General features: G+C 68.1%; 153 protein-coding genes, 2 pseudogenes and 2 riboswitches (1 of these 157 only partly in view). Of the genes and pseudogenes, 76 read left to right on the top strand and 79 right to left on the bottom strand.

The annotated features are described in order from the left end of the window. The 9 genes from ACIBCN_RS31760 to mnhG form a co-directional block, all read left to right on the top strand. Positions 1-207: the 3' portion of a hypothetical protein gene (locus ACIBCN_RS31760; protein WP_396995378.1), read on the top strand. The gene continues 234 nt to the left of window position 1, outside the view; only the last 207 of its 441 coding nucleotides appear in the window; the start codon falls outside the window, past its left edge; its stop codon occupies positions 205-207. Positions 208-245: 38 nt separating this feature from the next. Next, positions 246-2,546 carry an AAA family ATPase gene (locus ACIBCN_RS31765; protein WP_396995379.1) on the top strand — a complete coding sequence of 767 codons (2,301 nt, stop codon included), beginning with the start codon at positions 246-248 and terminating at the stop codon, positions 2,544-2,546. Between the two features lie 78 nt (positions 2,547-2,624). Further along, complete coding sequence (locus tag ACIBCN_RS31770; protein ID WP_396995380.1) at positions 2,625-3,968, top strand: hypothetical protein; 1,344 nt, start codon at positions 2,625-2,627, stop codon at positions 3,966-3,968. 112 nt (positions 3,969-4,080) lie between these two features. Then, positions 4,081-7,011 (top strand): Na+/H+ antiporter subunit A, encoded by a 2,931-nt coding sequence (locus ACIBCN_RS31775; RefSeq protein WP_396995381.1) that lies wholly within the window; start codon positions 4,081-4,083, stop codon positions 7,009-7,011. After that, positions 7,008-7,391, top strand: a complete 384-nt coding sequence (locus tag ACIBCN_RS31780; protein WP_357385137.1) for a Na(+)/H(+) antiporter subunit C — start codon at positions 7,008-7,010, stop codon at positions 7,389-7,391. The genes ACIBCN_RS31775 and ACIBCN_RS31780 overlap by 4 nt, the downstream gene beginning before the upstream one ends. Positions 7,392-7,420: 29 nt before the next feature. Further along, positions 7,421-9,001 carry a Na+/H+ antiporter subunit D gene (locus tag ACIBCN_RS31785; protein ID WP_396995533.1) on the top strand — a complete coding sequence of 527 codons (1,581 nt, stop codon included), beginning with the start codon at positions 7,421-7,423 and terminating at the stop codon, positions 8,999-9,001. A gap of 73 nt (positions 9,002-9,074) precedes the next feature. Then, positions 9,075-9,620 (top strand): Na+/H+ antiporter subunit E, encoded by a 546-nt coding sequence (locus ACIBCN_RS31790; protein WP_396995534.1) that lies wholly within the window; start codon positions 9,075-9,077, stop codon positions 9,618-9,620. Continuing rightward, a complete protein-coding gene (locus ACIBCN_RS31795; protein WP_379284312.1) occupies positions 9,617-9,877 on the top strand; it encodes a monovalent cation/H+ antiporter complex subunit F in 261 nt (86 codons plus the stop codon). Before ACIBCN_RS31790 ends, ACIBCN_RS31795 begins: the two co-directional genes overlap by 4 nt. 46 nt (positions 9,878-9,923) lie before the next feature. Continuing rightward, the gene (mnhG, locus tag ACIBCN_RS31800; RefSeq protein WP_396995382.1) at positions 9,924-10,259 is read left to right on the top strand and encodes a monovalent cation/H(+) antiporter subunit G; all 336 of its coding nucleotides are present in this window, start codon (positions 9,924-9,926) and stop codon (positions 10,257-10,259) included. 60 nt (positions 10,260-10,319) lie between these two features. Here the strand turns inward: mnhG and ACIBCN_RS31805 are convergent, their stop codons facing one another. The 5 genes from ACIBCN_RS31805 to ACIBCN_RS31825 all read right to left on the bottom strand — a co-directional run bounded on the left by ACIBCN_RS31805 (position 10,320) and on the right by ACIBCN_RS31825 (position 14,746). Next, positions 10,320-11,624: a DUF5933 domain-containing protein gene (locus ACIBCN_RS31805; protein ID WP_396995535.1), complete on the bottom strand. Its 1,305-nt coding sequence runs from the start codon at positions 11,622-11,624 to the stop codon at positions 10,320-10,322. A gap of 162 nt (positions 11,625-11,786) precedes the next feature. Then, entirely contained in the window at positions 11,787-12,932 is a 1,146-nt protein-coding gene (locus tag ACIBCN_RS31810) for a glutamate--cysteine ligase (protein ID WP_396995383.1), read from the bottom strand. Positions 12,933-12,945: 13 nt separating this feature from the next. Further along, positions 12,946-13,632 (bottom strand): superoxide dismutase[Cu-Zn], encoded by a 687-nt coding sequence (sodC, locus tag ACIBCN_RS31815; protein ID WP_396995384.1) that lies wholly within the window; start codon positions 13,630-13,632, stop codon positions 12,946-12,948. 159 nt (positions 13,633-13,791) lie between these two features. After that, positions 13,792-14,382, bottom strand: a complete 591-nt coding sequence (locus ACIBCN_RS31820) for a LytR C-terminal domain-containing protein (protein WP_396995385.1) — start codon at positions 14,380-14,382, stop codon at positions 13,792-13,794. Positions 14,383-14,401: 19 nt separating this feature from the next. Then, positions 14,402-14,746 (bottom strand): DUF3263 domain-containing protein, encoded by a 345-nt coding sequence (locus ACIBCN_RS31825; protein ID WP_396995386.1) that lies wholly within the window; start codon positions 14,744-14,746, stop codon positions 14,402-14,404. Positions 14,747-14,934: 188 nt separating this feature from the next. Here ACIBCN_RS31825 and ACIBCN_RS31830 point away from each other — a divergent pair, with 188 nt between their 5' ends. The 5 genes from ACIBCN_RS31830 to ACIBCN_RS31850 all read left to right on the top strand — a co-directional run bounded on the left by ACIBCN_RS31830 (position 14,935) and on the right by ACIBCN_RS31850 (position 19,456). Beyond that, positions 14,935-15,525 (top strand): peptide deformylase, encoded by a 591-nt coding sequence (locus tag ACIBCN_RS31830; protein ID WP_396995387.1) that lies wholly within the window; start codon positions 14,935-14,937, stop codon positions 15,523-15,525. After that, positions 15,515-16,525 (top strand): GNAT family N-acetyltransferase, encoded by a 1,011-nt coding sequence (locus ACIBCN_RS31835; protein ID WP_396995388.1) that lies wholly within the window; start codon positions 15,515-15,517, stop codon positions 16,523-16,525. Before ACIBCN_RS31830 ends, ACIBCN_RS31835 begins: the two co-directional genes overlap by 11 nt. A gap of 33 nt (positions 16,526-16,558) precedes the next feature. After that, positions 16,559-17,374: an exodeoxyribonuclease III gene (locus tag ACIBCN_RS31840; RefSeq protein ID WP_396995389.1), complete on the top strand. Its 816-nt coding sequence runs from the start codon at positions 16,559-16,561 to the stop codon at positions 17,372-17,374. An 88-nt stretch (positions 17,375-17,462) separates the two neighbouring features. Beyond that, entirely contained in the window at positions 17,463-17,876 is a 414-nt protein-coding gene (locus tag ACIBCN_RS31845) for a hypothetical protein (RefSeq protein ID WP_396995390.1), read from the top strand. A 158-nt stretch (positions 17,877-18,034) separates the two neighbouring features. Continuing rightward, entirely contained in the window at positions 18,035-19,456 is a 1,422-nt protein-coding gene (locus tag ACIBCN_RS31850; protein WP_396995391.1) for an Abi family protein, read from the top strand. A 33-nt stretch (positions 19,457-19,489) separates the two neighbouring features. On the opposite strand, the gene ACIBCN_RS31855 is transcribed toward ACIBCN_RS31850, so the two are convergent. From ACIBCN_RS31855 to ACIBCN_RS31865, 3 genes are all read right to left on the bottom strand, one after another. Next, positions 19,490-20,146 (bottom strand): Uma2 family endonuclease, encoded by a 657-nt coding sequence (locus ACIBCN_RS31855; RefSeq protein ID WP_396995392.1) that lies wholly within the window; start codon positions 20,144-20,146, stop codon positions 19,490-19,492. Beyond that, positions 20,147-21,109, bottom strand: a complete 963-nt coding sequence (locus ACIBCN_RS31860; protein ID WP_396995393.1) for an oxygenase MpaB family protein — start codon at positions 21,107-21,109, stop codon at positions 20,147-20,149. 93 nt (positions 21,110-21,202) lie between these two features. Beyond that, complete coding sequence (locus ACIBCN_RS31865) at positions 21,203-23,125, bottom strand: acyl-CoA dehydrogenase family protein (RefSeq protein ID WP_396995394.1); 1,923 nt, start codon at positions 23,123-23,125, stop codon at positions 21,203-21,205. Between the two features lie 183 nt (positions 23,126-23,308). Between ACIBCN_RS31865 and ACIBCN_RS31870 the strand changes: the two genes are divergently transcribed. From ACIBCN_RS31870 to fahA, 3 genes are all read left to right on the top strand, one after another. Beyond that, positions 23,309-23,935 (top strand): TetR/AcrR family transcriptional regulator, encoded by a 627-nt coding sequence (locus ACIBCN_RS31870; protein ID WP_396995395.1) that lies wholly within the window; start codon positions 23,309-23,311, stop codon positions 23,933-23,935. A gap of 327 nt (positions 23,936-24,262) precedes the next feature. Beyond that, entirely contained in the window at positions 24,263-25,459 is a 1,197-nt protein-coding gene (locus tag ACIBCN_RS31875) for a homogentisate 1,2-dioxygenase (protein WP_396995396.1), read from the top strand. Next, positions 25,456-26,634, top strand: a complete 1,179-nt coding sequence (fahA, locus tag ACIBCN_RS31880; RefSeq protein WP_396995397.1) for a fumarylacetoacetase — start codon at positions 25,456-25,458, stop codon at positions 26,632-26,634. Before ACIBCN_RS31875 ends, fahA begins: the two co-directional genes overlap by 4 nt. A gap of 81 nt (positions 26,635-26,715) precedes the next feature. Here the strand turns inward: fahA and ACIBCN_RS31885 are convergent, their stop codons facing one another. Continuing rightward, entirely contained in the window at positions 26,716-27,405 is a 690-nt protein-coding gene (locus ACIBCN_RS31885) for a TetR/AcrR family transcriptional regulator (protein ID WP_396995398.1), read from the bottom strand. Between the two features lie 97 nt (positions 27,406-27,502). On the opposite strand from ACIBCN_RS31885, the gene ACIBCN_RS31890 reads away from it, so the two are divergent. Together ACIBCN_RS31890 and thiC are read left to right on the top strand one after the other, a co-directional pair. Then, positions 27,503-28,906, top strand: a complete 1,404-nt coding sequence (locus ACIBCN_RS31890; protein WP_396995399.1) for a lipase family protein — start codon at positions 27,503-27,505, stop codon at positions 28,904-28,906. A gap of 130 nt (positions 28,907-29,036) precedes the next feature. Then, a riboswitch (TPP riboswitch) is annotated at positions 29,037-29,145 on the top strand. Further along, positions 29,137-30,807: a phosphomethylpyrimidine synthase ThiC gene (thiC, locus tag ACIBCN_RS31895; protein ID WP_396995400.1), complete on the top strand. Its 1,671-nt coding sequence runs from the start codon at positions 29,137-29,139 to the stop codon at positions 30,805-30,807. Its footprint overlaps the riboswitch before it by 9 nt. 66 nt (positions 30,808-30,873) lie before the next feature. Here thiC and ACIBCN_RS31900 read toward each other — a convergent pair whose 3' ends face one another. From ACIBCN_RS31900 to ACIBCN_RS31915, 4 genes are all read right to left on the bottom strand, one after another. Further along, positions 30,874-31,740, bottom strand: a complete 867-nt coding sequence (locus ACIBCN_RS31900; protein ID WP_396995401.1) for a hypothetical protein — start codon at positions 31,738-31,740, stop codon at positions 30,874-30,876. Positions 31,741-31,848: 108 nt separating this feature from the next. Further along, entirely contained in the window at positions 31,849-32,103 is a 255-nt protein-coding gene (locus tag ACIBCN_RS31905; protein WP_396995402.1) for an aldo/keto reductase, read from the bottom strand. A 37-nt stretch (positions 32,104-32,140) separates the two neighbouring features. After that, the gene (locus ACIBCN_RS31910; RefSeq protein ID WP_396995403.1) at positions 32,141-32,737 is read right to left on the bottom strand and encodes an aldo/keto reductase; all 597 of its coding nucleotides are present in this window, start codon (positions 32,735-32,737) and stop codon (positions 32,141-32,143) included. A 41-nt stretch (positions 32,738-32,778) separates the two neighbouring features. After that, positions 32,779-34,032: an MFS transporter gene (locus tag ACIBCN_RS31915; protein WP_396995404.1), complete on the bottom strand. Its 1,254-nt coding sequence runs from the start codon at positions 34,030-34,032 to the stop codon at positions 32,779-32,781. Between the two features lie 130 nt (positions 34,033-34,162). Here ACIBCN_RS31915 and ACIBCN_RS31920 point away from each other — a divergent pair, with 130 nt between their 5' ends. Together ACIBCN_RS31920 and ACIBCN_RS31925 are read left to right on the top strand one after the other, a co-directional pair. Continuing rightward, positions 34,163-35,095, top strand: a complete 933-nt coding sequence (locus ACIBCN_RS31920; RefSeq protein WP_396995405.1) for a LysR family transcriptional regulator — start codon at positions 34,163-34,165, stop codon at positions 35,093-35,095. A gap of 253 nt (positions 35,096-35,348) precedes the next feature. Next, positions 35,349-35,750 carry a hypothetical protein gene (locus ACIBCN_RS31925; RefSeq protein ID WP_396995406.1) on the top strand — a complete coding sequence of 134 codons (402 nt, stop codon included), beginning with the start codon at positions 35,349-35,351 and terminating at the stop codon, positions 35,748-35,750. Between the two features lie 55 nt (positions 35,751-35,805). Here the strand turns inward: ACIBCN_RS31925 and ACIBCN_RS31930 are convergent, their stop codons facing one another. Beyond that, positions 35,806-36,513: an SDR family NAD(P)-dependent oxidoreductase gene (locus ACIBCN_RS31930; protein ID WP_396995407.1), complete on the bottom strand. Its 708-nt coding sequence runs from the start codon at positions 36,511-36,513 to the stop codon at positions 35,806-35,808. 92 nt (positions 36,514-36,605) lie between these two features. Here ACIBCN_RS31930 and ACIBCN_RS31935 point away from each other — a divergent pair, with 92 nt between their 5' ends. Further along, positions 36,606-37,406, top strand: coding sequence for a helix-turn-helix transcriptional regulator (locus ACIBCN_RS31935; RefSeq protein ID WP_396995408.1), 801 nt, complete (start codon positions 36,606-36,608; stop codon positions 37,404-37,406). Between the two features lie 68 nt (positions 37,407-37,474). Then, positions 37,475-38,002: a hypothetical protein gene (locus ACIBCN_RS31940; RefSeq protein WP_396995409.1), complete on the top strand. Its 528-nt coding sequence runs from the start codon at positions 37,475-37,477 to the stop codon at positions 38,000-38,002. Between the two features lie 34 nt (positions 38,003-38,036). Here ACIBCN_RS31940 and ACIBCN_RS31945 read toward each other — a convergent pair whose 3' ends face one another. Then, a complete protein-coding gene (locus tag ACIBCN_RS31945) occupies positions 38,037-39,461 on the bottom strand; it encodes a DHA2 family efflux MFS transporter permease subunit (protein WP_396995410.1) in 1,425 nt (474 codons plus the stop codon). An 81-nt stretch (positions 39,462-39,542) separates the two neighbouring features. Between ACIBCN_RS31945 and ACIBCN_RS31950 the strand changes: the two genes are divergently transcribed. Beyond that, a complete protein-coding gene (locus tag ACIBCN_RS31950) occupies positions 39,543-39,977 on the top strand; it encodes a MarR family winged helix-turn-helix transcriptional regulator (protein WP_396995411.1) in 435 nt (144 codons plus the stop codon). Between the two features lie 10 nt (positions 39,978-39,987). On the opposite strand, the gene ACIBCN_RS31955 is transcribed toward ACIBCN_RS31950, so the two are convergent. Further along, a complete protein-coding gene (locus tag ACIBCN_RS31955; protein ID WP_396995412.1) occupies positions 39,988-40,485 on the bottom strand; it encodes a tetratricopeptide repeat protein in 498 nt (165 codons plus the stop codon). Between the two features lie 43 nt (positions 40,486-40,528). Then, a complete protein-coding gene (locus ACIBCN_RS31960) occupies positions 40,529-40,936 on the bottom strand; it encodes a VOC family protein (protein WP_396995413.1) in 408 nt (135 codons plus the stop codon). A 57-nt stretch (positions 40,937-40,993) separates the two neighbouring features. On the opposite strand from ACIBCN_RS31960, the gene ACIBCN_RS31965 reads away from it, so the two are divergent. Beyond that, a complete protein-coding gene (locus ACIBCN_RS31965; RefSeq protein ID WP_396995414.1) occupies positions 40,994-41,446 on the top strand; it encodes a MarR family winged helix-turn-helix transcriptional regulator in 453 nt (150 codons plus the stop codon). Positions 41,447-41,453: 7 nt separating this feature from the next. Here ACIBCN_RS31965 and ACIBCN_RS31970 read toward each other — a convergent pair whose 3' ends face one another. Together ACIBCN_RS31970 and ACIBCN_RS31975 are read right to left on the bottom strand one after the other, a co-directional pair. Next, complete coding sequence (locus ACIBCN_RS31970) at positions 41,454-42,992, bottom strand: MFS transporter (protein ID WP_396995415.1); 1,539 nt, start codon at positions 42,990-42,992, stop codon at positions 41,454-41,456. 88 nt (positions 42,993-43,080) lie between these two features. Further along, the gene (locus ACIBCN_RS31975; protein WP_396995416.1) at positions 43,081-43,638 is read right to left on the bottom strand and encodes a TetR/AcrR family transcriptional regulator; all 558 of its coding nucleotides are present in this window, start codon (positions 43,636-43,638) and stop codon (positions 43,081-43,083) included. Positions 43,639-43,677: 39 nt separating this feature from the next. Here ACIBCN_RS31975 and ACIBCN_RS31980 point away from each other — a divergent pair, with 39 nt between their 5' ends. After that, on the top strand, positions 43,678-44,922 hold the full coding sequence (locus tag ACIBCN_RS31980) for a KasA/KasB family beta-ketoacyl-ACP synthase (protein WP_396995417.1): 1,245 nt from the start codon (positions 43,678-43,680) through the stop codon (positions 44,920-44,922). Positions 44,923-45,028: 106 nt separating this feature from the next. On the opposite strand, the gene ACIBCN_RS31985 is transcribed toward ACIBCN_RS31980, so the two are convergent. Further along, entirely contained in the window at positions 45,029-45,436 is a 408-nt protein-coding gene (locus ACIBCN_RS31985; RefSeq protein ID WP_396995418.1) for a VOC family protein, read from the bottom strand. Between the two features lie 79 nt (positions 45,437-45,515). Further along, positions 45,516-46,163 carry a TetR/AcrR family transcriptional regulator gene (locus ACIBCN_RS31990; RefSeq protein ID WP_396995419.1) on the bottom strand — a complete coding sequence of 216 codons (648 nt, stop codon included), beginning with the start codon at positions 46,161-46,163 and terminating at the stop codon, positions 45,516-45,518. A gap of 86 nt (positions 46,164-46,249) precedes the next feature. Between ACIBCN_RS31990 and ACIBCN_RS31995 the strand changes: the two genes are divergently transcribed. Continuing rightward, a complete protein-coding gene (locus ACIBCN_RS31995) occupies positions 46,250-47,386 on the top strand; it encodes an epoxide hydrolase family protein (RefSeq protein ID WP_396995420.1) in 1,137 nt (378 codons plus the stop codon). A gap of 173 nt (positions 47,387-47,559) precedes the next feature. Here the strand turns inward: ACIBCN_RS31995 and ACIBCN_RS32000 are convergent, their stop codons facing one another. Further along, positions 47,560-48,708: a GTP-binding protein gene (locus ACIBCN_RS32000; protein ID WP_396995421.1), complete on the bottom strand. Its 1,149-nt coding sequence runs from the start codon at positions 48,706-48,708 to the stop codon at positions 47,560-47,562. A gap of 90 nt (positions 48,709-48,798) precedes the next feature. Between ACIBCN_RS32000 and thiD the strand changes: the two genes are divergently transcribed. Beyond that, complete coding sequence (gene thiD, locus ACIBCN_RS32005; protein WP_396995422.1) at positions 48,799-49,644, top strand: bifunctional hydroxymethylpyrimidine kinase/phosphomethylpyrimidine kinase; 846 nt, start codon at positions 48,799-48,801, stop codon at positions 49,642-49,644. Positions 49,645-49,829: 185 nt separating this feature from the next. On the opposite strand, the gene ACIBCN_RS32010 is transcribed toward thiD, so the two are convergent. Next, a complete protein-coding gene (locus tag ACIBCN_RS32010) occupies positions 49,830-50,552 on the bottom strand; it encodes a TetR/AcrR family transcriptional regulator (protein WP_396995423.1) in 723 nt (240 codons plus the stop codon). A 140-nt stretch (positions 50,553-50,692) separates the two neighbouring features. Here ACIBCN_RS32010 and ACIBCN_RS32015 point away from each other — a divergent pair, with 140 nt between their 5' ends. Further along, entirely contained in the window at positions 50,693-52,282 is a 1,590-nt protein-coding gene (locus tag ACIBCN_RS32015; RefSeq protein ID WP_396995424.1) for a flavin-containing monooxygenase, read from the top strand. Continuing rightward, positions 52,279-53,127 (top strand): SDR family NAD(P)-dependent oxidoreductase, encoded by an 849-nt coding sequence (locus tag ACIBCN_RS32020; RefSeq protein WP_396995425.1) that lies wholly within the window; start codon positions 52,279-52,281, stop codon positions 53,125-53,127. The genes ACIBCN_RS32015 and ACIBCN_RS32020 overlap by 4 nt, the downstream gene beginning before the upstream one ends. 2 nt (positions 53,128-53,129) lie before the next feature. On the opposite strand, the gene ACIBCN_RS32025 is transcribed toward ACIBCN_RS32020, so the two are convergent. After that, positions 53,130-54,164, bottom strand: a complete 1,035-nt coding sequence (locus ACIBCN_RS32025) for an Lrp/AsnC family transcriptional regulator (protein ID WP_396995426.1) — start codon at positions 54,162-54,164, stop codon at positions 53,130-53,132. A 106-nt stretch (positions 54,165-54,270) separates the two neighbouring features. Here ACIBCN_RS32025 and ACIBCN_RS32030 point away from each other — a divergent pair, with 106 nt between their 5' ends. Further along, a complete protein-coding gene (locus ACIBCN_RS32030; protein ID WP_396995427.1) occupies positions 54,271-55,785 on the top strand; it encodes an MFS transporter in 1,515 nt (504 codons plus the stop codon). Positions 55,786-55,887: 102 nt separating this feature from the next. On the opposite strand, the gene ACIBCN_RS32035 is transcribed toward ACIBCN_RS32030, so the two are convergent. Further along, on the bottom strand, positions 55,888-56,013 hold the full coding sequence (locus tag ACIBCN_RS32035; RefSeq protein WP_396995428.1) for a hypothetical protein: 126 nt from the start codon (positions 56,011-56,013) through the stop codon (positions 55,888-55,890). Positions 56,014-56,171: 158 nt separating this feature from the next. On the opposite strand from ACIBCN_RS32035, the gene ACIBCN_RS32040 reads away from it, so the two are divergent. Together ACIBCN_RS32040 and ACIBCN_RS32045 are read left to right on the top strand one after the other, a co-directional pair. Continuing rightward, complete coding sequence (locus tag ACIBCN_RS32040; protein ID WP_396995429.1) at positions 56,172-57,476, top strand: glycosyltransferase; 1,305 nt, start codon at positions 56,172-56,174, stop codon at positions 57,474-57,476. After that, positions 57,473-59,512, top strand: a complete 2,040-nt coding sequence (locus ACIBCN_RS32045; protein WP_396995430.1) for a glycosyltransferase family 39 protein — start codon at positions 57,473-57,475, stop codon at positions 59,510-59,512. Before ACIBCN_RS32040 ends, ACIBCN_RS32045 begins: the two co-directional genes overlap by 4 nt. 61 nt (positions 59,513-59,573) lie before the next feature. Here ACIBCN_RS32045 and ACIBCN_RS32050 read toward each other — a convergent pair whose 3' ends face one another. From ACIBCN_RS32050 to ACIBCN_RS32090, 9 genes are all read right to left on the bottom strand, one after another. Further along, a complete protein-coding gene (locus tag ACIBCN_RS32050; RefSeq protein ID WP_396995431.1) occupies positions 59,574-59,975 on the bottom strand; it encodes a hypothetical protein in 402 nt (133 codons plus the stop codon). A 289-nt stretch (positions 59,976-60,264) separates the two neighbouring features. After that, positions 60,265-61,143 carry a phosphotransferase family protein gene (locus tag ACIBCN_RS32055; protein WP_396995432.1) on the bottom strand — a complete coding sequence of 293 codons (879 nt, stop codon included), beginning with the start codon at positions 61,141-61,143 and terminating at the stop codon, positions 60,265-60,267. Between the two features lie 70 nt (positions 61,144-61,213). Further along, positions 61,214-61,828 (bottom strand): TetR/AcrR family transcriptional regulator, encoded by a 615-nt coding sequence (locus tag ACIBCN_RS32060; protein ID WP_396995433.1) that lies wholly within the window; start codon positions 61,826-61,828, stop codon positions 61,214-61,216. Between the two features lie 4 nt (positions 61,829-61,832). Continuing rightward, positions 61,833-62,615 carry an enoyl-CoA hydratase family protein gene (locus ACIBCN_RS32065; RefSeq protein WP_396995434.1) on the bottom strand — a complete coding sequence of 261 codons (783 nt, stop codon included), beginning with the start codon at positions 62,613-62,615 and terminating at the stop codon, positions 61,833-61,835. Positions 62,616-62,625: 10 nt separating this feature from the next. Beyond that, positions 62,626-63,786 (bottom strand): acyl-CoA dehydrogenase family protein, encoded by a 1,161-nt coding sequence (locus ACIBCN_RS32070; protein ID WP_396995435.1) that lies wholly within the window; start codon positions 63,784-63,786, stop codon positions 62,626-62,628. Then, on the bottom strand, positions 63,783-65,915 hold the full coding sequence (locus ACIBCN_RS32075; RefSeq protein WP_396995436.1) for an acetyl/propionyl/methylcrotonyl-CoA carboxylase subunit alpha: 2,133 nt from the start codon (positions 65,913-65,915) through the stop codon (positions 63,783-63,785). The genes ACIBCN_RS32070 and ACIBCN_RS32075 overlap by 4 nt, the downstream gene beginning before the upstream one ends. A gap of 8 nt (positions 65,916-65,923) precedes the next feature. Beyond that, positions 65,924-67,522, bottom strand: a complete 1,599-nt coding sequence (locus tag ACIBCN_RS32080) for an acyl-CoA carboxylase subunit beta (RefSeq protein WP_396995437.1) — start codon at positions 67,520-67,522, stop codon at positions 65,924-65,926. After that, complete coding sequence (locus ACIBCN_RS32085) at positions 67,519-68,715, bottom strand: acyl-CoA dehydrogenase family protein (protein ID WP_396995438.1); 1,197 nt, start codon at positions 68,713-68,715, stop codon at positions 67,519-67,521. Before ACIBCN_RS32085 ends, ACIBCN_RS32080 begins: the two co-directional genes overlap by 4 nt. Next, positions 68,712-70,424 carry an acyclic terpene utilization AtuA family protein gene (locus ACIBCN_RS32090; protein WP_396995439.1) on the bottom strand — a complete coding sequence of 571 codons (1,713 nt, stop codon included), beginning with the start codon at positions 70,422-70,424 and terminating at the stop codon, positions 68,712-68,714. Before ACIBCN_RS32090 ends, ACIBCN_RS32085 begins: the two co-directional genes overlap by 4 nt. A gap of 198 nt (positions 70,425-70,622) precedes the next feature. Here ACIBCN_RS32090 and ACIBCN_RS32095 point away from each other — a divergent pair, with 198 nt between their 5' ends. Then, positions 70,623-70,784, top strand: a complete 162-nt coding sequence (locus ACIBCN_RS32095) for a hypothetical protein (RefSeq protein ID WP_396995440.1) — start codon at positions 70,623-70,625, stop codon at positions 70,782-70,784. Between the two features lies 1 nt (position 70,785). Here ACIBCN_RS32095 and ACIBCN_RS32100 read toward each other — a convergent pair whose 3' ends face one another. The 6 genes from ACIBCN_RS32100 to thiO all read right to left on the bottom strand — a co-directional run bounded on the left by ACIBCN_RS32100 (position 70,786) and on the right by thiO (position 76,048). Then, positions 70,786-71,550, bottom strand: a complete 765-nt coding sequence (locus ACIBCN_RS32100; RefSeq protein WP_396995536.1) for an adenylate/guanylate cyclase domain-containing protein — start codon at positions 71,548-71,550, stop codon at positions 70,786-70,788. Between the two features lie 576 nt (positions 71,551-72,126). Further along, a complete protein-coding gene (locus ACIBCN_RS32105; protein ID WP_396995441.1) occupies positions 72,127-72,888 on the bottom strand; it encodes an ABC transporter permease in 762 nt (253 codons plus the stop codon). Beyond that, positions 72,888-73,832 (bottom strand): ABC transporter ATP-binding protein, encoded by a 945-nt coding sequence (locus ACIBCN_RS32110; RefSeq protein ID WP_396995442.1) that lies wholly within the window; start codon positions 73,830-73,832, stop codon positions 72,888-72,890. Before ACIBCN_RS32110 ends, ACIBCN_RS32105 begins: the two co-directional genes overlap by 1 nt. A gap of 146 nt (positions 73,833-73,978) precedes the next feature. After that, positions 73,979-74,743, bottom strand: a complete 765-nt coding sequence (locus ACIBCN_RS32115; RefSeq protein ID WP_396995443.1) for a thiazole synthase — start codon at positions 74,741-74,743, stop codon at positions 73,979-73,981. After that, positions 74,736-74,954, bottom strand: a complete 219-nt coding sequence (thiS, locus tag ACIBCN_RS32120) for a sulfur carrier protein ThiS (RefSeq protein ID WP_396995444.1) — start codon at positions 74,952-74,954, stop codon at positions 74,736-74,738. Before thiS ends, ACIBCN_RS32115 begins: the two co-directional genes overlap by 8 nt. Continuing rightward, positions 74,951-76,048 (bottom strand): glycine oxidase ThiO, encoded by a 1,098-nt coding sequence (gene thiO, locus ACIBCN_RS32125; protein ID WP_396995445.1) that lies wholly within the window; start codon positions 76,046-76,048, stop codon positions 74,951-74,953. Before thiO ends, thiS begins: the two co-directional genes overlap by 4 nt. An 89-nt stretch (positions 76,049-76,137) precedes the next feature. Here thiO and thiE point away from each other — a divergent pair, with 89 nt between their 5' ends. After that, positions 76,138-76,836: a thiamine phosphate synthase gene (gene thiE / locus ACIBCN_RS32130; RefSeq protein WP_396995446.1), complete on the top strand. Its 699-nt coding sequence runs from the start codon at positions 76,138-76,140 to the stop codon at positions 76,834-76,836. A 48-nt stretch (positions 76,837-76,884) separates the two neighbouring features. Here thiE and ACIBCN_RS32135 read toward each other — a convergent pair whose 3' ends face one another. Then, entirely contained in the window at positions 76,885-77,601 is a 717-nt protein-coding gene (locus tag ACIBCN_RS32135) for an NUDIX hydrolase (RefSeq protein WP_396995447.1), read from the bottom strand. A 180-nt stretch (positions 77,602-77,781) separates the two neighbouring features. Between ACIBCN_RS32135 and ACIBCN_RS32140 the strand changes: the two genes are divergently transcribed. The 3 genes from ACIBCN_RS32140 to ACIBCN_RS32150 are packed head-to-tail and all read left to right on the top strand — an operon-like array spanning position 77,782 to position 82,477. Next, complete coding sequence (locus ACIBCN_RS32140) at positions 77,782-79,170, top strand: hypothetical protein (RefSeq protein ID WP_396995448.1); 1,389 nt, start codon at positions 77,782-77,784, stop codon at positions 79,168-79,170. Next, positions 79,167-80,138 (top strand): glutamate ABC transporter substrate-binding protein, encoded by a 972-nt coding sequence (locus ACIBCN_RS32145; protein ID WP_396995449.1) that lies wholly within the window; start codon positions 79,167-79,169, stop codon positions 80,136-80,138. Before ACIBCN_RS32140 ends, ACIBCN_RS32145 begins: the two co-directional genes overlap by 4 nt. After that, positions 80,138-82,477: a serine/threonine-protein kinase PknG gene (locus ACIBCN_RS32150; protein ID WP_396995450.1), complete on the top strand. Its 2,340-nt coding sequence runs from the start codon at positions 80,138-80,140 to the stop codon at positions 82,475-82,477. The genes ACIBCN_RS32145 and ACIBCN_RS32150 overlap by 1 nt, the downstream gene beginning before the upstream one ends. 291 nt (positions 82,478-82,768) lie before the next feature. Here the strand turns inward: ACIBCN_RS32150 and ACIBCN_RS32155 are convergent, their stop codons facing one another. Both ACIBCN_RS32155 and pta read right to left on the bottom strand, forming a co-directional pair. Next, complete coding sequence (locus ACIBCN_RS32155) at positions 82,769-83,980, bottom strand: acetate kinase (protein ID WP_396995451.1); 1,212 nt, start codon at positions 83,978-83,980, stop codon at positions 82,769-82,771. A 102-nt stretch (positions 83,981-84,082) separates the two neighbouring features. After that, complete coding sequence (pta, locus tag ACIBCN_RS32160; protein ID WP_396995452.1) at positions 84,083-86,155, bottom strand: phosphate acetyltransferase; 2,073 nt, start codon at positions 86,153-86,155, stop codon at positions 84,083-84,085. Positions 86,156-86,330: 175 nt separating this feature from the next. Here pta and ACIBCN_RS32165 point away from each other — a divergent pair, with 175 nt between their 5' ends. Beyond that, positions 86,331-86,837, top strand: a complete 507-nt coding sequence (locus ACIBCN_RS32165; RefSeq protein WP_396995453.1) for a nitroreductase family deazaflavin-dependent oxidoreductase — start codon at positions 86,331-86,333, stop codon at positions 86,835-86,837. Between the two features lie 10 nt (positions 86,838-86,847). Here ACIBCN_RS32165 and ACIBCN_RS32170 read toward each other — a convergent pair whose 3' ends face one another. Both ACIBCN_RS32170 and ACIBCN_RS32175 read right to left on the bottom strand, forming a co-directional pair. Beyond that, a complete protein-coding gene (locus tag ACIBCN_RS32170) occupies positions 86,848-87,417 on the bottom strand; it encodes a DUF3761 domain-containing protein (protein ID WP_396995454.1) in 570 nt (189 codons plus the stop codon). 98 nt (positions 87,418-87,515) lie between these two features. Continuing rightward, on the bottom strand, positions 87,516-87,968 hold the full coding sequence (locus tag ACIBCN_RS32175; protein ID WP_396995455.1) for an RpiB/LacA/LacB family sugar-phosphate isomerase: 453 nt from the start codon (positions 87,966-87,968) through the stop codon (positions 87,516-87,518). Between the two features lie 73 nt (positions 87,969-88,041). Here ACIBCN_RS32175 and ACIBCN_RS32180 point away from each other — a divergent pair, with 73 nt between their 5' ends. Both ACIBCN_RS32180 and ACIBCN_RS32185 read left to right on the top strand, forming a co-directional pair. Next, positions 88,042-88,677 carry a type 1 glutamine amidotransferase family protein gene (locus ACIBCN_RS32180; protein ID WP_396995537.1) on the top strand — a complete coding sequence of 212 codons (636 nt, stop codon included), beginning with the start codon at positions 88,042-88,044 and terminating at the stop codon, positions 88,675-88,677. After that, positions 88,677-89,117: a MarR family winged helix-turn-helix transcriptional regulator gene (locus tag ACIBCN_RS32185; protein ID WP_396995456.1), complete on the top strand. Its 441-nt coding sequence runs from the start codon at positions 88,677-88,679 to the stop codon at positions 89,115-89,117. Before ACIBCN_RS32180 ends, ACIBCN_RS32185 begins: the two co-directional genes overlap by 1 nt. A gap of 27 nt (positions 89,118-89,144) precedes the next feature. On the opposite strand, the gene ACIBCN_RS32190 is transcribed toward ACIBCN_RS32185, so the two are convergent. After that, positions 89,145-89,903 (bottom strand): HAD-IIA family hydrolase, encoded by a 759-nt coding sequence (locus ACIBCN_RS32190; RefSeq protein WP_364726855.1) that lies wholly within the window; start codon positions 89,901-89,903, stop codon positions 89,145-89,147. A 301-nt stretch (positions 89,904-90,204) separates the two neighbouring features. Here ACIBCN_RS32190 and fgd point away from each other — a divergent pair, with 301 nt between their 5' ends. Beyond that, positions 90,205-91,215, top strand: coding sequence for a glucose-6-phosphate dehydrogenase (coenzyme-F420) (gene fgd / locus ACIBCN_RS32195; RefSeq protein WP_396995457.1), 1,011 nt, complete (start codon positions 90,205-90,207; stop codon positions 91,213-91,215). Positions 91,216-91,293: 78 nt separating this feature from the next. On the opposite strand, the gene ACIBCN_RS32200 is transcribed toward fgd, so the two are convergent. The 3 genes from ACIBCN_RS32200 to ACIBCN_RS32210 form a co-directional block, all read right to left on the bottom strand. Beyond that, positions 91,294-92,508 (bottom strand): O-succinylhomoserine sulfhydrylase, encoded by a 1,215-nt coding sequence (locus ACIBCN_RS32200; RefSeq protein WP_396995458.1) that lies wholly within the window; start codon positions 92,506-92,508, stop codon positions 91,294-91,296. Between the two features lie 70 nt (positions 92,509-92,578). Next, complete coding sequence (locus tag ACIBCN_RS32205) at positions 92,579-92,995, bottom strand: rhodanese-like domain-containing protein (RefSeq protein ID WP_396995459.1); 417 nt, start codon at positions 92,993-92,995, stop codon at positions 92,579-92,581. 14 nt (positions 92,996-93,009) lie between these two features. Beyond that, positions 93,010-93,126, bottom strand: a riboswitch (SAM riboswitch). 63 nt (positions 93,127-93,189) lie between these two features. Then, on the bottom strand, positions 93,190-93,636 hold the full coding sequence (locus ACIBCN_RS32210) for a hypothetical protein (RefSeq protein WP_396995460.1): 447 nt from the start codon (positions 93,634-93,636) through the stop codon (positions 93,190-93,192). A 459-nt stretch (positions 93,637-94,095) separates the two neighbouring features. Between ACIBCN_RS32210 and ACIBCN_RS32215 the strand changes: the two genes are divergently transcribed. Further along, entirely contained in the window at positions 94,096-95,448 is a 1,353-nt protein-coding gene (locus tag ACIBCN_RS32215) for an FAD-dependent oxidoreductase (RefSeq protein ID WP_396995538.1), read from the top strand. Between the two features lie 59 nt (positions 95,449-95,507). Continuing rightward, positions 95,508-96,380 carry an amidohydrolase family protein gene (locus ACIBCN_RS32220; RefSeq protein WP_396995461.1) on the top strand — a complete coding sequence of 291 codons (873 nt, stop codon included), beginning with the start codon at positions 95,508-95,510 and terminating at the stop codon, positions 96,378-96,380. Between the two features lie 6 nt (positions 96,381-96,386). On the opposite strand, the gene ACIBCN_RS32225 is transcribed toward ACIBCN_RS32220, so the two are convergent. Then, positions 96,387-96,869, bottom strand: a complete 483-nt coding sequence (locus tag ACIBCN_RS32225; RefSeq protein WP_396995462.1) for a DUF456 domain-containing protein — start codon at positions 96,867-96,869, stop codon at positions 96,387-96,389. A 254-nt stretch (positions 96,870-97,123) separates the two neighbouring features. On the opposite strand from ACIBCN_RS32225, the gene ACIBCN_RS32230 reads away from it, so the two are divergent. Beyond that, positions 97,124-98,221 carry a CaiB/BaiF CoA transferase family protein gene (locus tag ACIBCN_RS32230; protein ID WP_396995463.1) on the top strand — a complete coding sequence of 366 codons (1,098 nt, stop codon included), beginning with the start codon at positions 97,124-97,126 and terminating at the stop codon, positions 98,219-98,221. Positions 98,222-98,286: 65 nt separating this feature from the next. Here the strand turns inward: ACIBCN_RS32230 and ACIBCN_RS32235 are convergent, their stop codons facing one another. Then, positions 98,287-99,105, bottom strand: a complete 819-nt coding sequence (locus tag ACIBCN_RS32235) for an SDR family NAD(P)-dependent oxidoreductase (RefSeq protein ID WP_396995464.1) — start codon at positions 99,103-99,105, stop codon at positions 98,287-98,289. A gap of 133 nt (positions 99,106-99,238) precedes the next feature. Between ACIBCN_RS32235 and ACIBCN_RS32240 the strand changes: the two genes are divergently transcribed. After that, positions 99,239-99,829: a TetR/AcrR family transcriptional regulator gene (locus tag ACIBCN_RS32240; RefSeq protein WP_396995465.1), complete on the top strand. Its 591-nt coding sequence runs from the start codon at positions 99,239-99,241 to the stop codon at positions 99,827-99,829. A 35-nt stretch (positions 99,830-99,864) separates the two neighbouring features. Here ACIBCN_RS32240 and ACIBCN_RS32245 read toward each other — a convergent pair whose 3' ends face one another. Then, a complete protein-coding gene (locus ACIBCN_RS32245) occupies positions 99,865-101,370 on the bottom strand; it encodes a PLP-dependent aminotransferase family protein (protein WP_396995466.1) in 1,506 nt (501 codons plus the stop codon). A gap of 62 nt (positions 101,371-101,432) precedes the next feature. On the opposite strand from ACIBCN_RS32245, the gene ACIBCN_RS32250 reads away from it, so the two are divergent. The 3 genes from ACIBCN_RS32250 (at position 101,433) to ACIBCN_RS32260 (ending at position 103,594) form a co-directional block, all read left to right on the top strand. Next, on the top strand, positions 101,433-101,864 hold the full coding sequence (locus ACIBCN_RS32250) for a hypothetical protein (protein WP_396995467.1): 432 nt from the start codon (positions 101,433-101,435) through the stop codon (positions 101,862-101,864). A gap of 55 nt (positions 101,865-101,919) precedes the next feature. Continuing rightward, positions 101,920-102,489 carry a methylated-DNA--[protein]-cysteine S-methyltransferase gene (locus ACIBCN_RS32255; RefSeq protein ID WP_396995468.1) on the top strand — a complete coding sequence of 190 codons (570 nt, stop codon included), beginning with the start codon at positions 101,920-101,922 and terminating at the stop codon, positions 102,487-102,489. Between the two features lie 274 nt (positions 102,490-102,763). Next, complete coding sequence (locus tag ACIBCN_RS32260) at positions 102,764-103,594, top strand: alpha/beta fold hydrolase (protein WP_396995469.1); 831 nt, start codon at positions 102,764-102,766, stop codon at positions 103,592-103,594. 73 nt (positions 103,595-103,667) lie between these two features. On the opposite strand, the gene ACIBCN_RS32265 is transcribed toward ACIBCN_RS32260, so the two are convergent. Then, entirely contained in the window at positions 103,668-104,615 is a 948-nt protein-coding gene (locus ACIBCN_RS32265) for a hypothetical protein (RefSeq protein WP_396995470.1), read from the bottom strand. 430 nt (positions 104,616-105,045) lie between these two features. Here ACIBCN_RS32265 and ACIBCN_RS32270 point away from each other — a divergent pair, with 430 nt between their 5' ends. Next, positions 105,046-106,557, top strand: a complete 1,512-nt coding sequence (locus tag ACIBCN_RS32270) for an ArnT family glycosyltransferase (RefSeq protein ID WP_396995471.1) — start codon at positions 105,046-105,048, stop codon at positions 106,555-106,557. A gap of 20 nt (positions 106,558-106,577) precedes the next feature. Here ACIBCN_RS32270 and ACIBCN_RS32275 read toward each other — a convergent pair whose 3' ends face one another. Further along, the gene (locus tag ACIBCN_RS32275) at positions 106,578-109,178 is read right to left on the bottom strand and encodes a LuxR C-terminal-related transcriptional regulator (RefSeq protein WP_396995472.1); all 2,601 of its coding nucleotides are present in this window, start codon (positions 109,176-109,178) and stop codon (positions 106,578-106,580) included. 90 nt (positions 109,179-109,268) lie between these two features. Continuing rightward, positions 109,269-110,558, bottom strand: coding sequence for an adenylosuccinate synthase (locus tag ACIBCN_RS32280; protein ID WP_396995473.1), 1,290 nt, complete (start codon positions 110,556-110,558; stop codon positions 109,269-109,271). Between the two features lie 339 nt (positions 110,559-110,897). Here ACIBCN_RS32280 and ACIBCN_RS32285 point away from each other — a divergent pair, with 339 nt between their 5' ends. From ACIBCN_RS32285 to ACIBCN_RS32300, 4 genes are all read left to right on the top strand, one after another. Continuing rightward, positions 110,898-111,557, top strand: coding sequence for a hypothetical protein (locus ACIBCN_RS32285; protein ID WP_396995474.1), 660 nt, complete (start codon positions 110,898-110,900; stop codon positions 111,555-111,557). Continuing rightward, complete coding sequence (locus tag ACIBCN_RS32290) at positions 111,554-112,336, top strand: site-2 protease family protein (RefSeq protein WP_396995475.1); 783 nt, start codon at positions 111,554-111,556, stop codon at positions 112,334-112,336. Before ACIBCN_RS32285 ends, ACIBCN_RS32290 begins: the two co-directional genes overlap by 4 nt. A 188-nt stretch (positions 112,337-112,524) precedes the next feature. Further along, on the top strand, positions 112,525-113,391 hold the full coding sequence (locus ACIBCN_RS32295; protein WP_396995476.1) for a glycosyltransferase: 867 nt from the start codon (positions 112,525-112,527) through the stop codon (positions 113,389-113,391). A 258-nt stretch (positions 113,392-113,649) separates the two neighbouring features. Next, positions 113,650-114,516, top strand: a complete 867-nt coding sequence (locus ACIBCN_RS32300) for a glycosyltransferase (RefSeq protein WP_396995477.1) — start codon at positions 113,650-113,652, stop codon at positions 114,514-114,516. A gap of 290 nt (positions 114,517-114,806) precedes the next feature. On the opposite strand, the gene ACIBCN_RS32305 is transcribed toward ACIBCN_RS32300, so the two are convergent. After that, positions 114,807-115,910, bottom strand: a complete 1,104-nt coding sequence (locus ACIBCN_RS32305) for an aromatic acid exporter family protein (RefSeq protein ID WP_396995539.1) — start codon at positions 115,908-115,910, stop codon at positions 114,807-114,809. Between the two features lie 110 nt (positions 115,911-116,020). Beyond that, positions 116,021-116,473, bottom strand: coding sequence for a DUF3151 domain-containing protein (locus ACIBCN_RS32310; RefSeq protein ID WP_396995478.1), 453 nt, complete (start codon positions 116,471-116,473; stop codon positions 116,021-116,023). 152 nt (positions 116,474-116,625) lie between these two features. Here ACIBCN_RS32310 and ACIBCN_RS32315 point away from each other — a divergent pair, with 152 nt between their 5' ends. From ACIBCN_RS32315 to ACIBCN_RS32325, 3 genes are all read left to right on the top strand, one after another. Continuing rightward, positions 116,626-119,049 (top strand): hypothetical protein, encoded by a 2,424-nt coding sequence (locus ACIBCN_RS32315; RefSeq protein ID WP_396995479.1) that lies wholly within the window; start codon positions 116,626-116,628, stop codon positions 119,047-119,049. A gap of 214 nt (positions 119,050-119,263) precedes the next feature. Then, entirely contained in the window at positions 119,264-120,340 is a 1,077-nt protein-coding gene (locus tag ACIBCN_RS32320) for a fused (3R)-hydroxyacyl-ACP dehydratase subunits HadA/HadB (protein ID WP_396995480.1), read from the top strand. A 96-nt stretch (positions 120,341-120,436) separates the two neighbouring features. Further along, entirely contained in the window at positions 120,437-120,757 is a 321-nt protein-coding gene (locus ACIBCN_RS32325; protein ID WP_396995481.1) for an excalibur calcium-binding domain-containing protein, read from the top strand. 3 nt (positions 120,758-120,760) lie between these two features. Here the strand turns inward: ACIBCN_RS32325 and ACIBCN_RS32330 are convergent, their stop codons facing one another. Together ACIBCN_RS32330 and fbaA are read right to left on the bottom strand one after the other, a co-directional pair. Then, complete coding sequence (locus ACIBCN_RS32330) at positions 120,761-121,879, bottom strand: BTAD domain-containing putative transcriptional regulator (protein WP_396995482.1); 1,119 nt, start codon at positions 121,877-121,879, stop codon at positions 120,761-120,763. 34 nt (positions 121,880-121,913) lie between these two features. After that, positions 121,914-122,948 carry a class II fructose-bisphosphate aldolase gene (gene fbaA, locus ACIBCN_RS32335; RefSeq protein WP_396995483.1) on the bottom strand — a complete coding sequence of 345 codons (1,035 nt, stop codon included), beginning with the start codon at positions 122,946-122,948 and terminating at the stop codon, positions 121,914-121,916. Between the two features lie 343 nt (positions 122,949-123,291). Between fbaA and ACIBCN_RS32340 the strand changes: the two genes are divergently transcribed. Further along, positions 123,292-123,948, top strand: coding sequence for a DedA family protein (locus tag ACIBCN_RS32340; protein WP_396995540.1), 657 nt, complete (start codon positions 123,292-123,294; stop codon positions 123,946-123,948). A 52-nt stretch (positions 123,949-124,000) separates the two neighbouring features. Beyond that, positions 124,001-124,651, top strand: coding sequence for a DedA family protein (locus ACIBCN_RS32345; protein ID WP_396995484.1), 651 nt, complete (start codon positions 124,001-124,003; stop codon positions 124,649-124,651). 25 nt (positions 124,652-124,676) lie between these two features. Here the strand turns inward: ACIBCN_RS32345 and ACIBCN_RS32350 are convergent, their stop codons facing one another. The 3 genes from ACIBCN_RS32350 to ACIBCN_RS32360 all read right to left on the bottom strand — a co-directional run bounded on the left by ACIBCN_RS32350 (position 124,677) and on the right by ACIBCN_RS32360 (position 128,009). Beyond that, positions 124,677-125,762, bottom strand: a complete 1,086-nt coding sequence (locus tag ACIBCN_RS32350) for a glycoside hydrolase family 76 protein (protein ID WP_396995541.1) — start codon at positions 125,760-125,762, stop codon at positions 124,677-124,679. Between the two features lie 223 nt (positions 125,763-125,985). Then, complete coding sequence (locus ACIBCN_RS32355) at positions 125,986-126,627, bottom strand: LuxR C-terminal-related transcriptional regulator (RefSeq protein WP_396995542.1); 642 nt, start codon at positions 126,625-126,627, stop codon at positions 125,986-125,988. A gap of 8 nt (positions 126,628-126,635) precedes the next feature. Then, a complete protein-coding gene (locus tag ACIBCN_RS32360) occupies positions 126,636-128,009 on the bottom strand; it encodes a sensor histidine kinase (protein ID WP_396995485.1) in 1,374 nt (457 codons plus the stop codon). 92 nt (positions 128,010-128,101) lie between these two features. Here ACIBCN_RS32360 and ACIBCN_RS32365 point away from each other — a divergent pair, with 92 nt between their 5' ends. The 3 genes from ACIBCN_RS32365 to ACIBCN_RS32375 all read left to right on the top strand — a co-directional run bounded on the left by ACIBCN_RS32365 (position 128,102) and on the right by ACIBCN_RS32375 (position 129,741). Beyond that, positions 128,102-128,437: a DUF4190 domain-containing protein gene (locus tag ACIBCN_RS32365; protein ID WP_396995486.1), complete on the top strand. Its 336-nt coding sequence runs from the start codon at positions 128,102-128,104 to the stop codon at positions 128,435-128,437. A gap of 45 nt (positions 128,438-128,482) precedes the next feature. Beyond that, positions 128,483-129,169, top strand: coding sequence for a TrmH family RNA methyltransferase (locus tag ACIBCN_RS32370; RefSeq protein WP_396995487.1), 687 nt, complete (start codon positions 128,483-128,485; stop codon positions 129,167-129,169). Between the two features lie 125 nt (positions 129,170-129,294). Further along, a complete protein-coding gene (locus ACIBCN_RS32375) occupies positions 129,295-129,741 on the top strand; it encodes a hypothetical protein (protein WP_396995488.1) in 447 nt (148 codons plus the stop codon). Positions 129,742-129,763: 22 nt separating this feature from the next. On the opposite strand, the gene ACIBCN_RS32380 is transcribed toward ACIBCN_RS32375, so the two are convergent. The 7 genes and pseudogenes from ACIBCN_RS32380 to clpB form a co-directional block, all read right to left on the bottom strand. Continuing rightward, positions 129,764-130,471, bottom strand: coding sequence for a lysoplasmalogenase (locus ACIBCN_RS32380; protein WP_396995489.1), 708 nt, complete (start codon positions 130,469-130,471; stop codon positions 129,764-129,766). Between the two features lie 73 nt (positions 130,472-130,544). Then, entirely contained in the window at positions 130,545-131,609 is a 1,065-nt protein-coding gene (locus ACIBCN_RS32385; RefSeq protein ID WP_396995490.1) for a beta-ketoacyl-ACP synthase 3, read from the bottom strand. 44 nt (positions 131,610-131,653) lie between these two features. Further along, the gene (gene pyrE / locus ACIBCN_RS32390; protein WP_396995491.1) at positions 131,654-132,229 is read right to left on the bottom strand and encodes an orotate phosphoribosyltransferase; all 576 of its coding nucleotides are present in this window, start codon (positions 132,227-132,229) and stop codon (positions 131,654-131,656) included. A 2-nt stretch (positions 132,230-132,231) separates the two neighbouring features. After that, positions 132,232-132,569, bottom strand: a pseudogene (locus ACIBCN_RS32395) (short-chain dehydrogenase); the annotation flags it as partial. A 75-nt stretch (positions 132,570-132,644) separates the two neighbouring features. Next, on the bottom strand, positions 132,645-133,853 hold the full coding sequence (locus ACIBCN_RS32400) for a hypothetical protein (protein ID WP_396995492.1): 1,209 nt from the start codon (positions 133,851-133,853) through the stop codon (positions 132,645-132,647). 76 nt (positions 133,854-133,929) lie between these two features. After that, a complete protein-coding gene (locus ACIBCN_RS32405; protein WP_396995493.1) occupies positions 133,930-134,721 on the bottom strand; it encodes a DUF5666 domain-containing protein in 792 nt (263 codons plus the stop codon). Positions 134,722-134,902: 181 nt separating this feature from the next. Beyond that, complete coding sequence (gene clpB, locus ACIBCN_RS32410; RefSeq protein ID WP_396995494.1) at positions 134,903-137,458, bottom strand: ATP-dependent chaperone ClpB; 2,556 nt, start codon at positions 137,456-137,458, stop codon at positions 134,903-134,905. A 267-nt stretch (positions 137,459-137,725) separates the two neighbouring features. Here clpB and ACIBCN_RS32415 point away from each other — a divergent pair, with 267 nt between their 5' ends. The 3 genes from ACIBCN_RS32415 (at position 137,726) to ACIBCN_RS32425 (ending at position 140,931) form a co-directional block, all read left to right on the top strand. Beyond that, complete coding sequence (locus ACIBCN_RS32415; RefSeq protein WP_396995495.1) at positions 137,726-138,661, top strand: NADP-dependent oxidoreductase; 936 nt, start codon at positions 137,726-137,728, stop codon at positions 138,659-138,661. 312 nt (positions 138,662-138,973) lie between these two features. After that, entirely contained in the window at positions 138,974-140,134 is a 1,161-nt protein-coding gene (locus tag ACIBCN_RS32420; RefSeq protein WP_396995496.1) for an FAD-binding oxidoreductase, read from the top strand. Between the two features lie 17 nt (positions 140,135-140,151). Beyond that, on the top strand, positions 140,152-140,931 hold the full coding sequence (locus ACIBCN_RS32425) for an FAD-binding oxidoreductase (protein ID WP_396995497.1): 780 nt from the start codon (positions 140,152-140,154) through the stop codon (positions 140,929-140,931). Between the two features lie 97 nt (positions 140,932-141,028). Here ACIBCN_RS32425 and ACIBCN_RS32430 read toward each other — a convergent pair whose 3' ends face one another. The 5 genes from ACIBCN_RS32430 to dnaK all read right to left on the bottom strand — a co-directional run bounded on the left by ACIBCN_RS32430 (position 141,029) and on the right by dnaK (position 146,935). Continuing rightward, a complete protein-coding gene (locus ACIBCN_RS32430; RefSeq protein ID WP_396995498.1) occupies positions 141,029-142,198 on the bottom strand; it encodes an FAD-binding oxidoreductase in 1,170 nt (389 codons plus the stop codon). A 569-nt stretch (positions 142,199-142,767) separates the two neighbouring features. After that, positions 142,768-143,175: a heat shock protein transcriptional repressor HspR gene (locus ACIBCN_RS32435; RefSeq protein ID WP_396995499.1), complete on the bottom strand. Its 408-nt coding sequence runs from the start codon at positions 143,173-143,175 to the stop codon at positions 142,768-142,770. Beyond that, the gene (dnaJ, locus tag ACIBCN_RS32440; RefSeq protein ID WP_396995500.1) at positions 143,175-144,335 is read right to left on the bottom strand and encodes a molecular chaperone DnaJ; all 1,161 of its coding nucleotides are present in this window, start codon (positions 144,333-144,335) and stop codon (positions 143,175-143,177) included. Before dnaJ ends, ACIBCN_RS32435 begins: the two co-directional genes overlap by 1 nt. A 78-nt stretch (positions 144,336-144,413) precedes the next feature. Further along, positions 144,414-145,091, bottom strand: a complete 678-nt coding sequence (gene grpE / locus ACIBCN_RS32445) for a nucleotide exchange factor GrpE (RefSeq protein ID WP_396995501.1) — start codon at positions 145,089-145,091, stop codon at positions 144,414-144,416. Then, positions 145,088-146,935 (bottom strand): molecular chaperone DnaK, encoded by a 1,848-nt coding sequence (gene dnaK, locus ACIBCN_RS32450; protein ID WP_396995502.1) that lies wholly within the window; start codon positions 146,933-146,935, stop codon positions 145,088-145,090. Before dnaK ends, grpE begins: the two co-directional genes overlap by 4 nt. Positions 146,936-147,288: 353 nt before the next feature. On the opposite strand from dnaK, the gene ACIBCN_RS32455 reads away from it, so the two are divergent. Continuing rightward, positions 147,289-148,890 carry an FAD-binding oxidoreductase gene (locus tag ACIBCN_RS32455; RefSeq protein ID WP_396995503.1) on the top strand — a complete coding sequence of 534 codons (1,602 nt, stop codon included), beginning with the start codon at positions 147,289-147,291 and terminating at the stop codon, positions 148,888-148,890. A gap of 15 nt (positions 148,891-148,905) precedes the next feature. On the opposite strand, the gene ACIBCN_RS32460 is transcribed toward ACIBCN_RS32455, so the two are convergent. Beyond that, a complete protein-coding gene (locus ACIBCN_RS32460; protein ID WP_396995504.1) occupies positions 148,906-149,394 on the bottom strand; it encodes a MarR family winged helix-turn-helix transcriptional regulator in 489 nt (162 codons plus the stop codon). A gap of 105 nt (positions 149,395-149,499) precedes the next feature. Between ACIBCN_RS32460 and ACIBCN_RS32465 the strand changes: the two genes are divergently transcribed. From ACIBCN_RS32465 to ACIBCN_RS32475, 3 genes are all read left to right on the top strand, one after another. After that, complete coding sequence (locus ACIBCN_RS32465) at positions 149,500-151,212, top strand: MFS transporter (protein ID WP_396995505.1); 1,713 nt, start codon at positions 149,500-149,502, stop codon at positions 151,210-151,212. Positions 151,213-151,217: 5 nt separating this feature from the next. Continuing rightward, on the top strand, positions 151,218-151,517 hold the full coding sequence (locus ACIBCN_RS32470) for a hypothetical protein (protein WP_396995506.1): 300 nt from the start codon (positions 151,218-151,220) through the stop codon (positions 151,515-151,517). Positions 151,518-151,630: 113 nt separating this feature from the next. Then, entirely contained in the window at positions 151,631-152,791 is a 1,161-nt protein-coding gene (locus ACIBCN_RS32475; RefSeq protein WP_396995507.1) for a zinc-binding dehydrogenase, read from the top strand. A 247-nt stretch (positions 152,792-153,038) separates the two neighbouring features. Here the strand turns inward: ACIBCN_RS32475 and ACIBCN_RS32480 are convergent, their stop codons facing one another. The 3 genes from ACIBCN_RS32480 to ACIBCN_RS32490 all read right to left on the bottom strand — a co-directional run bounded on the left by ACIBCN_RS32480 (position 153,039) and on the right by ACIBCN_RS32490 (position 158,730). Next, the gene (locus ACIBCN_RS32480; RefSeq protein WP_396995508.1) at positions 153,039-154,583 is read right to left on the bottom strand and encodes a dynamin family protein; all 1,545 of its coding nucleotides are present in this window, start codon (positions 154,581-154,583) and stop codon (positions 153,039-153,041) included. Positions 154,584-154,739: 156 nt separating this feature from the next. Next, a complete protein-coding gene (locus tag ACIBCN_RS32485) occupies positions 154,740-156,605 on the bottom strand; it encodes a dynamin family protein (RefSeq protein ID WP_396995543.1) in 1,866 nt (621 codons plus the stop codon). Between the two features lie 55 nt (positions 156,606-156,660). Next, positions 156,661-158,730, bottom strand: coding sequence for an IniB N-terminal domain-containing protein (locus tag ACIBCN_RS32490; protein ID WP_396995509.1), 2,070 nt, complete (start codon positions 158,728-158,730; stop codon positions 156,661-156,663). Positions 158,731-159,023: 293 nt separating this feature from the next. On the opposite strand from ACIBCN_RS32490, the gene ACIBCN_RS32495 reads away from it, so the two are divergent. The 6 genes from ACIBCN_RS32495 (at position 159,024) to ACIBCN_RS32520 (ending at position 168,424) form a co-directional block, all read left to right on the top strand. Then, positions 159,024-160,730 carry an Hsp70 family protein gene (locus ACIBCN_RS32495; protein WP_396995510.1) on the top strand — a complete coding sequence of 569 codons (1,707 nt, stop codon included), beginning with the start codon at positions 159,024-159,026 and terminating at the stop codon, positions 160,728-160,730. Continuing rightward, entirely contained in the window at positions 160,723-163,332 is a 2,610-nt protein-coding gene (locus ACIBCN_RS32500) for a LuxR C-terminal-related transcriptional regulator (protein ID WP_396995511.1), read from the top strand. The genes ACIBCN_RS32495 and ACIBCN_RS32500 overlap by 8 nt, the downstream gene beginning before the upstream one ends. A gap of 46 nt (positions 163,333-163,378) precedes the next feature. Then, entirely contained in the window at positions 163,379-164,470 is a 1,092-nt protein-coding gene (locus tag ACIBCN_RS32505; RefSeq protein ID WP_396995512.1) for a hypothetical protein, read from the top strand. A 166-nt stretch (positions 164,471-164,636) separates the two neighbouring features. After that, the gene (locus ACIBCN_RS32510) at positions 164,637-165,995 is read left to right on the top strand and encodes a S1 family peptidase (protein WP_396995513.1); all 1,359 of its coding nucleotides are present in this window, start codon (positions 164,637-164,639) and stop codon (positions 165,993-165,995) included. A gap of 78 nt (positions 165,996-166,073) precedes the next feature. Beyond that, the gene (locus tag ACIBCN_RS32515) at positions 166,074-167,399 is read left to right on the top strand and encodes a S1 family peptidase (RefSeq protein WP_396995514.1); all 1,326 of its coding nucleotides are present in this window, start codon (positions 166,074-166,076) and stop codon (positions 167,397-167,399) included. Positions 167,400-167,536: 137 nt separating this feature from the next. Next, on the top strand, positions 167,537-168,424 hold the full coding sequence (locus ACIBCN_RS32520; protein WP_396995515.1) for an NRDE family protein: 888 nt from the start codon (positions 167,537-167,539) through the stop codon (positions 168,422-168,424). A gap of 60 nt (positions 168,425-168,484) precedes the next feature. On the opposite strand, the gene ACIBCN_RS32525 is transcribed toward ACIBCN_RS32520, so the two are convergent. Further along, entirely contained in the window at positions 168,485-169,195 is a 711-nt protein-coding gene (locus ACIBCN_RS32525; protein WP_396995516.1) for a hypothetical protein, read from the bottom strand. Positions 169,196-169,648: 453 nt separating this feature from the next. On the opposite strand from ACIBCN_RS32525, the pseudogene ACIBCN_RS32530 reads away from it, so the two are divergent. Further along, a pseudogene (locus tag ACIBCN_RS32530) lies at positions 169,649-170,433 on the top strand (Fe-S oxidoreductase); the annotation flags it as partial.

Below are 170,433 nucleotides of genomic sequence, written 5' to 3' on the forward strand. Positions count from 1 at the left end.
GCGAAGACCACCTGCGGCGAGTTCAAGAAACTGGACACCGAGGCGGAGAAGGCCGTGATCGAGCAGATCCTCGCGGCCAACCCGGACAGCACGTTCACCGGCAGTCCGAATGTCGCGCTCGGCACCGCCAAGCTGGTCTGCCTCTCCGGCAGTGTGGCCGAGACCCCGGTCGCCCAAGCCGCCGGGATCGTCCCCAAGAACAAGTAGCACCCGCCATCCCCGCGTCGGCGCGGCAGAATGGCACGGTGGCAGAACTAGCGCTCACCGCTCGACTCAACCCCTCCGCTGCCGACGCCCGCCGTGGCGTGGTGCGGCTGCACCCGGAGGCGCTGACCGCGCTCGGGTTGCGCGAGTGGGACGGCATCGCGCTGGTCGGTGCGCGCCGCACCGCGGCGGTGGTCGGGGTGGCTCCGGCGGACACCCCGGCCGGGGTCGCGCTGCTCGACGACGTGACGCTGTCCAATGCGGGGCTGCGTGAGGACGCGACGGTGGTCGTCGCGCCGGTGACGGTGTACGGCGCCAAGCAGATCTCGGTGAGCGGCTCGGTGCACGCCACCCGCACCATCCCGGCCGCGACGCTGCGCCAGGCGCTGCTCGGCAAGGTGGTGACGGTCGGCGACACGGTCTCGCTGCTGCCCCGCGATCTCGGCCCGGAAATCAGCTCCGCCGCTGCCTCCCAAGCACTTTCGCGCACCTTCGGCATCGCCTGGACCACCGAGCTGCTCACCGTCACCGCCACCGATCTGCGTGGCCCGGTCAGCGTGCAACCGAACACCGCCGTCATCTGGGGTGCCGGGGTGGTCGCGGCGCGAGACGCCGCCGACCGGGCGCTGGCCGGCGCACCGATTCCCGCGGGCGAGGCCTCGCACGGCGCCATCGAGGCGGCCGCGTTCGACGGCGCGGCGGCCACGCACGGCGCGCCGGACGGCAGGCGCGCGGCCGTCCGGGATACCGATCCGCTGATCACCGTCAAGGATCTGGCGGGGGCGCACGGCCAGGCGACGAAGCTCGCGGAGTGGCTCAGCCTCGCCCTGGACGAGCCCGAACTGCTCAAAACCCTCGGCGCCACACCGCGTCTCGGGGTCCTGATCACCGGCCCGGCCGGCGTCGGCAAGGCCACCCTGGCCCGCGCGGTCACCGCACCGCGCCGGATGGTCGAGCTGGACGGCCCGACGATCGGGGCCGCGGAGGGCGGCACCCGGCTGCGCGAGGTGGCCGAGGCGGTGGCCGATGTGTGTTCGGGGCAGGGCGGCATCCTGCTGATCACCGACATCGACGCGCTGCTGCCCGCGCAGGCCGAGCCGGTCGCCACGCTCATCCTCGATCAGCTGCGGGCCGCGGTCGCCGAGCCGTGCGTCGCCTTCCTGGCCACAACGGCGCACCCCGCCGGGATCGACCCCCGGCTGCGCGCGCCCGACCTGTGCGACCGTGAGCTCGCCCTCGCGCTGCCCACCGCCGCGGTGCGCAAGTCATTGCTGGAGCAGTTGCTGCGCCGAGTGCCGACGGCTGAGCTCGAGCTGGACGACATCGCCGCGCGCACACCGGGTTTCGTGGTCTCCGACCTGGCCGCACTGTGCCGGGAGGCGGCTCTGCGGGCCGCGTCGCGGGCCAGCAAGGAGCACACCGATCCGCAACTGACCCAACCGGACCTGCTCGGCGCGCTGCAAGTGATTCGGCCACTGTCGCGTTCGGGCATGGACGAGCCTGCCATCGGCAGCCTCACGCTGGACGAGGTCGGCGACATGGTGGAGACCAAGCAGGCGTTGACCGAAACGGTGTTATGGCCACTGCGCCACCCGGATTCGTTCGCCCGCCTCGGCATCGACCCGCCGCGCGGCGTGCTGCTCTACGGACCGCCCGGCTGCGGCAAGACCTTCCTGGTGCGGGCGCTGGCGAGCACCGGCCAGCTCAGCGTGCACACCGTCAAGGGCGCCGAGCTGATGGACAAGTGGGTCGGCTCCTCCGAACGCGCGGTGCGCGAATTGTTCCAGCGCGCACGCGATTCCGCGCCGTCGCTGATCTTCCTCGACGAGGTGGACGCGCTGGCGCCGCGGCGCGGCCAGAGCGGCGATGCCGGCGTCGGCGACCGGGTGGTCGCCGCGCTGCTCACCGAGCTGGACGGGGTGGAACCGCTGCGCGACGTGGTGGTGCTCGGCGCGACCAACCGGCCGGAGCTGATCGACCCGGCGCTGCTGCGCCCCGGACGGTTGGAGCGGCTGGTCTTCGTGCCGCCGCCGGACGGCGCGGCCCGGCTGGAGATCCTGCGCACGGCGGGCCGCTCGGTGCCGCTGGCCCGCGACGTCGACCTCGCCGCGCTGGCCCGCAAGCTGGACGGCTACTCCGCGGCGGACTGCGCCGCGCTGCTGCGCGAGGCCGCGCTGACCGCGATGCGCCGCGACCTCGACGCCGCCGACGTCACCGCGGCCGACGTGGCGGCCGCGCGCGCGACGGTCCGGCCCTCGTTGGACGCGCTGCAGGTCGAGTCGCTGCGCCGGTACGCGGAGACGAGGGGTCAGCCGACGGGCAGTGAGGGCCGGTACCTCTAGCGCCCGTCGACCGGGTGGCGAACTCACCGTAAACTGCGGCTTTCTGGCATTTCGCCCATTTCGACATGCGCTCGCTAAGTGATGGCAATCACAGATTCGCCGCTCGCGCGCAGGTATGTTCGGCACGTGCGGCGGATGGGTGATGCGTTCGACGCGGTCACGGCCTTCTTCGGCGCCGCGGTCGCGGGTGTGACGCTGTTCCTGCCGGTCACCTTCTCCTCGATCCGGGAAAGCACGCCGTATCAGATCACCAACCTGTGGGACAGCGTGCCGCGCGGCGCGGCCATCGGCGTGATCGTCGCGGTCGCGGTCGCGGTGCTGGTCGGCACCGCCTTTCGCCCGGCAACGGCATGGGCGATCGCCCTGCTCGGCACCGTCGCGCAGCTGGTCAATCACATTGCCGGACGCCATGTCTCGTCTGCCGACATGCTCACCACACAGAACTACGTCGACGCGGCGTGCGCCGGGATCCTGCTCGGCGGGCTCGGTGTCGCCGCGCTGCGCAAGCCGGTGCTCGCCGGCGGCTTCGCGCTCGGCTGTGCCGGCTTCTTCGTGTTCAGTGACCTCGCCGATTTCCTCGACATCGATGACGACCCGTTCGACGTGCTGGAGACGCCGCCGAGCTGGCTGATCGGGCTGGCGATGGTGCTGCTGCTCCTCAGCACCCTGCGGAATCGGTCCAAATCGGGCGAGCCCGAGCCCGCGCGACTGTCCATCGAGCTGCCGGTGGCGCCGATCCTCGCGGCGATGGTGCTCGCCCTGGTGATTCTCGCGGTCACCGAATGGCTGCAACGGCAGTACACCAACGCGCCCGCCCTCGATCACGCGGTCGATATCGGGCTCACCGCCGCCGCCACCGTGTTCGCCGCGACCGCGGCGGCCATGCTGCTGCCCGGCCGCGACGGGTACGGCGTCTATCTCGCGGTCAGTTTGACCGCGGCCGCCGACGCCTTCGGCTATGCCGGCCGGCCCGGCTGGAGCGTCTGGTTATTGCTCGCGCTGACCGCCGGCGGCCTGTTCATCGGCGCCCGGCGGCCCTCGGTACCGCTAGCCGTCGCCCTGCTTGCCTGCATCGCGGTCTTCGCGATCCTCACCCCCTCGGACGCGAACTGGATCCTGTTCGCCGCAGGCAGCACGGTGCTCGCGCTCACCGCGGGCTACTGCTGCGCCACCGCCCGGCCGCGGTTCGCCCCGAGCGGCGTGCTCGCGCTGGCCGCCCTCTACCTGCCGACGGCCATTTCCGTGCTGCCGGACGACAACAAGAGCTGGCATCTGCCCGACAGCGCGGCGCACGACACGACGCCGGGCCGGGCCGCGCTCGCCATCGTGCTCGGCAGCGCGGTCGGTCTAGCCGTGCTGCACCACTTCCGACCGGCCGGGCGGGCGCAACCGGCCGCCGACGAGGCGTTAGCGGACATATAGCCCCATCGGCGTCATGTACCCGACGCCATACCCGACGAGCACGCGGAAATCCCCAGGCTCCACGTAAGATTGTCCCGCACCACCCCGCCGCCCCTACCCGACGGAGTGCAGTTTGCTCGCAATCCTGCTCGCCCTCGCCGCAGCCGCGCTCGTCGCACCGCTGTGGGTAAGGGCACTGGGACGCAACGCTTTTTACGTGCTTGCCCTGGTCCCGCTCGGCGGCCTGGTCTGGGTCGTCGCGAATTGGGGTAGCACACAGCGGGTTCGGCTGGCATGGGCGCCGAGCATCGAGATGAACATCGATCTGCGGTTCGACTCGCTCGCCGCGATCATGTCGACCCTTGTCCTCGGCATCGGTGCGCTGATCCTCTGCTACTGCGCCAGATATTTCGAGGACGACGAGCCGCGCCTCGGAGTGTTCGCGGCCGAGATGGTCGGCTTCGCCGGAGCCATGTTCGGTTTGGTGACCAGCGACAACATGCTGCTGCTCTTCGTTTTCTGGGAAGTGACAACGGTACTGTCGTTCCTGCTCGTCGGCCACAACGCCGAGCAGGCGAACAGTCGGCGCGCGGCCATCCAGGCGCTGCTGGTCACTGCGGCGGGCGGGCTGGCGATGCTGGTCGGGCTGATCATCCTCGGCGAGACCAACCACAGCTACCTGCTCTCCGATCTGCTGGCGCGCGCGCAACCGCCGCACGGGCTCGCGGTGAATGTCGCGGTGGTGTTGATCCTGATCGGCGCGCTCAGCAAGTCCGCGGTGGTGCCGCTGCACTTCTGGCTGCCCGGCGCGATGGCGGCGCCGACGCCGGTGAGCGCGTATCTGCACGCCGCGGCCATGGTGAAGGCCGGCGTGTATCTGGTGGCACGGCTGGCGCCGGTGTTCGCGGAGAACCCGGTCTGGCATCCGCTGGTGCTCACCCTCGGGGTGGCGTCGATGCTGCTGGCCGGGTTGCGGTCGCTCGAGGTGGCCGATCTGAAGCTGGTGCTCGCCTTCGGCACGGTGAGCCAGCTCGGCTTCCTGATCGTGCTGGTCGGCATCGGCACGCCGGACGCGGCGCTGGCCGGAGTGGCGATGATCGTGGCGCACGCGATGTTCAAGGCGTGCCTGTTCATGGTCGTCGGGATCATCGATCACGGGGCGGGCACCCGCGATCTGCGCCGGCTGTCCGGGCTCGGCCGCCGGGCCCCGGTGCTGTGCGGTATCGCGATACTCGCCGCGTTGAGCATGGCCGGGATTCCGCCGCTGGTCGGGTTCGTCGGCAAGGAGAGCGCGCTCGGCGCGATCCTGGACGCGGACACCCTCGCCGGGCCCGCGCGGGTGGCGCTCGCGGTCGGCGTGGTGCTCGGGTCGATGCTGACCGTCGGCTACAGCATTCGCTTCGTCTGGGGCGCTTTCGCGGACAAGCAGGGTGTCGCGCGGCCGACCGCACACGGCGCGCATCGGGTCCGCAGAGTCTCCGACTATGCCACCGAAAGCGCCGGGCCGACAACGGATTCCGGCGATGGAACGCACAGCCTCAACGACGGCGGCTGGCACCCGCCGAGTGCGTTGTTCCTGGCCGCGCCCGCGGTGCTCGCGGTGACGAGCGTGGCCGCGGGACTGGCGGCACCGGGCACGGATCGTCTCCTGAGCCCCTACGCGGAAACGTTTTCCGAGGATCTTCTTTCCTCGCTGTCGCTATGGCACGGCTTCACGGTCCCATTGGCACTGACGGTCGCGATCATCGCGGGCGGCGTCGCTCTGTTCCAGCTGCGCGATCGCCTCCGGGATCCCACCCGGCCGCGGCTCGGCAACGCGGACCGCGCCTACGACGCGGCCCTGCGCGGCATGGACCAGCTGTCATTGCGGATGACCGGTGCGGTGCAGCGCGGGTCGCTGCCGCTGAGTCAGGCGACGATCCTCGGCACGCTGATCATCCTGCCGACCGTGCTGCTCGCCCTCGGCACCCGCACCGGAGTGCAACTGCGCCTGTGGGATTCGCCGTTGCAGGCGGTGATCGGCGGCATCCTGATCGCGATGGCGCTCGGCGCGACGGTATTGCGCAACCGGTTGGCCAGCGTGCTCGTCGTCGGGGTCACCGGTTACGGCTGCGGCGTGATCTTCGCGCTGCACGGCGCACCCGATCTGGCGCTGACCCAATTCCTGGTCGAGACACTGACCCTGGTGATTTTCGTGCTGGTGCTGCGCGCGTTCCCCGCGGAGATCGAGGCGGGCCGGGCCACCCCGTTCAAGGCGCGCAGGGCGGTGCTGGCCGCGCTGGTCGGCGCGGCCGTGACGGTGCTCGGCGCCTTCGCCGTCGCCGCCCGCACCGCCGAACCGATCTGGCACCGAATCCCCGACGCCGCTTACCAATTCGGCGGCGGCAAGAACGCGGTCAACGTGCTCCTGGTCGACGTCCGCGCCTGGGACACCCTCGGCGAGATCTCGGTGCTCGTGGTCGCCGCGACCGGCGTCGCCTCGCTGGTGTTCCGCAGCCGCCGGTTCGGCAGCGCCCCGCGCGCCGCCGATTCCCCGCACTACGACCCGGATCTGGTGAGCTGGCTGCCCGCCGGGCGACTGGTCGATCGCGCCGACCGCTCGATGGTCATGCAGATCACCACCCGGCTGGTGTTCCCGACCATCATGGTGCTGTCGGTGTACTTCTTCTTCTCCGGCCACAACGCGCCGGGCGGCGGTTTCGCGGGCGGGCTCACCGCCGGGCTCGCGCTGACGCTGCGCTATCTCGCAGGCGGCCGCTACGAACTCGGCGAGGCGTTGCCGGTCGACGCGGGCCATCTGCTCGGGGCCGGGCTGACGCTGGCCGCCGGAACCGCCGTCAGCTCACTGTTTTTCGGCGCGCCCCCGCTGTCCTCGGCGGTCTTCGAGGTGACGCTGCCGCTGCTCGGGCACATCAAGCTGGTGACCGCGCTGATCTTCGATCTCGGTGTCTATCTGATCGTCGTCGGCTTGGTGCTCGACGTGCTGCGCAGCCTCGGCGCGCGACTCGACAGCGAGCTCGCGGTGACCGAAACCGCTAGCACGGCAGGAGGTTCCGGTAAATGACCGCCAACCTGACGCTGCTCATCGTCATCGGCGTGCTGGTCGCCTGCGGGGTGTACCTGATCCTGGAGCGCGCGGTGTCGAAGATGCTGCTCGGCATGATCCTGTTCGGCAACGCGGTGAACCTGCTGATCATCACCCTCGCGGGCCCGGACGGCCGCGCGCCGATCCAGGGCCAGACCGACACCACGCACCGGGACACGGCCGACCCGCTCGCGCAGGCGATGGTGCTCACCGCGATCGTGATCACCATGGGCCTCGCGGCGTTCGTGCTCGCGCTCGCCTACCGCTCCTACACCATCACCACCACCGACGATGTCGAGAACGACCAGGAAGACGTCGATATCGCCCGCAGGCGCGAGCGAGAGGACCCGGAAGATTGAACCTCTCCCCCGGCCTGCTACCGATCCTCATGCCGCTGCCCGTGCTGGTGCCGCTGCTCGCGGCCGCGGGCACGCTGGTCTTCGGGCGCAGGCCACGGACCCAGCGCACGCTCATGCTCGGCGCGCTCACCGCCGTCGTCGTCATCTGCGGGCTGCTGCTGTATCTGGCCGACCGCGACGGCACCACCGCGCTGCAGGTCGGTAATTGGGAGACCCCGATCGGCGTCACGCTCGTGGTCGACCGGCTGTCCGCGGCGATGCTGCTAGTCTCCTCGATCGTGCTGCTCGCCGTCGCGATCTACGGTTCGGGACAGAACATTCGCGACGGCGACGAGCGGCAGCCGACCTCGATCTACCGGCCCACCTATCTGGTGCTGACCGGCGGTGTTTCGGCCGCGTTCCTGGCCGGTGACCTGTTCAACCTGTTCGTCGGCTTCGAGATCCTGCTCGCCGCGTCGTTCGTGCTGCTGACCGTCGGCGGCACCGAGGAACGGATCCGCGCGGGCGTGTCGTATGTGATGGTCTCGATGCTGGCGTCGCTGATCTTCCTGACCGGCATCGGCATGACCTACGCGGCCACCGGCACGTTGAACCTGGCGCAGCTGGCCGAGCGGATCGGTGCGGTGCCGGAGGGCACCCGCACGGCCATCTACGCGGTGCTGCTGGTGGCGTTCGGCATCAAGGCGGCGGTGTTCCCGCTGTCGAACTGGCTACCCGACTCCTACCCCACCGCGCCCGCGCCGGTGACCGCGGTGTTCGCCGGGCTGCTCACCAAAGTCGGTGTGTACGCGATCATCCGGACGCATTCGCTGCTGTTCCCCGGTGGTGAATTCGACTCGATCCTGCTGGTCTGCGGGTTGCTCACCATGCTGGTCGGCATCTTCGGCGCGATCGCGCAGAGTGACATCCGGCGACTGCTGTCGTTCACCCTGGTCAGCCACATCGGGTACATGATTTTCGGGGTCGGGCTGGCCAGTGCGGCCGGGCTGTCCGGCGCGGTTTTCTATGTGGCGCACCACATTCTGGTGCAGACCGCGCTGTTCCTGGTGGTCGGGCTGATCGAGCGGCAGGCGGGCTCGACCTCGTTGCGCAGGCTCGGCGGACTGGCCACGGCGAGTCCCTTACTCGCCGTGCTATTCCTGATTCCGGCGCTGAATCTCGGTGGTATTCCGCCGTTCTCGGGGTTCATCGGCAAGGTCGCGCTGCTGCAGGCGGGCGCGGAGGACGGCAGCGTACTGGCCTGGACGCTGGTGGCCGGATCGGTGCTCACCAGCCTGCTCACGCTGTACGCCATCGCGCGGGTGTGGAGCAAGGCCTTCTGGCGTCCCCGGGTGGAGGCACCCGAAGGGCACCTCACCGCCGCGAAAACGCCGTCACTGATCGAGGATTCGACGGATGTGCTCTACGACGAGCGCACGCATCCCGGCCGGATGCCGCTGTTGATGGTCGGCTCGACAGCGGCGTTGGTCGCGGTCGGGCTGAGCCTGACGGTGCTCGCGGGCCCGATCCTGCGTATCGCCGATCGGGCGGCCGCGGATCTGCGGGATCCTGGCGTGTATATCACTGCGGTACTTGGTGATTCGACCCCTGAGCCGGGAGCGGGTCGATGAGCGCGCGAAGCGTGTGCCCGTGCGCATCGCGCATGCCGGAGCCGAGCGCCAGCGAGGTGCGGGTATGAGCGGGGTGAGTCGCGAGACCGTGGTGCGGGTCGGCGTGCTGAGCTGGCTGACGGTGGTCTGGATCGCGCTGTGGGGCGACCTCAGCATCGCCAATCTGCTGGCCGGGCTCGCGGTCGGGGCGCTGATCATGGTCGCGCTGCCGCTGCCGAGGGTGCCGGTGAACGGGCGGCTGCATCCGCTGTCGATGGTCGAATTGATCGTGGTGGCCTCGTATTACGCGATCGAATCCAGCCTGCAGGTGGCCTGGTTCGCGATCCGGCCCGCGCCGCCGCCGGTCTCCGGGGTGCTGCGCGTCTATTTGAGCACCAAGTCCGATCTGGTGCTTGTGCTGTGCACCGACCTGCTGAACCTGATACCGGGCACCATGGTGCTGGAGATCGATCGGCGCCGCTGCGTCGTCTACGTGCACGTGCTCGATGTGAGCAGCGACGCGGCGGTGGACAAGTTCTACCGGACGACCCGGCGCCTGGAGAAGCTGCTCATCTCGTCGTTCGAGCGCCACTCCGAATGGCGGTCCACCCCGGCCGGGCCCCCGGAGGTGACCCCATGACCGTCGTCGCCATCATCGCGGGCGTACTGCTGACGGCCGCCGCCGTGATCACCAGCTATCGCATTCTGGCCGGGCCGAGCACCCTGGACCGGATCGTCGGCATCGACTCGCTGATGGCGATCGCCGCGTCCGGGCTGGCCGTCTGGGCGGCCTACAGCGAGGACACCACGATCATTCCGGCGATCATCGCGCTGGCCTTGGTCGGCTTCCTCGGCTCGGCCGCCGTCACCCGCTTCCGCGTGAAGGACGAACAGTGAACCCAATGATGCTGGCACGAAAGACATTTCAGAGCGGAGGCGACCGATGACCGTGTGGCAGTGGATCTCCGGCGCCCTCATCCTGTTCGGCGCGACCCTGGCACTGACCGCGTCCATCGCGATCGTGCGCTTCCCCGACACTCTCACCCGCATGCATGCCGCCACCAAACCCCAAGTGATCGGCCTGGTCCTGGTGCTGGCCGGTGCCGGCATCGAACTATTCGGCCACGGCAACGTCTGGGCCCTCGTCCTGGTCGGCCTCTTCACCCTGCTCACCGCCCCGGTAGTGGCCCACCTGATCAGCCGCACCGCCTACCGCGAACAAAGCCACCGCGACGGCCTACTCACCGTCAACGAACTCGGCTATCACGACATCGACTGAGCCCGCCACGATTCAACAACCTTTATCGTGGCTTGCCGTCACCCCTACGAATAGTTCAGTTCAGTGCGCGGCGGTCTCGACCTCGCGCTGGGATGCCGCTGTCTGGCGCTGGCCGGCGAACCAGGTGGCGTGGAAGGCGGCGGCCAGGGCCGCGAGTAGTGCGAGTATGACGGTGCCTGCGAGGACTGGGTATTCGGCCATCGCGACCGCCAGGTAGCGGTAGGACAGCAGCAGGGTGGCCAGCACCGCGGTGCCGCCGGCGACGAGGCGGATGCGGAACCAGCCCCAGCCGCGTTCGGGATCGCGCAGTGCCGACTCGACGGTCAGGCACAGCACCGCGCCCGCGACGAGGTCGACGCCGTAGTGGTAGCCGAAGCCGAGGGTCGCGGTCACCGTCGCGAGCAGCCAGAACGCGCCGCCCCAGCGGACCAGGCTCGGCGCGGGACCGCCGTCGGTGTCGCGGCGGGTGTGCAGGAACACCGACAGCGCCCAGGCGGTGTGCATGGACGGCATGCAGTTGCGCGGGGTCGCCGAGTCGAATGCCATCGGCATCGGATTGCGGTCCAGCGGCGGCACCACGCTCGGCCAATAGTTGCCGAGCTGCAGGCCGTGCCCGTCCGCGCCGAACGCGAACATCGGCCCGACCACCGGGAAGACCACATAGACGATCGGGCCGACCAGCCCGAGCACCAGAAACGTGCGCACGAGATAGTGGGTCGGCCAACGGCCACTCGACACCACCCGGCGCAGCTGCCACACCGCCACCACGATCGCCGCGACCGGCAACTCGATGTAGACCCAGTGCAGCACCCCGTAGACGACCGGTCCGAGCACGTCGAGCACCCGGCCCAGCACCCAGGACGGATCGCCCAGCGCGTGATCGGCGAGCAGCACGTATTCGTCGAGCACCGTCGGCCTGCTCAGCACCGTGACGTGCAACCACACGTCGCCGACCTTGGTGGCGAGGATGAGCAACGCTCCGAGCGCGGCGGCATGCAGCGCGTTGCGCCGTTCGATCCCGTCCCAGCGCAGCCAGGCGAACACCGCGAGCCCGGTGAGCACGATCACCGGGCCGTTTCCGATCGCGAACGACGCACCGGCCAGCAGCCGAACGCCGAGCCACACCACGTCGATGGCCACGGCCGCACTCAGCGCGACGATCCGGCGCCGGGTCGAAATACCAACCAGCGCAAGGACCAAGCCCGCCCACGGCACCGACATCGACTTGGGGGTGCCGACGTAGTCCTGCCACAGGCTGCCCAGCGGGCCCTGGAACCCTTCGCGCATCGCCACGATTTGCAGCGCGATCAGCAGTACCGGCACCGCGGCGACGCCCGCCGCGACCCACACCCGGGTCGGCGGCACACGCAACCGAGGAGCGGCACTTCCTACTCTGGGTCCCGGGTCTTCGACAAGCACTCGACCATAGTAAACGGGGGGTGAACGCCATCCCACTGAGCGGCTGAACACTAGAGGACGACAGCCGACGGGTGGGTGGACACTCGGCAACCGAGCCCACCGGGCGAATTACTGCTCGAGCTCCTTGACCAGCGCGTCTACCACCGCGACCAGATCACCCTGCGCCGCCGCGGCGACTTTTCGCTGCCGCTGGTATGACGCACCTCGCTCCGGAATCTCCGCGACGAACGCCAATTCGTCCGCGCAGCCGAGCCGTTTCGCGGTCGGCTCCAATCGGTTCAGCAGGTCGGTCACGTCGTCGGTGATCAGCCGCTCGTTGCTCTTGTCGTCGACGATGATGATCGAGTCGAGCCCGTAGCGGGCGGCCCGCCACTTGTTCTCCTGAACGTGCCACGGCGGCAGCGAGGGCAACGTCTCGCCCTCCTCCAGCCTGCGGTCCAGGTCGACGATCAGGCAGTGGATCAGCGCGGCCATGGCGGCCAGCTCGGCGCGGGTCGACACCCCGTCGCACACCCGCACCTCGATCGTCCCCCACTTCGGCGCGGGCCTGATGTCCCAGTGCATGCCGCCGAGCTGTTCGAACACCCCCGTCTTGAACTGGTCGTGCACGAAATGCTCGAAGCCCTGCCAGTTTTCGAACTGGAACGGCAGCCCGGCGGTGGGTAGCTGCTGGAACATCAACGTCCGGTTGCTGGCGTAACCGGTGTCCGCGCCCGCCCACATCGGCGAGGACGCGGACAGCGATAGTAGATGCGGGTACTGCATCAGCAGCGCGTTCAGGATCGGAAAGACCTTGTCCCGGTGCGAAACTCCGACGTGCACGTGCACGCCCCAGATCATCATCTGGCGGCCCCACCACTGGGTGCGCTCGATCAGCTCGTCGTAATGCTCCGAGCGGGTGAGCTGCTGGGCCGACCACTGGGCGAACGGATGGGTGCCCGCGCAGAACAGGTCGACGCCGAGCGGGTCGGCGGCGCGCCGGACCGCGTCCATGGTGCCGCGCAGATCGTCGACCGCCTCGCTGACGGTCTCGTGCACACCGGTGACGAGCTCGACCGTATTGCGCAACAGCTCCTTGGTCACCTGCGGGGTGCCGTCGTGCGCGTGCAGGTCGCCCAGCGAATCGAACACCGCCGCAGCGGTATTCGAGAGATCGCGGCTCACCTTGTCGACGAGTGCGATCTCCCACTCGATGCCTATGGTGGGCCGGGGCGATCCATGGAAGGGAACGTGTTCTCTGCCTGCCCCGGCCATATCGGCTCCTGCGCTACTGGATCACACCGCAGGCAACGCGGCCGCCCGCGTCGCCTGTCGCTAGCGTCGTATCGTCCGGGCCGGCAACGCCGTCGGCTCGGAGGTACCGGTTCGGGATATTGCCGAAATTGTCGGCGTCGGCGTGGATCATCAACGCCTTGTTCTTCAGGTCGTCGAGCGTCAGCGCATCGGTGGTGGTGACCAGCTTGGCCGTGCCGTCCGAGCGGACCTCGAGCGAGGTGAGGTCGCCGCTGGCCGGGTGCGTGTTCGCGCTGCCGACCTGCAGATGGCCACCGGCCGAAAGGAAGTCGCCGGCCGGACCGCCGGTCGGCGCGACCGAGTTGGCCTCGCACTTGCCGATCGAGTGCACGTGCAGGCCGTGGAAGCCGGGGCGCAGGCCGTGCGCCTCGACGGTGAACTGCAGGTGGTTACCGTCCTTGACGATGTTCGCCGTGGCGACCGAGGCGCCTGCGGCGTCCTTCAGGTCGACCTTCACGCCGGTGTTCGCCTCGGCGGTGCCGGTTTCCTTGCCGGATTCGCTCGCGGGCGGGGCGGCGGAACCGCTCCACACCGGCGGGGTCGTCCCCTTGACGTCACTCGACTCCTGGCTATTCGAGCAGCCCGCGAGGCCGAGGACCGCGACCGCGAGCACCGGGGTCACAGTCCGCCAGGACGGGCGACGAGTTGTGGACGGGGCCATCGGGGAACTCCTTTATGAGTACCGAGTTTACGAAGTTTAGGGGTAAAGCTGGGTGGACACGTTCGTTACCGGACAAGATGATGCCACGTCCGCAGTGTCGCGCCGTGACAGGCCCGTTCAGCGGCACGTCGCCAGTTGGCGTGGCCAGGTCGCCAGTTGTCAGTTACCCGTCACGATCACGGTTACACCCGGTGCGGACTCACCCAATCCGCTCGACTTCGATTCCGCGGTGATGCCGAGCTGCTGCGCGATGGCCTGCCCGGCTTCCTTGTCACCCGGCGAATTGCCGTAGTACACGGTGGTTTTCGGGATATTCGCGCCGGGGTAGTTCCCCGTCTCTACGACGTTCCAGCCTTCCGCGGTGAGCTGGCTCGCGGTCTTTCCGGCCAGCCCGACGATCATGCTGTTGTTCAACACGGTCACCGGAACCGCCTTCGCGGCGGCCGCGCCGGAGGTGGTCGCCAGGGCGGTGGTCGACGGCGTGGTGGTCGCCGCGGACGAGGTGGCGGCGGGCGTCGAGGGCGGCACGGCGTCGGAGGCCTTCGGGGCGGTGGTGCCCGCGGGCACCTGCGGTACCGGCTTCGCGGCGGTCGAGGTGGCCGATTCCGACGGACCGGATCCTGAGCTGTCGGCATCGGAGGTAGACAGCGACATCGCACCCAGGCCGCCGAACACGATGGCCAGCGCGATCAGCACCATCGCCAACGCTCGCAATGGCGGCCCACCGGAGGTGGGATTCGGGTAGCTCACCTAGTCGAGCCTAGCCCGGTCATACCTGGAAACCGAGCCGTCGCGCGGCCCTGGCTTTTTGCCTGCTCGCCCGCAGCCTGCGCAGCCGCTTGACGAGCATGGGATCGGCGGCGAGCGACTCCTGCCGGTCGACCACCGCATTGAGCACCTGGTAGTACCGGGTGGGCGACATGCCGAACAGCTCTCGGATGGCTTCTTCCTTGGCCCCCGCGTACTTCCACCACTGGCGCTCGAAGGCCAGGATGTCGTGTTCGCGACGGCTCAGGCCGTCGCCGTCGCCGGTTGTTTCCGCTGCCGTGACATCGTCGCTCGCGGAAGGGTCGCCCTGGATCGCGGAAAGATTCCGTGCCGCTGCGCCGTCCATCTTGCTCCCTCGCCGAGTTACCACCAGACGAAAAATGGTGCTTGTACGTCGCGGATCATTCAACCACGAGACCGTGGGATCGCCCGGGCTACGGCGCGGCGTGTTCCCTACCTGCCGGTAGGCGTGTCGCGGGAAGGTTGCCGCCCCCGCACGGTCGGCGGCCTGGCGGCGCGGCAATAATTAGTGCCATGGCTATCCTCCCGATCGTGATCGTCGGCGACCCGGTTCTGCACAACCCGACCGAACGGGTCACCCACTCACCGGAGGAATTGGCCGAGCTCATCGCGGATATGTACGACACGCTCGACGCCGCGCACGGTGTCGGCCTCGCCGCCAATCAGGTGGGCGTGCCGCTGCGGCTGTTCGTCTACGACTGTCCCGACGTCGCGCCGGACGGCACCGCGACCCGCCGCCGCGGCGCGGTGATCAACCCGGTGCTGGAGACCTCGGCGATCCCGGAGACCATGCCGGACCCGGACGACGACGAAGAGGGCTGCCTGTCGGTGCCCGGCGAGCAGTACCCGACCGGCCGGGCCGAATGGGCCAAGGTGACCGGCACCGACGAGCACGGTGTGCCGGTGGAGATCGAGGGCAAGGACTTCTTCGCCCGCATGCTGCAGCACGAGGTCGGGCACCTGGACGGCTTCCTCTACGTCGACGTGCTGATCGGGCGCAATGCCCGCGCGGCGAAGAAGGCGATCAAGCGCAACGGTTGGGGCACACCGGGACTCAGCTGGATTCCCGGGACTGTCGCGGATCCGTTCGGCCATGACGACTGATCGAGACGCCGCCTTTCCGGATATCCCGCTCGGCCGTCGCGTGGTCCTACGCTATCGGCTGCCCGCCGGTTATCCACAACCACTCACCGATGTGATCGGAGAACTGGTCTCGCTGGATCCGCCAACCGTGCGCGGCGCCGACGGGCAGGTCGTTTCGGTGACGCCGGATCAGGTTGTCGCGTTGAAAGCGGTGGGGCCCAGGCCGATTCGCACTCGCGAGATCAGGTCGCTGGAGGCCGCCGCCGCGGACGCCTGGCCCGGTATCGCGCACACCTGGATCGATGGCTGGTTGGTGCGTGCCGGACACGGCTACACCGGCCGCGCGAATTCCGCTGTGCCGCTCGGTGATTCCGACGGGCCCGCAGTGGTGACACCGGCGGCGATCCAGCGCGTCGGCGAGTGGTACACCGAGCACGGGTTGCCGCTGCTGCTCGCGTTGCCCGATCGACTGGCCCCCATCCCACCGGGCTGGGACAGCTGGCGCGAGACCATCATGCTGGCCATCGACATCGAGAATTTCGTGCTGCCGCAAGGGCCTTCGATGGTGCGTGTCGCCAGCGCACCGGACGACGCCTGGCTGGAGTTGCACCGGTACGAAGGCGAAGCGCCTACGCCGCAGCGGCTTTCGGCGCGGGAACCGGACGTCGAGGTGCTGACCGCCGTGCGCGACGGCGAACTCGGGTTCGCCTCGCTCGGCGTACCGACGCCGATCGCGATCGGTCGCGGCGCGGTAACCACGGCGCCGGACGGGCGCCGCTGGGTCGGCCTCACCTGCGTGGCGGTGGGCGCGGAGCATCGCAGGAAAGGGCTCGGTTCGCTGGTGTGCGCCGAGCTGATCCGGTGGGGTCACGCGCGCGGTGCGACGCACGCGTACCTTCAGGTCGAGGCCGGAAACAGTGGCGCCCTCGCGCTGTATCGCGAGCTGGGTTTCGTCGAACACCACATGTATCGATACGCGTCCCCGACGAACCATCCCCACCGGTCCGCCGACCTCCGGTAAAACGGAGTTATATCCCTACGAAGGAAGGCCGCTGTGCGCCTCGCCACCTGGAACGTCAATTCGATCCGCTCCCGGCTCGACCGGGTTGCGGAGTTTCTGGACCGCCAGGACATCGACGTACTAGCCATCCAAGAGACGAAGTGCCGCGACGACCAGTTCCCGTTCGAGCGTTTCGACGAACTCGGTTACGAGGTCGCCCATCTCGGCATCAACCAGTGGAACGGCGTCGCCATCGCCTCCCGGGTCGGCCTGACGGATGTAGAGCTGGCCTTCCCGAACCAGCCGGGCTTCGACAAGGAGGCCGGTGCGTCGCTGATCAGCGCGCCGGTCGTCGAGTCACGCGCCCTCGGCGCCACCTGCGGCGGCGTCCGGGTCTGGAGCCTGTACGTGCCCAACGGCCGCGCCTTGGACGACCCGCACTACACCTACAAGCTGGAATGGCTTGCCGCCCTTCGTGACAACGGCGCCCGCTGGCTCGCCGAAGACCCCGAAGCCAAGATCGCTTTGGTCGGCGACTGGAACATCGCGCCCACCGACGACGACGTCTGGTCCCCCAAGCTCTTCGAAAACAAAACCCACACGTCCCCACCCGAACGCGACGCCTTCCAGTCCTTCCTCGACACCGGCTTCGCCGACGTCATGCGCCCCTACGCCCCCGGCCCCGGCGTCTACACCTACTGGGACTACACCCAACTCCGCTTCCCCCGCAAAGAGGGCATGCGCATCGACTTCATCCTCGCCTCCCCCGCCCTGGCCCGCACCGCCACCGACGCCGTAGTCGACCGCGAAGAACGAAAAGGCAAGGGCGCCAGCGACCACGCCCCCGTAATCGCCGATTTCACCGTGTGACCTCCCCATTGACTTTGTCTTTAATACTTTGCTACTGTGCAGATGCGTGGGCCGTTGCAAAGCATAAAGTGAAGTCAAGAAGGTGGTCATGGAGCATGAGCTTGTTGTCGACAACGAAGTATTCGAAGCCCTCGTAGCAGCAAGACGCGGCTTCGAAAGCGCCAACGACGTGCTCCGACGCTTGCTTCTGGACAGTAGCCGCAGCACAGGTCCCACTAAGAATGTGACGAACTCGGAGCAGCCGCGCGCCGGACAACTGGCAGCGCTACTGGAACGGGGTTTGATCGAAAGTGGTGACGACCTTCGCCATGAACGTGTCCGCAGCGGCCAAGTCTTTGTGGCCGAAGTCCTCGACGGCGGACTGCTCCGGACAGATAAGGGAGTCTACGGCGCGCCGTCCCCAGCGCTCAAAGCGCTGGTTGGATCGGATATTAACGGTTGGCAGAACTGGATCCATACCCGGTCCGGTAAGACGCTGAGCCAGCTACGAGACTCGCTCTAATCTTGTAGACTTTGCCGAAATAATAGTTAAAGATAAAGAGAACCGACCGCCCCTCCCTGGTGCGGGAGCGGACGATCGGCCATGTCCAACAATCTTATCAAAGGTGCTTCGATGAGTAACCCGCAACGCGCGTGTCCTCGATCTCACCGAGGACACCGATGACCTCCTACGACAAGCCGTTCAAGACGCACTCACAGCAGTTGGAACTGCTGCGTGAGCGCGGCATGCACATCGCCGATAAGGCAGCCGCAATGCGGGCGCTGCGCAATATCGGCTACTACCGACTGAGTGGCTACTGGTACATCTACCGTGTCCGGACGAAGTTCGTGTGCGCCCCCGGTGCGGCACCGCATATCGAGATAGGCGACCAGTTCAAGCCGGGAACCACGTTCGATCGGGTCCTGGATCTCTATGAATTCGACCGACGCCTCCGATTGCACGTCCTGGATGCAATCGACCGCGTCGAGATAGCCCTGCGAGTACGACTCGGCTACACACTCGGCGCAGGCCACGCATTCGCCCATCTCGACCGTGCGGCACTGGACGAGACGTTCACCCGTCATGACAGTCGGAATCCCATTGCAAGCCAATCATCTTGGCTTGACAGCCAGCACGCTAAATGGCTGGCCAATGTCCGCCGGGACGAGGACAGATCGAAACACGAGTTCGTCAAGCACTTCAAATCCAAATACGGTATGCCGCTACCCGTCTGGGTTGTCACAGAGCTTCTGACCTTCGGCAGCGCGGCAACGTTGCTGGCCGGCTTGAAACAACCACAGAAAAACATGATCGCGGCCGACTTCGGGATTTTCGATGAGCATTGCGATGGTGACGGCGCGGCACTGACCAAGTGGATCACCAATCTCGTCTACTTGCGCAATACCTGCGCCCACCATAGTCGCCTGTGGAATCACAACGTCGTCGACCAACTCGGCAGACTCGAGGGAACCCCTGATCTCGCCCACGCGAGTGGAGTACATCAGCGCTCGCGGATCTATGCGTCGCTGGCTGTCCTCGCCTATCTCACCAGCCAACTCGATCCCGAGTCGACGTGGCGCACCGACACCGCCGCGATGATCGACTCAGGCCTCGTCGGTGTCGGTGAGTCACCCGATCGGATCGGGTGCCCGCCGCTATGGGACCGAGAACCGATATGGTCCGTGGATTATCAGCCACCCGCAGATCCGCTCCCCGCTGAGCATCGCGAAATTCTGCGACGGTTCGAATGCGTTGGCACAGCAGAAGTCGGTGTAATCATTGATGCGAGGTCGAACCCCAGACGCCGCGCAAGTGCGGTGCGGTATCACCGCGCGCACAGTGAGTTGCTTGGCTTCCCAGTCGGAAACACCCACTGGTTTCCGGTGTTTCAGCTCGACACAGCAGGCCAGCGTCTGAACCCTCTTGTGGCACACGTCAACAAAGCGCTCGAAGCCAAGCAAGATCCTTGGGTGGCTGGAGCGTGGTGGTGCGCACCAAATATGAACTTCGGCAACGCCGTGCCTACGGATTTGTTACTGGCCGGCCTCCTCACCATGGAGATGGTCGATGCCGCCCTGGCTGCCAAACGTTCCGAACGATAAGCGAGTATCAGCCGTGCCTCGGTAGTCGCGTGTTCACCGACCGGCGGCAGAGATCGGTGGCAACGCCCACTGTGCGAGCGGCGCGGTATTGAGGGTGAAACCGACCGGCTCGGGGAGCGGCACCTCGACACCAAAAGCCGTCATCATCGTGTTCTGGTACCGACCTGCGCTAGGACTGCTGTAGACGGCGGTTTTGTGGGCATCCCGGTCGACCAGCAAGTAGATAGGAATACCCGATGCGGCGTAGGCCCGCGGCAGGTCGATTCGGTGCCGCTGGATGGTGTCCTCGCCGTGCGAAGCGACCTCGACGACCATGAGCACCGACTGCGCGCTCGCCCATTCGCCTTGGCCTACAAAAGCTTCAGTGTCGGCGAGCGTGCCGTCCGGGCGCACCCGTCCGGTTCGATCGGCACCGACGAGGAGCCCCTGCGTGGTCGATAACCACAGCTCCGGCCGCTGCGACAGGCAGCGGCGGATCAACCACTCGATGATGCAGCCGTGGTTTCCATCCGGCGGCTGCTTGGCAGATAATTTCCCCGCTAGGGACTCCAGTCGCAACCCCTCGGCGATGCGATTTGCCGCCCGCGCGAGTTCCTCGAACTCGCCAATGCTCATCTGTGGCGCACGAGTTGCCATGCCGCAACGGTACTGACGTAGTCGGACAACTGGGCAGGCTTCGTCGGCGAGCACTCAGCTGGCTGAGGCGTTCGCACGACCGACGCGGCCGTAGCGTTGGCGAGCCTCCTGTGGTGTCACGGTGATCGGGTGTTGCGGGGTACCTGCGTTCAGGTGTTCGGCGTAGAGGCGGGCGGTCATGGGGCCTAGGAAGTTTCCGAGGACTGCCTGTTTTGCGGTCTCGTTGCCGAGGGCTTTGATGGCGAGGCGCATGGGGATGCGGTAGCCGCGGTCGACGATGCCGGGGTGGTTGAAGCCGCCCGTGGTGCGCATCCATTTGGGGAGGGTGGCGATGGCGGCGGGGGCTACCAGGCGGCTGCCGGACCAGAGTTTGAAGCCGCGGTTCAGTGGGGTGTGCAGGAGGTAGTGCATGCCCTGGTGGGCTCGTTCGGAGGTGCAGAGTTGGGGGCGCATCTCGGCGAAGTAGTCGCGGACTTCGGCGCGGGAACTCGGGACGTCGGCGAGCTTGCAGGTTTGCAGTTCGGCGGCGATCACGCATTCGGCCCAGTACCGCTGCTCCTCTTCGGCGGAGAGCGGGCCGGGGCCGTATACCTCGTAGCACTTGAGGACCGAGTGCCAGCCGGTGACATGGATCCATAGTTGCGAGTCGGGATTGTTTGCGCTGTAACGCTTCCCGGTCACCGGCTCGATGCCGGTGGCCTGCGCGTGCACCTTCATCAGGTGCTCGGAGGCCTCGATCGCCATGCGGCTGTCGGCGACGGCCGCGATGAGGAAGTAGGCGAAGGTGTGGTCGAGCCTGCCGCGCGGATCGGTGTAGATGCCCTTGGCGTCGGCGACCGCGGCGGTGAGCGCGGGGTCGAAATGCTCGAGCACGACGGAGCGCTGGAAACCGATCACGGCGGTGGCGTGGGTCCACACCTTCCAGGTCGGCGAGTCCGGCCCGAAGAAGCCGTAGTCGACCGCACGGATGGTCCGGGCCGGTGCGTCGAATTGCGGACGCTCGGAGTGCGTTGTCATCGTCTTGCTCCTTTGCACGACAGATGGCTCGGTATTAACCGATACATTCATTCACCAGTGTAGCGTTACTGTCACCGCAGGTACGAGATACTTTTACGGGTTCATCTCATAGCTGCCCGCCAACGCCCTGGCCTGGGCGAAGACCTGTTCGAAGCGCGCGCGGTCGGCGACCGGGCGACGGATCAGGTCGAGGGCACGGGTCTGCTGCGCCTTGGTTGCGGCGGGTTTGGTGTGCAGGGTGAGGGCGTTCTTGGCGAACTCGCGGACGAAGTTGTCGAAGATCTGATCGAGGACGGCGGGGCTGGTGCCCTCGATCTCGGCTTGTTCGAGGACCAGTTGCGCGTAGGGCAGCGCGGTGAACAGCTCGCCCAGCGCGAACAGGAAGTCGACGTCGCGCTGCTGCGCGGCGGTCGGGGCCGCGGCGGCGAGCAAAGTCTGGAAGGCAAGGGCCTGTTCCAGGAACACCGCGACATTCGGTATGTGCGTGAACTTTTCGAAGACCCGGCGCCAGTCGCTGAAGCGGATGCGGCCGAGGCCGCTGCTCGGCCCCTGCCGGAAAAGGAATTCGTCGTCGGCGGTGTCGCGGCGCGTCGGCACCGGAGCGTATGCGGCACCGGCGAATTCGGCGCGCAGCTTCGGCACCGCGGCACCGGCGCGCGGCGCCAGCCTGCGGCTCGACCAGCTCAGCGCGCCGGACACCGCGCGCACCGCGCCCTTCGGCGCGGCACCCGCACCGGGCAGGAACTGCAGCGCGGCCAGGCCGGCGTCGGCGGGGTGGAACATGTAGTTGGCCATGAACTTCAGCGAGAGTGCCATGTTCACGTGCACGGTGCCTTCGAGCCTGGGCAGCCCGAACAGGCCGAGCATCGCCATCGGGAAGTACATGTCCTTCTCGAAACCGCGCGCGGCGATCACGTCGGCGAGATCCTCGATGATCCGCTGCCCCTGCCGGGTGACGGTCATCTTCTCGATCGCGTTGAACAGCAGGTAGCGCCGGTCTTCCGGGGAAGCGGAGCGCATATAGTCGATGGCCCGCTCACTGTAGAGTTTCATCGCGATCAACCGCGCGTACGAGTCGGTCATCAGCGCCTGCACCTGCGGGAACTCGGTCACCCTGTGCCCGAACAGGATTCGATTCTCCGCGTGGGTAATTGCCTCGTAGTAGGCGTGTTCGCAGGCACCGACGGCACCGAAGCCGAGGTTGAACTTGCCGACGTTGACCGTGTTCATCGCAGCGTGGAAGGCGGCCTCGCCGCGGTGCAGGATGTCTTCCTCGGCAACGGGATACCCGTCGAGGTCGAAGGCGGCCACGTACATCTGGCTGTCCACGACATTGCCGCGCAGGTGGTAGTTCTCGTGCTTGCTGTCCGCGACGAAGAACAGGTAACCCTCGTAATCCTCTTGTGTCGGTTTGCTTTCCAGCGCCTTGGAGCTGTCGATGATCGGCTTGTCGGAGCGCCTGCCGAACACCGAGACCAGCGCGGCCTGGTTGCCGTTGCCGATGTAGTGCTTGCCGCCGGTGGCCCGGTATCCGCCGCCCGGCTGCGGCTCGACCATCATGTCGGTCGAGTAGACGTCGGCGCCGTGCTCCTTCTCCGACAGGCCGAACGCGAAGATCTCGCCGGAATCCAGCAGTGCGGCCGCCCGCTGTTTGGCCGCCGCGTTGTCGCTCTGCCAGATCGGGCCGAGGCCGAGGATGGTGACCTGCCAGACGTACCAGTACTGCATGGAGTAGAAGCCGAGGATCTTGCTCATCATCGCGATCCGCGCGGTGTCCCAGCGCTTGTTCGGCTCACCGTTGGCCTCGGCGGCCGGCGTGAGGAAGGTCGCGAAAACGCCCTCGCGCTTCACGAAATCGAGGAACTCGGCGTACCAGACCCGATCCCGATCCTCCTGCTTGAGCACCGCCTTGCCACGTGCCTCGAACCAATCGACGGTCGCGCGCAGCAGCCGCCGGGTCTCCGCGTCGAACTCGGCAAACTCGCAGGTCTTCGGGTTGAACAGGGTTTCGGTCATCGCTGGCTCCTCGGCCGTGGCTTCGCGCTCGCGCCTGCTGGCAGGTCGCTCGACAAGGGCAGCCGGCCGCATCCAGCCGACTTCATACAGCACTGTAGCATTAACCTTCGTCAATGTAGGAAGTTGATCTACAGGCGTCGGACCAGCGAGAACTTGGCAACCCACGCTGCTATGTTGGTGCCCATGGGTAGCGATTCGGCCGTGCGGCCGCGGCAACGGGCGCCGCACCTCGGCCCGGAACGCCGCCGCCCGCAGGTGCTCGACACCGCGCTGGCCATCGCCGTCGAGCACGGCATCGCGGCGGTCACCATGGCCGCCATCGCCGAACGGATGAACGTGACCCGTCCGGTCGTCTACGCCTGCTTCGCCGATCGCGTGGAACTGATCGAGGCCCTCATCCAGCGTGAGGAGAGCTACCTGGTCGACGACCTGCTCGGGGTGATGCGGCGCCGCGACGTCGACGCGGGCGAGACCGTGTTCATCGAGGGCTTCCGCGCGCTGCTGGAAAAGGCGGCCGGACGGCCCGACGCATGGCGCCTGCTCTACGGCAATCCCGATCCGGCCGTTGCGGATTCGTTCGGGCGCGGCCGCTCGCTCGCCATCGAACGCTGCGGCACCCTGCTGCGGCCGACGCTGCGCGCCTGGGGCACCGAGGACGCCGAGCGCAAGCTGCCGGTGCTGGTAGAGCTGTGGGTGTCGGCAGGCGAGGGCGCGGTGCGCACCCTGCTCGCGGACGAAGGCGACTGGACACCACAGGCTCTCGGCGCCTTCGTCGGCGCGGCGGTCTACCGCGCCCTCCGCCACGCTTGAGCTCCCCCGCCTCTCCGGGAATTCAGGCCAGACTCAGGTGCGGCCACAGTTGCGTTGGCGACCGGCGGGATGGAGCAGGGCGGGTTAGCCCGTGCCCGGTGAGTTACCCATGTGCTCTCGAGATCAGTCGGTCGGCCTATGGCTGGGCGCTGTGTTTGACAAATGGTCGGGTAGGAACTGAACAGCTAGGCGAAATGCCTCCTGAGGGGCTGATGTTCCGGCAGAATTCGCCCTGTCGGGGGTGGATTCCGCCACTGCGCCCGGCCAGCCATCACTACGATGGTGACCAGTTGAACCAGGCCACAAGCCAGGCAAGGAGGTGCGGTCATGGCGTTCTACCGACAGGTAGGAGCGGTGCCGCCGAAACGGCATACCCAACATCGGGACGAGCAGGGCCAGCTCTATTACGAGGAGCTGATGGGTGAGGAGGGCTTCTCCGGAGACTCGTCACTGCTGTACCACCGTGGGCTGCCGCCCGCGATCGTCGACTCGACGGTGTGGGAGCTGCCCGATCAGTCCACCACCCCGAATCATCCACTGCGGCACCGGCATCTGCGGTTGCACGAGTTGTTCCCCGGCGATACCCCCGCCAGGACCGACGCGGTGACCGGCCGGCGCCTGCTGCTCGGCAATGCCGATGTGCGCATCTCCTATGTCGTCGCCAAGGGCGCGTCGCCGCTGTACCGCAACGCGATCGGCGACGAGCTGGTCTACGTGGAATCCGGTGCCGCCGTGCTCGAAACGGTCTTCGGCGCGGTGCCCGCACGCCAGGGCGATCAGGTGCTCATCCCGCGCGCGACCACCCACCGCTGGCTGCCGACCGGACCGGAACCGTTGCGCGCATACGTGATCGAGGCGAGCAGCCACATCACCCCGCCGAAGCGGTACCTGTCGAAGTTCGGTCAGCTGCTCGAGCACGCACCCTACTGCGAGCGCGACCTGCACGGCCCGGCCGAGACCTTGACCGCGACCGGTACCGACGTGGAGGTGCTGGTCAAGCACCGGCCCGGCGGCCAGGTCGTCGGCACCAAGCTGCTGTACGCCACCCACCCGTTCGACGTGGTCGGCTGGGACGGCTGCCTGTACCCGATCACCTTCAATATCAGCGACTTCGAGCCGATCACCGGCCGGATCCACCAGCCGCCGCCCGCTCATCAAGCTTTCGAGGGGATCAACTTCGTGGTGTGCAATTTCGTGCCGCGCAAGGTCGACTACCACCCGCTGTCCATCCCGGTGCCGTACTACCACTCCAATGTGGACTCCGACGAGATCATGTTCTACTGCGGCGGAAACTACGAGGCGCGCAAGGGATCCGGGATCGCGCAGGGCTCGGTGTCGGTGCACCCCGGCGGCTACGCGCACGGCCCGCAGCCCGGCGCCTACGAGCGCAGCATCGGGCTCGACTACTTCGACGAACTCGCCGTCATGGTCGACACCTTCCGGCCGCTCGAGCTCGGCGAGGGCGCCCTCGCCTGCGAAGATCCGGCCTACGCGTGGACCTGGTCGGGGCGGGGGCCCGCGTGAGAACTCGTGTCGAAGTACCCAACGATTCACTGTTCGGCGCGGACAACCTGCCCTACGGCGTGTTCGCTCCCGACGGCCAGAACTACCGTGTCGGAACGCGTTTGGGCGATTCGGTGATCGATCTCGCTACCGCACTCGGCGATCCGGAATTCGCCGAGCCGAGCCTGGGCGCCCTCATGGCGCAGGGCCCGCGACGCTGGCGCGAGGTGCGCGAACGCGTCCGCGAGCTGGTCGACAATGAAATCGACAGTGCCGCAATACATGCGCTGAACGAGGTGCGTCTCGGCCTGCCGGTGCCGATCGGTGACTACGTCGACTTCTACGCCAGCATCGACCACGCGACGAACCTCGGCCGCCTGTTCCGGCCGGACAGCGAACCGCTGCTGCCGAATTGGCGGCACCTGCCGGTCGGCTACCACGGTCGAGCGGGCACCGTGGTGGTGTCCGGCACCGAGGTGATCCGGCCCAACGGTCAGCGCCGCACCGATTCGGGCACACCGGATTTCGGGCCGTCCCGGCGGCTGGACATCGAGGCCGAGCTCGGCTTCCTGGTCGGCGTCGGCTCCGAACTCGGCGATCCCGTCGAGACCGGCGAGTTCGCCGAACGCGTCTTCGGCGTGGTGCTGGTGAACGACTGGTCCGCCCGCGACATCCAGGCCTGGGAGTACCAGCCACTCGGCCCCTTCCTCGGCAAGTCCTTCGCGACGTCGATCGCGTCCTGGGTCACGCCGCTGGCCGCGCTGGAACCCGCCAGGGTGCCGACGCCGGAACAGTCCCCCGAACCCCTGCCCTACCTGCAAGAAAAGGAGCCGTGGGGTCTCGACATCGACCTGACGGTCTCCTGGAACGGGGACGCGGTGTCGCATCCGCCCTTCTCCCGCATGTACTGGTCGCCCGCGCAGATGCTGGCACACCTCACCGCGAACGGTGCCGTCACCCGCACCGGCGACCTGTACGCCTCCGGCACCATCTCCGGCCCGGAGCCGGATCAGCGTGGCTCGTTCATCGAGCTCTCCTGGGGCGGAAGCGAACCCATGTTGGTGAACGGTCAGCAGCGCACTTTCCTGGAGGACGGCGACGAGGTGGTCATCACCGCGTCCGCACCGGGCCCCGACGTGCGGCGCATCGGCCTCGGTGAGGTCAGGGGCCGCATCCAGCCCGCGCGCCCACGTTGACAGCGCCACACTGATCAAGGGCTACACACCGACTCGAGTCGGGTCGACAACCATCGGCCCGACTCGTTTCGTTTCTGAAATCTATTGCCCCGCAGTGGCTCCCCGGCCTGCGTAGACCACGGCGAGGAAACCCTTCAGATCCTCGATGAGCATGTCCTTGCCGTCCGGAGTTCCGCCGTCGTCGTGATGGTGCAGCCAGTCCGCGACGAGCTCGAACATGCCGCCGATGGTGGCCAGCGCCAAGGCGAGCCGCGCCCGCTGCACCCCGGCATCGCCGGCGGGTTCGCCGGACCACTCCCGATCCAGGAAGGCCGCCGACCAGCGCCGGTTGCTGCGGCGGATCCGCTCGACCGTCGGCGAAATACCGCCCGCCTCACCGAAAGTCACCTTCGCCAAGCGCGGATCGTCGGCGATGGCGTGCACGAACGCCGCGAGCACCGGCGCGGCGCGCTGCGGCCAGGCCAGCTCGGCGGCCGCGGCGGCACCCGTGATCACCCGTTGCTGGATCTGCGCGGTGAGCTGTTGGAGCAGCGCGATATAGCACGCTTCCTTGCTGTCGAAATGGTCGTAGAACCCTTTGGTTCCGACATACGCGCGCTGGCAGATCTGCTCGATCGATGTTCCCGAATAGCTGTGCTCGGCAAACAGTTCGGTGGCCGCGTCGAGGAGTTGATTGCGCCGCTGTGCGCTGCGCTGTTCGGCGTCGAGTCCACGGATCCGGCGGCGAGCCGGACCCTCGGCAGGCCGCGCGGCGGATTTGCTGCGGGTCATCCCTCGACCATAGCTCGATGACTTATAGAAAGAGCTCTTGTTGATAACACGTTCTCGTGTTGTAATCGCTGTCACCTTGATGAGGAAGGACGCATACGTGTCAGTGATCACTGGTGATCCGACCGGCCGCCCGCGGACCGGAATACGTGCGGTGGCCGTGTTGGTGACGATGGCGTTCGCCATGGCCACCGTGCTGCTGACCGGCGCGGTCGACGCCGCGCCGGCCGCCGCAATGCCACTCCCGCACGATGACTCGTTCTACCAACCCCCCGAAGGATTCGAGACCCAGGCGCCCGGCGCGATTCTCCGATCGCGGGAGGTGCACCTGGCGGTGCTGACCGCGCTGCCGCTGAACGTGCGTTCCTGGCAGTTGCTCTACCGCAGCACCGATCTCAACGAACAGCCCACCGTCGCCGTCACCACGGTCATCCTGCCCGCGGGCGCGGATCCGAACCGCTCCCGTCCACTGGTTTCGCTGCAGTTCTACTACGACAGCGCCAGCAACGATTGCTCGCCTTCGTATGTGCTGCAACAAGGTTCGGGCCTGGCGGGTCTCGAGGGCATCCACTCGCAAAGCGAACTGATCGCGATCGCCGGGCTGATCAGCCAGGGCTGGGCGATCTCGGTGCCGGACTACGAGGGGCTCGACGGTCACCTCACGGTGCCGAAGGAACCCGGCTACATGACCCTCGACGGCATCCGCGCCGCCGAGGGATTCCAGCCGCTTGGCCTGGACGGCACCAACACCCCGGTCGCCATGTGGGGTTACTCCGGCGGCGGCATGGGTTCGGGCTGGGCGGCCGAAATGCAGCCGACCTACGCACCAGAACTGAACGTCAAGGGCGTCGCCCTCGGCGCGCCGACCTCGGATGTGGTGTCGCTGCTGCACGTCAACGGGTCGATGTTCTCGTCGCTGATCGGCATCGGCATCTCCTCGCTGCGCAAGGCGTACCCCAAGTTCAAGGAGGCGGCCGATCGGTACCTGACGCCCGAGGGGCAGGCGCTGATGGATCGGACCGAGCGAACCTGCCTGCCGCGCAACGCGGTCACCCAGATGTTCGTCGACTACGGGCGCCTGCTGACCATTCCGATTCCGGACTTCCTGCAGGTGCCCGAGATCAAGGAAACCTTCGCGCAGACGGTGCTCGGCCGCAACATCCCCACCGCGCCGATCTTCCTGTACCAAGGCGTCTTCGACGAGGCGGTGCCGGTGTGGACCAATGATCGGCTGGATCAGCAGTGGTGTGCGGGCGGCGCGTCCGTCATCTACAAGCGCGACCATCTCAGCGAGCATCTGAGCCTGCCGTCGCTCGGCATGGCCGACACGCTCAACTGGCTGAAGTCGCGGCTCGCGCCGAACGCACCCGACCAGTTCGGCTGCCGCACCGACAACGTGGTGTCCATGCTGGCCGACTTCAACGCCCTGCTCACCCAGATCGAGATCAACCTGAACGCCACCTTCGGCGCGCTGGGATTCCCGATCGGCCCACGCGAACGCTGAGTTCCGCACCAGTGCCTGGCCCTCGACCGGAACCCCGGTCGAGGGCCAGGCTTTTTCGTGTCATGGGCGAGCTCGTCCGATCATGGGGCGATCCTCAGGACATCCAGGTACTGTCGGGCCTGGAAAATTTCACACCGCCAACGGGGGCTCGCACCAGCGGGCTGAGAGGACGGCTAGGGCCGTCGACCGTATGAACCTGACCGGGTAATGCCGGCGTAGGGAGGAACAACATGGCTACTGCTACGTCCAGCGACGGCTCCGAGATCATCGATACCGTCACCACCGGACCCATCGAAGGCAGTGTCAAGCACTACACCGAGGTAGACGGGCTGCGCATTCCGGTCCGTCGGGTCAATCTGACGAACGGCGAGCATTTCGACGTCTACGACACCTCCGGCCCGTACACCGACGACACAGCCCAGATCGACCTGGAGTCGGGCCTACCGAAATTACGCGATACCTGGACCAAGCCCGAGGCAGTGTTCGATGCGGCGTCCGCCGGTGGCCCGCCGACCCAATTGGCCTGGGCCAGGCAGGGCATCATCACACCCGAGATGCGCTTCATCGCCGCCCGCGAGGGGGTGACACCCGAGCTGGTGCGCGACGAGGTCGCCCTCGGTCGCGCGGTGATTCCCGCCAACCACAAGCATCCGGAGCTAGAGCCGACCATTATCGGCAAGAAGTTCCTGGTGAAGATCAACGCGAACATCGGCAACTCGGCCGTCTCGTCCTCGATCGCCGAGGAGGTCGAGAAGATGGTGTGGGCTACCCGCTGGGGCGCCGACACCATCATGGACCTGTCCACCGGCAAGAACATCCACGAGACCCGCGAGTGGATCCTGCGCAACTCGCCCGTCCCGGTCGGCACCGTGCCGATCTACCAGGCGCTGGAGAAGGTAAACGGCGATCCGACCCTGCTCACCTGGGAGATCTACCGCGACACCGTGATCGAGCAGTGCGAGCAGGGCGTGGACTACATGACCGTGCACGCGGGCGTGCTGCTGCGCTATGTGCCGCTGACCGCCAAGCGGGTCACCGGCATCGTCTCGCGCGGCGGATCCATCATGGCCGCTTGGTGTTTGGCGCATCATCAGGAATCGTTCCTGTACACCCACTTCGCGGAGCTGTGCGAGATCCTGGCGAAGTACGACGTGACCTTCTCGCTGGGTGACGGCCTGCGGCCCGGCTCCATCGCCGACGCCAACGACGAGGCACAGTTCGCCGAGTTGCGCACCCTCGGCGAGCTGACGAAGATCGCGAAATCCCATGGCGTGCAGGTGATGATCGAGGGCCCCGGGCACGTGCCGATGCACAAGATCGTGGAGAACGTGCGGCTCGAGGAGGAGCTGTGCGAGGAGGCACCGTTCTACACCCTCGGCCCGCTCGCCACCGATATCGCGCCGGCGTATGACCACATCACCTCGGCCATCGGCGCCGCGATCATCGCGCAGGCGGGCACGGCGATGCTGTGCTACGTCACCCCGAAGGAACATCTCGGGCTGCCCAATCGGGACGACGTCAAGGTCGGCGTGATCACCTACAAGATCGCCGCGCACGCCGCCGACCTGGCCAAGGGACACCCGCACGCGCAGGACCGGGACAACGAATTGTCCAAGGCGCGTTTCGAATTCCGCTGGCGCGATCAGTTCGCGCTGTCGCTGGATCCGGACACGGCCAGGGAATACCACGACGAAACCATGCCCGCCGAGCCCGCCAAGACCGCGCACTTCTGCTCCATGTGCGGGCCGAAGTTCTGCTCGATGCGCATCTCCGCGGACGTCCGTGAGTACGCCGAGCGCAACCAGCTCACCGACGTGGCGGCGATCGAGGCCGGGATGGCGGAGAAGTCGGCCGAGTTCGCCGACAGCGGCAACTCGGTCTATCTGCCGATCGTCACGTAGCCCCAGTTCGACTGTCCAGCAACGAATCCGGTTCCCGCACCCCCATGCGTGCGGGAACCGGTCGTTTCAATCCCCGCGCATGATCTCGAGCAGTGACTCGAGCGGACCGGCGGGGACGACTGCCATCCGGTCGCCGCTGCCGCGGATGGTTGCGGCGATATCGACGGTGATGCGGTTGCGCCACCAGTAGATCGAGCGGCTGACCGGCCTGGACTCGGCCTCCCCCGCCACCAGCAGCTGGGCGAGCAGGCTGGTGCCCGCGAGAACGGTCGGCCCGGTGATCGGGTGGACAAGCAGGTGGGTGTGGCCCGGGATGACGAGCAGCGCGCCCCAGGGCCCGACCACCGGATAGTCGTCGAGCCAGCGCACGTGGGCGGTGACGAAATCGGACGCACCGTAGAGCATGTGGATGTCGGCGTCGTCCATGCCATCGATCTCGGTGGCCAGCAGATCGAGCCCGCCGTCCGCGCGGGTGTTGCGCTCGGCGATCTCGAACAGATCGGATTCCGTTGCGCCCCAACGCTTCGCGTTGGCGTAGGTCACCGGCGTCACGATGTCGCCGAAGTCGATCAGCACCCGCTGCAGCAGCCCGGGGGCGACCAATCGCCGCACATCGTTGATCAGCCCTTTCGTGCGCGCCGAGCAGAGCCTGGTCCGCAGCAGCGTGCGCACGGACTCCAGCCGAGACACATCGAGATGCCCGGCGGCCAGGTCGGCGATCTGCATATCCAACCGATCGCCGACAAGCGTCGCCCACAGCTGTCGTGGCGCGCGCGCAACCCGCCGCTCCAACCGAGTACAGGGCAGCACGATCCGACCGGCCCCACGGCCCGAGAGCACGAACTCCCCGTCGGATTCCGCACACCCATACCCGTGCCGCACCGCAACCTCGTTGACCAGCAACTTCAACAGACCCGAGGACGACTCACGCATAACCCCTCGCTCTCGTCCGGCACCTACTCAGCTCTAGTGTATCGAACATACGTTCGATACCGCCGGGTCCGATGGGTCGAGCTGGTGATGCTGGGGAGGACTTTCGGATCAAGGACGTCCCGGCCCACCTCCGATCGCATCGAGGTCAGCGAGTGCGCCCTCGGGGAGAACCAGATCCGCTGCGGCGACGTTGTCGCGCAGGTGCTGGACCGAGGAGGTACCGGGGATGAGCAAGATGTTGGGTGACCGCTGCAGCAGCCACGCCAACGCGACGGCCATCGGACCGGCGTTCACCCGCGCGGCTACCGAAGCCAACGTCCGCGACTGCGTGGGCGAGAGGCCGCTGAGCGGGTAGTAGGGCACGTAAGCAATGCCGAGGCGAGCGAGATCGTCGACGAGATCATCGTCGGCTCACAGGGCGAGGTTGTAGGGATTCTGGACGCACACGACGGGCGCGACAGCGCGCTTCGGCGATCTGCTCCGCATCGACCGCCGAAAGCCCGAGGTGCCGGATCAGGCCCTGCTGCCGCAATTCCGCCAAGGCGCCGTACTGCTCGGCGATGGCGCCGGGACCGAAGTCGGCTTCTTCGTCGAAGCGCAGGTTGACGATGTCGAGCGTCTCGAGGCCGAGACGACGCAGGTTGTCGTGCACCTCCTCGCGCAGTTCTGCCGGGGTGTGGGTGTGCGGCCAGCCACCGTGCTCGTCCCGGCGCACGCCGACCTTCGTGACGATGTGGACCTGCTCCGGATAAGGCCACAGCGCCTCGCGGATGATCTCGTTGGTGAGGTGCGGACCGTAGAAGTCGGCGGTGTCGATGTGGGTGATCCCGAGTTCGACTGCTGCGCGCAGCACAGCGATCGCGCCGTCGCGATCCCTGGGTGGTCCGAACGTGCCGGGACCGGCGAGCTGCATTGCGCCGTAACCCATCCGGGTGAGATCGATGTCGGCTACGCGGTAGGTTGCGCCGGAATGCCCCGTGGTCACCTCGATTGCCATGGTCTCCCTTTTATTGCTTTACGGTGGAAGTCCGGTGCCGGTCACCGCGCCGCGGCATCGCGCATGCCGCGGGTGCCCACGGCGACACAGACAAGCAGGGCGATGAGGGCGCCCGCGAAGCCGGCCATCGCGATGCGGGTGTCGACGAATTGTGTTGCGACGCCCATGCCGATCACCGGAATGATCAAACCGGCGTTGCCGATGAGGAAGAGTCCGGCGGCCGCCTCGCCGCGTTTCGCCGGAGCGGCGGCACGCACGGTACGTGCGACGGCGGATTGGATAAGGACGCCGGCTCCGGCTCCGCTCAACACGCCGGCCGCCAAGAACAGCACAAGATTGCCTTGGAGCACGGCGGCCACCAAGACGCCCGATCCGATGATGGTGCCGATCAGTCCCGCCACGAGACGGGGCAGCACCGGTAACGCCATGGCCGCGTGCTGAGCGACGGGCGCGCTGCCGAACACCAGGAACACCACGGCACCCGCCAAAAATCGCGAGGACTGCCCCAGCGTCCCGGCCAGGAAAACGGGGGCCAGCGAAGCGAACAGGCCGAATGCCGCGAACGCGGCGAAGATGCTGCCCGCCGCGACGACCCAGCCGAGCCTGGATCCGATGACAGACACGCGCTGCGGGCGGTACGCCGGGCGTAGCGACCGCGGCACGGACACAGTTTCCGGGACGAACCAGACCAAGGCCGCGATCACCAGGACCAGGAACACCGCGAAAACCACGAACGAGGTCCGCAGCGGCCACGGCGCCCACTGGGTGAGCACGCCCGCGACCAGCGCGCCAACCCCGAGTCCGCCGATATTGGCTGCGGGCGAGGCGATTTCGAAGCGTCGCACGCCGTCGCGCGGTCGGGCGAGCACGTGTAGTTCGTGCAGGTACGCGGTCGCGGTCGCGGTGATCGCGCCGACGCCCAATCCGGTGATCAACCGGCCTGCGATCAGCAGGGGCAGCTGCGGCGGCAGGAGGAAGACGACGGCGGCCAGCACCTCCACGGAGATCGCGATGGTGAGCACTCGCCGCCTGCCGATCCAATCCGACACGTGCCCGACGGCGCACAGGCTGAAGATGACGCCCGCGCCGTAGACGGCGAAAATAATGGTGAGCGTCAACGAAGACAAGCCGAGTTGCTCGGCGTAGAGCGGATAGAGCGGCGTCGGCACCATCGAGAAGGCCACGGCCGCGCAGAACGCCACGGTCACCACCCAGAAGCCGATGTTGTGTTTGCCAGAGTCCGGCTGTTCGGCGGAGGCCGCCGACTTTTCCCGGTGGTCGATGGACACAGTCATTCGCATGCGCTCTTTCCCGAGGAATCGCGGCGGTCGGTCTGGCCCCGCCGACTCCATGGTCGAGGCTGCGAACATGCACGTCCAACGATTCATTCTGCTATCAACTATCACTCGATGAGATAGTTGGCCGATGGATCTCAGGCACCTCGAGTACTTCGTCGCCGTCGCCGAAGAACGCAGTTTCACCAGGGCGGCATCGCGACTGCACGTGGTCCAATCAGCGGTGTCCGCCGCCATCAAGACGCTGGAACGGGAACTCCGCATCGAGATCCTTCGACGCACCTCCCGCGAGGTAGCACTGACCGAAGCCGGGGCCGTCCTGCTGCCTCGGGCACAGGCGATCCTGGACAGCGTGCGCGCGGCGACCGACGCGATCGACGGTGTCCGCGGCACGGTCGGCGGGGAAGTCCGGTTGGGGCTGATGTCCTCGGTGCCCTGGCTCGACCTGCCCACCGTGCTCGGCCGGATGCACGCCGAGCACCCCGAGGTGCGGCTGCGGTTGAGCCACCGCCCCGGCGGCTCCCGGGAACTCGCCGCCGCCGTGGTTGCCGGGGAGGTGGATCTGGCAATCCTTTCCGAGCCAGGCCCCTTCGGCCGCAAGCTCCGGCTGACCGAACTGAAGTCCTTCCCGATGCGCCTGCTCGTCCCGGCCGCCCACCCGCTCGCCGGACGGCGCTCCGTGCGGCTGGACGAACTGGAGGGAGAGACATTTGTGGACTTTTCCGAGGGCTTCGGCAGCCGGGCCGTGGTCGACCGCGCGTTCGCCTCGGCCGACCGGACCAGGAATGTCTCCATCGAACTCGGCGACGGCCGCGTGGTCACCGACTACGTACGCCAGGGGCTCGGCATCGCGATCCTGCCGTCGGCGTTCGCCCAAACGGACCCGGCGGTCAGGTCCCTCGCCCTCACCGGAAGTGGTGGTCTCAGCTGGCGCATGTGCCTGGCGGCGCCGCGGGACCGGCAACTCGGGACCGCGGCGCAGGTCTTGTCGACCATGGTGCTCGAAGCACTGGAGAGCCACCCGAATCCGGCTCTCTCTTCCAATGATTCCTGGACCCGGTGACCACTAAGGCCTGTTGTCAGCACCCGAACCCGTTGTGGCAGTTCACCGGAACATGGCGAGGTGCTCGGCTGAGCGCCTTGATATGTGACGTTGCCGAGATCGGCGACGACCAGCCACGGTAGCCGCGAACGCCAGCGTGGCGACACGGTGTCAGGTGCGTGTCAGGTCGGTGTCAGTCTGCCCGGCGAAAGTGTGTACATCGAACAAAACGGCACTGACACAGTGCCACAACCGATTTCGAGGAGTAAACGCCATGTCCAGCACCATCACCCGCACCGACCAGGACAACAGCACCCTGCGGACCGCCGCCTATGGAGCCGTCGCTCTGATGGCCGCCGCCGGTGCTCCGCACAAGGGCATCACCCACGGCTCCAACGCCCTGACCTCGGCGACAGGACTGGTCGGGCATGTACTGTCCGCCAAGTCCAAAGACATTCACCTGCCGGGCAAGTCGGTCGCCGAACTTGCCGACACCGTACTGCCGAGTCTGACCGCTGCCATGCATCTGCTCGGTGAGCAATACCCTGGCGAGGCCGACAACTTCCGCGACACCGTCCTCATCGCCATCGAATCCGCCGTCGCGCCTCGCAAAGGCGAGCCGAGCCCCGCTGTGGCCGCGATGGCTCGCAAGATTACCGCGGCCCTCGACGCCTGACGAATGTGCCGCTGGCACAGCAGAATTGGTCGCGCGGTCCACGCTGGACCGCGTGCTACCAGGGAACCTGAGTGCCGTCCCAGGATAGGAACTGGCCGGACGGTCCGTCATCCGGCAACAGGGCCAGGCGGACCGCTCCCGTGGCGGCCTCGGCCGGGTCGCCCTCGCTCGCCGCGGCACGCGCATTGAGGTTGGTGCGGCGCAGGCCCGGCGCCAGCGCGTTGACCTTGATGCCGTCGTCGCTCAACGCGTGGGCGTAGAAGATCGTCAACGCGTTGAGGGCAGTTTTGGATGAGCGGTAGGCCGCGTGGGAACCCCTGTGCGGGAACTGCGGGCCGACTGCCCAGGTCAACGAGCCGGTGCCGCTGGAGATGTTGACGATTCGGGCGTGCGCGGAGCGGCGCAGCGCGGGGAGGAAGGCATTGGTCACCGCGGCCGGGCCGAACACGTTGGTCTCGTAGACGCGGCGGAAGGTGTCGGTGTCGACCAGGTCCGGTGTCGCGTCTTCGCTGGAGATCCCGGCGTTGTTGACCAGCACGTCCAGGGCGTCGACGGCGAGCGCGGCCGCGTCGATGCTCGCCGCGTCGGTCACGTCGAGGAGCAGCGGACGCGCGTCCCCGCCGAGTTCGGCCACGGCTTGCTCGCCGCGCTCGGCATCACGGGCACCGACGTACACCGTCAGGCCGGCCCGCACCAACTGGCGGGCGATTTCTTTGCCGATACCGGTGTTCGCGCCGGTGACCAGAGCAATCAGTTTCTGCATACCGCTCAGCCTGCCGCCGTCGGCCGGGGGCAACCAGGCACAATCGATGCCAGGACAAGGCGACGTCCCGACGATCTCGCAAGGAGGTACCGATGGCCGGTGCCGAACTCGCCCGTTTTCTGCGCGACCGCAGGCACCGGTTGCGGCCCGGCGACGTGGGACTGCCGCCCGAGCCGCGACGGCGCACCCCCGGCCTGCGTCGGGAAGAAGTCGCCGAACTGGCCTGTATGTCGGTCGACTACTACGCCCGGCTGGAGCAGGCACGCGGCCCGCGCCCCTCGGCGACGATGCTGGCTGCCATGGCGGGCGCGCTGCGCCTGTCCGCCGTCGAGCGGAACCACCTGTTCCAGTTGGCGGGCCTGGTGCCGAACGCGCCCGCCGAGGTCCCCCGCCGAGTCCGGCCGCATGTCAGCGACCTGCTGTACCGGATGCCGGACACCGCGGCCATCGTCACCGCGGCCAGTTACGACGTCATCGCCTGGAACCCGCTCGCCGACGCGCTGCTCGGCAACCTGCACGCCCGGCTCAACCTGGCCCGCAGGCGATTCCTGCGGCGCGACGAGATGCTGACCACCGGCCACGAGGAGTTCGGCGAGATCGCGGTGGCTCGGCTGCGCGCCGCGGCCCACCGCTACCCCGACGACGCGCCGCTGGCCGCCCTGCTGGCGGAGCTGCGGGCGGGCAGCACGGAGTTCACCGAGATCTGGTCCACCAATCCGGTGCGCACCGCGGGCCACCGGGCCAAGACCATGCACCACCCCGAACTCGGTGCGCTGCAAGTCAACTGCGACATCCTCACCGTTCCCGACGACGATCAGCAAGTCGTCTTCATCACCGCCGACCCCGGCACCCCCACGGCCCGCGCCCTGCACCACCTCGGCGCCGCGGGCTGAAAACCGAATCGACACGCCAGCCCGAGGGCGGGTGGCCCTGGGCCGTGGCTTTCGGTGCTGGAATGGCTATGCCATCCGGAATCTCTGCGGCAACGAATGCGTGGGTGTGCGGTGTAGCGGCCGGTTTGAGCCGACCGCTACCGGACGCACACCCACTTCATCCGACGAGAGGGAAGATTTCTGTGCGGAAATTCCTTGGTACGCTCGCACTTTCGAGTGCTATCGCGCTGCTCGTGGCACCTATCGCGCACGCCGAATCTTCCGACGGCGACGCGAATGTCGCAGTATTCAAGGTGTCCCACATCGATGGTTCCGTTATCGCCGCATATGACTGCACCCAGGGCGACACGGCGACGATCGAGGTCAAGGTGGCCTATGCGAACGGGCCCGAGCACAGCGGGAAAACCGAGAACCTGAAATGCAGCGGGAAACCGACCTTCACCACCATCGAGACCGATCTTGGCCCAGGTACGCACGGCAACAAGGTCAATAGCAAGATCAGCATCAAGGCCACGCCGCCCGAGGGATCCCTGGATTCCGACCTCGTTGTCAATGGATCGTCGTCGATGAATCCGGCCGACGGGAGCCCGGGGTAGCCAGGGAACAGGCCGCACGGCGGCTCGGCGGCAATCAGCGACGCAGTCGAACCTCCGTGCGCCACAACCAGATCGATGCGATCAATGAGATGACGGTTGCGCCGGTGAGCCACCAGAAGGCCTGGCGGAAACCGGCGTCGATGGGCAGGCCCGCGGCGGCTGATCGGTAGAGGACCACGGCGAGCAGTGCCGCGCCGATCGAACCGCCGACGCGCTGCAGGATGTTCACTGTCGACGCCGCATCGGAGAGTTGATCGCGGTGGACCGCGGCGTAGGCGGCGGCAACGACCGGGATGCCGGTCAACGCCGTGCCGATGCCGCGGGCCAGCAGCAGGATTTGGATCCCCACGACGTTCATCGACGCGTCACCGAAGGCGAACGGGACGGTTACCAGCACAGACAGCGCGTTGCCGACCATGGCGACGACCCCGCCGCCGTACCGATCGGTCAACCGGCCCGCGATCGGCAGCGCGATGATTCCGCCGAAACCGAAAGTGGCAAGGGACAATCCGGTCACGATCAGGCTCTGCCCGTGTAGCAGCTGAAAGTACAGCGGCAGCAACAGCATCGAGCCGAACAGCGAGGCACCGTTGAAGAAGTTGGCCGTGTTGGCGGCGCTGAACACCGGGCTGCGGAACATGCTGACGTCCAACAGTTTCGGCCCGCGACCGCGCATCGACCGCAGCACATACCCGACCATCGCGACCGCACCGAGCAGCACCGGCAGACTCACCGTCGGCGCGAACAGCTCACCTCGACTACCGAATTCGCCGAGTCCGTAAACCAGCAGCGACAATCCGGCCCCGATCAGTGCGAAGCCGACGAAATCGAATGTGCCCGCGTCCGATTTCTCGATACGCGGCAGCACCCGCAGTGCCAGCACCAGCGCGACGAGACCCAACGGAATGTTGATCAAAAACAGCCACTCCCAGGGAAGTTGGGCCAGCATCACGCCGCCGACGGTCGGCCCGATGGCGGGCGCGGCCACCACCGCGATACCGACCACGCTCATCACGCGTCCCAGCCGATGCGGCCCGGCCACCTGCCCGATGATGGCCTGCCCCGCGGGCACCAGCACCCCGGCGGTCAACCCCTGCGCGATGCGTAATGCGATGAGCCACCCGACATTCGGCGCCAACGCGCACAGCCCGGAGGTGATCGTGAATCCGATTAGCGCCCCGATCCAAACCCGATCCAGGCCGAATCGCCTGCCGAGCCAGCCGACCAGCGGCAAGGTGACCGCCAGCGCGAGCAGATAACCGCTGGCGATCCACTGCGCGCTGTCGAGGGTGGCACCGAGATCAGTGGCGATGGTGTTGAGCCCGACGTTCACCAGCGAGGTGTCCAGCATGCTCATTACCGCGCCGAAGACGAGGACGCCCGCGACCCGCCAGACCCCGGCGGGGATGGCGTCGAGTGCGGGCTCGGCGGCCGGCACCGCCGTTCGAGTATCCGACATGGACCCTCCGAAATTAGTAGAGTAGTGAGATTGTGGAGGTTATCAACAATCTTGCTCCTCAACAATAGTTAGAATGTCGGAATGCCCGATGACCACCTGCATCCCCGCGGCCTGCTCCGCTTCCCGACCTACGCCCTCGGCAAGCTGCATAAGGCCGTGCATGCCGAACTGGGCGCGTCGCTGCGCGACCATTGGGTGCTGACCTGCCTCGAAGAATTCGGCGAACTGTCCCAGCAGCAGGTTTCCGAGTCGCTCGGCATCGACCGCAGCGAGATGGTTCGGCTGATCGACGGCCTGGAGCAGGCAGGTCTGGTGGTCCGGGTGCGCGATACCGACGACCGCCGTAAGTACCGGCTGACCATGACGCAGGCAGGCAAGGCCCACTGCGCACAGACCGACGCACAGGTAGCACGCGCCACCGAACGAGTGCTCGGCCGTCTCGACGCGCAGGAGCGGCGCACCCTGCATCAGCTCGCGCTCAAGGCGATCGGCGAGGAGCCCGACGCGGCGGGCTGAGTGGACGGCCCTACTCGGGCTGAACCAAGTCGCGGGCGTAATTCGCGGTGGAGCGCTGGTATCGCGGCAGATGCGGGGCGAGCGCGCCGAGGGCCAGGGCGAGTGCCTCGCGGTCGCGGCCGAGGGTGGACAGGCACAGCGCCAGGAACGCGCGGACGGCGTCGTCCAATTCGTCGGAGCGGGCAGTGAGTTCCTCGGTCAAGAGCTCGACGCCCTCTTCAGCCCGGCCGATGTTTCGCAGCGAACTCGACAGCTGAATCGTGGCCTGCCGCCGCGGGCTACCGTCGAGCCCGCGGGCCAGCGCCGCGCGGTACAGCGGAATCGCCTTGTCCGAGTGGCCTGTCGAATCCCAGGCGCCCGCCTGCTCGAAGGGGCCGAGTGGGTGGTCGCTCGGCAACTCGGCGACCAACACGTCGATCACCGCGCGGAACTCGTCCGCATGGGCCTCGTCGTAGTCGTCGAAGGTGTCCCAGGCCGCGGCTACCCGCTCTGCCCAATCTTGGTTCACGCTGCCCACTTTCGCACAGATCACCGGTGGCGACGGGACACCGTCAGTAGGACTGCAATTCGATCAGGGTGCCGTCGGGATCGCGCAGGTGGGCGGTGCGCAGACCGGGACCCCACTGCGCGCGGTCGGTGGGCGGGGCGACCACGATCGCGCCGTGCCGGACGCACAAGTCCAAACCCGCGTCCGCGTCTGTGACGCGGCAGACGAACATGACCGTGTCCTGGGTTGGGGCGGATTGCGCAGGCAGCGCGGTAGTTCCCGCTACCTCGGCCATGGCGGCGCGGTCGAACAGGATCAGGACGGCTTGCTCGTCGACGTCCCAATTGGCGTACTGCCCCGCGGCGGTGCCCTTGATCAGCTCAGCGCCGATCAGGTCCGGCAGCACGGCGGCGTAGAAGGTGAAGCAATCGGCGAAGCGGGTGACGAGCAGTCTCGGGTGCAGAGCGTCCACGATGTCCTCCATATAGTAGGTGCGGGCCTATTGTAGGTCTGGACCTACAATAGGCCGATGGACGCCGAACGCGCATTGCCGCCGAGCCTGCTCGGGCTGGATATCTATCTGCTGTCGCGGGTCGGCAAGGCGGCACGCGGCCGGTTCGCGGACCGACTGGCGGCGCGCGGACTTCGCCTGTGGCACATGGCAATACTCGCCGCCCTTGCCGACTTCGGGCCGCACGCACAGCGCGATCTGGCCGAGCGTCTCACCATCCACCCCAGCGATGTGGCCAAGATCGTCGACGAACTCGCTACCGCTGGACAGGTCGAGCGCACGCGCGACGACAGCGATCGACGGCGGATGACCGTGCGCGTCACCCGCACCGGCCGTACCGCCCTGACCGCACTGAGCGAAGAGGCGCACCAGGTCGGCGACGATATCCTCGCGCCGCTGAACCCGAAAGAGCGCGTCCAACTGTCCGACTTGATGCGCCGCGTCTTCGACCACGCTTACCCGCCCGCCTGACCGGACACTAGTGCGAGCCGGTTACTCGGAAGCCTTTGGGGACCAACCACACCGCGACGACAGCGACAGTTGTGACGATGGCCGCGGAAACGTACGCGGTGGTCGTGAGAGCTACATCGAAGGCGTGCCGAGCGGCGTCGAGCACTTGCTCGCGGGTCGCATTGTCCAGGCGCCCAGCCACTTCCACGGCGCCCCCGATGGATTCCCTTGCCTCGTCCAGGTTTTCGCCACGCAGGGGCAGCCCGATCATGTTCTCGGTGAAAACGCGGCCGTGAATACTGCCCAGCAAGGCGACACCGAGGCCGATGCCCAGTTCATAGTTGGTTTCCGAGACCGCACCGGCCTGCCCGGCGCGTTCCGGCGGCACCGCGGAGACCAGGACGGCGGCGGCCGCGGTGATCGCCAGGCCGTCGCCGAGGCCGAAGGACGCGAGCACCAGTGCGACAACGGGATACGTGGTCGGCTCGGGGCTCAGCGCCAGCCCGAGGAAACCGATGGCCAGCGCACCGAGCCCGATCGCGAGCACGGCGCGAACGCCTATGTGCTGCATCAACCACGGGGTCGCCAGCGACGCGACCAGCAGGGTCAGCGCCGACGGCAGGGTGCGCAATCCCGCCTCGGACGGTGAGTAGCCGTGTACGTACTGCAGCCACAGCGAGATCAGGAACAGCGCGGCACCGATCGCGAGCATGGCGAGCAACGTGGCGAGCGCGGCGGCGGCGAAGGCGCCGTTACGAAACAGCCGCACATCGAGCAGTGGATCGGCGGCGGCGAGCTGGCGGCGGGCGAACCAGCCGAGCAGCAGCACACCGAGCACCAGGATCACCCAGTCCACCGGATCGGGCGTGCCCTTCGCGACATGCTTGATGCCCCATGCCAATCCGACGATGCCGGCAATGGACAGCGCGGCGGCCAGCCAATCGAGCGAACCCGATTGTGGCGCACGATATTCCGGCAGCAGCCAGGCGCCGACCGCCACGGTGAGCACGACCACCGGCACGTTCAACCAGAACGCCGAGGCCCAGCCGAACTGCTCAACCAGCACGCCGCCGACGATCGGGCCGATGGTCGCGCCCGCACCCGCCACCGCGGCCCAGATGCCGATCGCGAGGGTGCGCTCCCGCACGTCGGTGAAGATGTTCCTGATCAACGACAAGGTCGACGGCATCACCATCGCGCCGCCGACGGCGAGCAGCACTCGCCCGGCGATCAACTGCCACGCGCTGTGCGACGTCGCCGCCACCACCGAGGCCACGCCGAAGAGCACGAAACCCATCAGGAACAGCAACTTTCGGCCGACCCGGTCACCGACCGCCCCGGTGGTGATCAGCAGGCCGCCGAGCACCAGCCCGTAGACGTCGATGATCCACAGCTGCTCGAGCTGACCAACCCGCAGATCGGCGATCAGCGACGGTAGCGCGACGTTCAGAATGGTGGCGTCCATCGCCACCAACAGCAGGCTGGCGCACAGCACGGCGAGCATCACCCACCGCACGCCGCCTACCGTCGACGTGTCGCCCTCCGGACCAGGCACGCTCGCAGCCATCCCGCCTCCTCGCTCGCCCCAACCCAGCATCCACCGCGCTCTAGCAAACACCAGGTAACCGCGCCGACCGCTACCCGACCAACAACGGCTAGCGGAGGGCTTGGTCGATCAGTAGCCGGGCGGCGCGGTCGGTGCGGTCGACCTCGCCGGTGATCAGGCGATCCTGGAGGATGCCGCGCAGGCCCGAAACGAGCAGTGTCGCAACGAGTTCTGGATCGTCGACGGACGGCAGTCCGCGCAGCCCGTCGGCAAGCGAGTCGACGAAGGTCGCGACGGCGGTCTTGGCGTACTCGGCGTACGGGCTGTGCGCGGCACAAGACGCGCCGAGGACCTGCAGCATCACCCGGACGCTGGTACGGCCTTCGCCGGCGGTGTTGGCCCGCCAGAATTCCCACAGCCGCGCGCGCAGCTGGGCGGCATCGGCGACCTCCGAGAACAGCGCCGCGAGGTCGGGACGCTGCGTGCCCAGCGCCTGGACCAGCAGCTCTTCCTTGGTGGTGAAGTAGTAGATCAGCATGCGCGAGCTGGTGCCGAGCTCGGCGGCGAGCGGCCGCAACGACAGCTCCGCGAGGCCGTGGTCGGCGATATAGCGCACCACGGCGGCCAGCAGGTCGGCGCGTTTCGCGTGGTCGAGGGGGCGAGCCATGAGTTGACTGTAGCGACTGGTACAGGTATCCATGACATCGTGACTGTAACAATCGCTTCAGAAACTCGGGATTCCGTCGTCGTCACCGGCTACGCGGCCAGCACATCGCTCGCCGAGGACATGGATACGACCTGGTCGGAGTTGCTGCTCGGGCACAGCGGCATCGGCGTGCTCGCCGAGGACTTCGTCGCCGAGTACGACCTGCCGGTCCGCATCGGCGGGAAGCTGAAGTCGCATCCCGGCGAGCGGTTGACCAGGATCGAACAGCGACGACTGTCCTATGTCGAGCAGCTGGCGCTGGTGCTCGGCCGCACGGTCTGGCAACGGGCCGGCGCTCCGGAGCTGGACGGCGAGCGGCTCGCGGTTGCCATCGGCACCGGGCTCGGCGGCGGGGACGCGCTGATCAACGCGGTCGACGCGATGCGGGCCGGTGGTTATCGGAAGGTGTCGCCGATGTCGGTGCCGATGGTGATGCCGAACGGGCCCGCCGCCACCGTCGGCCTCGAAATCGGCGCCAAGGCAGGCGTTTTCGCGCCGGTATCGGCGTGCTCGTCCGGCTCGGAGGCGATCGCGCAGGCCTGGCGGCTGATCAGCACCGGCGAGGCCGACGTCGTCGTCACGGGCGGCGTCGAGGGCCACATCCACGCGGTGCCCATCGCGAGCTTCGCCATGATGCGGGCGATGAGCACCCGCAACGACGAACCGGAGCGGGCGTCCCGGCCGTTCGATCGAGACCGGGACGGATTCGTCTTCGGCGAGGCGGGCGCGCTGCTGGTGCTCGAGTCGGAGCGGCACGCACGGGCCCGCGGCGCCGAGATCCACGGCCGGGTGCTCGGCGCGGGAATCACCTCCGACGCCTATCATATCGTCGCCTCGGAACCGGCGGGTGTCGGCGCGGCGCGGGCCATGCGTAAGGCGATACAGACAGCGGGACTTCAGGTTTCGGATATTCAGCACATCAACGCGCACGCGACCTCAACCTCGATCGGCGATGCGTCGGAGGCAAACGCGATCGCCGCCGTGGCACCACATGCCTCGATCTACGCCCCGAAATCCGCACTGGGCCATTCGATCGGCGCGGTGGGCGCCCTCGAATCGCTGGTCACCATGCTGACGCTGCGTGACCAAATCGTCCCGCCCACCTTGAATCTCGACAATCGCGATCCGGAGATCGACCTGGACATCGTCAGCGGCGCACCACGCAAGCAGCGGATCGACTACGCGCTGAACAATTCGTTCGGCTTCGGCGGCCACAACGTAGCGCTGGCCTTCGGCCGGGTCTAGTTCCGCCGACAGCACCGGCCGGAATCCGGCACCCGAAACCGTCGTTGCAGAATTCGTAGACCGTACACCTCGCAGACCCCGCTTTCTCGCCTCCCGGGACTAGCGGTCAGGGGCGAGCCGAGATCTGCTGGACGGACCAGCCGTTGCCGTCGGGGTCGGCGAAGAAGAGAAAGCCGACGTTGTCGAGCGGGTCGGCAACGTCGGACGGGTTCGCGCCGAGCACCTGGATGTCACCCACGTCGACCCCACGAGATACCAACTCGGCGTGCGCCTTTCGGATATCGGGCACGACCAGTTGCAGACCCTTCAGCGAGCCGGGCACCATCTTCGGGACGGCACCCTCGCCGATCACGATGGAGCAGCCGGAGCCGGGCGGGGTGAGCTGCACGATGCGCATCCCCTCGCCGGGCACCACGTCGTGGTCGACGGCGAATCCCAGTTTTCCCGCGTAGAAGTCCTTCGCCCGGTCGATGTCCGACACCGGGACGATCACTACCTCCAACGTCCAGTTCATAGCGAGTCCTTTCGCGATTGGGGTATTTCTACCAGCGCGAACCGCGCGGCGGGCGAATTCGCCGACTCGGCGCGACGGCTCATTGCCGCCGCTCCCAGCGCCAAGCGAACTCGCCCGCCTTGGGCGGGGGGCCGGGCAGATCACCGTCCACGGACAGGCCGGCCACCAGCATGGCCAGCACGCGGCGGCGCAACTGTGCCGTGCGGTCCGGATCGGGCATCAAGATGGCCGCGCACGATTCCAGGATGAGACCCAGATCCTCGGAGGTGACCCCCGGGCGCAGCCGGCCGGTGGCCTGCGCGCGGCGCACGATCTCGTCGTTCGCCGCGCCCGAGTGCCTGACCTCGGGCAGGATCGAATCGTCCGGGGTGAAGGTGCCTGCCAGGTGCACCGTCAGCGAGTGCACGTCGGCGTCGACGACCCGCTCCAGGAAGCCGACCAGCCCCTGCCAGCCGTCCGAATCAGCCAGCGCGGCATCGGCTTCCGCGTTGTAGCGGCGCAGCCCGTCGTAACAGAGGGTGCGCAGCAGGACTTCTTTGCTCGGGTAGCGGCGATACAGCGCGCTGATCCCCACCCCCGCCCGCTCGGCGACGGCGGCGATCGGGGCATTGGCGTCGGCCAGGAACACGGCGCGCGCGGCATCGAGGATCAGCCCGTCGTTGCGGGCCGCCTGCGCCTTACGGCCGGGCAAGGCCTTCTGAGCTGGAGCTTCGGGTGGTTTCGGCATGAGTTCAGAATAACACTTGAAACGGAACGATCCGTTCTGTTACTGTTCAAACAGAACGAAGCATTCCGTTTCACAAGGAGATCGCCGTGAGCAGCATCAAGCCCTTCCAGATCAACGTCCCGCAGGCCCAGCTCGACGACCTGTCCGACCGGCTGCGCCGCGCACTGTGGCCGAACGAGCTGCCGGGCGTCGGCGACTCCTACGGCGTGCCCGGCGATCGGGTGCGCGCTCTCGCGCAGTACTGGCTGGAGAGCTTCGACTGGCGGACGGTCGAGGCGAAGCTGAACGCCTACCCGCAGTTCACCACCGAGATCGATGGCGAGAACATCTACTTCCTGCACATCCGATCGGACCGTGCGGACGCGATGCCGGTGATCCTCACCCACGGCTGGCCCGGTTCGGTGCTCGAGTTCCTCGATCTCATCGAGTCGCTGACCGCGCCGGCGTCGGCCGAGGACCCCGCCTTCCACGTGGTGATTCCCGCGCTGCCCGGGATGGGCTTCTCCGGTCCGACGCACAGCACCGGGTGGACCATGCGGCGCGTCGCCAAGGCCTGGATCGAGTTGATGGATCGGCTCGGTTACCAGCGCTTCGGCGCGATCGGCAACGACGGTGGCTCGATGGTCTCCCCCGAGATCGGTCGCATGGTGCCGGACCGAGTGGTGGGTGTCCATGTGACGCAGCTGTTTTCGTTCCCGTCCGGCGATCCGGCCGAGTTCGTCGACCTGTCGCCGGAGGATCTGGCGGCGCTGGCGCACCTGAAGTGGTTCCAGGACAACAAGATGGCCTTCAATATCCTGTGCAGTCAGCAGCCGCAGACGCTGGCCTATGCGCTCACCGACTCGCCGCTGGGCCTGTTGGGTTGGAACGCACAGCTTTTCGGCGAGAGCCTGGACGCCGAGTTCGTCATCGCCAACGTCGCCCTGTACTGGCTGACCGGCACCGCCGCGTCCTCGGTCCGGTTCTACTACGAGGAGGCGCACAGCACCGACCGCCCGACCGGCCCGACCACGACTCCGACCGCGCTGGCCATGTTCAAGGGCGATTTCCAGTCGATCCGCCGGTTCGCCGAGCGGGATCATCGCAACATCGTCAGCTGGAATTCCTACGACGCGGGCTCGGTGATCGGCGGCCCGAACGATGCCGCGGGTCACTTCGCCGCGCACGAGGCGCCCGAGCTGCTGGTCGGCGACATCCGGCGCTTCTTCGCCAAGATCGGCTGAGTCCGCACCCGAGGCCCGCACCCGCACGCCGGGTGCGGGCCATCGACCAATGGAAGGTGATGTGCTGGATACCAATTCGGCCGGTCGCGCGCTCGTCGGCCAGGATGCCGTGCGCATCTCGCTCGGCGCGGGCCGCAAGGGCGCGATCCGGGCCGAGGGCACCCTCGCGGTCGTCACGCGTGCTCGTGCAGCTCGCCCCAGGCCGGGAACGGGTCGGGGTACCGGGACCATTCGGCGGGACCCTCGGCGAATTCCGCGTCGGTCAGCAAAGCGTTGTCGAGCAATGCACGAACCTTTTCCCGATCGAGCTCGATGCCGATGAAGACGATCTCTTGTCCGGCAGGCACTTCCAGCGTCGACCACCAGGCGGCGGGCTCGAAGACGAGATTGGGCCCGGCCTGCGACCAGACGGCCGCCAGGGTAGCCCGGCTGGCGATCCAGCAGAAACCCTTGCTGCGCAACAACCCTCGCAGTTCGCCGAGTGCCTCGGAGAGGCGCTGCGGATGGAACGGCCGATCCGCGAGGTAGGTGAGGCTGCGGATGCCGTACTCCTCGGTCTCCGGCGTATGCCCGCCCGCCAGTTCCTCTTCCCAGCCCTCGGCCTCGGCGGCGACCACCGGGTTGTACCTACCGGTGCCGAGCACCTCGGCCAGTTCGACGACACCATTTGTCGTCCGCAGCACGTGCGCGCGCGGATTGAGCTTGCGCACAGTCGCTTCCACCGCACCGGCGGCCGCCGCGCCGACCAGATCGGTCTTGTTCACCAGGAGCACATCGGCGAATTCCACCTGATCCACCAGCAAGTCGGCAATGGTGCGCGCATCCCCTTCGCCCGCTTGCAGATTCCGCTCGGCCAGCGCCTGCCCCTTGGCCACCTCGGCGAGGAAGGTGGACGCGTCGACCACCGTCACCATGGTGTCCAGTCGCGCGATGTCACCGAGCTTGAACCCGTCTTCGAACTCCCAGTCGAAGGTCGCGGCCACCGGCATCGGCTCGGAGATGCCGGTCGACTCGATCACCAGCTGATCGAATCGGCCCTCACGCGCCAGCCTGCCCACCGCCTCGATGAGGTCCTCGCGCAGCGTGCAGCAAATGCAGCCGTTGGTCAGCTCGACCAACTTCTCCTCGGTGCGGTCGAGCTGACCCTGGCCCGCGACGAGCGCGGCATCGATGTTGACCTCGCTCATGTCGTTGACGATGACCGCGACCCGGCGGCCCTCCCGGTTGGCGAGGATGTGGTTGAGCAGGGTCGTCTTGCCCGCACCGAGGAAACCGGACAGCACGGTGACGGGGAGGAGGTCGGAGGTCGGTGAGGTGATCATCTCTTAATGATAATGGTTTTCATTTGTCACTAGCGCGCGGGTTACCGGTTGCGCGTGGCGGCGCGGGCGAACGGTCGTAGGGTTTGTCTCGTGAAGCTGCTGCCATTGACCCCCGACGGGCAGACCCCCGTCCGGGTGCTCACCATTGCCGGGACCGACTCCGGTGGAGGCGCCGGAATCCAGGCCGATACGCGCACCATGGCCCTGTGCGGGGTACATGCCTGCGTGGCCGTCGCGGCGGTGACCGTGCAGAACTCGAAGGGAGTCAGCGACTTCCACGAGATTCCGCCGCACATCGTGGCCGGTCAGGTGCGCGCCGTGGTGACCGATATCGGCGTCGGCGCGGTCAAGACCGGCATGCTGGCCTCGACCGCGATCATCGAGGCCGTCGTCGACGTCTGCCGGGAGGTGGGCATCGGCCGTGCCGGGCGGATTCCGCTGATCGTCGATCCGGTCGCGGCCTCCATGCACGGCGACCCGCTGCTGCACGAGGAAGCGCTGGACGCGGTGCGGCACACGCTGTTCCCGCTGGCGACGGTGGTCACGCCTAACCTCGACGAGGTCAGGCTGATCACCGGCATCGACGTCACCGACGACGCGTCGGCCCGCCTGGCCGCGCGGGCCCTGCACGACCTCGGCCCGCAGTGGGCGATCGTGAAGGGCGGGCACCTGCGGTCCTCGGAATACAGCACCGACCTGCTTTTCGATGGCGACGAGTTCCTGGAGTTCACCGCGCCGCGGATCGGCACCACCAACGACCACGGCGGCGGGGACACCCTGGCCGCGGCGACCGCGTGCGCGCTGGCCAACGGCTACTCGGTGCCCGAGGCGGTGGAGTTCGCCAAGGAGTGGACCTACCGCTGCCTCGCCGCGTCCTATGATCTCGGCGCGGGCCACGGCCCGGTGTCCCCGCTCTGGCGTTTGCACAGCGACTGACCGTCGGAATCCGCCGATTCCCCACTTCAAAGAACTTTCAGGGAACCGATTCTTGTCGGTGGGTGCTGAGACAATAGCGGTGTCGCACACGCGGTTGGCCGCAATGACGCAGCCGACTAGAACAGCGCGGTTCGGGTAGCTGCGACGACAGCTTCAGCGCGGACCCAGGTCTGCGGATCTAGGCGTTATTCGCCGGAAAAGGCAAGGTGCAGTGGGAGATCAGTGTCGATGACGATGCCGTTGAGCCGGGCATTGGCCGCCGTGAGCGCGGCGATGGTTTCGGCGAGATAGGCGACGAACTTCTCGATCGGCATCGGCTGCGTCTTCAACCGGTTCGCGCCGAGCCACCAATCGGTGGCCGAGCCGACCGCGCCGAAGATCGAATAGATGACGAGTTCGACGCTGTCCACGTCGACCACCTTGTCGGCGGCCAGCTCCGCGAACAGGTCGGCAGCCCGCTTCGCCGACTGCCGAGCGGATTGCAGCGCGCGTTCGGAATCGTCGGACTGCTGCGCGAAATGACTGTGCAGCATGAAGCGGAAGACGTTGGGGTGCGCCGACACCACCAGCGCATACTCCGCCGCCCCGCGGCGCACCAGTTCGTGCGCCGAGTCGTTGGTCAGGTCGACGCCGGAGATCAGCTGCTCCCACAGCATGTCGCGGACCCGATCGACGATGGCGTTGTATAGGTCGGTCTTGTCTTCGAAATGCCGGTACAGCTTGGGTTTTGCCGCGCCGGCCTCCTTGGCGATATCGCCCATGCTGACCTCGGGCCCGAATTTGTCCAGCGCGCGAAACGCCGCGTCGACGAACTCCTCGCGCACCTTCAGCCGGTGCTCACGCCAGCGCTCCGTGCGTGCGTCGACGCGCTTGCGTGGCACCTCGTCTGTTTTCCGGCCGCTGCGCATCACAATTCCGGATGCTACCTGCTACCAGCGGTACCGATGACCGAGTCGAGGCGTTGACATCGGATGAGGCGTGGGACACACTCGGAAAATACACGGAACCGGTGGTATTGGATACTTAGCATAGAGAGCCGGTGGGGACGATGACGTCCGCGATCCACACCCGCGTCCTGATCGTCGGCAGCGGGTTCTCCGGCCTCGGCATGGGCATCGCGCTCGACGACGCGGGCATCGACGACTACCTCATCGTGGAGAAGGCCGACGAGATCGGCGGCACCTGGCGGGACAACACCTATCCCGGCTGCGCCTGCGATGTGCCGACTCTCCTGTATTCGTATTCTTTTGAGCCACGCACGAATTGGCGTCGACTGTTCTCCGGTCAGCAGGAGATCTTCGACTACCTGAAGGACGTGGCCGACAAGTACCGGCTGCGCACGCACATTCGCTTCCACCAGCTGATGGATCACGGGTACTGGGACGAGGGTGAGCTGCGCTGGCACGCGTTCGGCGCCGACGGACAGGAGTATGTGGCGCAGTTCCTCGTGTCCGCGGTGGGGGCGCTGCACATTCCGAGCGTTCCGGAGTTCCGCGGTAGCGCGGACTTCACCGGTCCGGCGTTTCACTCGGCGCAGTGGGAACACGGCGTCGAGCTCGCGGGCAAGCGCGTCGCCGTGATCGGAACCGGTGCCAGCGCAATTCAATTCGTGCCGGAGATCGTCGGCGACGTGGCGGAGCTGACGGTGTTCCAGCGCACGCCGCCGTGGGTGCTGCCGCGCGCCGATGTGGAGTTCTCGGCGCGGTTTCGGCGTGCGCTCGGGCGGGTGCCCGGCCTGCGGCTCGCACTGCGCAATGGGATCTACTGGGGTGCCGAGGTCGGCGGGTATGCGATGAACTGGCGACCCGCGCTGCTGAAGGTGCTGGAGCGGGTCGGCAGGCGGCATATCGAGCGGCAGATCGCCGATCCTGTACTGCGGAAACAGGTTACGCCGGACTACCGGGCGGGGTGTAAGCGGCTACTCGGCTCCGACACCTACTATCCGGCACTCGCCGACCCCAAGACCGAGCTGGTCACCGACCGCATCGATCATTTCACCTCGGACGGCATCGTCACCGCCGATGGCGTCGAGCGCAAGGTCGATGTGATCATCTATGGCACCGGCTTTCACGTCATCGACTCGTTCAAGAATCTGCCGATGGTAGGTCTGCGCGGCGTCGACCTGACCGAGCGCTGGGACCGCGAAGGCGTGCAAGCGCACCGCGGGATCACGGTCGCGGACATGCCCAACGCGTTCTTCCTGGTCGGCCCGAACACCGGCCTCGGCCACAACTCGATGATCTTCATGATCGAGGCGCAGATCCACTATGTGCTGCAGGCGATTCGGCAGGTGCGCGAGCAGGGCGCGGTCGCGCTGGCGCCCCGGCGCGCGGCGCAGGATCGATTCAATGCCCGGCTGCAAGTCGGGCTGGCGCGCTCGGTGTGGAACACCGGCGGCTGCCAGAGCTGGTATCTGGACGAGCACGGGAACAACCGCACGCTGTGGTCCGGGTTCACCTGGCAGTACTGGCTGCAGACCCGGCGGCTCGACCCCGCGGAGTACGAATTCTTCAGTCCCGCACCGACTTCACCGACACGTCCCACCGTGGTCTTGGCAGACCGTCCGGCACAGACATATCCCACAGCCCTGACCAACGGCCGACCGATCCCAGCCCATAACCCCGAGGACGTTCAGTGAAGAACTTCAAAGACAAAGTCGCCGTGATCACCGGGGCAGGCTCCGGCATCGGCCGGGGGCTGGCTTTAGAGCTCGCCAAGCGCGGCGCCGAGCTCGCGCTGTCCGATATCAACACCGAGTCGGTCGCCGATACCGCGGGCCGCTGCGAAAAGCTCGGCGCCACCGCCATTCCGTACGAGTTGGACGTGGCGCACCGGGCGGCGGTGTACGCGCACGCCGCGGCTGTACGGGGCGAGTTCGGGCGGGTGAACCTGGTCTTCAACAACGCGGGCGTCGCGCTCGGGGCCGACGTCGAAGACATGGAATGGGACGACTTCGACTGGCTGATGAACATCAACTTCTGGGGCGTCGCGCACGGCACCAAGGCCTTCCTGCCCGATCTCATCGCGTCCGGCGACGGCCACATCGTCAACGTTTCCTCGGTGTTCGGCCTGGTCGGCGTGCCCTCCCAAAGCGCATACAACGCGGCCAAATTCGCGGTGCGCGGGTTCACCGAGGCGCTGCGGCAGGAGATGCGGATCGCCCGGCATCCGGTCGGTGTCACCTGCGTGCACCCCGGCGGGGTGAAAACGAATATCGCGGTGAGCGCACGCGGCATCCCCGACGACGTTGACCTCGAGACGTTGCGCCGCGGCTGGGACGCACTGACGCTGACCAGTCCGGGTGCGGCGGCGAAGATCATCCTGCACGGCGTCGAGAAGAACAAGGCGCGGGTGCTGATCGGGCCCGATGCCAGGGTCTTCGACATGATCCCGCGCCTGCTCGGCCCGGCGTACGAGGACCTCGGTGTCCCGTTGTATCGGGCGGGCAAGCGGACGGCCGCGCGGTTCGGTATCGCGCTGTAGGCCTATCGCCGCCGGGCCGCGCGGGGAGGCACCGGCGGTGGCGGGATCAATCGGCCCGCGGTGGTGCGGGAGCCGGCCTGCTTGAGCCGCTCTAGCACCGGCGTGAGCTCGAAGCTGTGCACGCCATCCAGGGTCGCCATCTTGGTGGTCACGTAGTGGTACAGGTCGTCGGCGGTGTCCGCGGTCAGCACGGCGAAGATGTTGAACGGCCCGGTAACCGCTGCGGCATAGGCCGTTTCGTCGTGCTCGGCCACGGCCCGGCCGACGGCGTCCAGCTGTGCCGGCGCGACACGGAGCCAGAGAAAGGCGGAGAGGCTGGATCCCAGTGCGGCAGGGGCGATGTCGAGATCGAAGTAGAGGATGCCCGCCGCCTGCAGAGCGGCGATCCGGCGCGCCACCCGGCCGATGCTCATGCCGGTGGCGCGAGCCAGGACCGAGAAGCTGGCGCGTCCGTCGCGGGCCAGCAGCTCGAGCAGTGCGCCGTCCTCGTCGCGCAGCCGCATATCCGACTCCGCGTAATCCGTTGCCGCCATGCTCTTCTCGCCGGTCAGCACCGACTGCCTGCCGCGCCAGTCGAGCACACCTGGCCCGACGAAGCGGTGCAGAATCATCGCGGCCGCTATGTCGTGCACCGGCGCGGTGCGCTGCAACCGCTGCACCAGTAGGTCGTCGCGATCCTGCGGTGTGCGCGGGTGCAGCGAAAAGTTCACCTCGGCACCGGCCGCCGCGATGCTGACCCAGGCGGCATCGTCGCGGCGGGCCAGCGCTTCGGCCACCTGCCGCGCGCCATCCGGACGGCAGTGCACCCGGATGATCCAGTCGTTCTCGCCGACCGCGCGGGAGTCGACCGCGCCGATCACCCGGACCACCCCGTCGCGGCGTAACCGCCGGTAGCGACGGGCGACGGTCTGCTCCGCGACGCCGAGTTCGGCGGCGACCCGGTTGAACGAGACGCGCGGGTCCAGCTGCAGTGCTTGCACGATCCGCGTATCAACGCCATCCAATGTGGAGTTTTTGCCCGTTTCAGTGGCACCCATAAGGAGGAAATCTACGCTCGCCGCGCAGGAGGGCGACCATCCTCACTATTTCTGCGGATACTCGACGCCGTCTCACGCTCACGAATCTTCAGAGAGGACAACGGCTTTGCGTAAATGGCTGCCGCTGCTGACGGTGTGTCTCGGCACCTTCATGCTGCTGATCGACGTCACCATCGTGAACGTCGCACTACCTGACATGCGCAACGACCTGGACGCGTCGTTCAGCTCGCTGCAATGGGTGGTCGACGGGTACGCCCTCGCCATGGCGGCGCTCATGCTCGGAGCGGGCTCGATCGCCGACCTGGCCGGGCATCGACGGACCTACCTCGCCGGATTGGTGCTGTTCGCGATTTCCTCGCTGATCTGCGGTATCGCGCCGAATCCGACCGTGCTCATCGCGGCGCGGGTGCTGCAGGGCATCGGCGCGACCACCATGGCGTGCACCACCTTCGCCCTGTTGAACAACTCGTACGCCGGACGGGACCAGGGCACCGCGTACGGCGTCTGGGGTGCCGTCGCGGGCGCGTCCAGCGCCATCGGGCCGATCATCGGCGGCGTGCTCACCGATCTCGCGTCCTGGCGCTGGATCTTCTTCGTCAACCTGCCGGTCAGCGCGGTGGCGGTGGCGCTGTGCGTGTTGGTGCTCGCCGATGTCGAGCGGCCCCATCGCAGCCGGGTCGACGTGGCGGGCATGGCGTCGTTCACCGTCAGCGCCGCGGCGGCGACTTACGCGTTGATCCGGGCGAACGAACACGGGTGGTCGAACGCGGTCACCTGGTGGCTGTTGCTGGTCGCCGTGGCGGCACTGGTCGTCTTCCTGATGGTCGAACGGGCCTCGGCGCAACCGATGCTCGATCTGGCGCTGCTGCGGGACCGGTCCTTCGTCGGGGTGCTCATCGGCGCCGGTGCGTTGTTCTTCGGGGCGTTCGGTGCGCTGATGTACACCCAGATCTGGCTGCAGTCGGTGCTCGGATTGAGTGCGATTCAGGCCGGGGCGGTGGGACTTCCGTTGTCCGTCATGGCATTTCTGGTGTCCGGCGGCATCGGGCGGTTTCTGCACGGCGAGCACCGCGGCCGGATCATCGCGGGCGGGCTCTTCGCGACCGGGATCGGCGGCGGGCTCGGCGCGCTGCTCGTGCACGGCGGAGCCGGTTGGGTGGCGCTGGTTCCCGGCTTCCTGGCCGTCGGCCTCGGGGTCGGCTTGGCCACCGCGACGTTGAGTTCGGCGGCGATGGCGGCGGTTCCGTGGCAGCGGGCCGGAATGGCGACGGGGGCGGTGAATACCGCGCAGCAGTTGAGTTTCGCGCTCGGGATCGCCACGCTGGGCAGCGTATTCACCACGCGGGCCGCGAATGTGCTTGCCGATCGCGGGGTCCCGGATGCGGAGGCCGCGGCGCGGGCCATCGGGGGCGGTCAGTCCGGGATGTTGGTGCAGCAGGTTCCGGCGGAAGCGCGGACCGTGCTAGAGGAGGCGGTGCGTGCGGCGGCCGCGGCGGGTGTACAAGGCACGCTCGCGGTCAGCGGCGTCGTCGCGCTCGTCGGCGGCGCACTCGTGCTGCTGCTGATGCGGCGACGCGACCCGGTGCAGCAGGTCGTCGAAGAGGCGGAGGTACTCGCCTGATTCGCCGGAATTCCAGGTCGGCTGCCTGACCTTGCCTGTCGGCGGCCGACCACGGAACAATCCGCTGAGCGAGGGGGGACCATACGCCTCGCTCAGCGGCGGTCAGCGCTTTTTCGGATCGAGGATGGTCTGGTCGGGAGCGGACTTCAGCTTCTTGTCCGTGCGCTTCTCCTTGAGAGACTTCCCGGACTTCTTCGACATCGAGCTGCGCGGAGACTTGTCGGACAAACGTGGTCCTTTGCTCGGAGGACCTGAACGGTCCCGCTACCCAGACGGTACGCTACGCCCGCGCACGCCGGGACCGATCCGCGCTGGTCGCCGGGCCCCCAGGAACCTCACAGCTGGGGCCCAGCTCCGTGACAACCGGACCACCGAGGGTGGTTCTTATGACCGAGACTGTGACCGTCGCGGCGGCGGAATTAGCCGAGACACCGGGTACGCCCGTGCTTGACGTGGTGATACCGGTCTACAACGAAGAGACCGACCTCGGCGTGTGTGTGCGCAGGTTGCACGCGTATCTGCGCCAGGGGTTCCCGTTTCCGGCGCGGATCACGGTAGCCGACAATGCCAGCACCGACGCTACCCTTCAGGTCGCCGAGCTGCTCGCGGCGGAACTGGACGGCGTGCGGGTGCTGCATCTGGACGCCAAGGGCCGAGGGCGGGCGCTGCGCGCCGCCTGGGAGGCTTCCGATGCCCAGGTGGTCGCCTATATGGACGTCGACCTGTCCACCGATCTGAACGCGCTGCTGCCGCTGGTGGCACCGCTGATCACCGGGCATTCTGATCTGGCGATCGGCACCAGGCTCAGTTCCTCGTCGCGGGTGGTGCGCGGGCCGAAGCGCGAGATCATCTCCCGCTGCTACAACCTGTTGCTGAAAGCCTCACTGCAGGCCCGCTTTTCGGATGCGCAGTGCGGGTTCAAGGCGATGCGCAGCGACGTGGCGCGCAAGTTGCTTCCGCTGGTGCGCGACGGGGAGTGGTTCTTCGACACCGAGCTGCTCGTGCTCGCCGAGCGGGCCGGGTTGCGCATCCACGAGGTGCCGGTGGACTGGATCGACGATCCGGACAGCCGCGTCGACATCGTCGATACCGCCCGCAAGGATCTGCGGGGCATCGGGCGGCTGACGCGGGCGCTGGCCACCGGCGCGTTGCCGCTGGAGGAATTACGTCGCGCGGTAGGGCGCGAGCCGCTGGTGCCGGGGGTGCCGCTCGGGATGGTCGGCCAGCTGGTCCGATTCGCGATTGTCGGTGTGCTGAGCACGCTGGCCTATCTGCTGCTTTACGTTGTGCTGCAATCGTTTACCGACGCACAGGTGGCCAACTTCCTGGCACTGCTCGTTACCGCGGTGGCCAATACCGCGGCCAACCGGGCGTTCACCTTCGGCGTGCGCGGGTCGACCGGCGCGGTGTCGCATCAGTTCCAAGGATTGGTGATCTTCGGGATCGGGTTGGCGTTGACCAGTGGGTCACTGTTCGCCCTGCACCATTGGGCGCCGGACGCGCCGGTGCACCTGGAGTTGCTCGTGCTCGTGCTGGCCAATCTGCTGGCCACCATTCTGCGGTTTGTCGGGTTGCGGTGGGTTTTCCGGAATGCCCCGAATCCGGCGCGGCGGACGGCGATCTCCGTGCAGCCCGATGCGGTCGAGACCGACACCGTGATGGCGCTCGGCAGCGAGGGTGGTGCTCGATGACCGCGACACTGGCGCCGCCTACCGCGGCACCGGCGGCACCCGAGTCCGAGGCCAAGACTCGGTGGGAATACCCGGCTTTGGCGGTGCTGCTGATCGGCACCGGGATCGCGTACCTGTGCAACCTGAGCTCGAGCGGCTGGGCTAATTCGTTCTATTCCGCCGCGGTGCAGGCGGGTTCGGTGTCGTGGAAGGCATTCTTCTTCGGCTCCTCGGACGCGGCGAACTCGATCACCGTGGACAAGCCGCCCGCCGCGCTGTGGTTGATGGAGCTGTCGGTGCGGGCGTTCGGGCTGAACAGCTGGAGCATCCTGGTGCCGGAGGTACTGCTCGGGGTCGCCAGCGTCGCACTGCTCTGGGCGACGGTGCGCAGGCCGTTCGGGCCAGCGGCCGGGCTGCTCGCGGGGCTGGTGCTCGCGCTGACTCCCGTTGCGGTGCTGATGTTTCGGTTCAACAATCCGGACGCGCTACTGGTGTTCCTGATGATCGCCGCGACGTGGGCGATGACCCGCGCGGTCGAGGACGGCCGCTGGCGGTGGCTGGTGCTCACCGGAGCGCTCATCGGATTCGGCTTCCTCACCAAGCAATTACAGGTGCTGCTGGTGGTTCCGCCGCTGGCACTGACCTATCTGATCGCGGGCCCGCCCAAGCTCGGCAAGCGCGTCCTCCAGCTGCTCGCCGCAGGTGCCGCCATGGTGGCGGCCGCAGGCTGGTGGCTGCTCGCGGTGGAGCTGTGGCCCGCCTCGTCGCGACCGTGGATCGGTGGGTCGCAAAACAATTCGATCCTCGAACTCACCCTCGGCTACAACGGACTCGGCCGTCTCACCGGCGACGAGAGCGGCAGCGTCGGCCCAGGCGGTGCTGGGCTGCCTGCCGGCGGCAACGGCATGTGGGGTAGCACCGGCATCACCCGGATGTTCGAGCCCGCGCAGGGCGGTCAGATCGCCTGGCTGATCCCGGCCGCGCTGGTGGCACTGGTCGCCGGAATCCTGTTGCGCGGCAAAGCCGCCCGCACCGATCGACAGCGGGCCGCGCTGATCCTGTGGGGCGGTTGGCTGTTGGTGACCGGATTGACCTTCAGCTTCATGGCGGGAATCTTCCACCAGTACTACACCATCGCGCTGGCTCCGGCGGTCGCCGCACTAGTCGGGATCGGCGCGGTACAGCTGTGGCGGGAACGGCAGCGGCTGTGGGTGCGGTTGATGCTCGCGCTCGCGGTCGGTCTCACCACGGCGACCGCGTGGATGTTGTTGTCCCGCAGCGCCCATTGGGTGCCGTGGTTGCGATGGACGGTGCTGGTTGTCGGCGTACTCGCGACGATCGCCGCGCTCGTGCCCGCGCCGAGAAAGCTTGCCATCGTCTCCGCGCTGGCCATCGCGGTCACCGGACTGGCCGGGCCGACCGCGTACGCCGTCGACACCATTGCCACCTCGCACGCGGGCGCGATCCCTTCGGCGGGACCGAATGTCGGACGATTCGGCATGTTCGGTCAGCGGCCACCGTGGGCCGAGGGCATGCCCGGTGGTCCCGGCGGCCCGCAAGCCGACGGCCGCAATGGCGGTCACGCACCCAACGGTGGGCGTCCAGGGAACGGCCAGCCAGGACTGTCACCCGGCATGGGTCCGCAAGGCGCCATGCCAGGAGCCGAGGCGATGGGTGGCATGGGCGGCCTGCTCGGGGCGGGCAAGCCGAGCGACAAAGTGGTTTCGCTGCTCGAGCAGAACGGCACCGACTACACCTGGGTCGCCGCCGCCACCGGTTCGAACAGCGCCGCGGGTTTCCAGCTGGCCACCGAGCTCCCGGTGATGCCCGTCGGCGGCTTCAACGGCAGCGACCCGTCCCCCACCCTCGACCAATTCAAAGAGTATGTGGCCCAAGGGAAGATCCACTACTACGTCGGCAGCGGCCGAGAAGGCGGCGGCCGGGACCACAACTCCGGGACTCCGTCCACCAGCTCCCAGATCTCGCAATGGGTGCAGGAGAACTACACCGCCACCGAGGTAGACGGAGTCACCCTGTACGACCTCACCACGCACTGAGACAAAAGTTCCGCACCGCCCGCAGATTGTGCGGGCGGTGCGGAACTTTGTGCGCCGTTGGCTACTTCGCGACGGGGTGGGTGGCCTCGAGCCACGCGGCGTAGGTGGGGCCGGCGAGGGTGGCGTGCGGGCTCGGAAGCAGGGTGCCGTCCTCGAATGCCGCGCGGTCCGGGTTGTCGGGGTCGCTGGCTTCGATGATGCGGGCCGGGCCGCCGACGCGGGCGGCGAAAAGCGTTGCGGCGCCGGCCATGGTTTCCGGCTGGGGGCCCGCGATCTCGGGGAAGGAGGCACCGGTGGCTGCTGGGGCCGGGTTGACGGCGAGGTCTACCAGAGCCTCGGCGACGGTGCGGGCGGCGACGAGTTGGGTGCGCATGGTGGCGATGTGGGCGACATCGCCCTGGGTGCCCCACTGAGTCATTACCTCGACCAGTTCGTGGAACTGGGCGGCGCGCAGAATCTGCACCGGCAGCGGGCCTTCGAGGACCCGCTGCTCGTGTGCCAGTTTGGCGGCGTTGTAGCCCGCGGTGGAATTGTCGATGCCGATGATGGAGACGACGACCAGGCGCTCGACCCCGGCCTGTCGGCCTGCCTCGTGCAGGTTGCGGGCGGCGGCGGTGAAGAACTCGGTCGCGATGTCCTTGTCGGCGGACGGGGTGCTGGCGGCGTCGATGACGACCTGCCGCGTTCACAGAGAGGACGACGCAACGGCAGCGAGTGTGACATCACCGCGAAAGCCCAGGTAGGGACAGTTCTCAGCGGAGCATGGTCAGCAGGCGCTCGTGCACAACGCCGCGGACGACGGAGCTGAGATCGGGTTTTTCGGCGAGTAATTCGAGCATCCGCAGGATCTGCAGCGATTCGACGCGCTGCGGGAGGTCGGGGTCGGCGGGGTCGAAACCCGCGCCCTCGAGGAAGTCCGGCCAGGCGGGGGTGCCGGAGTCGGCGAAGCTGACCGACCAGGCCCACCAGGCGGGGTCGAAGAGTGGGTCGGCGAGCCGGACGGACTCGAAATCGAGCAGACCGGTGATGATTTCGCCGTCGGTGAGGATGTTGACCGGCGCGAAGTCGCCGTGCGCGAGCACCGTCGGACGGTCGGCGAAGAGGGTTGGCAGCGACTTCAGGGTTCGGTCCAGGGTGGCGCGTTGCGCGGTGGCGAGGTCGAACTGGGCCGCCCAGGCGTTCGCGCTCTCCACCAGGCGGGTGGGGCTGGCCCAGAGGTCGTCGAGTTGCAGGCCAGCGGTGGGCAGGCGCCGGAACGCGGCGAGCAGGGTGCCCATCTCGCGCGCGATGGTCGGGAATCGCGGGCTGGTGATGCCGATTTCGGCGCTGGCGGGGATCGGGACGCCGGGCAGCGCGTCGAAGACGATCCAGGCCGGGTCGGCGTCGAGGTCGAAGCGGCGGATGCGCGGAATGGCGATGCCGCGTTTGGCGGCCGGTTCCAGCAGGGTGTGCATGATGCGCAGGCGACGCTCGGCGTCGTCGGGATTGCGGTAGCGCTGCAGGACCATCCGGTCGCCGTCGGCGAGGGTGAGCAGGTCGGTGCGGTTCTGGAAACCCCATTCGGCGGGCGCGCTACCGGCAATCGGCTGGCCGAGGGTCTGCTCGAGCCCGCCGTACTCCGCATGGTCCATACGGCAGACCCTAAGGCACGTACGGACCGTTGCGCGCCGATCGGCGCCGCTGCGCGGAACGGGGACCGATTCAGCGCGGCGCGCTCAGCGCGGCATGCAAGGTGGCCGCCCACTGCTGGACGATCTGCTTGCGGCGGGCCGAATCGTCGGTGAGCACGTCGGCCAGGCCGAGTCCGCGCGCCATATCGAGGGTGGCCTGCACGAGGTGGTGGGTGACCGGATCGGCGTCGTCGACGCCGAGCGCCGCCACCGCGCGCCGATGCGAGATCCGGCCGAACTTGGCTTCCAGCGGGACAATTCGCTCCCGCAGCGCCGGATCGGCCGCCGCGTGCGTCCACACCTGCAGCGCCGCCTTGAACAGCGGACTGGTGTAGGACTCGACCAGGCCCGCCACCACGGCCTCGGTGCGGCCGAGCCCGTCGGCCACGGCGGCGACCGTGCTCGCCTCGTCCTTGGCCTGCTGAGTTCGGCTGTCGAACATGTACTCCAACGCGGCGGTGATCAGCTCCTCCCTGGTCGGGAAGTGATGCTGCGCCGCGCCCCTGGACACCCCGGCCCGTTCGGCGACGACCGCGACCGTCGCTGCCGCCCAGCCGGTTTCGGCCAGGCAGTCGATGGTCGCCTCCAACAGGCGCTGCCGGGTGGCTCGGCTGCGGTCCTGCTTGGGTTCGTGGGGTGTGGCCATGGGGTTATTCTGCCCAGCTCGGCGGGCGACGCTGCAGGAAGGCCGCCATGCCCTCGTGCACCTCGGCGGTGCCGAAGAAGCCGGCCGAGCGCTTGGCGAGCTCGTCGGCCGAGAGGTCGAACTCGGCGAGCATGGCCGCGTTGACCAGTCGCTTGCTCTCGGCCAGCCCCTGCGGGGCGCCCTTGCGCAGCTCGGCGCGCAGCCGCGCCACCTCGGCCTGCGCGTCGGCGGCGCTGGTGGTGATCAGCCCGATCCGCTCGGCGACGTCGGCACCGAACTTCTCGCCGGTCAGGTAGTACCTGCTCGCCGCGCGCGAGGTGAGGCGGGGCAGCAGGGTGAGCGAGATCATAAACGGGGCCAACCCGATTCGCACCTCGGTGAGGGCGAAGCTGCTTGTCGGGCCCGCCACCGCGATATCGCAGGCCGCGACGATGCCCATGCCGCCCGCCCGCACGTTGCCCTCGATCTGCGCGATCACCGGCTTCGGGGTGGCGATGAGGCGGCGCAGCACGCCGATCATGGTGCGGGTGCGGTCGTCGGCGGCCACCGCGGGGTCGGCGTTGCTCGCCTCGGTGAGGTCGGCGCCCGCGCAGAAGGTGTTGCCGGTGTGCGCGAGCACGATTCCCCGCACGGTGTCGTCGGCGGCCGCATCGTCGAGCCCCTGCAGGAGTTCGGCAACGAGCCTGGACGACAACGCGTTCCGGTTGTGCGGTGAGTCGAGCGTGAGCGTCGCGAAACCGTCCGCGACCTCGTAACGGACGAACGGACCCGTCACCGTTTCGGTCATCGACAGCCTCTCAGTAGGACTTGGGCAGGCCCAGCGAGTACTGGGCAACGAAGTTGAGAATCATTTCGCGGCTGACCGGGGCGATGCGGCCGATGCGCGAGGCGGCCAGCATGGCGGCAAGGCCGTACTCCTTGGTGAGGCCCGCGCCACCGTGGGTCTGGATGGCCTGATCCAGTGCCTTGATACTCGCCTCCGCCGCAGCGTATTTCGCCATGTTGGCGGCCTCGGCGGCACCCATCTCGTCGCCGTTGTCGTAGAGCGTCGCGGCCTTGCGCATCATCAGCTTGGCCAGCTCCAGCTCGATCTTCACCTGGGCCAGCGGATGCGAAATGCCTTGGTGCGCACCGATCGGCGCCTTCCAGACCGTGCGCTCCTTGGCGTATTCCACCGCACGGTCGATGGCGTAGCGGCCGAGGCCGATGGCCATCGCGGCGCCCATCACGCGCTCCGGGTTGAGGCCGGCGAACAGCTGCATCAGGGCGGCGTCTTCCTTGCCGACCAGTGCGTTGGCGGGCAGGCGGACGTCGTCGAGGAACAGCGTGAACTGGTGGTCCGGCTCGATGATGTCCATTTCCTGGGGCGTCTTGTGGAAGCCCTCGGCATCGGTCGGCACGATGAACAGGGCGGGCTTGAGCTTGCCGGTCTTGTGATCCTCGGTCCGCGAGACGATGAGCACGGCCTCGGCCTGGTCGACGCCGGAGATGAAGATCTTGCGGCCGTTGAGGATCCAGTCGTCGCCGTCGCGGCGCGCGGTGGTGGTGATCTGGTGCGAGTTGGAGCCCGCGTCCGGCTCGGTGATGCCGAAGACCATCTTCGCGCTGCCGTCGCCGAGCTTGGGCAGCCACTGCTGCTTCTGCTCGTCGGTGCCGTACTTGGTGATGATGGTGCCGCAGATGGCCGGGGAGACGACCATGAGCAGCAGGCCTGCGCCCTGGGCGGACAGTTCCTCCATCACCAGCGCGAGCTCGTACAGGCCGGCACCGCCGCCGCCGTACTCCTCGGGCAGATTCACGCCGAGGAAGCCGAGTTTGCCTGCCTCGTCCCACAATTCGGTGAGCGGCTCGTTGGCGCGCGCCTTTGGCAGCACGTAATCGCGGTAGTTGTACTTCGCGGCGAGAGCGGCGACCGCGGACCGCAGCGCGATCTGCTCTTCGGTTTCGATAAAACTCATTTGCTCTCCTGGGTTTCCGTGCCTTCGGCAGGGTCGACGACGGCGAGGACGGCACCGACTTCGACCTGCTGGCCGACGGTGACATTGACGGCGCTGAGCACACCGGCGGCGGGCGCGGCGATGGTGTGCTCCATCTTCATCGCCTCCAACCACAGAATGGGTTGGCCCTGTTCGACATGACTACCGACCTCGGCGCCGAGCCGGATCACGCTGCCCGGCATGGGCGCGAGCAGCGAGCCGGTGGCGACTTGGTCGGCGGGATCGGTGAAGCGTGCGAGTTTGCGCACGCTGACCGGCCCGAGCGGCGAGTCTACGCAGACCAGGTCGGCGTACCGGGCGACGGCGAAATGCCTACGGACCGAGCCCCTTTCGCCGGGAACGGCGAGAACAACCCGATCCGGCGTCGCCTCGACGAGTTCGAGTCCGTCATGGCCGTCCACCGAGACGACACCGCGGGTGTAGCGGTAGCCGACGTCGTGGATGCCGCTGGTGCGGCTCTCGAACAGCTTGTGCGTCGACTGGGACGGCAGGTTCCGCCAGCCGCTTGGCAGCCCGCCGCCGACCCGGGCGGCACCACGATTGGCGGCCGCGTCGGCCAGGGCGGCGGCCACGATGGACAGCGCCTCGTCCGACTCGGACACCAAAGGCGCTGCCAGCGTGTCCAATCCGTGGGTGGCGAAGAAGGCGGTGTCGGTGTCGCCCGCCAGGAACGCGGGGTGCCGCAGCACCCGGACAAGCAGGTCGCGGTTGGTCACCAGGCCGTGAATCTTGGCCCGGTGCAGCGCGTTGGCGAGCAATCGCGCTGCCTCGCCACGGGTTTCGGCATAGGAGATGACCTTGGCCAGCATCGGGTCGTAGTGCACGCCGACGACCGAGCCGTCCACCACGCCGGTATCCAGCCGCACGCCGGGCCGGTCCAGCAGATCGAATTCCGTGACCACCGAGGGGATGTCGATGCGATGGACGGTGCCGCTCTGCGGCTGCCAGTCGTGTGCGGGGTCCTCGGCGTAGAGCCGGACCTCGATCGAATGTCCGTGCAGCGCAGGCGGTTCGGCGGGCAACGACGCGCCGGCGGCCACCTCGAGTTGCAGGCGAACCAGGTCAAGGCCGGTGGTGCATTCGGTGACCGGATGTTCCACCTGGAGACGGGTGTTCATCTCCAGGAAGAAGAAGTCGCCACGCTCGTCGGCGAGGAACTCGACGGTGCCCGCACCGGTGTAGCCGATCGCCCCCGAGGCCAGCCTGGCCGCCTCGAACAGCCGCGCGCGCATGCTCGGCACATCAGCCCTGCTCGGGGGGCCTCCGTGGCCACGCTCCGCTACCGCCTCCGGCCCCTGACCGTGCAGGGCGTCGATGCGCTCGACCAGCGGTGACGGCGCTTCCTCGATGACCTTCTGGTGCCTGCGCTGGATGGAACACTCACGCTCGCCGACCGCCCAGATGGCGCCGTGCGTGTCGGCCATCACCTGCACCTCGATGTGCCTGCCGGTCTCCAGGTACCGCTCGCAGAACACCGTCGGATCGCCGAACGCCGATTCGGCCTCGCGGCGCGCGGCCTCGATCTGCGGTTCGAGCTCGGCGAGGGCGCGCACTACCCGCATGCCCCGGCCACCACCACCGGCGGACGCCTTGATCAGCACCGGCAGGTGCGCCGCGGTGACCTCGGCCGGATCGAGCTCGGCGAGCACCGGGACACCGGCGGCATCCATCATCTTCTTCGAGGCGACCTTGGAGCCCATCTGCTCGATGGCCTCGACCGGCGGGCCGATCCACACCAGCCCGGCGGCGAGCACCGCCTTGGCGAAATCGGCGTTCTCGGAGAGGAATCCGTAGCCGGGGTGGATCGCGTCCGCACCGGCGGCCAGTGCGGCCTCGATGATCAGTTCGCCGCGCAGGTAGGTCTCCGCGGGCGTATTGCCCGGAAGCAGCACTGCCGCATCGGCTTCCGCGACGTGCGGTGCGGCGGCGTCCGCGTCGGAGTAGACCGCGACGGTGCCGATGCCCATCCGGCGGCAGGTGGCGAACACGCGGCGCGCGATCTCACCGCGGTTGGCAACTAAGACGGTAGTAACAGGCCCGCCCGCCGCCCGGCCGCCACCCCGCACCGAATCGCTACGCGATGCTGTCATTATGGGCCTCACATTCGGAAGACGCCGAAGCCATCGGCGCCCTTGATCGGGGCATTGTGAATGGCCGACAAGGACATTCCCAACACGGTGCGGGTATCGCGCGGATCGATGACGCCGTCGTCGAACAGGCGACCGGACATGAACATGGCCAGCGACTCGGCCTCGATCTGCGCCTCGATCATGGCGCGCATCCCGGCGTCGGCCTCCTCGTTGAAGGGCATGCCCTTCGCCTCGGCCGCCGCGCGACCGACGATCGAGATGACACCCGCCAGCTGCGCGCCGCCCATCACGGCGGATTTCGCACTGGGCCAGGCGTAGACGAAGCGCGGGTCGAAGGCGCGACCGCACATGCCGTAGTGCCCGGCACCGTAGGACGCGCCCATGAGTACCGAAATATGCGGCACCTTCGAGTTGGACACCGCGTTGATCATCATCGCGCCGTGCTTGATGATGCCGCGCTGCTCGTACTCCTTGCCGACCATGTAGCCGGTGGTGTTGTGCAGGAACAGCAACGGCGTGTTCGACTTGTTGGCCAGCTGGATGAACTGGGTCGCCTTCTGCGATTCCTCGGAGAACAGCACGCCGCGCGCATTGGCCAGGATGCCGATCGGATACCCGTGCAGCTCAGCCCATCCGGTGACCAGGCTGCCGCCGTAGAGCGGCTTGAACTCGTCGAAGTCGGAGCCGTCGACGATGCGCGCGATCACCTCGCGCGGGTCGAACGGGATCTTCAGGTCGTTGGGCACGATGCCGAGCAGGTCCTCGGGATCGTAGATCGGCTCGATCACTGCGGCGCGCGGCGCGGGGCCCTGCTTGCGCCAGTTGAGCCGCCGGACGATGGAGCGGCCGATACGGATCGCGTCCTGCTCGTCGAGCGCGTAGTAGTCGGCCAGGCCGGAGACGCGGGCGTGCATGTCGGCACCGCCGAGCGATTCGTCGTCGGACTCCTCGCCGGTGGCCATCTTGACCAGCGGCGGGCCGCCGAGGAACACCTTGGAGCGCTCCTTGATCATCACCACGTGGTCGGACATGCCCGGAATGTAGGCGCCGCCCGCGGTCGAGTTGCCGAAGACGAGCGCGATGGTCGGGATGCCTGCGGCCGAGGCCTGGGTGAGGTCGCGGAACATGCGGCCGCCGGGCACGAAGACTTCCTTCTGCGTCGGCAGATCCGCGCCGCCGGACTCGACCAGGGAGATCACCGGCAGCCGGTTCTCTCGGACGATGTCGTTGATACGCAAGGTCTTTCGCAGCGTCCACGGGTTCGAGGTGCCGCCGCGAACGGTCGGATCGGGCGCGACGATCATGCATTCGACGCCCTCCACCACCCCGATGCCCGCGATAGTGCTTGCGCCGACGTGGAATTCGCTGCCCCACCCGGCCAGCGGGCACAGCTCCAGGAACGGCGAGTCCTCGTCGATGAGCAACTCGACCCGCTCGCGCGCGGTCATCTTGCCGCGCTTGCGATGCCGGGCCAGCTTGTCCGGGCCGCCGCCATCGATCGCCTTGGCGAATTCGCCTTCGACCTCGGTGAGCTTGGCCGCCATGGCTGCCGCGGCCGCGGCGTACTCCGGTGCGGCGGTGTCCAGCGTGCTGCGAAGTGTGGTCACGACTGATACCCCAATCGTTTGGCGGCGAGGCCGGTGAGTATCTCGGTGGTGCCACCGCCGATGCCGAGGATGCGCATGTCGCGGTATTGGCGCTCGATCTCGGATTCGCGCATATAGCCGAGGCCGCCGAACAGCTGGACGGCCTGGTTGGCCACCCATTCGCCCGCCTCGACGGCGGTGTTCTTGGCGAAGCACACCTCGGCGATGAGGTCGGTCTCGCCGTTCGCGCTGCGCTGAGCCACATCTCGGGTGTAAACGCGGGCTACGTCGATGCGCCGCGCCATCTCGGTGACCGTGTTCTGCACGGCCTGCCTGCTGATCAGCGGGCGGCCGAAGGTTTCCCGGCTGCGGACCCAATCCAGGGTGAGGTCGAGGCAGCGCTGCGCGCTCGAATACGCCTGCACCGCAAGGCCGACGCGCTCGCTGACGAACGCGCCCGCGATCTGGAAGAAGCCGGAGTTCTCCGGGCCGACCAGATTCGCCGCGGGCACCCGCACATCTACGTAGGACAGTTCGGCGGTGTCGGAGGCGCGCCAGCCCATCTTGTCCAGCTTGCGGCTGACCGTGAAGCCTGGCGTGCCCTTCTCCACCACGAGCAGCGAGATCCCGCCGGAGCCGGGACCGCCCGTGCGCACCGCGGTGACCACGTAGTCGGCGCGGCAGGCGGAGGTGATGTAGGTCTTGGCGCCGTTGACGATGTAGTGGTCGCCGTCGCGGCGCGCGGTGGTGGCGAGATGGCCGACGTCGGAGCCGCCGCCGGGTTCGGTGATGGCGAGCGAGCCGATCTTCTCCCCCGCCAACGTCGGTCGCACCCAACGCTCGATCTGGTCGGCATTTCCGGAGGCGATCATGTGCGGCACCGCGATGCCGCAGGTGAACAGCGACGCGAACAGGCCGCCGGAGGCACCGGACTGGTGCAGTTCCTCGCAGACGATCATCGCGTCGATGCCGTCGCCGCCGGAACCGCCGACGGATTCCGGGAATTGGATGCCGAGCAGGCCGAGCGCGCCCGCCTTCTTGTGCAGCTCGCGCGGAATCTCGCCGTCGCGCTCCCACTCGTCCAGGTAGGGCAGGACGTCCCGCTCCGCGAAACCCCGGACAGTCGAACGCAATTCACGTCGCTCAGCAGAATTCCAGGGACTCACCGCGCGACCGCCGCCCTCGGCCGAATCGCTCCGCGATATCGAGTTCATAACAGCTCCAATGGGATGTCGAGATGACGGGACCGCAGCCATTCGCCGAGTCCCTTGGCCTGGGGGTCGAATCGAGCCTGATAGGCGACACCCTGACCGAGTAATCCTTCGATGATGAAGTTCACCGCCCGCAGGTTGGGCAGTACATGTCTGGTGACCGTAAGCGAAGCGGTCTCGGGCAGCAGCTCTTTGACGCGCTCGACGGTGAGGGTGTTGGCGAGCCAGCGCCATTGCTCGTCGGTACGCACCCAGACGCCGACATTGGCGTTGCCACCCTTGTCACCGCTGCGTGCCAAAGCCAGAGTGCCGAGCGGGGCGCGGCGAGTTTCACCGGCGGGCAACGGCTCCGGCAGCGCGGGCTCGGCGACCTCGGCCAGCGCCAACGTGTCCGAGGAAGGCGCGATATCGACGCGGGTACCGTCCGGCAGCACCGCGACGTGTGGCACCTCGGTCGCATCGACGAACCCCGGCGTGTACACGCCGTATGGAGAACCGTTGCCGGGCAACGTGGTAAAGCTGCACCCCGGGTAGCTGGCCAGCGCCAGTTCGACGGCCACGCTGGAGAACGCGCGGCCGACCTTGTTCGGATCCGGGTCGCGCACCACGCAGCGCAGCAGCGCGCTGGCCTGCTCCTCGGTGCTGGCGTCCGGCCGGTCGAGCCGCGCGAGTGTCCAGTCCAGCTCGGCGGGCCGCACGGCCAGCCAGGACTCCAGTTGCCGTTGTGCCAGTGCGGCTTTCGCCTCGATATCGAGACCGGTGAGGATGAACTCCATCTCGTTGCGGAAGCCGCCGATGGTGTTCAGCGACACCTTCAGCTGCGCGGGCGGCGCCTCGCCGACGACACCGCTGATCAGCACCCGGTCGGGACCGTCGGCGCTGAGCTCGATGGAGTCGAGTCGCGAGGTCACGTCGGGCCCGGCGTATCTCGTCCCCTGGATCTCGTACATGAGCTGCGCTTCGATGGTGTCCACCGTGACCGCGCCGCCGGTGCCCGGGTGCTTGGTGATGACACTGCTGCCGTCCCTGCGGATTTCGGCGATCGGGAAGCCCGGCCTGCCGAGGTCGGCCAGCTCGGTGAAGAACGCGTAGTTGCCGCCGGTGGCCTGGGTGCTGCATTCGATGACGTGCCCGGCGACCACCGCGCCCGCGAGCTCGTCGTAATCGGTACGGCCCCAACCGAAGTGGGCCGCCGCCGGGCCGACGATCACCGATGCGTCGGTGACCCGGCCGGTGACCACGATGTCCGCGCCCGCGTTCAGGCATTCGACGATGCCCCAGGCGCCGAGGTAGGCGTTCGCGGTGAGCGGCGCGCCGAGGCCGAGTTCGCCTGCGCGGGCGACCAAGTCGTCGCCTTCGACGTGCGCGATCTTCGCGTCGAGCCCGAGACCGGCGGCCACCTTGCGCAGCCGCTCCGCCAGCCCGGCGGGATTGAGACCGCCCGCGTTCGTGACGATCTGCACGTTGCGTTCCAGCGCGAGGCCGAGGCAGTCCTCGATCTGCTTCACGAAGGTCTTGGCGTAGCCGAGGCTCGGATCTTTCATCCGGTCGCGGCCGAGGATCAGCATGGTGAGCTCGGCGAGATAGTCGCCGGTGAGTACGTCGAGCTGCCCGCCTTCGAGCATCTCGCGCATGGCGCTCATTCGATCGCCGTAGAAACCGGAACAGTTGCCGATCCGGAGCACGTCCGGGTCGGCGGCCAGCACACTCATCAGCGGGAATGCCTCCTGTAACGGCGAACCGTCAGGGCACAGCCGCGTGCCGCACCCGTGAAGTCCGCGTTCCGAGGACCAGCATCACACCCCCGCCCGAAAAAAGCAATCATGCGTGCTTGTTAATTACGAGTGGGTCAGATCACTGCGCGCAGCACCGGTCAGGCGACGCAAAACAGACAGAGCAAAATAGCTTCAATGTCCACCGACGTCACTGTGATCATCCTGCTCGCGCTCGCCGGTTTCCTGCTCGGCGGCGTCTACTCGACGTGGAAAACCGCGCGCACCGTCGCGATCGTGCTGGCGGTCCTGGCCGCGCTCGCCATCGCGGGCGCCGTCGCCTGGTGGGTCGGCGCCTGACTCAGAGCTCGGACAGCTTGAAGATGCGCAGGTCCTCGGGGACCCCGCTCAGCGGCGCGGCGAAGAAGCTGCGGCGGTACGGCTTCACCGCGTGGCCCAGCTCGGCGAGGGTCTCGGGCCTGAGCGACTGCAGCGTCGCCTCGGACAGCATGGTGTTGCCGTTGCCGCCCGCCTCCATCACCCTGGCCGCGATCGTGACGTCGACGCCGAGCCAGTCGCCGCCGATCTCGCGCGGCGAGCCGGTGTGCAGGCCGATCCGCATCTGCGGGCGGTAGTCGCGCACCTTCACGTCGGCCAGGTTGCGCTTGGCATTGATGGCCGCGCGCACGGCCCGCTCGGCGGACGGGAACACGGCCATCACGCCGTCGCCCATCCGCTTGACCACCTGACCGCCGCGCTCGGCGATCGGCGGCTCGATGGCCTTCGCGACCCGGCGCAGCAGCTCCAGGGTCGCCTCGTCGCCCGCGGACAGCGACCAGCTGGAGAAGGCCACCAAATCGGTGAACATCACAGTTACTTCCGCGTTACCTTTGCCGCGGCCGACCCGTTCCAGCATCGCCTGCCACACCTGGAGCGCGCCGAAGCCGATTTCCCGAGCCGCGCTCGGAGTGTCGCCGACCAGCTTGTCCGCGGCCCGCGCGACGGCACGCGCACCGCCGGGACCGGTCACCGAGAGCGGGTCACCGAAGGAGGGATCACCTGGCAGCTGCTCACGCGCCTTGCGGAGCACGCCGATGAAGTCGGTCCGGTTGTTCGCCGCGTTCATCAACGCGGAAAGCTGGCCCTTGCGCAGGCCGGGCCCGGGACGGCGGATGGGACCGCCCTCGTCCGCGGGTACCAGCGGAATCACGACCTCGGGTTGGCGGCCGTTTTCGTCCTCCGGCTCCGACCCGGGCGCAGCACCGCCGGAAGGTGTTTCGCTCACGCCCAGAGGGTATCTCAGCCGACCTGTCGTCGGCGGATCACTGATCATCGCCACCTGCTACCTCCCGACGGACGGAGCGGGCACAACATTGGGGCCGCCGATGGATAACGAGCTGGTTGCTGAGTCGAACTGTACTCGCGAATTCCGCACCGCTGAAGCGACGTGTTTCACAGTTTCCGTGATGTTCACATGGGTCATTGACCAGCAATAATGCGGCCTCGCTCGGACCCGTAGGCCCGCGCTCCGAGCCTGCCCTGATAACGCCATCGGCCCGGCGTGAAGGGGATCACGCCGGGCCGATGGTCACACCGTCCGCCGGGCAGTGGCGGGGCGGTGACGGGGCGCGCGAACCTCCCGACAAGGTCGGCGCCCCAAACCCGAGTGGCGAGGGAAGGCAACTCGGGTTGGCTGGTGTCGCTACGCGTCGCGCTGGTTGATCATGATCAGCGCGGCGCCGTAGACGATCGCGGTAAAGGCGAGGAAGTAGAGCAGGCTGCCCCACGGCCCCCAATGCCAGTGGGCACCGGACTCCGAGACGGCGAGGAAGTGGCTCGCGTTCTGGAAGGGCAGGAACGGTGCCACGTTGCGACCGAAGCTGCCGAACGCGCCGAGCAGCGGCTCGATCAGCAAGGACCACAACACGATCAGCGAGATCGCGGCCGCGGACTGCCGGACAAGCACGCCGACACCGATGGCCACCGCGATCATCAGGAACGCGTAGATCGGAATGCCGTAGACGGCCCGCCATTGCCCGTCCAAGGTCAGGTTCGCCGCGGGGGCGGAACCGCCGATCGCCTTGGCGACCCCGATGGCGAGGAAGGCGAGAATGGTGGTGAGCACGGCGCTGAAGACACCGACGAGCAGCGTCTTGGTGATCAGCACCTTGCTGCGATTGGGCACCGCCTGGAACGTCGTCCGGATAACACCGAAGCGATATTCGCTGGTCACCGTCAACGCCGCCATGATCATCAGGACCATCACGCCGAAGCCGACGACGCCTGTCGTCGCGGTGCTCACGTCGAGCGCCGGGGTCCCCTCGGCCGGGTTGTCCCCCGCCGACTTGGTGACCACCGCGAACAACGCGGCAAGCCCGAGGCCGAGCGCCACCACGATGGCCGAGCACCACCAGGGCGACCTGGTCGAGGTGAGCTTGATTCGTTCTGCTGCCAGCACGCCCATCAGAGCGCACCTCCCATCGCCTGTTCAAGGCCTTCACCGTGGTACTGCACGGCGCCGCCGGTCATCCGCATGAACGCCTCTTCCAGCGAAGCACGTTGCGGCGCGAGCTCGAACAGCGTGATCTCGTTCGCGTCGGCCAGCTTGCCGACCGCGTCACTCGGCACGCCGGCCACGACCAGCGCGGGGCCGTCGGTGCCGGTGCCGTCCTCGCGGACCGTCATGCCGTTCGAGGTGAGCACGCTGCGCAACTGGTCGAGCTGCGGGCTGCGCACGCGCACCGACTGTTCGGAGGCGCGCTCGATGAATTCCTGGGTGGTGGTATCGGAGATGAGCTGGCCGCGGCCGATCACCACGAGGTGCTCGGCGGTCTGCGCCATCTCGGAGAGCAGGTGGCTGGAGACCAGGACGGTGCGGCCCTCGGTGGCCAGTCGCTGCATGAACCGGCGGATCCAGAGGATGCCCTCCGGGTCGAGGCCGTTGACCGGCTCGTCGAACAGCAGCACCTGCGGGTCGCCGAGCAGCGCACCGGCCAGGCCGAGGCGCTGGGACATGCCGAGGGAGAAACCGCCCGCGGTCTTGCCCGCCACCTCGGACAGGCCGACCAGCCGGAGCACCTCCTCCACCCGGGACTTGGCGATGTCGTTGGAGGCGGCCATCCACTCGAGGTGGGCGCGCGCCGAACGATTCGGATGCACCCACTTGGCGTCGAGCAGCGCACCGACCGTGCGCAGCGGATGGTCCAATTCGCGGTATGGCTTGCCCTGGATGAGTGCGGTGCCCGCGGTTGGCTTGTCCAGCCCCAGGATCATTCGCATCGTCGTCGACTTACCGGCTCCGTTCGGGCCCAGGAACCCCGTCACCTGTCCGGGTCGAACGGTGAAGGATAGATCCTGAACGGCGACGGTCTGCCCGTAGTGCTTGGTCAGCCCTCTCAGCTCGATCATGGACACCACCCTGCCCGAAAACCCCGCGATCCGCGTCACTACTAAGTGTCGTGTCCGATCATCCTCGAGGATGACGGGGACCCTGACTATCCGCTACGGGCACCCCGACCTGCCCCTGAGCCCGCGATCTCGAGCAGCTGCCCTGGTCAGCGCGCGGGCGAGGACGCCTGGGCCCAGAATCGCTTGGGGATGCGGCCCGCGTGGCGGGCCAGGTAGCCGGCGCGGACCGCGGCGGCCATCGCCTCGGCCATCAACTCCGGTTGACGGGCTCGCGTGACCGCGGTGGCCAGCAGGACGGCCGAGCAGCCGAGTTCCATGGCGAGGGCCGCGTCGCTTGCGGTGCCGATGCCCGCGTCGAGGATGACCGGGACCTTCGCCTCCGCGACGATCATCTCGATGTTGTGCGGGTTACCGATGCCGAGACCGGTGCCGATCGGGGAACCGAGCGGCATCACCGCGACGCAGCCCGCGTCCTCCAGCCTGCGCGCGAGGATCGGATCGTCGGTGGTGTAGGGCAGCACCACGAAACCGTCGTCGACGAGTTGCTCTGCGGCGGTGACCAATTCGATCGGGTCGGGCAGCAGGGTGCGGTCGTCGGCGACCACCTCGAGCTTGACCCAGTTGGTGTCGAGCGCCTCGCGGGCCAGTTGCGCGGTGAGTACCGCCTCGGCCGCGGTGCGACAGCCCGCCGTGTTGGGCAGCGGCATGATGTTCAAGCGCTTCAACAGATCCAGCACGCCGGTGCCGCCCGCGGCGTCCACCCGGCGCATGGCGACGGTGGTGAGTTCGGTGCCCGAGGCGATGAGCGCCTCCTCCAGCACGGCGAGGTTGTCCGCGCCGCCGGTGCCCATGATGAGGCGAGAACCGAACTCGCGGTCCGCGATCCGCAGCGGCGCGTTGACCTCAGCCACCCTGCACCGCCGTGAGCACCTCGACCTGCCAGCCCCGACCGACCGGCTCGCCCCAGCGGGACTTGGGGAACACCGCGCCGTCCACCGCGAGCGCGATGCCCTGCGTCGGCAGTTCGAGGCGGCTGAGCAGCTCTCGGACGGTGAGGGTTTCGGCGAACTCGTGATCTGTGCCGTTCACGGTGACGCCGATGGGTACGGATGTCGAAGTCATCGAACTCCTCCTGCGGATGACAAAGGCGACGACGGGTGCGTCGTCGAAAAGCGTTGCGGGTCGGCGGGTTCCGCCTCGGGCAACGGCGCTCCGGCCAGCTGGGCGAGCACCGCGGCCACGGTGAGCGGCATGGTCAGCATGCCGTTGCGGCCGTTGCCGGTGGCCGCGATGACCCGGTCGCTCAGCCTGCCGAGCAACGGCAGGTTGTCCGGGGTGCCGGGTCGCGACCCCGCGCTCGCCTCGGCCAGCTCGTATTCGCCGATGCCGGGAAATATCGCCTCGGCGTCGGCGATCAGGTCACGGACACCGGCGACGGTCACCGCGGTGTCGAAACCCGCCTCGTATTGTGTTGCGCCGACCACGATTCCGTCGGCGCGCGGGACCAGGTACATGGCCCGGCCGTGCACCCTGGCCCGGACGACCCGGCTCGGTGCGGGAGTGACGCCGGGACGGTGGCGCAGGCGCAGAATCTCACCCTTGACGGGACGGACCGGCAACCCGGGCCACAGTCGGGCCGAGGCGGCGCCCGCGGCGAGCACGAGCTGATCGTGCGGGAGCGCGTCCAGCGCGTCGACGGATTCGGCGCGAATCCGCACGCCCGCCGCGGTCGCGGCCTTGCGCAGGGCGGCGAGCAGGCGACGATTGTCGATCGCGGGCTCGGCGGGCGCGTGCACCCCGGCGCGGACGGTGCGCGCGAGATTCGGCTCCAACGCGCGCACGCCCGCGCGATCCAGCACCCGCAGTTCGTGGCCGCGGCCACCGACCCATTCGGCGACCGTGCGCAGGTCGGCCGCGTCGGCGGCGTCCAGCGCGACCGTCAGCGTCGCGTCGGCCACAAAGACCGATACACCGGTGGCAGCGGCGATATCGGCGGCGAATTCCGGCCAGCGAGCCAGCGAGGCCGCGCCGAATTCGAGCACCCGGTCCTCGCCCGGCCAGCCCTCGGACAACGGAGCGAGCATGCCGCCCGCCACCCACGAGGCGCCGGATCCGGCGGCGGGGTCGAACAGGGTGACCGACCAGCCCGCCTCGGCGGCCCGCCAGGCCACGCCGAGCCCGATGACGCCGCCACCTACGACGGCCAGCGTCCGCATCCGTTTCCACCTGCCTCTATGTCTGATAGGCGGCGTTCGCGGGCGCCGCCGTTTCGCTTCCCCACGGTAGCGCGGCTACGGTCGATGGCGTGCATCCCTCCCACCCCGCTCGACCCGCATCGCCCCGGGAGCGCTTGGCAACCGCTCGGCTCTATCTCTGTACCGACGCCAGGCGAGACAAGGGTGATCTGGCCAAGTTCGCCGAGGCGGCCTTCGCGGGCGGGGTCGACATCATCCAGCTCAGGGACAAGGGTTCGCCCGGTGAAGCGAAGTTCGGCCCGCTCGAGGCGCGCGCCGAACTCGGCGCCCTCGCCGAGCTGAAGTCGGCGGCACGCAGGCACGGCGGGCTCGTCGCGGTGAACGACCGCGCCGATATCGCGCTGGCCGCGGGCGCCGACGTGCTGCACCTCGGGCAGGGCGACCTGCCGCCCTGGTATGCGCGGCGCATCCTCGGCCAGGAGGTGGTGATCGGGCGATCCACGCACAATCGCGCGCAGGCCGGACTCGCCGCGATCGACGAACACATCGACTACTTCTGCACCGGCCCGGTGTACGCGACGCCGACCAAGCCTGGTCGGCAGGCGGCGGGCATCGAACTGGTCCGCTCCACCTCCGACGCGCATCCGACCAGGGCCTGGTTCGCGATCGGCGGGATCGACGCGGACAACCTGCCGGACGTGCTCGCCGCGGGTGCGAACCGCATCGTCGTGGTGCGGGCGATCACCGAGGCGCGCGACCCGGAAGCCGCTGCCCGGCAACTCAAGACGGCGCTACTCGCCAACTCCTAGCCGGTGCAAGAAGACCTGATTCACCGCGGGGCGGTGCGGGTAATGAGGTCAGGAGAGGACTTGGCCGCGGGTGAGCGAGACCACCGGATCGGCGGGCTCGGTGCTCGCCGGCGTCGGGTCGGCGGGTGGCGGCGCGGTGTGGACCGGCTGATCTCGGCTTGCCGGATCGATGATCCGTGCGTAGCCGCCAGGACCGTCGGGATCGGAATGGAGCCAGAAGAAGCCTTGATCGGCGAGATCGACAGTGCGCGGCAATGCGGCGGCGACGGCGCGATCCGTCGCGAGTTCGTCGGGGCAGACCCGAGCGGGCGCGGCGCGCAAGGCGGGCCAGGAAGCGGCGAAGCCCGGATGCAGCAGCCGGGCGTCGACCTCGGCCTCCGGAATCCAGGCGAGCTCGGAACTCTCCCGGTTCCGGCTGGTCGGCAGCGTCATCACGGCGTCGGCGATCACGGTGGTGTAGGTCCAGCCGCTCGGTGCGGCCGCGGTCACCCGCTCGCCGCGCACCAGGACGTCGGCGGGATTGATGCCCGCCTCCTCCCACGCCTCGCGTACCGCGGCGTGCACGGGAGTCTCGTGGCTGTCGCGGGCGCCGCCGGGCAGCGCCCAGGTGCCACCCTGGTGGCTCCACGGCGCGCGATGCTGCATCAGCACCGCCGATCCGCCGCCGGCGAGCGGGGCGCGCAGCAGCAGTCCGGCGGCGCCGAAGCGGCCCCATCGACGCATGCCATCGGGGTCGCGCGACCACCCGTCACCGTCACCACGCATCTCGCACCCATCCTCATTCCGCCGCCACACCGCACCGCCCAGCTGCCAAGCAGGGGTATTTCACACGCAACGGCACCGCTACGACCACAATAAACTCCGCAACAGCAGACACAGGGTGACCGTTGATCCGGTCGGTCCGTCGAGAAATCCGCGAATGCGGCCCAGACTGGGGAGGTGGATATGGCTCGAATCGAGCAGGCGACGACGATACTTCGACCCTCGCCCACCCCCGAGCTCGCCGCGCGGGACAGTCCAGGCGCGCTGCGAGTCGCGTTCGTACGCGAGCAGTTCGACCCGGCCAGGATGCGCTTGTTCGCCAGTTCCTCGCCGGGCCGGCTGATCGCGATCGGGCTGCTGCTCATCACCGTCTGCGTGACCGCGGGCTGGGTGACCGGCGCGACGGTGGGCGACCGGCAGCAGACGCTGAACGTGCTACTCGACGACACCGAGCCGGACGCCTACTCCGCGCATCGGCTGTACACGTCGCTGTCCATCGCGGACGCCGCGGCGAGCACCGCGTTCATCTCGGGTGGGCTGGAACCGCAGGCGGTGCGCGATCGCTACAGCCAGGCGATCGGCGAGGCCGCCGCGGAACTGGTGGCGGAGACGGGACGGGCCTCGGGCACCACGCCCACCCGGACCGACAACACCGATACCCAGTTGCGCACCGGCATCGCCACCAGCTTGCCGGTGTACACCGGGGTGGTGGAGACGGCACGCGCGAACAATCGCAGCGGATATCCGGTGGGCGCAGCCTATTTGAGCGAAGCGTCCAACCAGATGCAGACCGCCGTGCTGCCGATGGCCGAGGAACTGCAGAACCGGCGCCAGGCGGCGGTGACCGCGGCGCAGCGCAATCACGTCCGGCCGCCGTGGACCGCCATCGCGCTGGTGATTCTCGCGCTGATCGCGCTGGTGTGGGCGCAGTTCGACCTGGCCAAGCGGTGGCGCCGGGTGCTCAACCCCGGGCTGCTGCTCGCCTCGGCGGCGGTGGTGATCCTGTTGACCTGGACCGTGATCGCGGGCGCGGTGTCGGCAACCTCGATGATCCACGGTCGCGACGACGGCGCGGTGCCCGCCTCGCGGCTCACCGAGAGCCGGATCCTGGCGCAGCAGGCGCGTTCCGCGGAGACGCTGAAGCTGGTCAGCCGGGACGCGACCGGCGACTACGACCGGACCTACGACGCGAACATCGCCCGCCTCGCCGAGCTGCTCGGCGGCTACCCGAGTTCCGCGCCCGCCGCCGAGGACGTGCGCAATGCCATTCCGGCACTTGGTCGTTGGCGGGTCGCCCATCAGCGGATGAACGACACGCTGGCCCGCGGCGACTTCAACGGCGCGGCGACGGTGGCGACCGGACCGGGCGCCGCGGACGTCGCGGCGCAGGTGGACGCACTGGACAAGGCACTGGAGCAAGGCATCGACAAGACACGAGATACCCTGCGCGACAACATCTCCCGGGCGGCACGGGTGCTCGACTTCATGGGCCCCGGTGCGCTGGTGCTCGGCATCGCCGCGGCGGCCTGCGTCGGGCTCGGCGTGTGGCCCCGGCTGCGGGAGTACCGATGAGGGCCGGGCACGGCATGGTCGCCGTCGCGCTCGCCACGGTCGCGCTGGTCGGCGGTTGCGCCAGTGCGTCGGTGCCGCCGCTGCCGACCAGCACGGCCAAGTACACCGAACCGCCATTACCCGCGAAAGTCATTCCCGTGCTGACGGATTCGCCGACGCCGACGGCGGTCGCCGCGCAGTGCGGCGATCCGACGGCGAGCCTGCGCCCGACCGGCGCGGCAAGCGGGCCGACCATCGATGCGATCCGGGCGCGCGGCCGTCTGGTGGTCGGGCTGGACGCGGGCAGCAACCTGTTCAGCTTCCGCGACCCGACCTCCGGCGCCATCGTCGGCTTCGACGCCGATATCGCCAGGGAGATCGCCCGCGATCTGCTCGGCAGCCCGGACCTGATCGAATATCGCACCCTCGGTTCGGCCGACCGGGAACGCGCGCTGCAGAACCGCGACGTGGACCTCGTCGCGAAGACCATGACGATCAATTGTGAACGGCGCCAGAAGGTCACGTTCTCCACCGTGTACTACCGCTCCAACCAGCGGGTGCTCGCGATGAAGAACTCCGGGATCAACGGCATCGGCGATCTCGCGGGCAAGCGGGTGTGCATCGTGCGCGGCACCACCTCGCTGGACCACATGCGCCACGATCAGCCCGCCGCCACCATCTTGACCGTGCCGACCTGGGCCGACTGCCTGGTCGTGCTGCAGCAGCGCCAGGTCGACGCGGCCAGCACCGACGACTCCATCCTGGCCGGGCTGGCCGCACAGGACCCGTACACTCAGGTGGTCGGGGAAAGCATCAGCGTCGAGCCCTACGGCATCGGCATCCCCAAGGGCGACGACGATCTGGTGCGCTTCGTGAACGGCACCCTGGAGCGCATTCGCCACGACGGCACCTGGGATCGCATCTACCGCCAATGGCTTACCGTCCTCGGACCGTCCCCCGGTCCGCCCGCACCGAATTACGCGGACTGATGAACACAGCGGACGACGCCACCCCCGACGCGGACGAAGCCGCCGCCCCTTCGACAGCGGCCGACCAGACGCCGGAGCCGGTCCATACGGAGCTGGCCAGGGGCACGCGGGCGACACCGAGCCAGAAGGCCTCGGCCGAAACCATCATCGGCGCTTGGCGAACCGACTCCGAACCGGACTCGGCGGCGACGATGCGAACCTCCGGCCGGAGCGTGCGTACGGCCCGGTCCCGGCCGACGGTGCGCAAGCTCGGTGGCGGGCTGGTGCCGATCCCGACGGTCGAGCCCGCCGATCCACGGGCCGCCGTACTGACCGATCCCGTTGTCTCCGAAGGCAAACGGTTCTGCTGGCGGTGCGGAAATCCGGTCGGCCGGGCGAGTGCGATCCGGCCCGCGGTGACCACGGGCACCTGCGATACCTGCGGCGCCCCTTACGATTTCCGTCCGTCGCTGCACGAGGGCGACGTGGTATCCGGTCAGTACGAGGTGCAGGGCTGTATCGCACACGGCGGGCTCGGCTGGATCTATCTGGCGATCGACCGGAATGTCAGCGATCGCTGGGTGGTGCTCAAGGGCCTGCTGCACACCGGTGACGCCGAGGCGCAGGCCGTCGCCGTCGCCGAGCGCCAATTCCTGGCCGAGGTGGCGCATGCCAGCATCGTCAAGATCCACAACTTCGTCGAGCACACCGATCAGGACGGCGCGCCGATCGGCTACATCGTCATGGAATACGTCGGCGGCCGGTCGCTGCGCGAAATCCTCAATTCCTACCAGCGTCCGTACCGGATGCCGGTCGCCGAGGCGATCGCCTACATGCTGGAGATCCTGCCCGCGCTGGAATACCTGCACTCGATCGGGCTGACCTACAACGATCTCAAGCCGGACAACATCATGGTCACCGAGGATCAGGTGAAGCTGATCGATCTCGGTGCCGTCGCCACCATCGAATCGTATGGAAACCTATACGGCACCAGGGGATTTCAGGCGCCCGAGATCGCCAAGACCGGGCCGACCGTAGCATCCGACATCTACACCGTCGGGCGCACCCTGGCCGTGCTCACCCTCGAGATGCCGATGGAGCATGGTCGCTATCTCGACGGCATCCCCGATCCCGCCGATCATCCCGTGCTGGCTCGCTACGAGTTCTTCCACCGCCTGCTGCTGTGCGCGACCGACCCGGACCCGGAGCGCCGATTCCCGTCCGCCCGAGCCATGTCCGCGCAGCTGTCCGGCGTGCTGCGGGAGATTCTCGCGCTGGAGACCGCCACCGAGCATCCGCAGTTGTCGACGGTGTTCAGCCCGCAGCGGACCAGCTTCGGCACCGAGGAACTGATCAGGCAGACCGACGCGTACGCCGACGGCCGAGCCCGCAGCAAGCAGCTCGACGCGCGCGATGTGGTTGCCGCACTGCCCATTCCGCTGCTGGACTCGGCGGACCCGTCGGCGCCGCTGCTGGCCACGACGGTGCACGCCGAGCCCGAGGAATCGCTGGAAGCGCTGCGGGCGGCCAAGCAGCGGGCCGAGAACGACCCCGGCAATGCCCCGGAGACCTTGGATCTGGAGCTCCGGCTGGCCGAGGCGCGGGTGCGCCTCGACCTCGGCGAGTCGGCCTCGGTGCTGCATCTGCTCACCCGGCTGCCCGAAAACGATTGGCGCGTCAGCTGGTATCGCGGCCTGGCGCAGCTGCTCGACGTGGAGTACGAGAAGGCCTTCGCCAGCTTCGACGGCGTGCTGCAGGTGCTGCCCGGCGAGATCGGGCCCAAGCTGGCGCTGGCCGCGACCGCGGAACTCGTACTGCAGCATTGGGATTCGCCCGACCCGGAGCAGTGGCGGGCCTACGCGGAGAAGTTCTACGACACCGTGTGGCGCACCGATCGCGCGGTGGTGAGCGCCGCCTTCGGGCTGGCCAGGCAGCTGGCCGCGGTCGATCGGGTGGTGGACGCGGTGCACGCCCTCGACGAAGTGCCCGCCGCGTCACGGCATTTCACCACCGCGCGGATGACCGCGGTGCTGCTGCTGCTCACCGCCGCCCCGGTGGCCGAGCTCGACGAATCGACCCTGCACATCTCCGCGTCCCGGGTGCTGAGCCTGCCGACCGGCGAGGGGCGAACGGTGCAGATGCGGGTCCTGGTACTCGGTGCCGCGCTGGCCTGGCTGCAGGCGGGCAACACCCCGAAACGTGCGGACGCCACGCTGTTCGGGGCGCCGTTCACCGAACGCTGCCTCCGCGAGGGCACCGAAGCGGGACTACGCGCACTGGCCCGCAGCGCGCCCGGCCGCAACCATCGCTATGCCCTTGTCGACCTTGCCAATTCGATTCGCGCCAAGACCTGGGTATAAAAGCCACTCACGAAATCCTCATAATCGGTTCGGCAGTATCGACCTCGGATCAAGTTCGCGCGGCATACCGAGGCCCGCGCCGCATGACACCGTGACTGTGCCCTCGCCGGTCCCGGCGCACGTCACCCGGACTGCCCTCCGGGTGCTTGCCTGAAACATGCGGCGACCGGGAACATCTCGATGCGCCTGTGCTCGCGGCAGATCCAACCCGGTCGGCCTGATTACCCGCTCCTCCGAGTATTCAGGCCCGACCGGGTGCCGCGACGGTAACGACATCGTCGGCGCGCAACGTCAGACCGATGCTGTCGCGACGCGATGGGCGGCGCGGGCGATGGCCAGCTCTTCATTCGTGGGGACGACCAGCACGGCCACCGGCGCGTCCGGCGGGGAAATGCGCCGGGCGGTACGGGATTTCGCGGTGTTGGCGGTGGCGTCGACCTCGATGCCGAAGCGGGACAGGCCGGCGAGGGCGTCGGCCCTGACCTGGGGGCTGTTCTCGCCGACGCCCGCGGTGAAGGTGATGGCGTCGACGCCGCCGAGGTCGATCAGGTAGGCGCCGAGGTAGCGGCGGAGTCGGTGGATATAGACGTCGTAGGCGAGTTGTGCCGCGCTGTCGCCGTTGTCGATCAGGCGCCGCAGTTCGCGGAAGTCGTTGACGCCGGAGAGGCCCTTGATGCCGGAGTCCCGGTTCAACAGCGTGTCGATCTGGTCGATGTCGAGGTGGGCCGAGCGCATCAGGTGCGCGATGATGCCGGGGTCGATGTCGCCGGACCTGGTGCCCATCACCAAGCCCTCCAACGGGGTCAGGCCCATGGTGGTGTCGATCGGGTGGCCGCCGCGGATCGCCGAGGCCGAGGCGCCGTTACCCAGGTGGAAGACAATCTGATTCAGCTCCGCCGGATCGCGGCCGAGCAGCTCGGCGGCCTGCCCGGACACGTACTCGTGCGAGGTGCCATGGAAGCCGTACTTACGAATACCGTGCGCGGCAGCGACTTTCGCGTCGATGGCATAGGTTTTGGCGGCGTCGGGCAGGCCGTGGAAGAACGCGGTGTCGAAGACGGCCACCTGCGGCACGTCCGGCAGCAGCTCCCGTGCGCTTTCGATACCCGCGACGTTCGCCGGATTGTGCAGTGGGGCAAGCGAAGACAGCTCGCCGATGGCCGCGACCACGTCGTCATCGATCAGCGTCGGTCGATAGAACACCTCACCGCCGTGCACCACCCGATGGCCGACCGCGCGCACCCCGGCGTGGGCCAGGTCGTGTCCGGTCTCGGCGAACATGTCGAAGATCAGCCGCAGCCCGGCCGTGTGATCGGCGACCGCGCCGCGGCGCTCGGTGGTCTCCCCGTCGGCCTGATGCTCGATTCCGGCGTTGCCCTCACCGATCCGATCGACCATGCCGGACGCGGTCACCGCGCCCGACTCCGGATTCAGCAGCTGGTACTTGATGGACGACGAGCCGGAATTGATCACCAGCACCAGGTCATCGACAGCTTCGGTCATCACGCCTCCCGTGTTCCGCGGTGTTCCCGCACTCTCTCAGCAACCACGCGCGCGGATCGCCTGTTCCGCGTCACGCGCCTGCTGTGTCCGGCCAGACACCCGTCACTCACCCTGCGCCTGAATCGCCGTGATCGCCACGGTATTGACGATGTCGGCGACCAGCGCGCCACGAGACAGATCGTTGACCGGTTTGCGCAGGCCCTGCAGCACCGGGCCGATGGCGATCGCGCCCGCGCTACGCTGCACCGCCTTATAGGTGTTGTTGCCGGTATTGAGATCGGGAAACACGAAAACCGTTGCCTTGCCCGCTACTTCGGAATCGGGCAGCTTGGTGGTCGCCACGGTCGGCTCGATCGCCGCGTCGTACTGGATCGGCCCCTCCACCGGCAGGTGCGGCGCCCGCTCGCGGACCAGCTTGGTCGCCACCCGCACCTTGTCCACGTCGGCGCCGCTGCCGGATTCCCCGGTCGAGTAGGACAGCATGGCGATCCGCGGCTCGACGCCGAACCGGGCGGCCGTCGCCGCCGAGGAGATCGCGATATCGGCCAGCTGCTCCGAGGTCGGGTCGGGGACCACCGCGCAGTCGCCGTAGGCGAGCACCCGGTCGGCGAGGCACATGAGGAACACGCTGGACACGGTCGATACGCCGGGCACCGTCTTGATGATCTCGAACGACGGCCGAATGGTGTGCGCCGTGGTGTGCGCGGCGCCCGAGACCATGCCGTCGGCGATGCCCCGGTAGACCATCATGGTGCCGAAATACGAGATGTCGGCCATGGTTTCGCGGGCCCGCTCGAGGGTCATCCCCTTGTGCTTACGCATCTCGGTGTATTCCTTGGCGAAATCGTCCAGGTGCCCGGAGGTTCGAGGATCGAGCACCTGCGCGGCGGAGATATCGACACCGAGTTCGGCGGCGCGGGCGCGGACCGACTGCTCGTCGCCGAGGATCACCAGGTCGGCGATCTTGCGCTGCAGCACCCGGCCCGCCGCGCGCAGGATGCGGTCGTCATCGCCCTCGGGCAGCACGATGCGCTTGCGATCGCCCCGCGCGCGCTCGATGAGCTGGTACTCGAACATCTGCGGTGTGACGACGCTGGTGAGCGGAACCTCGATGCGCCGCAACAACTCCGCGGCGTCGACATGCTCCTCCATCAGCGCCAGCGCGGTGTCGACCTTGCGCGGGCTACCGGCCGACATCCGGCCTCGGGTGCGGTAGGCGGCGCTCGCGGTGTCGTAGGTGCCGAGCTCGGTGGTGAGGATCGGCAGCTTGGGCTTGAGGCCGGACATCAGCCGCGCCACCGCGGGATGGGGCAGCATGCCGCCGTTCATGATAATGCCGGACAGCGACGGAAAGCCTTCCGCCTCATGCGCGTTCACCACGCTGAGCAGCACGTCGGAGCGGTCGCCCGGCGCGATCACCACGACACCGTCGACCAGTCGCTCCAGAATGTGTTCGGCCGTCATGCCGCCGACCATGATCTTCAGCGCCTCGCGCTGCAGCAATTCCTGGTCGCCGCTGTACATTTCGCCGTCGATGGCGCCGCAGAGCTCGGCCATGGTCGGCGAGATCAGCAGCGGCACCTCGGGCAGCGTCCAGGTGGGCACGGCGGAGGCGCGCAGCGCGGCGGCGACGTCGTCGATGTGGACCGGGTCGCAGCGGTTGGCGATGATCGCGACCAGCTGGGCGTGTTCGAGGACCAGTTCGCTCTGGCACAGCTCGGCCAGGTGCTTCACCTCGGCGGGGGTGCGGCCCGAGCCGCGCACCACCAGCAACACGGGGGCGCCGAGGTTCACCGCGATCCTGGCGTTGAAGCGGAGCTCGCTGGGGCTGGCGACATCGGTGTAATCGCTGCCGACCACCACCACCGCGTCGCACACCTTCGCGACCTCGTGGAACCGCATCACGATCTCGCTGATCGCGGCGTCCGGGTCGGCGTGCACCTGCTCGTAGGTAACGCCGGTGGCCTGCGCGTAGTCGATGTCGGCGGTGCTGTGTTCGAGCAGCAGCTCGAGGATGTAGTCGGGTTCGGTGGTCGACCTGGTGATCGGCCGGAACACGCCGACCCGCGCGGTGGTCGCGCACAACATCTGCAGCACGCCGAGCGCCACCGTCGACTTCCCGGTGTCACCTTCGGGCGAGGCGATATAGACGGTGGACGGAGCATGATCGGCCATGGTCGAAAGCTTAGTGAACGAGCGGCTATCAAGGCTCTAGGCGAGACGGTCGTCACCGGGTGTTCGGAAAGTGTCCAGGATCGAACGCCGACAGCGCACATTTCACCGGCGCACCACCCACTGACGGCCGTCGTTCGAGTCCCGGCCGACCGGGCTCGGCCGTTATAGTCCGGGCATGGCTGAGCAGTTTCCGGACCGGCAGTGGGGTTCGCGCACCAGCGCACTCTCCCGAGTAGCAAACAAGTTCGCGGCGACCAAGCCCGGTTCGTGGTTCATCCGCAAGATCACCCCGCTCGATCGCGCGCTGCTCGAGCGGACCGACGCCAAGTACACCGTGCTCGGTCCGATCGGCGCTCCGGTGATCCTGCTGACCACCATCGGCCGCAAGTCCGGCCAGCCGCGCACCCAGCCGCTGCTCTACGTGCACGACGGCGACGTGCTGTACGTGATCGGCAGCAACTTCGGCCAGGAACGCCACCCGGCGTGGACCGCCAACCTGCTGGCCAACCCCGCCGCCACGGTCGCCATCGCGGGTCACCGCCTCCCGGTGCTGGCGACCCTGGTCGAGGCCGACGCCAAGGACGCGATCTTCGCCCGCTTCGTCGAGATCACCGGCGCCTACGCCGCGTACCAGGACCGCACCACCCGCGACCTGCGCATCTTCGCCCTACACCGGACGTAAGCACAGGCGCTCAAAGCCAGCGGGCAACGCCACCGTGGCCTGAACATGTGCCGCTGCGGTGCTGACTGAAGGAATAGGTGCCGTCACTACATTGCGCGGAGGCACCGGCAGGCGCGGACGGCGCCTGCACCGGGTCGTGTACGCAGTTGCCGCTGGAGTTGACGTACGAGCCAGCGCCGCAAACGAGGTCCGGATCGCTGGCCCGGGGCGGTGCGACCAGCGGGGCGGGTGCGGGCGGTACCTGGGCAGGCGGCGGGCGCAATGCCACCGTCGTGAGCGGCACCAGCACGGTGGTCGGCGCAGGCGCGACAGTCCTGATCGGCGTGCTGGTCGTAGTGGTAGCCAGCGCGCTGATCGTGGTCGGCGCACTGACTTGGCTGGCGGGGGCATGACTCGTCGAGCTGACTGATGTTGTGACAGAGATGGTTTGGGATGTCCGGGATGGCGAAGCCGGCTGGGCCGAGCAGCCACTGACAAGCACGACGAACGCGCTCACACCGACAAGGAAACCGACACCGCTGAGGCGGGACTGCACGGATGCTCCGATGATTGATAGCAAGCCACCTGCTGGATGACTCATCTCATTACATCGGCGGCACGCAACCGCCCATTACCAAACAATCGCAGGTCAGATAGTTTCCGGCCATCCAAGAAACACTGGCGGCGCGCGAAACCACGTCAGCGTTCGGGAGCTCGCTCGATCGCCGACAGGTGTGCGATGTTGGCTTGATCGTCGGGCTCGGTGCTCGGGTCGCCGGTGAACCAGGCGTCGAGGATTTCCTGGAGTTCCGCGCTGGAGGTCGAACGTAGGCTGAGGGCAAGGACATTGGCGTCGTTCCACCGGCGGGCGCCCTTGGCTGTCGCGGCGTCGCGGCAGAGGGCCGCGCGGATGCCCGCGATCTTGTTCGCGGCGATCGAGGCGCCGGTTCCGGTCCAGCAGCAGACGATGCCCTGGTCGGCGTTGCCCTGTGCGACATCGCGGGCCGCCGCTTCGCTTGCCCATGCCCAGTCATCGCGTTCGGACTCCGCGAGTGCGCCGTGCAGGACCGTTTCGTGTCCGCGCCGGGCGAGCTCCTCGATCAGCTCCTGTGCCACTCCGACGCGTTCGTCCGCAGCTACCGAGATCCGCATACCGCCAGCTTAATTCCGCATATCCGCGCCATTGACAGCATGCTGTCAAATATGACAGGATACTGTCATGACCATGAATACAGTGCACGTTGCCGTCTACGACACCTTCGCCGACTGGGAGATCGGGGCCGCCACCGCGCACGTCAACCGGACGACCTGGCAGCGGGAGCCGGGCAGCTGGCAGACCAAAACGGTTGGGCTGACCACGGATCCGATCACCACGCTCGGCGGCATGCGCATCGTGCCGGAGCTGGCGCTGGCCGATCTCACGCCGGCCGAGAGCTCGATGCTGATCCTGGCCGGTGCGGACACGTGGGAGGGCGAGGAGCTGATGCCGTTCGCGGCCAAGGCGCGTGAGTTCCTCGACGCGGGCGTTCCGGTCGCGGCGATCTGCGGCGCGACGCTCGGGCTGGCCAGGGCAGGCCTGCTCGATACGCGCAAGCACACGAGCAATGTCCGAGAGTTCTTGCTCTACAGCGGATACGCGGGCGCCGACAACTACGTGGAGGAGGCCGCGGTGACCGATGGCGATCTGATCACGGCGGGCGGCACCGCGCCCTTCGAATTCGCCCGCGAAGCGCTGGGCCGGCTCGGCGTCTACGAGCCGCACGTGCTCGACGGCTGGTACCGGCTGTACGGGAACTCCGATCCGGCGGGCTGGGCCGTGCTCGCCGAGTACGAAGAGCAGCGATCCGGCGCGCACGTCTGATGCGCAACGAACAGGAGCTGTTCGCCACGGCGGCCATCACGTCATTCCGATTGAACGGCCAGTTCCTCGCGATCGCCGAGGAACTGGCCCGGCCCGCCGGTCTCACCGCGGCCTGGTGGCAGGTGCTCGGCGCGGTGCTGACCGAACCGCTGCCGGTGGCGGGCATCGCCAGGGACATGGGCATCACCCGGCAAAGCGTGCAACGCATCGCGGATCTGTTGGTGGACAAGGGACTTGCCGAATATCGGCGGAACCCCGCGCACCGGCGCGCGAAACTCGTCGCGGTGACGGATGCGGGGCTGGCGGCGGTGCGGCGGATCAATCCGCAACACGCGGTCGTCGCCGCACGGTTGCTGGACGAGCTCGGCTACGAGCGGTTCGCCGCGGCCGTCGACGCCCTCACCGCGCTATCGACGGCGCTGGACGCGATCACCGAATGATCAACGGCTGCGGCAGCTCGCGGCGCCTCAGCCGGCGAACGGCTCCTTGGTCCGCCCGACCAGATCGGCGACGGAGTCGAGCACCATCGTCGGCCGGTACGGGTACGCCTCGACCGACGCACGGGTGGAGATGCCGGTGGTGACCAGGATCGTGCGCATGCCCGCCTCCAACCCGGAGATGACGTCGGTGTCCATCCGATCACCGATCATCACCGTCGACTGCGAGTGCGCGCCGATCCGGCGCAACGCCGAACGCATCATCAGCGGGTTGGGCTTGCCGATGTAGTACGGATCGCGCCCGGTAGCGCGGGTGATCAGCGCGGCAACCGAGCCGGTCGCGGGCAGCGAACCGTCGCGGGACGGGCCGGTCGGGTCGGGATTGGTCGCGATGAAGCTCGCGCCCTTCTCGATCAGGCGGATCGCGGTGGTGATCGCCTCGAAGGAGTAGTTGCGGGTCTCGCCGAGCACCACGTAGTCCGGGTTGCTGTCGGTGAGCACATAGCCGATCTCGTGCAAGGCCGTGGTGAGACCGGATTCGCCGACCACATAGGCGGTTCCGTTGGGCCGCTGCTCGTCCAGGAAGGTGGCGGTGGCCAGCGCGGAGGTCCAGATCGCCTCCTCGGGAATGTCGAGTCCGGTGTGGCGCAGCCTGGCCTGCAGGTCGCGCGGGGTGCGGATGGAGTTGTTGGTGAGCACCAGGAACGGCGTCTCGTTGGCGCGCAGTTCGGCGAGGAACTCGTCGGCGCCGGGCACCAGTTGGTCCTCGTGCACCAGCACACCGTCCATGTCGGTCAGATAGGACAGGATCGGTTCATCAGTCACCAGACAATTGTCCGCTACCGGACACGTTCCCGGGGGTAAGTCCGACGCGATGCGACCCTTCGCACACCTTCGGGTGCCGCTGACTATGGTCGAAGACGGCCATAGGACGCGCGTCGGGCAGTGCGTGTGCGATCGCCGAGCGCGGGAACGTCCGCGGGCTCGCGGCGGTTGCAGCAAGACATGACCGCGGCGTGCCTGCGGCCGACAACGGTGTGCGGGAATGCCCGCACCACAGGTGTGCAGCGAAGCGACAGGAGTGGCGCACATGGGTGAGCTAAAACTCGGATACAAGGCGTCGGCGGAACAGTTCGGGCCGCGCGAACTGGTGGAGATCGCGGTGCTCGCCGAGGAACACGGTCTCGACAGTGCCACGGTGAGCGACCACTTCCAGCCGTGGCGGCACAAGGGCGGGCACGCGCCGTTCTCGCTGGCCTGGATGGCGGCGGTCGGCGAGCGCACGAAGCGGATCCAGCTCGGTACCTCGGTGCTCACGCCCACCTTCCGCTACAACCCGGCCGTGATCGCGCAGGCGTTCGCCAGCATGGGTTGTCTGTACCCCGACCGGATCATGCTCGGCGTGGGCACCGGCGAGGCGCTCAACGAGATCGCCACCGGATACAAGGGCGAATGGCCCGAGTTCAAGGAGCGTTTCGCGCGGCTGCGCGAGGCGGTCGAGCTGATGCGCGCGCTGTGGACCGGCGACCGCGTCGACTTCGCTGGTGAGTACTACAACACCGTCGGCGCGTCCATCTACGACGTGCCCAAGGGCGGCATCCCGGTGTACGTCGCCGCGGGCGGACCGCTGGTCGCGCGCTACGCGGGCCGCGCGGGTGACGGCTTCATCTGCACCTCCGGCAAGGGCATGGACCTCTACACCGAGAAGCTGATGCCCGCCGTCGCCGAGGGCGCCGCCAAGGCAGGCCGCACCATCGACGACATCGACCGGATGATCGAGATCAAGATCTCCTACGACACCGATCCCGAACTGGCACTGGAGAACACCCGCTTCTGGGCCCCCCTGAGCCTCACCCCCGAACAAAAGCACAGCATCACCGACCCCATCGAAATGGAAGCCGCCGCCGACGCCCTCCCGATCGAGCAGATCGCCAAACGCTGGATCGTCGCCAGCGACCCCGACCAGGCCGTAGACCTCATCAAGCCCTACCTCGACGCCGGCCTCAACCACCTGGTCTTCCACGCCCCCGGCCACGACCAACGCCGCTTCCTCGACCTCTTCCAACGCGACCTGGCCCCCCGCCTCCGCGCCCTGGCCTGACCCACAGACCACCCGCACGTCGCACAGGGACTGAACGCCCGCTGCGACGTGCGGGCGTCGATCTGTGTGGACGATCCGCTAGCTGAGGGCGCGGTCGAGGTCGGCGAGGAGGTCTTCTAGGTCTTCCAGGCCGGTGGAGATGCGCAGGACGCCGTCGGAGAGGCCGATGGTGGCTCGGCCTTCGGGGCCCATGGCGCGGTGGGTTGTGGTGGCGGGGTGGGTGATCAGGGATTTGGCATCGCCGAGGTTGTTGGAGATGTCGATGATGCGTAGGCGGTTGAGGACTTCGAAGGCGCGCTTCTTCGCCTCCTGCGGGGGGGCATTCAGTTCGAAGGTGACCACGGTGCCGCCGGCGCTCATCTGGCTGGTGGCCAGGTCGTGCTGCGGATGTGATTCCAGGAACGGGTATTTCACCCAGCTGACCGACTTGTTGGACTCCAGGAAGCGGGCGATGCGCAACGCGGATTCGGTCGAATGGCGCACGCGCAGCGGCATTGTCTCCAAACCCTTGAGCAGCGTCCACGCGTTGAACGGGCTCAGGGCCGGACCGGTATGGCGCATCAGGGTTTTCACCGGGCCGTCGATGTAGTCCTTCGCGCCGAGGATGGCGCCGCCGAGCACCCGGCCCTGGCCGTCGATGTGTTTGGTGCCGGAATAGACGACCACGTCGGCGCCCAGTTCGAAGCCGCGCTGCAGCAGCGGGGTGGCAAAGACGTTGTCCAGCACCACCTTCGCGCCCGCGGCGTGCGCGAGTTCGGTGACCCGGCGCACGTCGACGAGGGTCTGCATGGGATTGGCCGGGGTCTCGAAGAACACCGCCTGGGTGGGCACGGACAACGCCTGCTCCCACTGCTCCAGATCTTCGCCGTCGACGAAGACGGTCTCGACGCCCCAGCGCGGCAGGATCTCGTTGCACACCACGAAGCAGGACCCGAACAGGCTGCGCGCGGCGACAATTCGGTCGCCGGCACCGAGCAGCGCGCCCAAAGCGGTGAATACCGCGGACATTCCGCTCGCGGTCGCGAAGCATGCCTCGGCGCCGTCGAGCAGCCGCATCCGCTCCTCGAACATGGCCACCGTCGGGTTGCCGTAGCGGGAGTAGACGAAATGCTCCACATCGCCGGTGAACGCGGCCTCGGCGGCCTCCGCGCTCTCGTAGACGAAGCCCGAGGTCAGGTAGAGCGCCTCGGAGGTTTCCTCGAAACCGGAGCGGCGCAACCCCCCGCGCACCCCGAGGGTCGCGGGGCCGACGCCCTCGGGCAGCGGCTTGTCGAACGCACCACCGGTAATCACGACTGCCTCCCTACGCCGCACGACCGCACCTCGGTACCCACCAACGCCGTCGCGGACCTACAGCACGTGCTCATGACTGCCGCCAGGGCAAGCCGAGGGCACGCCAGCCGGTTCCGCCGCGATGTCCGTCGGCGTCGACCGGGCCTTCGAAACCCTCGAGCACGTTGTACGAGGTGCCGAATCCGGCCTGCGTCGAGGCGATCGCCGCGCCGATGGAGCGCTGTCCCGAGCGGCAGAGGAAGATCACCGGGGCTTCGGGATTGTGGCCGTCGAGCGCCGTGACCAGCTGCTCGGTGAACTCGCCGTTGCGCGTGCCGGTCGAGTCGACCCACTCGATCAGCACCGTCGGGCGCTCGATCGAACTGGTGTCCGGCACGCCGACGAACTTCCATTCGGCCTCGGTACGCACGTCGACCAAGACAGCTTCGGGGTTGTCTCGCAACAGATCCCAAGCCTGCTGCGGGGTGATGTCACCGGCATAACTCATCTGGACCCTCCTAGAATCCGCACTTGCCACGCTCGGGTTTGACGCGCGGCCAGGTCGTCACCCGGAGCACCCCACCGCGGAGGAGGGTTGCCGACCAGTATTGCCGGGGCTTGACACTGGTTCTCATGACCTTCTGCTGAGATTGCCTGGACTGGGGTCACCCTGTCAAATGGCTGCTCACGGTATGAGAATGCTCAATTACAGACCAGCCATTTGTCGCCGGATCTGGTCAGATTCCAGGTGGAAGTCTGCTCATCGCCGTCGACCTTGGTGGTGACCGTCGCCTTCGCCCGGTCGCCGTCGACCTTCGGATCATCGAGTTTCGTGATTTCTACAGTCTTTCCGCCGCCGGACCGCCCGGCAAGTGGGGACCGCTTCGGATCGAAGCCCTGGCAGCCCGCGCCTGGTGGGGGCACCAGGTCGGTGTTGTTGGACCCCTCGACGAAGTCGCGCACCGCGGCGGCGATCCGGTCCGATTCTGTGACATTTTTCTCAGCGGGCGACAGCACCCCGCCGAGCACGATCGCGCCGAGCACGAGCACCGCGATGACGGCCGCGGCGACGAACGGTGCCACGGAACGCTTGTCGGTCTGATCGACCTTGATGACTTCGTCCTCGGCAGGTGACTGCTGATCGCTCATACGACGATGATCCCTGGTCGGCGGCGATATCCGGCGCGCGCCCCCGCACTGCCCCGGCGCAGGCGACGAAGGTTGTTGTGCCGCGCGGGGAATCAACGGTGCGCGAGCGGGTAACCCCGTAGCGCACGTCGGCGGCATCCGTTCAGTTCACGCACCGCCGAGGGCGGCCGCACGCACCACCGATAGAATCGCGAGACTGCGGCCTGCTGTCATAGCCGCGGCTGGGGTGGCCACGAGCCGACAACTCCAGCGTCCGCGCCGCCAGGTGCAACCAGCCAGCGCGTAACTTAGCCTAGGCTAAGGAAGACGCCGTTAATTTGTTCTCGACCATAAGGGTGCGCGTAAAAGATGACCGAACAGAGTGCAGAGTCGATCAGCGGTGTTCGCGAGCCCTCCGTGGTTACGCAGGCTGCCTCCTCCGGGCTTGACGCGGACACCGCCGGTAACCGCCCGCTGCGCATCGCCATCGTCGGCGCCGGACCGGCCGGGATCTATGCCGCCGACGCGCTGATGAAGTCCGATGCCGAGGTCAGCATCGACCTGTTCGAGCGCATGCCCGCGCCGTTCGGGCTGATCCGCTACGGCGTCGCGCCGGACCATCCGCGCATCAAGGGCATCATCACCGCCCTGCACAAGGTCCTCGACAAGCCGCAGGTGCGCCTGCTCGGCAACATCGACTACGGCACCGACATCACCCTCGATGACCTGCGCACCTTCTACGACGCGGTGATCTTCTCGACCGGCGCCAACGCCGACCGCGCGCTGGGCATCCCCGGCATCGGCCTGGACGGCTCCTACGGCGCGGCCGACTTCGTGTCCTGGTACGACGGTCACCCGGACGTGCCGCGCACCTGGCCGCTGGACGCGGAGAAGGTCGCCGTGCTCGGCGTCGGCAATGTCGCCCTCGACGTGGCCCGCGTGCTGGCCAAGACCGGCGACGAGCTGCTGCCGACCGAGATCCCGCCGAACGTCTACGCGGGCCTCAAGGCCAACAAGGCGCTCGAGGTGCACGTGTTCGGCCGCCGCGGCCCGGCGCAGGCCAAGTTCACCCCGCTGGAGCTGCGCGAGCTGGATCATTCGCCGACCATCGAGGTCATCGTCGATCCCGAGGACATCGACTACGACGAGGGCTCCGAGGCCGCGCGCCGCCACTCCAAGCAGGTCGACATGATCGCGAACACGCTCGAGCAGTGGGCGATTCGCGACGTCGGCAACCGCCCGCACAAGCTGTTCCTGCACTTCTTCGAGTCGCCCTCGGAGATCCTCGGCGAGGACGGCAAGGTCGTCGGCCTGCGCACCGAGCGCACCCAGCTCGACGGCACCGGCAACGTCAAGGGCACCGGCACCTTCAAGGAATGGGACGTGCAGGCGGTCTACCGCGCCGTCGGTTACCTGTCGCAGAACCTGACCAGCCTGCCGTTCGACGACCAGGCGGGCACCGTGCCCAACGAGGCGGGCCGCGTGATCGGCGACGAGAACGCCGACGGCGCCGACCGCTACGTGCCTGCCACCTACGTCACCGGTTGGATCAAGCGCGGCCCGGTCGGCCTGATCGGCCACACCAAGGGCGACGCGAACGAGACGGTGGCCTGCCTGCTCGACGACAGCGCGAACTTCACCCCGGCCGCGCAGCCGGAGCTGGACGCCGTCACCGCCTTCCTGGAGGGCAAGGGCATCCCGTTCACCACCTGGCAGGGCTGGTACCGCCTGGACGCGCACGAGCGCTCGCTCGGCGAGCCGGAGGGCCGCGAGCGCGTCAAGGTCGTCGAGCGCGAGGACATGCTGCGGGCCAGCGAGCCGCACAAGGTCTAGACCGACTCGCTGTTACCGCCACGACAGCGGAAAAACTCGTACTGAGGCATTCTGTACAGGTGTTCGATGCCCATTTCCACATCTTCGATCCGCGGTTCCCGCGGTTCGAGAACGAGGGCTACCTGCCCGGCTCCTTTACCATCGCCGATTATCGAAAGCGCATGTCGCGCTTCGATGTCGGCGGCGGAGCCGTGGTCAGCGGGTCCTTCCAAGGCACCGACCAGACGTATCTGAAGGCGGCCCTCGCCGAGCTCGGCGAAGGGTGGGTCGGCGTCACCAGGCTCGACCTGGACGCCACCGACGACGAGATCATCGAACTGGACCGGATCGGCGTCCGCGGCCTGCGATTCAATCTCAAGCGGGCCGCGGCCGACATCACCGGCATGACGCTGCAGGCCTTGCGCGCCCATGACCTGGTCGGCTGGCACGTCGAGGTGTACATCGACGGTCAGATGCTCGCCTCGCTACAGCCGGTCATCTCCAAACTTCCGGTTTTCGCCATCGATCACCTGGGCATGTCCGACGAGGGCCTGCCCTACCTGCTGGATCTGGTCGACCGCGGCGCGCGGGTGAAGGCGACGGGCTTCGGCCGGGTCGCGATGAGCGTCCCGGACACGCTGCGCCGCATCCACGCGGTCAATCCGGAAGCGCTGATGTTCGGCACCGACCTGCCCGGCACCCGCGCGGGCCGCCCCTTCCAGGACTCCGATGTCGATCTCATCTGCGATGTGGTCGGCACCGATATGTTCGCCGTTCTCGAAGACAACGCTCGCTCGTTCTATCGGCTCCCCGCTCGGGTCCGCCCCCTGCCGGACGACCCGACCCCCACGCTCCCGATGTACACCACCGAACAACCCACCATCCCCATCCGCCGCGCCGCGCGCCCCGAACTCGAAGTGGCAGACACCATCCCGCTACCCGTCATCGAGTAGCACCGGTCAGGTGACGATGGCGCCGATGACCCACACGCCGGTGGCGAGTAGGGCGCCGAGCAGTTCGATGAGCATCGACAGGCCTACGCCTTTGAGCGCGTGCACCGTTGACTGCCAGGCTTGTTGGCCGATACGCAGGCGTTGGAGTTCGCAGAGATAGACGCCGAGCACGAAGCCGACGAACAGGCCGACCACGGGGATCACGAAGAAGCCGACGATGCCGAGCACCGCACCGAGGACGAGGGAGCGGTTGGCGACCCCCGCGTCCTTCATCTTCCGGCCCGGCCAGGTGTATTTGATGACGCCGGAGAGCACAAGCAGGGCGGTGCTGACGGCGAACACAGTCCAGGCGGTGGCGCCGCCGGTCATGAAGGCCCACACCGCGATTGCGCCGAAGATCAGGATGACGCCGGGCAGGATCGGGACGATGATGCCGAGCAGGCCGACCACAATGACCAGGCCGACGACGACCTCCCCCGCGCCGGTCACGACCGCGCCCCCTCGGTCTCTCGCATGACTCCACCTCACCGCGCGGGCTCGCCGGACGTTCCCGCGAATGGTGCGCTGCTGAGATTGTGTCGTACCGGGTGCGTCCGCGCACGACCCCGGGGGAAGGGTGCCCGGCGACCTAGGCGATGGATGAGGCAGCGTTATTGTCATACTGTCAATACACCGGCCGGTCCGTTGCCAGGAGCAGCGCCGCAATGCCGGTGTGCTGGATCAACGACGAACCGAGGTAGGGCGTGAGCACTCCATCCACCGCCGCTAAAGGCCCGCTCGCGGGCATCAAGGTCATCGAACTGGCCGGCATCGGCCCGGGACCGCACGCCGCACTGCTGCTGGCCGACCTGGGCGCCGACGTGGTGCGGATCCAGCGGGCGGGCCAGATCCCCGGCGGGTTCGACCGGCCGCAGCAGCGCGGGCGGACCATCGTCGAGGCCAACCTCAAGGACCCCGCCGACATCGAGAAAGTGCTCGGGCTCGTCGAGAAGGCGGACGTGCTCATCGAGGGCTTCCGGCCGGGTGTGACCGAGCGGATGGGACTCGGCCCGGACGACGCGCTCGCGCGCAACCCGCGCCTGGTCTACGGCCGGATGACCGGCTGGGGCCAGGAGGGCCCGCTGGCCGATCGCGCCGGACACGACATCAACTACATCTCCATCACCGGCGTGCTGCACGCCATCGGCCGCAAGGGCGAGCGCCCGGTGCCGCCGCTGAACATGGTCGGCGACTTCGGCGGCGGCTCGATGTTCCTGGTGTTCGGCCTGCTTGCCGCGCTCGTCGAGCGGCAGACCTCCGGCAAGGGGCAGGTGGTCGATGCCGCGATGGTCGATGGCGCACTTGCCCTTTCGCACATGATCTGGGGTATGCGCGGGTACGGCGCGTGGTCCGACGAGCGTGGGGTGAATCTGCTCGACACCGGAATGTCGTTCTACGACACCTACGAAACCGCCGACGGCAAGTACATGGCGGTCGGCTCGATCGAGCCGCAGTTCTACGCGCAACTGCTGGCCGGGCTCGGCATCGACCCGGAGGGCCTGCCTTTCCAGCTCGATCCGGCGGGGCAGGAAACGCTGAAAAAGCTGTTCACCGAACGCTTCCTGACCAAGACGCGCGACGAGTGGGCGGAGATATTCGTCGGCACCGACGCCTGCGTCTCCCCCGTCCTCACCTTCGAGGAAGCCACCCAGAACGCACACATCGCGGCCCGTGGCTCGTTGATCGAGGTCGACAACATCACCCAGCACGCCCCGGCCCCCCGGTTTTCCCGTACCCCCAACGGCATCCCGACCCCGCCGCCCAACGAGGCGACCCCGATCGAATCCATCTGGGCGAACTGACTTTTCGACACGACCGAGGGCCCTGGGCTATCCCCGGGGCCTTTCGTCTGCCCCGGAAAGGCAGGTCAGACGGTGGTCACGGCGTTGATCGGGCGACCGCCGTCGGCCACCGCGCGGGTGACGAACTTGGCGATCCGGGCCACCAGGGTGCGCGGGCGGCGGGGCATCAGGTGCGCCGCGGCGAAGTTCTGCGCGCCCGGCACGACATAGCCCCTGTTGCGTTCCAGCGCGCGTAGCGCAGACCGCACAACCTGTGTGGCGCTACCCATTTGGCCGATGGCGGCATCGTGGGTGCCGACCGCTTCGAAGAACGGCGTCTCGGTGGGCCCGGGGCAGACGGCAAGGACCTTGATGCCGCGGCCGCGATATTCACTCCACAGCGACAGGCTGAAGTTCAGCACGAACGCCTTCCCGGAGGAGTACGTCGCGAAATACGGCGACGGCTGCAAGGCCGCGATCGACGCGACATTGACGATTTCGCCGCTGCCCCGCGCCAGCATGCCGGGGATCAGGCGGCGGGTAAGACCCGCCAGCGCAACGACATTGACCATCAGCTGATCCTGCTCACGCTCGGCGCCGAGGTCCTCGAAGCGGCCCGCGCTGCCGAACCCCGCGTTGTTGACCAAGACATCGACCGAAAGTTGCCGCGCGGCAAGCTCATCCGCCACCCGCGCGGCCGCATCGGGCGCGGTGAGGTCCTGACCGATGACGTCCACTCGCACGCCATGGCGCTGATGCAGTTGCGCGGCAAGGGCTTCCAGTCGCGGCAGCGACCTGGCGACAAGGACGAGGTCATCGCCACGGGCCGCCAGCGCGGCGGCGAACTCGGCGCCGATGCCGGATGAGGCGCCGGTGATGAGAGCGGTTTTTCCAGTGTGGGTCATTTCCATCTCCTTCGATTTTGTGCAACATCAGCGTAGCAATATATCTAGTAACTGCAACTCTTATGTTGCAGTTAAATGGTAAATCGCAGCTCGCGTGTAGTGTGTCGAAGAGATCTCACAGAACGGAGCCCCCATGTCGCCCACGTCCGCGCGCCCACTGCGTGCCGATGCCGAGCGCACCGTCCGCGCCATCCTGGACGCCGCGGAACGCGTGCTGAGCGAACACCCCAACGCGACACTCGAGCAGATCGCCGAGGCCGCCGGGGTCGCCCGCACCACCGTGCACCGGCGCTTCGCCAATCGGGACGATCTGGTGCGCACCATGGCGGTCGCCGCCTGGCGCCGCATCGCGGCAGCGGTCGACGCCGCCCGGCCACGCACGGCCCCGCCGCTCGTCGCGCTGCATCAGGCCACCGCCAATGTCATCGAGATCAAGTACGGGGCCTCGTACGCGCTCGATCGGGTGGACAGCACCGACCCCGAGGTCGCCGAACTGCAGGCGGACGTCTACGCGAAATGCGATGCGGTACTCGAACGCGCGCGTGCCGACGGGTTCATCGCGGCCGACGCCGACCCGACCTGGGTCCGCCGGGTCTATCTCGCGCTGATCACCGAAACCGTGCACGGCAGTACCGAACTCGACGGCACCACCGACCCCGATACCCTCGCGGGCCGGGTCATCGACACGCTGCTCGGCGGCGTCGGTACCGGACGACGCCAGTAGTCGAGGACGCCGTTATCCGCTGCGGCGCAACGACGTCAGTAGCAGGTGAGCGGCTGCAGGGCGTCGGCGGCGCGGGGTGTCAGCGCCTCGTAGGCGGCGGCCATCGCCTTGACCGCCAAGCGGAGTTCGGGTTCCTGGTGGGTGAAGGGCAACCGGATGAAGCGTTCGAACGCGCCCTGGACGCCGAATCTCGGTCCGGCGGCGAGCAATACGCCGTGGTTGGGCGCGGTGGCGGCCAGTGCGGTGGAGACGGGCGCCGGTAGCTGCGCCCACACGGACATGCCGCCGGCGCCGTAGCTGCTGAGCCGCCACTCCGGCAACTCGTCGGCGACGGCCTCGACCAGCGCGGCACGTTGCGCGCGCAGCTGGTCGCGGCGGCGGTCGAGGATGGTGTCCGCGGTGGCGAGCAGATGGACGGTGGCCAGCTGGTCCATCACCGGGGTGCCGAGGTCGACCGTGGAGCGGATGCCGAGCAGCTTGGTGATCAGCGGCTGGTTCGTGCGAATCCAGCCGACCCGCAGGCCACCCCAGAACGACTTCGAGGCCGAGCCGATGGTGACGATCTCGTTCCCCTTGGCGAAGGCGGCCACCGGCGGCTGCGGCTCGCCGGACAGGTGCAGATCGCTCATCGACTCGTCGATCACCACGGTCATCCGGGTTTCCCGGGCGATGGCGGCCAGTTCGGCGCGGCCGTCGGCGTCGAGCACCAAGCCGGTCGGGTTGTTGAAGTCGGGCACCAGGTAGGCCAGGGTGGCTGCGGTTTGCCTTGCGGCACTGCGAATTCCGTCGAGATCCCAGCCTTTGTCCGGATACTCGGGCCGCAGCGGCACCGGCACCGGCCTGGCGCCGACATCGCGGATCGCCTCGATGGCGTTCGGGTAGGTGGGGTGGTCGATGAGCACCCGGGCCGCGGGCGCGGTGAGGACATTCAGCAGCAGACGCAAACCATGCTGGGCGCCGAGGGTGACCAGGATCTGGTCCGGTTCGGTGGGCAGGCCGCGCTCGGTGTAGCGGCGGGCGATCGCCTCGCGCAGCGTAAGCACGCCGACCGGGTCCATGCCGTGCGTGCCGAGGTAGGTCGGCAGACCTTCCAGCGCAACCGAATACGCCTCCTGCATCTCCAGCGGGGCGGCCATCGCGGCGTAGGTCATGTCGATGGTCGGCAGCTCGGACGCCGCCATCATCGCCATGATGCTCCTGGCCGGTTTGCTGCCATCGTGCTGCACGTCGCGCGGCAGGGCGACGGTGCTGCGCGAGCCCTGGCGGCTGATCAGGTAGCCGTTCTCGCGCAGCAGCGAGTAGGTGGAGGTGATCGTCGTGCGACTGACCCCGAGGGTGGTGGCGAGGTCACGTTCGCTGGGCAGCGCGACGCCGAGCGGGGCCCGGCCGTCGTGGATCAGCAGCCGAATGCCCTCGGCGAGTGCGAGATACGCCGGGCGGGCGGAGCGCCGAGACGACTCGATCTCGCCGTCCTCGACCACATTCCGCCACCGACCAAGGTCGCGAGCCAAGGTGCCCGCCCCGATAACTCTCGTCGCCATAAGGTCCAGTATTGAGGGAGTGGCTATTTAAAGCAAGGCCAGTCCGGGCGCAGGCTGGCAGCATGACCACCTTTGCCACCTTGCTCGTCGTCGCCGCCTTCGGCTACCTGATCTATCGCTACCTGCCGAAGGGCGCCCAGCGGGCGTTCCGGCTGGACCGATACCACCCGAGCAGCCCGATGTCCGACTGGACCTCCTCGTACTACGACGACCAGCGGCGTTATTCGGATCTGGCCGCCGTCTACGGCCGCCGTGACGCGCCGGACCAGCAACCGGAGCAGCTCGCACCCGAGGTGGTTCCGGTCCGCCGGACCGAATCGCCGAAACCGGCCACCACCGAGCCGGTCCGGCAACCGGCCGAAGCGCAGCTCACCGAGTACGCGTGGCGTTCCCGCCGGACCGTCGCACCTCGCGTCGATGAGACGCGGCGACCGGCAAAGGGCGTCCGGCGACTCGTCACGGACCCGAGCACGCTGCACAAAAAGGCCAGTTGAGTAAAACTGGACTGATATCTCGCGACTTGTCGGTCCCGCCGTGCACACTGAGACCATGAGTGACGCCAGTTGCCTGTCCGCCGAGGCAACACTCTTCGACACCGCGATCGGCCGCTGCGCGATCGCGTGGAGCGGTGCGACCGTGATCCGGTTCCAGCTCCCCGAGGCAAACCCGGCCGCGACTCGCGCGCGTATCACCCGCCGCCGCACCGGCCTGCCGGACAACGAAGTCCACGAAGAGGCCCCCACCGGCGTGATCGCCGAGGCCATCATCGGCATCCGCGCCCACCTGGCCGGCGAACTCGACGACCTGCGCTGGATCCCCTTGGACACCAGCGGAATCCCGGAATTCCACCGCGCGGTATTCGAGGTCACCCGCGCGATCAATCCCGGCCACACCCTCACCTACGGCCAGGTGGCCGATCGCATCGGCGCGCCCGGCGCCGCCCAGGCCGTCGGACAAGCCTTGGGCCGCAATCCGATTCCCCTGATCATTCCGTGCCATCGAGTAGTCGCCGCCGACAACGCGCTGACCGGTTTCTCCGCTCCGGGCGGCATCACCACCAAGCAGAACCTACTCGAGATCGAACGCACACCAGGGTTCGGCGAGCCAACTCTGTTCTGAGTAAACGGTTTTCGCACTCGCCCGGTGCACGATCCGGCATTCCTCGCAATATGGGCGCGCGACCAGCCGGAGCGATACCGCGGCCTCGACGGGTTTTCCGTAAATAACGTTCACGACATACCCGACAGAAGACCGGCATAGTGAGCAGTATCACAGACTTCGCGGGGTCCGGTCTGTCGCGACGCCGTCGATGAATCCACCCACCCGGCACCGTCTGTACAGGCAAGGCAGCAACCCAGCGTTGGCCGACACCCGCGTCGAAAGTGAGATTGTTGTGGAGACCGTGACCTCCGCCGACGGCACCGTGATCGCCTACGACCGGCACGACGGCCACGCCGGAACCGTCATCCTGATCGGCGGTGCCTTCGGCTACCGCAAGTTCCCGAAGATGGTCGAGCTGGCCACCACCCTCAACGAGCACTACGGCCTCACCGTCCTCAACTACGACCGGCGTGGCCGCGGCGACAGCACCGACTCCGGCGGTTACGACGTCGAGCGCGAGATCGACGACATCGCCGCCCTGGTCCAGGCGGTAGGCGGCTCGGCCATGCTGTTCGGCTGGTCGTCCGGGGCAGCACTCGCGCTGCGCGCCGCCGGGTCGGGGCGCATCCTCGGGATCACCAAGGTGGTCGCCTTCGAGCCGCCGTTCGTGGTCGACCACGACGGCTTCGTCCCCGCCACCGACCTGGAGACGACGCTGCACGAGCTGGTCGCCGCGGGCCGTCGCGCCGATACCGTCCGCTTCTACCTGACCAAGGCGATGGGCATCCCGCGGCCGATGGTCTCCGTCATGCGTGTCACGCCGTTCTGGAAAAACCTCGTCGCCACCGCGAACTCGACGCCGCACGATTGGGCCGTCATGCGCGACTACATGCGCGGCGAGCCGTTACGCACCGATGACTGGACCACCGTCAAGGCACAAACCCTGGTCATCGCGGGCGCGAAGAGTGATGCCCTGCTCCGTAAGGGCGCGAAGGCGATCGCCGCCGTCCTGCCCGACGCCGAACTCCAGGAAATCGCCAAGCTCAGCCATAACCCGAACGTCAGCCTGCTGGCCCCCGCCGCGGGCGAATTCCTCACCGGCGCAGCGGAAACCACCGGCTAGCCGGGGTAACGCAACCAGCTCGGCTGCTTCGACCAGCGCCGGTACTTGCCATGGCGATCGGCAGGGGCGGCCGTCAGGCGGTAGCGCCGAAACCCGCGCCCGCGCTGCCGCCGAGAATGCCACCGGCGACGCCACCAGCGACCGCGGCGGGGATACCAAGGATCGCGGCACCGGCGGCCGCGCCGACGCCCGCGCCGATCGCGGCACCGGCACCGGTGGTGGCCGCGGCGATCGGCCAGGCCGCGACAAAGGCGGCGCCGACCGCGGGCAGCGCACCCGCACCGCCGGTCGGGATGCCAGCGGCAGCGGCAGCGATCGCGCCACCGGCGGCGGTTCCGCCGACGCCGACCGCGAAGCCGATGCCGGCACCGACGCCGGCACCGATGGCGGCACCACCGAGTCCACCGACCACGGCGGCCGGGATGCCCGCGATCGCGGCACCGGCCAGTGCCCCGCCGACCGCGCCCGCGGCGGTCGCGGCGGCGATCTTGTCGGACCGGGTGGGGTTGATGCCGATGGAGCGGCCGCCGGTGGCGATGGCGGCCTCGACGTCGGCGGCGGTGGTGTTGACGCCGTCGAGCAGGTCGTTGGGGACCTCGTCGGGGGCCGGGGCGGAGAAGTCACCGATGCGCAGGGTGCGCGGCGGCGGGGCGATCGGGGCGACGGGCTCGACCGGCTGCGGCGCGTGCAGCTGCTCGGGCTCGATCGGCGGCACCGGTTCGGGCGCGGGGACCGGGCGGGCGTAGTTGAGGCTTTGCGAGTCGGCGGGGTCGGCCGGGGCGGGCTTCGCGCCGGTGACGCCCTGCTGGTTCGGGGTGGTGACGCCGGGCTGGCTCGGCGCGGGCGCGGGCGGGGCGGTCGGGCTGCTCGGCGTGGTCACGCCCGGCTGGGCCGGGGTGCCAGGATCGGCGACCGCCACGCCCGCGCAGGCGACCGCGATGGCCAGCGGGAGGGCGCCGACGATCGGGCGCAGGGTGCGCCGGGTCGTCGGATTGTTCAGTTCTCGATACCGACGAGCCACGTCGAAGCACCACCATCAGGTTGGGTCAGCCAGCACGTCCCCGCGTACTGCGCGCTCGAACCCTATCTGTAGCTGATCGGATGCTGTCAAATTAAGAAGGCAACTTCACCTGCCCCGGCTACATAGTCCCTGCCAGGCAAAATGTCTGAATCATCGCAATATTTCTCCTGAATCCTCCGCAAGAACTCAATTAGCTGAAAGATGACCAATACTCGATCGAGCATCGAGCTACCCCGTCTAACCACCTCGGCCAGAACCAGATTCACCCACCCAGGTACGCAACGATGTGGTCCCTGCGGCGTTCGGGTGTAGTCCTTTGGCCGCAGTCCCGACGCTACCTGCGGCGGATTCGGCGAGGCGGGGGCCGGTTACAGAATCGGTCTGCACGCACTCGCGGTCGACATCGACAGGCAAGACGGAGGGTGGACAGATGGCCACTGCAGCGGCTCGTTCGCCGGACTTCACGGATCAGCACGCCGTCGAGCCCGAATCGGCATCGCCCCGGATGGCGTGGCGGCCGGTACTCGCGGTCGCGGGGGTGGTCGGGCTGGCCTTGCTGATCGCCAGCCGCAACTACGGATACTTCTTCGACGAGGCCTATTTCGTGGTGGCCGGTCGAGATCACCTGGCGTGGGGCTACTTCGACCAGCCCGCGCTGGTGCCCGCGCTGGCGGCGGCGATGCATCACCTCGCGCCGGATTCGCTGATCATGCTGCGGCTGCCCGCCACGGTGGCGGCGGTCGCCGGGACCATCCTCACCGCGCTGATCGCGCGGGAGTTGGGCGGTGGCCGCGGCGCACAGGTGCTGGCCTCGATCGGGTACGCGCTGTCCTCGGCGGTGCTCCTGTGCCATTGGCTGGCAACGTATTCGCTGGATCCGGCGTTCTGGACCGCGATCGTCTGGTTGGTCGTCCGGTGGGCTCGGTTGCACGCGGCAGGACGGCCCGACGACCGATTGTTGTTGTATGCGGGCCTGGTGACAGTGTTTTCGCTGCAGACGAAGTTCCTGGTGCCCGCGCTGTGGGTGGCAATCGTGCTGTGCGCGTTGGTATTCGGGCCACGGCGACTGGTCACCCGCCCCGCGTTGTGGCTGGGTGGCGCCGTTGCCGCGCTGGCGACGGTGCCGAATCTGGTGTGGCAGCAACGAAATCAGTGGCCCTACACCCACATGTCCGAGGTGGTGGCCGCGGAATTCCCCGGCGTGGGGCGGTTCCTGTGGGATAGCGGGTCCGGGGCGGGGCTCGCGGTCGGGTTGCCGCTGCTGCTGATCGGTGTGCCCGCGCTGTTGGTCAGCACGAGGTTTCGGACGTACCGGTTCGCCGGTGCCGCGCTGGTCCTGGTTTTCCTTGCCTACCTGGCGAGTTCGGGTCGCTCGTACTACGCGTGCGGCTTGTACGCGCTACCGATCGCCGCGGGCGCGGTGATCGTGGCGGCCGCGGCTAAACACGTCGCCCTGCGCGCGCTGATCGCGGTCGCGCTGGCGATCGGCATCGCGATGGGCGCGGCGGCCGTCCCGGTGTACCCGCGCTCCTGGGCGGAGCGTATCCCGGACACCAGCCTCATGCTGACCGCGAAGGCGTTCGCCCAGTCCGACACCATGATCGGCGATCTCTCCGACGCCGTCACCGCGGCGTACAACGGGCTGCCCGATGACCTACGCACCCGGACGGCCATTGTCGCCGAAAGCTATCCGTTCGCCGCCGCCGTCGACCTGCATCATGACTCGACCGGCCTGCCAAGGGCCTACAGCGGGCATCGCGCCTACTACTACTTCGGCGCCCCACCCGAATCCGCCACCGCCGTCCTGTACCTCGGCACCCCACCCCCGGCACTCACCGCCGCGTTCGCCAGCTCTGAACCCGTAATCCCGGACCTGGCAACTCTTTTGGTCGACCGCACCGTCCCATGGAGCACCCTCTGGCCCCAACTACGAGCCCAATAGCGAACACCCGCCCACGACCTTCAGACGGACGACTCGCCACGCATCAGGGCACCAAGGGACTCCCGATCGGTGACGTCCATCTTGATGCAGGCACGGTAGAGATGCCCCTCCACGGTGCGGACCGAAACGGTGAGGCGGTCGGCGATCTGCCGGTTGGACAGCCCCGCCGCGACGAGATTGGCGATCTCGCGTTCGCGGGCGGTCAGCGGCAATGGCTGCGCGGCCTGCCGCAGTGCGGGCGTACTGGCCCCGCCGCAGGCCACGGCCAGGCGATTGGCCGCGGCGGCGGATTCCAGCAGTCTGCGACGATCACCCGCGCGCTCGTGCGCGGAGGCCGCCTGTGCGGCCGCGTCGGCTGCGGACAGCAACGCGCCGATCTGCTCGAATTCGGCTGCGGCGGCGTCGAGTCCCGGTCCGTCGTGCGCCGCGAGCGCGACCGCGTGCTTGGCCTGCGCCTGCACCAGCCTGCCGTCCACCCTGGCCGCGAGGTCGGCGAGCCTGCCCGCCGCGGAGTGTTCGCCGAAGCGGGCCGCGGCATGCAATGCCATGGCCTCGATCGCGTGCTGGTTCGAGCGGGCGGCCGAGTCGGCCGCACTCATCGCCAGGCGGATGGCCGGGGTGACGGTGCCCTCCGCGGCGGCGTGCCAGGCGCGCGCGATTTCGAGCTGTGGCTCGTAGACGGCGCTGTGCCTGCCGCCGCGCGCGGTCGCCTCTCCGATGGCCTCGGCCGCCTCGGTGCACCGGCCGAGCGCCGAATACGCCTCGGCCAGCCGGATTCTCGCGGGGAACATCCAGGCGGCCGCGCCTTCGGCGGCGAGCGCCGCCAGCGCCTGCTCCAGATTCTCGATGCCGTCCGGGAAATGCCCCTGCGCCACATCGACGGTGCCCTGCAAAATCTTGGACATGCCCCAAGCCAGAAACTGACCGGGCGCCGAGTAGCCGAAATACGCTGCGGCACAACGCCTGGCGGCCTCGAGATCGCCGATCAAGGTCAGCGCGAGCACCTCGGCGTGAGTCGACATGAAACGGTTGAGCCCGTCGATCTCGCTCTCCACCTCGTGCCCGCGTTCCGCGTACTGCCGCGCGGCCTCGCCCTTGCCCATCAGCGCCAGCGCGAGGCCGCCGCCGAAGGAGGCCCACCAGATCGCCCACGGCGGTGCGCCTTTCACCGACATCGCCTGCTCCGCCTCGGTGATCGCGATGTCGATCCGGTTCTCGTTGACCGCGCACGCGGAGGCGAGCCCGTCCAGGATGGCGCCGATCTTCGGATGGGTGACCTTGGCGCGCACCAGCTTCAGCACCTCGTCGGCCCGATCGGCGTCGCCCATGGCCCACAACAGATTCGCCACCCTGGTGCTGCCCCAGCGGGCCAGCTGCACCTCGGTGAGCTGGTCGGGGTCGAAGCTGGCCAATGTGCGTTCGGCCTCGATGCGATGGCCCTGCCACAGCAGCGCCCGCGCGAGCAGATCGGCCGACTCCACCCCGCCGCGACGCTCCACCGCCGCCCGGGCGAAGCGCTCGCCGAGCTGCAGATTCGCCAGTCCGATGGCGTCGGCGGCGGCCGCCTCGAACAGCTCGAGATCGGCGGATTTGTCACTGTCCAAAGCCAATTCGGCCAGCCGGATCCGGTCGGCGGCGGAGTTGATCGGCCGCTCCTTCAGCGAGGAGTACAGCCGACCGCGTAACCGGCGGGCCGAGGCGATGCCGAGCCTGCGCCGGATCACCTCGCCGAACAGCGGATGGTTGTAGCGCACGATCAGCTGGTGCGAATTCTCGACAACCCGGATGACGCCACGGGTTTCGGCGGATTCCACCGCCCCCTCCCCGGCCAGTTCGGACAGCACGTCGAGGTCGATCGGCTCGCAGAAGGTGAGCAGTTCCAGCACGTGCAGCACCTCCTCGGGCAGCTGCTCGACCCGATCCTCCAGCAGCGCGGCCAGTTCCGAGGTCACCGCCGCGCGCCCGCGCAGCTGCCACACGCCGTTCACCTGACGCAGCGATCCCGCCTCCAGCGCACCCTCCACCAAATGCCTGAGGAACAAGGCATTTCCACCGGAGGACTCCCACATCAGGTTCGCGGTGAACCCTTCGAGCTGCCCGCCGAGCATCGACTCGACCAGGTCGACGCTCTGCCGCTGAGTGAACGGATTCAGGTCGATGCGCAGCAGGTGGCCGTCTTTCCACAGCGAGGTCACCGCGTCGGGCACCGGCACCCCGCTGCGCACGGTGGTCACGATGTGCGCCGCCTTGTCGATGGCCAGTTGCAATAGCAGCGTCGCGGACAACTGGTCGAGCAGATGCGCGTCGTCGACGCCGATGATGGTGTGCCCGTCCGCGAGCAGCGCCTCCCGCGCCGCCGACATGAACGTCACCGGATCATGGGCGGTATATACGCCGACCATATGCGCGAACACCCCGAGCGGGATGCTGCGCGCCGATTCGGTGCCAGCCACCCAGCGAATATTGCCGCCGACCGCCGCCGTCGCCTGCCTGGCCAGCGTGGTCTTGCCGACACCGGCGTCGCCGGTGAGGACCGCACCGACATGTTCCGTGCCGGTGAGAGCCGCGCGAATCGCGTCGAACTCGGTCACACGCTCGACCATCGGCCAGTTCCGAGCCATAACTCTTACTGTAGTTCTAACCGATCATGGAACCCAGACAACGAACGATGAACGGCCACAATCATTCAGCCGGGCTATAACTTTCCGATCTCAGCCGAGCACGTCGTGCCGGACAATGGTCTGATCGCGACCCGGTCCGACGCCGATGCAGGAGATCCTGGCCCCGGACAGCTCCTCCAACCGCAGCACGTAGGCCTGGGCGTTCGCGGGCAGCTCCGCGAAGGTGCGGGCCCCGGAGATGTCCTCCCACCAGCCCGGCATCTCCTCGTAGATCGGCTTCGCGTGGTGGAACCCGGTCTGCGTGGTCGGCATCTGCTCGACCCGCTCGCCGTCTACGTCGTAGGCGACACAGATCGGCACCGTCTCCAGGCTGGACAGCACGTCGAGCTTGGTGAGGAAGTAGTCGGTGATGCCGTTGACGCGGGTCGCGTAGCGGGCGATGACCGCGTCGAACCAGCCGCAGCGCCGGGCCCGGCCGGTGGTGACACCCACCTCGCCGCCGGTCTTGGCCAGGTAGGTGCCGAATTCGTCGAACAGCTCGGTCGGGAACGGACCGGAGCCGACCCGGGTGGTGTAGCACTTGAGGATGCCGAGCACCGCGGTGATCTTGTTCGGCCCGACGCCCGCGCCGACCGCCGCGCCACCCGAGGTCGGGTTGGACGACGTCACATACGGGTAGGTGCCGTGGTCGACGTCCAGCAGGGTGCCCTGCGAACCCTCCAGCAGCACGGTCTCGCCGTTCTCCAGCGCCACGTTCAGCTTCAGCCTGGTGTCGGCGATGCGGTGCTTGAAACCCTCCGCCTGCGCGAGCACCTCGTCGACCACCTGCTGCGGGTCGAGCGCGCGCCGGTTGTAGATCTTCACCAGCACCTGGTTCTTGAACTCCAGGGCGGCCTCGACCTTCTGGGTGAGGATCTTCTCGTCGAGCACGTCGGCGACGCGCACGCCGACCCTGGCGACCTTGTCCTGGTAGCAGGGGCCGATGCCGCGGCCGGTGGTACCGATCTTGTTGTTGCCCAGGAAGCGCTCGGTGACCTTATCGATGGCCACGTGGTACGGCATGATCAGGTGCGCGTCGGCGGAGAGCAGCAGGCCCGAGGTGTCGACGCCGCGCTCCTCCAGTCCGGCCAGCTCATCGAGCAGCACGCCGGGGTCGATGACGACGCCGTTGCCGATGACGTTCGTCACGCCGGGAGTAAGGATGCCGGACGGGATCAGGTGCAGCGCGAAATTGTCGCCGTTGGGCAGCACCACGGTGTGGCCCGCGTTATTGCCACCCTGGTATCGGACCACCCACTGCACCCGGCCACCGAGTAGATCGGTCGCTTTGCCCTTACCCTCGTCGCCCCACTGGGCGCCGATCAGGACGATTGCCGGCATGGTTCTATCTCCTACGGTTCGACGTGCAACACCCTGAGCGATGGCGTGTTGCAGCTACTGCCGTGTCGAGGCGGTGGCCGGGAGCACAGTCTAGTCGACGCGTCGGCGGCGGCGTCGGACCGCATCTGGCCGTAGTCTGATTGGCGGCGCTCGTGAGCCCTCCGTGGGTACGCGGCGCCGCCGCCTACGAGCCTGCCGCGCACGCCGCAGGGCTCGACGACCAGGTGACCGCAGCCGGGCCGGGCTATGGTTGCTGCCGTCGGGACCGGGCAGGGTCCGGCGGAACTGGCGAAGGGTCCGACGGTGTGTCGGCTCGAACCGAGGAGGGTGTACGGCAGTTTGAGTACCCACGTTCTCCGTTGCGACGGCGCACCGGTACCTATCGCCCTCGCGGCGCTGCCGACCAGTTCGACGGCCGCCATTCCCGATACCACCGAGATCGACGAACTTCTTCCCGTGCTGGCCGCCGACAGCCTGCCTCGGCTGATCGTGCTCGGTGACGACGCGGCGCTGGCCACCGTGCTGACCCACCTGATGCGCACCGAACGGTTACACGTGGAGATCGGCTACGTGCCGGTCGAGAAGACCTACGGCTCCCGCGCCTATCAGACGGGGACCGGAAATGCCGCCGCCAAGCGGGCCATCGATGGCCGGGCCACCGAGGTGCCGCTGATCCGCGACGACACCGGCCAGGTGCTGGTCGGTCGTGCCAAGATCACCGGCGTCGGCGAGGAAAAGCTGGAGGGGGAGGCCTACGTGGACGACGTGCAACTGTTCGCAGGCAAGATCACCGCGATGCTGGTGTCGCCGGCGCTGCACCAGCCGGGCGTGCGGGCCACCGCGCAGCGGGGCATGCGCAGGCGCCGCTGGGTCGAGGGGCGCGCCGCTCAGCTCGGCACGCCGGGCGCGGTGGTGACCCGGGACGGCATTCGCAGCGAGCGGACCGTGCCGCGTTCCAGTTTCTACCGGCACAACGAGCCATGGTTGCTGGTCCGATGACCGACCGGTTCTCCATCGAACGCCGCTCGCGCGCGGTGCGGCCGAGCCCGATCTTCCTGCTCGTCGTGCTCATCACGGTCGTCGGCGGCGTGCTGGCCTGGGGCGCCGAGGTGGACTCCACCCGCGCCAAGGTCGGCGTGTTCGTGCTGGTGGTGTTCGGCTGGATCATCACGCTCTGCCTGCACGAATTCGCGCACGCGTTCATGGCCTGGCGGGCCGGCGATCACGAGGTCGAATTGCGCGGGTACCTCACGCTGAACCCGTTGAAGTACAGCCATCCGCTGCTGTCGATCGTGCTGCCGATGGTGTTCATCGCACTGGGCGGCATCGGCCTGCCCGGCGGCGCGGTATACGTGCACACACACAACTTTTCGCCGCGCACGCAACGGATCATCAGCGGCGCGGGCCCGGCGGTCAACGCGCTCTGCGCGGTGCTGCTGTTGGTGATCGTGCGGATATTCGGCAGTGCCGGTTCACATCCCGCGCTGTGGTTCGGGCTGAGCTTCCTCGGGTTCCTGCAGATCACCGCGGCCCTGCTGAACCTGATCCCGCTGCCGGGACTGGACGGCTACGGAATTCTCGAGCCATCGCTCAGCTACCAGACCCGGCGCGCGCTCGATCAATTCAAGCCGTTCGGCATGCTGATCCTGTTCGCGCTGCTCTTCACCCCCGCCATCAACGGGATCTTCTTCGACGCGGTGTACGCGTTGTTCGAAGTGTCTGGGGTGCCATCGAATTGGTCCCGCTACGGCAGCTATCTGACGCGTTTCTGGACCTGACAGCACGCCGCCGACGGGAGCTCGGCGGCGATTCGACCGAGTCCGAACTCGATGATGAATACGGGACAAATAGGGTAACCCCCGAAGCAAGATCGGCGGCAACCATCCGCTGACCCGCGCCCGTACAGCGAAAGCCGGCCGACCGTCGGTTATTTCGCTTGCCAGAAGCTAGACGTTGGAGCAGAACCATGACCAACACGCAAGCAACGACGGTCCTTTCCGTGGTGATTCCCGCGCTGAACGAAGCGAAGAACATCGTGCGCACCCTGGACCGTCTCGTCGTCCAGGACGCGATCGACGAGATCATCGTCGTCGACAACGGCAGCCAGGACGACACCCGGCAGATCGTGCGCGACTACGCGGTCGCCCACCCGGCGGTCACCCTCATCGAGGAACCGGAACCTGGCATCCCGGCCGCGCGCAACGCCGGATTCGACAGGGCGCGAGGCGATTTCCTCGCAAGGACCGACGCGGACACGCTGGTCGGGCCGGACTGGGCCGAGGTCATCCGGCACAACCTGACCGCGCGTCCGGACACCGCCGCCCTCACCGGCATCACCACCTATCACGACTCGCCGATCGGCTTCTTCCTGAAATTCGGCCTGTACCTGCAGGATCGGCGCGGCAAGCTGGGCGGCCCCGTCGGCAACATGCACGGCCCCAACATGGCCATCCGCCGGTCCGCGTGGCGGGCGGTGCGCGCGGAGACCACGACGAAGCCGGACGTTGCCGAGGATCTGGACCTGGCGTTGTGCCTGACCAAACGCGGGCTCCGGATCGACCAGCTGACGAACATGCGGGTCGAGACCTCCGCCCGACGCCGCAGGACCGGCCCGCGCGACTGGTGGCGATTCCAGCTGACCGGGTTGCGCACCATCACCGACCAGGGCTATCAGGTGCGCCCGTTCCATCGGGCCGTGATCGTGGGCGCCTGGCTGACGCATACCGTGCAGTGGCCGATCTACCGGCTCTGGGATTTCGACCGGCGCCGCTTCACGCTGCGTCCGGCGCCGGCCCGGGTCTCCGCGGTCGGCGACACGTCGAGTCCCACCTGACACTGGTGCCCCAAAGGCTTGGGGATTCTGTCTGTGCGCCAAGACAACTAGGGTCGAACCCGTGATCATCTCGGGCGGGCCCGCCCGGTAATCAGCAGCTTTCGCGGTCGCGTGCATCGACCGTTCCCGGACCTGGCCACGAACTGTGGCCAGGTCCCACACACCTCATCCCCAAAGCCACACGTCTGTTCTGGGCAGGTAACAGACCGTTCTGGTGGTAATTCCGCATGCCCGACTGAGAATTGGAGCAACACCACCATGAGCACCCCCGATTCGGCGACGGCGCTATCGATCGTCATCCCGGTGCTGAACGAGGCCGCGTGCATCACGCGAACCCTCGACCGCCTCGTGGCCCAGGACGCGATCGACGAGATCATCGTGGTCGACAACGGCTCCGACGACGGCACCCGCGAAATCGTCAGCGACTACGCGCTCAGCCACCCGAAAGTCGAACTCGTCGAGGAACCACAGCGCGGTGTCGCGCGGGCCCGCAACACCGGATTCGACAAGGCGCGTGGCGATTTCATCGGACGCACCGACGCCGACTGCCTGGTCGCACCCGACTGGGGCACCGTCATCCGGAGGCACCTGACCGATCATCCCGACGTCGCCGCGGTCACCGGCATCACCACCTACTACGACTCGCCGGTCGGCTTCCTCCTGAAATTCGGCTATTACCTGCAGGATCGGCGCGGCAAGCTCGGCGGCCGGGTCGGCAACATGCACGGCCCGAACATGGCCATCCGCCGCACCGCCTGGCTGGAAGTGCGAGAGGACACCGTGGTGCGGCCGGACGTGATCGACGATCTCGACCTGGCGCTGTGCCTGACCAAGCGCGGCCTGCCGATCGACCAGCTCATCGACATGCGGGTCGAGACCTCGGCCCGGCGCCGCCGGACCAGTCCGAGCCGCTGGTGGCAGTTCCAATTGGGTGGCCTGCGCACCATCACCAACCAGGGTTACCAGGTGTTGCCGTTCCACCGGGTCGTCATCGTCGGCGCCTGGCTGGCGCACACCGTGCAGTGGCCGATCTACCGACTCTGGGATTTCGACCGGCGCCGCTTCACGCTGCGACCGGGTCAGGCCAGGATGTTCCCGCTCAGCGAAGCGGAAAACGGCAGCTGACGAACGCGGAGCCGCCCGGCCGGACCCCGGCCCAGGCGGCTCCACTCCTCGCATCGGGCGAACTGCCCCTACCCGCGGCCACCACACCTATGGCCTAGGGGCGGTTCGCTTGTGTGCGAAGTGGTCGACCGCGACACCCCTCGTTCGATCGCGGTCACTTGTTCAAGTTATGCGGCGAGGGTTGCCGGAACACGAGTAGCGGACTACCCCAAAGAGCAGCGCCGGCGCCCGGGCGAAGGCGGATGACCACCCGCATCTGGCACGAGTGTCCAAAATCCGCTGAGTAGTGCTCAGTCCTCAGGCGTCACGAACGGCTTGGGCACCGTCGGCGGAAGCAGCGCGATCGCGGAGATGCGCTTCACCCCGCACACCTGCATCAGGTCGACCACGATCGATCGCACCTGCGCGAACACGACATGGGCCGAAAGTCCGGCGCCCTCAACGAGTTCCGGACGCGCCTCCTTGGCGACGGTGCGCAGCACCCTGGCCGCCTCGGCCTGGTCGGGCTGCTCGCCCGGGTCGGCGAGCATCATCCGGCGCACCACTTCGCTTGCCTGGCCGAGCCGTTCGACCTCGTCGATCAGGCGCGGGTCGAGTATCTCGTCGTCCTGCACCAGGGTGAGCGAGCGGCGCAGCAGCACCCTGGTGTTGCGCACCGAGTTGTCCAGCGGATCCGCGGTGGCCTTGATGCGTTCGAGGCGAGCCCGAGAATTCCAGTACAGCGGGGAGATTCGGCTGATCTCCTTGCCGCCCTCCAGCGTCGCGCGCAGCGTATCCAGCTGCGGTTGCGTCGCACGAACCGCCGCGAGTGCCGCGCGCAGCTTGTCGGGATCCTGTTCGAGCAGGCCATCGCCGCACTCGGTGAGCGACTTGCTCATCACCGCAAGGATTTCCGCGGCCTGCTCGCGGGCGCGCCGCACCGGGTGCAGCGGAATCGAGGCCACCACAACAACTCCCACCAGCCCGCCGACCAGTGCGTCGATCATCCGGGAGAAGCCGCCGCCCGCCGAGGGCGGCAGCAGCGTCGCGACCAGCACGGCGGAACCGGCCGCCTGCATGGTGATGATCGATCCGCCGTCGAGGAACACCGCGGCGGCCATGGCCACCGCGACCACCAACGCGATCTGCCACACGCCGGTGCCCGCCCTGGTGATGAACAGGTCGCCGATGCCGATGCCGACCGCGACACCGACCACCAATTCCACCGAACGCCGCAGCCGCGCGCCGAACGAGATACCGATCGACACCACGGCCGCGGTGGGCGCGAAGAACGGCTGCGGGTGACCGACGAGCTCGCGCGCGATGAACCAGGCCAGCGCCGCGCCCACCGCGCACTGCAGAATCGGCAACGCGGACAGCCGCAACCGCGCCCACGAGGCACGCAGCCGATCCATGCTGCTGGCCCGGGCGACGCCGACGCGGGGTCTGATATTGAGGTCGAGCACACCCGTCACCCGACCGCCGCCGCCCATCGGATCGCTTCGCGATACTGCTTCACTACAGCTCAGTCGAGACCGAGCTCGGCCGCGGCACGCGGGTCGCAATCCTCGAGCAGATCCAAGCAGCGCGCGTACTCCTCGGACTCGCCGATAATCTTGGCGGCCCGGGCCAGCGCGCCGACGCTGCGCAGAAAACCACGGTTGGGCTCGTGGCTCCACGGCACCGGCCCGAAGCCCTTCCACCCGTTGCGACGCAACAGATCGAGGCCGCGGTGGTAGCCGGTGCGGGCGAACGCGTATGCGGCGACTACGTCGTGGTTGATCGGTTCGTCCTGGGCTTCGCCCCTGGTCAGCGCGGCTTCGGCCAGGTAGGCCCAGGCGATGGACGCGGCCGGATGGTCGGCCGCGACGCGCACCGGATCGGTCTTGTCGAGCAACGCTTCTTCCGCGTCGGAGATTTCGGGGAGGAGTACCGGTTGCGGGCCGAGCAGATCACCGAACGAGGTCATGCGGTTCATTGTGCACCGATGTCCGATTACCTTCGCATTCGCTCCGGCCAACAGACCGACATTCGCCGCGGCCATGCGCGGTCTGAAGTCGGACTTCGTTCGGGTGTGCCCGTTAAGCTGGCCGTCGAGTTCAACTGTTCCGCCTGAGCGAGGGGTAGTGCGTGTCCGACCCGAACGACGACAAGAACCCGGCGCGGGAGAGCGCCGACCCGGCAACCCCGGCCGCGGCCGACGCACGCCCCGACGCCACCACGGAACGCAACCCGGTCGCGGGAGCCCGGCCCGGCGAACCCTCGCCCGCCGCGCCCACCCGGCCCATCCCCGCTAGGGGTACGCCTGGCACCGCGACTCCGGCGGCCGCGGGTTCGGCCACGCCCGGCGCGGAGAACTCCGGCTCGACTCCGGGCAAGTCCGGCGCGCCGGCCGCCTCCGCCACTTCGGGAAGTACGGACTCCGGCGCATCGAAGGCCCCGAATGCGGGCCGAGCTGTAGGCGGCTCGGCGGCCGGGAGTAGTCCGGCTTCCGCGAGTAGTGCACCCGCGTCGCCGGACAAGAATGCCGCGGCGGCCGGTGCTCCGAAGACCGGCGCGACGCCCGGAAATACCGCGGCGGCAACCCCTTCCGCACAGGCAGGCGCATCGGCTGGTGCGAAGCCCGGCCAGGCGACCCCCGCCGACCCGCCTTCCACCGCCGGGCAACAGCCAGGTTCGGCAGACCCCGGTGCCATTCCCAAAGTCAGCGCACCGGCTCAACCCACGAATCCGCCTGGCGCGGCAGCTCCGCGTTCCGGATCCGCCGACGCGGCGAAGCAGGCGACCGCAGGAGACTCGACGGAGCGGCGCGGATCGGATTCCGCCGGTACCGCGACCCCCCGTGCGGGCGGTGACAACGCACCAGGCAGCGGAACTGCCGTTAATGCTTCGGCAGGCGCGAAAACTGGTGCGGCGCAACAGGGCAGCCCTGCTTCGAGCAAGCGCTCCGCAGCCGGGGGCACCGGCGACGCCGCGACCGAAGCAATCCAACGCGACGGCCAGAAGAAGTCCGCCCCCGCAGCTGCCGAGTCCGCAACGCCTGCGCCGGGCTCGAAAACCCCGGCCGCGCAAAAGGACAAGTCGCCGTCCGGCAACCTGGTTGCCGACATCGCCAAGGGTGGCGCCTCCGGCGGGACGGCGGAAACCCCCGCGATCAAGCGCGACGACGCGCAGCCGTCCGGCCCCGCTCCGGCGAGCACGAATACGCCGCGCGTTCCGGGAGCACCCACCGCGCCCAGCTCGAAACCCGCTGCCGCGCAACAGAACAGCCCCGCCTCCGGCAGTGCCGCACCAACCGTGCCCGATACCGCCCGATCCGATAAGTCCGTCGGCGCGACGGCCGCGCCGGCCGGGGCCGCTCCGGCGACCGGTGCTGCCCAAGGCGAAACGCCCAGCGGCGCAGCCGCGTCCGAGGCAAAGACCGTGGCGATCAAACGCGGCGCTGCCGGTGCAGCCAAGGTCGGTGCGCCCGGCAAGCCCGCCGAAACCGCGCAGCCAGCCGAAACCCCGCACGCCGCACCGAAGGACGACGTACCGGACGGGGACGCGCCGACCACGGTGATGCGGGTGCAGCAGCGGCCCACACCGCCGGTCGAGGAGGCCGCTCCCGACGCGGACACCGTCAAAATGCAGACGGGCACGCAGGGCACCGGCCAACAGGCACCGCCGGGTTCCGAAGACGTGACCATGGCTATGCCGGTGCTCGAGCCGGACGACACGCAGACCGTCGCGCTGCCGATCCAGCGCCCCGCCGACGCGCCGAAGCCCGCCGGGACCGACCGGGTCACGCCGAGCGCGGGCCGCGCGCCGATCACCAGGCCCCCGGCCACGCCGCGCCCCGCCCCCGGCCCGAAACAGCCCGGCTCGCAAGGACCTTCGTCGCCACCGGGCGGTCCCGCACCGGTCGAGGACACCCGACCGGCACCGCCGCATCCCGGCCTGCCCCGACAGCAGGCCTCGGCGCCCTCCCCCGCGGATATTCAGCCGACGATGCCCGCACAGCAGCTCGGCGGCCAACGGCCGCCGCAACCGAGGCCGATCGCACAGCCGCAGCGGATCACCCCGCCCGCGCAGGCACCGGCCGCCCCTGGCGAGCCCGCGTCCGCACCGGGCCGCTCCAAGCGGTGGCTGCTCGCGGTGGCGGGTGCCGCCGCGCTGGTGGTCGTGTTGATCGGGGTGATCGTGGCGGTGTTCGTGAACTCGACGGACAACTCGCCGGAGACCAAGGTCCGCGCCGCCATCACCGATTACACCCAGGCGCTGAAGACCGGTGACCTGACCACGCTGCAGAGCACCACCTGCGGTCCGCTGCACGACTTCTACCAGGGCATTCCCGCGGATCAGTTCGCCGGCGTGCATCAGCTGTCGACGGACCGGCGCACCATCCCGGTGGTGGACGAGGTCGATGCGGTCAAGATCACCGACAAGACCGCGGTCGCGCAGGCCACGGTCTACACCGAGGCCGATCCGAACAAGCGCTCCGCGCGCACCTTCGATCTCCAGCAGACCGACAACGGCTGGAAGGTCTGCGACCCGCCGACCAGTACTCCGTAAACAGCACGAAACGTGAAATAGGCTGCCCGCCCGCCGGGCGGTCTATTTCTCGTTTTATAGCTGATAGACATCACTGCCAATTGGTGCAAAAGGCACGTCACGGGCAGGTAAATGACGAATAGGCAAATTCGATAGCAATTCCGTATCGATCGGCGGTAGCGCTGCTCACACTCAGCTGGTCAACGGTCCTGTTCATTAGTAGCGTGGCCGCATCATGGGCAGGGAACAGACGATGGCGCTCGAAACCGATGACGTGCAACAGACGGCAACGCTGGCCGGACAGCGGTTCCGTGTGCGGGACCACTACGAGGTCGGCCGGGAAAAGATCCGCGAGTTCGCACGGGCGGTGCAGAATCACCACGGCGCCCATCATCAGGAAGCCGACGCGCACAAGCTCGGCCACGACGGTGTCGTCGCGCCGCCGACCTTCGCCTCGGTCATCGGTTCATCCGGCACCCGATCGCTGCTCGAATCGGTGCTGACCGAATACGACCTGTCCCAGATCCTGCAGACCGACCAGGTGTTCCAGGCCTACCGGCCCATCCTGGCCGGTGACCGGCTCACCAGCGAGATCCTGATCGAATCGATCCGCCAGTTCGGCGACAACGATTTCGTCGTGGTCCGGTCCGCCCTGGTCAACCAGCGCGGCGAGCTCGCGCTGATCGGCTCGACCACGATCGTGGCGCGCCGCGGCGTCGAGGTGGACCCGAGCCTCACCGACGTGGTCGACAACATCATGATGCACGGCCAGGTGGTCGAATTCCCTACGGCCGAAGACGGATTGGACGACAGCTCGGCGCTGATCCCGCTCGGCCTCGGCGAGCTGCCCGCCCCGGCCGCCGACCGCGAGATCGCGCCGGTGCAGACGCTGCCCGACTTCGACCAGCTCGCCGTCGGCGATCAGCTCCCGGCCGGCTCGTTCCGGCTGGCCCGCGGCGACCTGGCCAATTACGCGGGCGTGTCCGGCGACGCCAACCCGATCCACTTCAGCGACCATGCCGCCCAGCTGGTCGGCCTGCCGACGGTGGTCGCGCACGGCATGCTGACGATGGGCCTGGCCGGTGGCTACCTGACCTCCTGGCTCGGCGATCCGACCGCCATCGAGAAGTTCAGCGTGCGGTTCTCCGGCTTCGTGCCGGTGTCGGCGAACGCGGCGAGCACGGTGGACTTCGTCGGCCGGATCAAGTCGCTCGAGCCGAAGACCCGCACCGCGACCGTCGTGCTCGGCGGCACCTCGGAGGGCCGAAAGCTGTTCGGGCGGGCCATCGCTGAGGTCCGGCTGACTCAATAACCGGCTCTTGGCATAGTCGCCGCAGGACAGCATGGTTCGTCGGCTCACAGATAACCCACACCCCATCGCGCCAGGTTTCGGCGCACGATGGATATCGTGAGCTACTCAGTAATGCGCCGCGTGGCACCCGCGATCGGCGCCGCGTGTCTCGTGGCCGGCGCCATCGCGCTGGTGCCGTCGACCGCCGCCGCCGCACCCATCGCCGCCGCGATTTCCAGCCCCGATGATTCCTGGCCGACGCCGGACCGCGACGGCAAAAGCGACGACGACCAGAAGAAGAAAAAGAAGCGATCGGCCAAGATCTACACCGACTGCGATCAAGTACGCGCCGAGGGCGCCGGGCCGATCTACCGCGGCGATCCCAGCTACAACTCGTTCCTCGACCAGGACGGCAACGGCATCGCCTGCGACGACTGACCGCTACTGCGCGGCCTGGAAGGTCAACATCGTTGCACCGATCCGGATCTCGTCCCCGTCGGCGAGCAGCGCGCCGTTCTCGATCGGGTCGTCGTTGACGTAGACGCCGTTGGCCGAGTGCAGGTCTTTGATCAGCAGGCCGGCCCGGCTCGGCATGATGTGCGCGTGATACCGGCTGGCCTTCGGGTCGTCGAGCACCAGGTCGTTGTCGGTCATCCGGCCGATCCGCAGGCCGCCCTGCGCGATCGCGACCACCCGGCCGTCGGGCATCCGCAGCTGTCCGCTGCGCACCGTGCTCGGCGCCTCGGTGACGGTCTCGGTCATCGCCGCGGCCATCCGTTCGACCTGCCGGTGTTCGGCCGCGCCGAGCGGTTCCTGGCGCAGCACCCGGTGTTCGAGCTCGATCAGCGCCGGACCCGGATCGATGCCGAGCTCGTCGGCGAGCACGGCACGCACCCGGCGGCACGCGTCGAGCGCGTCGGCCTGCCGGCCGGACAGATACAGCGCGGTGATCAACTGACCCCACAGCGGCTCGCGCAGCGGATGCTCGCCGGTCATCGAGACCAGCTCGCCGATCACCGATGAGGCACGGCCCAAGGCGATTTCGGCATCGATCCGGGCCGAGGCGACGGCGAGGCGCTCCTCGTCCATCGCGGTGGCGAAGCCGTCGGCGAACTGCAAGCCGGTGAGATCGGCCAGCGCGCGGCCGGTCCATTCACGCAACGCGGCACCGTAAAGCTGGGCGGCACCGGCATGATCGCCGAGCGCGGCCGCCCGGCTACCGGCCTCCCGCGTCGCCTCGAAACGGCCGAGATCGCAGGCGGTCTCGGCCACTTCCAGGCGATAGCCGGAAGATTCGGTGCGCAACACCGTCGCCGGATCCACACCCGAATTACGCAGCGCCTTACGGATATTCGAGACGAATACCTGCAGGCTGGCCGCGTAGGAGTCGGGTGGATCCTCGTTCCACACCATGTCGGCCAGCGCGGCCGACGACACGGCGCGGCGCCGATTCACGGTGAGCGCGGCTAACAGAGCCCGCGGCTTGGGCCCGCCGACCGCCACCGGCTCACCGCCGACGAGCAACCGGACGGGCCCGAGCACGCGCACATCCAGACACATGAGCTGTCGAGCCCCCGGTGGGTTGATGAGTGGGTCAGGCGCTGATCGACCTTCCCGCGGACTTCAGATCATTGCATGCCTCGGTGACACGTGCCGCCATCGAGGTTTCGGCCTTCTTGAGGTAGCTGCGCGGGTCGTAGACCTTCTTGTTGCCGACCTCGCCGTCGATCTTCAGCACACCGTCGTAGTTGCTGAACATGTGGCCGGTGATCGGCCGGGTGAACGCGTACTGGGTGTCGGTGTCGACGTTCATCTTCACCACGCCGTAGCGCAGCGAATCCTCGATCTCCGACTTCAGCGAGCCGGAACCGCCGTGGAAGACGAAGTCGAACGGCTGCGCGTCCTGGCTCAGGCCGAGCTTGGCCGCGGCCACCCGCTGGCCCTCGGCCAGCACCTCTGGCTTGAGCTTGACGTTGCCCGGCTTGTACACACCGTGCACGTTGCCGAACGTCGCGGCGAGCAGGTACTTGCCGTTCTCGCCGGCGCCGAGCGCGTCGATGGTCTTCTGGAAGTCCTCCGGCGAGGTGTAGAGCTTGTCGTTGATCTCGGCCTCGACGCCGTCCTCTTCGCCGCCGACGACACCGATCTCGACCTCGAGAATGATGTTGGCCTGCGCACACGCCTTCAGCAGTTCCTTGGCGATCTCGAGGTTCTCGTCGATCGGGATCGCGGAACCGTCCCACATGTGCGACTGGAACAACGGCGGCTGCCCGTTCTTCACCCGCTCTTGGGAAATGGCGACCAGCGGCCGGACGAACCCGTCCAGCTTGTCCTTCGGGCAGTGGTCGGTGTGCAGCGCGATGGTGATGTCGTACTTCGCGGCGATCACGTGCGCGAATTCGGCCAGCGCGACCGAACCGGTCACCATGTCCTTCACGCCAAGGCCGGAACCGAATTCGGCACCGCCGGTGGAGAACTGGATGATGCCGTCGCTACCCGCGTCCGCGAAGCCCTTGATGGCCGCGTTGATCGTCTCCGACGACGTGCAGTTGATGGCGGGGAAGGCAAAGGAGTTCGCTTTGGCCCGACCGAGCATCTCGGCGTAGACCTCCGGAGTCGCGATGGGCACAGTAAGACCTCCGTGATTGTTGCGGCAAAGACCTATTTTGTCAGCCACCACCCTAGGACAGCGGTGTTTCGCCTGGTATCCAGGGCGGGCGCAGCGGCGCCGTCGCCGGTGACCAGCCGGTAGTCCACTCGGAACCATCAGGTGACCAGTCGGTAGTTTCGCGCACAGCGCGGGGTTTCTCAGCCGAACCCGGTACTGTGGGCCCGGTAATTACGCTGGCAGCTTCCCGATGCGATGGCAAGCGATCAGGCCAGCCGTATCCAGAACAGGAGACCGCGTGATTCTGCTGGCAGCGACAGAATCGGTGACGAGCAACCTCGCTATCAAAGAGTTGCTCGACCCGATGCACCTGCTCACGGAGACGTGGCTCAAGAACGCGGTGCTCCCGGCCATCCTGGTGATCGTTTTCATCGAGACCGGCCTGCTGTTCCCGATCCTGCCCGGCGATTCGCTGCTGTTCACCGGCGGCCTGCTCGCCGCGCAGGCGAATCCGCCGGTATCGATCTGGCTGCTGCTGCCCGCCGTGATCGCGATCGCCTTCGCCGGCGACCAGAGCGGTTATTGGATAGGCAGGGCGATCGGGCCCGCGTTGTTCCACAAGGAAGACACCCGCTTCTTCAAGAAGCACTACGTGACCGAGACGCACGAGTTCTTCGAGAAGCACGGTCCCAAGACGATCATCCTGGCCAGGTTCGTGCCGATCGTGCGCACCTTCATGCCGGTGCTCGCCGGTGTGTCCAAGATGGATTACCGCAAGTTCGTCGCGTTCGACATCGTCGGCGCGGTGCTGTGGGGCGGCGGCGTGACCGTGCTCGGCTACTTCCTCGGCAATGTCGCCTTCATCCGCGACCACGTCGAGGCGATCTTCCTGCTCATCGTGCTGATCTCGGTGCTGCCCGGCATCTTCGCGGTGGCGAAGAAGCTGCTCAACCGTGGCGCGGAGCCGGCGGCCCGGCAAGAAGCCGAGCTGACCGTCCCGACGAACGAGCCGACCCGCTGAGCTCGTGATAGCGGCGTCCTCGCCCCTAGCAGTGGGCAATTTCGATCCGCTGATGTCAGCGGGGCCCGCGCTCGTCTGGACAGTGGTACTTGCCTTTGTCTTTATCGAGTGCGCGGTCATTCTCGGGCTCTTCCTACCCGGCGACTCCATGTTGATCACGGCGGGCATCGTGATGGCGTCGAACGCCTCCGGCGAAGGGCAGGTGTGGGCGCTGTCGGTGGGCACGATGCTCGCCGCCATCGCGGGCAATCAGGTCGGCTATGTGATCGGGGCGCGGACCGGGCATCGCTTGGTGGCGCGCAAGAACGGCCGCTATATCAACACCCGCAACCTGCAACGGGTCACCGAGCTGTTGGAGCGGCACGGGTTCGTCGCGGTGCTCATCGCCCGCTGGATTCCCTGGGTGCGCACGCTGTGCCCGACGGTCGCGGGCGCGGCAGGCATGGACCATCGCAAGTTCACCATCGCCAGCACGGTCGGCGCGATAATCTGGGCGCCGGTGCTGTTGCTCATCGGGTACTACGCGGGCGGCTTCCTGGACCGGGTGCCGTGGCTGATGCCGATCGTGATCGGCACGCTGGTGCTCGGCCTGATCGTCGGAACGGTGCTCGGCATCCGGCACTACCGGCAGGAAATGGCCAAGCCCGCAGAGGAATTCGAGCTGGAGAGCTCGCCGAGCGGCATCGTCGACTCCGACGGCTGATCGGAAAGCGAAGGGGGCCCGCTGATTACAGCCCGGCGGCGCTGACCAGGTAGGCGGCCTCCATCAGCATCCAGCCGGACAGCTGCACCGACAGGTCGCGTTCGGGCACCCGGGACGAGGTCACCGAGCCGCCGGCGGTGAACCGGCCCGCACCCGCGATGCCGCCGGGCAGCGTCGCCGGTTGGCTCCAGTTGTGCCCGAACAGCGGCTCGCCCTCGACCTCGAGCCGGTTCGCCCAGGCGGCCGTCGCGGAGGCGCGCACGATCTCGGCCGCGCAGCGACGCGTCTCTTCGTGCGCTTTGCCGTCGCCGGGCAGCATCAGCGCGACCACCGCGAGATAGCGGGCCAGGATGCCGTTGAAGAGTCCGCCGTCGCCACCGCCGCCGCCGTTCACGATGCCCCGGGTGGTCAGGTGTTCTTCGACGGCCTCGAGTAATCGATGGACGCGCTCGCCGTGTCTCGGCTCGCCGGTGTGCATCGCCAATTCGGTTTCCACACCGAGCACCACGCCCTGGCAGTAGCTGAACACCGGCCGCTCGATCTCACCGGACGGCAGATGGATGCCGTCGAGAATCAGCCCGCTCGCCGGATCGCGCAGCGTCGCGTCCAGCCAGTCGGCCATCTCCTGCGCCCGTGCGTGCCGCCCGAGCCGCACCAGCGCGATGGCGGCCGGGCCGTTGGCGGGCGCGTTGTAGTAGTCCGAGCCGATGCGCCACGGCACCGCGCCGACCGCCGGATTGAAGCCTTCGTACAGCGGCTTCTCCAAGGCGATCAGCCCGCTGCGTGCCTCGGTGACCCCCGCGGTCCGCTCCGCCCGTTCCAGCGCGATGGCCAGCCAGGCCATGTCGTCGTAGTACTTGTTGGTCCAGCCGGTGATATTGCGGAGGCGATGCGAGCGCGCGAGCGCGGCGATTCGCTTGCGCCGCACCGGAGTCGGCATCCGGTTGGCCGCGTCGACCGCGCAGTCGATCAGATGGGCCTGCCACCAGTAGTGCCACGACCCGAACCCGCGCTCCCGCTTGGTCGCGGGCCAGCCGACGACCCCCAGCTCCGTCCCCGGCAACGCCCACAGCGCCCGCACATGCCGGGACACGATCGCGGATTCCGCCATGTCCGCACGTTCGGACCACAGCGCGGGCGTCGCTACGGCGTCCCGCCCGGCCTGCGAGCGTTCACCCAGCGACCGCGGCGTCGCGCGCCGCGGATCCTGTGCCCTCCGCGTGGTCATGCGTCAATGGTGCCAGCCCCGCCGGGATTTCCGCGCCCGATTTGTTACACAAGTGATGTGTATTTGTTCTCGGACCCATGTCCTACGGGTACCGACGGTGGCGCGGCTATCCCTTCAGCCGCAGCACCGCGAGGACGCGGCGATGGTGGGTGTCCGAGGGCGGCAGGTCGAGTTTGGTGAAGATGTTGCCGATGTGCTTTTCCACGGCGCGTTCGGTGACTGTCAGCGAGGTGGCGATGGCGTTGTTGGATAAGCCCTGCGCCATCAGCTCCAGGACCTCGCGTTCGCGCGGGGTGAGGCGGGTCAGGGAATCCTGTTGGCGGGATGCGCCCATCAATTGACTCACCACCTCCGGGTCCAGGGCGGTGCCGCCGGTGGCGACACGATGGAGTGCGTCGACGAAATCGCGGACGTCGGCCACCCGATCCTTGAGCAGGTAGCCGACTCCGCTCGCGCCGCCGGCGAGAAGTTCGGTGGCATAGCGGGTTTCGACCCACTGGGAGAAGACGAGCACGCCGGTCATCGGATACTTGCGGCGTAGTTCGATGGCGGCGAGCAGGCCCTCGTCGGTGAAGCTCGGCGGCATCCGCACGTCCACCACGGCGACATCGGGATTGTGCAGGCCGACCACGTCGCTCAAGGTGGTCGCGTCGCCGACCATGGCGACTACCTCGTGACCGCGTTCGATGAGCAGACCGGCGAGCCCGTCCCGCAGGATCGCGCTGTCCTCGGCGATCACGATGCGCAGCGACTCGTTCACCGTGAGCCGTCTTTCGGCAGCAGAATGGTCACCACGGTGGGTCCACCGGTCGGGCTCTGCACGGTGAGGGTGCCGTCGACGGTGCGCGCCCGCGCGGCCAGGCCGGAAAGTCCGCTGCCCGCGGCGAATTCGCCGGGAGCGGGTTGCAGCACGCCGCCGATTCCGTTGTCCCGCACGGTGACCGCGATGGTCCGTGCGTCCGTCGGCACCACCGAGATCCAGGCCCTGGTGGCGTTGGCGTGTTTGACCACATTGGTGAGCAGCTCGGCCACCGAGAAGTAGCCGATCGCCTCGATAGCCGGATCCGGCCGTTCGGGCAGGTGTACCCGCAGTTCCACCGGCACCGAGCTGCGCGCGGCCAGGGTTTCCAGGGCCGGGCCGAGCCCGAGTTCCAGTGCGGGCGGGTGGATTCCGCGCACCAGCTCGCGCAGCTCGGTCAGCGCCTCCTTGGAGCTGGCGTGTGCGTCCGCGATCAGATCCCGCGGATCGCCACCCGAGGACAGCCGATCCTCGGCCCGGCCGAGCGCCATCGCGATGGTGACCAGCCGGGCCTGGGTGCCGTCGTGCAGGTCACGTTCCAGCCGCCGCAGCGTGGACGTCGAATCATCGACCGCCGCCTTCCTGCCCTGCTGCAGTTCGACGATCCGCCGATCGTTCGCGGTCGCGCTCAGCAACGCGATGGTCAGCAGCCGGTGAATCCAGCAGACTCCGCGCAGCAGCCAGGGCAGCGCGAAGCAGCCGATGACGCCGATCGCGGCCATGCCGAGCACTCGCGGCCAGGTGTCGATGTAGAACTCATTGAACTGGGCCATCGAATGATGTTCCACGCCTTGGGCATCGACGTTGATCGGATCGAGAAGCCACCAGAGAATCGGCGACAGCGCGACGAACACCGTCATCGCGACGACGATCAGCACCACCCAGCCGACCGCGACACCGAGCACGGACTGCGCGAGCAGGAACAGCGCGGCCCGCCAACTGGCCCGATCGGTGAACGCGCTCTTGACGAAGCCGATCAAGCCCGGCCCCGGCTGAAACGGTGGCGGCGGCGTCACCTGCGCACCGAGCAGGTCCTTGGCCAGCGCCCGATAGATCCGGGCCCAGGTCCGGCCGCCGAGCAGGATCAGTGCCAGGATCGGCAGTCCGATGATGGTGACCGAGATCGCGACGCCGCCGCCCCAGCCGACATACATGTACGCGAGGGCGATGAAGCCGACGACGAACACGGTGAACACGTAGACGAGTTCTTTCCAGACACGGGCCTGGAACGGGGCGCTGAGCACGGCACGGGCCACCCGCTCGGCGGAACGCCCGGATTGTCCGGGCGTCGGGTCGAGCACGAGGGTGGGTTCGGCGTGAATCTCGGTCATGGCTCCCATGGTTGTCGGCGCGGCGATGGTATTCGATGGAGCTGTCCGCCGGATGCGTGGTGTAGCCAGCTACACCAACTACCATCCAGCTGATGAGCTACCCGCCGCAGCAGCCGCCGTACGGCTATCCAGCCTACGGGGCCTACGGACCGCCACCGGAACACCCACAGGCCACCCTCATCCTGATCCTCGGCATTCTCAGCCTGGTGTTCTGTCAGATCATCGGACCGGTCGCCTGGGTGATGGGCAGGCGGGCGCTCAACGAGATCGACGCGTCCGGCGGCGCGCTCGGCGGCCGCTCGAATGTCATGGTCGGCTACGTCTGCGGGATCCTCGCCTCGGCGCTGATCATCATCGGTGTCCTGTTCGTCGCGCTGTTCGTCGTGCTCGGCCTCGTCGGCGTCTGGAGCAGCACGAGCACCTACTGACGCCGCATGACAGCGCTGCCGCGGGCGGGAATTAGCATCGTCGGAGTGAATCACCCAGTGCCGGACGCGGCGGAGCAGGACCCACCCGGGCCCACCGAGTGGGGCGAGCACCCGCACGGCGTCGGCCCGTGGGCCGCCGAGCACGCCGAGCCGCCGCCGGACGACCCTCGCCTGGACCCCGAACTATTGACCGGCGGCGATCGCCGCAACGTGGTCGACGCCTACCGCTATTGGACGCGCGAATCCATCGTCGCCGACATCGACCGGCGCAGGCACCCGTTCCACGTCGCCATCGAGAACTTCGGGCACGACGCCAATATCGGCACGGTGGTGCGCACCGCCAATGCCTTCGCCGCAGCGGCCGTGCACATCGTGGGCCGAAAGCGGTGGAACCGCCGCGGCGCCATGGTGACCGACCGCTATCAGCACATCGAGCATCACGCGAGCATCGCCGAACTGCTGGATTTCGCCGCGCGCGCAGGGCTCACCGTGGTCGCGGTGGACAACGTGCCCGGCTCCGTCCCGCTCGAAACCGCCGAGCTGCCGCGCGACTGCCTCCTGCTGTTCGGGCAGGAGGGTCCCGGCGTCACCGAGCACGCGAAAGACGCTGCGGCCATGACCGTTTCGATCGCGCAATTCGGCTCGACCCGCAGCATCAACGCGGGCGTCGCCGCAGGCATCGCCATGCACGCCTGGGTCCGTCAGCACGCCGACCTCACCAACTCTTGGTAGCGGCGCCGCGGTAGCTCCCATCGGCCGGATCTGCTGACCCGGCCCACCGGTCACACCCCGATTTGCGCACGTCAGTGCCGCCCCGGGCCTATCCTGAAGGTCCGACAGTCGGGGCGGAGGCTGGGATGGATCACGGGCGAATTCTGCGCACGGTGCTCGCGGTGACCGCCGCGTACCTGGTGGTGCTCGGGCTGTGGCTCGGGTGGGTGGTTCAGCACACGCCGCCGGGCACGTTGCCATATCAGATCGTGGCGTTGGTCGGGCTGTTCGGCACCTGCGTGGGGATCGGGATGATGTTGGCATCGCGGCCGTCCAAGGCGGATCGGCGATTGTGGCGGGACGGTCTGGAAGGGTGGGCGACGGTGCACGGGGTGCATCCGTTGCAGCGGACCGACCACCACACCGAATTGACCGAACTGGATCTGGAATTGACCATCCCCGGAGCGGAAAGTTACCGGGGGACAATCGTTTTCGACGTTACCCCAGCCGACAAGCCGCGCCTCGCGGTCGGCGAGACCATCTCCATCCGCGTCGATCCGGCGAACCGCGATCGGATCATCGTCGTGCTGTGACCGTTGTCCCGGCTGCGCAACATCAAGAGTCGTGCGGCTGTTCGGCTTTCGCGTGCGTCGCGGGGTCGGCGAGCAGGAACTGGGCGGCGGCGTAGGTGGCCAGGATGACGCCCTCGGTTACCCGACGGGTGCGCTCGGTGCGGGCGAACAGGCGGCGCAGCACGATCAGGCCGTCGGACGCGGTGAACAACAACGCGCCGAGCCCTAGTCGGCTACGCGGATCGGCATTGGGAATATTTACGCCCGCAATGGATTTCGCGCCAGGCGCCAATTTCGTGTCCGAGGCGAGCACGCCTGCGATGCCGAGGGTCGCGCCATAGGCGGTCAACGGGGCCGCTACGGTAGGCGCCTTCGCGCGGAGCAGAGCGGCCGCACCGAGCCAAGCGCCCAGTCGCGGCAACGCCACTTCGGCGCGCGGGCGCGCACCCTTGCGCAACCACAGCGCCGAGTACCCGGCCTGCAGCACCGCGAACGACGACGCACCGGCGATCAACCGGCGGTCGTTGTCCGGGTCGATGAGCAGGATGTCACCGAGCGTCGCGGCACCGAGCGAGCCGAGCAGCACCGTGCGATCGGTCGGATCGATATCGGTTCCCTGGGTCACCACGTCGGCCGCCAGCAGCGGCATCATCAAGGGTTTCGCGATCCACTGCACCTTCTCGCGGCCGGTGACGGCGGCATAGACGGTGACAGTGGCCGCGGCGAGAAACCCCGCCCGGAACAACCGCATCGTGCGCGGCGTGAGCGACGGGCCCGGAGGCGGTAGCTCGCGTAAGCACGGAGGGACCCGCGAACGCCGCCAATCAGACACTGAAGCTCGGCTCGGTCGGCTTCGGCGGCAGCGTGACGACCTGGCCCGCGTAGCTGAGCCCGGCGCCGAAGCCGAGCAGCAGCGCCAGCTGTCCACCCTTGGCCTTGCCGGTCACCAGCATTTCCTCCATCGCCAGCGGAATCGACGCGGCGGAGGTGTTGCCGGTCTGCACGATGTCGTTCGCCATCGGGATGTCGTCGGCCAGGCCGAGGTTCTTCTTCATCAGCTCGTTGATCCGAGCGTTGGCCTGGTGCGGGATGAAGACCTCGATGTCTTCCTTCGCCACCCCCGACACCTCCAGCGCGGTGGACAGCGCGCGCGGCAAAGTGACCGCGGCCCAACGGAATACGCGCGGGCCCTGCATCCGCAGCGACATCCGGCCGATCGGCTCGACCGCCGGGTCGGTGCCCTGCATGGCCTGCGCCTTCTCCATGTATTCGAGGAAGTTGACGTCCTGCGCGATGGCGCTCGCGTTCTCGCCGTCGCTGCCCCAGACCGTCGGCGAGATGCCGTTCTCCTCGGCGGGTCCGACCACCACCGCGCCCGCGCCGTCGCCGAAGATCATCGCGGTGCCGCGGTCGGTCGGGTCGAGTCCCACGGTCATCGTCTCGGCGCCGATCAACAGCACGTACTCGGCCGAGCCCGCCCGGATCAGGTCGGCGGCCACGCCGAGGCCGTAACCGAAACCGCCGCAGCCGGAGGTCAGGTCGAACGCCGGGATCCCGTTGATGCCGAGGTCGTGCGCGACGGACGGGGCGCCGTGCGGGGTCAGCATCAGCCAACTCGACGTGGCCAGGATCAGCGCGCCGATCTTGGACCGGTCGATGCCGCTGTTGACGATCGCGCGCTCACCGGCCGCCGCGGCGATCGACTGCAGCGTCTCGTCGCCACTGATCCAGCGCCGGGTCTGGATACCGGTGCGCTCGAAGATCCACTGCGGGGTGGAATCGAGGACCTCGCACACTTCCTCGTTGCTGACAATTCGCTGCGGTCGATAGGCACCGATACCGAGCATCGCAACGTTGTCGCGATTTTTGTTGATTGCAATGCTCACCACTGGAGATGACCCTTCACCTTTGAAGAACTAGACCGCTGTCCAGGCTAGCTGAGGGCTAAATCCTTCAGTCCGAGGATGGATCGATACTCCAGTCCCTCGGCCGCGATCACCTGATCGGCCCCGGTTTCCCGATCGACGACGGTGGCGACGCCGACCACCGTCGCGCCCGCGTCGCGCAGCGCGCGCACGGCCGTGAGCGGCGAGTTTCCGGTGGTCGTGGTGTCCTCGACCACGAGCACCCGCTTGCCGACGATGTCGGGGCCCTCGATCTGGCGCTGCATGCCATGGGCCTTCGCCGCCTTGCGCACCACGAAGGCGTTGATCGGGCGGCCCGGCGCGTGCATCACGGCGAACGCGACCGGGTCGGCGCCCATGGTGAGCCCGCCGACGGCATCGAAATCCCAGTCCGCGACGAGTTCGCGCAGCAGCTTGCCGATCAGCGGTCCCGCGGTGTGGTGCAGCGTCGCGCGGCGCAGGTCTACGTAGTAGTCGGCCTCTTTGCCCGAGGACAGGGTGACTCTGCCGTGCACGACGGCGAGCTCGCGTACCAGTCCCGCCAATCTGTCTCGGTCGGAACCCGTGCCGAGCGCCGACCCGTTCGTGGTTGCCTCGTCGATCATTCCTAAGTCCTTCCGCGTGTGTGAACAAGCCGCGATTCAGTCGGGCCGCCAGGGCTCGCGGGGTCATCCCGGCGACGGTGATAAGCGTTGTGTACTGCACACCGGGCACACTGAGCACCCGGTCCTTCTCCAGATCACGCAGGGAACCGGCAACTACCTGGTCGACACTCAGCCACAAGGCTTTCGGCAGCGAAGACGCATCGTTACCGGCTCGCTCATGGAATTCGGTGCGCACGAATCCCGGGCACAGGGCTCGGGCCCGGACACTTGATCCGGCCAGTCCACCTGTCAACCCTTCCGTGAAGGATACGACGTATTCGGCCGCTGAATACGCCGAGCCAGGCAGGCAACCGGGGGGTGTTCGGTCACCTGCGCTCGATCGGCCGTAGTACCGCGAAGACGCGGGCCGAGCCGATCACTGCGGCACAGGTCCCTGATATGGACGGAAGCCGGGATGGAACGGGCCACCGGGCGGCTCGGCCGCGGCGTCGTCCTCGCGCGCCGCCGGACGACGGGCGGGCTCGTCGGCCCAGTCATCGGCGGGGAGTTCGTCGCTGTGCGCTGGCGCCCAGGTGTCGCGTGACTCGGGTGCTCGCATGTCCCGCGCGTCGGCGGGCCGCTTGTCCCTCGACTCGGGGGACCATTCCTCGCGCGGTTCCGGCGACCATTCGTCGCGCGGTTCCGGCGACCATTCGTCGCGTCGTTCCGGGGTCCACTCGTCGGCGGTCCCGCGATCCTCGCGGACCCTGGCCCGCGCGTCCGGCACCACGGCGAGCGACGGGCGGCGCGGCGGTTCTGGTTCGTCCGGCACGGACAGCGGCGCGCGGTCCTCGTCGTAGCCCTGCTCGCCGAACGGCGACTCGTCGAACTCCTCGTCCTTGCGCATCCGTGGCGGCTGCACCCTGGCGCCGCCGAGCGGCTCGTCGAGTTCGTCTTCCTCGGACTCCTCCGGCCGCTGCCTGCCGCGCGGCCGCGGGCGGCCGGGATCGTGCCCGCCGCTGTCGAAGCGCGGCTCGCTGACCGGCGGCAGCACGTGCAGCAGCCCGGACAGGCGCAGCACCGCGTCGATCGAGGTTTCCCACTCGCGCGAGGAGGTGCCGACGGACAACATGCCGAGTGTCCAGTTGCCCTCACTCCAGAGCATCTGCACGGTGTCGGGCAGCGTCTCGATGAAGGCCACCATCCGCTGATCGACGGCGTGCCTGGCGATTTCCGGGTTGGTCGCGAACACCACCCGGTCGCCGATCGCGCCGAGCAGTTCGAGATCGGCGTCCTTCGGCGGCGACGCGGTCTTGAGTCGCATGTCGACGTCGATGTCCGAGCCGATCTGGCGACGCACCGCGATCAGCGTCGCGGAGTCCTCCAGATCGAAGAGCACGAACTTCTCACCCTTGCGAATGCCGGACACCACATCGACCGCGGAGAGGTAGCCGAGCTTGGCCAGCGCGCCGCGCCGCCAGGTCGATGGGAGCGCGGGCTCCACCGATACATACGTGTAGCCCTGGGATTTCGCCCAGACCTGCCGCGCGTGACCGGTCCGCTGTCGCTGGATCCGATCGAAATACAGCAGCACGATCGCACCCACGAGTGCGATCGCCGCCAAGCCGAACCACATTGCCGTCATCGGTGTCCAGCTTAATGGGCGCGGACGGACAACGTCCGTCGACAGCCCGAGCCGGCCCGAGCGAAGCAGCGGTAGTTCATCTTCCGCCGCCGGGCAGCGCGGTGCTGATGATGACCTTGGCCTGGATCGACCCGTCCGCGCCCTTGTCACCCTGGATCAGCACGATGTCGCCGACGGGCAGATCGGAGACCTTGGTGCCCGACATCGAGATCACCTGGGTGTTGGCATCGGTGCGCACGGTGACCGTGGCGCCGAGCAGCGTGCTGATGGTGAGCGTGCCGCCGTCGTTGGTGTTGATGGTGCCCATGGTCGCGCCGAGATTGTCGATGCCGCCGAGGCCGGGCACGCCGGGAACCCCGCTCGGGGTGGCGCGCGGCGACCCGGGATTCGGCCGGCTCGCGGTCGGGAAGGCCGAGGTGCTCGCGGCGCTGGTGGACGACGAATCCTTGTTGCCGAGCAGCACTCCCCCGATGATGCCGGCCACCGCGACCAGCGCGACGATCCCGAGGCCGAGCGCGATCAGCAACCCCGTGTTGCGCCGCCGCGGCGGTTGCGGCGGCGGCATGCCCGAACCGGGCGGTACCTGATCGGTCGGCGGCGCTGCGCCCGCCCACTGACCACCGCCGTAGGTGCTTTCGTAAGCACCCCACTGGTTGTCGTGCGGCGGGAACTCGCGGGTGGCGTTCGGCGGCGGCGGTGTCCACGAGCCGAGCTGCTCGGTCGCCGGATACGCCGAGGGCGCGCCGGGCCCGTACGCCTCGGAGTACTCCGTGGTGTGCAGCGGCTGCTCGAACCCGGACTTGCCGCCCAGGTGCTCGGTCGGCGCATCGTCCGGCCGCTGCCCCCACGGATCGTTCGGGTTGGTCATGGCATCCAGGTTAGGCGTTCCGTCGCGTTCGCTCCGGTCTTGCGCGATCTGAAGTCGCGGCGCGCCAGATGGGCCCTGCTAGAGCGGCCACACAGCTCGTCGGGTTCCGGGGGTGTCGCCCGACGGCCACTACGACGAGTCGGCGGCCGACGCCCGAAGGCATCGACCGCCGACTCCGGTATTACTTGCCGACGATGAGCCCGTCGCCGTCCGGGGTCACCGTCACCTTCACGACGTCGCCGTCGGTAACCTCGCCTGCCAGTAGCTCTTTGGCGAGCGTGTCACCGATCGACTGCTGGATCAGCCTGCGCAGCGGCCGCGCACCGTAGACCGGATCGTAGCCGCGCACGGCCAGCCAGAACCGGGCCGAGTCGCTCACGTCCAGCTTCAGCCTGCGCTGCGACAGCCGCTTCTGCAGCTGGTCGAGCTGGATGTCGACGATGTGCTCCAACTGCTCCTCGTCCAGCCCGTGGAACATCACCACGTCGTCGAGGCGGTTGAGGAACTCCGGCTTGAACGCCGAACGCACCGCGTTCATCACGAGTTCACGATCGCCGCCCGCACCGAGGTTCGAGGTCAGGATGAGGATGGTGTTGCGGAAGTCCACCGTGCGGCCCTGGCCGTCGGTGAGCCGTCCCTCGTCGAGCACGGCAAGCAGGATGTCGAACACATCCGGGTGCGCCTTCTCGATCTCGTCGAACAGCACCACCGTGTACGGCCTGCGCCGCACCGCCTCGGTCAGCTGACCGCCCTGGTCGTAGCCGACATAGCCGGGCGGGGCACCGACCAGGCGAGCCACCGAATGCTTCTCGCTGTACTCGCTCATGTCGATCCGGACCATGGCGCGTTCGTCGTCGAACAGGAAGTCCGCCAACGCCTTTGCCAGCTCCGTCTTACCGACACCGGTCGGGCCGACGAACATGAACGAGCCGGTCGGCCGGTTCGGATCCGCGACCCCCGCGCGCGCCCGGCGCACCGCGTCGGACACCGCCTGCACCGCATCGGTCTGGCCGACCACCCGCCTGCCGAGCTCCTGCTCCATCCGCAGCAGCTTCTGGCTCTCGCCCTCGAGCAGCCTGCCCACCTGGATACCGGTCCAGGCCGACACCACCTCGGCGATGTCGTCGGGGCCGACCTCCTCCTTGAGCATCACTTCGCCGTCCGCCGCTGTGCCGGAGACCTTTTCGGCCTCGACGAGTTTCTTCTCCAGCGCCGGGATGGTGCCGTAGCGCAGCTCGGCGGCCTTGCCGAGATCGCCGTCGCGCTCGGCCCGTTCGGACTCACCGCGCAGTGATTCCAACTCCTCCTTGAGGACTCGGACCTGATCGATGGCGCTCTTCTCGTTCTGCCAGCGGGTCATCAGCTGGTTCAGCTTCTCGCGATCGTCCGCGAGTTCCGAGCGCAGCTTCTCCAGTCGCTGCTTGGAGGCCTCGTCGGTCTCCTTGCTCAGCGCGACCTCTTCGATCTCCAGGCGCCGCACCGCGCGCTCGACCTCGTCGATTTCCACTGGGCGCGAGTCGATTTCCATCCGCAGCCGGGACGCCGACTCGTCGACCAGGTCGATCGCCTTGTCCGGCAGGAACCGGGAGGTGATGTAGCGGTCGCTGAGCGTGGCGGCGGCCACCAGCGCGGAGTCGGTGATGCGCACGCCGTGGTGCACCTCGTAGCGCTCCTTGATGCCGCGCAGGATGCCGATGGTGTCCTCCACCGACGGCTCGCCGACCAGCACCTGCTGGAAGCGGCGCTCCAGGGCGGCGTCCTTCTCGATGTGCTTGCGGTACTCGTCCAGCGTGGTCGCGCCGACCAGGCGCAGCTCGCCGCGGGCCAGCATGGGCTTGATCATGTTGCCCGCGTCCATCGCCGATTCGCCGGTCGCGCCGGCGCCGACGATGGTGTGCAGCTCATCGATGAACGTGATGATTTGGCCCGCACTGTTTTTGATGTCCTCGAGCACGGCCTTGAGCCGCTCCTCGAACTCGCCGCGGTACTTCGCGCCCGCGACCATCGCGCCGAGGTCGAGCGACACCACGGACTTGCCGCGCAACGACTCCGGCACGTCACCGGCCACGATGCGCTGGGCAAGGCCCTCCACGATCGCGGTCTTGCCGACGCCGGGCTCGCCGATCAGCACCGGGTTGTTCTTGGTGCGACGGCTCAAAACCTGGACTAACCGGCGGATTTCGGTGTCGCGCCCGATTACCGGGTCGAGCTTGCCTGCCCGCGCGGCCTCGGTGAGGTTGGTGGAGTACTTCTCCAGCGCCTGATAGCTGCCCTCGGGATCGGGGCTGGTCACCCTGGCGCTGCCGCGCACGGCGGTGAATGCCTCGCGCAGCGCGTCGGCATCGGCGCCGTACTTCTTCAGCAGCATCGTCACATCCGAGTCGCCCGCGGCCAAGCCGACCATGACGTGCTCGGTGGAGACATATTCATCGCCGAGCTCGGTGGCGAGGCGCTGGGCCGCGGTGATCGCGGCCAGCGCCTCGCGGCCGAGTTGCGGGGTGGTGGTCGCGCCGGTCGCGCTCGGCAGCCGGTCCACGATGTCCTGGGCCTCGCGCCGGACCGTCGCCGGGTCGACGCCGACAGCCTTGAGCAGCGGGGCGGCGATGCCGTCGGTTTGATCCAGCAACGCCACCAGCAAGTGGGCCGGACGAATCTCCGGGTTGCCCGCGGCGGAGGCCGCCTGCAGCGCGGCGGTCAGGGCCGCCTGGGTCTTGGTGGTGGGATTGAACGAGTCCACAAGTCACCTTCCTACTGGTCGATTGTGCTGGCGCCGAAGCCTGATCCGCACGCATCTCGCGCGGCTCCGCGCCATCCTCTACATCCAACGTGGGAAAGGTTGAGTCTGTTCCGCTCAAGTTTGGGTATTTTTCGTCCCGCCTGAACGGTACCGCCGCGACACCCTCGCAATGCCATGAATCACAGCGTCCATGAGGTATGGATGCATACGATGACCCTTGCCGTTAGTTGATGCATCACTCTTCAGCCCGATTCAAGGAGCGAATGGATGCGCGCGATTGTCGTACGGAAGTTCGGAGCCGCACCCGAGTTGACCGACATGCCGGTCCCCGAGCCAGGACCGGGAGCGATCCGGGTGCAGCTGGAGGCGGCAGGGGTCAACCCGTTCGACGCGAAAATGGCCGACGGGATACTGGACGGCAAACTGCCGCACGACTTTCCGATGATCTTGGGCGTGGACGGCGCGGGCACCGTCGCCACCGTCGGCCCCGGCGTCAGCCACTTCGCCGTCGGCGACCGGGTCGTCGGCAAGTTCCTGACCCCACCGGCCGGCCACGGCACCTTCGCCGAATACGCGGTGATCCCCGAGGGCGGCACCCTGGTGCGCATCCCCGAGGGCGTGCCGACCGCCGCGGCCGCCGCCCTGCCCACCGCGGGCGTCACCGCCCAGGACATGGTGGACGCCACCAAGATCGAGCCCGGCCAGACCGTGCTGATCGTCGGCGCCACCGGCGGCGTCGGCTCCTTCCTCGTCCAACTCGCGAACATGGCGGGCGCCGACGTCATCGCCACCGCCCGCGGCGAGGTCGCCGACCAGATGACCCGCCTCGGCGCGGCCGAAACCGTCGACTACACCGCGGGCTCGGTGCGCGACCAGGTCGCCGCCGCCCACCCCGACGGCATCGATGTCCTCTTCGACCTGGTCAGCCCACCCGAAGTCCTCGCCGACCTGACCACCCTCGTCCGCGACGGCGGCACCGTCTACTCCACCATCTGGTCCGCCGACGAAGACGCCCTGCGCACCAGGAGCATCCGCGGCGGCAACATCGAATCCAAAGGCGGCGCACCAGAATTGGCCCGACTACTGGACCGGGTAGCCGAAGGCGACGTGGTCGTCCCGATCGACGCCACCATCCCCCTCGCCGACGGCACCACCGCCATCGGCGCAGCGGGCGCCCGCGGCAAAACCGTCCTCGCCATCTAGCGAACGGGCAGACAACGGCCCGGTAACCCCCTGCCGAAACCGCACCGGCAATCCGACAGATAACCTGTCAACAGAGGCCGAAGCGTCAGCGAGGCCGTATCCCACCCGCGCTGTGTACGGCGCGCGAGCGCCAGCGAGCAAGCCCGATGGACATCGCAGGCTCGTGACCTAGCCAAGCGCCGGCGAGGCGTAGTCGCGAGCAGGTCGTGCATACCAACACGACCACGGCACTTTCGGGGATACTGATCAGCGGAGGACCGCCGGTTACGGATATGTCCCCGGGCAGAACTGAGGGAAAGGAAGCTTCGCGTCGTGGATGCGCGTTCGGCTGCGCTGGTCCGCGCCAACTTCCGTGCGGTGATCGAGTCGCCACACGGACCCGAGCGGTTGGTCAGTGCGTTCTACGGTCATTTGTTCGCCGAGAACCCGCAACTGCGTGAACTCTTCCCGCCTGCGATGGAGATGCAGGCCAAGCGGATCGTCACCGCCATCCAGTACGTGCTCGATCACCTCGAGGACTGGGGGCGGGCGCAGAAGTTCCTGGAGCAGCTGGCCCGCGACCATCGCAAATACGGGGTCGACGCGGCGCACTACGACGCCGCGGGCCGGGCCTTGCTTTCGGCGTTCCGCGCGTACAACGGCATCGGGACCTGGCATCGGGGCCTGGAGGAGGGCTGGCGCGACATCACTATCCTGATCTCCGCGTCCATGGCCATCGGCGCGAACTCGGACAAGTCCCAGCCGTACTGGGAGGCGACCGTGGTCGGTCACCGCCGGGTGCTCGAGGACCTGGCCATCGTGCGGCTGCAATCCGAGAGCCCGATCCCCTACCAGGCCGGCCAGTACGTGCCGCTCACCGTGCCGCAGCGGCCGAAGATGTGGCGCTACTTCTCGCCCGCGATCCCGGCCAACCCGTACGGCGAGATCGAGTTCCACATCCGCAAGATCCGCGGCGGCTGGGTGAGCCCCGCCATCGTGAACGAGGCCAGGGTCGGCGACCGCTGGCAGATCGCCGGACCGCTCGGCGGACTGCACGTGGACCGGGACAGCGGCCGTGACGTGCTGATGATCGGCGCGGGCACCGGCATCGCCCCGCTGCGCGCCCAGCTGATCGAGATGGGTCAGCGCGGCATCAACCCGAGGGTGCACTTCTTCATCGGCGGCCGCTACCCCTGCGATCTCTACGACGTGGAGAACATGTGGCAGCTCTCGCAGAGCAATCCGTGGCTCACCATCGTCCCGGTCTGCGAGCAGAAGACCAACCCGTGGTGGTATCCGCATCCACCGCAGGAAGAGCCATACGGCATGCACCGGCGGCTGATCGGTAACCTGGGCGCGGTGGTCGCGAGCTTCGGCGCGTGGGCGGACCGGCAGATCCAGATCGCCGGGTCGGCGAAGATGATCGCGGACACCCGGCGTGCGTTGATCGCGGTCGGTACTCCGGAGCACATCATCAGCTCCGACCCTGTGTGACGAAGGAGGCCGCCCTCATGGGGGACCCTAGTGCGCTCGGCAATGGCGCACCCCTGCCGACCGAATGGACCGCTACGGTCGTCGGACACCATCGAATCCGGCACGATCTCGCGGTGATTCGCCTGATCGGCGAGTTCGTTCCGTTCCTGGCCGGCCAGTCCGTCGAGGTCACCGTGCCACAGCAGCCGAGCATGCGGCGCAGGCTGTCCCCGGCGCTGCCGCCGTCGCTGGACGGCAAGCTGGAGTTCCATGTGCGCACCGTGCCAGGCGGCTGGTGCAGCGGTTCGATCGTGGCCGACACCCGCCCCGGCGACGAATGGCAGATCCGTGCGCCGTTCGGCAGATTCGCGATCGATCCGGCGGGCGACGAGGTGGTGCTGATCGCGGGCGGCACCGGCCTGGCCCCGCTGCGGGCGCAGATCCTGGACCTGGCGCGTGCGCCGGAACCGCCGCACACCTACCTCTTCTTCGGCGGCCACACCCCGCGCGACCTGTACGCCTCGGACATGCTGTACCTGCTGGCCGGTGAATTGCCTTGGCTCACGGTCATTCCCGTGGTCGAGAGCCCGGACGACCCGAGCTGGGAAGACGAATGGTACGAGCGCAGCCGGGTGAACATCGGGTTCCCGCCGGACGAGATGCTCTTCGGCACACTCGCCGAGGTGGTCGGCTCACACGGCGCGTTCGACAACCACCAGGTGCTGGTGTGCGGCTCCCCCGCCATGGTCAATGCCACGGTCGACCGTCTGCTCGCCACCGGAACTCCGCCGGAACGGATTCAGTTTGAAGGGGTCTGAGCACGCCGCCTCGCCGGAATCCGGCCGCGGTACTCGGCGCGACCGGATTCCGACTGAGCCCGGGATAACGGGAGGGGTCGAAATCCCGGACGGCCGGTCAGAACAGGGGGTCGTGGCGGATGTTCTTGGTGAGCGTCCCCGCGGCCATCATGCGGAACTTGGTGGTCTGCACCATCGAGGGTGAGCCGACGATCTGCACATCCCGGTCGGCCCAGGCGCCGAAGCTGGCGACCACCTTGCCGATCTGGCCGGTCAGCCGCGGCTCCAGGCCCGCGTGGGCGGGCGCGAGTTCCCTGGAATCGGTATACCACCAAGGGTTTTCGTCGTGTTCGGTGACCGGTGTGACGGTGAGCCAGCGGTTGGCGACGGCCAAGCTGTTCAGCGTGTCCAGGTCGTAGAGGTCGCACGGATGATGCCCGCCGACGAACAGGTGCACCTTCGGGTTGGTGCGGCGCTGCGCCATCGCCATCAACTGGGCGCGCAACGGCGCGATGCCGGTGCCGCAGCCGACCATCAACATCTTGCGCTTGGTGTTGCGCGGGATGCCGAGGCCGCCGAGCGGCGAGCCGAGCAGCCACTGATCGCCGATGGCGGTCTGGCCGACAATGGCCGAGCTGACCCAGCCGCCGAGCACGCTCCGGACGTGAAACTCGATCTCCCCGTTGGCATTCGCGGGCACCGCCGGTGACATGTAGCGCCACATCCGCGGCCGGGCCGGTATCTGAACGCTCAGGTATTGACCGGCGGCGTATTGCATCGGCTGGTCCAGTTGCAACCGCAGCACGGTCAGGTTGCGCAGCACGTCGCGGCGTTCCACCACGGTGCCGGTCCAGACCGGTGGCGTGGTTTCCTTCTCCGCCGCGCCGATCATGGTGTCGCTGATGATCTTCAAGCCCTCATCCCAGGCCCGGTCGACCTCGTCGGTCCACATCTCGGTGCCCGCGTACACCTGCATCGCGGTCTTCAGCGAGACCGCGACCGCCATGTAATGCGCGGCCTGTACACCGTATTTGCGGTGATCACGACCGAGCTGAGAAAGGAAGGGCAACAGCTTGTTCGGCTCCTCGAGCCGATCAAGGGCATAAGCGATGGCCTTGACCAGGCGGTCTCGCTGTGCGTCCATGGCTGCTGGAAAGAAATCGCGGACTTGGGGGTAGTCGGTGAATAGGATCGCGTAGAACGATCTCGCTAATTTCTCCGGCCCCCCTTCCTCCGCAGCAACCGCCTTGAACGTCGTTCTGATCAAAGCGACAGTCCGCGAATCCATTTGTGTCACAACCCCATTTCGCACTCGAACACAAACTGTGCCGGCGAGTGAGGTGCTGCGGGACACTCGTCAGCAGCCGTTGCCAAGGAGTGTAGGCGAGGTTTGCCAGGAGCGGAATCCTCCGTTTAAACAACAAGCGTGTAATTCCCCGGAAACGAGGACATGCAGCGCAAAACCCTTATGAAACAGACTGGTAGACCGCAAAAATCGGGTGAAATCAGTCACGGATACACTGAATTTGCAAGCCTCGTTATGCAGCCTTCGCTTCGAGAGCGATCTCAGAGCGACCGTGCGGCAACATCACTGGACGATCGACCGACTGAGTCAGTCCACGCCGCACGCCACGCCACCAGGGCGCCCGATGAAACTGACCAGTCGGCTATCGGCCGGGATCGGCTGGCCCGATGCGCTGTCGCACACCGAGTCTCGGCTTACCGTTGGCTACCCTTCAGACATCCGCGTCCGGCACGACTTCGGGCCGCTGACCTCGGAGCACAATCAATTCTCCGAGGCCGGCGGCCCGATAGTTAGCTAGCCGTATTCAGTATTGTTGCGGGACTGCTGATCGCTCAAATACCACGGCGATTACGCGGTTGCCACACCACCAGTGCGGTACTGCGTTGCGGCGGCGAAAGATCGGGCCGATAGCCCGCTCGCAACCGATCCAGCTCGGTCGACAGTTCGGCGACGCGCTGTTGCAATTCCTCGACCTGATTGGTGAGTTCGATGATGCGCTTGATGCCCGCCAGGTTGACGCCCTCGTCCTGAGACAGCCGCTGCACCTCGCGCAACAGCTCGACGTCCCTGGCCGAGTAGCGTCGCCCGCCGCCCGAAGTCCGTTGTGGCGTAACCAGTCCCAGACGGTCATACGTGCGCAGGGTCTGCGCGTGCATGCCCGCCAGCTGGGCCGCCACCGAGATCATGAAGAACTCGACGCGCGACGAACCGCCGCCCGCCTGCTTCGGATCATTGGACATCAAGCACCTGCCCATCCTGCCCGTGGGTCGAATCCGCTGGCCTTCTCCGCCTCCGCGAAGCGCCGAAGCGCTTCGGCGGCATTGTCATCCAGCTTTTGTGGCACCGCGACCTTGACGGTGACCAGCAGGTCACCGGCGCCGCCGCCGCGCTTGGGCACGCCACGACCGCGGACCCGGAGGATGCGGCCGTCCGCGGTGCCCGGTGGCACCTTGACGCCGACCCGCCCCTCCAGGGTGGGCACGGACACCGTGGTACCGAGCACCAATTCGCTGTAGCTGACCGGCAGCACCAGGGTGAGGTCGTCGCCGTTGCGGCCGAAGACCTTGTCCTGGCTGACGTGCACGCTGACGAACAGATCGCCCGACGGCGCGCCACGCAGGCCCGCCTCGCCCTGACCGGCCAGCCGAATCCGTTGTCCGTCACTGACTCCCGGGGGAATCCGCACCGTGATGGTGCGCGTGCGGTTCTGGATGCCGCTGCCGTGACAGTCGACGCACGGGTCGTCGATGATCGAACCGGTGCCCCGGCAGTCATCACACGGCTCGCTGAAGCCGAACGCGCCCTGGTTGCGGCTGATGATGCCGGTGCCGTTGCAATGCGGGCAGACCCGCGGGCTGGTTCCCGGCTTGGCACCGCTGCCGTGACACGTGGTACACGGCGACGGACTGGTCATCCGGAGCGGAACCGTGACGCCCTGCGCGGCCTCGCGGAACCCGAGTGTCGTCTCGGTCTCCACGTCGGCCCCGCGGCGCGGACGGCTCGTGGTGCGGGTGCCGCCCCGGTTGAACAGGCCGCCGAGCAGGTCACCGAGGCCACCGTCGCCGGCGTTCGCGCCGCCGAAGATGTCACCGATGTTGAAGTCCTGCGAAAAGCCGCCTGGCGCACCGGGCGTGAACCCGCCGCCGCGTGGATAGCCGCCACCCGCGAACAATTTGCGGGTCTCGTCGTACTCCTTGCGCTTGGCCGGATCCGACAGCACCGCGTGTGCTTCGCTGACGGTCTTGAACCGCTCCTCGGCTTTGGTATCACCGGGATTGGCGTCCGGATGCAGGTCACGTGCGAGCTTGCGGTACGCCTTCTTGATCTCGTCCGGCGAGGCGCCGGAGGAGACACCCAGTTCCTTATAGAAGTCCTTTTCGATCCACTCCCGTTGACTCACCGGATATCTCCTCCTCTCGCAATGTTCGATTCGCGGCACTCATCAGGTGCCTCCGGGCCCGACGCTCGCGCCGCCGAATTACTGTTTGTTCGCGCCGGCATCAGCGTCCGATGCCTCGGTCGGATCGGTGGTGGCCCCATCGGCCACGCCATCGGTTACCCCGACCAGCGCGTGCCGAAGCACCCGTTCGCCGAACCGATAGCCCTTGCGCATGACGATGCCGATCACCGGGTCGTGCCCGGAGCCCTCGTGCTGCACGGCCTCGTGCAGGGTCGGGTCGAAAGGCTCACCCGCCGAACCGAATTCCTCGAGGCCCTGCTTGTGCAGCGCGGTGGCCAGCTTGTCGGCCACCGACTTGAGCGGTCCGTTGTCCAGGTCGCCGTGCGCCCGCGCCCGATCGAGATCGTCGAGCACGCCGAGCAATTCGGTGACCACGGCGGCCTTTGCGGTGTCGATCGCGGTCTTGCGGTCGCGTTCGACGCGGCGCCGGTAGTTGGCGTATTCCGCGGTCAGCCGCTGCAGGTCGGCGGTGCGCTCGGCGAGTTCCTTGCTGACGGCGTCGGCCAGCAGCTCGGCACCCTGCGCCGCGCCGATAATCGACTCGGTGTCATTCCCGGCGTCCGGGCCGGGGCCGCCGGCGGCCTCCGCCGCCGGCTCCCGAACCTCACCAGTTTCCGGATCGATCTTGCGATTATCGACGAAGGTGACCGGCTCTTGCTCGGAGTTGCGCTGCTCCGAATTGTTGCCGTTGGTCACTTCTTCTCCGTGTCCACCGGCTCGTCGACAACCTCGGCGTCAACGACCTCGTCATCGGCGTCGGTGGCCGAGGATCCATTGCTGGACGCGGCGCCGTCGGTGGCCGACGACTCGTAGATCGCCTGGCCGAGCGCCTGCGACTCGGTCGCCAGTTTCTCGACGGCCGCCTTGACCGCGGCGATGTCGGTGCCCTTGAGCGCCTCGTTCGCCTCGGCGATAGCCGCCTCCACCTTGGACTTGATGTCCGCGGGGACCTTGTCCTCGTTGTCCTTGATGAACTTCTCGGTCTGGTGCACCAGCGACTCGGCCTGGTTGCGGGTCTCGGCCTCCTCGCGGCGGGCCTTGTCCTCGGACGCGTGCTGCTCGGCGTCCTTCACCATCCGGTCGATCTCCTCCTTGGACAGGCCGGAGCCGTCCTGGATCTTGATCTTGTTCTCCTTGCCGGTGCCCTTGTCCTTCGCGGTCACGTGCACGATGCCGTTGGCGTCGATGTCGAAGGTGACCTCGATCTGCGGCACGCCACGCGGGGCGGGCGGGAGGCCGGTCAGCTCGAACGAGCCGAGCAGCTTGTTGTGCGAAGCGATCTCGCGCTCACCCTGGAACACCTGGATCTGCACCGAAGGCTGGTTGTCGTCAGCCGTGGTGAAGGTCTCCGAGCGCTTGGTCGGGATGGTGGTGTTGCGCTCGATGAGCTTGGTCATCACGCCGCCCTTGGTCTCGATACCCAGCGACAGCGGGGTCACATCGAGCAGCAGGACGTCCTTGACCTCACCCTTGAGCACACCGGCCTGCAGTGCGGCGCCGACGGCGACGACCTCGTCCGGGTTCACGCCCTTGTTCGGCTCACGGCCGCCGGTCAGTTCCTTGACCAGCTCGGAGACGGCGGGCATCCGGGTGGAACCACCGACGAGCACGACGTGGTCGATCGCGGCGACGTTGATGCCCGCGTCCTTGATCACGGACTGGAACGGCGCACGGGTGCGGTCGAGCAGGTCCGAGGTGATCTTCTGGAACTCGGCGCGGGTCAGCTGCTCGTCGAGGAACAGCGGGTTCTTGTCCGCGTCGACGGTGATGTAGGGCAGGTTGATCGAGGTGCTCTGCGAGGAGCTGAGCTCGATCTTCGCCTTCTCGGCGGCCTCACGCAGCCGCTGCAGCGCCATCTTGTCCTTGGTCAGGTCGATGCCGGCGCTGGCCTTGAACTTGTCGACCAGCCAGGTCACCACGCGCTCGTCCCAGTCGTCACCACCGAGGTGGTTGTCACCGGAGGTCGCGCGGACCTCGACGACGCCCTCGCCGATTTCCAGCAGCGAGACGTCGAAGGTACCGCCACCGAGGTCGAAGACCAGGATGGTCTGTTCCTTGTCGCCCTTGTCCAGGCCGTACGCCAGTGCGGCCGCGGTGGGCTCGTTGACGATGCGCAGCACGTTCAGGCCGGCGATCTGGCCGGCTTCCTTGGTGGCCTGGCGCTGAGCGTCCTCGAAGTACGCAGGCACGGTGATGACCGCGTCGGTGATCTCCTCACCGAGGTAGGCCTCCGCGTCGCGCTTCAGCTTCATGAGCGTGCGCGCGCTGATTTCCTGCGGCGTGTACTTCTTGCCATCGATCTCGACGGTCCAGTCGGTGCCGATGTGGCGCTTGACCGAGCGAATGGTGCGGTCCACGTTGGTGACGGCCTGGTTCTTGGCCGGCTGGCCGACCAGCACCTCGCCGTTCTTCGCGAAGGCGACGATCGACGGGGTGGTGCGCGATCCTTCCGAGTTGGCAACGACGACCGGTTCTCCGCCTTCGAGTACGGCGACGACCGAGTTCGTGGTCCCGAGGTCGATTCCGACCGCACGAGCCATTGTTGTTCCTCCTAATTGACGTACTTATTGGTGTCGGTGCTGGGCGTGTGTCGCCCTACGGCCAGGTCACCCTGTACCGCGAGACCTCGCTCCAGCACCTGACGGAGCACGGCCCCAGCAACGATGAGCGTGGTCGGCTCAATCCTGCCCCCAACTATCGCCGGGAGTCAACTCAAACTTGAGTCCGACACACTCAACACTGTCGAATAGCTCAACGGCCGACCGACGAGGATCATTCCCGAACGGCGGCACCAATTTCGTCTCTTCCTGATTCTCGTCGCGCGGACCAGGCCCGGCCACCCGTGGTGCAATAGCTCGCGCGGCGGGTGCGGGCCCGGCGGAGAGGAGTCACGGTGCCGGCGAAGACGCGGTCATGGTGGGGCTGGGGCAACGTCGAGGACGCGGTCCGCGGGGCGGAGCGGGCGGCGCTGACGGCGCGCGTCGCGGCGATCATGCCCGGCGCCGACCTGACGCCACACGAGCCACCGACGATCGAATCGCTCGCACTGCCCGAGCCTCGGATCGCCGCACCGGCGGCACTCGCCGAGTTGACTTCCCCGGATCCCGCCGATCGCGCGGCGCACGCACACGGGCAGGCCTTCCGCGATGTGGTGCGAAATCTGCTGGGCCAGGTGCGGACTCCACCCGACCTCGTGGTGCGGCCACGGACCGAGGCCGACATCGTCGACGTGCTCGACTGGGCGAGCCGGGCGAAGATCGCCGTAATCCCTTTCGGCGGTGGGACTTCCGTGGTCGGCGGGATCGAGCCGCGGTTCGATGGCGATTTCGCCGGTGCGATCAGCCTCGACCTCGGGGCGCTCGATCGCGTCCTCGAGATCGATCCCACCAGTCGCGCCGCGCGGATTCAGGCGGGTGTGTTCGGGCCCGCACTGGAAGACCAACTGCGCGAAGCGAAGCTGACGCTGCGGCACTTTCCGCAGTCGTTCGAGTTCTCCACGCTCGGCGGCTGGCTGGCCACGCGCGCGGGCGGGCATTTCGCGACGCTGTACACCCACATCGATGACCTGGTGGAGTCGATGCGGGTGGTGACGCCCGCCGGTATCAGCGAATCCCGCCGGTTGCCCGGTTCCGGTGCGGGGCCCGCGCCCGATCGGATGTTCCTCGGCTCCGAGGGCACGCTCGGCGTGATCACCGAGGCGTGGCTGCGTCTGCAGGACCGCCCACGTTGGCGCGCAACGGCTTCCGTGCACTTCGACGACTACGGCCAGGCGGTCGCCGCCACCCGCGTCATCGCGCAGTCGGGTCTGTATCCGACCAATTGCCGCCTGCTGGATCCGGCCGAGGCGTTCCTCAATGCCGGGGCGGCGACCGCGGGCGGGGTGCTGGTGCTCGGCTTCGAATCGGCGGACCACCCGACGCAGCCGTGGATGGCACGCGCCGTCGAGATCGCCGTCGAACACGGCGGCACATTGCCGGAACCCGTGCGCTACTCGGATTCGGACACGAACACACACAGCGGTGGTACGGCCGATACGTGGCGCTCGTCGTTCCTGCGCATGCCGTACCAGCGCGATGCGCTCGCGGCGCGGTCGATGATCACCGAGACCTTCGAAACCGCTTGCACCTGGGACCGATTCGAGGGCCTCAAAGCCGCCGTGACCAGCGCCGCGAACGACGCGATCCGCGCGGTCGGCGCGACCGGCGTGGTCACCTGCCGGTTCACCCACGTCTATCCGGACGGGCCCGCACCGTACTTCGGCATCTACGCCACCGGCCGCTGGGGCAGCACGGTCGCGCAGTGGGATGAGATCAAAGCGGCTGTGTCCGAGGCACTCTCGGCCGCAGGCGGGACGATCACGCACCATCATTCGGTGGGCAGGGATCACCGGCTCTGGTACGACGAGCAACGGCCGGAGCCCTTCGCGCTCGCGCTGCGCGCGGCCAAGTCCGCGCTCGATCCGGCGGGCGTCCTGAATCCCGGTGTGCTGCTGTGAATTACCGAACTCCGGTCAGCAAGGGCGCATTCGATCGTGGGTGAGTCCGGGATGAATGCCCGGGCGTAATCCGTTGCTCGCGGCCGTGCGCTGCAGTAACCGCTGCAACGTCGCCCGCTCGTCGGTGTCGAGTTCGGCGAACAGCTCGGCCTCCAGACGGCGCACTGTTTCCTGCGCGCGGGTCAGTACGTCGCGCGCGGCGGGCAGCAGATAGACGGCGTGCGCGCGGCGGTCGGTGGGATGCCTGCGTCGCGCTACGAGCTGTCGTTTCTCCAATTCGTCGACGAGCCCGACCATCACATTGCGATGTATGCCGAGCGTCTCGCCCAACTGCTGCTGCGTCTGCCCGTCGTGTTCGCGCAGTAGCCGCAGCATGCCGAAGTGCCGGGGACCGATGTCCAGCGGCGCGAGCAACTCGCCGAATCGACCGCTGGTGTAGGCGCCCAGCTGGCCGAGGAGGAAGGCGGGCTGGTCGGACAGCGGCGGAAACCTCGGATCGGTCACCCGCACAGCATACCTTTAACGCACTCATGATGATTGTCCTATTGCGTGATAATCACTTCATGTGCATAGTTTGAGGAGACGCCCACCGAGTCGAAGAGAGCCGCCGTGGACCACGACCTCCACCCCACCGATACCGATTCCCCGACCGATCTCGACCCGCGCCGCTGGATCGCCTTCGCGGTCGTGCTCGCCGCGGGCTTCATGGATCTGCTCGACGTCACGATCGTCAATGTCGCCGTCCCGAGCATCCAGTCCGACCTGAAGGCCCAGTACTCACAGCTCGAATGGATCGTCGCGGCCTACGTGCTCGCGTTCGCCGCGGTGTTGATCACCGGCGGCCGGCTCGGCGACATCTACGGGCGCAAACGCGTCTTCCTCGTCGGCATGGCCGGATTCACCCTCGCGTCCGCGGCCTGCGGGCTGAGTACTGACCCGACGATGCTGATCACGTCCCGGTTCGTGCAGGGCGCGATGGCGGGACTGATGGTGCCGCAGATTTTGGCCATCATCCGGGTCACCTTCCCGGAAAACGAACGCGCCAAAGCGATCGCGCTGTACAGCGCGGTCGGCGGATCCGCGTCGGCGGTCGGACTTTCGCTCGGCGGGCTGCTCGTGCAGTGGGATCTGTTCGAGCTGGCCTGGCGGCCGATCTTCCTGGTCAATATCCCGGTCGGCTTTGCCGCACTGTTCGCCGCCGCGGCCGTGATGAAGGATTCGCGCTCGACTACGCCGCCGCGGCTGGACGTGGTCGGCATGGTGCTGGCTGTCGGCGCCGTGCTGCTCCTGGTCTACCCGATCACCGAGGGGCGCCGACTCGGTTGGCCCGCTTGGACTTTCGTGATGATCGTCGCCGCGGTGCTGACCTTCGGATTGTTCGTCGGCTACGAACGGCGGCGAGCGCGGACCGGTGGGTCGCCGTTGATCGACCTCGGCCTGTTCCGTTCCCGGCCGTTCGCGATCGGGCTCGGCAGCTGGCTGCTGTTCTGGATCGGGCTCGGCGGGTTCTTCCTGGTGTGGACGCTGTTCATGCAGTCCGGGCTGGGCTGGTCGCCGATGCGGGCCGGCCTGACCGCGGTATTCTTCGCCGTGGGAGCTGGTGTGGGAGCAGGCGTTTCGGTCGGCGTGCTGGCGCCGCGGTTCGGCAGGCGGGTGCTGATCGCCGGCGGCGTGGTGAACGCGCTCGGGTTCGGTCTCTACGGTTGGCTCGCGGCACACTACGGCGCCGAGATCGCCTCATGGCAGATGGTTTTCCCGCTGATCGTGACCGGTATCGGGTTCGGCATGGTGGTCGCGCCGACCATCGACCTGCTGCTCGGCCAGATCCCCGCGGGCGAAGCGGGCGCGGCGTCCGGGCTGCTCAATACCGGGCAGCAGCTCGGCACCGCGCTCGGCGTGGCACTGGTCGGCGTCGTGTTCTTCACTCAGCTCGACCATGATTCGGCCCGCGGCGTCGACGCGGTGACCCCGCAGCTTCGCGCCGAGCTCGCGGTCGCCGGGTTGCCGCTGCCCGCGCAGGACGAGATCCTCGCCAATTTCCGTGCCTGCGTGCGGGATCGATCCACACAGATCGATCCGACCGCGGTGCCGGACAGCTGCCTCACGCCGACCGGTAGCGACGAGGTCGGCCGGATACTGACCGAGGCAGGTACCGACGCGAACGCGACCAATTTCGCCAACACCTTCGACTACACGCTCTGGTACGGCATCGGCACGCTGCTGCTGATGTGTCTCGGCTTCTTCGCGCTGCCGAAGGACGCCAAGCTCGAACCCCTCGAAACCGGAACCGCGACAGTGGATCTGACACCGATAGGAGTATGAGGACAATGGATATCCTGGTCATCGGCCGCGGCCCGAGCGTGGTGGAGTCGGGCATCGCCCAGCTACGAGCCCAAGGTTTCAGCGCGCACGGCGTGCTCGCCGACGAGGACGCCGTCGCGGTGCTCGACACCGACCCGGTCGACTTCCTGCTGATCGGCGGCGGCGTGGAAAGCGATTCGCGCGCGCTGCTGCTCGAGAAGGCCGAGCAGCACGGCGTCTCGGTGATCGAAGCCAACCGCAAGGGTCGCGACCTCGAAACCTACCTCCAAGAGGAGGTGTTCCCCGTCCTGCGCGACCGGCAGTGAATCCCGCCGCGAGACCGTCGCGATGCCGAGTAGGCACTCGCGGCGGTCTGATCGCTGTTTTGCCGGGCGGTACGCAGTAGCGTGGGAGACGCTGCCGATTCGAGGAGTTCACTATGCGGGCCGCCGTCGTCACCAACTCGAAGTTCGAGGTCATCGACCTGCCGACACCGGTACCGGGGCGCGGGCAACTGCTGATCGACGTAGCGCGCTGCGGCATCTGCGGTTCCGACCTGCATGCCCGCAACCATGCCGACGAGATGGCCGAGCTGGCCGTGACCACCGGCTACGACTCGTTCATGCGGTCGGACCAGAGTGTGGTGCTCGGCCACGAATTCAGCGGCGCGGTCGTCGATTACGGGCCCGGGTGCCGCAAGCGGTGGGCGACGGGCACACCCGTGGTGGCGCTGCCGATCGTGCGGCACGGTGCGAAACCGCAGCTGACCGGGCTGTCGGTCGAGGCGCCAGGGGCGTACGCCGAGCAGGTGGTGGTCCAGGAATCGATGACCATGCCGGTGCCGAACGGGTTGTCCGCCGAACACGCGGCGCTCACCGAACCCATGGCTGTTGCCTGGCACGCGGTCCGCAGAGGCCGAGTCGGCAAGGGGCAGAACGCCTTCGTGATCGGCTGCGGACCCATCGGCCTCGCGGTGATCAGCATGTTGAAGGCCGCGGGCGTGCGCACCGTGGTGGCCAGCGACTTCTCCCCGCGCCGTAGGGAACTCGCGACCGCGTGCGGCGCGGACGTCGTGGTCGACCCCGCCACCGACTCTCCTTGGACCGCCACCCCCAAACGCGGCCGAATCAACGGCGTCACCGACATCCTCGATCTCGGCTTCGACACCATGGACCGCCTGCGCCGCGTCCCGAACCTGCCGTGGTGGTACATCTTCCGCCTCGCGCACACCTTGAACGCGGGCCCATCCGGCCCCGTCATCTTCGAATGCGTCGGCGTCCCAGGCATTCTCGACCAGATCCTGACCGCCGCACCGCCGCTGTCCCGCGTGGTCGTCGTCGGCGTCTGCATGGAATCCGACCGCATCCACCCCGCCATGGCCATCAACAAAGAACTCGAACTCCGCTTCGCCTTCGGCTACGACCCCGGCGAATTCCGCGACACCCTCCACCTACTCGCCGACGGCAAATTAGACCCCACCCCCCTGATCACCGGCACCGTAGGCCTCAACGGCATCGAATCCGCCTTCACCACCCTCACCAACCCCGACCACCACGCCAAAATCCTCATCGACCCCACCAGCAGCGCCGTCACCCCTTGACGCTCTCGATCACAGAGATGGTCGGATTCCGCCGATGGGTTGATTGGAAGGCCATGCCTAGCGTGGGGCCACGGCGTCCGCGGCGGCGGATCTGAGCCTCGCGGCGAAGCGGCTAGCGCAGGTCGTAGACCAGATCAAGGAAGGAGAGCGCTGATGGCGGACGAAACGTTCGACAGCGTGTGGGATGCGATCGAAGACACCCCACAGGAGGCCGAGAACATGCGGCTACGGTCACGGCTAACCGGGCCTATTCGGGGAGGAGGGTGAGGGTGCCTTCGGCGCTGCGGGCGGCGGTTAGGCAGGCGGTGGTGGTGAATTGGTCGGCTAGGGGGTGGCGGGCTCGGGAGCGCCATTTGCGGACCGCGGCTATGGCCTGGTCTCGCTGCGTGGCAGGGGCGGCGTCGACGGGGAGGCCTAGGCGGAGGTGGGGGGCGATGCCGGAGCCGCCGATGAGGCGGTGCAGTTCGGCGAGATCTGGTGGTGGCAGGGTCAGTTCGTCGGTGCGGAGGCGGCCGAGCAGGCGCAGTTCGGCGAAGCCGTGGACGTCGGAGAGCAGGGTGCGTACGCGTGGGAGCAGAGCGTCGGCCTCGCTGCCGGGGTAGGCGGTCAGTACGCGGGCGAGGGCGGTGAGGGCGGAGTGGGCCTTGAGTTGGTCGGCGCGCTGGCCGAATTGGACGTCGAGCACGGAGCGCAGCTCGTCCACGCCGCTGCGGTTGGTCAATTCCGCTGCCAGCGTGGCGGAATCGCGCACGCCGAGCCTGATCAGCGTGACCGCCATGCGAATGCCGAACAGACCGAACCGTTCCGCGAGCTGGGCCCGGAGCTCCGGCGCCACGGGCAGTGCGACATCGGGGCGGGCGAAACGGTCCGCGGACAGTAGTGCCGTGCTCAGGTCGTCGACCGGGACACCGGCCAGCGCCTCGAACGCCGCATACTCCTGCTGGCGCAGCGTGGCCGCGGCGAACGCGAGTAGTCCGGCGACCGGAATCACGGCCTGGCACAAACCCGTTCGCTCCAGCTCGCCGGCGAAACGAGTGGCGACGTCGCGCGCCGAATGCAAGGCGTCGATGCGGCCAGCGCCGATCTCGTCGGCCCTGGAGACCACGCCGACAACACCGAGCGGGCCCGAAACACCCTGCGCCGCTCCGGTTCCGGCGCCTACCCGTTCGAGGAATCGGACGTCGGCGGCGTCGAGCCTGCGCAGCAAATACACGACCGCGTCGGCGCCCGGAACCGCGACACCCTGCTCGGACTGCTCCATATCCGCACCAGGCGTGAGCAATCGGGCTGTGCGCCGCGATACCTCACGAGACAGCGAGGAGGTGCCCGGCGTATCGATGATCGTCGTGTGGGCCAGTGCCGCCGCGGGCCATTCGACCTCGAGGTGATCGACCTCGCGCGCCGCGGGCGCATTCCAGCTCAGGCGATCCAGGTCGAAGGTTAGTCCGTGCGTACCACCGCCACGACGGACCACCACGTTGGCGCGGGCGCCGTCACCCGCGTGCGCGGTCACGCTCGGGGTGGAACCGTAGCGATACCAGGTGACCACCCTGGTGCATTCGGTCGCATCGGTCGGCGCGATATCCTGCCCGACAAGGGAATTGAGCAGCGTGGACTTGCCTGCCTTCAATGAACCGGCGAGCGCGATCCGCAACGGTTGATCCAGCCGACCGGCACAGTCCGCGAGCAGGGCCCGCGGTCGCGGTTCGCTCGCCAGCGCGGCACGCGCCGCACCGACCAGCCGATGCGCCTCGGCCACAATCCCCGGCGCCGCGCCGACCTCGCGCCTCACGACTCCGCCTCGCTGACGCTCGGCTCCGCCGTTCGCGCGAGCGCGCTGTAACTTCGGTTCGCTCGCTGACGCTCCCTCACGACTCCGCCTCGCTGACGCTCGGCTCCGCCGTTCGCGCGAGCGCGCTGTAACTTCGGTTCGCTCGCTGACGCTCCCTCACGAGGTCACCGTACCGACGGGCGCGCTCGGCAGCGCGGCCTGCATGGCGTCGGCGTAGCGACCGAGCTCTGCGACCACGTGCAACTGCCGCTCGAGCACCGTGCCACGCTCGGCCCTGCGAGCGTTCGCCATGGTCGCCGCCTCCTGCGCCGCGCGCAGCGAATCGTCGATCGACCGTAGGCTCCGCTCGGCCACCCCGGCGTAATGGTCACGCAGCGCCCGATGGATGCGGTGCAGCCGGTCCTTGGATTCCTTGCCGGTCTGGAACGCCACGTCGTCGACGAACCGGCGAACGGCCACCTTCGCCTCGTTGCGCCGCCGGGCCAGCCTGGCCTGCTTGTCGTCCCGGAAAGCCTTGCCGCCCACCACGAGTCCGGCGCCGAGCGAGATCGGGTTGAGCAATGCGAGTCCGGCGAAGGTGCTGGCGAGTCCGATCATCAGCACACCACCGTAGGAGCCGCGCATGCCGACCAGCAGTTTGCTGCCGAAGCCGATGTCGGGCTCCAGGTCGGCGAGGGTGCCCGCGCCGACATGACTGCCCTCGACGGCCGCATCGGACCGCACGTCGGGCAGATCGGCGGCGCCGACCTCGGTGAAGTGCTCGGCGACCCGCTGCGCGAGTTGCACTGCGCGGGAATGGGTCCACAGCAGGTTGTCACCGATCGCCGTATCGATGGTGCCAGTGAGGTATTCGGCAATGCTGTCCCAGTGCCGGCCCGGGTCGTGCTCGTCGATCCACTCCTCGGTGGTTCTGGTGATGCCGCGCAACCGTTCTCGCAGATCATGGTCGACGTCGCCAGCCAGGTCGGTGATGCCGTCGGCGAGGGTCGTCTGCCACGCCGCGGTGCGGCGGTGCAGTTCTTCGGCCGAGGTCCGCGCGGCCCGCAGTTCGCGGACCGCCGCCGCGCCGCGTTCCGGGTCCCGCACCGCGACCAGCTCGCTACCCAGCGTGAGCGCCAAATGTTCGGCGGCGGAACGGATATCGCGGGCGACCGCGCCGCGAGTGGCGAGCTGATCGCGCGCCACTACCTGATCGCGCAGGAATTGGTAGAGCACACCGAACCCCGATTCCAGGCCGAGCTGCTGGTCCTGCAGGCGCAACGCGTGACTACGCAGCAGCGCGGAGACCGCGATAATCGGCACGTCCAGGCCGGCTTTGCCGAGGTGGCGCTGGTCGGCCTCGTGCACCTGGCGCCAGTGCGGGTACAGGTCGGTCTTGGTGACCAGTAGTGCGACGGTCGGGCACAGTTCGCGCACCTGCCGCAGGAACGCGAGTTCCGGCTCGGTGAGCTCGGTGGACGCGTCGGAGAGCACCAGCACCGCGTCGGCGGCGGGCACCATACTCAGCACCCCTGCCGCGTAAGAACTTCCGTGCCCGCCGACGCCCTGGGTGTCGACCAGCACGATGCCGTCGGCCAGCAAGGCGTTGGGCACCTGGATTTCCATGCGCAGGATCCGCCGCCCCTGCGCCATCGGGGAACGCGCGGTGATGGTGCCGATCTCGTTGATCGGCACCGGGACCCGGGTTTCCGGACCGCCCGAGTCACCGCCGGGGCCGGTCAGCACCAACTCCGCCTTCGGCTCGGGGCCGTGCGCCAGCAGCGTGGTGATCGTGGTGGTCACGTCGTCGCCCACCGGGCAGATCTCGAGATTCAGCAGCGCGTTGATGAACCGGCTCTTGCCTTGATCCAGTTGTCCCGCAATGACAATGCGCCGCCGTGGGTCGCGGACCCGGTCGGCCGCCACCTCGAGGCGGCCGACCAGATCGTTGCGGCCCGCGGCACGCGCCGCCGCGATGGTTTCGCCGAGTACCGACAGCAGTGGTACCGCCGGTGGTGTGGCGTTCGGTGCGGGCGTCCCCATCGCGGTATCGACCTCTTCCAGTGAAACGGGCATTGCCAGTGCGGCGGCGGCGTGATCAGTGCAGCATCGCGTCGCCGGTGAGATCCGCACCGGCACTGCCGGCCAGATCCGCGCCCGCATGGGTATCGCCGAACAATCCGGTGTCGTGCGCGCCAGCGGTACTGTCCAGCCCTGAACCGAACGCACTCGAAACATCGAGTGACGACCAGGCGTTCGCGGTCGATCCGACGTCTCCGCTCAGCCCGGCACCGGTGTCTACCGCACCATGCGTTGTGCCGCCGACCGAACCACCGAGTCCCGCAGCAGTATCCACTGCACCATGGGTTGTGCCGCCAAGGGGCGCACCGGAATCGATGGCCCCGTGCGTGGTCCCGCCGAGCGAACCACCGAGTCCCGCACCGGCATCCACCGCACCATGGGTAGTCCCACCAAGCGAACCACCAAGTCCGGCACCGGTATCGACAGCCCCATGCGTAATCCCACCGAGCGAACCACCCAGGCCCGCACCGGCGTCCACCGCACCGCCGATACCGGTGGACAGGCCGCCGCCAAGGCTCGCGGCCGAATTGATCCCCGCCGACAGCCCGGTCTCGAGCCCGGTCGCCGCGTGCGCACCCGCGTCGATACCGCCGCCGAGACCGGTCTCGAGACCCGTCCCGACCTGCGCACCGACCCCTGCCGCACCGTCGAGCCCGGCCGTCAGCCCGCCACCCAGACCGGCACCGGCATCCGCCGCAGCCCCGATCCCCGTGGACAAACCCGTCGCCAACCCGGTTACCGCGTGCGTGCCTACATCAACCGCGCCACCCGCATGTGCGCCTGCATCGAGGGCACCGCAGAGACCCGTGGACAACCCGGTCCCCAAGCCCGAACCCACCTGTGCCCCAGCGTTGATGGAACTATCCACACTCGAGGCGAACCCGGTGCCGAGGTCAGCGCCTACCTGCGTACCCGCACCGAGAACCGCGCCCGCACTGCCCGACAGTCCGGTCTCCAGACCCGACCCGATCTGCACGCCCGTGTTCACCGCCGAGGACAACCCGCCACCGATCTCGGTGCCCGCGCCTACCGCCGCACCGAGCCCGGTTTCCAGACCAGTAGTAACCTGCGCGGCCGAATTAGCCACGCCGCCAACGGTTGTGGACAACCCACCACCGATGCCAGTCGAGAGGCCTGCATTCAGATCGGCCGCACCTTGCGCAACACCACCGAGCCCGGTCGACAACCCAGCCGCGGCTTGGCCGCTCGCGTCGAGCGTGCCGCCGACACCGGCCGACAGGCCTGTGCCGAGATTGGCGGCGGTCGCTCCGAGCCCCGTGGACAAACCACCGGCCAACTCGCTACCGGCATCCACCGCGCCGTGCAAACCGGCACCGAGATCAGCACCGACGGCCGCATCGATGCCGGTCGTCACACCGGTCACCGCGTGCAGCGCGCCCTGCAATCCAGTGGAGAGATCGGTACCGACCTGCGTACCCGCACCGATCGCCCCATCGAGACCGGTAGAGATGCCGGTCGTGGCCTGTCCTACCGCACCGCCGATATTCGTGGACAAACTCGTTTCCAGCCCCGTCCCGGCATGCAGTCCGGCATCCACCGCACCCTGCACGTCGGCACCGATACCAGTCACCGCTTGCCCCGCCACACCGAGTGCGCCACCGACCGCGGCGGACAGATTCGCACCCACGTCGGCGACGGACCCGAGACCCGCGGAAAGGCCCGCACCGAGGTCAGCACCGACCTGCAGCCCGGTGTTGATCGCGGCGTTCAACCCCGCGTTGAGGTCGAGCCCCGTGCCGACCTGACCACCCAGGTCGATGCCGAGATCAGCACCGACGTTCAACCCGGCGTCGGCCGCCGCGGCGGCACCGACGGTGCCCGCGGCACCGAGCACAGCGGCAGCACCGGTCTGCGCCCCGGCGGCGACGATCGCCGACAGCTGGGAGCCACCCGCGACCAGCGCCGACTCGGCGACCATCGGGGCGACGGCGGCGATGTCCTCCGGCGTGACAGCGGGCAAACCCGCCGCCACCAGCGCTTGCGTGGGGTTGGCGCAGTAGCCGACCGCCGCCTCGTGGTCACGCAGCAGGTTGAGGATGAACTCGAGAATCGCGTTGGGTGTCATCAGAAAATCTCCTGAGAGCCGGCGGACCTCCGCGATCCGCATCGTTGGAATGCATTTCACGCTAAGGGCGCCACTCGTTACGCGTAACGGGGCCGACCCCCACAACTCACCCTGGCTCGCCCTTAGGGGCACCGGTGCCATTAGGGGAATTTCCCCGGAAGTTCCCCGGAAGCGGTAACGGCTGACCGCCAGCAACCGAAACAACGAGTGCGTCGGCGTGCTCCTACCGCGTGCCGCACTCGGACTACACAGCAGCGACACCGGACCACAGAGTTTTCGAACGGGGTTCACGAATGACAGAGCGTCTGGCGCTCGGCATCACTGTCGGGTCGTCGAATTCGGTCGCCGTGGCGGCGGCGGGGGATGGCGGCGACCGCGTGGTCACCCATCCCAGCGTGCTACGGCTCGCGGCCGACGCGCCGCCCGCCCTCGGCGCCCCCGCGCCCGGCACCGGACGGCATTCCAGCGACGTGCAGCTCGAGGGCTTCGTCGCCAGGGTCGGCGATCCGGTGGACATGCTCGCCGAGGACGGCACCGCACATTCCGCTGCCGACCTCGTTTCCGCCGCCGTCGCCTGCCTGATGGACGAGATAAGCACGCAGGCACGCGAGTACGGTTCGACGGTCGTCTGCCACCCGGCGTGGTGGCTGCGGCACACCGTCGATATCCAGCGCGCGGCCCTCGATCGGGAGGGCCTGCGCGAGGTGACGCTGGTGCCCGAACCGACCGCCGCGGTCCGCTGGCTCGAATCCGCGCACGGCCCGCTCGGGGACGGCGCGGTGCTCGTGTATGACCTCGGCGCCACCGGGCTCACCGTGTCGGTGGTGCGGACCGGCGACCATGCCGGGGTGCTCGGCACACCACTGCGGACCACGGACATCGCTGGCGCCGAATTCGATCTGCTGACCATGCGCTACGTGCTGGCAAACGCTGTGCTCGCAAATGATTTCGACCCGTTCGACCCCGTAGTCGAGCGGAAATTGTCAGCATTGCGCGAGCAGTGCCGAACCGCTAAAGAAGAGCTCTCGATAAATACGGCAACCGTCGTCCAAGTGCGGTTGAATCCGGCGGACACGCACAGCGGCAACGTCCGGCTGGTGCGCGGCGAGCTGGAAGATCTGCTGCGCGGGCCGCTGCTCACCTCGACCGAGCTGATCCGCGACGCGGTGCATCGGGCCGGCCTCGACATCGCCGATATCGGCCGCGTGTTGCTCACCGGTGGCGGCGGCGCGATCCCCTTGGTCGCGGAGCTGATCTCGACCGAATTCGGTCTTCCGGTGGTCGCCGCCGCCGATCCGGCCAACACCGGCGCCCGCGGAGCCGCCGTGCTCGCCGCGGATCTGGCGTCGGCCCGTACGCCCGTCGCGCCGCCGGTCCTGACCGAACCGGCGACCAAAGAACTTCCCTCGGTGGCGATCTCGTCCCTGCCGAGCGCCGAGACCCCGCGCATGCCGCGATTCGGCGGCAGGCGGCGGGCCGCCATCGTCGCGGGCGCCGCGGTCGTCATCGGATTACTGGCCACCGGCACCGTCGCGATCGGCACGGGCGCTCAGCCCGGCCCGAACCCGGCATCGACCGAACACTCGTCACCGGCGCGGGCGGCGGAGATCGCCGCGACCACCGGCGGGCAGGCCGGTGATCCCAATCTGCCTGCCGCCGCGACGAACCCAGCAACCGCGAACGCGGGACGTCCGAAAACTGATGCGGGGCAACCGGGTTCCCCGGCCGCGACGACAGTTGCCGTGGTGAACAGCCAGTCCGTCGCCGACCAGCCCGTCGCGCCGCCCGCGGAACCCGGTGCGCCGCAACCGGCCCCGCAACCGCAGCCCGCTCCGGCACCCGGACCCGCTCCTGCGCCAGGTAATTACCCCGCCCCGACGCCGCCGCAGCCGCCGAGCCTGCCGACCGGCGTCCTGAAGGACCCGATCGACTCCGTCGGCAACACCGTCGGCACCGTCCTGCGCGCCCCCGGCCAGATCCTCGGAGGAAACGGTGGCTGACATCGCCTTCGATACCCTGCCGTCCGCGCGCGAGATCCTTCGGGAACTGGAGTCGGCCGACCAGGAGCCGGTCATCTTCCTCATCCGCGGCCGCTCGCAGACCGGTAAATCCACCCTGCTCAACGAGATTCGCAATCGGCTGCGCGCCCGCGACATCCCGCTCCAGGACACTACGGCGATCGAGACGGCGCCCACCGGTAACGGCGGCTCCCCCAACGGATCCGGCGCCCGCCCCGCGCCGGCGACCGAGCTCCGCCCGGCGCTGATCGTCGACAACGCCCACACGTTGAACCAGTCCGAGCTCGAATACCTCTGCACCACCGTCGAATCCGGTCAGCGCACGGTAGTGATCGCCGCCCAGCCGCGCCCGCACGACCTGCGGCTGCGTGCACTCGCGGACACGGTCGCCCGGCGCGGCCGGGTGGTGGAGCTGCGCGCCCTCGGCGTGGTCGACATCGCCCCGTTCGCCAGGGAACTCGGCATGATGGTGCCGCGCCAGGTGTCCCAGCACATTCACCGGCAGACCGACGGCATCCGCGGTGGCGTGGTCGCCGCGCTGGCCGCCGCCTGCTCGGCCCGGCTCGACGCGGGCATCGGCGCGGTCGACGTGGCCGTCGCCGCCTGGGCCCGCTCGCTGCTGGACAACCTCGCACCGGACCTGCTGGAAACCCTGGTGGTCGCCACCACCGGCGCGGGCCTGGACGCCAGCGAACTCACCGAGGTGCTCGGCGTGGAACCCGTTGCCGCACAGCACCTCATCGATCGGGCCAGGGCCAGCGCCCTGGTCACCGACGCAGACCTGTTGCTCGCCCCGGCCGTCGGCCCGCTGCGCACGCTGCTCGGCGACCGCCGGTTCGTCGCGGTTCAGCGCAAACTGCTCGGCGCGCGACTGGACGCGGGCCTGCTGCGCGACCACACCGCGCTGCTGCTCGCCGAATCCGGCGTCCGTGACCAACGCCTGGCCGAATTCCTCGCCGCCGCGGCGGAAAAGGCGGGCCGCGAGGCGGTGCGCTACTACGCCGCGGCCGCGGCGACCGGTGCCGACCCCGATCTCATCGCACTGCGCTGGGCCGAGGCGGCCGGGCGCAACGGCGACGGCGAGACAGCTATCCGGCTGGCCGAGCCGGTGCTGGCCCGTTCCGGGGTGTCCAGCGCGGAGCTCGCCGACGCGGTGCGGATCTGCGCGGCGGCGCTGACCCGGCGCGGCCTGGTTGCCCGTGCGGCCCAACTGTATTCGTGGCTCGGTGCGCAACGAGTCGGCGCCGATTGGGCCATCGGGGCCACCGTGCTCTCGCTGGCCGGTGACGTGTCCGGCGCGGCGGAGATGTCCGACTCGTCGACGCAGTGGCCGCCGACCGAGGCCAACGCCCACGCCCGGCTGATCGCCACGGCACTGGCGGGTTCCCTCAGCCGGCGCAACGGCGGAACCCCCACCACACCAACGCTATCCACGAACGGCACACCGGCGGCGGTCTCCGCGCTGGTGCAGGCCGCGCACGCCGACTCCGGCGTCGACCGATTCCTGCCCTGCACAGCGGTGTCCATCGCGACACTGCTCTGCCTGGGCACCGGCGAGCCACGCCGCGCGGGCGACGCACTGCGCCGCGCCACGGTAAGCGGCCTGCGCTGCCACCAGCTCCAGGTGCTCGCGGCCTGGTCGGCCATGCTCGGCGGCGACGAGCGCGCCGCCGCCGCGACGGTCGCCGCACTCGATCACGATTCGCTGGACGTGCGCGATCGCCTGCTCGCGCACGGTGTCGCGGTCGGCCTGGCCAGGCGCACCGGCGATCACGCCGCGCTGTCGCGGGCCTGGCAGGCGGCCTACCTGATGTTCGACGACGTGGAGGCCGACCTGCTCGCGCTGCTGCCGATCGGCGAATTGTGGCTGGCCGCAATCCGATTGCGCGACGAGGGCCGGATCGCGCCGCTGGTCGACTCCGCACAGGCCCTGCTGCGCCGCTTGGGCGAACCGCCGGCCTGGGCGAACGCCTTCCACTGGTACGGCGTGCAGGCCGCGATCCTGCACGAGAGCCCGCAGGAGTTGCTCCCGCACGCCCGGCCGCTGAAGGCCGCGGCCGAGGCGGGCGACCGGCACGCCGCCGTACTCGCCGACGCGGGCCGCACCTGGGTGCTCGTGCTGCGCGGTGAGGTATCGGTGGCACCGGTGGAAGCCGCCGTCGCCGGATTGAGCGAGATCGGCATGACCTGGGACGCCGCCAGGCTGGCCAGCGAGGCCGCCCTCGCCGCCGCTGATTCGGCGACCGCGACCGCGCTGCTCAAGCTGGCCCGCACGGTGCGCGCCGATGCCAAACCGCAGGACCCGATCGTGCCGCCGACCGCGGCAGCGCCGCAGCAGGGTGCCGAACCCGCCCCCGATCCGGCGGTCGGCGAACAGACCGCGATCCTCAGCGAGCGGGAACGGGAAGTCGCCGAGCTGGTCCTGCTCGGGCTGACGTACCGGGAGATCGGTGCTCGTCTGTACATTTCCGCCAAGACGGTGGAGCATCATGTCGCCCGTATTCGGCGCCGAATCGGTGCTCGGTCCCGATCGGAGTTATTGTCGATGCTCCGCGCCATGGGACACGGCTCCCTACTGGTGTGACAGAGTGCGGATTCGTCAGCCGGGAAGCCGAAGCGAGGTACTGAGGATGGCCACAGGGGTGGGCCTACGCATCGCCGAGGACGAGTGCACGGCGGCGATCGTCACCGACGGCGGCGAAGAGCCGTTGTTCATCGTCCGCGAGTCGCTGCTGTACATGTCCGACGACGGTGACGCCACGCTCGGCGGCCCGCCGCCGGACGAGAATGCCCATGCGATCACCGGCTTCGCGCTCGCCGTCGGCGATCCGGCGGGCATCTCCGTCGACGACGGCGAGGCCTACCGGGCCGAGGATCTGGTCGCGACGGCGCTGTTCTGCCTGATCAACCTGACCGCGGACCATCTCAACGGTCCGGCCGAGTTCTACGCGACCCACCCCGGTGACTGGCCGCGCGAATACATCCAGGCCCTGCGCGACGCACTGGACTACCTGGGTCTGCGGTCGGTGCTGCTGGTCAGCGAGGCCGACCTGCCGACCGTCGAGGCGAACGCACCGGGCAGCACCTACGCCTACGACGCCGCCCGCGCGGCCCTGGCAGCGGTGCTGTCCACCCCCGCGGGCAGCACCCCGCCCGACCCGAGCCACGCCGAGAACTCGACGGTGGACACCGTCATCATCCCGGCCGTGCCCGCGTCCGAAGCGACGCCGCAGGCGTACTCGGCGGCCATTCCGATGGCCGAACCCGTGCCGACGGAAGCAACCGAGGTTCCGGCGGAACCCGCTCGGAAAGCCGAGTCGGCGAAGGACCGCAAACAGCTCCCGTTGCTGATCGGTGCCGCGGCCTTGATCGGACTCGTGCTCGGCGGCTTCGCGATGGCCGTGCTGTTCCGCGATGACGGCACGACGCCGGTGCCGCCGCTGCGCGACGCCAAGTCGGATCAGGTCTCGGTGAGTCCGACCCCGGCGCCGGCACCACCGATCAACTTCCCGACGGTGACGCCGACGACCACCGAGGAACCGGTCACCACGACAACTCCGCCACCGCCGCCGCCGGAGACGACACCCCCGCCGACGACCACCGAGCCACCGACGACGACACCGAGCCCGTCTACGCGTCCCCGGCCCACCACCACGACGCCGTACAACCCGTTGCCGCAGATTCCGACGATCCCTGGCCTGCAGATACCGGGCAGTCGGTGATTAGTAGAGCCCTTCCCCGGTTTGTACCCTAAAGTGATGCGCTGACCGGTGTTGTCGGATGAATTGCAGGCGCCCGGTCTGTTGCTGGAGGACGACTGTGAGCCAACGGATTCCAGGCCCGTTGCCGCGGATTGAGCTGGCACGTGCGTGCCAACGAAGGGATTTCATGCGCAAGTTGGTGGCGCGCCGCGCCACGGTCAAAGCTGTCGCCCTCGCTTCGACCGTTTTCCTCGCACCCTTGCTCTGCACAACCGTTGCCGCGGCGGCACCGGCGACACCCGCACAGCTGAATGCCGAGAACCTGCCGCCGGAACTGGTGCAGGCGATCGCCCGAGATCTCAAGATGACCCCGACGGAATACCTGGACCGTGCGGCCCGCGCCCAGCAACTGCGCGACTACGCCCACGATTTCCGCTCGGAACGCCCAGAGGCCTACGCGGGCGCCTGGATCGGCAACGACGGCAAGCCGGTAGTCGCGGTCACCTCGCTCGACGCCGCCAAGATCGCCGCGGCCGACGGCTACCAGACCCGGCTCGCCCCGGTATCCGCGGACGGCCTGGAAGGCTCGCTGATGCAGCTGAATCAGTGGATCAACAGCCTGCCGCGCGAGATCTCCACCGCGATCAACTCGGTCGCCATCGACTTCCTCAACAGCCAGTTGGTGCTCAGCGTGGCCAACACCCCGGCGGGCCACCTGCTGAACCTGCCGACCCTGATCGCCAACATCAAGGTCATCCTCTCGCCCGGCAGCGGCGGCGGGGTCGAGCGGCGCCCGATGGGCGGCGACACCTACATCAGCGCCCCGGTTTCGCTGCACGACGCCTCGCTCAAGGGCGTCGACGTCTGCTCGTTCGGCTTCAACAGCGTCGACGCGGCCGGCAACGCGCTGAATATCAGTGCGGGCCACTGCAATCCGAACGTCGACAAGGGCAGACAAGACGCCACCGTCTACTTCCCCAACGTCAAGGACATCCCGAACAGCCCGGAACTCGGTTCCTTCGTCCAGTCCAAGCTCGGCGGCCAGAGCGCGCTGGATTACTCCGTGATCAAGCTGAACGACCGCGCGGTGCGCGCGGGCATGGACCAGCCGACCGTGCGCGGCGCCAACGGCACCACCATCGCCATCACCGGCACCGCCGACCCGATCACCGGCGCGCCGGTGTGCAAGTCGGGGCAGTCGTCCACCTTCACGTGTGGCTTCGTGGTGGCCGATCGGGTCGAGACCCAGCTGTACACCGCGGAGGGCGAGAGCAAGACCGTACGCGGCTTCGCCAGCTCGGCCTGCACGCTCGGCGGTGACAGCGGCGGCGCGATCGTGTCCGGCACCCTCGCCCTCGGCATCACCAGCGGGTCCAACGCGGCCGAGGCACCGGACTGCAACGAGGCCAATATCGCGCTGGCGCAGTACGGCGGCACGGCGAGTCTCGGCATTCCGATCCGGCCGATCCTGGCCGATATCGACGCGTCGTCGACCGGCGGAGTCGGCAGCGGTATCTCGGTGCGGACCCGGCCCAACGCCGGGTAGGACGCGCTGAGCACTGGGCGGCAAAACCGGGCCTCGTTATAAGTAGGCATACCGGCTCGGAGCCCATATAGTCTGGGCATGCTCCTGCCACGTATAGGTCATCTCCGATCAGCTGCGCGACAGACCCGGGTCCGAAAATCAGTTATCGCCGCCTCGGCGGCGATACTGCTGTTCGGGCCTACGGCGGCAGTGGCGACGGCACAACCCGATCCGGCGCCGAGTCTGCCCGCCGAACTGGTCAGTGCCATCGCCCGAGATCTGAAGATCTCCCCGGAGGAGTACCTGCACCGCGCCGACGTGGCACAGCAGGTCGCCGGGTTCGCCACCACCGCGCAGCGGCAGTTCCCGGCGGTCTTCGCCGGTTCCTGGCTCGACGACAGCGGCAAGGCCGTTGTCGCGCTGGCTCAGGGTCCCGGTGCCGAAGACGCCCGAAAGGCCGCGGAGTCAGCGGGTTTCGAGGTTCGCAACGTCGCCAAGAGCGAATCCGCGCTGCGTGGTGAGAAGTCCGCGTTCCAGCGTTGGCTCGACGGTCAGCCCGAGGCGGTGTCGGCCCTCGTGCGTGGCGTGGTGATCGACACGGTCAACAACAGCATCGCGGTGCGCGTCGACAAGGCGGGCCTGCCGATGCCGAACTTCATCGACCCGGCCAGGGTCATCGTGATGGCGCCCCCGGTGGCCGGTGAGCAGGGCACGCTGCAGGCCACCGAGATCGCCGGTGCCGCCAACGGCGTGCTCGCGGGCGGCGACGGCTACGCCTCGGTCGCCGGACGCCTCTCGCTGCGCTGCTCGCTCGGCTTCAACGGCACCGACCGCAACGGCAACATCGTGAATGTCACGGCGGGCCACTGCAACCCGGACATCCCGTCCGCGGGCAACGACAACGCCGCGAGGGTGCACGAGCTCAACGGCGACCGGCTCGGCAACGAGCTCGGCCGGTTCGAGAAGTCGGTGCTCGGCGCGCAGGACTACTCGATCGTCCGGATCGCCGACCAGGCGCGGGATCGCTTCAGCAACAACGAGGTCCGGGTGCCCGGTGCCGCGTCGGTGCGCATCGAGGGTGTCGCGACTCCGGTCGTCGGCGCGCCGGTCTGCAAGTCCGGTTCGCGGACCGGCTTCAGCTGTGGCGTTGTCAACGCAGTCGACCAGACCGTGCAGGTCGGCGAGCGTGAGCTCACCCAGGCCTTCTCGGCCAACATCTGCGCGCTGCCCGGCGACAGCGGCGGCCCGATCGTGACCGGCAGGCTCGCCCTCGGCATCTCCAGCGCGTCGTCGGTGGCCGACTACCCGATCTGCGAGATCCCCAACCTGATCGGTGCCCTGACCGGCAACGCGCCGCAGCTGTTCGCGCAGCCGGTGAGTGTGGTGCTCTCGGACAACCCTGGTCTGAAGATTCGCACCAACTAGTTCCACCCGTCGAGGAGGCCGGCAGCGTTGCGCTGTCGGCCTTTTCGCTGTCTCGGCGGCATCTCCACTGACCTTGCGCGCCCCGTCCGACCGCCAATGCGTGCTGCGTCCGGCAGTGGTGCGGCATCCTGGACTGCATGTGTTTGGTGTTGATCGGCTGGCGGGCTCATCCGGAGTATCGGTTGATCGTCGCGGCCAACCGTGACGAGTTCTATGCCCGGCCGACCGAGTCGATGCGCTGGTGGCCGGAGGTGCCGGGGCTGCTGGCCGGGCGCGATCAAGGGGCCAAGAACAAGGCCGAGGGCGACCCGCCGGGCACCTGGCTCGGGTTGATGCGAGAGGACAAGGGCCGCAACCGATTCGCGACGGTGACCAATGTGCGCAATCCGAAGGACGAGCGCGGCGACGCCCGGTCCCGCGGTGCGCTGCTGATGGACTTCCTGCGCGGTGCCTCGGCGCGGCATCCCGGCGTCGATTTCCCCGGCCCGGAGAAATACCTGCTCGACATCGCGGCCGCGCCGGACGACTACAACGGCTACAACCTGGTGGTGTCCGACCTGGAATCGCTGTGGTGGCACTCCAACCGCAGCGACGCGCCGCCGCGGGAGCTGGCGCCCGGGTTCCACGGCCTCTCCAACGGCACTTTCGTCGGCTCGGCAGGGGTGAACCCGGGCGAGCCGGATTTGACCGCCCCACAGCCCATCTGGCCCAAGGTACGCGGCGGTGTGATCGAACTGCGGGCGGTGGTGGAGTCCGATCCCGGTGCCGTCGACCGCTATTTCACGGTGCTGGCCGATCGCACCAAGCCCGCGGACGCGGAGTTGCCGGACACCGGAGTCCCTCGGCTGCTGGAGCGCAGGGTGTCGTCCCGGTTCATCGCGGACGCCGTGCACGGCACCCGGGCGAGCACGGTGCTGCTGGTCCGCGAGGACGGCTCGTTCGAGCTGGCGGAGCGGACGTTCGGGCTGTTCGGGCGGCGCAAAGGCACGGTGTCGTTCCGCGGCGCCCTGGATCTTCCTGCCTGAAAACGACAATTCGGCCCGCCGCTCCGAGGAGCGGCGGGCCGAGCTGTCAGAGCGTGGTTCTTACTTGGCCGGGAGCGGCTTGTCGGCCCACTTGGTGGTGCCGTCCGCAGCCTGGAAGGTGTTGAGCAGCTCGACACCCGCGGCGATCAGGGCAGGGCCGCCGACCGCGATGGTGCCGAGGATGCCACCGATGCCGGCACCGGCCACCAGGCCGGGCAGGCACATCGCGGCAATGGTCAGGATGCATCCGATGGTGGCGCCGATCGCGGTGCCGACGAAGCCACCGATCGCGGTCGCGATGCCGAAGTTGCTCGCGAATTCGTTCTGCGCGCGCTGGTTCTCCATCGGCGAGGCGATGTCCTGCGCGACGGTCGGCTTGGCGACGACCGGCTTATCGGTGATGACCAGATCCGCAGGCTTCTGCGGGGTCACTTCGAGAACCGCGCCGTCCTTCTTCACCTCGGTCTTGACCGGAACGAGCTTGCCGTCGACGTCCACGTCGAGCGGGAACGAGACGAGGGTGTTGCCCTGGCCGTCCCGGACGTTGGCCACGGAGATCTTCGGATCAGCGGCGGTTGCTCCGTCCTTCTCGGTGACCGAGAAGGTGCCCCCCTTGAGCGACGCGACTACCGTCTTGTCGACCAGCTTGACGGAGTAGTTGATGCCGGGGTCGGCCGGGGCGGCGACAGGCTCGGCATGCGCGGTCCCGAGACCGATGGTCATCGCGCCGATGACCAACGCGGCACCCGCGGTGGTTCTGCGGAGGTTCATTCAGTTTCCAATCCATCATCAGGTTGCCTGCCAGCTGATCTCCGCACGCGAGAGCGCTCTCATCAAATCCGGGCGGTCGCCCCGGATCCTCCCCGAGCAGTGTGAAGACAGGCAGAGCAGACAGAACGTCGTGAGCGTAATCCACCAGCGACCCAAAGGCGAGATGCATTATGCGCCTTGAGGACTAAGCCTGTCCTTACCGATTAGGCCGAAAGCCTCGACGTTTACGGTGGTGATCACCTGGACACGCGCTTGGATGGGCAAACCATATGTGACGTTCATCACAGGCAAATTTGGAGTCAAGCCCCAGCAAGAGGGGGCATAGCTCAGTCGTAAATGGTACGACGGATAGCATATGTTACCGGTGGGTAACTTACCGCCGGTTAGGATACGAGCCAATCGGGGCGGTGCGAACCGCCCTCGCTCGTGTTGCCTCTAGAGAAAGGTCGCGACATGAATGCCCTGACGGTGACGCTGGGCACGATTGGGGCGACGCTCAGCCTCCTGTGTTGGGCGTCGTTCTTCGGCGGCGTCCGCAGCATCGTCCGCGCCATCATGGTCGGGCAGCCCGCACCGGATCGCTGGCGACCGTTCTTCCCGCGTTTCAAGCAGATGGTCATCGAGTTCCTGGCGCACACGCGGATGGCGAAATTCCGCACCGTCGGCTGGGCGCACTGGCTCGTGATGATCGGCTTCATGGGTGGCGCCATCCTGTGGTTCGAGGCCTACGGTCAGACCTTCGACCCGTCCTTCCACTGGCCGATCGTCGGCAACTGGCCGATCTACCACCTCTGGGACGAGATCCTCGGCATCGGCACCGTGGTCGGCATCGGCACGCTGATGATCATCCGCCAGCTGAACCACCCGCGCCTGCCCGAGCGGCTCTCCCGTTTCAGCGGCTCGAAGTTCGGGCCCGCGTACGTGATCGAGCTCATCGTGCTGATCGAAGGCCTCGGCATGATCTTCGTGAAGGCGGGCAAGATCGCCGCCTACGGACATTCCGACCCGTACACCGATTTCTTCACCATGCAGGTGGCCAAGCTACTGCCCGCGAGCACCACGATGGTGGCGCTGTTCGCGTTCGTGAAGCTGATGTCCGGCATGGCCTTCCTCTACCTGGTCGGCCGCAACATCACCTGGGGCGTGGCCTGGCATCGGTTCTCCGCGTTCTTCAATATCTATTTCAAGCGTGAGGATGATGGCGGTGTGGCGCTGGGTGCGGCTAAGCCGATGATGTC

It is taken from the genome of Nocardia sp. NPDC051052, from assembly GCF_044456045.1.
Classification (GTDB): domain Bacteria; phylum Actinomycetota; class Actinomycetes; order Mycobacteriales; family Mycobacteriaceae; genus Nocardia.

Excerpts from the sequence above, each read along its gene's own strand:
- ACIBCN_RS32365 (WP_396995486.1), top strand. The coding sequence starts at position 128,102 with ATGAGCTACCCGCCGCAGCAGCCGCCGTACGGCTATCCAGCCTACGGG.
- ACIBCN_RS32075 (WP_396995436.1), bottom strand. The coding sequence starts at position 65,915 with ATGACAGCATCGCGTAGCGATTCGGTGCGGGGTGGCGGCCGGGCGGCG.
- ACIBCN_RS32280 (WP_396995473.1), bottom strand. The coding sequence starts at position 110,558 with ATGCCGGCAATCGTCCTGATCGGCGCCCAGTGGGGCGACGAGGGTAAG.
- ACIBCN_RS32305 (WP_396995539.1), bottom strand. The coding sequence starts at position 115,910 with ATGGATCGGCTGCGTGCCTCGTGGGCGCGGTTGCGGCTGTCCGCGTTG.
- ACIBCN_RS32475 (WP_396995507.1), top strand. The coding sequence starts at position 151,631 with ATGCGGGCCGCCGTCGTCACCAACTCGAAGTTCGAGGTCATCGACCTG.
- ACIBCN_RS32510 (WP_396995513.1), top strand. The coding sequence starts at position 164,637 with ATGCGCAAGTTGGTGGCGCGCCGCGCCACGGTCAAAGCTGTCGCCCTC.
- ACIBCN_RS32275 (WP_396995472.1), bottom strand. The coding sequence starts at position 109,178 with ATGGCTCGGAACTGGCCGATGGTCGAGCGTGTGACCGAGTTCGACGCG.
- ACIBCN_RS32095 (WP_396995440.1), top strand. The coding sequence starts at position 70,623 with ATGTCCACCGACGTCACTGTGATCATCCTGCTCGCGCTCGCCGGTTTC.
- ACIBCN_RS32150 (WP_396995450.1), top strand. The coding sequence starts at position 80,138 with ATGAACACAGCGGACGACGCCACCCCCGACGCGGACGAAGCCGCCGCC.
- ACIBCN_RS31990 (WP_396995419.1), bottom strand. The coding sequence starts at position 46,163 with ATGCCGAAACCACCCGAAGCTCCAGCTCAGAAGGCCTTGCCCGGCCGT.
- pyrE (WP_396995491.1), bottom strand. The coding sequence starts at position 132,229 with ATGATCGACGAGGCAACCACGAACGGGTCGGCGCTCGGCACGGGTTCC.
- ACIBCN_RS31845 (WP_396995390.1), top strand. The coding sequence starts at position 17,463 with ATGGAGCATGAGCTTGTTGTCGACAACGAAGTATTCGAAGCCCTCGTA.
- ACIBCN_RS32155 (WP_396995451.1), bottom strand. The coding sequence starts at position 83,980 with ATGACCGAAGCTGTCGATGACCTGGTGCTGGTGATCAATTCCGGCTCG.
- ACIBCN_RS32345 (WP_396995484.1), top strand. The coding sequence starts at position 124,001 with ATGTCAGCGGGGCCCGCGCTCGTCTGGACAGTGGTACTTGCCTTTGTC.
- ACIBCN_RS32300 (WP_396995477.1), top strand. The coding sequence starts at position 113,650 with ATGAGCACCCCCGATTCGGCGACGGCGCTATCGATCGTCATCCCGGTG.
- ACIBCN_RS32090 (WP_396995439.1), bottom strand. The coding sequence starts at position 70,424 with ATGAGTGTGCTGGCCGCCGACCCGGACGTGCTCCGGATCGGCAACTGT.
- ACIBCN_RS32485 (WP_396995543.1), bottom strand. The coding sequence starts at position 156,605 with ATGGGGACGCCCGCACCGAACGCCACACCACCGGCGGTACCACTGCTG.
- ACIBCN_RS32295 (WP_396995476.1), top strand. The coding sequence starts at position 112,525 with ATGACCAACACGCAAGCAACGACGGTCCTTTCCGTGGTGATTCCCGCG.
- ACIBCN_RS31825 (WP_396995386.1), bottom strand. The coding sequence starts at position 14,746 with ATGGACGGCGCAGCGGCACGGAATCTTTCCGCGATCCAGGGCGACCCT.
- ACIBCN_RS32010 (WP_396995423.1), bottom strand. The coding sequence starts at position 50,552 with ATGCGCAGCGGCCGGAAAACAGACGAGGTGCCACGCAAGCGCGTCGAC.
- ACIBCN_RS31835 (WP_396995388.1), top strand. The coding sequence starts at position 15,515 with ATGACGACTGATCGAGACGCCGCCTTTCCGGATATCCCGCTCGGCCGT.
- ACIBCN_RS32340 (WP_396995540.1), top strand. The coding sequence starts at position 123,292 with ATGCACCTGCTCACGGAGACGTGGCTCAAGAACGCGGTGCTCCCGGCC.
- ACIBCN_RS32310 (WP_396995478.1), bottom strand. The coding sequence starts at position 116,473 with ATGAACCGCATGACCTCGTTCGGTGATCTGCTCGGCCCGCAACCGGTA.
- ACIBCN_RS31945 (WP_396995410.1), bottom strand. The coding sequence starts at position 39,461 with ATGTCGGATACTCGAACGGCGGTGCCGGCCGCCGAGCCCGCACTCGAC.
- ACIBCN_RS32065 (WP_396995434.1), bottom strand. The coding sequence starts at position 62,615 with ATGACCGAAACGGTGACGGGTCCGTTCGTCCGTTACGAGGTCGCGGAC.
- ACIBCN_RS31870 (WP_396995395.1), top strand. The coding sequence starts at position 23,309 with ATGGGTAGCGATTCGGCCGTGCGGCCGCGGCAACGGGCGCCGCACCTC.
- ACIBCN_RS32270 (WP_396995471.1), top strand. The coding sequence starts at position 105,046 with ATGGCCACTGCAGCGGCTCGTTCGCCGGACTTCACGGATCAGCACGCC.
- ACIBCN_RS32470 (WP_396995506.1), top strand. The coding sequence starts at position 151,218 with ATGGATATCCTGGTCATCGGCCGCGGCCCGAGCGTGGTGGAGTCGGGC.
- ACIBCN_RS31975 (WP_396995416.1), bottom strand. The coding sequence starts at position 43,638 with ATGGCTCGCCCCCTCGACCACGCGAAACGCGCCGACCTGCTGGCCGCC.
- ACIBCN_RS32110 (WP_396995442.1), bottom strand. The coding sequence starts at position 73,832 with ATGATCGAGCTGAGAGGGCTGACCAAGCACTACGGGCAGACCGTCGCC.
- ACIBCN_RS32210 (WP_396995460.1), bottom strand. The coding sequence starts at position 93,636 with ATGAGCGATCAGCAGTCACCTGCCGAGGACGAAGTCATCAAGGTCGAT.
- ACIBCN_RS32525 (WP_396995516.1), bottom strand. The coding sequence starts at position 169,195 with ATGAACCTCCGCAGAACCACCGCGGGTGCCGCGTTGGTCATCGGCGCG.
- ACIBCN_RS32245 (WP_396995466.1), bottom strand. The coding sequence starts at position 101,370 with ATGGCGACGAGAGTTATCGGGGCGGGCACCTTGGCTCGCGACCTTGGT.
- ACIBCN_RS32405 (WP_396995493.1), bottom strand. The coding sequence starts at position 134,721 with ATGACCAACCCGAACGATCCGTGGGGGCAGCGGCCGGACGATGCGCCG.
- ACIBCN_RS31970 (WP_396995415.1), bottom strand. The coding sequence starts at position 42,992 with ATGGCTGCGAGCGTGCCTGGTCCGGAGGGCGACACGTCGACGGTAGGC.
- ACIBCN_RS32495 (WP_396995510.1), top strand. The coding sequence starts at position 159,024 with ATGACAGAGCGTCTGGCGCTCGGCATCACTGTCGGGTCGTCGAATTCG.
- ACIBCN_RS32180 (WP_396995537.1), top strand. The coding sequence starts at position 88,042 with ATGAATACAGTGCACGTTGCCGTCTACGACACCTTCGCCGACTGGGAG.
- ACIBCN_RS31900 (WP_396995401.1), bottom strand. The coding sequence starts at position 31,740 with ATGCGTGAGTCGTCCTCGGGTCTGTTGAAGTTGCTGGTCAACGAGGTT.
- ACIBCN_RS31850 (WP_396995391.1), top strand. The coding sequence starts at position 18,035 with ATGACCTCCTACGACAAGCCGTTCAAGACGCACTCACAGCAGTTGGAA.
- ACIBCN_RS31985 (WP_396995418.1), bottom strand. The coding sequence starts at position 45,436 with ATGAACTGGACGTTGGAGGTAGTGATCGTCCCGGTGTCGGACATCGAC.
- ACIBCN_RS32145 (WP_396995449.1), top strand. The coding sequence starts at position 79,167 with ATGAGGGCCGGGCACGGCATGGTCGCCGTCGCGCTCGCCACGGTCGCG.
- fgd (WP_396995457.1), top strand. The coding sequence starts at position 90,205 with ATGGGTGAGCTAAAACTCGGATACAAGGCGTCGGCGGAACAGTTCGGG.
- ACIBCN_RS31930 (WP_396995407.1), bottom strand. The coding sequence starts at position 36,513 with ATGCAGAAACTGATTGCTCTGGTCACCGGCGCGAACACCGGTATCGGC.
- ACIBCN_RS32380 (WP_396995489.1), bottom strand. The coding sequence starts at position 130,471 with ATGCGGTTGTTCCGGGCGGGGTTTCTCGCCGCGGCCACTGTCACCGTC.
- ACIBCN_RS32430 (WP_396995498.1), bottom strand. The coding sequence starts at position 142,198 with ATGGATTCGCGGACTGTCGCTTTGATCAGAACGACGTTCAAGGCGGTT.
- ACIBCN_RS32235 (WP_396995464.1), bottom strand. The coding sequence starts at position 99,105 with ATGACCCACACTGGAAAAACCGCTCTCATCACCGGCGCCTCATCCGGC.
- ACIBCN_RS31965 (WP_396995414.1), top strand. The coding sequence starts at position 40,994 with ATGGACGCCGAACGCGCATTGCCGCCGAGCCTGCTCGGGCTGGATATC.
- ACIBCN_RS32435 (WP_396995499.1), bottom strand. The coding sequence starts at position 143,175 with ATGTCCAATGATCCGAAGCAGGCGGGCGGCGGTTCGTCGCGCGTCGAG.
- thiS (WP_396995444.1), bottom strand. The coding sequence starts at position 74,954 with ATGACTTCGACATCCGTACCCATCGGCGTCACCGTGAACGGCACAGAT.
- ACIBCN_RS31915 (WP_396995404.1), bottom strand. The coding sequence starts at position 34,032 with ATGACTGTGTCCATCGACCACCGGGAAAAGTCGGCGGCCTCCGCCGAA.
- ACIBCN_RS32085 (WP_396995438.1), bottom strand. The coding sequence starts at position 68,715 with ATGAACTCGATATCGCGGAGCGATTCGGCCGAGGGCGGCGGTCGCGCG.
- ACIBCN_RS32415 (WP_396995495.1), top strand. The coding sequence starts at position 137,726 with ATGCGCGCGATTGTCGTACGGAAGTTCGGAGCCGCACCCGAGTTGACC.
- ACIBCN_RS32135 (WP_396995447.1), bottom strand. The coding sequence starts at position 77,601 with ATGCGTGGTGACGGTGACGGGTGGTCGCGCGACCCCGATGGCATGCGT.
- ACIBCN_RS32015 (WP_396995424.1), top strand. The coding sequence starts at position 50,693 with ATGACGTCCGCGATCCACACCCGCGTCCTGATCGTCGGCAGCGGGTTC.
- ACIBCN_RS32190 (WP_364726855.1), bottom strand. The coding sequence starts at position 89,903 with ATGGACGGTGTGCTGGTGCACGAGGACCAACTGGTGCCCGGCGCCGAC.
- ACIBCN_RS32100 (WP_396995536.1), bottom strand. The coding sequence starts at position 71,550 with ATGAACGCGGCGAACAACCGGACCGACTTCATCGGCGTGCTCCGCAAG.
- ACIBCN_RS32170 (WP_396995454.1), bottom strand. The coding sequence starts at position 87,417 with ATGAGTCATCCAGCAGGTGGCTTGCTATCAATCATCGGAGCATCCGTG.
- ACIBCN_RS31875 (WP_396995396.1), top strand. The coding sequence starts at position 24,263 with ATGGCGTTCTACCGACAGGTAGGAGCGGTGCCGCCGAAACGGCATACC.
- ACIBCN_RS31925 (WP_396995406.1), top strand. The coding sequence starts at position 35,349 with ATGTCCAGCACCATCACCCGCACCGACCAGGACAACAGCACCCTGCGG.
- pta (WP_396995452.1), bottom strand. The coding sequence starts at position 86,155 with ATGGCCGATCATGCTCCGTCCACCGTCTATATCGCCTCGCCCGAAGGT.
- thiC (WP_396995400.1), top strand. The coding sequence starts at position 29,137 with ATGGCTACTGCTACGTCCAGCGACGGCTCCGAGATCATCGATACCGTC.
- ACIBCN_RS32350 (WP_396995541.1), bottom strand. The coding sequence starts at position 125,762 with ATGGCGGAATCCGCGATCGTGTCCCGGCATGTGCGGGCGCTGTGGGCG.
- ACIBCN_RS32070 (WP_396995435.1), bottom strand. The coding sequence starts at position 63,786 with ATGAGTTTTATCGAAACCGAAGAGCAGATCGCGCTGCGGTCCGCGGTC.
- ACIBCN_RS31885 (WP_396995398.1), bottom strand. The coding sequence starts at position 27,405 with ATGACCCGCAGCAAATCCGCCGCGCGGCCTGCCGAGGGTCCGGCTCGC.
- ACIBCN_RS31940 (WP_396995409.1), top strand. The coding sequence starts at position 37,475 with ATGCCATCCGGAATCTCTGCGGCAACGAATGCGTGGGTGTGCGGTGTA.
- ACIBCN_RS31920 (WP_396995405.1), top strand. The coding sequence starts at position 34,163 with ATGGATCTCAGGCACCTCGAGTACTTCGTCGCCGTCGCCGAAGAACGC.
- ACIBCN_RS32520 (WP_396995515.1), top strand. The coding sequence starts at position 167,537 with ATGTGTTTGGTGTTGATCGGCTGGCGGGCTCATCCGGAGTATCGGTTG.
- ACIBCN_RS32290 (WP_396995475.1), top strand. The coding sequence starts at position 111,554 with ATGACCGACCGGTTCTCCATCGAACGCCGCTCGCGCGCGGTGCGGCCG.
- dnaK (WP_396995502.1), bottom strand. The coding sequence starts at position 146,935 with ATGGCTCGTGCGGTCGGAATCGACCTCGGGACCACGAACTCGGTCGTC.
- ACIBCN_RS31830 (WP_396995387.1), top strand. The coding sequence starts at position 14,935 with ATGGCTATCCTCCCGATCGTGATCGTCGGCGACCCGGTTCTGCACAAC.
- ACIBCN_RS31810 (WP_396995383.1), bottom strand. The coding sequence starts at position 12,932 with ATGGCCGGGGCAGGCAGAGAACACGTTCCCTTCCATGGATCGCCCCGG.
- ACIBCN_RS31910 (WP_396995403.1), bottom strand. The coding sequence starts at position 32,737 with ATGGCAATCGAGGTGACCACGGGGCATTCCGGCGCAACCTACCGCGTA.
- ACIBCN_RS32330 (WP_396995482.1), bottom strand. The coding sequence starts at position 121,879 with ATGTGTCTGGATGTGCGCGTGCTCGGGCCCGTCCGGTTGCTCGTCGGC.
- ACIBCN_RS32040 (WP_396995429.1), top strand. The coding sequence starts at position 56,172 with ATGACCGAGACTGTGACCGTCGCGGCGGCGGAATTAGCCGAGACACCG.
- ACIBCN_RS31785 (WP_396995533.1), top strand. The coding sequence starts at position 7,421 with ATGCCGCTGCCCGTGCTGGTGCCGCTGCTCGCGGCCGCGGGCACGCTG.
- ACIBCN_RS32320 (WP_396995480.1), top strand. The coding sequence starts at position 119,264 with ATGGGCAGGGAACAGACGATGGCGCTCGAAACCGATGACGTGCAACAG.
- ACIBCN_RS31950 (WP_396995411.1), top strand. The coding sequence starts at position 39,543 with ATGCCCGATGACCACCTGCATCCCCGCGGCCTGCTCCGCTTCCCGACC.
- ACIBCN_RS32360 (WP_396995485.1), bottom strand. The coding sequence starts at position 128,009 with ATGACCGAGATTCACGCCGAACCCACCCTCGTGCTCGACCCGACGCCC.
- ACIBCN_RS32140 (WP_396995448.1), top strand. The coding sequence starts at position 77,782 with ATGGCTCGAATCGAGCAGGCGACGACGATACTTCGACCCTCGCCCACC.
- ACIBCN_RS31860 (WP_396995393.1), bottom strand. The coding sequence starts at position 21,109 with ATGACAACGCACTCCGAGCGTCCGCAATTCGACGCACCGGCCCGGACC.
- ACIBCN_RS31865 (WP_396995394.1), bottom strand. The coding sequence starts at position 23,125 with ATGACCGAAACCCTGTTCAACCCGAAGACCTGCGAGTTTGCCGAGTTC.
- ACIBCN_RS32055 (WP_396995432.1), bottom strand. The coding sequence starts at position 61,143 with ATGGACCATGCGGAGTACGGCGGGCTCGAGCAGACCCTCGGCCAGCCG.
- ACIBCN_RS31795 (WP_379284312.1), top strand. The coding sequence starts at position 9,617 with ATGACCGTCGTCGCCATCATCGCGGGCGTACTGCTGACGGCCGCCGCC.
- sodC (WP_396995384.1), bottom strand. The coding sequence starts at position 13,632 with ATGGCCCCGTCCACAACTCGTCGCCCGTCCTGGCGGACTGTGACCCCG.
- ACIBCN_RS32185 (WP_396995456.1), top strand. The coding sequence starts at position 88,677 with ATGCGCAACGAACAGGAGCTGTTCGCCACGGCGGCCATCACGTCATTC.
- ACIBCN_RS32515 (WP_396995514.1), top strand. The coding sequence starts at position 166,074 with ATGCTCCTGCCACGTATAGGTCATCTCCGATCAGCTGCGCGACAGACC.
- ACIBCN_RS32240 (WP_396995465.1), top strand. The coding sequence starts at position 99,239 with ATGTCGCCCACGTCCGCGCGCCCACTGCGTGCCGATGCCGAGCGCACC.
- ACIBCN_RS32205 (WP_396995459.1), bottom strand. The coding sequence starts at position 92,995 with ATGAGTTATGCCGGTGACATCACCCCGCAGCAGGCTTGGGATCTGTTG.
- ACIBCN_RS32375 (WP_396995488.1), top strand. The coding sequence starts at position 129,295 with ATGGATCACGGGCGAATTCTGCGCACGGTGCTCGCGGTGACCGCCGCG.
- ACIBCN_RS32250 (WP_396995467.1), top strand. The coding sequence starts at position 101,433 with ATGACCACCTTTGCCACCTTGCTCGTCGTCGCCGCCTTCGGCTACCTG.
- ACIBCN_RS32425 (WP_396995497.1), top strand. The coding sequence starts at position 140,152 with ATGGGGGACCCTAGTGCGCTCGGCAATGGCGCACCCCTGCCGACCGAA.
- mnhG (WP_396995382.1), top strand. The coding sequence starts at position 9,924 with ATGACCGTGTGGCAGTGGATCTCCGGCGCCCTCATCCTGTTCGGCGCG.
- ACIBCN_RS32505 (WP_396995512.1), top strand. The coding sequence starts at position 163,379 with ATGGCCACAGGGGTGGGCCTACGCATCGCCGAGGACGAGTGCACGGCG.
- ACIBCN_RS32255 (WP_396995468.1), top strand. The coding sequence starts at position 101,920 with ATGAGTGACGCCAGTTGCCTGTCCGCCGAGGCAACACTCTTCGACACC.
- ACIBCN_RS32490 (WP_396995509.1), bottom strand. The coding sequence starts at position 158,730 with ATGACACCCAACGCGATTCTCGAGTTCATCCTCAACCTGCTGCGTGAC.
- ACIBCN_RS32000 (WP_396995421.1), bottom strand. The coding sequence starts at position 48,708 with ATGATCACCTCACCGACCTCCGACCTCCTCCCCGTCACCGTGCTGTCC.
- ACIBCN_RS32025 (WP_396995426.1), bottom strand. The coding sequence starts at position 54,164 with ATGGGTGCCACTGAAACGGGCAAAAACTCCACATTGGATGGCGTTGAT.
- ACIBCN_RS31935 (WP_396995408.1), top strand. The coding sequence starts at position 36,606 with ATGGCCGGTGCCGAACTCGCCCGTTTTCTGCGCGACCGCAGGCACCGG.
- thiO (WP_396995445.1), bottom strand. The coding sequence starts at position 76,048 with ATGCGGACGCTGGCCGTCGTAGGTGGCGGCGTCATCGGGCTCGGCGTG.
- ACIBCN_RS32400 (WP_396995492.1), bottom strand. The coding sequence starts at position 133,853 with ATGACGGCAATGTGGTTCGGCTTGGCGGCGATCGCACTCGTGGGTGCG.
- ACIBCN_RS32045 (WP_396995430.1), top strand. The coding sequence starts at position 57,473 with ATGACCGCGACACTGGCGCCGCCTACCGCGGCACCGGCGGCACCCGAG.
- ACIBCN_RS32165 (WP_396995453.1), top strand. The coding sequence starts at position 86,331 with ATGGCTGAGCAGTTTCCGGACCGGCAGTGGGGTTCGCGCACCAGCGCA.
- ACIBCN_RS31780 (WP_357385137.1), top strand. The coding sequence starts at position 7,008 with ATGACCGCCAACCTGACGCTGCTCATCGTCATCGGCGTGCTGGTCGCC.
- ACIBCN_RS32175 (WP_396995455.1), bottom strand. The coding sequence starts at position 87,968 with ATGCGGATCTCGGTAGCTGCGGACGAACGCGTCGGAGTGGCACAGGAG.
- ACIBCN_RS32105 (WP_396995441.1), bottom strand. The coding sequence starts at position 72,888 with ATGGGCGTGCTGGCAGCAGAACGAATCAAGCTCACCTCGACCAGGTCG.
- ACIBCN_RS32060 (WP_396995433.1), bottom strand. The coding sequence starts at position 61,828 with ATGGCCACACCCCACGAACCCAAGCAGGACCGCAGCCGAGCCACCCGG.